Source organism: Kitasatospora sp. NPDC058218 (assembly GCF_042882445.1).
GTDB lineage: Bacteria > Actinomycetota > Actinomycetes > Streptomycetales > Streptomycetaceae > Kitasatospora.
In genome coordinates, this window is the sequence record NZ_JBHVWC010000004.1 from 1 (window position 1) to 211,216 (window position 211,216).

Consider the following 211,216-nt stretch of genomic DNA (forward strand, 5'->3'; position numbering starts at 1 on the left):
GTTGACTTTTGGCACGCTGTTGAGTTCTCAAGGAACGGACACTTCCTTCGGACCGCCTTCCAGCGGGCCCTCCGGGCGCTTCGTTCTTTCGTGTTCTCAGCTTACCAGATGTTTTCCGCTCCGTTTCCGGCGCTTCGTTCATCCAACTCGCTGGTGTCTTCTGCGGCTTGACGCCCCGTCCGACGTTTCAAACTCTAGCCGATCCCCGCCCCGAAAGGCGAATCCGGCCGCAATCCATATAAACGGGCACACCGAATAGGAACCGAGCCGCACCGTCAAAATGACAAAGCGCAACCCAGCCCGAACCGGGAAGTGATGTTTCTAGGGATTGGCCGCTCCGGGACCGTCCGCGTGGATACGTGTCCGGTGCTCCCAGCCGAGCGACTAGAGAACACTACGCCCGTTCGGAGCCGGAGGCAAACCGGTGCCGGGCACGATCCGCGTGCAGAGCGAGCGGCCGGCCTTCACGTACTCACCGTTCGGGTGGTCGTTGGTGGTGACCCACTGCCGGGCCGCGGCCTCGTCGCGACCACCGGCCCGGTGGCGGCGGAGCAGGCGCTCCTCGCGGACGGTGTCATCGGCGTCGACGTACCAGAGCTCGCGCATCAGTCGCCGGGCCTCGGGCCACGGGTGTTCGGCGGCGGCGAGGTAGTTCCCCTCGGTCACGACGAGGCGGGCGTGCGGCGGGACGACGTGGCGGGCGGCGACGGGTTCGTCGAGGTCACGGTCGAAGTCGGGGACGTAGATGGGCTGGAAGCGGTCCGAGGCGATCCGGCGCAGCAGGGCGACGTAGCCGTGCGCGTCGAAGGTGGCGGGCGCGCCCTTGCGGTGGGCCAGGCCGAGGCGGTCGAGCTGTGCCGCCGAGAGGTGGAACCCGTCCAGCGGGAGGTAGGCGGCACTGCCGGGACCTTCCCGGCGCTCGACCTCGGCGACCAGGTGCCGGGCCAGGGTGGACTTGCCGGCCCCTGGCGGGCCGGCAAGTCCGAGGATGGCGCGGGCACTGCTGCCCGGCCCCCGGAGGAGGCCGAGAGCGAGTGTGGTGAGGGTGTCCTCGTTCATGGCCGCACCCTACTGACCGCCGACCACTGACCGCGGCCCGCCCGGAGCTCAGCGTCCGGCGAGCGCGGGCGTCTCCAGGGTGAGGGTCCCGGCATCGGCGTCGAGCAGGGCGGGCACGCCCAGCGGGACGGTGAGGGAGGAGGGGCCGTGGCCGAAACCCAGCTCCCAGATGACGGGGACGCCGAGCGGACCCAGCCGGTCGAGCATGACCTCCCGGACCCGGTCGAGGCGGCCGCAGCCCTCCCAGGAGCCGAGCGCGATGCCCGCGACCCCCTCGAAGGCGCCGGAGCGCAGGAACTGGGTGAGGAGGCGGTCGAGCTGGTACGGGTGCTCGTTGACGTCCTCCAGGATCAGGATGCTGCCGGCGAAGGAGGGCCGGGCCGCGGGCGTGCCGCGCTCGGCGGCCAGGACGTGGGTGCAGCCCCCGGCGGTGATGCCGCGGGCCCGGCCGGGGACGAGTGCGGCGGCGGTGGGCGAGGTGAGGACCGTCGTGGCCGAGGGGTCGAAGAGGGTGCGGCGCAGGTGCTCGGCCGTCGGTCCGTCGGAGATGAAGGTGGCACCCGCGCTCATCGGCCCGTACAGCGTGGCGATGCCCAGACGCTGGGCGAAGGCCTCGTGGAGGGAGGAGACGTCGCTGAAGCCGACCAGCACCTTGGGCGGGACGGCGCGCATCGCGTCCCAGTCGAGCAGGTCGACGATGCGGTGGACGCCGTAGCCGCCGCGGGCGCAGATGACGGCGTCGACGGTGGGGTCGAGCCAGGCGGCCAAGAGGTCCGCGGCCCGGTCCGCGTCGGCGCCCGCCAGGTGACCGAGGGTGGGGTGGGTGTCGAGGACGTGCGGGGCGACGCTGACCCGCAGCCCCCAGGAGCGCAGGATCGCGCACCCGGCGGTGAGCCGCTCGGGGTCGATCGGGCTGCTGGGGGCGACCACGACGACGTGGTCCCCCGGGCGGAGGTGCGGCGGGCGCGTCAGCCCTCGGCCGGGCGAGGTCGGGTGCTGGTCCATGGCCGGGATCCTTCCAGGGGTGCGGGCGGCGGTGTGCGCGGGGGTGGAGCGGTTCCGGGAGGTCGGTCGGTTCCGCCCCCGGGGGAAGGTATGCCCCGTCGGCTTCAGACCGATCCCATCACCGCCCTGACCTCGGCGAGCGTGGCGTCGGCGACGGCGTTGGCCCGCTCGGCACCCTCCCGCAGCACCTGCCGGATGTAGCCGCGGTCGGCGGCGAGTTCGGCGCGGCGGGCGCGCATCGGCGCGAAGTGTTCGTTGACCGCCTCGGTCACCGTGCGCTTCAGCGCGGCCGCGCCACCGTCGCCGATCTCGTCGGCGACCAGCTCCGGTGCGCGGTCCTGGCAGAGCGCGGCGAGCAGGACCAGGCTGGAGACCTCGGGCCGGGCGGCCGGGTCATAGGTGATCCGGCGGTCGGTGTCGGTCTTGGCGCCCCTGATCAGGCGGGCGGTGGTGTCCGCGTCGGCGGAGAGCCGGACGGCGTTGCCGCGGCTCTTGCTCATCTTGCCGCCGTCGGTGCCGAGCAGCAGTGGGGCGGCGGAGAGCAGGGCCTCCGGGCGGGGGAAGACGCCGGTGCCGTCCGGGTGCGGGTAGCGCTCGTTGAAGCGGCGGGCGACGGTGCGGGCCACTTCGAGGTGGGGCAGCTGGTCCTGGCCGACGGGGACGACGTTCGCCTTGCAGAAGAGGATGTCGGCGGCCTGGTGGACGGGGTACGTGAACATCAGCCCGTTCACGGCCGACTGGCTGGAGTGGGCGATCTCGTCCTTGACGGTGGGGTTGCGGCCCAGCTCGGCCACGCTGACCAGGCTGAGGAAGGGCAGCAGCAGCTGGTTGAGGGCGGGGACGGCGCTGTGGGCGAAGATCGTGGCACGGTCCGGGTCCAGCCCGGCGGCGAGGTAGTCGAGGACGAGGCCCTCGCTGTGCTCGGCGAGGCGGTCGGCGATGTCGCGGTCGGTGATGACCTGGTAGTCGGCGACCACGACGAACATCTCGACGCCGAGGCGCTGGAGACGGACCCGGTTCTGCAGGGTGCCGAAGTAGTGGCCGAGGTGGAGCGGGCCGGTGGGACGGTCGCCGGTGAGGACGCGGTGGGCGCCCGGATCCCGGCGGATCAGCTCGTCCAGGTCGGCGCCGGGGCGGCCCACGGCCGTGGAGGCCGGGGCGGCGGGGACGGTACGGCTCACGGGAACGGCGGCGGGAACGGTCATCGGGACTCTCCTCGGTACGGCGGTGGTGGTGGCCGTCCGGGGTTCCGGGCCCGTCCCGTCGGCCACCGCTACGGGGCCGACCAGCGGGCGGCCCTGGTACGGGCGGGCCGGGGGCCCGCCCTCGCCCGCCCACCAGTCGAGACCTGCGAAGCGCTTCATGCGTTCGAGGATAGCGTCAGTCCTCCACCACCAGCGCGGGGGTTTCCCTGCGCAGGGTCTCGCCGCGGAAGAACTCGGGCCGCAGCGCGCCGTACCAGGTCATCAGCACCGCCCCGAGCAGCAGGATGCCGACGCCGATGACGAAGACCGAGCCGATGCCGAGGACGGCGCCGCTGCCGTACGCCGGGTCCCAGGCGTCGGTGAGGGTCTGCAGGAAGACGGCGGCGAGCAGCACGCCGCCGAGCAGGGGGGCGATGCCCCGCAGCACGAGGTCCCGCAGGCTGCTCCGGAGCGAGTGGCGGAAGTACCAGACGCAGGCGAAGGCCGTCAGGGCGTAGTAGAAGCAGATCATCAGACCGAGGGCCAGGATGGTGTCCTGGACGACGTTCTCGCTGATCAGGCTCATGCCCACGTAGAAGACGGCGGTGGCGATGCCGGCGGCGACGGTCGCGTAGCCGGGGGTGCGGAAGCGCGGGTGGACGGTGCCGAAACGCGGTGGCACGGCCCGGTAGGCGCTCATCGCGAGCAGGGTGCGGGCCACCGGGATGAAGGTGGTCTGCAGGCTGGCGGCGGCGCTGGCGACCACGGCCAGGAAGAGCAGGATGCTCCACGGCGAGCCGAGCACCGGCCGGGCCAGTGCGGAGAAGACGTTGTCGGCCGTGGCCGGGTTGCCGAGGCCGGTGCCGGTGGTGCCGACGCCGGCGAACATCTGGGCGGCGATCGCGACCAGCAGGTACGAGCCCACCAGGGTGACCATGGAGATCATCGCGGCCCGGCCGGGGGTCTTGGCGCTGCCGAGGGTCTCCTCGTTCATGGTGAGGCAGGTGTCCCAGCCCCAGTACATGAAGATCGAGAGCGACAGCCCGGCGGTGAAGGCGCTGAACGAGCTCACCTGGAGCGGGTTGAGCCAGGAGGCGGAGAAGCCGATCGAGTGCGGCAGGTCACCGGCGGCGGCCTTGCTGATGGCGATGACCGAGAAGAGCACCAGGACGGCCAGTTGGAGGCCGACCAGGCTGTACTGGAACCACTTGGTGGCCGTCATGCCCCGGTAGCTCATCGCGGTGGCGGCGGCGATCAGCACGACCACGGTGAGCAGATGAACGGCCTTGTTGTCGTTCAGCTCGGCGATCCCGCTGCTGCCGGTCATCTCGCCGAGCATCAGGTAGAGGAAGTCGGTCGCCACCCCGGCCAGGTTGGAGAGCACGATGATGGTCGCGACCGTCAGGCCCCAGCCCGCCATCCAGCCGACCCGGGGGCCGAAGGCCTTGACCGTCCAGCTGAAGGACGTGCCGCAGTCCGGGAAGTCCTTGTTCAGCTCCTTGTAGGCGAACGCGACGAGCAGCATCGGCAGGAAGCCGGCCAGGAAGACCGCGGGCATCTGGACGCCGACGGCGGTGACGGTCGGACCCAGCGTCGCGGTCAGGCAGTAGACCGGGGCGACCGTGGAGAGGCCCAGGACCACGCTGCTCAACAGGCCTACCGAGTTGCCCCGTAGACCCTTGTCCCCCGCTGCCCCCGCCGCCCCCTGGTCGGGGACTCCACCACTGGCGCCACTGTCCGGGGCGCCCTGCGGAGCGGCGGGCGCCGTTGCCCGTCCGCTGCTTCCGTGCTCTGAGAGCTGCTGATCAAACACCTGCGCACCCTAGGTGGAGGTGTCGAAGGTTGTGTAGGCCAACCCCTGGTGATCTGAGCCACTTGCTTCGATTCCTTCGTGGCGAGCGAGACTAGAGCGATGAATTAACGGCACGTTAACTCGTGTACCTTTATTTCCAAGGGTCGATGGTGATTTGATTTATTCCTTATGTCATGGGTTGAGACAATTTCTCCCCCGCCCCGGGCCCCTCGATCGGGCTCCTCCGAGGCTTCGGATAGGTTTGCCTCACCTAACATCGATCGATCGAGAAGGAGCGTCGCGTGGCCCCCCACCCCGCCGACCGGACCCTCGTCAACCGCACCCCCTCCCGCCGGAAGTTCCTCGCCGCCGGGCTCGCCGGCGGTGCCGTCCTCGGCCTCGGCGGGCTGCTCACCGCCTGCGGCAGCTCCGGCGGGTCCGCGAACGGGTCGGCCCAGGCCTCCTCCGGCTCCTCGCCGAACCAGAAGTCGGTCAAGCAGGGCGGCGACGACTACGCCGCCGTGATCGAGAAGATGAAGGGCTTCGGCACCGACGCCGCCCCCGGCGTCTACCCGCGCACCGTCAAGCACGCCATGGGTGAGACCGTCATCCCGGCCAAGCCGGTCCGGGTCGTGGTGCTGGACACCGGCGAGCTCGACAACGTCGTCGCCCTGGGCATCCAGCCGGTCGGCGTCGTCTACACCGACGGCTCCAAGAACATGCCGTCCTACCTCAAGGGCGCGGCCGGCGACCCGGCGAACGTCGGCACCATCAACAGCCTCAACCTGGAGGCCATCGCCGCGCTGAAGCCCGACCTGATCCTCGGCAGCCAGCTGCGCGCACAGGACCAGTACGCGCAACTCTCCAAGATCGCGCCGACCGTCTTCTCGCTGCGCCCCGGCTACCCCTGGAAGCAGAACTTCCAGCTCAACGCCGCCCCGTTCGGCCTTGAGGCGGAGGCCAGGGCCCAGCTCGACGCCTACCAGGACGCGGCCGCCGCGATCGGCGCCAAGCTGGGCGACAAGCGGCCCACCATCACGCCGCTGCGCTTCATGCCCGGCAAGACCCGGCTCTACGCGGAGCTCTCCTTCATCGGCACCATCCTCACCGATGTGCCGCTGCCGCAGCCCAAGATCGAGCAGGTCAAGGAGCTCGCGGTCGAGATCAGCCCCGAGCAGATCGACAAGGCCGACGCCGACTGGATCTTCTACGGCGTGTACGGCACCCCCGGCTCCACCAACCAGGACGCGGTGCTCGGCGGCGCGCTCTGGAAGACCCTCGGAGCGACCAAGTCCGGCCAGGCGCGGCCGGTTTCGGACGAGACGTGGTTCCTCGGCCTCGGTGTCCTCGCCGCCAACGCCGTGCTGGCCGACCTGAAGGGGTTCGTCGCCCCGGGTGCCTGAGCCCGGCGACGGGGGCGGGCACGGCGCGGCACGGGACGGTGTCCTCGCGCACACCTGCGGGAAAGGCGCTTGGAGCTGGTCCCGGGGTGCGGGAGGATCATCGGGACCGTACCCCGAAGGGCCCATGCCGATGACCGCGCTCGACCAGACCGCTACCGACCTGCCCTCCTCCGGCACGCCCGTGAACGGCGTGCCCACGGGCGGTGCGCCCGCGGCCGGTGCGCCCGACGGGTCCGCCTCCCGTGCGTCCGTGTGCGCGCAGGGAGGCGGGGCGCCGACGCCGGCCGGGCCGGCCGGCTCGCGCTGCTCGATGACGGAGGCGGCCGGCGACCTTGCCACCGCCGGGTCGGCCCGGGACGGCTCCGTTCCGCAACCGCGGGGCGGTGAGGTCGCCGGAGAGAGCGGTCGGGACCTCGACACCGGAGACGACGTCGAATCCGGCGGTGGCGGTGGTGTCGGAGAGAAGGTCCTCTGGGTCTCCGGCGGTAACGCGGGCGCCTTCGACGAGAACGGGCAGACGACCGCCCGGATCCGGGCCGGCCTGGCCGACCGGCTGCGAACGGCCCACGGCCAGGGCCGCTCGCTCGCCGACCTGGCCGCCGCCTGTCGCCGGCCGGTGGCCGAGATCCGCGCGCTGCTCGCCGAAGGCCTCGCGGGTGCCGAAGCCGGTTCTCCGGCCGCTTCCGAGTCCGCTCCCGCCTCGGGCCTGGAGCCGTTCGTACGGCTCCAGACGCCGGCGGGGGAGCGCGCCGTCCCCGTCCTGCGAGCCGCGCAGGCGGAGCTGCGGACCGTCCTGTCCAAGCGCCCCTCCCCCTCCCGGCGGCTGCGCCGCATGCACCCGGGTGCCACGGGCCCGGACCGGCCGCAGGGCTCCCCCGGCACCGAGGTCGCCCCTTCGGCGCTCGTGCTGCCACCGCTGACGTCCCGTGGGTCGCAGGCCTCGGACCCACTCGTCGACACCGTGGAACCGGCGGCCGGCGACGGTACCGGCGGGAATGCCGAGACGCCGCTGGGCATCCTGATCGGCGGCACCCCCCATCTCCCCGAGGCGGTCAGCCGCCCCGACGAACGGCAGCCGGTCCGGGTCGCTGCCGAGCCCGTACGCATCGGCCGCGGCACCAGCCTGGTGGTCCTGCCCGCCTGGCGGCCCGCCATCGCCGTCTCGGTGTCGACCGACCAGCTGTTGTCCGCGACCGGTCTCACCGTCGACCGACTGGCGGACGCGCAGTTGTCGGTGCTGATCAACCCCGGCGCGCTGCACGACCGCGAGCTCGACCTGCACGGCTGGCGGTCCGGCCCGGCCGGGCGGGCCGGACGACGCGGCGGGGGACAGCCCTCGTAGGTGCGGGAGGCCGGGCCGCCGCCAGGGCCACCCGGGCCTCCGGGGCGCCGGAGTGTCAGGGGCGGCGCCGGGAGCGCGTCAAGGACGTCGGGCTGTCAGGGACGTCAGACCGTCGGAGCGTTCGGGATGTAGCCGAGGTCGACGGGCGCCGGCTCGCGCCGGCCCGCCACCCAGTCCTCCCGGACATCGGCCAGCAGGTCCGGGAGCCGAGGCGGCCAGAGGGCGTCCGCGTGCTCGTCGGCGAGGTCGTCCACGGTCCACCAGCGCCAGTCGAGAATCCGGTCGGCGGCGTGCACCGCGCTGACGTCGCCGACCGGGCCCCGGTGCGGCCCGCTGGTCAGGTAGATGTGTTCGTGCTGGCGGACGGGTGTGCCGTGCCAGGTGAAGTCGTGTTCCCAGGTGCAGAGCAGCGGACCGGGTTCGAGGTCGGTCCAGCCGGTCTCCTCCCAGAGCTCCCGGCGGGCGCCCGTCCACGGTGTCTCGCCCTTCTCGATGCCACCGCCGGGCATGGTCCAGTGGACGCCCACCTCGCTGTTGTCCGAGCGGAGGAGGAAGACCGACCCGCTCCCGTCCAGTACCACCGTCCTGGCCGCCTGCCTAGGGATCCGCTTCGCGCGTCGCAACGGGTTTCGCATCGGGTCACTCTCCCAGCGCAGGCCCCGGGCGTCGAGCGGATTGTCGGCCGCGGAGACGGCACCGCCCCTGCGGAGATGGGGTGTTGGCACCGCCGGGAACGGCCGGTGGACGTACTCTGGCGCCCATGCCCGCACCCGCGCTCCTCTTCCCGGCCGACCCGCTCAACCCCCGTCGGCCCGACCCGCACTTCGCCTGGGAGGCCCGGGTGCTACGGGACGTGGGCGGTGAGCAGTACCTCGTCGACCACGACGCGCTGCTCGCGGGACATGCGGAGGAGGCGGTCCGCCAGGTGCCGCAGGACTGCGGCCCGCTCTGGTACCGGGGTTGGATGATCCCGTCGGCCGGTTACGCGGCCTTCGCCCGGGCCCTGGCCGGACGCGGCGCCAACCTGCTGACCAGCGCGGCCGGTTATGCCTCGGCGCACGAACTGCCCGGCTGGTACGGCGTGTTCGAAGGGGCGACTCCACCGAGCGTCTGGATTCCGGTGTCAACGGCGGCCCGGCCCGGGCCGGAGGAACTGGCCGCCGCCGTCGAACGGCTCGGCGGACGCGGTCCGGCGATCGTCAAGGACTACGTCAAGTCACGGAAGCACGAGTGGCACGAGGCCTGCTACGTCCCCGAACTGGCCGACCTCGCCGCCGTCGGCCGGGTGGTGGCGCGCTTCGTCGAGCTGCAGGGCGAGTACCTGGCCGGCGGGGTGGTGCTGCGACGGTACGAGGAGTTCCAGCGGTACGACCGTGACGGGGTCGGGCGTGACGCGGCCGGGCGTGACGCGGCCGCTCCGGGCGGGAGCACGAGCGGGCAGGGCGGAAGCCGGCGGGACGGGCACGGGGAGAGCGAGGGCGAGGGCGAGGGCGGCGGTGCCCCCGGGGGTCGTGATGGCGGGAACGAGCGGGCCGTGGAGGCCCGGGTCTGGTGGCTGGACGGCGAACCCGTGCTGGTCGGGCCGCATCCGGACACACCCGGTCAGCCTGCCGAACCCGACCTCACCGACGTCCGGCCGCTGGTCCGCGCTCTCGGCTGCCGCTTCGTCACCACCGACCTCGCCAGCCGGGCCGACGGCTCCGGCTGGCGAGTGGTGGAGGTGGGCGACGGGCAGGTCAGCGACCTGCCGCGCGGGATCGACGCGTCCGGACTGCTCACCTCACTGATCGCCGCCTGACCGCCGCTGCGCCCAGCGGGTCGGCTGGGCGGCGCGCGTCAGCACGGTGGCGGGCCGGCGGGTGGCAGGTCGGCTCACCGGCCGACAGGCCGACCGGCCAGCACGTCGGGCGCCGGGTGCCCATCGGCGACGAACGCCCGCCAGAGCCGCGCGTAGACGCCTCCCTGGGCGAGCAGTTCGGTGTGCGTGCCGTCCTCGACCACCGTGCCGTGGTCCAGGACGACGACCCGGTCCGCGCGTTCCGCGGTGGTGAGGCGGTGCGCGATGACCAGGGTGGTGCGGCCGCCGCTGAGCCGGTCCGCCGCGTGGTTGACCGCCGCCTCGGTGGCCAGGTCGAGCGCGGCGGTGGCCTCGTCGAGGAGCAGGATGTCCGGGTCGACCAGTTCGGCCCGGGCCAGCGCGATCAGCTGGCGCTGCCCCGCCGAGAGGTTCCGCCCGCGACCGGTGACCTCGTGGTCGTAGCCGTCGGACAGGCGGAGGATCATGTCGTGCGCACCGACCGCCCGGGCCGCCGCCTCCACCTCGGCCGCCGAGGCCGAGGGCCGGCCGTACGCGATCGCCTCGCGCACCGTGCCCGCGAACAGGTACGCCTCCTGCGGCACGACGCCGAGCCGGTGACGGTACTGCGCGAGGTCGTACCGGGTCAGATCGACACCGTCCACCCGGACGGTGCCGGCGGTCGCGTCGTAGAACCGGGCGACCAGCTTGACCAGGGTCGACTTGCCGGCACCCGTCTCGCCGACCAGCGCCACCGTCTGGCCCGCGGGTATGCGCAGATCCACGCCGGTGAGCACGTCCCGAGCGCCGTCGACACCACCGTTGTAGGCGAAGCTGACGCCCTCGAACTCGATCTCGCCGCGAAGCTCCGCCCGCACCGGCACCGGGTCGGCGGCCTCCGCGGTGGTGGTCGGAGTGCGCAGCAGCTCGCGGATCCGACCCAGGCCCACCGCCGCCTGCTGGTAACCGTCGAACACCTGCGAGAGCTGGTTGACCGGTGCGAAGAAGAGGTCGATGTAGAGCAGGTACGCCACCAGTGCGCCGACGGTCAGCGTCCCGGAGTCGACCCGCGTCGCCCCCACGATCAGCACCAGCGCGGCGGCGACGCTGGAGAGGAACTGCACGAACGGGAAGTACAGCGAGATGTAGAACTGCGCCCGGACCCTGGCCTCGCGGTAGGCCATCCCCCGGGCGACGAAGCGGTCGGTGTTGGCGTCCAGTCGGCGGAAGGCCTGGACGATCCGCATGCCCGCGACGTTCTCCTGGAGATCGGCGTTGACCGTGCTGATCAGGTCGCGGGAGATCTCGTACTGCGCCTTGGACTTCTTGCGGAACACCAGCGTCGCCACGACCAACAACGGCAGCACCGCGAAGACCACCAGGGCCAGGCCCGCGTCGATGATCAGCAGGGCGGCGAAGATGCCGAGGAAGGTCAGCAGGCTGACCACGGCCGTGACCACCCCGGTCTGCAGGAACGAGGTCAGCGAGTCCAGGTCGGTGGTCATCCGGGTCATGATCCGGCCGGACAGCTCGCGCTCGTAGTAGTCCAGGCCGAGCCGGTTGAGGTGCGCGAAGATCTTGAGCCGGAGGGTGTAGAGCACCCGCTCGCCGGTGCGGCCGCTGACCCGGCTCTCGGCGCTCTGCACCACCCAGTCCAGCAGGACGATCACCAGCGCCACCAGCGCGGCGACGGCGACACCCGACATCAGGGCCTTGCTCACGCCGTCGTCGATGCCGTGCCGGATCAGGATCGGCAGCACCAGTCCCGCGCCCGCGTCCAGGGTGACCAGGAGCAGGGCGAGGGCGAGCGGGCCGCGGAACGGGCGCAGCAGGCGGCGCAGACTGAAGTCCGGGTCACCGGCCTCGGCCTCGGCCCGCGAGACCGCCGGGGTGTCGGCGGCCGGCGGGAGGGCGGCGACCTTGGCGAGGAGCGCCGGGTCCGCGGTGCGGGCCGCCTTGGAGAGGGCCGGCGTCGCCAGGTCCGGAGCGGGCGACGGTACGGGGGCGTCGCCGGACGTGGGCTCGGGGGCGGGTGCCCCTGCGGTGGCCGCGGGGGGCGCCGTGGCCGCGGGAGTCGTCACGGCCGCGGGAGTCGTCGATGCTGCGGGGGTGGCCGACGGCTTGGTCCGGCCGGCCTCGGGATCGGAGATCAGGGCGCGGTACTGGGGACATCGGACGTCGAGCTCCTCGTGCGTACCGATGTCCAGCAGGCGGCCGTGGTCCAGGACGGCGATCCGGTCGGCCAGCTGGAGGGTCGACCGGCGGTGGGCGATCAGCAGCGTGGTGCGGCCGGCCATCACCGAACGCAGGGCGTCGTGGATCTCCGCCTCGATCTGCGGGTCGACCGCCGAGGTGGCGTCGTCGAGCAGCAGGATCCGCGGGTCGGTGAGGATGGCCCGGGCCAGCGCGATGCGCTGGCGCTGACCGCCGGAGAGGGTCAGACCCTGCTCGCCGACCTTGGTCGCGTACCCGTCGGGCAGCTCCCGGACGAACTCGTCCGCCTGGGCGGCCCGGGCGGCCGCCACGACCTGCTCGTCGGTGGCGTCGGGCCGCCCGTACGCGATGTTGGTGCGGACCGTCTCGGAGAACAGGAAGCTCTCCTCGGGAACGATGCCGACGGCCGCCCGCACCGAGTCGAGAGTGAGATCGCGCAGGTCGTGGCCGTAGAGCCGGACCGCGCCGGCCGCCGGGTCGTAGAACCGGGGCACCAACTGCGCCACCGTCGACTTGCCCGAGCCGGACGCGCCGACCAGGGCCAGCGTCTCGCCGGGGGCGAGCTTGAGATCGAGCCCGTGCAGGACGGGCGCCGGGTGCTCGGGGTCGTAGCGGAACTCGACCTGGTCGAACTCCAGCGCCACCTCGGGCGTACGGGGGCCGGCCGGCTGCCCGGACCGGTCGCCGGCCGGGTCGGAGCCCGCCCGGGCCGGGTCGGAGCCGTTGCTCGTGGGGTCGGTGCCGGCGTGGGTCGGGCCGGTGCCGGCCTGGGTGAAGTCGAGGGCGAGCGCGTCCGGGCGCTCCTGCACCAGCGGGCGCTCGTCGATCAGCTGGAGCACCCGCTCCACACCCGCCCGGGCCTGCTGGCCGACGGTGATGACCATGGTGAGCATCCGAACCGGACCGGTCATCTGCGCCACATAGGTGGAGAAGGCGACGAAGGTGCCGAGGGTGACCTGGCCCTCGACCGCCAGCCAGCCGCCGAAGGCCAGCACCGCGACCTGCGCGAGCGCCGGGATCGCCTGCATCGCCGGGTTGTAGCGACTGTTGAGCCGGATCGAGCGCAGCCGGGCCGCGAAGAGGTTGCGCGAGGCCGCCTCCAGCTTGTCCAGCTCCTGGGCCTCCTGGCCGAAGCCCTTGACCACCCGGACGCCGCCGATCGACTCGTCGACGACGCCGGCGACCGCGGCCGCCTCCTGCTGCGCGGCCCAGGTCGACGGGAACAACCGCTTGCGGCTCAGCACCGAGACCCACCAGAGAGCCGGGCCCATGACCAGCGCGACCAGGGTGAGCGGCGGCGACAGCCAGAGCATCACGGCCAGCGACATGACGAACATCAGCAGGTAGCCGGTCATCATCGGCAGCATCGAGAGCAGGCCGTTGATCAGCTGGAGGTCGGAGGTCGCACGGCCGACCACCTGACCGGTGTCGAGGCGGTCCTGCCGGTGGCCGTCGAGGCGCCCGAGCGAGCGGAAGAGGTCGCTGCGCATGTCGTGCTGGACGTCGAGGGCGAGCTGTCCGCCGTAGTAGCGGCGCACCTGGGTGCAGGCGAACACCAGAGCGGCCGCCAGCAGCAGCACCACGGCCCACGGCGCCAGGGAGCGGGTGTGCGCGGTGATGACGTCGTCGATGATCAGCTTGGTGACCAGCGGCACCAGGGCCGTGACGGCCATCCCGACGATCGATGCGCCGAAGGCCAACAGCACGCTGCGCCGGGAGTGCCAGCAGTAGCCGATCAGCCGGCGCAGCCAGCCCGCTCCGGTTCCGCCGCCGGAGGCCTCGGCCCCGCCCGGGTCTCTGCCGCCGCCGTCGTTCGACGCGCCGGCACCGCTCTCCTGACTTCCGCGCCCGTCCTGCGTGCCGCGCTTGCCGCTGGACACGCTCCTGCCGCCCCGCTCGCCCTTCCTGCCTCGGGGGCCGGTTCGGGTGCCGCTCGGGGAAAGCTCCACCGTAGATCCATGAGTCTCAGGCATATTTAGGGATGCTAACCATTCCGTCGAGTGGCCGCCATGGAGTTTCAGGCCAGAGCAGGCCGGACGATCCGACCCGGCTGAGGGACCAACAGCCTGCGGCCTGCGGTGATTCCCGACCGAGCCGGGCCGTCACTGTCCAGCGTGGACGACATCGCGCCGAACGCCCACCGGCCACCGACGCAGGCGGCCGCCGTCCTTTGGACCTAGGGCGGACGGCCGACCCCGAGCCCGTCGGCGTTCACCCCTTCGACCCTTCGCCTCTTCGACCCTTCGCCTCTTCGGCCCCTCACCCGCCGGACCGGTGGACGCGCCGAGCGCACGGGTGGGCGGTGCCCCTTCTCAGCCGTGTGCCGCGGAGTCGGCTGCCGCGGAGAAGGCGCCGTGCGCCAGGCTGTGCAGCAGGGCGGCCATGCCGTCGCGCTGGAGGGCCACGCGGTCGTCCTGGGCCGGACTCGGACCGAGGCTGTGCGGGGTCGAGTTGATCAATCCGAAGACGGCGTGCACGGCAGCCCGCGCGACCGGCTCGGCGTCGGGGCCGGCCAGCGGCGGGTGGGCCCGCCGGACCACGTCCACCCACAGTTCGACGTAGCCGCGCTGGAGCCGGCGGACCGTCCGGCGGTCCTCCTCCTTGAGGTTCAGCAGCTCACGGTCGTGCAGGGTGATCAGGTCACGGTCGTCGAGCGCGAAGTCGACGTGGCCGCTGATCAGCGCGTCCAGCGCGTCGGCGGCGCCGTCGCCCCCGGCGGCCCGGCGGCGACCCTCCTCCAGGAGGCGCTCACTGATGCCGATCAAGAGGTCGGCGAGCATCGCGTCCTTGCCGGCGAAGTGCCGGTAGAGCCCCGGGCCGCTGATGCCGACGGCTTTGCCGATCTCGTCCACGCCCACGCCCAGGAAGCCCCGGGCCGCGAACAGTCGCGCGGCCTCCCTGCGGATCTGGTCACGGCGTGGGAGCGCGGAGGCGGCTGGGACGTTCGACATGCTGCCCATCGTAGACAGTCGGGTTATCGCCCGTTAACCTGGGCGGCACGAGTTAACGCTCATTAACGTGGGGGTCGCAGGCTCACCCAGGCTCTGCTGCCCACCTGGTGCCGAGGGCAAGGGAGCTCTTGGGATGGTCATCTCCACCGCCGGTGTACCCACCGGCGTCCATGGCAGCGCAGCGGCCGGAGCCACGACGGGCGGCGCAGCGTCCGGCGCCGCAGCCGGAGCCGTTCCACCGGGAGCCGCTGCGCCCGCCCCCCGGCTCGGCACCGCCGCCGACCCGGGCTCCGAGGCCTACCGGGCCAACACCGAGGCGCACCGTGCCCTGGTCGCCGAGCTGCGCGAGAAGCTCGGCGCAGCCGCTCTCGGCGGTGGGGCCAAGGCCCGGGCCCGCCACACCGCCCGCGGCAAGCTGCTCCCCCGCGACCGGGTGGACACGCTGCTCGACCCGGCCTCACCGTTCCTCGAACTGGCGCCGCTCGCGGCCGACGGGATGTACGACGGAGCCGCACCCGCAGCCGGCGTCATCGCGGGCATCGGCCGGGTCGCCGGGCGCGAGGTGGTCGTCGTCGCCAACGACGCCACCGTCAAGGGCGGCACGTACTACCCGATGACGGTGAAGAAGCACCTGCGCGCCCAGGAGGTCGCGCTGGAGAACCGCCTGCCCTGCGTCTACCTGGTGGACTCCGGCGGCGCCTTCCTCCCGATGCAGGACGAGGTCTTCCCGGACCGCGACCACTTCGGCCGGATCTTCTACAACCAGGCCCGCCTCTCCGCCGCCGGCATCCCGCAGATCGCCGCAGTGCTCGGCTCCTGCACGGCGGGCGGCGCGTACGTGCCGGCGATGAGCGACCAGGCCGTCATCGTCCGCAACCAGGGCACGATCTTCCTCGGCGGACCGCCCCTGGTGAAGGCCGCCACCGGCGAGGTGGTGACCGCCGAGGAACTGGGCGGCGGTGAACTCCACTCCCGTACCTCCGGCGTGACGGACCACCTCGCCGAGGACGACGCCCACGCCCTCGCCATCGTCCGCACCATCGTCGCCGGGCTCGGCCCGCGTCCGGCCAGGCCGTGGCCACTCACCCAGGCCGAGCCGCCCGCCGTCGACCCGGCAGGCCTGTACGGCGCCGTCCCGGTCGACCCGCGCACGCCCTACGACGTCCGCGAGGTGATCGCCCGACTGGTCGACGGCAGCCGGTTCGCCGAGTTCAAGGCCGAGTACGGCGCGACCCTGGTGACCGGATTCGCCCGGATCCACGGCCACCCCGTGGGGATCGTCGCCAACAACGGTGTGCTCTTCGCGGAGTCCGCCCTCAAGGGCGCCCACTTCATCGAGCTGTGCGACCAGCGGGGCATCCCCCTCCTCTTCCTTCAGAACATCACCGGATTCATGGTCGGTCGGCAGTACGAGGCCGGGGGCATCGCCAAGCACGGCGCCAAAATGGTGAACGCCGTCGCCAGCACCCGCGTCCCGAAGCTGACGGTGGTGATCGGCGGCTCGTACGGAGCCGGCAACTACTCGATGTGCGGCCGGGCCTACTCACCTCGCTTCCTGTGGATGTGGCCGGGCGCGAAGATCTCCGTGATGGGCGGCGAGCAGGCTGCCTCGGTGCTGGCCACCGTCCGGCGCGACCAGCTCGAAACACACGGCGAGACCTGGCCCACCGAGGCGGAGGAGGAGTTCAAGCGCCCCGTCCGCGAGCAGTACGAGCGCCAGGGCAACGCCTACTACGCCACCGCGCGGCTCTGGGACGACGGAGTGATCGATCCGATGGACACCCGCACCGTCCTCGGGCTCGCCCTCACCGCGTGTGCCAACGCCCCGCTGCCGCCACCCGGCCCGTACGGCGTCTTCCGGATGTGACGCCCGCCCGGGTACGGCCGCCCGTCCGGGCCTCTCCGGACGGGCGACCCGCCCGGGCTCGACATCCATCCGACCCGCACGACAGACCCGACCGGCCGACCGGCCCCGGCTCCGGCTCCACTCGAATCCCGCATCACCCCGCTCGGCTCGGCTGGAACCGGCCCAACTCGGTTCGGCTCGGGTCGGTTCGGTTCGGCCCATCGAACCGGCTCGGCCCGGGATCGGCTCCACCGGCGGGCCGGGCACGGACTCCGCCCCGACCCGCAAGCCTTCCGATCCGCCGGCCCGCCCGGCCGCACCCGACGCGTCGCTGCTGCCGCCTCCCACCACCTCCTTCGTACGGCTCCCCTCGACCCGGAGGATCACCTCCCATGTTCGACACAGTTCTGGTCGCCAACCGTGGCGAGATCGCCGTCCGGGTGATCCGCACCCTGCGGCGGCTCGGCGTGCGCTCCGTCGCCGTGTTCAGCGATGCCGACGCCGACGCACCGCACGTCCGCGAGGCCGATGTCGCGGTGCGGCTCGGACCGGCCGACCGCAGCGACAGCTCGGCCACCGAGACCTACCTGCGGACCGACCAGATCCTCGCCGCGGCCCGACGCACCGGCGCCCAGGCCGTTCACCCCGGCTACGGCTTCCTTGCCGAGAACTCCTCCTTCGCCCGCGCCTGTGCCGACGCGGGCCTGGTCTTCATCGGGCCTCCTCCCTCTGCGGTCGAGCTGATGGGCGACAAGATCAACGCCAAGGAAGCGGTACGGGCCGCCGGCGTTCCGGTGGTTCCGGGCAGCCAGGCCGCCGCGCCCACCGACGGGGAGCTCGTCGCGGCCGCTGACGAGATCGGCTTCCCCGTCCTGCTCAAGCCGTCCGCCGGCGGCGGCGGCAAGGGCATGCGCCTGGTCCGGGACCGGGCCGAGCTGCCGACCGAGATCGCCGCCGCACGGCGGGTCGCCCGCACCGCCTTCGGCGACGACACCCTGCTGCTGGAACGGTGGGTCGACCGACCCCGCCACATCGAGGTCCAGGTGCTCGCCGACGCCCACGGCACCACCGTCCACCTCGGCGAGCGCGAGTGCAGTCTGCAGCGCCGTCACCAGAAGCTGATCGAAGAAGCACCCTCCGTTCTCCTCAATGCCGAGACCCGCGCCGCCATGGGACTGGCGGCCGTCCGCGCCGCGGAGTCCTGCGGCTACACCGGGGCCGGCACCGTGGAGTTCATCGTTCCCGGCCTCGACCCGGACTCCCCCGTTCCCACCGAGGGGGTACGGGACTTCTTCTTCATGGAGATGAACACCCGCCTCCAGGTGGAACACCCCGTCACCGAACTCGCCATCGCCATCGGCGGCACCACCGACGGCCCCGCCGGGCCGGGAGCCGCCTGGCCGCAGCGGCTGGACCTGGTCGAGTGGCAACTGCGGATCGCCTCGGGCGAGCACCTCACCTTCACCCAGTCGGACATCTCCTTCCTGGGCCACGCCATCGAGGCCCGTATCTGTGCCGAGGACCCGGAGCGGGACTTCCTCCCCACCGGCGGACGCATCCTGGTCCTCGACGAGCCGCAGGGCGAAGGCATCCGGGTGGACTCGGGTGTCGCCCCGGGCACCGTCGTCTCCAGCTCCTACGACCCCATGCTCGCCAAGGTCATCGCGTACGGGCCCGACCGCCCGACCGCGCTGCGCCGACTCCGCGCCGCGCTGGCCGACACCCGGATCCTCGGGGTCACCACCAACACGGGCTTCCTGCGGCGACTGCTCGCACACCCCGACGTCACCGCAGGCCGGCTGGACACCGGACTGGTGGAGCAGACGGCCCAGCAGCAGCCCGCCCTGCTCGCCTCGCCCTATGCTCCGGCCAACGCGGCCACCGCCGTTTCGGCGGCTCCCGATGCCGCGCCCGCCGCCTCCACCGAGGCCACCGGCTCCCGGCCGGCCGAGGCTCCGACGCCCACCCACCTCCTCTACTACTCGGCCGCCCTCGCGCGGCACCTGAGCCTCACCCCCACCGCCGACGGCGCTGGTTGGACCGACCCCTTCTCCCTTCCCTCCGGCTGGCGCGTCGGCGGCGACGCGGCCTGGACCACCCATCGACTCCGTACCCCCGGCCAGGATCCGGTGTCGGTGCGCATCCGTCCGATCACTGCGGGCAACGTAGCCGAGGCCACTGACATTCCCCCGGGCGTCACTCCTGAGGTGGACATCCAGCTCGACTCCGGACCGGTCCACCGCGCCCGGGCCGTCCGGGCCGGCGACCGGCTGCACCTCACCGCCGACGGCCTGCAGACGACGTTCGCCCTGGCCGTCGACGACGCCCCCGGCCATGCCGCCGGTCCGGTGACCTGGCTCGGGATCGACGGTGACGCCTGGCCGGTGCACGGCCACGACCCGGTCGGCGAGAGCAGTGCCGCCGGCGCGGCCCACCACGGCGCCCTCACCGCCCCGATGCCCGGCACCGTCACCGTCGTGAAGACCACGGCCGGTGAGCAGGTCCGGAAGGGCCAACCGCTGCTCGTCCTGGAGGCCATGAAGATGGAACACGTGATCGCCGCCCCGCACGACGGCACCGTGAGCGAGCTGCGGGCCACCGCCGGAGCCACGGTGGCGATGGAGGAACTGCTGGTCGTGGTCACCCCGGCCGAGGACGGGCCTGTCGAGGACGGACCGGCCGAGGCGGCCCCGGGGAACGGCGGGTCGGCCGGCCGGGCGCTCGACGCGGTCTCCGCCGAGGTGCGGTCATGACCGCCGCCCCCGCGCCGGAGCCGGACGCGCTCGACCTGGGCCTGCCCGCCGAGGTCCGCGCCCCGGGCCTGCCCGAGGAGGTCCGGATCCACGAGGTCGGCCCGCGCGACGGCCTGCAGAACGAGGGCGCCCTCGTCCCCGTGGAGGTCAAGGCCGAATTCATCGCCCGGCTCGCCGCCGCCGGGCTGCGCACGGTCGAGGCCACCAGCTTCGTCCACCCGAAGTGGGTGCCGCAGCTCGCCGATGCCGAGGAGCTCGTGCCCCGGCTCGCCGAGCTGCCCTCCCGCCACCCGGGCCTGCGGCTGCCGGTCCTCGTGCCCAACGAGCGCGGGCTGGACCGTGCGCTCGCCCACCACGCCACCGACATCGCGGTGTTCGCCAGCGCCACCGAGACCTTCGCCCGTCGCAACCTCAACCGCTCGGCGGACGAGGCGATGGCGATGTTCCGACCGGTGGTGGAACGCGCCACCGAGGCCGGGGTCCGCGTGCGCGGCTACCTCTCGATGTGCTTCGGCGACCCGTGGGAGGGCCCGGTGCCGGCCGAACAGGTGATCGGCTTCGGCGTGCAGCTGCTGGAGATGGGCTGCACCGAGCTGAGCCTCGGCGACACCATCGGCGTCGCCACCCCGGGCCAGGTCACCGCGCTGCTGGACGGCTTCGGCCGGGCCGGAGTGGCGGTGGACGGGCTCGCGGTGCACTTCCACGACACCTACGGCCAGGCGCTCAGCAACACCCTCGCCGCCCTGCGCAGCGGCGTGACCACGGTCGACGCCTCGGCGGGCGGCCTGGGCGGCTGCCCGTACGCCAAGAGCGCCACCGGCAACCTGGCCACCGAGGACCTGGTCTGGATGCTGCACGGCCTCGGCATCCGGACCGGTGTCGACCTCCGCGCCCTGGTCTCCACCAGTGGCTGGATGGCGCGGCAGCTCGGCCGGCCTAGCCCGTCACGCACCGTCCAGGCACTGCTCGGCGACGGCCGGGACTGACCGCTCGGCGCTGCCCCGCACCGCCGGAACCCCGCAACGAACCGACGCCGGCCGCGACCCGGTCGGCCGGTCCCTACCGCACCGCCCGCCCCGCTCAACACACCGCATGCCCATCACATCACCGGATTGACATGCGGTCATCCCGATCACGCCCGCGGCCACCCCGGCCGGGCCCCAGGAGGATCACCATGCTCGATCACCGACTGAACAGCGAGTACGAGGAACTGCGGCGCACTGTGGCCGAGTTCGCCCAGGACGTGGTCGCGCCGAAGATCGGCGAGTTCTACGAGCAGGGCGAGTTCCCCTACGAGATCGTCCGGGAGATGGGGCGGATGGGCCTCTTCGGCCTGCCGATCTCCGAGGAGTACGGGGGCATGGGCGGCGACTACTTCGCGCTCTGCCTGGTCCTGGAGGAGCTCGCCCGGGTCGACTCCTCGGTCGCGATCACCCTGGAGGCCGCGGTCTCCCTCGGCGCGATGCCGATCTACCGCTTCGGGACGGAGGAGCAGAAGCGCGAGTGGCTGCCCCGGCTGACCTCCGGCGAGCTCCTCGGGGCGTTCGGCCTGACCGAGCCCGAGGGCGGTTCCGACGCCGGCGCGACCCGCACCACGGCGCGCTACGACGAGGCCACCGACGAGTGGGTCATCAACGGCACGAAGTGCTTCATCACCAACTCCGGCACCGAGATCACCGGCCTGGTCACGGTCACCGCACTCACCGAACCGATCGCTCGTTCGAGTGAAGAGGGCGAATTCCCCTCGCCACGGCGCGAAATCTCTTCCATCATCGTGCCCACCGGAACCCCGGGGTTCCAGGTGTCGAAGAAGTACTCGAAGGTCGGGTGGAACGCATCCGACACCCGCGAATTGTCCTTTACCGACTGCCGCGTTCCCGCGGCCAACCTGCTGGGCGAGCGTGGCCGCGGCTACGCCCAGTTCCTGCGGATCCTCGACGAGGGCCGCATCGCGATCGCAGCCCTGGCCACCGGCCTGGCCCAGGGGTGCGTCGACCAGTCTGTCGCCTACGCCGGCCAGCGCCGGGCCTTCGGCCGTCCTATCGGTGCCAACCAGGCCATCCAGTTCAAGCTCGCCGACATGGAGATGCGCGCCCACACCTCCCGCCTGGCCTGGCGGGACGCCGCATCCCGGCTGCTGCACGCCGAACCGTTCAAGAAGGAGGCCGCGATCGCCAAGCTGTACTCGTCCGAGGCCGCCGTCGACAACGCCCGTGAGGCGACCCAGATCCACGGCGGGTACGGCTTCATGAACGAATTCCCGGTCGCGCGCTTCTGGCGCGACTGCAAGATCCTCGAAATCGGTGAGGGCACCTCGGAGGTCCAGCGCATGCTCATCGCCCGTGAGCTCGGCGTCACCTCCTGAGGCACCCGCACCAACTCCGGGCGCTGCCTGCGCCCCGATCCCCCGCTCCTCGGCCCGTCGGTGCACCGGCAGACCGAGGAGCGGGGGATCGGGGCAGGCCGTCACTACGGTGCGCTGGACAGCTGCTGTTCAGCACGGCCCAGCCAGTCCAGATACCAGCGGGAGAACGTCACCGGCTGGCTGTCCGCGTCCAGGAGGGGAGCCAGGTCGACTTCGTCAGCGCGGTCGTCGTTCCAGATCCGGCCGCGTTCGGGGCCACTGATCACCAGCCACGGCCGGCTTGCGAAGCCCAGGTGGCACAGGGCAATCGCGCCGACGGCGCGCTGCGGGGCCAGAGAGGAGGCACCCGGGCGTCAGGGCGAAAAGCGCGGCGAGCGAGCGTGAGACGGGCGAGAAGGGCGCAGGACGGGCGCCACCGGGCGCCTGGCAGGCGACGGCCCGGACCGGCGCCCCCAAGGGCCGGACGGACCGTCAGGGAATGACGATGACCGGGCGGTTGGCGCGGCGGGCCAGTCGACCGGATACCGAGCCGAAGATCTTGCCGAGCAGGCCGTGCGTGCTGCCGACCACGATCGCGTCCGCAGCGTACTCGCGGCCGACCTCCTCGATCTCATGACAGATGTCGCCGCCCCGCTCGACCAGGATCCAGGGCACCCCCGCGAGGAAGTCCGCGCAGGCCAGCTCCAGGCCGAGCACCTCGGTCCGGTGATCGGGAAGGTCGACGAAGACAGGAGGTTCGCAACCGGCCCAGACCGTGGCGGGGAGGCGATTGGCGACGTGCACGATCACCAGACCGCACTTGGAGCGACGAGCCATGCCCACCGCGTAGGCGAGGGCGCGCTCGCTCGACAGTGAGCCGTCGAAACCGACCACCACGCCGTGCTGAAAGGCGGGATCACACGAGCCGCCCGGCGTCGCCTGCACCACCGGCTCACCAGAGGCGCTCGGCAGGCCGGAGCCTCCCGGGTGGTCGGCACCCGGACCGAGGCGGCCCGTCATCGCCGACTCCGTGCGGTCGGGTCGATGGTCGCCCCGCTGCTGGCGGGAACCGGGTCGGCCCCGGCGCGCAATGTTGCGGAGCAGGCGGGAGAAACCCTTGGCATCCACAGCGTCCGCGCCCGCATCAGGGTCCGCGCCCGCACCGGGCTCCGCACAACCGCCGCCGCCTCCCCCGGCCGCTGAGCCCGCACTGCGGACCGCATCCGGTTCAACCGGTCGGGAGGACTCAAAACCAGCCATGGCTCAAGGCTCTTCGAAGGAGATGGGCCGACAAGAGAGGACAACGCTGCCCGGGCAACAGGCCCGCCCACGGGAAGACGTCGGTCTGCGCCGAGCACCACCGTTTGTGACCTGTTCCTTTCAGAGTACGACGGGCAGGAGACTCAGCCCAGCGGCAAAGCCTCGGAACGGCTTTGTTACCGCGAATGGAGGATGCGCCCGCCGTCGGCGATGCGCCCCCTGCCAGCGCGCGGTCGCGCCCCCTCTGGCAAAGGAGGTCCTCTGGAGCTTGACTGAGCGAACGGGGCGATGCAACAGGCCACCGGGACACCGTGACCGGACTGTCATTGATCGACAACGATCCGTCGCCGACCGTCACCGGCCGCTGTCGTCGGCCGGCCGTCCGACCGGGCTGCCACGGACGACACATCGTGCGCGGTCACGCGCCCTTTTACGCCGTCTCACGACCACCGGTTCCGGGCCGCTCCGGGCTGCTCCGAGCCGCTCCGGACGGCCTCCGGGTAGCGCGCCGCCGCGACCGGGTCGCCGCCCACCCCGCCGCGGGCGTCCACGATGCGCAGGCGTCCCCCGAGCCCGGCTCACCCGCGCCGGTATCCGTTTCAGCCAATGCGCACGGGTTCGCGACGGCGTCTGGCATTTGCCAGGTGCATACGCGCGGCCGCTGGCACCATGCTCGACATGCCCCTGCTCCTGTTCGACCTCGACAACACGCTGCTGCCCAGGGACGCCGCTTTCCGGGCCTGGGCTCGGGACTTTCTGACCGAACGAGGCCTTCCGTCGGGCGACCTCGACTGGCTCGTCACCATCGACGGCGGCGGCTACGTACCGCGCAGCACCGTACTGTCCGCGACCCAGCGCCGCTACGGGTTGGACGACTCCCTCGACTTCCTGCTCGCGCACTACCGACGCGGCATCAACTCCCACATCCACTGCCCGTCCAGGAACATCGACGCACTGCGGGCGGCACGCGCGGCCGGGTGGACGCTCGGCATCGTCAGCAACGGCAGTACCCGGCCCCAGTTGGAGAAGATCCGCCGGACCGGGCTGGGCCCGATGGTCGACGGCTGGGTCATCTCGGAGGAGGCCGAGTGCGTCAAGCCGGATCCGTTGATCTTCGAGATCGCCGCGCAGCGGTGCGGCATCGCGCCCACCGGCGACTGGGCGTCGAACACCTGGATGATCGGGGACCACGCCCCCGCCGATATCGCGGGCGCGGAGCTGGCCGGGCTGCGCAGCGTCTGGCTGCACCACGGCCGGCCCTGGGCCGAGCCGGGCTACCGGCCGACGCTGAAGGCAATCGGTCTGCCGGAGGCCGTCGGGCAGGTGCTCTCCGCTCGCAACGCACCGGGAGCCCGGCCGGGGATCCGGGCCGCCGGACCGGGCCGCCGGCGGACGGTCGACACCGTGGCGGGCACGCGCTGGCTCCGGGGCCACGTCAACGCAGCGCTGCCCGGCACGGAGCTGTCCGGCGCGCGAACCGGCGCGCAGCTCTCACTTTCCGCCCCGGACGGCCTGTGTGCGCCTGTTCCCGGCGACCGCCCGGACACCAGCGCTCCGGCCGCCGCGGCGGCCTCCGGTGTCTGAAACCGTTCGGGCGCAGTTGCCGCCACCGGCGTCGGCAGACCTGCCGGTGAGGAGCGTCCGGTCTCCTTCGGCCGGAGCGTCGGCACCAGCCGGACCGCCCCGCCACTCCCTCCCCTGACCCCCCGTCGGATCACCCCCGCCAGGCCACCTCCGCCGGGCCACCCCGCGCAGGAGCGCACCACGGCCACCGACCGCCCGGCGCGCACCCGGGCCGCGGCGGCGCCGTCGAACGTGATTCGGCCACGCTCCCGGGCCCCCGCGCCGTCCGGGCAGCCCCCAGCGCCCCAGCCCCCGGCCCAGCGGCCCACCCCGTACCCGGTGAGGCACCGGCCGGCGTCGCGGGCTCGGGCGGGCGCTACTGCTTCGAGGGCTCGGGCAGCGACCACCAGTGGCTCCGGCCCTCCACCGCGAAGCCGAGCTTGCGGTACAGCGGTTCGCCGAGCATGGTGGCGACCAGGGTCGCCGGTCGGTCCAGGTGTGCAGCGGCCAGCGCGGTCTCCAGAACGGCGCGCGCCACCCCCCGGGAGCGTTGCTCGGGGAGCGTCGCGACCCAGTACACCCCGGTGGCCCGGCCGTCGTCGTAGGTCAGGCAGGCGCCGGCCAGGTCGCCGCCGATCCTGGCTCGCCAGGCCCGCAGGCCCGGTTCGTGCCGGAGGCGCTCGGGCAGCATCCCGCCCCGCGTCCAGGGCTGGCGGTCCGTGATCGGGAAGCCGTCGACCACCGCGTGCTCGACCTCGGCGAACGCCTCGGCGTCCAGGGCCTCATCGACCGTCAGATCACCGCCGCCCAGCGCGCCGGAGGAGGGCAGCGCGCCGAGCAGGGGAACTTCGAGCGGACCGGGCTCTCGGGCCATCACGGGCATCGCCCGGCCGTGGACGCAGCCGTGGCGCGACATGTCCAGCCGGAGGTAGGGGTCCTCCAGCGTGAGCCGGGTGGTGGACCAGTCCTCCAGAAGGGCCGCCAGTTCGTCCTCCAACAGCTCCGGTTGGTCGTAGGGGCGGGTCACCACGATGCGGTGGGCGTCGTTCGGAGTGCGGGCGCAGCGGACCGCGGTGAATCCGGGTCGGATGAGTTGATGCCATCCGCTCGCACGGGCTTGGGCGAGCCAGAAGGCGGCGGCATTGTCGTTGGCCTGTTCGAGCCGGCTGAGGTTGTCCACGACAGGACGGTAGCGCGGGGAATCAACGACCGATCCACGGCCCCGGCACTGGCCGGATGAAGCCAGGGAGGCGCACACATCGAGATTCGTGCGCCCTCGTGTGCACCGCCTATTTTCGGTCAATCTCACGCGGCTCCCCCGCCCTTGGGCAAAGCCGCAGCCCAGACCCGCCGGCCGGGCACGCCGAAGCCGGGCGCCCCAGGACCGGCCCCGCGACAACCAGCCACCGTTGCACCGGCCCCCTTCCCAGAAGGGTCGACGGGTGCCACGCTTCGTGATCGAATGCATCACGCCAAATTGCCATGTCGACATAGCGTCGGATGGTGAACTTGTCACAACGGCAACGGTCCACCCGATAGATTCGATCTTGGCTAGCAGTGCCGCACCACCACACCACACCACCGAGGGGGCTTGAGCGCCTTGAGCAGGGTGAGCAGGAGCGACGCGGGTCCTGACAGCGACCAGGCCGTGGCCGGTATCGCGGGTCGGCCCGCGAGAGGCACCGGCGTTTCGGCCATCGCTGCCAACCCCCGTTCCTCCGGCACCTCCAGCGCCACCCCATACGTCTCATATGCCTCGGTGGGCACATCGACCCCACCAGCCTCAGCCGCCACATCGGCCTCGGCGCCCTCCGGTGCCGGCGCCTTCTCCGCGGCCTCGGACCATGCCGGACGGCCGGTCAGCCGACCCGTCGTCAGCCCCGGTGTCTCGCAGGGCCCGGGAGCGGGCGGCCACCAGGGTCCGTCGGTTCCCGGCCATCCTGGCGCTCACGCCGCCGCCCTGCCCGGCGCCCAGGCCGGCGGGCACCCGCTCGGCCAGGCGCTCGGCCATCCGGGCCAGGACGCGGCGTTCCCGGCCTCCGCCGGAACGAGCGTCGGCATGACGGCCACCGGCCTGCCGGGCGGCACGCTCGGCCCGGGCCCGAGCAGCCAGGGCGCGAACGGCCAGGGGCCGAACAACCAGAGCCTCAACGGCCACGGCCCGGGCGGGCACGGCAGCGGCGGCGGGTCCGGTCTGAACGGCCCCTCGATGCCCATGATGTCCACCGCCCCCCGGAAGCTCTCGGGCCGGCGCCGTCGCGAGACCGTCGCGGTGCTGATCTTCGGCGGCGCTCCGATCTTCGAGAGCTCGATCCCGCTCTCCGTCTTCGGCGTCGACCGCCAGGACGCCGGGGTCCCCCGCTACCGCCTGCTGGTCTGCGCCGGCGAGGACGGGCCGCTGGCCACCACCGGCGGCCTCACCCTCTCCGCCCCGTACGGGCTGGAGGCGCTCGCCCGGGCCGGCACCATCGTCGTCCCGGCCTGGCGCTCGATCTCGCAGCCTCCGCCGGTCGAGGCGATCACCGCACTGCGCAAGGCGCACCACGAGGGCGCGCGGATCATCGGCCTCTGCACCGGCGCGTTCGTGCTCGCGGCCGCCGGTCTGCTGGACGGTCGCCCGGCGACCACGCACTGGATGTACGCGCCGACCCTGGCCAAGCGCTACCCCCGGGTCCACGTCGACCCGCGCGAGCTCTTCGTCGACGACGGCGACGTGTTGACCTCGGCGGGCACGGCCGCCGGCATCGACCTCTGCCTGCACGTGGTGCGCAGCGACCACGGTGCCGAGGCCGCCAACGCGCTGGCCCGCCGACTGGTGGTGCCCAGCCGACGCAGCGGCGGAGGCCAGGCCCAGTACATCGATCAGTCTTTACCGGAAGAGATCGGCAACGACCCGCTTGCCGAGGTGGTCACCTGGGCGCTGGAGAACCTCAACCAGCAGTTCGACGTCGAGGTGCTGGCCGCGCGCGCCTACATGAGCCGGCGGACGTTCGACCGCCGGTTCCGCACGCTGACCGGCAGCGCCCCGCTGCAGTGGCTGATCACCCAGCGGGTGCTCCAGGCACAGCGGCTGCTGGAGACGTCGGAGCTGTCGGTGGACGATGTCGCCCGTCGCTGCGGCTTCCGGTCGCCGGTGGCGCTGCGCGGGCACTTCCGGCGCCAGCTCGGGGTCTCGCCTGCCGCGTACCGGACCAGCTACCGGGCCCGTCGCCCCGGGTCGGCCTCGCCGACGCCGATGCCGACGCACCCCGGTGACCTCCGGCTGGCCGGTGCCGTGCCGCAGTCGGCCGCGGCCCATGCCGCGACGGCCGCTGCTGCCGCCACGGCGGCGCTCGGGCAGCACGGGCAGACGCCGGCGCTCCCGTACCCGGCCGGCGCCCCCGCGCACCCCGGCCAGCACGGCCCGCTCGGACCGCACGGCCAACACGGCCAGCCGGCCGCGCAGGGGGTCCATGCCCGTGCCGCCCAGCCCTACCCGCATCCGCAGGCGGCCCACCAGCCGCACCCCGGCCAGTCCGGGGCGGGGCGCGGTCCGGCGCGACCGCCACTGGTCCCGGCGCAGGCCGGTCCCGGGGCGGGTCGTCCGCCGCGCACGGCGGAGCACGCCGCGGCGGAGGACGGTCAGCCGCAGCCCGGGGCGCGTGGTCAGGGCCAGGGGCACCGCAGCGCGGCCGAACGGCCGTCGGAGGAGGGCGCCGGCGCCCGGGGGCACGGTGCGGTCGGCGGTCGGCCGGCCGCGTCGGCTGCTCCGGTGACGCCGGAGGGGCGGGCCCGTCAGGGCCGCGCGCCCCAGGTCCGGCCGCAGGGCGGTCGCGCCGTCAGCCCGGACGGAGCCCGCGAGCCGCGTGACCCCCGTCCCGCGCGGGACGGCCACCAGGCGCATCCGGTCCACCCCGCCAACCAGGCCGGTCAGGCCCGGGAGGCGCACGAACCGGACGGCCACGGCCAGGACGCGCACGGCTCGGAGGCCTGCGCCCCGGCACCCCGCTCGGCTCCTCCGGTGCCCGTGGCGCGTGATCGCGCCGTAGGGTGAGTGACGTGAATGACCGTTTGGTATGGATCGACTGTGAAATGACAGGCCTCGACCTCGACCGGGACGCCCTGGTCGAGGTCGCGGCACTGGTGACGGACTCCGAGCTGAACGTCCTCGGTGAGGGCGTCGACGTCATCATCCGCCCGCCCGCCGAGGCCCTGGCGAACATGCCGGAGGTGGTGCGCACGATGCACACCTCCTCCGGGCTGCTCGACGAGCTGGAGCACGGCGTCACGCTCGCCGAGGCGGAGGCGCTCGTCCTCGCCTACGTGCGCGAGCACGCGCCGGAGGCCGGGCGGACGCCGCTGTGCGGGAACTCCGTGGCGACCGACCGCGGCTTCCTGGCGCGGGACATGCCCGCTCTGGAAGGCCACCTGCACTACCGGATCGTCGACGTCTCCTCGATCAAGGAGCTGGCCAGGCGCTGGTACCCGAGGGCGTACTACAACAGCCCGCAGAAGGGCGGCAACCACCGGGCGCTCGCGGACATCCGCGAGAGCATCGACGAACTGCGGTACTACCGCGAGGCGGTGTTCGTCCCGCAGCCCGGCCCGGACACCGACACCGCGCGCGCGATCGCCGAGAAGTACCAGGCCCCGACGGACTGACCCGTCCGCACCTCCGGGGCGGGGGCCTGCGCAGAGCCGGCCGTCGGACCCGGGAGGGCGCCCGCATCGGGCTGATCGAAACCCTGGCGCGAGCACCCTCTCGGATCCTGTATTGTTCTTCCTGTCGGAACGGGAACGCGAAGAGCGGGAACGAGCCGGACAGATGGTGGGTGTAGCTCAGTTGGTAGAGCACCTGGTTGTGGTCCAGGTGGCCGCGGGTTCGAGTCCCGTCACTCACCCCAGAGCCTGAGGGGCCGATCTCTTCAAGAGATCGGCCCCTCAGGCGTTTTCGCGTTCCCTCACATTCCCGCGGTTTCCCTCCCGGGAGACCTGCCACCAGAAGCTACCGACTAGTAACATTGCTGCCATGACCACACCTTCGATCGGCCAGCTGCTCGACTCGACCGTGCCGATGGCACACACCCTCAAGCTGGAGTACCTGGAGACGACGCCGGAGCGTGCCGTCCTCCGTCTGCCCGACCAGCCCGAGTACCACAACCACGTCGGCGGCCCGCACGCCGGCGCGATGTTCACCCTCGCCGAGTCCGCGAGCGGTTGCATCGTGCTGGGCGCCTTCGGTGACCAGCTCTCGCGCGCCGTGCCGCTCGCGGTGAGCGCCGAGATCTCGTACAAGAAGCTGGCCATGGGAACCGTCACCGCCACCGCGGTGCTCGGCCGACCGGTCGCGGACATCGTCGCCGAGCTCGACAAGGGCGAGCGCCCGGAGTTCCCCGTCACGGTCGAGATCACCCGTGCCGACGGCGCTGTGACCGGCGTCATGACCGTCATCTGGACCCTGCGCCCCAACTCCTGATTCCCGCAGGAGCACTGGCCCCGCAGCCTCCCGCAGTCGAGTCCGCCGGCGGGACCCGCAGCCCGGCGGACCCCGGCTCGGCGTGATGACTGTCCGTGACGGCGGCCGTGACCTCACGGCCCGTCCGCTCGTTCTCAACTCACGTGCGAGCCAATCACGCGACCAAGGCCCCGGGACCCGTCCGACGTGCCGACGGCGCCGCCCGGCGCCCGGGCGGCCGGTGGCTGCCCCGCCCGCGCGTCGTCGCGGCGGGCGGGGCGCTCCTCGCACAGCTCTGGGGGCTCGGGGCATCCGGCGCCTACGCGGCGGCCACCGGGCCGCTGCCGGAACCGGTGAGCCGCACCGTCGGCCGGACGCTGGGCGACCCGGCCCTCGACGAGGAGTCAGCCGGACACCCCGCCGGTGCGGCCGGCCAGGACGCACCGGCGCACGAGTCGTCGGCGCACTCCCCCGGCCAGACACCGGCCGGGCAGGCACCCAGCGACCAGACAGGCCAGGCCGGCCCCGGACAGGCGGCGTCGCCCGGCGTCCTCGGACAGCTCGCCGACCCGGCCGTCGCAGCCGTTCCCGTGCCCGGGCTGGACGCGGCGACCGTACCCGTCGGCGACCTGCTCCAGGACCGGATCAGAGCGGGCGGCCTGCCGCTGCCCGGACAGCGGGCCTCCGTCCCGGACGCGTTCGCGATCGCCTCCGGACTGCTCGGCACCGCACCCGCCCAGACCCGCTCCGGCCGAGTGCGCGCCTCCCGGGACGGCGACTCCGGCGGGCCGGCGGCCGAACCCCGTCGGGCGGGCGGTTCCACCGCCCCGACCACGCAGCCCGCCCCGGCGGCCGGTGGGCCGCACGACCCCGCCGCCGCGGCACCCGTCCAGGAGCCCGCCGACCGCCGGGACCGCACCGCCGGTCAGCCCGGCCCGGACGGCCCCGAGGCCACCGCCCGGGCGGCCGCCGCCGACCACTCCGCGCCTCACGAGAACCTCGCCGTACCCGGCCCTGCCACCGCCCCGGCCGGGTACGGCCTCGCCGGCACCGGGACGGCCGTGCTCGCGCCCATCGCGGCCGGACTGCTGCTCACCGGCGCCGCGATGTGCAAGCACCGGGGGCTGCCGCGCGGACACTGAACCGGCCCGCGGTGAGGCGCTGCGGTGCCGCCGGACCGGGCGGGCCGACCGGGCGGGCCCGACCTGGTCCGGCGTCCGGCGTCCGGGCAGCGCCTCCGGGGCCAGGGCGGGTTCCAGGAGTCGGCCCGGCCGCGTTCGGCCGCCGGAAACCCGTCGACTACCGGAAGACCTCCGGCGGCGGGGCCGGGGAGGGGGCCGCGGTGAGGTCGGTGGCGGGGGCCGCACCGGCGGCGAAATCGGCCAGGGCGCGGCCGTGTTCGACCCGGCCGAGGGCGGCGTCCGAGGCCACCTTGCGGCTCAGTTCGGCGATCGGGAGCGACGTGTGCGCGGCGGCCAGGATCAGGTTCCCGAAGCGCTTTCCGCGCAGCACGGCCGGGTCGGCGACCAGGCAGAGCTCGGGGAAGACCGCGCCGAGGGTGGCGATCTGCGAACGGGCGAAGGGCAGCGCCGAACCGTCCGCGATGTTCACCGCGTACCAACCGCCGGGGGCGAGAGCCCGGGCCGCCAGTGCGGTGAACTCGACGGTGGTGCAGTGGGCCGGGACACGGGCGCCGGAGAAGACGTCGGCGATCACCAGGTCGACGGTGCCCTCGGGGGTCCGCTCCAGGACGCTACGGGCATCCGCGCCGCGGACCTTGATCTGCCAGCCGCGCTCCAGCGGGAGTTCCGCGCGGACGAGTTCGGTGAGCGCGGTGTCGATCTCGGCGACCTGCTGGCGCGAGCGTGGGCGGGTGGCCGCTACGTAGCGGGCCAGGGTGAGGGCGCCGCCGCCGAGGTGCAGGACGGTGAGCGGCCGCCCGGCCGGGGCCACCAGGTCGATCAGGTGGCCGAGCCGACGCTGGTACTCGAAGCCCAGGTGGGTCGGGTCGGCCAGGTCGACCATGGACTGCGGCGCGCCGTCGATCAGCAGCGACCAGGCGGCGGAGCGGTCGCGGTCGGGGCGGAGTTCGGCAAGTCCGGAGTCGACGGGGCGGGTCAGCGCCCCCTGGGCGTGCGTGCGGCCGCCGGGGCCGGTGGTCGCCGGCTGCGGCTCCGCCGCCGTACGGCCCTTGTCCGTGCTGCGGCCGGCCCTGCTGCTTCGTCCCATACCGGTCATTATCGCCGCCACGCCGAAAGCCTCCGCAGCTCGGCGGAGGACCCGGGAGGAAGGGAAGGAAGGAAAGAAGGGAGGCGAGGGGAAGGACGGTGGCGCGAGCCTTCCGGGCGGGGCCTCCGCACGAGCCCCGGAGGACTCGACAGCCCGGCGGGGAACCGGGTGGGCGGTGCGAGCCTCAGAACGGGCCGAGGCCGCCGGCGGTCAGGGTGCAGGCGGCCTCGCAGAGGGCCGAGCGCAGGACCCAGGCGTCGGTGGGGCGGACGGCGAAGTCCGCCCCGGCCGGAGGCATCACCCAGCGCGGATCGGTGGCGGGCAGGAGCAGGGCGCCCGCGGTACACGAGCTGCCGGGCAGGTGCCACGTCTCCGAGGTGCCGGCCGGGACGAAGAAGGAGACCGTGCTGCCGTTGCGGCTCTGCAGCACCGCGCCGCAGGCCCGGCGCAGCCGCAGGATGTCGACCGCCTCCAGGCCGTGCCGCAGGGCCACCGTGACGGTGTCGCAGCCGGTGACGACCACGCCGCCGCCGTCCGCTCCGATCCGGCGGACCGGACCGCTGCCGCCGCCGCACGGGGCCCGGCCGCCGTCCAGGGCCCCGCGGCCCGGCACGCGGTCGTCGGCCGCCTCGGGCAGCAGGGCGGGAGCGGCGCCCGCGAGCACCCCTCCGGCGACCAGGCGGTGGTACTGCGGTACTCCGGTGGCCATCACGGGCTCTCCTGTCACCTCGTCCGATCGGAAGTGCCGCCGCTCCGGGGGGTGGGGGCCGCCGCTGCGGGCGGTTGGCCTGGGCGACGACCGGGGCTTCCACGTATCAGGACAACGCCGGGGGCGCGGTCGAGGCCACGGGGCGCCTTACAGCAAGGCATGGCATTTCATGGCAGATCCAGGCAACCGCGCCCGTTTTGACCGCAATTGACAGCACATCATCCACAAACGCGCTGTGGCCGGTCGGTGACTCCGGGTACTGTCAGTTGCGTGCCGGCGGCCCATTCCGCCCCACCCGGCCCACCCGTGGTCGACCCCACCGGGCCCACCCGTGGCCGAGCGGGGTCCGGCCGAGCAGAGTCCACCCCGACCGAACAGATCCGGGCCGGCCGGGCGGAGCCACGGCACCGTCCGGCCGAAGCCCACCGTACGCAGGACCGACACCCACCGGAACCGCCCCACCTCGAACCAGCACCCCGCACGACCACGGAGCGCACCATGGCAGCCACCCCACCGGCCGAGCCGAACCGCCCGTCACCCAACACCGTGATGCGCGCACTGCGCGGCGACCGCTCGCCGGGCGAGTTCGCGATGTCCGTACGACGGGCCGCCCGCGAGATCGGCGAGCACGTCTCCTGCGACGCCCGCTACGTCGGGCGGGTCGAGGCGGGCGAGATCCGCTGCCCCAACTACGCCTACGAGCGGGTCTTCCGGCACATGTGGCCGGACCGCACGCTGACCGACCTCGGTTTCGCCCCCCGCACCGCCGTCCGCCGCCGCTCAGCGGACGGCGGCGGGGGCTCCGCACCACCCCGACTCCACCCGCAGTTCCCTCCCCTGCCCGCCCCGCGCTCGCCGCACTCCATCCAACTCCCGTACGCTGCCTCGCCGTACGCGGAACCACCCCCACCGGACGGACCGGCGTCGCCGAAGTCCGCGGCGTCTCTCCGGGGGCCCGATGGATCGCACCATTTCGACGAGGAGAACGACGACGTGCGTCGCCGTACGTTCCTGGCCGGCGGCCCGGCCGCGCTGGCCACCGTGATCGGCATCGACCGGCCGACCGGGGCCGCCGGCCGCACCGCACCGGGCGCGCCCGGGGCCGAGGAGGCCGCCGCCCGGTTCATCCCGGCCCAGTCCGGACTCGGTACCGGGCGGTTCGGCCCGGCCCCGGCCCTGTTCGACCCCGGGTCCGCCTTCGTGCCCGGCCGGCCCGGCCCGGTACCGCCGCCCCGCCGGATCGGTACGGCCGAGGTGCTCAGCGTCGAGCAAGCCGTCCGGGACATCCGGCTGGCCGACGACGTGTACGGGGCCGACGCCCTGTTCGAGCTGGCCGGGCAGTCGCTGCGCACCGCGTACGTGCTGCTCAACGAGGGCGAGTACAGCGCCGAGACGGAGCGAAGACTCCAAGCCGGTGCCGGCGAACTCGCCATCTCGGTGGGCTGGTTGGCGCACGACTCGAACCGGCTGACGGACGCCCGGTCGCTCTACGCCGAGGCGCTCGCCACCGCCCGGATGGCGAGCGACAGCGCGCTGGAGGCGCACGTGTTCTGCAACAGCGCCTTCCTCGCCCGGGACGCCGGCCGCCCCCGCGAGGCGCTCCGCGCCGCCCAGGCCGGACAGGCCGCCGCCCGGCACCTGGACTCCGACCGGCTGCTCTCCCTGCTGGCCATGCGCGAGGCCGGCGGCTGGGCACTCCTGCAGGACCGCGCCGCCTGCGAACGGGCGCTCGGCCGCGCGTGCACCCTGTTCGACCGAGGCCCCTCCGAGGCCGACCCCGAGTGGATGTCCTTCTTCGGCGAGGCGGAGATCGCCGGGCTGCAGTCCCAGTGCTGGTCCGCGCTCGGGGACTTCGACCGGGCCAGCGAGCAGGCCGGGCTGGCCATAGCCCTCCAGGAGCCGCACTTCGTGCGCAACCGCGTGCTGTACACGGCCGAGCTGGCACACGACCGCCTCGGGCGGGGCGACGTGGCCGGTGCCGCCGACCACGGCACGGCCGCGGTGGCCCTGTTCGGCGAGGTCCGCTCGGCGCGGATCCGCAGCATGCTGGCGGACACCGCCGAGCGGCTGCGCCCGCACCGGGCCGTCCCGGAGGTCGGCCGGTTCCTGACCGAGTACGACCTCGCGGCGGCGGCCTGAACGGCCCGGCGGCGGTGTTCGCCGCGACCGCACACACCCCGGCAGGGGCCGCACACGCCCGGGCAGCAGCCGATCACCCGTACGGCGCCGGGCCCTGACGGACCGTCGTGGCCCGGCGCCGCGGGCCGGTCAGTGCTTCAGGCCCTCCAGGTGGCCGAGGTCGTTCCAGACCTCGACCGCCGGCGCGCCGTACTCCCAGGAGAGCACGCAGAGCGCGGCCGTTCCGAGCTTGAACCGCTGGGCGTACTCGGGCGGCAGCCCGAGCCAGCGGGCGGTCAGGATGCGCAGCAGGTGGCCGTGGGCGAAGAGCACCACGTCGCGGTCGGCGCAGTGCATGACCGTGGTGTCCGGCTCCGGCACGCCGTGCTCGTCGTTGAGGTCGGCGAGGAAGGCGTCCACCCGGGCGGCGACGTCGGCCAGCTTCTCGCCGCCGGGCACGCCGTCCCGCCAGATCAGCCAGCCGGGCCGGTCGGTGGCCCGGATGTCCTGGCCGGTCCGGCCCTCGTACTGGCCGTAGTCCCACTCCAGCAGTTCCGGCCGCTCCGCGGCACGGTCGCCGAAGCCCGCCAGGGCGCAGGTCTCCTTGGCGCGGTCGAGCGGGCTGGTGTAGACGAGGGCGTCCGGCAGGCCGTTCCAGGGGGCCTTGGCGAGGCGGGCGCCGAGCGCCCGGGCCATCGCGCGGCCCTCCTCGGTCAACGGGATGTCGGTCCGGCCGGTGTGGCGACCGGTGGCCGACCACTCGGTCTCGCCGTGGCGGACCAGGACGATTCGGGCGGGCATGGGTGGCTCCTCGCAACGGGGCGGTGGCAACGGTCGGTCTCGCCATTGAGCACCGGCACTCCATGATCCCTCACCCGGGGGCCGCCCACGATCCCGGGCCGGGGCACCGCGGCCGGAGCAGGGAGGCCACCGCCGCCGGCGTCCGGTGCGCACACCGGGCGCTCCCCGCCGCAACCGCCCGCCTCAAGCGCCCGTCGGCCGGCGCCGCCCCGCGAAGCGCCCCGGACACCGCCCGGGAACCGCGCGGGCACCGCCCGAAATCGGCGCGGATGGCCGAGGATCGCCGGACCGGACCGGAGTGTCGGACCCGGGTGCGACACTGGGCCGCACCATGAACGTCTCGACGAACGTCCCGTCCACCGGGCACTTTGAGCCGCTCGCCCAGCGGCTCGCCGACCTGCGCGGTCCGGCGCCGCAGCGCAGCCTGAACGCCCGGGCGCTCGCCGCGCTCGCCGCCAATCCGGGCTGTCACCGCCGCGCCGTGCTCGACGCCGCCGGGGTCGACAAGTCGGCCCTGGCCGCCCGGCTCGGCCGGCCCGCGCCGTTCGGGCAGTCCCCGTTCGCCCTCGCCCGCGGTGTGATCTTCGAATCGCGGCTGAAGGAGGACGACTACACGGCGTTGCTGGAGCCGCTCCGCCGCCACCTCGGCCTGCCGGCCGACGGCGGCGCCCCGCTCGCCGTGCCCGATCTGCTGCGCCGCTCCGGTCCGGCGGTCCGGGCCGAGCGGACGGCCGCCGCGCTGGCCGAGGCCGCCGCCGATCCGCAGGCCTGGACGCTGCTCGACCACCCGCTGCTGCGGCTCACCCTGGCCGGCAGCACCGCGTACCTGGAACCGGACGCCGTCGTGGTGCACGACGGGCGGTGCACCGTGATCGAGATCAAGTCCTTCCCGGTGCTCGACGGCAGCGCGGACCCGGCCAAGGTCGGCGCCGCCGCCCGCCAGGCCGCCGTCTACGTGCTGGCGCTCCAGGAGACGGCCGCCGCGCTGGCCGGCCGGGAGGCGGACCGGAACCCGTACGTCGAGCAGCGGCTGCCGGGCAGCCCCCGGCTGAGCGTGCTGCTGGTCTGCCCGAAGGACTTCAGCAACCGGCCCACCGCGGTGACCGTGGACGTCCGGCGCGAGCTGGCCACCACCCGCCGCCAGCTCAGCCGGATGACCGGCATCGGCCGACTGCTGGACGCGCTGCCGCCGGGCGCCGGCTTCGACCTCGCGTCGGACGGGACGGGGGCGCCCACCCGCTCGGCCGAACAGCTGGCCGAGTCGGTCGAGGCGGTGCCGGCCGCGTACAGCCCGGACTGCCTCTCCACCTGCGAGCTGGGCTTCCACTGCCGCGCCCGGGCCCGCTGCGGGGACCGGGTCGAGCAGCTCGGCCGGGGCGTGCGCGGCGAGTTGGGCAGCATCCGGACCGTCACCGAGGCGCTGGCCGCCGCCGGGGCGGGCACCACCGCGGAGCGCGGCGCCCACCCCGGCACGGCCCCCGGAGACGAGGAGGACGACGCCGACGAGGCCGCCGCCAGGCTGGCGTACGCCGCCGCGCTGCGCGCCGAGGCGCTGGGTCGGCCGCTCGCCGCGGTCGCGGTCGCCGCGCCGGCCGGGGCGGGAGCCGCCCGATGAGCCTGCTCGGCACCCTCGCCCGGTTGGAGGCCGTCCGCAGCGGCCGGGCCGAACCGCTGGCCACCGTCCGCCACCGGCACCTCTCCGACCGCCCGATGGTGGTCGTGCCGCTGACCGCCGCCGGCGAGGCGGGCGCGCCACTGGCCGTGCTGCTGGGCACCGACCGCTCCGCACCCCGGCTGCACATCGTCCCGCAGCCGCTCAACCGCACCCTGCGCTTCGACTTCCTGGCCGAGCTGGCCGCCGATCTGCTGCCCTACCTGGAGTCCTTCGCCACCGAGGTGGAACAGATCGAGGGCTCCGAGAAGGATCCGGAGACCGGTGAGAAGGCGCAGGTCTTCCGCGAGCTGTGCACCGACGCGCCGCAGCTGATCGTGCCCAACAGCGCGGGCGTGCACCACCTCGCCCTGCTCGGCCGCTCCACCCGCTTCCGCCGCACCGTCGAGGACGACGAGCCGGGCCCCTACCCGGCGCCGGCCCGGGTGCCGCTGCTCGGCCGCTGGCTGACCCACCTCACCGACCGGGCCCAGGTGCCCGGCACCAGCCTGCTGCTGGCGATGACCGGCCTGCTCTCCCGGCACTGGGCGACCGGTCAGAGCCACCTGGAGGACCAGCACCTCGCCGCCCGGCTGGCCTGGCACGCACCACCGGCCGGCCTGACCGGGGCCGAGGCCGCCGAGCGGGCCGAGTCCGCCCGGGACGAGGGCGGCCAACTGCTCCACCCGCCGGCCGGTCCGGCCACCGACCCGCGCTTCGACGAACTGGTGCTGGGCCCGGCGATCGCCCGCTACGACGCCGCCGCGGCCGCGCTGCCGCACGCCGTCCAGGAGCCGGGCGGCACCGATGCCCAGCAGGCCCGGGCGGCCGTCCGGACGGCCGTCGAGCAGTTGCGCACGGTGCTGTCCCAGGTGCTGCTGCCCACCTGGCACGACGTCTGGCACGGTCTGGACCTGCTCCGCGACCTGCCGCCGGCCGGGCACCTGGCGGAGCGCTGGACGGGCGACCGCTGGTCCTACACCGGCCACCGGGACCGGCTGGCGGCCGGCGAGCCGCCGCAGCCCCGGCAGGACGACGCCGTGACGGCCGCCCGGAAGCTTGCGCAGCGCGAGCGCGAGCAGGCCCGGCTCGACGTCCAGGAGGCGCTGGACGACCCGCTGGCGATGGCCGAGCACCGGCTGTCCGGCGAGGCGTTCTCGGGTGTGGTGACCGAGGTGGTGCCGGACTACGACACCTCGGGGCGCTCGCCCAAGCCGCGTCCGCTGGTCACCGTCCGCACCGCCGACCGTCCGCACGCGGACCTCGGCCGGGAGGCGCACCGGGTCCGGGAGGCCGCCTCGCCGGAGTCCGGCGGCGGGCCGAGCGCGCAGAAGGCGGTGATCGCCGCGGTCGACCCGGCGGAGGGCACCATCACGCTGCGGATGCTGTCCGGCATGGGGCGCAGGAAGGAGCCCGAGCCGGGCAGCCTGCCCGAGCCCGGCGAGCGGGTCACCTTCACCCTGTTCGAACTGACCGTCCGCCAGTCCGCGCCGCTGCCCGAACCGGACGACACCCCGTGGACGCACGGCGGCCCGCCCGGCGCCGCCTCCGCACCCGGCCCCGTCCCGGCCGCCATCGCCGCCGGGTCCCCCGCCAGCGAGGAATGGGAGTGATCCGGCCGATGAACAGCGAGCAGGCCCCCGGTGCGGCCGCCGACGCGGCGGTGGCCGGGATCCTGGAGGCCACCGTCCGTCCGGCCGTCGGCGCCCCGCGCGGCGTGGTGGTGGACTCCCCGCCCGGCGCCGGCAAGTCCACCCTGGTGGTGCGCGCCGCCCGGGAGCTGGTGGAGGCCGGCGAGCGCCTCATGATCGTCGCCCAGACCAACGGCCAGGTCGACGACCTGGTCGACCGACTGGCCGAGAAGGCGCCCGAGTTGACGATCGGCCGGCTGCACGCGGCGGACTCCCGGCCGGGGCCCGAGGTGCTGCGGCACCCCAATGTCACGCCCTCCGACAAGGTGACGGACCTCGCCGAGCTCGACGTGGTGATCTCGACCGCCGCGAAGTGGCAGTGGGTGAAGACCGAGGCGCCGTGGCGGCACGCGATCGTCGACGAGGCGTACCAGATGCGCTCGGACGCCCTGCTCGCGGTGGCCCGGCTGTTCGAGCGGGCCCTGTTCGTGGGGGACCCGGGCCAGCTGGATCCGTTCACGGTGGTCGGCACCGAGCAGTGGGCGGGGCTGTCGTACGACCCGTCGAGCAGCGCGGTGGTCACGCTGCTCGCGCACAACCCGCAGATCGAACCGCACCGGCTGCCGGTCTCCTGGCGGTTGCCGGCCAGCGCGGCGCCGCTGATCTCCGACGCGTTCTACCCGTACACGCCGTTCCGTTCCGGCACCGGGCCCGGCGAGCGGCGGCTCACCTCCTCGGTCCGGCCGGACGGCTCCGCCCTGGACGCGGCGATCGACCGGGCGGCCGAGCACGGCTGGGCGCTGCTGGAGCTGCCCGCCCGGCACACCGTCCGGACCGATCCGCAGGCGGTGGCCGCCGTGGCGGCGACCGTCCGCCGACTGCTGGAGCGCGGTCTGACGGCCCACTCCGAGCAGGGCTCCGTCCCGCTCGCCCCGGGCCGGATCGCGGTCGGCACGGCCCACCGGGACCAGGCGGCGGCCGTCCGGGCGGCGCTGGTCAAGGCCGGTGTCCCGGTCGACCGGGCGATCGGGCCGGCCGTCACGGTGGACACCGCCAACCGGCTGCAGGGGCGCGAGTACGACGTCACGGTGGTGCTGCACCCGCTGTCCGGGCGACCGGACGCGACCGCCTTCCACCTGGAGACGGGACGGCTCTGCGTGCTCGCCTCCCGGCACCGGCACGCGTGCATCGTGGTGGCCCGGGCCGGCATCGCCGAGCTGCTGGACGAGCACCCGGCCACCGAGCCGGTCCAGCTGGGCGTCTCGGTCAAGTTCCCCGACGGGTGGGAGGCCAACCACCAGGTGCTGCAGCATCTCGCCGGGCACCGGGTGCGGCTGGCGCGCTGACCGGGCCCGGCGGGCCGCAGCAGGCCTCCGGCGGGCCGGGCGGTCGTCCGACGGGTGCACGCCCCCGGCGTGCCGGGCGGGAATAGCGCCCGGACTCGCACCGTTCCGTTACCGGCTGCCGCCGCGAGACAATGGACGACGGCCAGGACCGGGCGGCGGCGTCCCCGGCTGCCGTCGTCCGCCCCCACCGAGCACCCGGAGGTGTCCGTCCATGCCCGACTCCCACGCCCAGGCGTCCGACCCGAGCGGTTCGACCGTGCCGGCCGGGCCGGGCGCAGGCGCCGGTGAAGCGCCCGCCCGACGCCGGCGCCCGGTCCAGCTGCTGTTCGAGCCGCACCTCGCCGAGCCGGAGCCGGAGCGCTTCTTCGACCTCGAGTCGATCGAGGATCCGGCGGAGCTGCTGCGCCGTTCCACGGAGCTGGCGCTGGCCTTCCGCTCGGCCGCCGAGCGGGCCACCGACTTCCAGGCCGTCGCCGCCGCGCAGCTCGCGGACACCCGCCGGTTCGACGCGCTCTCCGACACCGAGATCGCCGAGCGGGCGGACTGGACGCCGGACTACGCGACCAAGATGATCGAGTACGGCCGCAGCCTGCTCCAGCCCCGGCGCCACGAGGGCTAGCGGCCGACCCCCGGCCCGGCCGGCGGCTCCGGAAGCCGGCGAGGTCGCTGTGGCCGGTGACAGCGGTGGGGCCGGTGAGCCCCGGGCGCAGTCGGCCCGGGCACCCGGTCCGGCCCGCGAACCTCGCCAGTGGCATATGCAGCGCGGCAGGGTACGCCGCTCCCCGCCGCGCTGTCCGGCAAACCGCGCTTTCCCTCCCGGACACCCCGCGGACGCCCCACGCTGCTGTCCGTGGACATCTGGACGTATCAGTCGGTGGAGTACGTCACCGTGGCCGGGGAGGCCTGGCTGGCCTCCGCCAGCGAGTACCCGCGCAGCATGCGCGCCCTCTGGGAATCGCGCCCCTGGGCGCCCTCGGTGCTGCCCTGCGGCCGCGCCTTCGACGTGATCAGCATGCCGTCCCTGTTCGGCCGCAGGGTGCTGGACGAACTGTGGACCTCCGGCCCCGGCTGCGGGCCGGTCGCCGTGTACCGGGGGCGCACGCTGCTGTTCGTCCGGCCGGGGGCGGCGGCCCGGCTGCGGCGGCTGCTCGCCTGGGAGGAGTGGGCCCGGGACGTCCCGCCGCTGCTCTGCCACGGCCGCGGCGACGCGGTGACCGTCCCGCCGGTGCAGCGGATGGTGCACAGTCCGGACTCTCCCGGTCTGGGCGCCGGGCGGTGGATCGTCGCCCCGGAGAGCCGGGAGCCGTGGCTGCCGGGCGCCTCGGTGGTGCTCTGGGCCTGCGTCCGGGCGGCCCGCGAGCCCGCCGAGCGGGCCGGGTCCGCGGCCCTGCCCGTCGGCTGAGTCCGGCCTCCCCCGGCTCCGGGAATTCGATTTTGGCCGGGCCGTGCGCCGCTGCTAAAGTCTTCTCTGTCAGCAGGCGCCGCTAGCTCAGTTGGTTAGAGCAGCTGACTCTTAATCAGCGGGTCCGGGGTTCGAGTCCCTGGCGGCGCACAGACAGCCGGAAGGCCCCTTGCGAGAGCAAGGGGCCTTCGGTGTTTCCGGGGCCGCCCCGGGAACCGCCGTTCGCCGCCCGCCGGACGGATCCGGCGGGCGACGGGCGACGGGCGACGGGCGGGCTCAGCGGCCGCGCAGCGAGCGGTAGCGCGCGACCAGCTCCGCGGTGGAGCTGTCCAGCGCGTCGGTGCCCTCGCCGGTCAGCAGCACCGGCTCGATCCGCTTGGCGAGCACCTTGCCGAGCTCGACGCCCCACTGGTCGAAGGAGTCGATGTTCCAGATCGCGCCCTGGACGAACACCTTGTGCTCGTACAGCGCGACCAGCTGGCCGAGCACCGACGGGGTCAGCTCGCCGGCCAGGATGGTGGTGGTCGGGTGGTTGCCCTTGAAGGTCTTGTGCGGGACCAGCTCGGCCGGCACCCCCTCGGCCGCGACCTCCTCGGGCGTCTTGCCGAAGGCCAGCGCCTGGGTCTGGGCGAAGAAGTTGGCGAGCAGCAGGTCGTGCTGGGCGACCAGGCCGGCCGGCAGGTCGGCGACCGGCCGGGCGAAGCCGATGAAGTCGGCCGGGATGACCTTGGTGCCCTGGTGCAGCAGCTGGTAGTAGGCGTGCTGGCCGTTGGTGCCGGGCGTGCCCCAGACCACCGGGCCGGTCTGCCAGCTCACCGGGTTGCCGTCGCGGTCCACCGACTTGCCGTTGGACTCCATGTCCAGCTGCTGGAGGTAGGCGGTGAACTTCGACAGGTAGTGCGAGTACGGCAGCACGGCGTGCGCCTGGGCGTCGAAGAAGGCCCCGTACCAGACGCCGAGCAGGCCGAGCAGCAGCGGGACGTTCTCCTCGGCGGGCGCCGTGCGGAAGTGCTCGTCGACCAGGTGGAAGCCGTCCAGCATCTCGCGGAAGGCGGCCGGGCCGATGGCGATCATCAGCGAGAGGCCGATCGCCGAGTCGTAGGAGTAGCGGCCGCCCACCCAGTCCCAGAACTCGAACATGTTGGCGGTGTCGATGCCGAAGTCCGCGACGCCCTCGGCGTTGGTGGACAGGGCGACGAAGTGCTTCGCGACCGCCTCGGTGTCCGCGCCCAGGCCGGTGAGCAGCCAGCTGCGGGCCGAGACCGCGTTGGTGATGGTCTCGATGGTGGTGAAGGTCTTGGAGGCGACGATGAAGAGCGTCTCGGCCGGGTCGAGGTCGCGGACCGCCTCGTGCAGGTCGGCGCCGTCCACGTTGGAGACGAAGCGCACGTCGAGGTCGCGCGCGGCGTAGGAGCGCAGCACCTCGTAGGCCATGGCGGGCCCGAGGTCGGAGCCGCCGATGCCGATGTTGACGACCGCCTTGATCCGCTTGCCGGTGTGGCCGCGCCAGGCGCCGCTGCGGACCTGCTCGGCGAAGGCCGCCATCTTGTCGAGCACGGCGTGCACGGCGGGCACCACGTTCTCGCCGTCGACCTCGACGACGGCCCCGCGCGGGGCGCGCAGCGCGGTGTGCAGGACGGCGCGGTGCTCGGTGTTGTTGATCTTCTCGCCGCGGAACATCGCGTCCCGCAGCCGGGCGACGCCGGTGGCCTCAGCGAGCTCGCGCAGCAGGGCCAGCGTCTCGTCCGTGACCAGCTGCTTGGCGTAGTCCACGTGCAGGTCGCCGACCTGGAGGGTGTAGCGGCGGCCTCGCTCCGGGTCCGCGGCGAACAACTCGCGCAGGTGCGTCTCGCCCAGCTCCGCGCGGTGCTTGCCGAGGGCCGCCCACTGCGGGGTGCGGTCCAGCGGGGTACGGGCGTCGGCACGGGTCTGCGACATCGGTGGCTCCTCGATTCATCTGGGTGCAGAAACCGGCAGGGCCAGGCGGGAGGGTTTTCGCGAGGTCGTGCGGGTACTGGTGGTGCGCCGACTCCGTTGACGGCCTGCCCGGGGCCAGCCTATGCAACGTCGGGACCGCCGGCGCACATTCCGTTCGCGGACGCTCCGTCGCCGCCGTCCGGACGCCCGGCGGTTGCCGTTCGGACGCTCCCCCGCCGCCCGCCCGACGGCCGGGGCGGCGGGTCCGGACGCCGTGTCACTTCCGTTCGGAGCGCAGGTCGAGCCCGCGCAGCACCTGGTCGACCAGCTCCGGGTCGGCGCCGAGTTCGCTGCGGGCGGCCAGCATCTCGCGCCGGGAGGCGGCGATCATCTCCTGCTCGACGCTGTACGCGGCACGCCACTGGCCGAGCCGCAGCTTCGCCTCGCTGGCCTCCTCCTCGGCGTACTTCTCCGGGCAGAGCCGGGCCAGCCGGTCGTGCTGACGGTCCCGCAGGCGGTCGGCGACCTCGGCGGGCAGCTTGTCCTGCTCCTCCAGTTCGCCGAGCCGCAGGAGCCCGGCCCGGGCGGCCCGCCACCAGAGCTCGCGCACCGCCTGCTCGTGCTTGTCGTGGTCGACGTCCAGGTGCAGCCGCTTGGCCAGCCACGGCAGGGTCAGGCCCTGGACCAGCAGGGTGAAGAGGACGACGCTGAAGGCGATGAAGACCAGCCGGCCGCGCTCCGGGAAGCCCTCGCCGGAGTCGACGGTCAGCGGGACGGCCAGGGCGAGGGCGACGGTGGCCACCCCGCGCATCCCGGACCACCACAGCACCACGCTCTCCTGCCAGCTGATCGGGGTGTCCTCGTCGGCACCGGCCCGCAGCTTCCTGGAGAGCCAGCCGGCCGGCAGCAGCCAGAGCAGCCGGACCACGACCACGACCGCGATGACGGCGGCCGCGTCGCCGAGCATGCTCGTCCAGCCGGTGCCGGCCTCCTTCAGGACGGTGGCCAGCTCCAGGCCGATCAGGCCGAAGGCGACACCGGTGATCAGGATCTCGACGATCTCCCAGAAGGCGTTGCCGACCAGCCGGTAGGAGACGGCGTCGGCCTCCGCGGCGCGCTCGGCGAGGTAGAGCGCGCAGACCACGACGGCGAGCACACCGGAGCCGTGGACCTCCTCGGCCAGGGTGTAGGCGGCGAACGGCACCAGCAGGTTGAGCGCCACCTGCTGGGTCGGGTCCTCCAGGAAGGAGGCGAGCTTGGCGTTGAGCCAGCCGAGCCCGATGCCGATGACGACGGCGAGGACGGCCGAGAGCACGAAGCGCAGCACCGCGTGGCCGGGCGAGAAGTCACCGCTGACCACCGCGTCGATGGCCAGCGAGTAGATGACGATCGCGGTGACGTCGTTGAACAGGCCCTCGCTCTCCAGGATCGACACCAGTCGGCGCGGCAGGCCGACGCTGCCGGCCACCGCGACGGCGGCGACCGGGTCCGGCGGGGAGACCAGCGCGCCGACCGCGACGGCGGCCGCGACCGGCAGCGCGGGCAGCAGCGCGTGGACGGTACCGGCGACCGCGGTCGTGGTGACCACCACCAGGGCGACCGCGAGCAGCAGGATGGAGCGGACGTTGGCCCGGAAGTAGCGGACCGAGGAGCGGCGGGCGACGGCGAAGATCAGCGGCGGCAGGACCAGCGGCAGGATCAGGTCCGGGTCGAGGGAGATGTCCGGGATCTGCGGGACCAGGGCCATGACGATGCCCAGCAGGGTCATCAGCACGGGTTGCGGCACGCCCGTCCTCCGGGCGAGCGGCATGGTCACCACGGAGGCGAGCAGCACCACGAAGAGCAGGGGCAGCTGGCCCACGGGAGGTTCCTCTCGGTGACGAACGGCTTCGGACGGGGATCGGGCTCCGCGCCGGCGGCGGACGGACGGCTGGGGCCGGACGGCTGGGCGACTGGCGGGCGCGGCCGGACGTGCTTCGGGCCGCCGTCGAGGATAAATCCGACAATGCACTCAACTGTCGCAACACGCCGGAGGTCGCTTGACCTCAAGTCCGCTTCACATCTGATGATCGGAGCGCAGGACCGAGAACGCAGGACCGAGAGCACAGCGACCGAGCACACGGACCATGAGGCAGGAGCTCCAGATGAAGGCTGTCACCGTCCCCCGTTTCGGCGGCCCCGAGGTACTTCGGGTGACCGAGGTGCCCACCCCCGCCGCCGGACGGGGCGAGGTGCGGGTCCGGGTCTACGCGGCCGGGGTGCAGCCCGCCGACCTCGCCGTCCGGGAGGGCTGGACGCCGCCGGGGGCGCAGGTCGAGCTGCCGGCCGTCCCGGGCAACGAGTTCGCCGGGGTGGTCGACCGGCTCGGGCCGGACAGCCACGGCTGGGAGGTCGGCGACGAGGTACTGGGCTTCCGGCTGCTGAACAGCCACGCCGAGTTCGTCACCGTCGACGGCTCCCAGCTGGTCCGCAAGCCGGCCGGCATGCCCTGGGAGCAGGCGGGCTCGCTCTCCGCCTCCGGCCAGACCGCCCATGTCGCACTCACCCTGCTGGGGGTCGGCCGGGGCGACACCGTCCTGGTCCACGGCGCCTCCGGCGGAGTCGGCACGGTCGCCGTCCAGCTCGCCCGCGCCTGGGGGGCAACGGTGGTCGGCACCGCGAGCGAGCGCAACCACGACTACCTGCGCGCGCTGGGCGCGATCCCGGTCTCGTACGGGGACGGGCTGGTCGAACGGGTGCGGGCGGTGGCGCCGCAGGGGGTGGACGCGGCCTTCGACGCGGCCGGGCGGGGCGCGCTGGAGGCCTCCGTCGAGGTGGTCGCCGACCGGGACCGGATCGGCACCGTCGTGGACCACGCCACCGCCCAGCGGCTCGGCCTGCGCGTCCTGCGGGCCCAGCGGACGGCGGCCCGGCTGGCCGAACTGGTCGAGCTCTGGGAGGCGGGCGGCCTGCGGCTGGAGATCGCCGACACCTTCCCGCTGGAGCGCGCGGCCGACGCCCACCGGATGGTCGGCACCGGGCACGTCCGGGGCAAGGTGGTCCTCACCCCGTGAGCCCGCCCGAACCCCGTGAGCCCGCCCGGCCGGGGGCGCCGGTCCGGGGCCGCGGGGCCGGCCGGCCCCCGATTGTGAGTTTCGGCTGCTGACCAGGTAATGTTCTCCGCGTCAGCAGGCGCCGCTAGCTCAGTTGGTTAGAGCAGCTGACTCTTAATCAGCGGGTCCGGGGTTCGAGTCCCTGGCGGCGCACAGACAGCCGGAAGGCCCCTTGCGAAAGCAGGGGGCCTTCGGTGTTTCCCGGGCCCTGCGGTCCGGGGAGGCCCCCGGGGCAGGGGCCCGGTCCGCTCAGTGCGGGATCGCCGCGATCAGCTCGGACGCCCCCTGCCGCTTCAGGGCCAGGGCGGTCGCGGTGCCGAGGTCCTCCGGAGTGAGCGAGCCGGCCCACTCGTGGGCGTCCAGGATCCGCTTGCCGTCCGGGGAGAAGACCCGCCCCCGCAGCGAGAGGCGGCCGTCCTCCTCGGCCTTGGCGTAGCCGGCGATCGGCGAGTTGCAGTGACCCTGGAGGACGTGCAGGAACATCCGCTCGGCGACGGCCTCGCGCCAGGTCGGCTGGTCGCCGAGGCCGGTCACCGCCTCGATGGTGGCGGCGTCGTCCTCGCGGCACTGGAGGGCGAGGATGCCGGCGCCGATCGGCGGGCACATCGACTCCGGCGGCAGGACCTCGCTGATCCGCGCCTCCTCCCCGATCCGCTCCAGCCCGGAGACCGCGAGCAGCAGCGCGTCCGCCTCGCCGGCCGCCAGCTTGGCGAGGCGGCTGTTGGCGTTGCCGCGCATCGGCACGCAGACCAGGTGCGGGTGGGAGGCGGCGAGCTGGGCCCGGCGGCGGACCGAGGACGTCCCGATCCGCGCTCCGGGCGGCAGCTCGTCGAGGGTGAGGCCGTCCGGGTGGACCAGGGCGTCGCGGATGTCGTCGCGTCGCAGGTAGGCGGCGAAGACCGTGCCGGCCGGCAGCGGGCGGTCGGCGGGCACGTCCTTGAGGCAGTGCACCGCGAGGTCCGCCTCCCCCGCGAGCAGTGCCGCGTCCACCTCCTTGGTGAAGGCGCCCTTGCCGCCGAGCTGTGCGAGGTCCCCCATCCAGCGGTCTCCGGAGGTGGTCACCGGGACGACCTCCGTCCGCAGCCCCGGGTGGAGCGCGGCGAGCTCGACCCGGACCCGCTCGACCTGGGCGAGCGCCATCGGCGAGGAGCGGGACACGATTCTGATCAACTCGGCAGTGGACATGGCCCGATGATAGGCCGTCACCGGCGTCGTCCCGGTGACGCCCGGCGGCCGAGCGCGCCGTTCACCGGCGCCCGGCGAACGGCGGTCGGCGAAAGGCGCGGGGCGCCGGACGGGGCGGCCCCGTCCGGCGCCCCGCGGGGGCCGGTCAGCGGCGGAAGTAGCCGTCGAAGTTCTTGGAGAACTCCCGGCCGCCGAACTGGTCCCAGTTGATCGACCAGGTCATCAGGCCGCGCAGGTCGGGCTGGGCGCCGGCCTTGGGGACGTAGCTGCCGCAGTTGGTGGCCTTGGTGAGGCAGTCCAGCGCCTTGTTGACCTCGGCGGGCGCGACGTAGCCGTTGCCCGCGTTGGTGGTGGCCGGCATGCCGATCGCGAGCTTGGAGGCGGGCAGCGCCGGGAACACGTTGTTGGTGTTGCCCGCCACCGGGAAGCCCTTGAGCAGCATGTCGGTCATGGCGACGTGGAAGTCGGCGCCGCCCATCGAGTGGTACTGGTTGTCCAGGCCCATGATGGAGCCGGAGTTGTAGTCCTGGACGTGCAGCAGGGTGAGGTCGTCGCGCAGGGCGTGGATGACCGGCAGGTAGGCGCCGGCGCGCGGGTCCTGGCCGCCCCACGGGCCGGAACCGTAGTACTGGTAGCCGAGCTGGACGAAGAAGGTCTCCGGGGCCATGGTGAGGACGAAGTTCGGGCCGTACTTGGCCTTCAGCGTCTTCACCGCGGAGATCAGGTTGACGACGACCGGGCTGGTCGGGTTCTTGAAGTCGGTGTCACCGGTGTTCAGCGAGAGCGAGTGGCCCTCGAAGTCGATGTCGAGGCCGTCCAGGCCCCACTTGTCGATGATCGCCGAGACCGAGCTGACGAAGGCGTCGCGGGCGGCCGTGGTGGTGAGCTGGACCTGGCCGTTCTGGCCGCCGATCGAGATCAGCACCTTCTTGCCCTTGGCCCGCTTGGCGGCGATGGCGGCCTTGAAGTCCGCGTCGGACTCCACCCCGGGGCACTCGGTGACCGGGCAGCGGTTGAACCGGATGTCGCCGGAGGTGACGGAGGTCGGCTCGCCGAAGGAGAGGTTGATGAAGTCCCAGGAGTCCGGGATGTCGGCGACCTTGGTGTAGCCGGCGCCGTTGGCGAAGCTGGCGTGCAGGTAGCCGACCAGGGCGTGGCTGCCGGCCGGCGCGGTGGGCGTGGCCGTCGGCGTCACGGTCGGGGTGACCGTCGGGGTGACGGTCGGGGTCACCGTGGGCGTGACGGTGGGCGTCGCGGTGGGCGTGGGCGTCGGGCTGGGCGCGCCCGGCCCGTCCAGCGAGACGTCGTCCGCGTAGTAGGTGCCCTGGCCGTACCAGCCGTGGGTGTACACGGTGGCGCTGGTCTGGTTCGCGGCCGTGGTGAAGCTGACGCTGAGCTTCTGGTAGGCGCCGCCGGTGCCCGGCGTCCAGGTGCTGGTGCCGCCGTCCACGCCGAGGTAGACGTACGAGCCCTTGAGGTACGCGCTGAGCGTGTAGGTGGTGTTGGGGGCGACCGTGACGGTCTGGGCACAGCGGGCCGTGTCACCGGCCGAGGCGGCCGCGGCGAGTGCGTAACTGCCGCCGTGGGCCTGACCGGCGACGACGCTGCCGGTGCCGGCGGAGCAGCTCCAGGGGCCGGTGGCGCCGGTCTCGAAACCGCCGTTGACCAGGAACTCCCCGGCCGAGGCGGCGGGTGCCAGGCCCAGGGTCAGGCCGACCATGGTCGCTGCGGCGACGGCCGAGGCGGTACCGGCGGCGAGCAGCGTACGGGGGCGGCGGCCCCGGGCGGACGAATGACGGCCGGGTGCGGCTACAGGTGTTCTGCGCATGCGGGGACTCCTGCGGGGGCGCGGATCGTGGGGGACGTCCGAGGGCACGGCGGAGGTACGTGCCAGTGGGGGTTCGGCCCGACCGCGCACCCTAGTTGGACTAGACCACTGAAGTGGATTCGGCCGTACGGTGTCAATGGTCCAGACCGGTCAGGCCCATCCTCGCGGGGCGTCCGGTTGCCGGGCGTGACACCCCGTCGAACCATGGAGTGGTGACGTCACCCGGCTACCTCCGCCACCCCCACCTGCGCGGGGGCCTGCTGGCCTTCACCGCCGAGGACGACGTCTGGATCGCCCCGCTCTCCCCCGACGGCACCGCGGGCCGGGCCTGGCGGGTCAGCTGCGACCGCACCCGGGTCAGCCACCCCCGGATATCGCCCGACGGTCGCACCCTGGCCTGGACCGGCTGGCAGAGCCCGGCCCCCGAGATCTGGACCGCGCCGGTCGAGGGCGGCGAAGCCGTCCGGCTCAGCTACTGGGCCAGCCAGGACACCCGGCTGCGCGGCTGGCTGCCGGACGGCGAACTCCTCGCCGTCACCTCCTACCACGAGCCCTTCGGCCACTACACCTGGGCACACGCGCTGCCACCGGACGGCTCCCCCGGCCGCCGGATGCCCTGGGGTCCGGTCGGCGACGCCCAGCTGAGCCGGACGCACACCGTGCTGCTCACCGGCTCGGCGCCGCACGAGCCCGCCGCCTGGAAGCGCTACCGGGGCGGCGCCACCGGCCGGCTCTGGGTGGACGGCGAGCGGATCCTGCCCGGCCACCGGGGACACCTCGCCTCCCCCATGCCGGTCGGCGACCGGATCGCCTTCCTCTCCGACCACGAGGGCATCGGCAACCTCTACTCCTGCCGCCCCGACGGCACCGACCTGCGCCGGCACACCGACCACGCCTCCTACTACGCCCGCGAAGCCGCCACCGACGGCACCCGGATCGTCTACCAGCACGCCGGCGACCTCTGGGTGCTGGAGGGCCTGGACGCGCCCGCGCCGCACCGGCTGCACGTGCCGCTCGGCGGCGCCCGGGCCGGCCGGCGGCCCTACCAGGTGAGCGCCGCCTCCCACGTGAAGGACCTCGCCTGCGACCACACCGGCCGCGCCGGGGTGATCACCGTGCGCGGCAGCCAGTACTGGCTCACCCACCGGGACGGCCCGGCCCGGGCGCTCGCCGACACCCCGGGCGTGCGCACCCGGCTGCCGGTGGTGCTCGGGCACACCGGCGAGGCCGCCTGGATCACCGACGCGGAGGGCGAGGACGCGGTCGAGATCGTCCCGCTGCCCGGCCACGACGCCCCCGGGGACGCGACCGCCGGGCACGAACCCGACGGGCCCGGGGCGGACGGGCACGAACCCGACGGACCGGCGGCGGCCGGCGCGGCGGCGGCCGGGGACCGGACAGCCGGGACGCACCGCCACCGGGTGCTGGCCGGCGGCCGGCTCGGCCGCGTCCTGGAGCTCACCGCCTCCCCCGACGGCGCCCACCTGGCCGCCGCCGCCTCCGACGGGCGGCTGCTGCTGGTCACCGCCGCCGACGGCACCGTCCGCGAACTCGCCGCCTCCGACCACGGCCCGGTCAGCGGCGCCCGCTTCTCCCCCGACTCGCACTGGATCGCCTGGTCCCAGCCGGTGGCCGGCCGCTCACTGCGCCGGATCCGGCTCACCCGCACCGACGGGCCCGCACCGATCACCGAGATCACCGACGGCCGCTTCGAGGACGAGCAGCCGGTGTTCACCAGGGACGGCCGCTACCTGGCCTTCCTCTCCTGGCGCGGCTTCGACCCGGTCCACGACGTGCACACCGGCGACCTCTCCTTCCCGCTCGGCTGCCGCCCGTACCTCGTCCCGCTCACCGCCGACACCCCGTCCCCGTTCGCCGCCCCCGCCGAGGACGGCGCCCCGCGCGGCAACGGCGGCGGGGACGGCACCGTGCACGTCGACCCGCAGGGCATCGGCGAGCGGTTGCTGCAGTTCCCGGTGATCGCCTCCAAGTACTCGGCCACCGACGCCGTGCGGGGCGGCCTGGTCTGGCTGCGCTGGCCGATCTCCGGCACCCTCGGGCAGACCTTCACCAACCCGGACGACACCTCCGGCCGCCCCTCCCTGGAGTACTTCGACCTGGCCCGGGGCACCCGCAGCACGCTGGCCGACAAGCTGGACGGCTACGCCGTCTCGGGTGACGGCGGCTCCGTCGCCGTCTACTCGGCCGGCACCCTGCGGATCGTCCCGGTCTCCGCGCCGTCCGCCGCCACCACGGTGGACCTGCGCCGGATCACCCACACCGTGCGGCCGGCCGCCGAGTGGCGCCAGGCGTACCACGAGGCGGCCCGGATCGTCCGGGACCAGTTCTGGGACGCCGGGATGTCCGGACTGGACTGGCCCGCGCTGGTCGCGCAGTACGAGCCGCTGCTGGAGCGGATCGCCGGACCGGACGACTTCGCCGACCTGCTCCGCGAGCTCCTCGGCGAGCTGGGCACCTCGCACGCGTACGTCACGCCGTCCCGGCGCGGCGAGGGACCGGCCCTGGTCCAGCAACCGCTCGGCCTGCTCGGCGCCAACGCCCGCCGCGCCGCCGACGGCCGCTGGCTGGTCCACCGCGTCCTGCCCGGCGAGTCCTCCGACCCGCGCGCCCGTGCCCCGCTCGCCTCCCACGGCGTCCGGGACGGCGACGAGCTGCTGGCGGTGGCCGGACGCCCGGTGGACCGGGTGCTCGGCCCGGCCCCGCTGCTGGCCGGCACCGGCGGCACCACCGTCGAGCTGACCCTGCGCAGCGACGGGGGCCCGAACGCCGGGACCCGCCGGATCACCGTCACCCCGCTGACCGACGAGCGGCCGATCCGCTACCAGGACTGGGTGGCCAAGCGCCGCTCCCTGGTCCGGGAGTTCAGCGACGGCCGGTGCGGCTACCTGCACATCCCGGATCTCGGCGGCTCCGGCTGGGCCCAGTTCAACCGGGACCTGCGGCGGGAGCTCGACAAGCCCGCCCTGGTGCTGGACGTCCGCGGCAACGCCGGCGGCAACGTCTCCGAGCTGGTCCTGGAGAAGCTCACCCGGCCGGTGCTGGCCTGGGACTTCAGCCGGGGACGGCAGCCGGTGCGGTGGCCGCGCTACGCACCGCGCGGACCGATCGTGGCGCTGGCCGACGAGGCGACCAGCTCGGACGGCGACGTCATCATCGCCGCGATCAAGCTGCTGCGGCTGGGCCCGGTGGTCGGCAACCGCACCTGGGGCGGGGTGGTCGGCATGACCGGGCGGCACACGCTCGGCGACGGGACGCAGATCTCGGTGCCGAAGAACGCCTCCTGGTTCACCGGCGGGCTCGGCTGGTCGGTGGAGAACCGCGGCGTGGAGCCGGACGTGCACGTGCTGCGCACCCCGCAGGACTGGGCCCGGGGACAGCACCCCGAGCTGGCCACGGCGGTCCAGCTGGCGCTGGAGCTGCTGGAGGACGCGCCGGCCGCCGTCCCGCCGCCGGACGACACCCCGCGCCCGAACCTGCGGCGGCCGCCGCTGCCGCCGCGCGACCACTGAGCGGGGGCAGCGGCACGGGTGCGCCGAAGGGACGCGCCCGGCGGCGGGCGCGTCCCTTCGGCGTGCGGCGGTCGGTCCCGGCCGTCAGTCCCAGGGGTCCCCCTCGGCCGTCATGTCCTCACGGGCCCGCTCCTCGGCCTCCCGTTCGGTGACGCCGGTGGTCTCCCGCGCCTCGCGGACCTGGCGGGCCCGCTCGGTCTCGGCGCTGAACGCGTCGGCGGCCTCGTCGTGGGCGAGCGCGGCCCGCTGGGCGGCGTCCGTCATCGCGGTGGTGTCCTGCTCGTGGCTCCCGCCGAGTGAGGATCTGGCCTCCTCGCCGGCGTCGTGCGCCTTGTGGCGGAACCTGTCGAAGATGCCCATGACTCCTCCTCCGGACGACTTCCGGGCTGCCCCCACTCTCACACCGGTTCCCGGCGCGCGCATCCGCTGGCGATCCGCCCGGCGCCTCCCGGACCCTTGGTCCCGGGAGGGCGCGTCCAACGGCCGTAGCCGGCCGCCGCACCGCGGGCGCACGGTGGGTTCCGTCAACCGGGTCCGGCAGCGCCGCCGATCCGACGCCTCTCGCCCCTGGAGCCCGCTGTGGCCGTCGCCCACCCGGAACCGCACGCCCAGCCCGGGCCGCACGCCCGCCGGCCCGCGCCCGAGGAGCACCACGACGGGCCACGCCGGAGGGTCGGGCCGCTGGCCGCGCTGGACGGGCGGCTGCCCGGCCCGCACGACCTCCTGCTGCTGCAGTGCCCCGGCTCACTGCGACCGCTCGGCGGCGGCGAGCTGCCCGGCTGGGCCCGGTCGGTGCTGCGGGCACACCCCTGGGTGACGGTCGGCCGGGCGCCCGCGGTGGTCGGCGCGCCGCTGGACACCCCGTCCCCGGTGCGCTGCACCCGGGACGCCTCGGCCGCACCGGAGCACTGGCTGCCGGTGACGGTGCGCGGTCCGGAGCGCGGGCAGCGGCTCGACGCGCTGGCCCCCCGGGCCGCGGTGGCCCGGACCCTGCGACCCGAACAGGTGGCGGGGCGGCAGGCACTGCTGCCACCGGTGCGGCCGGCGCAGATCCCGGCGCTGGCCGCGCTGGGCGCGGCCGGGCGACTGGTGGCGGACCACCGGCTGGTCTGGGGGCCGATCGGCGCGGTCGGCTACGAACTGGGCACGGGTGTCCCCGTGACCGGACCGCTCAGCCCGCTGCGGCTGGTGCTGCGGGCGCCGCAGCCGGTCAGCCGCCGGGACGCGCTGCAGCTGCGGCGGGCGCTGAGCCGGCTGCCCGTACCGGTGCAGGCGGAGCTGGAGACCCGGCACGGCGCGGTGCTGCTCGCCGAGTACGCGGCCGGACCGCTCACGCTCACCCTGCTGACGCCGGACGGGCCCCGGGAGGTCCACGATCCGTGGTTCCCCCGGGGCCGTTGAGTCCGGGCCGGCGCCGTGCCGGGGGCGGGGTCAGCCGCTGACGCTGGCCGCGCCGGTCTCCAGGTGGCCGGTGAAGCGCTGCGACCACGAGCCGTCGGCGTCCACCGTGACGGTGAAGTCGTACCAGCCGTTGGTGTAGGCGACGGCGTTGAAGAAGTCGCTCACGCTGCCGCCGGCCGGCACCTGGTACGTCCAGGGGCCGTCCGTGCGGTAGTTGTTCGAGGCGATGGTGAAGGTCAGCGCCGTGGTGCCGGTGTTGGCGAGCTTGAAGTACAGCGCCGGCTTTCCGGTGCCCGGCTCGACCGCGTACGAGGCGGTGACGGCCGCGTTCCTGCCCGCCTTGGTGGCGTCGCCCTTGAAGCGGCGCAGGAAGCGGTTCGGGCCGACCACGGAGAGGTCGTACGGGCCGCCGCCGAAGCCGGTCCCGCAGTTGAAGAAGTCGCTCTGGTTGCCGCCCGGGTCGACGGTGTACTGCCAGGGCCCACCGCTGCGGTAGGCGTTGGCGTAGGCCGCGAAGTGGGCCGACTTCTGGGCGACCGCACCCTCGTTGGCCATCTTCAGCCAGACCTTGACGGCGCCGGCGGAGCCGAACTCCAGGCGGTCCAGGTTGGCGTTCGGCTGGTACGGCAGGGCACGGGCCTGGCGGGTGCCGGGCTCCTGGACGGGCAGCTTGTTGTCGACCGGTGCCGGGTTGGGCAGCGGGCCGCAGCTCGACATGCCGATCACCGCGTCGGTGTTGGGCAGGGCGGGCAGGCCGTAGACCGGGTTGGCGAAGTCGAAGGCGCTGGTGAGGTCGCCGCAGACGCGGCGGCGCCAGTCGGTGATGTTGGGGCAGGTGGCCGGCTTGCCGATGGCGGCCGTCCACTTCTCCAGGAAGCGCAGCACCGAGGTGTGGTCGAAGACCTCGGAGTTGACCCAGCCGCCGCGGGTCCAGGGCGAGATGGCGATCATCGGGACGCGGAAGCCGAGGCCGATGTTGGTCCCGCCGTAGAACTCGCCCGGGGTGCCGGCCGGGGCGGCGGGCGGCGGGACGTGGTCGAAGAAGCCGTCGTTCTCGTCGTAGTTGAGGAAGAGGACGGTGGAGTCGAACACGTCCGGGTTGGCGGCCAGCGCGTCGATCACGTTGTGGACGAAGTGCGCGCCGTCCTGGGGGGTGGAGTACGGGTGCTCGGAGGAGCCCTGGTCGGGGACGATCCAGGAGACCTGCGGGAGGGTGCCGTTCAGCGCGTCGGCCTTGATCGCGGCGACGATGTCGTCCGGGGTCCGGCCGGTCACCTTGGGGACGGAGCCCATGCCCTTGACCGCGAGCGGGCTGCCGGCCGGGGCGGAGCTGAACCTGGTGAAGTAGGCGAGGGCGTTGTCGCCGTAGTTGTCGGCCGCGTTCTGGTAGACCTTCCAGCTCACGCCGGCGTCCTCCAGCGCCTCGGCGTAGGTCTGCCAGCGCAGGCCCTTCTCGTCGCCGCCGTCGTACGCCGGGCCGCCCGCCTTGCCGTCCGGGTCGATCTGACCGGACCAGTGGTAGGTGCGGTTGGGTCCGGTGGCGCTGATCACGGAACAGAAGTAGGCGTCGCAGATCGTCCAGTTCTCGGCGAGCGCGTAGTGGAACGGGATGTCCTGGCGGGTGAGGTAGCCGAGCGTGCGGACGTTGCCCTTGGCGGCGACCCAGGAGTCCATCTTGCCGCCGTTCCACGCCCGGTGCTGGTCGGACCAGCCGTGGGCGAGGTCGCCGTTGCACTGCGCCAGGCGCTCGGGGTCGGCGCCGCCGGCCGGCTTGGTGGCGCTGAACTGCCACGGGTACTGCCGCCCGAGCCCGTTGGGCTGGTTGAAGACGCTGTAGCCGTTGGCGATCTGGATCGCACTGCGGTCGGCGAAGCCGCGCACGCCGCGCAGCATCCCGAAGTAGTGGTCGAAGCTGCGGTTCTCCTGCATCAGGATGACGATGTGCTTGGCGTCCGCGATGGTGCCGGTCTGCGACAGCGCCACCGACGGCGCCGCGGCGGGCGCGCCCGGCGCCGCCCCCGCACCGGTGGTCCCGGCCACCGCCAGGCCCGCCGCAGCGGCTCCGGACAACGCGACGAACTTCCTACGACTCAGCTCGGCCATCAGCCCGGCCCGTCCCTTCACTGGCGATGTTGTGCACACAAGTTGGGCCCATCGATCGCGCAGCATCCTCCCCCCGCCCGAACCGCCCCCACCAGAGGGCCGGGAGAGGGTTGGCGGACTGTTCGCCCCGCCGTCACCGAGCGACGCCCGCCTGAACGGCGGGTCGGCGAACGGCGGCGGGGCGGTGGCGCTCAGTCCTTCACCGTGATCCCCAGGGCGTGGGCGAACTGGGGCGCGAGTTCGAGGAGTTGGGGGGAGCTGATGACAGCGCCCCGCAGCCCCTGATGGCCGTCGGGCAGGCCCAGCCGGACGGCGCCGCGCAGATCCACCCTGGTCAGCTTGGCGCCGCGCAGGCGGACCTCCTCCAGGGTGGAGCCCGGGAAGGACACGTCGGTCAGCTTGGCGTCGCCGAAGTCGACGTCGCGCAGCAGGCAGTCCTCGAAGACGACGTCGCGCAGGACGGCGGCACGCAGGTTGACCGCCTCCAGCTTGCAGCCGCGCAGGACCGTGCGGCGCAGCGCCGAGCCGTGGGCGGCCACTCCGGCCAGCACGCCGCCGGTGACGGCGCTGTCCTGCCACTCGGTGTCGCTGAGGTCGCAGCCCACCCAGCGGCCCGCCTGGGCCCACACCTCGTTGAAGCGGGCCTGGCGGAGCTTGACCCCGCTCAGCGCCACGCCGGTGAACGCGCACTCCAGGAAGGTGGCGCCGGCGGCGGACTGGTCGGTGTACTCGCCGCCGTCGAAGTGGACGGTGTCGTAGCGCTCGTCGCTGCGCAGCGGGCCGGTGTGCGGGCGCAGCAGGTGGGCGTACGGCAGGTCGGCCAGGCGGTCGGGGACGGAGAGCGGCATGGCGGTGGCACCTCGGGGTCGGCGGGACTGGTCCTCGCCCGCATGCTCGCACGTGCCACCGACAGGGCCCGGCCGCTCGGGGGGAGCGGCCGGGCCCTCAGTGGTCCGCGCGGCGGCGAGGGGTCAGCCGCGGAGCCAGAGGGAGTTCACCCGGCTGCGCTCGGTGCTGTTCGGGTACGGGTTGGTGCAGGACGTGCCCGGGCCGCCGCCGGACATCAGCTCGCTGCACGGGCCCGAGTAGTGGTCCGGCAGGCCGAGCACGTGCCCGGTCTCGTGCGCGGTGACCCGGGTGGAGTTGTACTGACGGTTCTGGGCGTAGTCCAGGAAGATGTAGCCCTGACCGTGCCCGTTGGTGCTGGCGTAGGAGCCGCGCGAGTCGTTGCCCTCGTAGTAGCGGAAGTCGGCGTTGGTGCCGGAGCGCAGCTGGACGTTGGTGACCGAGCCGTTCCAGATCTGGGCGCTCTGGGATATCTGGGTGCGGAAGGTCGGCGCGCTGCTGGCGTCGTAGGTGACCACCACGGCCTTCAGGTACGGCGTGGCCGCCTGCTTCGCCAGCGCGGACTTCATCACGGCCTCGTAGAACGCCTGGTTGTTCGCGTCCTCGGCGGCCGAACCGGCGTAGCCGGTGGTGGCCGTGTAGCCCTGGACCGCCGGGGCGGGCGCGGCGGCGGCCGTGGTGGGCAGGGCCGCCAGGCCGGCGGCGAGCACCAGGCCGACGGCGGCGGAGAGCGTGCGGGAGATGCGGTTCATGTGGGGGCTCCTGTTCGCGGGTGCCGGGGCCGCTGGGGGTGGGCCACGGCGAACGGGTGAACGGGTGAACTGATGAACGGTGGAACGGTGGGGCGGTGGGGCGGCTCATCGGGGGCCGGGGCCGGCCGGGACGTCGGCGTCCGGGACCGGGTCGGCGGGCGGCCGTGGTCAGCGCGTGGCGGCGGCCAGGCCGTAGCGCCAGAGGGAGTTGACCCGGCTGCGCTCGGTGCTGTTCGGGTACGGGTTGGTGCAGGAGGGGCCGGGGCCGCCGCCGGACATCAGCTCGCTGCACGGGCCCGAGTAGTGGTCCGGCAGGCCGAGCACGTGCCCGGTCTCGTGCGCGGTGACCCGGGTGGAGTTGTACTGCTCGTTCTGGGTGTAGTCGAGGAAGATGTAGCCGGAGCCGTGGCCGTCCGTGCTGGCGTACGAGCCGTTGCTCGGGTCGTCGCCCTCGTAGTAGGAGAAGTCGGCGTTGGTGCCGGCCTGGAGGCGGACGTTGCTGACCGAGCCGTTCCAGATCTGGGCGCTCTGGGCTATCTCGGAGGCGAAGGACGGCGCGTTGCTCGCGTCGTAGGTGACCACCACGGCCTTCAGGTACGGCGTGGCCGCCCGCTTCGCCAGCGCGGACTTCATCACGGCCTCGTAGAACGCCTGGTTGTCGGCCTTCCCGGTGCCCGGGTGCGCCGAGGCGGAGGCGGTGTAGTGCTGGGCCGCGCCGGTGGCGGGCGCCGCGTTCGCGGTGCCGGGCAGGGCGGCGAGGCCGGCGGCGAGCACCAGGCCGACGGCAGCGGAGAGCGTCCGCGGAATGCGGTTCATGTGGGGGCTCCGATTCGCGGGTGCGCCGCGACCGGTGGGGGCCGGCCGCGGGCATCGGATGAATGCTTGCGTCCCCAGAGCTTGGGTCAGCGCGGCGGCACGGCGGATGATGTCAACCGGCGATAGCACCGGGCAATCACCCCCCGGGCCGGGAGTCCTTCCGACTGATGACATGTCATGTCCCTGGCGTCACACCGAATTGACCGTTATGCTCCCGACGTGGAGCTCGACGTGAGACACCTCCGGGTGCTGTGCGCGATTGCCGACAGCGGCAGCCTCCGCAAGGCTGCGCTGCAGCTCGGCATGACCCAGCCCTCCCTCACCACGCAGCTGCACCGCATCGAACGGGCCGTCGGCGGCACGCTGTTCACCCGCGAGCAGACCGGCAGCAGGCCCACCGCGCTCGGCCACTCGGTGCTGTCCCGGGCCCGACCGGTGATCGCCGAGATGGCCGCACTGGTCTCCGCCGCCCGCCAGGAGGCCCGCGAGGCCGCCAGCAGCGAGCGCACCCGGCGGCTGCGGATCGGCAGCGTCGGCAGCCGGGCGGTGGCGGCCTGGCTGCGCCGGGTGCACGACCGGCTGCCGGAGACGGACACCACCATCCACATCGACATCTCCGCCAACGCCCTGCTGCGGATGGTCGCCGCCGACCAACTGGACGTCGCCTTCGTGCACGAGAGCGAGGGCTTCCCGCTGAAGGTCCCGCCGGACGCCGAACACCGCGTCCTGATGGCCCGCGAGCCGCAGTTCATCGCGCTCGCCGCGGGCCACCCGGCCGCCGCCCGCCCGGTGGTCCACCTGGCCGATCTCGCCGAGGACACCTGGATGGTGGACCCGACGGCCGACCACGAGTACGCCGCGATGCGCCGGGTGTTCACCGAGGCCGGTCTCAACCCCCGCGTGGTGCAGGTGCGCGACAACGCGACCGCCGCCGAACTGGTCGCCTCCGGTGAGGCCGTCCGCCCCTGCCAGCCGACCTCCGCCCCCGGGCCCGGCACGGTCGTCCGGCCGGTGCACGGCGATCCGCTGGCCGTCCGACTGCTGCTCGCCTGGCGACCGCGCGCGATCGGCCCGCCGGCCCTGGACGCGCTCTACGGGGAGCTGCGGGCCGCCTACCTGGACCTGGCGCGGGTCAGTCCGACCTACCTCGCCTGGCTGTCCCGGCACGACCAGGCACTCCAGCACCTGGTCGGCCACGCCCCGGCCGCCCCCGCGCCGCCGCCCCCGCGCGAGCCGGCGGGGGCCCCGTGGCCGGTGCCTCAGACCTCGCTCGGGTCGGCGTCCGCGCCCTCGCGGGCGTGCAGCGCGACGCCCACCGCCACCGTGGCCGCGGTCACCAACCCGGCCACCAGGACACCGGAGCCGCCCGCCGCCGTGCACGCCAGCACCGCCACCGAGGCGATCGGCAGCAGCGCCTGCGCCGCCCCGGTCTTGGTGTGCCGCGAGTGCAGCAGCCAGACGGTGAACAGGTAGATCGCGGTGGGCACGGTCACCGTCGCGGTGGCGACCGTCTCCGAGACGTGCGCCTTGTGCACCGCCGACTCCACCGCGACCTCTAGCCCCGAGCCGATCGCCGCCGCCGAGCCGAACACCAGGTAGTGGCCGTAGCCCCACGCGAAGGCCTGCCGGTTGGAGCGCAGGTGGTCGTGGACCGGCCGGGCGAAGTAGATCCACCAGGCCGAGAAGCAGATCAGCAGACCGCCGCCGGCCACCGGCAGCAGCCGGCTCAGCCCCTCGTGCTCGTCCACCGCCGACTGCACCGCCACGGTCGCCGCCGCCACCGTCTCGCCGAGCACGATCAGGGTGAACAGGCCGTACCGCTCCGCGATGTGGTGCGGGTGCCAGTTGGTCCGGATCCGCAGCTCGGCGATCACCGGCACGGACAGCTCGGCCAGGATACCGAGCGGGATCACGTACGGCCGGACGTCGTGCGGCAGCAGCAGCACCACCACCCAGGCGACCTGGCACAGGGAGATGCCGACCGCGTAGCGCAGCGCCACCCCGCGGGCCGGGCCCTCCTCGCTGACCGCCGCACGCAGCCACTGGGTGACCATCGCCAGCCGCATCACCACGTACCCGACGACGGACAGCACCAGGTCCTGGTCGGCGAACATCCGGGGCACACCGGCGGCGAGGATCAGCACACCGGCGATCTGGACCAGGGTGGTCACCCGGTAGGGGACGTCGTCGCAGTCGTACGCGGAGGCGAACCAGGTGAAGTTCATCCAGGCCCACCAGATCGCGAAGAACGCGAAGACGTACCCGGTCAGACCGTCGCCGTAGTGCCCCGCGGCCAGGTCGTGGGCGAGCTCCCGGCCCGCCTGGCCGACCGCGACCACGAAGCAGAGGTCGAAGAACAGCTCCAGCGGGGTGGCGACCCGGTGCGGCTCGTCCCGGCTGCGCGGGACCATCCGGCGCACCGGACGCGGATCGACGTGGTGCGGGCGGGGTGCTGCGGCGGATTCGCTGGTCATGAGCGGGTCTCCGGGCTCCGGGGCGGGCGGGCTGCGCTGTACCGCCGCATCCTGGCAGCGGCCCGGGTCCGACGCACGCACCGGCGCGGCCGGAGCCGCGCACCGCGTCCGGCGTCGCGGCCGCGTGTCGGTTTCGTCCGATTTGCCTTGCCGTCAGCGAGAGTTGACGTCCCGGTGCGCGAACCGGGTGACAGCGCGACGGGTTTGCGGCGCGCCCGCGCCGGACGACCCGACCGCCCGGATCGCCCCGCTAGATTCTTCCCCGGTTGGAGGCGCGTGGGTCCGGACGGACCCCACGACACGGGCGGCCTGCGGGCATCGCGGAAGGTCAAGGCCGGTGGCAGGACAGCGGGGGCGGCAGAGCCGTTCCTCCCGCGTCCGCGCCACCGACCTCGTGATCACCGCGCTGCTCGCCAGCGCCTGCCGTGCCGTCGACGCCCGCCGCACCGCCGGCGCCACCACCGCCGCGGTGGCGGCTACTTCTCCCAGCCCACCGTCGCGTAGTCGACGCCCGCCAGGCCGAACGCGCCGTAGTTCGCCAGCCCCTTGCGGCTCGCGACCACGGTCGGCCGCTGGTACAGCTCGACGGTGTGGCCGAGCTCCCAGATCCTGGCGTCCGCCTGGTTGTAGAGCTTCGCGGCCTCCGCCGGGTCGATCGTGCCAGCCGCCTTCTTGAGCAGTGCGTCGATCTCGGGCGTGCCGAGCTTGGAGTAGTTGCCGAAGACGTTGTCACCCTGCGGCAGCCGGAAGTTGCTGAGGCTGCTGGAGAGCGGGAACGAGTCGGTGTTGCGCCAGCTGGCGACGTCGAACTTGCCCGTGTTGACGTACTTGGTGAAGAAGTCGTTGCTCGGGACCTTGTCGAGTTCGACCTTGACCCCGGCCGCCAGCCACATCGACTGGGCGGCGGCCGCGAGGTCGAGCTGGGCCTGCGGGGTGGCGTCGTTGAGCACCCAGCGCAGGGTCAGCGGCTGGCCGTCCTTGGTCCGCGGCTGACCGCTGCCGGCCTCCTTCCAGCCCGCCTCGTCCAGCGCCTTCTTGGCGGCGGCCAGGTCGAACTTGGCCCACTCGCCCGAGTTGTCCTGGTAGCCGGTCTGGTTGGGCATGAAGATGTGGTTGCCGAGCGGCTTGAACTCCACCGGCACACCGTTGTTGGCGATCTTGATCAGCGAGGAGCGGTCCAGCGCCTTGCCGAGCGCCTGACGCACCTTCTGGTCCGCCAGCGGACCGCCGCCGCCGAACGAGATGTGCACCTCGTCCCACGGGCTGGCCGTCCGGATCACCGTGTCCTTGGCGTCCTTGAGCTGCCCGTACGCGGTGGCGGTGCCGGCCGCGGCGAAGTCGATCTCGTTGTTCAGGAAGGCCTGGGTGGTCGCCGACTGGGACATCACCCGGAAGGTGATCTTCTCCAGCTTGGGCTTCGCGCCCCACCAGGCCGGGTCCGGAACCAGTGTGATGGTCTGCGCGGTCTTGTCCGCCGTGCCGATCTTCAGCGCGCCGGCGGTGATCGGGATCTTCTCGACCCAGCCCTTGTTGAAGTCGTCCGCGGTGCCGATCCCGGCCGCCGGGATCAGCGGGCGGAACAGGTTCTGCCAGTCCGCGTACGGCTCCGAGAAGGTCACCTTGACCTCGCTCGCGTCCGCGCCCTGCTCGACACCGGAGATCAGCTCGTAGCCGGAGGAGTCGGCGATGTTGTAGCCGTCCTTCTTGCCGTTGGTGGCTTCCCAGTCGGCCTTGAAGTCCAGGTAACCGAGCGGCTTGCCGTCCGACCACTTGGCCTTCGGGTTGAGCTTGTAGGTGACCACCTGCGGGGAGGTCGAGGTGACCTTGGCCTCCAGCAGGTAGTCGGTGACCGGCTTGAAGGTGCCGGTCTCGTCCGTGGTGAAGAGCTCGGGCTCCAGGGCGCGCATGATCTCGACCGCGTCCCCGTAGCGGCCGTCCACCTGGAACGGGTTCCACTGGGTGATCCACTGGTAGAGCGGGAACCGGACCTCCCCGCCGTCGCGCAGCTGGTCCGGCGACTTGGCGTTGATGTCGATCGCGCCCTGTCTCGGCGGTTCGCTCTTGGCCACGTTGTCGGCCGAGCCGCTGCCGCCCGAACTGCACGCGGTGGCCGCGAGCGTGACGGCGAGCGCGAGCGCGGCGACCCGGCCGAGACGGCGTACGGGCGTGCTGGAAGCGTCCATGAGGGTTCCCCCCGGTGAAATCCGACAGGTTGGTGAGGGTTGAGCGTCGCGAGGTGTGGCGAAGCTTGAGCGTGGGCAGCCAAGTCGGTGCCGGCCGACCGAACGTAACAGCCGATCAGTACGAGTACCAGGGGGCGGAGTTCACACCTGATCCAAACGAAACGGGCGGCAACACTGCCGCAACACCCCGGCCGCGCGCCGGTGCAACACTCTTGACCTGCACATTCCCCCACCGGCCCGACCAGGGCCACCGACCGAAGGCCACCCACCGATGCCCACCCGACGCGTCGGCCCCGCCCCCACCCCGGGCGGCCGTTGATGCTCCGCTACCTGGCGAAGCGGCTCAGCTACTACGCGGTGCTGCTGATCGCCGCCGTGTTCCTGGCGTACGCGCTGTCCGCCGCCGCCCTCCAGCCGCGTGCCTACTTCGAGGCCAAGGTGCCGCGCCCGACCGCCGCCTCGGTCGAACGCCAGCTCACCGACCTCAACCTGAACGACCACACCCCCGTCGTCGAGCGGTTCGGCCGCTGGGCCGGCGACCTGCTCCACGGGGACCTCGGTCGCACCATCCACGACACCCCGGTGCTGGACGACTTCCGCCGGCGGATCTGGGTCTCCCTGCGCCTCCTGCTGATCGGCAGCCTGCTCGGGATGGCCCTCGGCGTCGCCGCCGGTGCCTGGAGCGCGGTGCGCCAGTACCGAATATCCGACCGGCTGCTCACCGTCTTCTCCTTCGTCCTGCTCTCCACCCCGGTCTTCCTGGTCGCGCTCTTCCTCAAGAACGGCGCCATCGCCGCCAAGGACATCGCCGGCCACGAGGTGATCCCGTTCACCGGCTACGAGACGCCCGGGCTGACCGGCGGGATCGGCACCCACCTCGGCGACTGGGCACTGCACCTGCTGCTCCCCACCCTCTCGCTGGCGCTCGGCGGCCTCGCCACCTACAGCCGCTACCAGCGCGGCACCATGCTCGACGTGCTCGGCTCCGACTACCTGCGCACCGCCGAGGCCAAGGGCCTCACCCGCGGCCGCGCCCTGGTCAAGCACGGGCTGCGGACGGCGGTGATCCCGATGTCGACGATGTTCGCCTACAGCTTCCTGGGCATCTTCACCGGCGCCGCCTTCACCGAGACCATCTTCGGCTGGCACGGGATGGGCGAGTGGTTCATCCAGTCCATCAACGAACAGGACGTCAACTCGGTCGTCGCCGTCAACCTGTTCGCCGCCGTGGTGGTGCTCGCCTCCGGCTTCCTCGCCGACACCCTGCACGCCGCCCTCGACCCGCGTGTGCGGTCCTGACCGGAGGAGAGCCGCTGCCATGACCGCCGTCGCCACGGAACCCGCCGAGCCCGCGGAACCCTCCGGGTCCGCGAACTCCGCCACCGCCCCCGCCGTGCCCGCCCCGCCCGCCGCCGTGCCCGCGGCATCCGGCGCGACCGCCGTTTCCGCCGCGTCCGCCGTCCCGGTGGGCCCGGACGCGCTCGACGTCCCCGCCGTCGCGGCCGCGCCGGGCGTCGCCGCGGTGGCGGTCCGCGCGCCCGAGGTGGCCGGCCGCGGCCGGCTCGTCCTCACCCGACTGCTCGCCGCCCGCTGGGCGGTGGCCGGTACCGTCGTCGTCCTGCTGCTGTTCGCGCTCGCCTTCGGCGGCCAGTACCTCACCCCCTGGGACTACGCCACCCCCGACTACACCGCCCTGCGCCAACCCCCCTCCGGCACCCACTGGTTCGGCACCAACGGGGTCGGCCAGGACGTCTTCGCGCAGACCGTCCGCGGCCTGCAGAAATCGCTGGTGATCGGCCTGCTGGTGGCGCTCTTCTCGACCGTGCTGGCCTCCCTGGTCGGCGCCTGCGCCGGGTACTTCGGCGGCTGGACCGACCGGGTGCTGATGTTCCTGGTCGACCTGATGCTGGTCTTCCCCAGCTTCCTGATCATCACCATCATCTCGCCCCGGCTGAAGGGCACCGGCTGGCTCGCCTTCGTCCTGCTGCTCGCCCTCTTCAACTGGATGATCACCGCCCGGGTGGTCCGCTCGATGACCATCTCGCTGCGCGAACGCGAGTTCGTCCGCGCCGCGCAGTTCATGGGCGTCCGGCCGCTGCGGATCATCACCCGGCACATCCTGCCGAACGTCGCCTCCTTCCTCATCATCGACGCCACCATCGCCGTCGGCGGCGCCGTGATGAGCGAGACCGCGCTCTCCTACTTCGGCTTCGGCGTGAAGGCCCCCGACGTCTCGCTCGGCACCCTGCTCGCCGCCGGAACCAGCGACGCCCCGGTCTTCCCCTGGCTGTTCTACTTCGCCGCCGGGCTGCTGGTGCTCTTCGTCCTGGCCGTCAACCTGATCGGGGACGGGCTGCGCGACGCCCTCGACCCGACCACCGAGGTAGCCCGTACCCCTCGTAGGACTCGTAGGAAGCGCGGAAGAAAGTGACCACCACCGTCGAAACCCCGCTGCTGGCCGTCCGCGACCTGCGGGTCGAGTTCGCCGGACCACGCGGCGCCACCGTCCCCGCCGTCCGGGGCGTCGACCTCAGCCTGCGGCGCGGCGAGACCCTGGGCATCGTCGGCGAGTCCGGCTCCGGCAAGTCCGTCACCGCGCTGGCCGTGCTCGGGCTGCTGCCGGGCAGCGCCCGGGTCCGCGGCTCGGTCACGCTGGACGGCAAGGAGCTGGTCGGCCTGCCCGGCCGCGAGCTCGCCGCCATCCGCGGCCGCCGGGTCGCCATGGTCTTCCAGGACCCGCTCTCCGCCTTCACCCCCGTCTACCGGATCGGCGACCAGATCGTCGAGGCACTGCGCATCCACCAGCGCCTCGACAAGCCGGCCGCCCGCAGGCGGGCCGCCGAACTGCTCGACCTGGTCGGCATCCCCGCCCCCGAACGCGCGCTGGACAGCTTCCCGCACGAGTTCTCCGGCGGCATGCGCCAGCGCGCGATGATCGCCATGGCCATCGCCAACGACCCCGACATCCTGCTCGCCGACGAGCCCACCACCGCCCTGGACGTCACCATCCAGGCCCAGGTGCTCGACGTCCTGCGCACCGCCCAGCGGGAGACCGGCGCCGCGCTGGTCCTGGTCAGCCACGACCTCGGGGTGATCGCCGGAATGGCCGACCGGGTCGCCGTGATGTACGCGGGCCGGGTGGTCGAGACGGCCGGTGTGGACGAACTGTTCGCCGCGCCCCGCCACCCCTACACGCTGGGGCTGATCGGTGCGGTGCCGAGGCTGGACGGCCGGGGCGGGCCGCTCGTGCCGATCCCCGGCGCGCCCGCGCCGATGGCCGAACTGCCGGCCGGGTGCCCGTTCGCCGCGCGCTGCCCGCTGGTCGAGGAGCGGTGCCGGACGGCGGAGCCGGGGCTCGACGGACTCGACGGGCTCGACGGGCTCGACGTGCTCGGGACGTCCCGGGTGGGCGAAGGCGCGGGCGCGGACGTGGGCGCCGTGGACCGGCATCTGGCGGCGTGCGTACGGGCCGACGAGCTGGCCGAGCGCCGACCCGCGCCCTCCGACGTGTACCCCGTACCGCCGGTGCCCCCGGCGCCGACCGCCGTGCCCGCACCGCGCGAGGAGCGCCCCTCGGTACTCTCCGTCAACGGGCTCACCAAGACGTTCCCGCTACTCAAGGGCACCGTCTTCAAACGCCGGATCGGCGAGGTCTACGCGGTGGACGGGGTCGACCTGGACATCCGGCAGGGCGAGACGCTCGGCCTGGTCGGCGAGTCCGGCTCCGGCAAGTCCACGACCCTGTTCGAACTGCTGCGGCTCGCCAGGCCGGAATCCGGCCGGATCGAGCTGCTCGGGCAGGACACCGCCGGGCTCTCCCGGTCGGACGCCCACCGGATGCGCTCCCAGCTGCAGATCGTCTTCCAGGACCCGATGGCCAGCCTCGACCCCCGGATGCCGATCGGTGACATCGTCGCCGAACCCCTGCGGGCCCAGCGCACCGACCGCGCGGAGATCGCCCACCGGGTGCCCGAACTGCTGCGCCAGGTCGGCCTCGACCCCGCGCACGCCGTCCGCTACCCGCACCAGTTCTCCGGCGGACAGCGCCAGCGGATCTCGATCGCCCGTGCGCTGGCCGTCCGCCCGAAGCTGCTGGTACTGGACGAACCGGTCTCCGCGCTGGACGTCTCCATCCAGGCCGGCGTGCTCAACCTGCTCCAGTCGCTCAAGGCCGAGCTGGGTCTCTCCTATCTCTTCGTCTCGCACGACCTGTCGGTGATCCGGCACCTCGCCGACCGGGTCAGCGTGATGTACCTCGGGCGGACCGTCGAACAGGGCGAGGTCTCCGCCGTCTTCGACCGCCCCCGGCACCCCTACACCCGCGCCCTGCTCTCCGCCGTCCCGCTTCCGGACCCGGCGGCCGAGCGGGCCCGCAGCCGCATCCTGCTGGCCGGCGACCCGCCCTCCCCGACCGCGCGGCGCACCGGCTGCCCGTTCCGCACCCGCTGCCCCGTCTACGCCGGGCTCGACGCCGGGGCGCGCACCCGCTGCGAGACCGAGGCCCCGCCGCTGACCGGTCCGACGCCCGGCCCGGACCACCAGGCGGCCTGCCACTTCCCGGAGTAGGTGGAGCGGGACTCCGTCGGCGGCACCGGCGACGGAGTCGGACCATCGGGTCGGCGGGGTTTCGGACCTGGGGGCGTCGGCGGTCGGCTGTCGGCGGTCACCGAGAGTGGCCGGATCGTGCCGATTCGGCAGATCGGCCCGACTCCGTGTAATGTCTTCCGGGTCAGCAGGCGCCGCTAGCTCAGTTGGTTAGAGCAGCTGACTCTTAATCAGCGGGTCCGGGGTTCGAGTCCCTGGCGGCGCACATGGCAAGGTCTCAGGCCGTCCACTCCGGTGGGCGGCCTGAGGCGTTTCCGGGGGCCGGGCGGCGCGATCACCGCCCGAGGGCGGGCCGCGTGCCGGCGGGCGTCAGCGGGTGTCCAGGATCGCCGAGGCCACCGCGTCCGGGCGGTCGAACATCAGCAGGTGCCCCGCCGGGGCCGTGCTGCGGAAGTCACCCCCGAGCAACGCGGCGAGGCCCCGCTGGCCGGCCAGCCAGTCCCGGGTACGACTGCTGCGGCACCCGTCGTCGGCGGCGAGCACGGTGACCGGCAGCCCGGCCGGCAGCGGTGCGGTACGACGGAGTTCGTCCAGTTCGGCGGCCATGTCCAGGTACTGCGTGTTCTCCCGGAGCAGTGCGCGCAGGGCCCGCCCGGTCCGGTAGCAGTGCCGGACCAGCGGCTCCGGGGCAAGATCCTCACGGCGGACCGTCGACGCCCGGGCGACCAGCCGACGCGCCGTGGGACCGAGCAGGTACGGCGCCGCGACGGCCGTTGCCGCGCTCGCGACCGCACGGGCCGCCAGGTCGCGCAGCCCGGGAGCCGGCAGCGGCCGCGGGGCCGGCTCGACGCTGCCGTCCAGCAGGACCAGCCCGGCCGCCCGGCCGGGATGCAGCCGCGCGAAGGCCTCGACATGGAACCCCGCCAGCGAGTGACCCGCCACCGTGCACGGCGCCCGCAGCCCGAGCGCGTCCAGCACCGCCCGGATGCGCGCCGCCTCCCCCGCCGCCGTCGGGACCGGCCGGGTGGCCGATTCGGGTGCGCTCAGCCCGTATCCGGGCCGGTCGAAGCGGACCACCGTGCGGTAGGGCGTGAGGAAGGGGACGACGAGGTCCCAGTCGAACCAGCTGCTGCCGAGCCCACCGGTGAGCAGGCAGACCGGGCCGCTGCCCTCGGTGCGCACGTGCAGGGGCGTCCCGTCGATCCGCAGGAACCTCGCCGCTCCGGGCACCCCTGGTCCTGCTGCCGGCCCCGGTTCCGAACCTGGTCCCGACCCTGCCGCTGCCGGCCCGGTCATCGCGCTTCCGCCCCTCCGGCTCCGGTCCGGGTGGTCCCCGGAACGCCCGCGGGCACCGTCGGACCACCGCCGATCCGGGCGAGGCTCACGGCCAGCACGGCCAGCCAGAGCGCGACCAGGAGGACCTGGAGCCGCTGCCCCGCACCGAGCGACCAGGTGCCGTGACCGGCCTCGAAGACGGCGATCGCGGCCAGGCTCCAGCCGGTGGCCAGCAGCTCACCGGCCAGCAGCCACGGCCCGTACCGGCGGACGGGCGGCCACCAGCCGTAGCGGCGGGCGGCGACGGTGAGCGCGATCAGCCCGCCGAGCGCGCCGAGCATGGCGAGGCTGCTGGTCACCGCGTGTGCGGTGTGGGTGGCGGGAACCAGGCCGGCCGTCTCACGGGCGGCGCACATCTCGTCGCTGGTCGGCGCGCAGCTCAGCGGCAGTCGGGAGTCGGCCGCGGTCGCGGCCCCGAACAGGGCGAGTGCCGCCCAGCCGACCACCGCCCACGGACGGCGGCCGGGGAGGCTACGGGCGCCCCACCTGCGGGCGGCGCTTCGACGGTCGGGGGCGGCCCGGCCGGGGGCCGTGTGGTCGGCGGCACCGTCGGAAGCGCTGCGGTCGGGGGCGGCACCGTCGGGAACGGCGTCGTCGGGGGCGCCGTACGAGCCGGTGAGCAGCGCCGTGCCGGCCGCCGCGAGGACGGCGAGGCCGGCGATCAGATCGGTGGCCCGGAACAGGCCGCCCAGCGGCTGGTCCTCGGCGGCGAGTTCGCTGATGTACGCCTGGACCGGGTCGAGGCCGGTGCTCAGCACCACCTCCAGCACCCAGGCCGTGTACGCCACCGCGCTGAGCAGCAGCAGGGCGGCGACGGCGAGCCGTGCCGTCCGGCGGCCGGGGTGGGAGCTGGGCACGTTCCCACCCTAACCGGGGGGAAACTCCACCCCAACCGGGCGGAAACGGGCAGCGGGGCGGGGGTGGGACAGGTTCCGGAGGAGCACCTCCACACCGGTGGTGCGAGGCACCCTTGCGGACCGTGTATTGTTTTCCAGGTCAGCAGGCGCCGCTAGCTCAGTTGGTTAGAGCAGCTGACTCTTAATCAGCGGGTCCGGGGTTCGAGTCCCTGGCGGCGCACAGACATTTGGGGAGCCTCTCGCAGCAGCGAGAGGCTCCCTGATTTTTTGCCCTCCGGCGTCCGTTTTGCCTGTGATGTCGGTCTCGCTTGCCGCCCCGACGGAGTCAACCGACCCGTTCGGCACGTCCTGGGCTGTACACCGGAAACGGGACAAAGGTCCCCGACCGTCGACATTCCCGTTTGTGCAGGCTGGCACGGTCCGCCCGCAGGAAAGGCCGCCGCTTTGTCCCGAAACACCCAGAGCGGCCGTCGCACGCCGTCCCTCGGACTCCGCCCGGTGAAGCGCCTGAAGCGCTCCCCGGGCCTTCCGACCGGCGGCCGGAAGCCCCGCCGCCCGAAGCGCTCCGGCTGGCGCCGACTGATCCCGACCTGGCGGATGAGCCTGCTCGGCCTCGCCGTCGCGCTGCTGCTCGGAGTCGGCCTGTTCGCCCTGGGCATCGCCCTGGTGAAGGTGCCGGACGCGCATGCCGCCGCGACCGCCCAGAGCAACACCTGGCTCTACCAGGACGGCTCGGTGGTCGCCCGGACCGGCCAGACCAACCGGCAGAACGTCGGCCTGGACAAGGTCTCCCCCGCCGCCCAGCACGCGGCGCTGGCCGCCGAGGACCGCAACTTCTACCACGAGGGCGCCGTCAACGTGCCCGGCCTGGTCCGCGCCGCCGTCAACACCGCCAAGGGCCAGGGCACCCAGGGCGGCTCCACGATCACCCAGCAGTACGTGAAGAACACCTACCTGAGCCAGAAGCAGTCCATCACCCGCAAGGTGAAGGAACTCTTCATAGCGATCAAGGTGGATGCCACCGAGACCAAGGACGACGTCCTCTCCGGCTACCTCAACACCTCGTACTACGGGCGGGGCGCCTACGGCATCCAGGCCGCCGCCCAGCAGTACTTCGGTGTCGACGCCTCCGCGCTCGACGCCGCCCAGGGCGCCTACCTGGCCGCCCTGCTGAACGCCCCGAGCGCCTACGACGTGGCCACCGCCACCCCCGCGGGCAAGCAGAACGCGGTCAACCGCTGGAACTACGTCCTGGACGGCATGGTGAAGGAGGGCTGGCTCTCCGCCGAGGACCGCGCCGCCACCACCTTCCCCGACGTCAAGGACCCGCAGGCCCAGCTCGGCCTCTCCGGCCAGGCCGGCTACCTGGTCAACGCGGCCACCGAGTACCTCGCCGCCAACCAGATCATCACCGAGTCCGAACTGGCCAAGGGCGGCTACACCATCAAGCTGAGCGTCGACCCGGCGCGCCAGCAGGCCCTCCAGGACTCGGTCCAGGCGCAGCTGCACGACACCCTCAACCCGGACAAGCGGAAGAAGGACGCGGCCGCCCAGGCCGGCGCCGTCTCGGTCGACCCGAAGACCGGTGCCGTGGTCGCCCTCTACGGCGGCGTCGACTACACCAAGCACTACGTCGACAACGCCACCCGCCGCGACTACCAGGCCGGCTCCACCTTCAAGGCGATCGCCCTGGCGGCAGCGCTGGAGAACGACGCCAAGACGCAGTCCGGCCAGACCGTCACCCCGCGCACCGTCTACGACGGCACCAGCGGGCGCAAGGTCCGCGGCGGCAAGGGCACCCCGTACGCGCCGCCGAACGAGGGCGACAAGAGCTACGGCCAGGTCACCCTGCAGCAGGCCACCGACTGGTCGGTGAACTCGGCGTTCGCCCAGCTCGCCCAGGACACCGGTCTGCAGAAGGTCCGCGACACCGCCATCGCCCTCGGCCTGCCCGGCAACACCCCCGGCATGGACCCGGTGCCGTCCATCCCGCTCGGCACCGCCACCCCGAGCGTGCTCGACATGGCCGGCGTGTACGCGACGCTGGACAACGGCGGCAAGCAGATCACCCCGTGGCTGGTGCAGTCGGTGGACCGCGAGGGCGAGGCCCTCCAGCTGCCGGCCCACAAGACCACCCAGGCGATCAGCGAGGAGACCGCGCGCCAGGTGACGTCGATGCTGCAGGGCGTCGTCAGCGACCCGGGCGGCACCGGCTGGCGGGCGAAGTCGCTGGGCCGCCCGGTGGCCGGCAAGACCGGTACGACGGACGACCAGAAGTCGGTCTGGTTCGTCGGCTACACCCCCGAGCTGGTGACCTCGGTGGCGCTGTTCGGCCAGGACCCGAGCAGCGGCGCCCAGGTCAGCCTCAGCGGCACCGGCGGGATCGACGGCGCGGCGGGCGGCCAGTACCCCGCGCAGATCTGGACCGGCTACATGAAGGCCGCGCTCAAGGGCCAGCCGGTCACCGACTTCGCCTCGCCCTCGGGTGCGGACTGGTCGGGCGGCGGCGCGTCCTCGGGCGGCCCGGACAGCTCGTCGACGCCCTCCGGGGCGGCCTCGCCGTCGGCCACGCCCGGCAGCGGCGCGACGAACGGCACGACGGGCGGCCCGGGCAACGGCTCCGGCGGCGCGACCAGCACGCCGGGCGGTTCGTCCGGCTCGGACTCCGCCGGGACTCCCGGCTCCTCCGGCTCGAACGGCGGCGGCGACTCGGGCGGCTCGCAGTCCGGCGGCGCGACCACCGCGCCGACCCAGCAGCCGACCTCCCAGCCGACCGGACGGCCCACCCGGACGCCGCCGCCGACCACCGCGCCCACCACGGCACCGACCACCGGACCGACCACCGCGCCCCAGCCTTCGGGGGGCACCGGCGGCTCGGGGTCGGGATCAGGGTCGGGTACGGGCTCGGGTACGGGCTCGGGCGCGCTGGCGGGAGCCGGCGCGGGGCAGTAGGCGGCCGCAGCCGTTCCCGGTCCTGCCCGCCCTGTCCGGCCTGCTCCGTCCCGCCCCGTTCGCTCGGGGCGGGACGGAGCGGGACAGGTCGGCTCGGGGTGGACGCGGAAGCAGACCCTCCGTGGACCTGCCACTGCGCACAGTTCGGTGCAGGACCAAATGACGGAATGGCGCCTTACCGAATCGGCGATATGACTGTCACAATGCCTCGGTGCACAGCTCAAAGCCCCTGCCCGGCCGCTCCGCGGGCAGAACCCTCGGTCTCACCCTCGCCCTGGTCTCCGCGTTCGCCTTCGGCGGCTCCGGCACCGCCGCCAAGCCTCTGATCGAGGCCGGCCTCTCACCGCTGCACGTGGTCTGGCTCCGGGTCACCGGTGCCGCCGTGGTCCTGCTCCCGCTGGCCTACCGCCACCGCGCCGCGGTACTTCGACGACCCGGCCTGCTGATCGGCTTCGGCCTGCTCGCCGTCGCCGGCGTCCAGGCCTGCTACTTCGCGGCGATCTCCCGGATCCCGGTCGGCGTCGCCCTGCTGATCGAGTACCTCGGCCCCCCGCTGCTCATCGGCTACGTGAAGTTCGTCCAGCGAAAGCCGATCAGCCGGGGCGCGGCGGTCGGCGCCGCCGTGGCCGTGACGGGTCTGGCCTGTGTGGTGGAGGTCTGGAACGGCCTCGGCTTCGATGCGTTGGGCGTGCTGTTCGCCCTCGGGGCGGCCTGCTGCCAGGTCGGCTACTTCGTCCTGGCAGACGCCGGCAGCCAGGGCGACCGACCGGTCGACCCGATCGCCGTCAGCGCGTACGGACTGCTGATCGGCGCGGTCGTGCTCACCGCGTTCACCCGCCCCTGGGAGGCCGACTGGGGCCTGCTCGGCGGGAACGTCGTGATGAACGGGCACTCGCTGCCCGCGCTGCTCCCGGCCGCCTGGATGATCCTGGTGGCGACCGTGCTCGCCTACCTGACGGGGGTGATCGCCGTCCGCCACCTGTCGCCCCCGATCGCCGGGGTGGTGGCCAACCTGGAGGCCGTCGTCGCCACCGTCCTGGCCTGGATCCTGCTCGGCGAGCACCTGGGGCTGCCGCAGATGGCCGGCGGCCTGCTCGTCCTGGCCGGCGCCTTCGCGGCCCAGGCGAGCAAGCCGCCCACCGCACCGGTCACGACGGACGGCGCGGCGGGCCCGAACACCGCGGATGCCGTCGGGTCCGGTGCCGTGGGTGCGACGGCCCTCGGCGAGCGCCTGGCGCGAGCTGCCGAAGGATCGGAGGCCGGGGACCAGAGCGTCCGGGACCGGGAGGTCGAGGAGCGGGAGACCGGGGACCGGGTGGCCGCCGAGCGCGGAACCACCGGCGTCAGCGGCCGACCCAGCCGAACCAGTCGAGGTGATTGAGCGGCCAGACGACGGCCGCCACCGGCCCGACCACGTTGTCCACCGGCACGGCACCGCCGCCCGGCCCCCGCTGGTGGTAGCGCGAGTCGGCGGAGTCGCTCCGGTGGTCGCCCTCCACCCAGACGTACCCCTGGGGCACCGTCACCGGACCGAAGTCCAGCCCCGCGCAGGAGTCGTCCCCGGGGTGGAGGTACGGCTCGTCCACCTTCGCCCCGTTGACGGTCAAGGTGGTGCCTGAGCACTGCACGGTCTGGCCACCCGTCGCGATGACCCGCTTGACCAGGTAGTTGTCGTCCTTCGGCGGGACCAGACCGACGAAGCTGAGCACCGAGCCCACCGCGCTGGAGACCGGGTTCCCGTCGGTCGGCTGAGGCGGCAGCCAGTCACCCGGGTCCTTGAACACCACCGGTTGGCCGGGCTCCGGCTTCCAGCCGGTGAGCGGTGCGAGCTTGTTCACGCCGACCCGGTCGCCGATCCGCAGCGTGTTCTCCATCGACCCGGACGGGATCATGAACACCTGGAACAGGCAGGTCTTGATCAGCAGCGCGACCGCCAGCCCGATCGCCGCCATCACCGGAATCTCGATCCACCAGGGCCGCTGACGACGGCCCGCCCTGCGGTCCTTCGAGCCCTTGGGGCCCTTGGGAGCCCGGGAACCCCTGGAGGCCTTCCGCGACCGCGCCCGGCGCGCCTCGGCACGGCCGCCGGTGGCCGGGGGCTGACCGGTCCCGGCATCGCTGTGCGTTTCGGGCAGGTTCACCGCCATCGTCGCTGCTCCACCTCTCCGGCTGGGGGAACCTGCACGCTACGCCAACCCTGAAGCCACGCGAAATCGGGCATTTACCCGCGCCAGACATCACGGCCCCGTCCCGACGGGGCCCGGCCGGCTACCGGAGTGCCGGGCGGACGACGGCCCGCAACGTGCCCCGGGCGATGGCGGGCGAGCGCCGACCCGGCCTTCGGACACGAAGCACGGGTCCCGGACACGGGTATACGTGAGGTGTCATCCAGGCGTGCCGTGCCGTGCCGGGCGTGGTGCGGGCGCATCGTGCCGGGTGCCGTGCCGGGCGTGGTGCGGGCGCGTCGTGCAGCCGCGTCCAGAGGCGCGGAGGAACGCGTTCAGGCCCGGGCGATGGCCTCGTGGTGGCGGATGACCTCGGCGATGATGAAGTTGAGGAACTTCTCCGCGAACACCGGATCCAGGTGAGCCCCGGCGGCGAGCTCCCGCAGACGCCGGATCTGGTCGCGCTCGCGCGCCGGATCGGCCGGGGGCAACTTGTGCTCGGCCTTGAGCCGGCCGACCCGCTGGGTCGCCTTGAACCGCTCGGCCAACATGTGGACCACCGCGGCATCGATGTTGTCGATGCTCTCGCGCAGGCTGGTCAGCTCGGCCCGCACGGCGTCGTCGATCCCGTCCGGCAGTCCGGTCTCGGGGGTCGTGGGGTGATCCGTCATCGGGGCGGCTCCGCGGCTCTGTGGTGGTGGGCACCCGACCGTCCGTCGGCCGAGACTCGGGCCCGGGCCAATCTAACAGGGCGCCCGGCGCGGATCCGCACCGTTTCGCGGATCCGTCCACGATCCGGACGGCACGTGGACCGGCGGCCGATCGGCAGGTCAGGCGCCCGGCCAGGGCGATCGCCGGACCGCGGGAGGCCCGGTGACCCTCGGACGCGGCGCCCTGCGGCATTACGTGTGATCGGCCCCCGGCCTGCCCGTAGGCTGGTGCGCGGCATGACCGGAAGTGACGAGACAGCAGTCCCTCAGTAATGGAGGTACCGATCGTGGCAACCACCCGCACCGCACGCACCGCGTGGGAAGGCAACCTGCTCGACGGCAAGGGTCAGGTGACCTTCGCTTCGTCCGGCATCGGCGAGTACCCGGTCTCCTGGCCGGCCCGCTCCGAGGAGCCGAACGGCAAGACCAGCCCGGAGGAGCTCATCGCGGCCGCGCACTCCGCGTGCTTCTCGATGGCCCTGTCGCACGGCCTGGCCGGCGCGGGCACCCCGCCCGCCAAGCTGGACACCCAGGCCGATGTCACCTTCCAGCCCGGCACCGGCATCACCGGCATCCACCTGACCGTCACCGGCGAGGTGCCCGGCCTCGACGAGGCCGGCTTCGTGAAGGCCGCCGAGGACGCCAAGGCGAACTGCCCGGTGAGCCAGGCCCTGACCGGTACGACCATCACGCTCACGGCCAAGCTGGCCTGACGCGGCGACGTCTGCCGCATCACGTCCGCCGCATCACCTCGGACGCGCCGGCGCATCGCTGTTCCGGCGTCCAGTCGGTCCGACAGCTGATGCCGGGCTTCCGGCGTCCGGCACCGCGACGTTCTGACGGCCTGCCGCCCTGACACTTCGCCCGGGCCTCCGGCGCTCGGGCGAAGTGCGCGGCGCGTTCCCAGCGCTCAGCAAGCGCCCAGGGGCGCACTTTTGGAGCACACGCCCCTGGCGCACATCATGTGATGTGTACCGGGGGCGTCTGCATGTACCACCACACATGCCGCGAAAGCGGGCGAATCACTCTGGCGGCGGTCACCGCGCGTTGCCGTCGCGTCCTATGATCGGCCGCAGCGCCCTGTTCTTCACGCGGATCCCCACGCGAGCGCTCCACCGCGAGCGTTGCGCATCGGACCGCGAGGACCTCGACAGGGCACGGGAGCCGGCCACCGCAGTTCCAGGTGCCGGCCGGACCAGCATCAAGCGTCAGCAGCGGACGGGAGCATGCCGTGCCGGGCCAGAACGAGGGGGCCGACGCACACCACCCAGGCGTGCGGCACGAACAACCGCAACACCACCGCCACCTCATCTCTCCGATCCTCCGCCCGGCCAACGGCTCCGCCGTCACCGCCCTCGACGACTCTCCCGGCTCCCCGGGCGACACCGCCACCAGCACCGGCCCGGAGCCCGATGCGACTGCCGGCGCTCGTCCCGGCACTCCGCCCGGCTCCGGGTCCGACGGTGCGGTCGGCGCCGGCGTCGTCCTCTGCCCCACCTGCTCGACCCCGCTCGCCAACGGGGTGCACCGGCCGGACGACGGGGGCGACGTCACGCCCGGGAACACCGACCGCCTGCTGGCCGCGCTCAGCGCCAGCGAATCCCGTTTCCGGGCCGCCTTCTGCGACGCCGGCATCGGCATGGCCCTGATCGACCCCGAAGACCGGATCATCGAGGTCAACCCCGCCTTCGCCACCCTGGTCGGCTGCACGGTCGGCGACCTGGTCCGCACCCACATCCACGACATCATCGACCCGGAGGGTATGCCGGACCGGCTCTTCCCCGATCTCGTCCGCAGCGACCGTGAGCGGCTACGCGTGGAGAAGCAGCTCAAACACCGTGAGGGGCGCACGGTGTGGAGCAAGGTGACCATCTCCCTGATCCGGGACGGCGGCGGCAGCCCGCTGTACACGCTCGCCTTGGTCGAGGACATCACCGAGCAGCGACGACTGGGCGACCGCCTGGAGTACCAGGCGCTGCACGACCCGCTGACCCGGCTGCCCAACCGGGCCTTCTTCTTCGAACGGCTCGACGCCGCCTGCCTCGCGGCCGGTGGAACGGCCGCGGCCGAAATCCCCGGGACCGCGCTGGACGCGGCGCGGACCCGGGCGGCGAAGCCCGACAGGGCCGCGTCGGACAGGACCGCGTCGGGCACGGTGGGGTCGAGCACGGCCGGATCCGGCTCTGCGGGATCCGGTCCGACGGGACCGGATCGGCCGGACGGCCGCCGGGTGGGCGTCTGCTACCTGGACCTCGACGGGTTCGCCGCGATCAACGAGACCCTCGGCCACCACATCGGTGACCAACTGCTGATCGCCGTCGCCACCCGGCTCCGGCACGGCGTCTCCGATCACAGCTCCCATCTGGTCGCCCGGATGGGCGGCGACGAGTTCGCCGTCCTGGTGGCCGACAGCCAGGGCAGCGAGCAACTGACCGAGCTGGCCACCCGGATCCTCGAAGCGCTGGAACGCCCCTTCGACGTGGCCGGGCACCGGCTGGTGGTCACCGCCAGCGTGGGCGTCGTGGAACGGTCGGTGCACGAGACCACACCCGCCGACCTGGTCAAGGACGCCGACTCCACCCTGTACTGGTCGAAGGCCGACGGCCGGGCCCGCTGGACTCTCTACGACCCGGACCGGGGCGCCCACCAGCTGACCCGCCAGCTGCTCGCCACCGCCCTCCGACCGGCCCTGGAGCGCGGCGAGTTCACCATCGAGTACCAACCGCTCGTCGGCCTCGCCGACGGCGCGGTGCACGGCGCCGAGGCCCTGGTCCGCTGGCGTCACCCCTGCTACGGGACGCTCTCACCGGACCGCTTCATCCCGCTCGCCGAGGAGTCCGGCGCGATCGTGCCGCTCGGCAAGTGGGTGCTGGAGGAATCCTGCCGCCAGGCCCAGCGCTGGCTCACGGAGTTCCCCGACACCGAGACCTTCGTGAGCGTCAACCTGGCCGCCCGTCAGATCTGGGACTCCGACGTGGTCGCCGATGTGGCCCAGGCGCTCGACAGCACCGGCCTGCCGGCCCGGCTCCTGCAACTGGAGATCACCGAGAGCGCGCTGCTCGGCCCCGGCGGGCGACCGCTCCAGGCCCTGCAGGCCCTCGCCGACATGGGCGTCAGGATCGCGATCGACGACTTCGGCACCGGCTACTCCAACCTGGCGTACCTCTCCCGGCTTCCGGTGCACGTGCTGAAGCTGGACGGCACCTTCATCGAGGGCTTCCGTGATCCGACCCCGGCCGGCCGCACCGACCTGCCCGGGGCCGGCTCCCGCCGGAGCGACGCCGACGAGCAGATCGTCGGCGCGATGGTGCAGTTGGCCCACACGCTCGGCCTGACCGTGACCGCCGAGGGCATCGAGAACGCGGCGCAGGCCGAGCGGCTACGGCTCACCGGCTGCGACACCGCCCAGGGCTGGTACTTCGCCAGGCCCGGTGAGGCGGAGCACGTCGCGGCGATACTCCGCGAGAGCCGCCCCGGGCCGGACAAGCGGTAACGGCAGCTCGGCAGTTCGGCAGTTCACAGGCCTGCGGACTGCGGCCCAACCGCTCGACCGCTCAACCGCTCAACCGCTCAACCGCTCGACGATGGACGTCGGGGACGGCGACGAGTGACGGCTGCCGCGCGACTCGGCGGCCGCACGGGTGGATGCGCGCACCGAACTCGTCGGCGGGCGACGGGCTCCGCCATCCACCGACGAGTTCGGGCGCCTGCGAGTTCAGGCGGTCTCGGCCGCCTGGCCGGTGAGCCCGTAGGCGCGGGCGATCAGCCCGTAGGAGCGGTGCCTGGCCTCATGACCGTGGATGTGCGAGGTGACCATCAACTCGTCCGTCCCGGTCCGCTTGCGCAGCGCCTCCAGCCCGTCGGCGACCTCACCGGGCGAGCCGAGGACGACGTTGCCCAGCCAGTCGTCGACGAAGTCGGCCTCCACCGGGCTGTACGGGTAGCTCTCGGCCTCCTCGGGGGTGGGGATCGGGCCCGGATTCCCTCGGCGGAGCCGGAGCATGCCGAGCGCCGAGGAGCGCGCGAGCCGCCGAGCGGCCTCCTGGTCGTCGGCGGCGACCGCATTCACCCCGATCAGCGCGTAGGGCTCGTCGAGGACGGCCGAGGGGCGGAACGACGAGCGGTAGAGGTCGAGGGCCGGGATGGTGTTGGTGCTGCTGAAGTGGTGCGCGAACGCGAACGGCAGGCCGAGCCGGCCGGCCAGCTGGGCACTGAAGCCGGAGGATCCGAGCAACCAGATCGGCGGCCGCCCGTCACTCCGGGGAACGGCCGTGAGCCGGGCGTAGGGGTGGCCGTCCGGGAAGTCGCCGTCGAGGAAGTGGGTCAGCTCGGCGAGCTGCTGGGGGAAGTCGTCGGCCCCTTCGGTGAGGCCGCGCCGCAGGGCCCGGGCGGTCGCGGGGTCGGTACCGGGGGCACGGCCGAGCCCGAGGTCGATCCGGCCGGGGTGCAGTGCCTCCAGGAGACCGAACTGCTCCGCGATCCCCAGCGGAGCGTGATTGGGCAGCATCACTCCGCCGGACCCGAGCCGCAACGTCGTGGTGTGGGCCCCGAGGTGAGCGAGCAGGACGGCAGGGGTGGAGCTGGCGACGCCCGGCATGCCGTGGTGCTCGGCGACCCAGAACCGGTGATAGCCCCATTCCTCGGCGCTGCGGGCCAGGGCCGTGGTCGAGGCCAGGGCCTCGGCCGGGGTGTAGCCGACGCCCACGGTGGCCAGGTCGAGGATGGAGAGCGGCGCGGGCGCCGTGCCCCGGACGGTGCCCCGGACCGCCGCGTGGCTCTGCGGTTGGGGCCCGCGCTCCTGCTGGTCGTCGGTGGTCATGCCGTCCGCCCTCCTGGCCGTCCTGGTGCTGTCCGTATGGCGTCTGGAGCGACCGCTCGCCCGGCCTGCGGTCCGCCACTGCCAAGGGAGGTCAACCACGCCGCCGGTCCCGGTGTTCCCGGTACGCGGTCTCACTGTGCAACGGATCGCCTACCGACCGTTCGGCTGACTCAGAGCCAGCAAGCGGACACGCGTGGCGACTTCACGCCAGAGCGGGAAGTCGCCAGCCGCAGGGCTCGCGATCGGCGGGCGGCGTCCGGCAGGCTATGGATCAGAGCGGATCACCCAAACCGGATCCGCCCCCACCTGCAAGGTCATCGGGCTGGACCAGCGCCGATCGATCCCCGCGAGCCCCTGGAACGGCACCCCGCTCCAGGGGCTCGCGTCTTGTGATGCCCAGCACAGCCGGGGTGCTTCATGGCATGAAAAGTCGAGGCGCTAGCGTTGTCCCCTGCAGCCATCTGCTCCCCCGGGCAGCCTGGAGGGAGTACCTACCTTGGACATCGCAACGGTGATCGGATCCTCATGGATCTGCGCCCTGGCGCTCTGCGCCGTACTGGGAGACGCCTTTCTCCCCTTCATCCCCAGCGGAACACTGGTCATCCTGGCCGTGCTCAAGACGGCACAGATAGACGGCGCACCGGTCGTGCTGGGGCTCGGCGTCGCAATCGCCTCGTTCCTCGGAGACCTCCTGCTGCTCTCGCTGGCCCGCCGGGGCGCCCCCTCGGTCCAGCGACGGCTCGAACACCGCCCGCAGCTGGCGGCCAGCGTGGCCCGGGTCCAGCAGGCGCTGGACGGACGGACCACCGGGGCGGCAGCCGCCATGGTGGTGGTGGCCCGGTTCGTACCGGCCGGCCGGACCATCCTGGACCTGGCCATCGGCCACTCCCCCGCCCACGCCCACCCGCACCGCTTCCTCCGCTGGTCGGCCCTGGCCGCTCTGATCTGGGCCGCCTACATCGTCACGCTGGGCTGGCTGAACAGCCACTGGTTCGACACCGCCTGGCTGAGCCTTGCGGTCTCCTGCACCGCCGCCACCATGGTCAGCACCGCCATCGCCCGGATCGTGCGGCGCAACCGTCGGCTCGTCATCAACTGACACCCGAACGCCCCGCGACACCGAACGGGACCAACCCCGGAGCCGCAACTGCAACGCCATGACGTTGCGACGCCCGGAACTCCAGGGCCCCTGACCTGAGGCGCGGCAGGCGGTACCCGAGGACCGCGCGCTTCGCGACGCCCACCCACTGTTCGACGACCCGACGCTCCGGGCCACGACCGGGCGGCCGACCGACTCGACCCCCGCCGACGGCGATCCCACCCAAGACTGCGCAAAGCGTCACAGGACGGCAACAGAAAGCTCGTCGTTGCAGCCCGCCCGACCCAGGTAGGCGTGTTCTCTGTCGATGGACCTCGGCGCCTTGGTGACCCCTGTGTCCACATGACATGCTAACGGCGGATTAATCATCAATTGCCCGATTTGACCGGTGCGGCCTACTGACGCCACCTCGACCCGGCCAGCGGCACCCAGGGGAGACCATGACCAGCATCTCGCGCAGGACCGTGCTCACTGCCACCGCCGCGACCGTGGCGCTCGGGACGGTCGCGGCGTGTTCCAGCGGCGGATCCGGTTCGGGGTCGAGTTCCTCCGCGCCCGGTCCCGGCGGCACCGGCACCGACGGGCCGACGGGGAGCGGTACTCCGACCAAGGGCGCGTCCAAGGGAACTCCCATCGGCGACGGCTCCACCTCCGACACGGGCCCCCAGCCGAATCAGCCCAAGGCGGAGAAGCTCAAGCCCGGCGAGCGGCCGCCGCAGTTCGTGGTGTTCTCCTGGGACGGCGCCGGTGGCACCGACGACGGCCAGTTCCCCCGCTTCCTCAAGCTGGCCGAGGAGCACAAGGCCGCCATGACCTTCTTCCTCTCCGGGATCTACGCCCTCCCGAAGGGCAAGGCCGATCTCTACCACCCGCCGAAGCACGCGGTCGGCGCGTCCGACATCCCGTACCTCTCGGACGGCGCGGTCAAGAGCACGCTCAAACTGATCAGCCAGGCCTGGTCGGCCGGCCACGAGATCGGCACCCACTTCAACGGGCACTTCTGCTCGACCCGTTCGGACGGCAACGGTGTGAACAAGTGGACCCCCGAGGACTGGCAGAGCGAGATCGACCAGGCGGTCTCGTTCGTGACCCAGTGGCGCACCAACACCGGCTTCACCGACGTCGACCCGCTCCCCTTCGACTACAAGAAGGAGCTCATCGGCGGCCGCACCCCGTGCCTGGAGGGGCAGAAGGCCCTGCTGCCGACCGCAGCCGCCATGGGGTGGAAGTACGACGCCAGCTCCTCCGGCGGTCAGCAAATATGGCCGCAGAAGGTGCAGGACGGCAAGATATGGGACTTCCCGCTGCAGAGCATCCCGTTCCCCGGGCACACGTTCCAGGTGCTCTCGATGGACTACAACATCCTCGCCAACCAGTCGGCGGGCAGCACCAAGGGTGACCCCGCCAAGTACAACGACTGGCGTTCCCAGGCCCGGGACGCCTATCTGGCCGGGTTCGACCGCGCCTACAACGGCAACCGTGCGCCGTTCTTCGTCGGCAACCACTTCGAGCAGTGGAACGGCGGGATCTACATGGACGCCGTCGAGGAGACGCTCAAGACCATCGCGGCCAAGCCGGAGGTCCGACTGGTCTCCTTCCGCCAGCTGGTCGACTGGCTGGAGGCCCAGGACCAGTCCACCCTCCGCAAGCTGCGTTCGCTGAACGTCGGGCAGGCGCCGGCCGGCGGGTGGCAGACCTTCCTCGGTGCCGCCGGGTGAGCAGTTCGCGGAGCTGACTCCGCGGGGGGAAGGGCCGGCGAGGTGGCGATGCCTCGCCGGCTGATCCGTTCCGGGGCCCGCTACTCGGCGGCGGGTCCGGCACCCAGCAGGCTCCGCACCACGGCCTCGGCGCCGGCCGCGCTCCAGAGGATCGAGTAGTGGTTGGTGTCCGGCACGAGGGTCGCGGCCACCACCCGGGCCGGGTCCAGCCCGGCCGTGGCGATCCGCTTGCTGTCGTAGAGGCCCTGCGGCTCGTCGAGCAATCCGCGCTCCGCCCACAGCAGCTCACCGGGGCAGGGCAGTCGGTGCACGGCAGCGGCCGCGTCCTGGTCCAGCAGGACCTGCTCGCCGTCGACCTGAACGGCCTCCAGCACGCAGGCGGAACGAAGATCGGGCTCGGTGCCGATGAGATCGCGCTGGGTGTAGGCGTCGATGCCGTCCGACCAGTCGGCGCTGAAGGCCGGGTGCCGCCGCCAGAACGCGCGGTAGGCCGCGCGATCCGGAAAGGTCATCGACAGCCGCGCCAGTGCCGGGCCGAGAACTGCGGCCAGCGCCTCCTCGGACCGGACACCGTCCGGCAGCGGAAAGCTGATCGCTCCGTCGACCAGCAGCACACGGCTGACGAGCTCCGGATGCCGCACCGCGGCCAATGCCGTGATCCAGGCGCCCATGGAATGGCCGACGACGAGGGTCGGGCCCAGGTCGAGCGCGCTGATCAGGGCCGCCACGTCGTCCGCGTGCCGGGCCAGGCCGTACGGCCCGCCGACCGTACGGCTGGCCCCGCGCCCACGCAGGTCCGGCGCGATCAGGGTGGCCCGGCCGGCGAGCACGCGGGCGACCTCGAACCAGGCGAGGCCGTTGGCGGTGATGCCGTGCACCGCCACCACGGTCGGGGCTCCGGGCACGGCCGCGGGCCAGCGGAGTACCGCCAGGTCCCCGCCGGGAACGGGGACGGTCAGCGCTTCGGGGTGCGCCAGTGGTGCGTTCACGCGGGACTACCTCCTGTGGGGCGGGCGCTGGGGGCACCGGCCCGGCCCGTGGCCCGGGCGGAGCGGACGGAACGGGCGGCGCGGGTGCGGGCAGGGAGTCTGGCCAGGCCCCCGGGCAGCAGATAGACCACCGCGACGAAGAGACCGCCCAGCAGGAACAGTGGTTGGGAGAGCGGGACGCGCAGCACCGCAGGCAGGTCCGCGATCGCCTCCGAGTTGGCGAGGTCGCCGAGCCGGTGGCCGGCCCAGGTGTAGATGACACCGCCCATCAGCGGGCCCCAGCGCGTGCCGGACCCGCCGAGGACGACCATGACCAGCAGCGAGAGAGTCGCATCGGAGGTGGCGGCCTGAGGCGTGGCGCCCCCGGTCAGCAACAGGTAGACCACTCCGCCCACCGCAGCGAGGCCTCCGGCGAGGACGAACGCGATCAACTTGTAGCCGTAGGGCCGAAGTCCGAGCACCTCGACCCGTCGCTCGTTCTCCTTGATGCCCTCCCAGACCCTTCCGACCGGAGAGCCGACGGCCCAGTGGACGGCGGCCAGGGTGAGGACCAGGTAGGCGACGGCGATCCAGTAGAGGTTGGCGGTGTTCTCGATGCCCAGGAAGGCGGAGGGCAGTTGCTCCGCCGGGGCGGACCGGCCCTCCTCGCCACCGGTCAGGCCCCCCGGGTTGCGCTGGACGAGGATCGAACCGGCCTGCGCGAAGGCCAGGGTGACCATGGAGAACCCGATGCCGGTGACGCGGAGGCTGACCGAGCCGAGCAGCAGGGCCAGCGCGACGGCACAGGCGACACCGAAGAGAGCCGCTGCGGCGAACGGCAGTCGGAACTCCAGCATGCCGAGGTTGGTGGCGTAGAGGCCGGTCGCGAAGTAGAGGGCGTGACCGAAGGAGAGCAGTCCGGTACGGCCGAGCAGGAGGTCGTAGCCGGTGGCGAGCGCCCCGTAGAGCAGGCACAGGGCGATGAGTTGGAGGCTTCCGGGGCTGCCGAGCGGGCCGTCGAGCAGTCCCGGAACGGGAAGCGCACTGTATGGGGCGACAAGGAACAGGATCAGCAGGGCGATCGGCCACCAGCGTAGCGCTCGGTGCACCGCTGTCGAGCGCTCGGTGATTGATTCACCTGTTCGAGGGATGGCGCGGATCTCCTCCGCCCGTCCAGAATGTCTCTCGGCAGGGCTGGTGTCAGTCCCCCCTGCCGAACCGGCCGCGGCGAGGTCGGCCGCGGTGCCGTCGGTGCTCGTGTCGGGGGTCTTGGCACTCACGCGAGCCTCCCGGTGAGTCCGCGGGGTCGTACGAGAAGCAGTACGGCCAGCAGGACGACGACCGAGAGGTCGCCGAGTCCCGCGGCGGTGTAGTAGTTGGCGAACTGCTGGACGAGACCGACGCACACCGAGGCCACGGCCGCCCCGGTCACCGAGCCCAAGCCACCCATCACGACGACGACGAAGGCGAAGATGAGCAGACCGGTCCCCTGGCCCGGATTGACCGAACCGAAGTAGAGGCCGCCGAGGGCACCGCCGAGCGCGGCGGCGGCACCACCGATGGCGAAGACGAGAGTGAACGCCCTGCGCACGTCGATGCCGAGCGCCGTGACCATCGCCCGGTCCTCGACGCCGGCCCGGACGATCAGCCCGTAGCGGGTACGGGCGAGGAACAATCGAAGAGCGAGCAGCAGCAGCCCGGCCGCGGCCACCAGCACGAAGCGGTTGACCGGGACGGTCGCACCGAGCAGGTGCCAGGTGCCGGAGAGCAGAGCCGGCTGCGGGAAGGGGCGGGCGTCGGCGCCCCAGATACCCATCAGGAGAGCGGGCACGGCCAGCCCGACGCCGACGGTGGCGAGGATCTGGTCCCGCGGACGGCTGTAGAGCGGCCGGATCAGGAAGAGCTCCAACAGGACGGCAGCCGCCGTCCCCACCAGAGTGCCGAACGGCACCGCGAGCCAGAAGGGGAAGCCGGCCTCCGTACCGGCCCACCAGGTCGCATAGGCGCCGATGGAGAGCAGGGTGCCGTGCGCGAAATTGAGCACGTCCATCAGACCGAAGATCAACGAGAGACCGGAGGCCACCAGGAAGTACAGCGCCCCCAGACCGAGTCCGGTACAGGAAAGGAGAACGACGGTGTCCATCAGGGGTTCACCTCCGGAGTGACAGAAGGGGCAGCCGGCACCCGACCGGCCGCCGAGGGGCCGACCGTCGGGAGGCGAGCCGTCGCCGGCCCGGCGCCCGCCCGGTGGCTGCCGACGCCCAGTAGGCGGCGGGCGGCTTCCTCATCGGCCAACAGCTCGGCGGTGTCGCCCTGGTGGGCGGTGCGACCGTCTGCGAGGACGGCACAGGTGCCGGCCAGGCGGCGGACGAGGGCGAGGTTCTGCTCGACCAGGAGGACGGGAACGGCCACGGCAGCCCGGGCCAGGACGTCCGCCACCTCGGCGACGATCTTCGGTGCCAGGCCCTTGGTCGGCTCGTCGGCGATGATCAGCCGGTTGCGGTTGAGCAGCGTCCGGCCGATGGCCACCATCTGCTGCTGGCCGCCCGAGAGCGTTCCGGCCAACTGGTCGGCCCGTTGCCTGAGTTCGGGAAACAACGCATGGACGAGGTGATAGGCCGGCTCGGCATCCCGGCCCCGGTCCCGCTCGGCGAGGCGCAGGTTCTCGGCGACCGTCAGGCCGGCAAAGATTCCGCGGTCCTCGGGGGCGTACCCGATGCCCTGGCGGACCACGAGATGCGTGGGTAGAGAGGAGAGTTCGGTCCCGTCGAACAGGACGCTGCCGGTGCGCGGCACGAGACCCATCACGGCCTTGACCGTGGTGGTCTTGCCTGCACCGTTGCGTCCCAGGAGGGCAGTGACACCGGTCGTCGCAACATCGAAGTCGACCCCGTGCAGGATGTGCAGCCCGTCGATGACCACCCGCAGATCACGAACCGAAAGGAGGGACGCGGCCGGAGCCCGAACGACGACGGCACCCGGGCCGCCCACGCCGGTGCCGGTGGAGGCCGAGGCGGCCGAGCCGGAGGCAGCGGCGGAGAAGGGAGAGTCGGTCACAGCGCCTCGCCCAGGTAAGCCTGTTGGACAGTGGCGTCCGCCATCACTGCCTCGGGGGTGTCCAGCGCGAGCAGCGTGCCGTGGTGCATCACGGCGAGGCGGTCGGCCAGGCCGAGCAGGACGTCCATATGGTGCTCCACCATCAGTACGGTGCGGCCGAGGTCGCGGTGGACCGAGCGGATCAGCTCGGTGAGAGCCGGCACCTCTTCCGCGCTGACCCCGGCCATCGGCTCGTCCAGCAGGATGAGCCGGGGGTCGGAGACCAGCAGGACGGCGAGTTCGAGCTTGCGCTTCTCACCGTGGGAGAGGGCACTCGCCAAGGTTCCGGCCCGATGGACAAGTTCGGTGCGTTCCAGGGTCGCGCCCACCTGGTCCGCATACCGGTCGGCGCGGCGCCAGAGCCGGTACGAGGCTCGCGGTCCGGCTGCGGCCTGCGCGGCCAGGCGGACGTGGTCGGCAACCGTCATTCCCGGCCAGAGAGAGGAGGTCTGAAAGGTACGGCCAAGTCCGCGGCGCGCCCTGGCGTGGACGGCCTCGGCGGTGATGTCGGCGCCGTCGAGTTCCACTCTGCCCTGGCTCGCCGGGTGGATACCGGAGATCAGATTGAAGAGTGAGGTCTTCCCGGCACCATTGGGTCCGATGAAGGCGATGAACTCGCCTTCCCCGACCGAGAGCGAGACGTCCTCGACGATCGGAACACCGCGAACGGACCAGCCGAGGCCGGTCAGCCGCAGTACCGGCGCGGCCACGGTGGACGGAGCGGGACCGGACACGGCGATCAGCCCGCCATCGGGGTGACCGGGGGCGCCACCTCGTCCGCGGCCAGCGTCTTCTCCACCGACGGCCTGGCAGCCGCACCGGTACCGGTCAGCCGGACTTGGAACATCGGCTGGAGGAGGGCGTGGTCCTCGGCCCGCACCGTGGTCCGCCCCTTCACCCCGTCGAAGCTCCAACCCTCCAACGCCTTCACCAGAGCCGACGTGTCCTCGGCGGAGCCATGGTTGGCCTCCACCGCGTGCACGATCATCTGGGCGGCGGTGAAGCCGTCCGGAGTGAAGATGTCGGACTTCCCGCCGCCCGCGGTGACGGACTCGTCCATGGCCTTCTCCACCGGGGTTCCGGCAGCTCCGCCGAAGTAGTGGTTCAGGAAGGAGATCTTCTCGGCCGCCGGGCCGAAGAGAGGGTAGGAGGCAGCGAGGTCGAGCCCGGTGACGACCTTGGTGTCGGCAAACACGTCCTGCTGGTTCAGCGCCGTCCACAGGGCCGACGAGGTGTCGCCGGCCCAGGCGACGAACAACAGGTCGGGCTTGGCCGCCCTGGCCTGGGTGGCGAACGGGGTCAGATCGGTCGCGCTGGGCGGGGCGAGGACCGAATCGACCGTGGCGCCCTGGGCTCCGAGCACGGCCTTGACGGCGGCCACGTTGGCCTGGCCGAAGGCGTTGTCCTGAGCCAGCACGGCGACCTTCCTGCCCTTGGCGTCCCCGATGAACGAGGCCGCGGTCCTGATGTCCTGGTAGGACTGGCGGCCGGAACGGAAGGTGTAGGTGTTCAGCCCCGTGACCTTGTCGGCGGCGGCCGGTCCGCTGATGAAGAGCACCTTGTTCTGAGCGGCGATCGGTCCGACCTGGAGAGCGACGCCCGAGGCGGTGGACCCGGCCAGGATCTTGTGACCCTTGCCGATCAGGTCCTTGGCGGCCGACACCGCCTTGGCCGGGTCTCCCGCGTCGTCCTGCTCCTCGAACTCGATCTTGTGTCCGTCGACCGCGCCGGTGCCCTTGGTCGCATAGGCCAGCCCAGCCTTGAAGCCCTCCAGGTACTGCTTGCCGTACGCGGCCAGCGGCCCGGTCTTGGAGTACACCAGGCCGACCTTGACCGTGCTCTTGGAACCACCACCGTCCGCCGCGGTGCCGGCGGTACCGGCCTTGGCGCAGCCGGCCGCGAGCAGGACACAGGCCGCCACCGCGGCGAGCTTGCGCCCCGGCCCGCCCGAAGCGGCCAGGCCTGTGGAAGCACCGGAAGCGGTCCTGGTGAGGGCTGTCGAGCTGCGCATGATGACCGACTCCTGGGTGCGGCGGGGGTGGATGCCGGAACCGTAGGTGCGGCATGAAGGCTGCGACATGTGCCCGGGCGCCGTATCAGCGCGCCCGGTTGTGGCCCTGCCCGCCATACCGTCGGGCCCGGGGCCTTCGGCCGGCCGGCGGGTGTGGGCGCCGGCCATACGTCCGTACCCAGGCCTGGAGCCGGTCGCCATGGCCGGCGCGCCCCGCACCCGGCGACGGTGGTGGGGCGCGGACCGGGGCCGTACCGGGCCGAAGGCTCGCCGCCTCGCGCCCCGCGTCCCCGCATCCCACTTCCCGACGTCCCCATGTCCTCACCGGCCGTGGTCCGGCCCACCCCTTCCCTCCTGCCTCCCCCTCCCGCCTCCCCCTCCCGCCTTCCCCACCCCCTCCCCTCATGAGGTGACCCTTTGGACAAGCTCCTGGACTCCGCCGCCGAAGCAGTCGGAGACATCCCCGACGGAGCCGCGCTGGCCGTCGGCGGCTTCGGCCTCTGTGGCATCCCCAGCACGCTGATCAGCGCCCTGGCGGCCACTCGCGCCACCGGCCTGTGCGTCGTCTCCAACAACTGCGGGGTGGACGACTGGGGGCTGGGCCTGCTGTTGCGAGCCGGCCGGATCGCCCGGACGATCTCTTCCTATGTCGGAGAGAACAAGGAGTTCGCCCGGCAGTACCTGTCCGGCGAGTTGGAGGTGGAGCTGACCCCGCAGGGCACGCTCGCCGAGCGCCTGCGGGCCGGTGGCGCGGGCGTCCCCGCGTTCTTCACCCCGGCCGGGATCGGGACCCAGGTCGAGGAGGGCGGGCTGCCCTGGCGGTACGGCGCGGACGGTTCGGTGGCGCTGGCGTCGCCGCCGAAGGAGGTCCGGGAGTTCGGTGGCCGCCGCTACCTGCTGGAGGAGGCCATCACCGCCGACTTCGCGCTGGTCCGTGCCGCGGTGGCGGACCGGCACGGGAACTGTGTGTTCCACGCCGCCGCCCGCAACTTCAATCCGCTCTGCGCCATGGCCGGCCGGGTCACGCTGGTCGAGGCGGACCTGATCGTCCAGCCGGGTGTGCTGGAGCCGGACGCCGTCCACCTGCCCGGGGTCTACGTCGACCGAGTGGTCCTGGCCGATCCCGCCGACCGCCGCATCGAGCGCCGGACCGTCGTCACCGCACCCCAGGAGGCCTGATCGCGATGACCACCAAAACGATCATCGAAGCGCCCGCGAACACCACCGCCTCCACCCCGACCTCCACCACCACGACCGCCAGGCCCACCGCCGCCCGTGAGCTCGACGCGCGGAACGCACTCGCCGCACGAGCCGCCCGGCAGCTCCGGGACGGGCAGTACGTCAATCTGGGCATCGGCCTGCCGACCCTGATCCCCAGTCACCTCCCGCCGGACGTCCACGTGGTGCTGCATTCGGAGAACGGCATCCTCGGTGTCGGCCCGTACCCGGCGGACGGAGCCGAGGACCCCGATCTGATCAATGCGGGCAAGGAGACCGTGACGGTCACCCCCGGCGCCTCGTACTTCGACTCGGCGTTCTCCTTCGGCATGATCCGGGCCGGTCGGATCGATGTCTCGGTCCTCGGTGCGATGCAGGTATCGGCCTCCGGGGATCTCGCCAACTGGATGATCCCGGGCAAGATGGTCAAGGGCATGGGTGGCGCCATGGATCTCGTGCACGGCGCCCGACGACTGATCGTGGTCATGGAGCACACCGCCCGGGACGGCTCGCCGAAGATCGTCGAGGAACTCTCACTTCCGGCCACCGGTCGGGGAGTTGTCGACCGAATCGTCACCGACCTGGCCGTCATCGACGTCACCCGCGACGGGCTGCGTCTGGTCGAATCGGCTCCGGGCGTGTCACTCGACGACGTCCGGGCCGCGACCGGGCCCAGCCTGTTGCCGCCGCATTCCGACCCGCTCCCCACCGGCCGCGTCGGGGTGCCGCGCCAGGCACCCGACTCCCGAGCCGAGCGCCCGGATCGAAGGCACTGAACAACGACACTGACCGACGGCGAAGAGCGACGGCACGCGGCGGCGGCACACAGCGAAGGACCGCAGCGAGAGCCTGGAACGAGAAGCCCGACGGAGAGCCGGACGACCCACGGGGGAGTCCGGCCTTCGTGCATCCATTCGACAAGCCCGCGGCGCCGACACGCGATTCCCCCTCAATAACACCATTGGGGGCCCACATGGCCGGGAATCGTCATATCTTCACTCTCGCGCAATGATCCTTTATCGGATCGGTTGCGATCACGCCAACGCTCCGGGAGAGTTGGGGCAGCCGAGGATCCCGCACACCCCGAAGGGGAGTCCGGAGAACGCGCCGGGATCTCGCATTCGAAGCAGCCGCAAAGCTGTGCGACATAATCGATCGTACACGTTTTAACGATTAACGCCCTGGAACTGCCTGAAATCAGTGCAGTCGACCGGGCGGCACTCTGCTTCGAAAGCCGGGCTCCGGGGGGAGCGGTCGCCAGAACACCCAGGTCGCAGCGCAGGGCACTGGATCGCATACCTCCGGTCTGAGTACGCACGAATGAGTCGACCCAAGCGGCCGGCCACGGGGGGAGCCACACATGATCAAGCTGTTCTCGCGACACACGGACGCAGAAGGCCCGCCCGGTCATCCCCCGATCCCCCGCGTCGCTCCGCCCTCGGCGCCGCCCCCGCGCGCGGGCGCGCCCGACACCACCTCCGCAGCCGCGATCGGCGATGCCCTGATATCCATACCCGTCCCTGAAGCCCCCTACGACTACGCCCACTTCAGCCGCCTCGCCGGGCCGGCCACCACCCCGGGAAGTGGCGGAGCCACCGGCAACAGCGGAGGCGGTACGGGCAACGAACGCCCCCGAACCGCCGGCACCACCTCCACCGGCAAAAGCTCCACCGACTCCGAGGGCACCGAGGGCACCAAGGACGCCGCAACCGCCGCAACGGAGGACGCCCCCGCTCCCTACCGCGTCCAGTACCGCAGCCTGCTGCGCCGGGAACCGCACCGGATCCGCGCAGCACTGCTCATGCTGGCCGCCCCGGCGGTCGAGACCGTGCTCCTGGTCTGGCTGCTGCTCCCCGACCACTGGCCGGTCCGGCCGGGCGAGACGCACTCCTGGTTGCCGATCGCCGACAAGGCGATGATCACGATCATCGCGGTCGTCGAGGCGTTCCGGCTGGTCAACGTCGTCTCCAACACGCACGCCACGCTGGTCGCCCGCGACCCCGTCCCGGTCACGCCCGAGTCGGGCACCCGGGTCGCGTTCCTCACCACCTGCGTGCCGGGAAAGGAGCCGCCGGAGATGGTGCGCAGGACGCTGATCGCCGCACTCGCCGTCCGGCACGACGGCCCGTACGACGTCTGGCTGCTCGACGAGGGAAACGATCCTGCGATGCGCGCGCTCTGCGCCCACCTGGGTGCGCGGCACTTCAGCCGGCACGGCGTCGAGCGTTGGAACCAGCCCAGGGGCCGGTTTCGCGCCAGAACCAAACACGGCAACTACAACAGCTGGCTCCAGTCCCACGGCGCCGACTACGACTTCTGGGTGTCGGTGGACACCGACCACGTCCCGCTGCCGGAGTTCGGCGAGCGGATGCTGGGGTACTTCCGGGACCCGGACGTGGCGTTCGTGGTCGGCCCACAGGTGTACGGGAACTACCGCAGCTCGGGTTCGGCCGTCACCAAGTTCTCGGAGAGCCAGCAGTTCCTCTTCCACGCGCTGATCCAGCGGGCGGGGAACCGTTACGGCGCGCCGATGTTCGTCGGCACCAACAACGCGGTGCGGATCAGCGCGTTGCAGTCGATCGGAGGGCTGTACGACTCGATCACCGAGGACATGGCGACCGGGCTGGAGTTCCACCGCCGTCGCAACCCGGCCACCGGCGCGCGCTGGAAGTCGGTGTACACCCCGGACGTGCTGGCGGTCGGCGAGGGCCCGTCCTCCTGGACGGACTTCTTCTCCCAGCAGCTCCGTTGGAGCCGGGGCACCTACGAGACGCTCCTGACCCAGTACTGGCGCGCGGCCTGGCGGCTGTCGCCCGGCCGGCTGCTCAACTACACGCTGATGGTCTGCTTCTACCCGATGGCGGCGCTGACCTGGCTGCTCGGCGGGGTGTCGAGCGTGCTCTACCTGGGCTTCGGGGCGTCGGGGGTCCACGTCTCCTCGGAGATCTGGATGATGCTGTACAGCGACGCGGCCGCTCTCCAGGTGCTGCTCTACACCTGGAACCGCAAGCACAACGTGAGCCCGCACGAGCCGGCCGGGTCGTCCGGGGTAGCGGGCATGGTGATGTCGGCACTCTGCGGGCCGATCTATGCAGCATCGTTCCTGCAAGCGCTGCTTCGCCGCCGCAGCCGCTTCGTGGTGACACCGAAGGGCCACTCGGCCAGCCCTGACCGGGTGGCGACGTTCCGCATCCACCTGTTCTGGACGCTGGTGTTCGGCGCAGCGATCACCGCCTCCTTCTTCACCGGCCACGACCACGTCGCCATGCGCACCTGGGCCTTCCTCGCGCTCCTCCTCAGCCTGCTGCCGATGCTCGTGCTGGCCGCCGATGCGATCCGCCGCAGGCGTGCCCGGCCCATCTCGACCCTCTCCGTCACCGGCGTCGGAGCCACGACAGCGACCATCCGTACGGTCACCGCCCCCGCCACCACCCCGACCGTGCCACCCCAGGGCCGCTCCGGGGCGCCCACCACCTGGGCCTCCACCACCGGAGCCCGCAACACGTAAGCCTCGACCACCGGAGCCTCCACCGCCGGGGCCCCATCGCCGAGGCCACCACCGCACCAGCCGCCACCGCCCGTTGAGCCCGCGCCGACTGACCCACGCCGACTGACCCGCAGCAGGAGGGGACCAACCACCGTGAAGATCCGCAACGCCGGCCGGACCAGGCGCTTCGCCCTCGGCAGCACGGTCGCACTGACCGTGGCCGGGATGAACGCGCCGGCCGTGCTCGGCTTCGCCAACGAGCAGTACCACCAGTACGTGATCAACCGCCCGGAGTACAAGGCCGAGTACGGCCACTGGCAGACCGTCGCCCTCCCCGCCGAGTTCCGGATCAACGCCGTCCATGCCAGCCTGCTGCGCACCGGCAAGGTCCTGATCGTCGCCGGTTCCGGGAACGACCAACGGAGCTTCGACGCGGGCTCCTTCAAGAGCCTGCTCTGGGACCCGGCCACCAACACCTACAAACGGATCCCGACCCCGGCCGACATGTTCTGCGGCGGCCACGCCGCCCTGCCCGACGGCCGGCTGCTGGTGGCCGGCGGCACGCTGCGCTACGAGGCGCTGGACGGGGCGGTGAAGAAGGCGGCCGGCACCATGCGGGTACGCAACGAGAGCCCGGAGGCCGCGCACACGTTCCCCAAGGGGACGGTGTTCACCGCACCCGGCGGACACGCGTACGCGTCCACCGCCGAGGTGACCGTCCCGGCCGCGGTGAAGACCGGCTCCGGCGAGCGGACCGTCGTGAAGGCCGGCGAGCAGCACGTGTTCGTGGAGGCGGTGGCGCCGGGCGGCGCGTACGTCGAGAACGCCCCCGCTCAGTACACGATCAAGGGCCTGACCGGGGCCGACGCCCGCAACCTCTACGGCATGGCCGACCGGATGACCCTGGAGAAGCAGGACTTCCAGGGCATCCGCTCCGCCTTCGAGTTCAACCCGGACACCGAGCTGTACGAGCAGGTCACCGACATGGCCTACGCCCGGTGGTACCCGACGCTCACCGGGCTGGGCGACGGGCGGGTGGTCACCGTCTCCGGGCTGGACGACACCGGGCAGATCCTCAGCGGCAACGACAACGAGATCTACGACCCGGCGCGCAAGACCTGGTCGAAGGCGCCCGACCGCTACTTCCCGACCTACCCGTCGATCTTCCTGACCGCCTCCGGCAAGCTCTTCTACTCGGGCTCCAACGCGGGCTACGGCCCGGCGGACAAGGGTCGCGAGCCCGGACTCTGGGATCTGGAGGACAACAGCTTCCAACCGGTCCCGGGCCTTCGCGATCCCGACCTCACCGAGACCTCGTCCTCCGTCCTGCTGCCGCCCGCCCAGGCGCAGAAGGTGATGGTGCTCGGCGGCGGGGGCGTCGGCGAGTCACCGCTCTCCACCGCCCGCACCGACATCGCCGACCTCTCCGCGGCGAAGCCCGCCTTCACCGCCGGACCGGACCTGCCCGCCGGCGGCACCCGCTACCTCAACAGCGTGATCCTGCCGAACGACACCGTGTTCACCACCGGCGGCTCGCGCGACTACCGCGGCAAACACCGGAGCGACCTGCTCAAGTCGCAGGTCTACCACCCGGACACCAACACCTTCAGTACCGCCGCCGAGCCGACCGTCGGACGGAACTACCACTCGGAGGCGCTGCTGCTGCCCGACGGCCGGGTGGTGGTGCTGGGCTCCGACCCGCTCTTCGCCGACAAGGCCGACACCGAGCCGGGCACCTTCGAGCAGCGGATCGAGATCTACACACCGCCGTACCTGTTCCACGGCGAGCGCCCGCAGCTGACCGGCGCGCCCGCCACCGCGAAGCTCGGCGGCACCGTCACGGTGGACACTCCGAAGCCGGACGCCGTCGCCACCGCCAAGCTGATCCGGCCGAGTTCGGTCACCCACGCGACCGACGTCGAGCAGCGCTCGGTGGCCCTGGACATCGGCGCGCGCTCGGTCGGCGGTGTCACGCTCACCCTGCCCGGCAACCCCGATCTGCTGCCGCCCGGCTGGTACATGCTGTTCGTGACGGACGCCGCCGGGACCCCGTCGGTCGCGCGCTGGATCCACGTGACCGCCTAGCGCCCGCCCACTACGCCCCCGTCCGCTCCGCCCACTACCCCGCCGCCCACTACCCCGTCCGCTCCGTCCCCGTCCGCTCCTTCGCCGTCGGCGCGACCAGGCGACCGGGCGCGGGTGTGCGACTACGCGCCCCCGCGCACCAGCCCCAGGGCGTACGGCAGCCAGAACTCGCCCGCCCGGGGCTCGCCCCGCCCGCACTCGCCGTCGGACTCGCCGGGGTTCTTGATCCACAGGTAGGCGTCGACACCGGGCCGGCCGGTGTCGACGGTGGGCGGCTCGCCGAGCGCGCGGCCCGCCGGGTTGCACCAGGCCTCGCTGCTCAAGGGGCCGTTGCCGTTGCGGCTGGTGTCGATGACGAAGTGCTTCCCGCCCAGGGCGGCGGAGAGCTCCGTGCCGTACGCCGCGTTCCGGTCGGTGCTGTAGAAGTTGGAGACGTTCACGGCGAAGCCGTCCGCCACGGCGGCACCGGACTTGCTCAGCGCCTCGGCCATCGCCGACGGGTCCTGTGCCCAGCCGGGGTTGCCCGCGTCCAGGTAGACCCGGACCTGTGGACGCCTCTTCAACTCCTGGACGGCGAAAGCCAGCAGACCGTACCGCTCGGCGGCGGCCGCGCCCTTGACCCCGCAGGTGTCCAGGGTGTGCGCGATGGCGTCCGGCTCCAGGACCACCCAGGCCTTGCGGTCGCCCAGTGCCTCCGCCACGCCGGTGATCCAGGAGCGGTAGGACGCGGCGTCGGTCGCACCGCCGGCCGAGTACTGGCCGCAGTCACGGTGCGGGATGTTGTACGCGACGAAGACCGGGGTGCGGTCCACCTCGGCGGCCCGGCGGCCCACCTGCTCGACGATGCCCTTGGCCGCGTCGTCCCCGAGCCACTGCGAGGAGGGCTGGGCGGCGATCCTGGCGAGGGTGTCGGCCTCGGCCGTCCGACCCTGAGCGCGCAGGGTGACGAGTTGCCGGGCGGCGGACGTCCGGTCGGAGACGTAGAACGTCTGACCCGGCAACTGGGCAGGACCGGAACCGGACGAACCGCCGCCCGCCGCGCCTGCCCCGCTCGGAGCGGGAGCCGCACCCGTACCGGCACTGGAACCGGTGGCCGAACTGCCCCCCGGATCACCGGCCGCACTCCCGCCGGTGCAACCCGCCACGCCTGCCGTCAGCCCCAGCACCGCCGCCCCCGCGACCAGCCGGAACCCCACCCCTCGCCATACCCGGCGCACGTACCGCCCCTCCCAGACCGGTCCGGCGACCAGGTCGGCACCCAGCTTCGCACACCGGGTACCGACCGGCGGCCGAGGTCGGTGAACAGCAGGCAGCGGCGGCGGGTGGACGGGGTGTCAGCCCGCCGCACCCGTCGGTCCTGCTACCGGGTGCGGGTCAGCCCTGCTTCAGGTTCGGCACCTGCCAGTCGATCGGGTCGACGCCGAAGCCGTCCAGCGCCTCGTTGATCTGCGAGAACGGCCGGCTGCCGAAGAACAGCTTGGCGGAGAGCGGCGACGGGTGGGCGCCCTGGACCACCACGTGCTTCGTGGTGTCGATCAGCGGCAGCTTCTTCTTGGCGTAGTTGCCCCAGAGCACGAAGACCACCGGCTCCTCACGCGCGCTCACCGCCTTGATCACCGCGTCGGTGAACTTCTCCCAGCCCTTGGCCTTGTGCGAGTTGGCCTCGTGCGCGCGCACCGTGAGCACCGCGTTGAGCAGCAGGACGCCCTGCTCGGCCCAGTGCATCAGGTAGCCGTTGTCCGGAGCGGGGATGCCCAGGTCGGCGTCCAGCTCCTTGAAGATGTTGCGCAGCGAGGGCGGCGTCCTGGTGCCCGGCAGCACGGAGAAGCTCATGCCGTGGGCCTGGCCGTCGTCGTGGTACGGGTCCTGGCCGAGGACGAGCACCCGGACCTTCTCGTACGGCGTGGCCTCCAGGGCCGAGAACTCCTGCCCGCTCGGCGGGAAGACCTGGTGCTGCGCACGCTCCGCCGCCACGAAGGCCGCCAGCTCGGCGAAGTACGGCTGCTCCGCCTCGGCGCCCAACACCTCGCGCCAGGACTGCGGCAGCTCCAGCCCGCCACCCGCTCCGGCCCCGACCGCTTCCGTCTCGATCACGCCTGCCTCGACCGTGTCCGTCACGACATCAACCTCCCACCGGACGGCCGCTCACCGCCGCACCGCCCCGACCTCCGGCGTACCGCGGCCCTTGCGCCGCACGCCCTCTTTCCACACCGAACGCTACACAGCCCCACCGACAACTCACTCCGCCGCGGCCACCGGCGCCTCCGCGGCCACGCCGGTCGCCGGTGCCACCGGAGCCGGCTCGGCCGTCGGAACCGCGGCAGCCGGCCCGGTGCTCCGAGCAACCGCCGCAGCCCGCCCCACCCGAACGTGCTCGACCACGTTCAGCGCCACCACCAGCACCGCCAGCACCACCAACACCACGATCGCCGGCAGCCGCACCATCACCGGCAGCAGGCCCAGCACCACCACCGCGGCCACGATCCGGGTGGTCGACACCGCGCGGAACATCATCCACCGGGTGTAGCCGAAGGTCAGCAGATACAGCCCGCAGCCCCCGTACAGCAGCGCCACCGAGCCCGCGCCGAGCGCCTGCCGCGGGTCGGCCACCGTCTCGCCGAAGCCGACCGCGACCGCGATCACGCCGGCCACCAGCGCCAGGTGTCCGTACTGGAACACCCGGCGGATGACGTCCCGGCGCGAGTCGGCGACGGTCACGGCGTGCCGCATGGCGTCCGCCGCGTAGACGAAGTACTGCCACCAGAGCCCGCAGGAGATGGTGAACGCCGCCGCCACCGCGGCCAGTTCGGCCGCGTCGAGGCGGACGGCGGCGGCCGTGGCACCGATCCCGACGATCGACTCGCCGAGCGCCACCAGCAGGAACAGCGCGAACCGCTCCGGCATGTGCGACGGGTGGTACGCCACCCTGGCCAGCCGGTTGCGGAACACCACCGGGCCGGCCAGGTCGCAGAGCGCGCCCAGCGCCCAGAGCACTGTCCGCGGCCCCTCCGGTAGCAGCCCGCCCACGAACAGCAGCGGCCCGCTGACCAGCACGCCCACCCCGTACGGCCCGCGCCAGACGCCCGGGACGCGGATCAGCAGCACCAGCAGGACCACCCGGGCCGCCCAGTACCCGGCGCCGAGCAGCACGCCCCGGCCCTCGTAGGCGCCGGGCACGGCCAGCGCCATGAAGAGGCCGGCCAGTCCGACGGCGAGGATGCCGAGCCGGTCCCTCGGGGTGTCCACGTCGCGGATGTTGGCCTGCACGGTGGTGCCGACCCAGCACCAGTACACCGGGACGAACACCACCAGCGCCCGGGCGACCCCGCCCCAGTCGTGATGGTGGTGCAACAGGCCGGAGACCTGGGTGATCGCGAAGACGAAGACCAGGTCGAAGTAGAGCTCCGCCCAGGTCACCCGCTTCTCGTCGATGAACTCCCCCGCCGAACTCATCCCGCCCCCTCGTCCGCATACGCAACAGGCGCACGCAACAGACGGCCCTGCCCCGGCCGTCGGCCGGGGCAGGGCCCGCAACATCAGAGCAGAGGCTAGACCAGGTCGACCAGGTCCGCGATCGACTGGACGACGCGGGTCGGCCGGTACGGGAACCGCTCCACGTCGGAGGCGGCGGTGAGGCCGGTGAGCACCAGGATGGTCTCCATGCCGGCCTCCATGCCCGCCACGATGTCCGTGTCCATCCGGTCGCCGATCATCACGGCGGTCTCCGAGTGGGCGCCCGCCGAGTTCAGCGCCTCGCGCATCATCAGCGGGTTCGGCTTGCCGACGAAGTACGGCTCGACACCGGTCGCCTTGGTGATCAGTGCCGCGACCGAGCCGGTGGCCGGCAGCACGCCCTCGGTCGACGGACCGGTCTCGTCCGGGTTGGTGCAGATGAAGCGGGAGCCCTGGTTGATCAGGCGGATCGCCTTGGTGAGCGCCTCGAAGCTGTAGGTGCGGGTCTCGCCGAGGACGACGTAGTCCGGGTTGTTGTCGGTCAGCACGTAGCCCGCCTGGTACAGCGCGGTGGTGAGGCCCGCCTCGCCGATCACGTACGCGGTGCCGCCCGGGCGCTGGCCCTTGAGGAACTTCGCGGTGGCCAGGGCCGAGGTCCAGATGCACTCCTCCGGCACCTCCAGGCCCATGCCGGCCAGGCGGGCGCTGAGGTCGCGCGGGGTGTAGATCGAGTTGTTGGTGAGCACCAGGAAGGGCTTGCCGGACTCCCGCAGCCGGCGCAGGAACTCCTCCGCGCCGGGGATCGGCGTGCCCTCGTGGATGAGGACCCCGTCCATGTCGGTCAGCCAGGACTCGATGGGCTTGCGGTCTGCCACGTGCGTGTCTCCCGAAGTCTTGCAACGTCTTGCGATGGTCGTACGAGTTCTGCGGCGCACCGCCGTCACCGTTGCGCCTCCCACCGGCCGGACCCTCCTCGGGACACCGGACCGCCGGGGGTACTGCTGGCTGCCCCAACGGGGCACAGCCTAATCCGCACACCAGCCCGACGGCAGTACGTCCCGCCCACCGGAACGCTCCACGGGACGAGGCGGTCCGCGGCTCCGCACGCCCGGAGCGCACCCGCGCACGCCCCCGCGGGCTCCACGGTCGGGCTCCCGCTCACACCCCGCCCGCCCCCGACCGCGCCACCCCGCGCACGCTCCCCGCCGGACACGGCGGCCCAACACCCGTGCCTCAAGGGCTCCTTAAGCCGCCCCTAACCGCTCTGATCGCCCCTCAGCACAGCCGCACCATCGGGCTAGCGTGAACGACACCACCCTCACCCCGCTCCCTCGAAGGAGTCCCCTCACCATGCCCGTGCGCCGCCGCCTCCCCGCCGCCGTCCTCACCCTCGCCGCCGCAGGCCTCACCGTCGGACTCGGCGCCGGCCCCGCCGCCGCGCACGGCTCGATGCAGAACCCGCTCAGCCGGATCGAGGGCTGCTACCTGGAGGGCGCCGAGCACCCGAAGTCGGCGGCCTGCCGGGCAGCCGTGGCCACCGGCGGGACGGCCGCCCTGTACGACTGGATGAGCCTGCGGATCGGTGACGCCGCCGGGCGCCACCGCGAGCTCATCCCGGACGGCCGGCTGTGCAGTGCGGGCTCGGAGACGTACAAGGGCCTCGACCTGCCGCGCGCCGACTGGCCCGCCACCAACCTCACCGCCGGGTCGGACTTCACCTTCCGCTACCGCGCCACCGCGCCGCACCGGGGCACCTTCCAGCTCTTCCTCACCAACGGCAGCTACTCCCCGACCAAGCCGCTGACCTGGGCGAACCTGGAGCCCCAGCCCTTCCTCACGGTCACCGACCCGCAGCTGACGGACGGCTCGTACGTGCTGCCCGGCAAGGTGCCGGCCGGAAGGAGCGGGCGCCAGCTGATCTACGCGATCTGGCAGCGCTCGGACAGCCCGGAGGCCTTCTACTCCTGCTCGGACGTGGTCTTCGACGGCACCGGCGCCGCACCCACCACGACGCCCGCCGGCACCCCCACGACGGCGCCCGCGCCGGGTGGCGCGACCGGCTCCGGCGGCGCCACGGCCCCGACCCCGGCGTCCGGACACCCCGCCGGGCATGACCACACCCCCACCCCGACGACCCCCGCGCCCAGCACCCCGGTGGCCGCCGCAGCCGCCCCCGCGTCGGCGTCCCCCGCCACGCCCTCCGCGCAGGTCGCCGCTCACGCCGCCCCGCAGTCCCCCGCGCCCGAGCACCTCGCCCAGACCGGATCCGACCGCTCCCTCGGCATCCTGGCCTCGATCGGCTCGGCCTTCCTCCTCGCCGGTGCCACCGTCGCCGTCGTCCACCGCCAGCGCCGCCGCACCCCCGGTGCCCACGCCCGCTGAGCCCACCGCTGAGCCCACACTCACCGAGCCCACCGCCGGTCAGGCCGGCCGCACCGAAACCGGGGCCAACCGGGCACCCCGTGATTGAGTAAGGCGCATGAGCCCCTCCTCGCGCCCTCTCCGCCACCACGACGGCCCCTTCCGTGTCGGCCTGATCGGCTACGGCCTGGCCGGCTCCGCCTTCCACGCCCCGCTGATCGCCACCACCCCCGGGCTCCGGCTGGACGCGGTGGTCACCGCCAACCCCGACCGCCGCGCCCAGCTGCACCGCGAGCACCCCGGCGCCCGCGCCGTCGACACGCCGGAGCAGCTGCTCGCCGACCCGGACGCGCTCGACCTGATCGTGATCGCCTCGCCCAACCGCACCCACGTCCCGCTCGCCCGGGCCGCGCTGCGCGCCGGGCTGGCCACCGTCGTCGACAAGCCGCTGGCCGCCACCGCCGCCGACGCGCTGGAGCTCTGCACGCTGGCGCGGACGCAGGACGTCCTGCTCTCCGTCTTCCAGAACCGGCGCTGGGACGGCGACTTCCTCACCGCCGCCCGTCTGGTCCGCGAGGGCGCGCTGGGCCGGGTGCACCGCTTCGAGTCCCGGTTCGAGCGGTTCCGCCCGAAGCCCAAGGCGGGCTGGCGCGAGCTGGCCGACCCGGCCGAGGTCGGCGGCACGCTGTACGACCTCGGCAGCCACCTGGTCGACCAGGCGCTCACCCTGTTCGGCCCGGTCGAGACGGTCTACGCCGAGATCGACGTCCGACGGGACGGCGCGGTGGTCGACGACGACGCCTTCCTCGCCCTCACCCACGCCTCGGGCACCCGCTCCCACCTGTGGACCAGCGCCATCACCCCGCTCATCGGCCCCCGTCTGCGGGTGCTCGGCGACACCGCCGGGTACGTGAAGTCCGGCATGGACCCGCAGGAGGCGGATCTGCGCGCCGGTCACCGCCCGGACGGCACCGGCCGCGACGGGACGCCGTGGGGCGCCGACCAGCCGTCCCTGTACGGCACCCTCGGCACCGACGAGTCGGCGACCACCCTCCCCACCGACGCGGGCGACTACCCCGCCTTCTACGCGGGCATCGCCGCCGCCCTGGCCACCCCCGGCACCCCGCCGCCGGTCGACCCGCACGACGCCGTCGCCACCCTCACCGTCCTGGAGGCCGCCCGCACCTCGGCCGCCACCGGCACGACCGTCCGGCTCGACTGACCTGCTCCGGGGCTCCACTCCTCCGACGTCCGGACGGAAGCGAGGGGGAGCGGAGCCCCGGAGCCGTGACGCCTGCCCGGTCAGATCGCGATGACCTCGACCGCCGAACCCAGCCCCCGGAAGTCCGCCACGTTGCGCGTGTACAGCGGCAGCCCGTGCGCGGAGGCGATGGCCGCGATCATCAGATCGATCCGGCGCGGGCGCGGCTGGCGCCCGGCGGCGATGGTCAGCGTGACCAGCGTCCCGTACCGGGCGGCGGCGGCCGCGTCGAACGGCAGCGGGTCGAAGTCGGCCATCGCCGCGCCCAGCACCTCCAACCGCGCCGCCCGGCTCACCGCGTCCCGGGCCATCGAGACACCCTGCTGCAACTCCGCGAAGGTGATCGCGGTCAGCTCCGGCACGGCCGGCAGCTCGGCCGGGTTGAGCAGCGCCAGGTCGATGTAGACGCAGGTGTCCAGCACCCCGGCCGGCCGCCGCCGGGACGCCCTGCGCCGCTCAGCCACGCCGCCGCTCGAACGGGTCGTCGCCCTCGTCCCCCACCAGCTCCTCGGGCCCGAAGTACTCCTCGGCCTCCTTGCGCATCTGCTGGTAGTCCACCCGCGGCAGCTTCACGTGCCGCGCCACCAGCTCCTCCGCCGTGAGCCGCCGCCGCTCCGCGACCGGCCGCAGCTCCGCGACCTCGACCCCGTTCCTGGTGATGTGGAAGATCTCCCCCGCCTCCACCGCGTCCATCACCGCGGCGGAGTTGTTCCGGAACTCCCGCTGGGTAATCGTCTTCATCCTTCCAAGGTAGCCCCGTGTAGCACCCCTGGCTACGGCGCGCGAATCGACAATCGCCCACGAACGGAAGGGTGGTGCGTTAACGTCCGACCATCGACTCATCGCACAGAGGGGGCTCTGGATGACCGACACCACCGAGGCGAAGCAGAATCCCTGGCTCTACGGCCAGGACCACCCGCCGCCACCCTCCGTGCCGGGCACTGTCGGCGGTACCGGCCCGTGGTCTGGCGCCGCACCGGCCGGCACCCCGCTACGCGTCGAACCGGACGCCCTCCGGCAGGCCGCAGGCGTCTCCCGACATCTCCAGGGGGAACTGAGGTACTCCGTCGGCCAGGTCGAACCGGACACCACCGCCGCCGTCCAGGCCCTGGCCGGCGGCTGGGGCTCGGGGGCCGCGCTGGCCCAAGTCCTCGCCTGGTGGAAGGCCCGCTGGACCAGCCTGGACAACCGCCTCGGCATGACCGCCGACCGCCTGGAGGCCACCGCCGCCGGCTACCGGGCCGCCGACAGCGCCGCCGCCGACACGTTCAAGGCGCAGTGAGCCGTGGTGACCTTCGCACAGCTGCGCCACACCGCCCTCGAACCGCTGGACCGGGCCGGCGACACCTGGAACAGCGTCTCCGGCCACATGGAACAGATCAGCGCCCAGGTGCGGTCCGGAATCCTCCAGCCCCTCACCGGCACCGGGCCGTACGCGTTCTCCCCCGCCGGGCATCGCCCCTGGACCGGGGCCGCCGCCGCCGAGGCAGCCCGGGAGATCGGGCTCCTGGCCGAGGAACTGAGCGCCTTCCACTACGAGGCGCTGGCCGTCACCGCCGCCCTGCGCCGTGCCAGGTCGTCCTTCGCCGAGGCCGGGCAGAACCTGCTCCGGGCGATCGCGGACGCCGAGGCGCTGGGCGCGACCGTGGCCGAGGACGGCACGGCCACACTGCCCGCCCTACCGTCGGCAGAACGCAACGACCCTGACTCGATCGCCTACCGGCAGCGGAAGTGGAACGAGCTGCAAGGCCACGTCGACGCCATGCACAAGGCCGTGGCAGCGGCCACCGAGGCCGACGCGACGACGGCCTCGGCCCTGCGGGCGATCAACCCCGATGAGGTCGACCCCGCGACGCGCTCGAATGCCGTGGCCGACGCCCGGGCCGATCTCGCTGCGGCAGCAGGAATGCCCACCTCCCCCCAGGTCCTCCCGGCTTGGTGGGCGGCCCTCGACCCAGCGGTGAGAGCAGGGCTTCTCGCGTCCGGCTCGGAGAAGCTGGTCAGCGCGGGCGTTCTGAGTCCGACCGTCTACCAATGGACGGCGCCGGACCTGGGATCGGGGACATTCCGGTCACGCGAGCCGAGTCTCGGCGACCGAACGACGCGGGCGGAGGTCAGCGCGATGGCCGCTGCAGGCAGTCTCGCCGGTTACACCGACGCCGCTCGCCATATGCAGCACTACCTCGACGGCAGCGGAGAACCGCTCTCCTTGGATGTCGAACGAATGCTGCGGGACGACGCTACTTTTCGCGCGCAGGTCACCGATTCGCTGGCCTCGTCCCAGGCCGCGTGGCGGCAAACCGCCCTGGATGCCTTCGCGAGATCGGGCGGAGCGCCGGTGGCCGTGCCCGTCGAGACCCCGGTCTTCCACCGGACCATCAACAGCGACGACCAGCGGAACTGGTACCTCGCTGTGGGGAGCCACCCCTACGTGGCCTCCGGGGTGGTGACGGCAGAGCCCGGTCCGGGCGGAAACCCGAAACTCTCGGTCCAGTACCAGGTCAACGTCTGGGACCGGTACAACTGGGACCCAGGCAAAGGCACCCCCATTGCGGGGATCAACGTCAGCGACAGTGACCTTGCGAAGCTGCACGAGACGGGGCTGGCCCGGGAGTTCGACATGTCGGGCAGGAGCACCCCCATGACTCTCTCCCTGGACGACATCGCCGCGGTCCGGCCCGCCGGTAGCGGCGAACGGTACAGCGACCGCGAGGGCGGGCGCGGCGACGCCGGGAGGAAGACCCGATGAAGCAATCGCCGCCCGCGCCGAACCGACGCCCCACCCGTCGCTGGTGGCTGGCCGCCGCCCTAGTGGTGCTCCCCGTGCTACTGCTGGCGGCCATCGTGGGAGGCCTGCGCTGGATCGACGAGGCGGACCGGCATCCGGCTCCGGACAGCGGACGACCCGGTGCCTGGGTGACGACCATGACGGCTGCCCAGGTCGCCGAGTTCGCCCAGGTACGGATTCCAGCGTCCGCCGCCGATCTCCGGTGGGGGTTGCAGAATGGCTTCCAGGACGATGTCGCCGTACTCGCCTTCCGGCTCCCCCAGGGCGAGGACGCGAGTTTCACGGAGAGCCTCGGAGTCGGCCGCTGGGATGACGGTGGCGCCATGGACAGTACAGCTCTGGCCCACTTCCAGCACGTTGGATCGCCGGCTCCTCCAGCGTCGCTCCCCCTGCGAGAGGGAGAGATCAAGTCCTGGCAGCCGGGGCACAGCAAGGCCGTCGCCACCACCGTCTGGCTCGCTCCCGGGACCGACGGGTTCACCCAGGTCTGGGTCTATGCCATGGACGTCCCCTGACCCGGGACTCCGGGCGTCGTACCATCGTCCTCAACGTCTGACCGTCGGTACGTCCGGAGCGCGGGAGAGGAGCATGCCGTGGGATTGGTGGCGATGCTGCTCGGGCTGCTCCGGGTGCTGACCGGGGAGGTGCTCACCGAAGGTGGGACGCTGACCTCGGTGGCCGCCACCGCGGCCGTGGTGCTGCTGGCCGGGGCGGTCGCGGGGACGCTGGTCGCCGCGCGACTGCTGGGCGCGCGGGCGCCGGCCGCCGTGCGGGACGGGACGCTGCGGCGTCGCGCGTTCCGGACGGCCTTCCTCCCGCAGCGTGATCCCGATGCCCGGGGCAGGCGACGCCCCAGGGCGCCGGGCGCGGCCCCGGCGGCCGCGTAACCACCCCACTTCTCCACCGCCGTCCACGCGGCCGCCCTCCGTAGACCACTCATGTCCCGAGACGCTGAGACCCCGGAGGGCTCGCTCCACCATGTCCGTTTTCGCTGTGCTCGACCCGGCCGTCGGCCTGGCCCACGATGTCGTCGCCACCCTTGCCCAGCTGATGCCCACGGCGGCGGCGATCGTCCTGTTCACCGTCTGCGTCCGACTCGCCCTGCACCCGCTGGCGCGGGCGGCGGCGCGCGGGGAGAAGTCGCGCGCGCGGCTCGCGCCGAAGATCGCCGAGCTGAACCGCAAGCACAAGGGCCGGCCGGAGAAGCTCCAGGCCGCGCTCGCCGAGCTGTACCGGGAGGAGAAGGCCTCGCCGTTCGCGGGGTGCCTGCCGATGCTGGTGCAGATCCCGTTCTTCTCGGTGATGTACCGGCTGTTCACCACCCCGAACGATCTGCTCGGCCACACGCTGTTCGGTGTCCCGCTCGGCCTGCACGTGGGCGGCGCGCAGGACGTCGCGCAGTGGGTGGTGTTCGGCGCCCTGTACGCGGGGCTGGCCGCCGTGGCGTTCGTCAACTTCCGCCGGGCCCGTCGGGCGCAGGCGGCCGCTCCCCAGCAGGCCGCGCAGCCCGGGCTGAGGTTCCTGCCGTTCCTGTCCTTCGGCACCGTGCTGTTCGCCGCGCTGGTGCCGCTGGCCGCCGCCGTCTACCTGCTGACCACGACCGCCTGGTCCGCCGCCGAGCGCGGCTGGCTGCACCGGGGCGGGGGCGCTCCGGTGTCGGCGGTGGCGCTGATCTGACCGGCGTGCCGGGGCCGGCTCGGCGGCGGGCGGGTGACCGCCCGCCCGCCGGGCCCGGCTAGGCGGGGCGCAGGTTTCCGATCACCGCGCGGGCGATCGTCGCCAGGTCCTCCCCGGACCGGTCGGCCAGGCTCCCGCTGTTCCACAGCTGGGCGAGGCCGTGCACGATCGACCAGGCCGCCAGTTTGAGTTCCCGCTCCGCCGCGCGCTCCGGGGCGGACGCCGCGAGCGCGGCGGAGAGGGCCTGGTCGGCGCGGGCCTGGGCGGCGACCAGGCCCGGGTCGTCGGGGTGGTAGAGGCCGGGTTCGAACATCACCGTGAAGTGGGCGCGATGCCCGACCGCGAACCGGACGTAGGCGACCCCCGCCTCCATCAGGTCCGGCCCGGCGGCGTGCACGGCGTCGGCGAGCAGCTCGTAGCCCTGGGTGGCGAGTTCGGTGAGCAGTCCCGCCTTGTCGCCGAAGTGGTGGGCGGGCGCGGCGTGGGAGACGCCCGCGCGGCGGGCCAGCTCGCGCAGGCTCAGCGCGGCGGGCCCGCTCTGCTCGATGGCCTCGGTGGCGGCGGCGAGCAGCGCGTTCCTCAGGTCACCGTGGTGATAAGGCTGTGCAGACATGCTCCGATCATAACTTGTCATTGACAAGATGGCCTGGCCGCACCCAAACTTGATGGTGTCAAGATGCTCTGGCACAGGGCACCGCCCCGCACCCTCGGAGGCCCACGATGGAACCGCTGATCGCTCTCGTCGCCGGATTCCTGGCAGCCCGCCTGGCCGGCCTGGCAGGTGTGGACATGCTCGACGGCTGGCACCCCGCCCTGCAGGTCGGACTCGCCGCGATGTTCCTGCTCACCGCGTTCGCCCACTTCTTCCCGCGCCTGCGGACCGGACTCGTCGCCATGGTCCCGCCCGGCCTGCCCCGCCCGGAGCTGCTGGTCACCCTGACCGGCCTGCTGGAACTCGCGGCCGCCGTGCTGGTCCTCGTTCCGGCGACGACCCGGTGGGCGGCCGGCAGCCTGATCCTCATGATGATCGCCATGTTCCCGGCGAACGTCTCCGCCGCCCGGCGCCGACTGCCCGGCGCCACCGCGCTGGGCCCCCGAACCGCCCTCCAGGTGCTGTTCGTCGCGGCCGCCACCCTGACCTTCGCGGGCTGACCCCAGGGCCACCGACGTGCCGGAGCCCCCGCCCCGCGGCGGGGGCTCCGGGCATGAGAAGCGGGTTCGACGCGGCGAATCTCCGCACCGGAAACCGAAGCCCCGCCCCGGGCGACGGTCGGGGCAGGTCGTAGCCTTTGCTGATCGTTTCCGAGTCTCGTTCCCGAGACTCGCTGCCGAGTCCGGCCGGACAGTGGAGGAATTCGTGAAGGTCGCCGCCCCGACGTTGGCCGAGTTGCGGGAGGTCTGCCAACCGCAGGCCAAGCTGCAGAGCCGCAACGGCGAGCACTGGGCGGGCCGCCTCTACATGCGCCGGATCTCACTGCGGACGACGCGGCAGCTGGTCCGCACCTCGGTCTCGCCAAACACCCTGACCTGGGTGATGGTGGTCTGCGGCGTCGGCGCCGGGGCGGCCCTGCTGATCCCCGGCCTGACGGGCGCGGTGCTGGCGGCCCTGCTGTTCCAGGGCTTCCTCCTGTTCGACTGCGTCGACGGCGAGGTGGCCCGTTGGAAGCGGCAGTTCAGCACGGCCGGCGTCTACGTCGACCGGCTCGGCGCCTACCTGGCCGACGCGGCGCTGATGATCGGGGCCGGTGTGCGGGCGGCCCGCGGTGGGTCCGACCTGTGGATCTCGGTCGGGCTGGCCACCGCGCTGGGCGTGGTGCTGCTGAAGGCGTCCACGGACCTGGTGGACGTGGCCCGGGCCCGCAGCGGCCTCCTGCCGGCCGACGAGGAGTCGACCCAGCCGCGCTCGCAGGGCATCGCGACGGCCCGCCGGCTCGCCTCGATCTTCAAGATCCACCGGGTGACCAACGGCATCGAGGCCTCGCTGGTGCTGCTGGCCACGGCGGTCGCGGACGCGGCGGTCGGGAACATCGGCCCGACCCGGATCGCGCTCGCCGCGATCGCGGTGATCACCTGGGGCATGGTGGTCGCCCACCTGGCCTCGATCCTCTCCTCCTCACGCCTGCGCTGAGCAGCAGAATCCTTCAGTTCGCCGACGTCAGGACGGCCGGAGCCGAGCGGACCCGACCACCCTCCACCACTCTCGGACCGGAACGCTCGGCGGCGGGTCGGAACCGCACGGATCAAGTCCGGCGTGACTGGTTGCGGCGGCTCGCCTGCCGCCCGAAACCGGGGGACGGACCGTGGAGATGTCAGAGCATCCATGCCAGGAAGCCGCCGCTGGCCGCAGCGGTTGCGGCCGGTACCTCCTCGCACCCGCACTGGCCTCTGTCGGCGTGATCGTCGGCACGTGGTTGACGGTTCAGGCCTGGAACGACTGCCTGCTCGGGAACAACTTCAGCAACAACATCGGCTTGCAGTTCGGAACGATGCCGGCCGTGTGGCTGGCCATGACCATCGTCCTCGTACTCCTCCAGGCCGCATTGCGCAGACACCCGCTCCCCGGCGGTCAGGCTGTCAACTGGCTCGCGCCGGTGTTCACGGCCGTCGCCCTGACGGCGCTGTACCGAGCGGGGATGGACTGGCCCTACTTCCAGCCCGACGGACGCTGCTTCGAGGGCTATCCGCTCTTCCCCTTCACCGGGAAGTCCGGCCCGCACACGAGCCTGTAGCCGCAGGCTCGCCGCGATGTCGCGCCCCGTTGAAGCGGTCGCGCCCGGTCCCGGACTGGGCGCGGCCCGCTGCTTCGTCACTCAGGAGGATATGGCGACCGGCTCGACAGGGAGCGAGTCGGCGCGATCGCCCTCCCCGACAGGCTCGTTGACGGCCTCGCTGCGCAGTCGGCAGACGGCGCCGACGACGGCCGCGAGGATGATGAGGATCAGGAGCCCGAGCAGCCCGGCGTTCACGCGGCGGCGTCCAGCTCGAACCAGACGGACTTGCCGTGCTTGCGGGGCTCGGTACCCCAGCGGTGGGTGAGGCCCTGGACGAGCCGAAGGCCGCGTCCGGACTCCGCGAAGTCACAGGGCTCGCGCTGCTCGGGGAACTCGGTGCTGTCGTCACTGACCGAGACCCGGAGCGTGCGGCCGAGGATCAGGACCAGGACGACCGGCGAGGACGTGCGACCGTGCCGCCACGCGTTCACGACGAGTTCGGCGAGCGCGAGTTCGGCATCGGCGATGGTCTCGAAGTCCCACCCGGCGCGCGCCATGGCGGCGCGCAGGGACTCACGGGCGAGGGCGAGGGTCGAGGAGTTGAGGATGCAGTTACACACGGGGAATCTCCCTGCGGTGTAGGTGGGGCACACCGGTGGGGGTGTCGCCGTGAGCAAGCCCGTCGCGGAGCAGGCAGCGCCGCGATACGAGTGCTCTTCGGTGCCTGGGCAGCCGGTACCAACTGCCCAAGGGGTTGGCGTTACTGACAACCCGTTCGGTGAGCGGTGCATCACAGACTGTAGGGCATGCAGGGTCACACGTGCCACGCAATCAAGAAAACACGTGCCCCCAGATACGGCTGGACTGATTGACCGTCCACGGAGATGCTTGACCCATGCCACCACGCGCCACCCCGACAGCCAGGCAGGAACGGTTGGGCATCGAGCTGCGCAAGATGCGAGACTGCGCCAGCCGCACAACCACCCAGGCAGCCGCTCTCTTTGGCGTCGACAGAACGAAGATCACGCAGATCGAGAAGGGCTACTACCCGGTCACCCCTGACCGGGTACGTGCCCTCGCCGCTGACTACGAGGAAGGCGATGCCGAGTACACCGAGGCACTCGCGCGCATGGCAGGCGAGCGACACAAGGGCTGGTGGGAGGAGTACCGGGGCTCAGTTCCAACCGGCTTCCTCGACATGTCAGAGCTTGAGTACTTCGCCGAAGGCATGATGACCTACCAGGTGTGCCATCCTCCGGGCGCCATGCAGACCGAGGAGTACAGCCGCGCGATCTTCCAGGATGCCTATCCCCCTTTGCGACCCCGCCTCCTCGAATCCCGCGTAGAGAATCGCGTCTACCGGTCCGAACTTCTCATGGCCAAAGACGCTCAGCCCTATACCGCGGTCGTTCATGAGGCAGCGCTCAGGATGCGCTTCGGGGGACGTGAGGTCGCGCGGAAGCAGCTGGACAGGATCCTGGAGCTCTCGCATCTTTCACACGTCACAGTCCATGTGGTCAGCTTCGACGCCGATGGCTTCAAGGGTGCCGGTCAAGCCATCGTTCACACGAAGGGCCCGGTTCCCCGCCTGGACACCGTGCAGCTCGACGCAGTTGGCGGGCCCGTGTTCCTCCACGAGAGGAACCAGGTCGACAACTACCGCCAGATCATAGAGCGGATGATCGAGCGATCGCTTTCCGTGGAAAAGTCGCGCGACCTGATCACGCGCATCAAGAAGGAAATCTAAGCTATGGAAACTCTGCCGTGGGCTCGGCCTTCTTTCTGCGCCGATTCCAACAACTGCCCCGAGGTAGCAATAACCCCCGACGCGGTCTACCTCCGCAGCAGCCTCCACCCCACCTCCGTCGCCCAACTCACCACCGACGAATGGCGCGACCTCCTCACCGCCATCCGCAACGGGGAGTTCGACGTCTAGCTGCCCGTGTGGCCCTCCGCGTGCACGCGGAGGGCCACACCCGAAGCAACCGGGAACCTCAGCCCTTGTCCCACCCGGCCAGGTAGGCGTCGATCTCGCCGACGATCCGGGCCTTGCCGGCCGCGTCCAGGAAGGACGCCTCCACGGCGTTGCGCGCCAGCCCGGCGACGCCCGCCTCGTCCAGGTCGAGCAGCTTGGCCGCGACCGCGTACTCGGTGTTGAGGTCGGTGCCGAACATCGGCGGGTCGTCGCTGTTGACGGTGACCAGCAGGCCGGCGTCGACCATCTGCCGGATCGGGTGCTCCTCGATCCGCTCCACCGCGCGGGTCGCGATGTTCGAGGTCGGGCAGACCTCCAGGGGGATCCGGTGCTCGCCGAGGAAGTCCAGCAGGGCCGGGTCCTTCACCGCCTGGGTGCCGTGGCCGATGCGCTCGGCGCCGAGCACCCGCAGGGCGTCCCAGACCGTCTCGGGCCCGGTGGTCTCGCCGGCGTGCGGGACGCTGCGCAGACCGGCCGCCCGCGCCCGGTCGAAGTACGGCTTGAACTGCGGGCGCGGCACGCCGATCTCCGGGCCGCCGAGGCCGAAGCTGACCAGGCCCTCGGGGGCGAGGTCGACGGCCAGGCGGGCGGTCTCCTCGGCGGCGGCCAGGCCGGCCTCGCCGGGGATGTCGAAGCACCAGCGGAGCACGACGCCGAGCTCCTTCTCGGCCCGCAGCCGGGCGTCCTCGATGGCCTCCATGAAGGCGACGTCGGGGATGCCGCGGCTGACCGAGGAGTACGGCGTGACGGTCAGCTCCGCGTAGCGGATGTTCTGCCGGGCCATGTCCTCGGCGACGCCGTAGGTCAGCGCGCGGACGTCCTCGGCGTCGCGGATCAGGTCGACGACGCTGAGGTAGACCTCGATGAAGTGGGCGAAGTCGGTGAAGGTGAAGTACTCGGCGAGGGCGGTCGGGTCGACCGGCACCTTGGACTGGCCGCGGTGGCGGGTGGCCAGCTCGGCGACCACCCGCGGCGAGGCCGAGCCGACGTGGTGGACGTGCAGCTCTGCTTTGGGCATGCCGGCGATGAACGCCTCGATGCCCCGGTTCTGAACGGGGTTTCCGATCCGACTTCCGTCCGGCTGGACCACGGTGGTGCCCTTCTTCCTCTACGCGCGTATCGGTGGTGTCCGCAAGGATAGGCACACCCAGAGGCTCAGCCTCCGAGCGCGACCGCCACGGTGTGGATGAGCAGGCCCGCCAGGGCGCCGACCACGGTGCCGTTGATCCGGATGAACTGCAGGTCACGGCCGACGTTGGCCTCGATCTTGCGGGAGGCGTCGTCCGCGTCCCAGCCTGCCACGGTCTCGGAGATCAGCGAGGTGATCTCGGCCCGGTAGGTGTCGACGAGGTACTGGGCGGCGTCCTGGAGCCAGCCGTCCACCTTGGCCTGGAGCTTCGGATCGGTCGCCAGGCGCGCGCCGAAGTCGCGCACGCCGTCACGGATGCGCCGGCGCAGCTCGCTGTCCTCGTCCTCGGCCGCGTTCAGCACCAGGGCGCGGACGGCGGCCCAGGTGGAGGCGATCAGGTCCTGCACCTCGGGGCGCACCAGCAGCTCGGCCTTGGCCCGCTCGACCCGGGCGATGGTCTCCGGATCGGTCTGCAGCTCGGTGGCGAAGTCGGCGAGGAAGTTGTCGATGGCGCCGCGCGCGGCGTGGTGCTGGTCGTCCCGGATGTCGGTGACGAACCGCATCAGCTCCTTGTAGACCCGCTCGCCGACCTGGTGGTCGAGGAACTTCGGCGTCCAGCCCGGGGTCTTCTGGGTGACCCGCTGGACGACCTCCTCGTGGTTCTCGGTCAGCCAGTCGTGCACCCGGACGGCGACCAGGTCGACCACGCCGTGGTGGCCGCCGTCGGAGACCACCTTGCCGAGCATCCGGCCCATCGGCTCGGCGACCGAGGTGGCGGCGGCCCGCCTGGTCACCGCCTCGCCGACGACCGCCTGCACGTCGTCGTCGCGCAGCACCGCGAGGACGCCGCGCAGCGCCGCCGACGCCTCCTTGGTGACCCGCTCGGCGCTGCCGGGTGCGGCCAGCCACTCGCCCAGCCGGCGGGCGATGCCGAGCGCGGCGAGCCGGCCGCGCACCACCTGGCCGGAGAGGAAGTTGTCGCCGACGAAGTCGCCCAGCGACTTGCCGAAGGCGTCCTTCTTGGTCGGGATGATCGCGGTGTGCGGGATCGGCAGGCCGAAGGGGCGGCGGAACAGCGCGGTCACGGCGAACCAGTCGGCGAGCGCGCCGACCATGCCCGCCTCGGCGGCGGCGGCCAGGTAGCCCGCCCAGGGACCGGCGCCGGCCGCCTTCGCCCAGGTGGCCAGGGCGAAGACCAGGGTCGCGAAGGCCAGCAGGCCGGTCGCGATGGTCTTCATCCGGCGGACGCCGCGTCTCTTCTCCTCGTCGGCCGCGGTGAACCGGACCCCGGGCCCGGTCCCGCTGAAGGCATCGTCACTCACCCCGCCAGTCTGCCCGCTGCCCGGCGCAAGCGGAGGGCGCGCCCCACCCGTACGCGCCGGGCGTGTGCCACCGCACGCGGCACGCGGCCCGCCCAAGGGGCTGACAGGCCCCGCTACGCGCCGCCGAGGACGATCCGCCGCACCCCCTCGACGTCCCACCGCTGCGGGTCGGTGCAGCGGCGGCCGTCCAGCAGGACCCGGACGCCCGGCAGGTCGACCGGCGCCAGCTCGCGGTACTCGGGGTGGTCGGCCTGGAGCACCGCGGCCGCCAACGGCTCGCCGTCGTAGAGGGGCAAGCCGAGCGCCGCGAGCTCCTCGGCCCGGTACAGCGGGTCGGCGACGTAGGGGCGCGCCCCGGCCGCGCGCAACGCCTCGACCAGCGGGAAGACGCCGGAGTACGCCGTCTCCTTCACCCCGCCCCGGTAGGCGGCGCCGAGCACCAGCACCCCCTGCCCCCGAACGCCGCCCTCCAGCGCGCCGTCCAGCACCCCGACCGCGTACCCGGGCATCGCCAGGTTGGCCTCGCGTGCGGCCCGGACCACCGTCGCCGAGGGGTCGTTCCACAGGTAGAGCCGCGGATAGACCGGGATGCAGTGGCCGCCGACCGCGACGCCCGGCCGGTGCAGATGGCTGAACGGCTGGGAGTTGCAGGCGTCGGCGACGGCCGCGAAGTCCACCCCGATCCGGTCGGCGTAGCGGGCGAACTGGTTGGCGAGCGCGATGTTGACGTCCCGGTAGGTGGTCTCGGCGAGCTTGGCGAACTCCGCGGCCTCGGCGGACTCCAGCTCCCAGACGCCGTTGGGCCGGGACAGGTCGGGCCGCGGGTCGAAGTCGAGCACCTCGCGGTAGAACTCGGCGCCGCGTCGCCCGGACGCCCGGTCGATGCCGCCGACCAGCTTGGGGTAGCGGCGCAGGTCGGCGAAGACCCGTCCGGTGCGGACGCGTTCGGGGCTGAAGACCAGGGCGAAGTCCCGCCCGGGGGTGAGCCCGGAGCCGGCCGCCAGCCTCGGCGCCCAACGGCCGCGGGTGACACCGACCGGCAGGGTGGTCTCGTAGCTGACCAGGGTGCCGCGGCGCAGTCCGGCGGCGACGGCGTCGGTGGCGGCGTCGAGCAGGGTGAAGTCGGGGGCGCCGTCGGCGGTGGTGATCAGCGGGACCACCAGGACGACGGCCTGCGCCCCGGCGACCGCGGCCGCGGTGTCGGTGCCGGCGTGCAGCCGGCCCTCGGCCACCACCCGCTTGAGTGCCTCGTCCAGGCCCGCCTCCCGGGGGAACGGCGGTCGGCCCTGGTTCACCGCGTGGACGACCTCGGGCGAGACGTCGGCGCCGGTCACCCGGTGGCCCTTGGCGGCGAATTGGACGGCGAGCGGCAGGCCGAGCTTTCCGAGGCCGACCACGCAGATGTCGAGCGGGCTCAACGCCGTTCTCCGTTCGAAGTGGTGGCGAGCACGGCGTCGGCGAGACGCCGCCAGGCCGGGTAGCGGTGCAGCCGGCGGCGCACCTGGACGGGCACGGCGCCGCGCCAGACCTGCTGCACCAGCGTGACCGGCGCCGGCCCGGCCGCTGCGGGAGGCTCGGCCGGTGCGGCCGACGTCTCGAACGCCTCGCCCGGCGCGGGCGCCTCGGCGAGCAGGAACAGGTCGTCGGGCAGCGCGAGTGCGGCGTCCCGGAACGCCGGATAGCCGGCGTAGTGGCGGCGCCCGTCGACGACCATCGGCGGGTCCCCGTGGGCCGCCTCGTAGCGGATCAGGTCGCGCAGCGCGTCCGGCCGCCCGGCGGCGGCGAGTTCGAGCCGCAGGCGGTCGGCCACCGCCAGCCGCTCGTACACCTCGCGGGCGCCGAACTGCCCCACCAGGGCGGCCACTCCCGCGCAGATCTCGTCCTGGAGCGCCTCGGGGTGGAGCAGGAAGTCGGCCTGGAGCAACTGCGGCACCTCCCAGCCGAAGTGGCGGGCCCGGATGGCGTCCAGCTGGCCCCCCTCGGCCGCGAGTTCGGCGGCGACCCACTGCACGGCGGCGACCCCGCGCAGCCGGTCCAGCGCACCGGCCCGCTGGGTGACGTTGCCCAGGTCCGCGCGCAGCACCAGGTGGTAGTAGTCGTAGTCGGCGAGCACCGAGATCCGGCGGGCCCGCAGGCAGGCGGCCAGCGTGAAGGGCTGGTCCGAGTAGACCTTCAGCCCTTCGTTGCGCGACAGATTGTGACGTCTGATCAGATCGAGCCGAAACAGCTTGGTGTCGGCGAGCGCCCAGGCCAGCGCGGAGTCCTCGAAGCCGACCGAGGCGGCCGTGGCACCGAAGATGCCCTGCGGCACCAGCCGCCCGTTCACCCCGATCTGCTTGGGGATGAGCACGTCCGACTCCCAGGTGTCGGCCGCGGCCACCATCCGGGCCAGCGCCTCGGCCCCGAGCCAGTCGTCGGCGCCGAGGAAGAGCACGTAGCGGCCGCGGGCCAGGGCGAGCCCCCGGTTGGTCGGCGCGGCCGGGCCGCCGGAGTTGGCCTGGTGCAGCACGGTGAACAGGCCCGGATGGCGGGCGGCGTACGCGTCGAGGACGGCGCCGCCGCCGTCCGTCGAACCGTCGTCGACCGCGACCACCTCCATGCGCGCCGGCCCGATGGTCTGCGCGACGAGCGAGTCCAGGCAGGCCGTCAGGTACGGCATGGTGTTGTAGACCGCGATCACCACGGTCACGTCGGGTACGGTCATCGGGCGCTGCCCCTCCGGTGCACAGTCCGTCGAGCGTTCGCCGAGCGGTGCACAGGTCGCCGAGCGATGCCAAGGTCAACTCGGTGACACGCCAAGGAGTCACGTCCGCCACCCGCACAGGTGACGCGATGGGAACGCACGGACGAGCGCCGGTCCGTGCGCCCGATCGGCCGCCCGATCGGACGGGGGCGGCGGACGGCGGCGGCGTGCGCCCGGCCCACCCGCGGCCGGACCAGGCGCACGTCCACGGCGATCAGCCGATCGCGACCTCCGCGTACATCCGGGCGATCACGTCCTCGATGGCCGGCTCGCGGACCGACAGGTCGACCATCGGGTACCGGTCGGCGACGGCGGCGACGATCGGGGCGGCGCTCTGCTGGGCGGGGAAGGCCAGCCACTGGCGCGGGCCCTCGACCTTCACCACCCGCGCACCGGCCACCTCGATCGGCGGCCGCGCCTCGGCGAGGTCGACGACCAGGGTCCGCTCGCTCTCGCCCGCCGCGTGCAGCCCGTCCAGGCCGCCGTCGTAGACGACCCGGCCGTGGTCGATCACCATGACCCGGTCGCAGAGCTGCTCGATGTCGGTGAGGTCGTGGGTGGTGAGCAGCACGGTGGTGCCCAGGTCCCGGTTGACCTCGCGCAGGAAGTCGCGCACCCGGCTCTTGCTCACCACGTCCAGCCCGATGGTGGGCTCGTCCAGGTAGAGCACCTGCGGGTCGTGCAGCAGCGCCGCCGCCAGGTCCCCGCGCATCCGCTGGCCGAGCGAGAGTTGGCGCACGGGGGTGTCCAGCAGGGCGCCGAGGTCGAGCAGTTCGACGCAGCGTTCGAGGTTGGTGCGATATCGGTGCTCGGGGATGCGGTAGATCCGGCGGGCCAGTTCGTAGGAGTCCCGCAGCGGGAGGTCCCACCAGAGCGTGGTGCGCTGCCCGAAGACGACGCCGATCCGGCGGGCCAGCGCGACGCGCTCCCGGGCCGGGTCGACGCCGGCGACGCGCAGCCGGCCGCCGGAGGGGACCAGGATGCCGGTGAGCATCTTGATGGTGGTGGACTTGCCCGCGCCGTTCGGGCCGATGTAGCCGACGCATTCGCCGGCCTCCACCGTGAAGCTCAGCCCGTCCACCGCGCGGACCTCGCGCTTCTCGCGCTTGAGCCGGCCGACCTTGGCGCGGACGGTGAAGGTGCGGCGGACGTCGTCGAGTTCGATCAGTGCCATGGGAGTGCTGCTTTCAGGAGGGGTCAGGGGGGCCGGGCCGGGGCCCGGGGTCAGCTGCCGGTGCCGCGGTAGGCCCGCAGCCCGGCGCGCCAGGCCAGGCCGGCCACCACCAGCGCGAGCACGGCGGCGAGCGGGGAGGCGTACTGGAAGGCGACGGGCAGGCCGAGCGGGTCGGGCCGGTCGAGGATGTGCAGCGCGGGCAGCCAGTTGACGAAGGCCAGCGGGATGCCGAACACGGTGCCCGCCACGAGTTCCTTGGCGAACACGGTCGGCGGGTAGTGCAGCACGGTGGCGCCGCCGTAGGTGAAGGCGTTCTGGATCTCCTTGGCCTCGCCCCACCAGAACTGCAGGGCGGCGAAGCCCACGAAGATCGCCGCGAAGATCGCCGTGCCGCAGATCAGCAGGACCGGCACGAGCAGCACCCGGTCCCAGGTCCACGCCACGTCCAGTGCGGCCAGCGACCAGGCGAGGACCCCGATGGCCTGCGCCGGCCGCCCGAGCCGGCGCAGCGAGAAGCGCTCGGCGCAGACCTGGGCGAGCGCCGGGGCGGGCCGGATCAGCATGGTGTCCAGCGTGCCCGCCCGGATCCGCTCGCCGAGGCCGTCGACGCTGCCGACCAGCAGGTTGGCCATGCCGAGCGCGAAGCCCGAGGTGCCGTAGAGGAAGCCGAGCTCGGGCAAGGTCCAGCCGCCGAGTTGATCGGTGTGCCGGAACATCAGGATCACCACGACGAAGTCGAGGAAGGTGACCACCAGGTTGGCGACGAGCATCAGCACGAAGGACGCCCGGTAGGACATGATCGCCCGGGTCCACATCGCGGCGGTGAGCCACCAGGCGCGCAGCGCCCAGCGGGTGCGGGCGAGCAGGCTCCGCTCGGTCAGGAGCAGGTCGGTCAGGAGCAGGTCGGTCGCAGCGGCGGCGGGAGTCGGACCGACCGGACCGGCGGCGAGGGTCGGGTCAGCCACCCTGGACCACCACCTTGCGGGTCGCGAGCAGCTGGACGCCGCGGCCGGCGGCGACCAGCACCGCGGCCCAGGCGAGTTGGAAGCCGAGCTCGCCGATCAGCGCCGTCCCGGTCGCCCGCTCCAGGAAGACGTCGGTCGGCACCTGGACCAGCGCGGCCCACGGCAGCACGGGCGCGACCTCGCCGAGCAGGCCGGGGAAGAGCGCCAGCGGCAGCAGCATCCCGGAGAAGAACATCGACACCACCAGCATCACCGAGCGCACCCCCTCCGAGTCGTGCAGCCAGAAGCCGGTGAGCGAGACGAGGAAGCGCAGCCCGAAGCTGACCAGCACCGCGAGCAGGACCGAGAGGAGGAAGAACAGCCAGGTCAGCGACTGTTCGGGCAGCCTGATCCGGAAGACCAGCGCGCCCGCCAGCATCGGCAGGGTGCCGCGGGAGAGACAGTGGAAGCCGGCCCGGCCGAGGTCGGTGGCCAGCCACCAGCCCTGGAAGTCCACCGGGCGGTAGAGGTCGACGGCGATGTCGCCGCTGCGGAACCGGTCCTGGACGTCGTCCTGGAAGCCGCCGCCCCAGACCGCGACGGTGACCAGCAGCGCCTGGCTGACCCAGATGTAGGTGACGGCGGCGGTCTGGTCGTAGCCGCCGAGGCCGGGGCGGGCCTGCCAGAGGGCGACGAAGGTGTAGGCGAGGATGAAGCCGAAGACGGTGTTGGTGAAGGTGCCGGCCAGCGTGGCGGCCCGGTACGTGCTGTAGCGGCGGAAGGCTCCGCGGGCGATGGCGAGGTAGAGCGCCACCGCGCCCCGGACCCCCTCGGCGGCGCCGTCGACGACCCCGCCGACCAGGCCCGGAGCGCCACCGGGAGCACCTCCCGCGGCACCCCCCGGAGCGCCGTCGGGATCGGGAGGGTGCCGGAACTGCGGCTCGACGGGTACGGCGTTCGACATATTGTCTCCTTGTCGACAAATAGGAGCGGGCGGGTGTCTCCGGGGACACCGGCGCACGCGGACCGGCTCCGGCCGGCCACACCCGGGGGGTGCCGGGTCAGGTGGGCGGAGCTGCCCGAACTGGGTGCGCTATATGGTTCGCACCTTTCACCGTACCGCCGACGATCTTCTTGCGCACGCGGTTATTCCAACGCCTGATCACGGATCAAATAGCACATAATCGCGGCATGACCTTGAGGGCAGACCACCGCACCCGGCGTCAGGCCCGACGGGCCGCCCGCCGCGAAGCCCGCCGCGCCAGGCCGCTGTGGCGCCGGCTCCTGCCCACCTGGCGGGTCACCCTCGGCACGCTCACCGCCGTCCTGCTGCTCGCCGTCGGCTCCTTCGCCGTGCTCTACCTCATCGTCCCCGTACCCGACGCCAACGCCCACGCCGTCGCCCAGAACAACATCTACCTCTACGCCGACGGCGCCACCGAGATCGGCCGCACCGGCGCCGTGAACCGCACCGACGTCACGATCGACCAGATCCCGCTCGACACCCAGCACGCCGTCGTCTCCGCCGAGGACCGCAGCTTCTACCGCAACCGCGGCATCGACCTGAAGGGCATGGTCCGGGCCGGCTGGAACACCCTCACCGGCCGCGGCAAGCAGGGCGGCTCCACCATCACCCAGCAGTACGTCAAGAACTACTACCTGACCCAGGACCGGACGATCGAGCGCAAGGGCCGCGAACTCTTCATCGCCCTCAAGGTCGACCAGCAGCGCAGCAAGAACCAGATCCTCACCGGATACCTCAACAGCAGCTACTTCGGCCGCGGCGCCTACGGCATCCAGAGCGCCGCCCACGCCTACTACGGCGTCGACGTCTCCGGGCTCACCCTCCCCCAGGGCGCCTACCTCGCCGCGCTGCTGCAGGCCCCCAGCGCCTACGACGTCAAGACCGCCACCCCCGCCAACCGCGACAAGGCCGTCGCCCGCTGGAACTACACCCTCGACGGCATGGTCCAACTCGGCTTCCTCACCACGGCCGACCGCGCCGCCATCACCTTCCCCGACCCGATCGACCCCCAGCCCGCCACCGGCCTCAGCGGTCAGTCCGGCTACCTGGTCGGCGTCGCCGACGACTACCTCGTCTCGGCCGGCATCATCGACACCGCCACCCTCAAGGCCGGCGGCTGGCGCATCACCACCACCTTCGACAAACCCCGCCAGGACGCCTTCGTCGGCGCCGTCCAGCAAGAGCTCACCGAGGAGCTCGACCCCAGGGCCCGGCCCGCCACCGACACCGACGTCCGCGTCGCCGGCGCCTCCGTCGAACCCGCCACCGGCCGGGTCGTCGCCGTCTACGGCGGCCCCGACTACGCCAAACAGCCCTACAACGACGTCCTGCGCCAGGACAACCAGATCGGCTCCACCTTCAAGGCCTTCGACCTCGCCGCCGGCCTCACCTCCGGCCGCAGCAGCGGCGACGGCCGCCCGATCACCACCGAGACCCGCTACGACGGCACCAGCGAACGCCCCGTCACCGGCGGCCCCACCCCGTACGCGCCGCCCAACGAGGACGACATCGACTACGGCAACATCACCCTGCGCCACGCCATGGTGAAGTCCGTCAACTCGGTGTACGCGCAGGAGGGCGTCGACGCCGGACTCGCCCACGTCCGCGAGACGGCCGTCCGGCTCGGCATCCCCGACAACGTCCCCGGCATGGACCCGGCGAACACCTCGATGACGCTCGGCACCGCCACCCCGAGCGCCCTCAACCTGGCCGGCGCCTACGCCGGCCTCGCCAACCACGGCCAGGCGTACACCCCGTGGTCGGTCAGCAAGCTCGAACGCGTCAACACCGGCGGCGCCATCGACGTCCCCAAGATGCCCGAACACGTACCCACCACCGCGCTCGACCGGGGCGCCGCCGACGCCGTCACCGACGTCCTGCGTGACGTCGTCAGCCCGCGCGGCACCGGCGCCGCCGCCCTCGACCTCGGACGCCCCGCCGCCGGCAAGACCGGCACCACCGACTCCAACCTGTCCGCCTGGTTCGCCGGCTTCACCCCCGAACTCGCCACCACCGTCGGCCTGTTCCGGGAGAACCCGAAGACCCACGCCAAGGAGCCGCTGTCCGGCACCGCGGGCTACGAGCGGATCAACGGCGGCGCCTTCCCCACCCGGATCTGGACCGCCTACATGGCCGACGCGCTCGACGGCACCGACGTCCAGCACTTCGACCTCCAGCCCGGCCGCGGCAACACCCAGTCCGGCGGGCCGACCGCCACCGGCTCGCCCTCACCGTCACCGTCGGCCGGCGCCACCGCGAGCGCCACCGCCACCGCCGCGGCGCCGAGCACCCCGGCGCACTCCGCCCCCGCACCGACCGCCCCGAGCAGCCGGCCCACCGAGACGGCGCCGACCCCCACCCCCGAGGCCCCCGCCCCGACGCCCACCCCGGAACAGCCGCCCGCACCCACCAACCGCCCCACCCCGCCGCCCCGGCCGACCCCGACCCCGACGCCACCCCCGAGCACCCAGCCCCCGGCCCCCGAAGCGACCGCGCCACCGACCCACCAGGCGACCGGCCAGCCGGCCGGACAGAGAACCGGGCAGCCGGCCGGGCCGAACGCGGGGATGGTCCCCTAGCGGTGCCCGGTCACATGTGGGCGCTGATCTCGCCGCCGGCGCTGAGCACGATGTAGACGCCGTTGGCGACGGCACCGGCGTCCTGCTGGTTCGCCTCCAGCGTGCCGTTCACGGCGTTGTCGTTGCCGAGGATCTGCGCGCGGTAATGGAGTTCGCCGACCTTCGTGACCTTGGCCGTCCACCCGCCCGCGAGCTTGAACGTCCCCGGCCCCTGGTGCTCACCGCCCATCCAGGAGTGGACCTGGCCGTCCAGCGAGAGCACGACGAACATGCCGTTGCCGTCCAGCCCGGCGTCGGAGTCGTGCGTCTCCAGCGTGGCGAGGACGGCACCGCCGTTGACGATCTTGGCGGTGTAGTTCTGGTTCCCGACCGCCTGCACCTCGGCCGTGCTCCCGTCCACCAGCGTCTGGGAGCGGACCGGGGACTTCCCCTTGGCCGGGGTGGTGGCCGGCGCGGTGGCCCGGGGCGAGGTGGGCGGGGCGGCCGTGGCGGTGACGCCGGGCGGGGCGGTGGCGCCCTGCGCAGCCGAAGTGGTGGGCGCGGCCGGCGTGGTGACAGCCGGCGCGGTAGCGGCCGCTACCGCACCGGCCGGCGTGGTGGCCGCGGTGGCACCGCCCGCGGCGGACGAGGAGCTGCAAGCCGTCGCGGCGGGGATGAGCAGAGCGGCCGCCAGGACCGTGCCGGCCAGCGAGCGGACGGCGGTCGCACGACGGGTCGTCAAGGGGGACATGCTGGTTCTCCTGAGCGAAGTACGGGTGAGGGCTCGCACCTTGCCCGTCCCCTCTCGTGCGGGAACCGCGAGGCAGTGCGGCTGCTTGCACGATCGAACCTAGTGCGAACAATCGACGGAACAGCCCATTCCGTGTCACCGAACTGCAACGCCCCGAGCAGCGCCGCGTCGCCCACGGCGCAAGCCCGTCCGGCCGACTGAGGGACCGACAGCCGGACGAGCCGAGCGGCACCTAGGCCACCAGCTCCCGCTCCAACGGGGTCCGGAACCGCGGCGTCACCCGCACCTCCCCCAACCAGAGCGACAACCGCGCCGCCTCCGCCTCGATCGCCGCCCGCCCCTCGGCCCCGACATCCGTGAACAACCGCCACACCGGCTCACCGTCGGGGCGCTGCGCCCAACCACCGACCACCCGGCCGCACCACCAGAGCGTCGGCCCGGCGTTGCCCGCCCGGTCGAACAACGCCGGCACGTCCTCCGGCCGCAGGTACCAGTCACGCCCGCGCCAGCCCATCACCGTCGGGTCCAGCGCCGGCAGCAGCGCCGCCCACGGCTCGGGCTCCTCCACCGGCTCCGCGTCCCCCGGCAGGACCAGGCCCGCCGTGCCGCCGTCCAGCGCCACGTCCACCGCGCCGATGTCCGCCAGTGCCTTGCGGGTGTCCCCCAACGTCCAGCCCGTCCACCACTTCACGTCCTCGACCGTGGCCGGACCGTACGCCGCCAGCCAGCGCCGGACCACCTCGGCCTTCGCCTCCCGCACCGGCACGTCCGGCCACTGCGGCACCGGCGCCCACGGATAGCTGCTGCTCAGCCAGGAGCCGCGCGGCCGGCAGCGCCGCACGTGCCCGTCCGAGGCCAGCAGCCGCAGCAGCCGGCTGCCGACGCTCTGCCTGGCCTCGTAGGGCTTGCCCTGCGCCATCAGCATCGTCTCGCGCAACGCCGGTACGTCCGCCGCGAGTTCGGCGGTCGTCGCCTCGCCGCGCACGGCCAGCGCCGCCAGCACGGCCCGCTCCGTCTCGGCGAGCCTCGGTTCGTCCCACCCCTCGGCGAACTCCCGCAGGTGCTTGAGCAGCGTCGTCCGCTCCTTGACCGCGATCGCCCGCGCCGCCGCCGAGCTCACGTACGGGGCGAACTCCTCCGTCACCGCGAATATCGTGCGCCGCATCGACAGCAGCTTCACCAGCGAGACGTCCTCGTACAGCGCCCGCTCCACCTCCGCCGCCGAGGGCTCGGCCAGCCGCGCGCAGGCCGAGAGGTAGACCGTCGCGGCATCCGTGGCGTGCAGCCCGACGAGCGCGTCCGCCACCTGCTCCACCCGCGCCGCCCGCCCGGCGGGCGCCAGCAGGTGCCGCCGCCCGGCCCGGGCCCGGCGCTGGTCGTCACTGATCGAACGGACACCGCTCGAAGGCACACCGTTGCTCATGCCGGGACCATACTGCCGCCCACTGACAGCGGCACGGCGGTGCGGCGCGTGCCCTGCGGTGCGGCGCGGGCGGGGCGGGCGGGCGGGCGAAGCAGTCAGGTCAGGTCAGGTGCGGATCCCCGTCCGTCACAGGTACAGCCCGGTCGAGCCCTCCGCATCGCCGAAGCGCATCGCGGCCACCGCGTGCAGGTCCCGCTCGCGCAGCAGCACGTAGGTGGCACCGCGGACCTCGACCTCCAGCTTGTCCTCGGGGTCGTACAGGACGCGGTCACCGGGCTCCACCGAGCGGACGCTCTGGCCCACCGCGACGGCCTCGGCCCAGGTGCATCGCTTGGACAGCTCGGCGGTGGCCGGGATGAGGATGCCGCCGGTCGAGCGGCGCTCGCCCTCGCTGCCCTCGGTCTTCACCAGGACGCGGTCGTGCAGCATCTTGATCGGCAGCTTCTCGCCCAGCCGGTCGTGGCGCGGCGAGTCCTGCTCGGCGGAGGTGGTTCGCAGGGTCGGTTCGTCGTTCGTACTCACGATCCCGAAGGTACCGCTCCCGGGCGCCCCGCGTGACGCCGGACCGGTATGCGGAAGGCCGGGTGCGGTGGCACCCGGCCCCGGGAAACCCCGCCGCTCAGCCCTTGCGGCGCTTGCGGGCCGAGGCGACCAGCAGGACCAGGCCCACGCCGACCAGCGCGGCGGGCACCACCCGCTCCTTGCGCGGCCGGCCCTTCTCGTCCACGAACCGCGCCTTCGCCTGCTCGACCAGCCCGCTGGCGGCCACGTACGCCCGGCCGGCCTTCTCCTCCACCGAGGCCACGGCCTTCGCCTTGACCTGGGCCGTGATGGTGCTCGGGTGGACGCGCATGGCGAGCTCGTCCAGGGTCGCCGCCAGCTGGGTGCGGGTGCGGGAGATGTCCGCCTCGATCTGGGCGGTCGTCCGCGCCGACTTGTCCTTCGTGCTCGCCTCGCCCACTCGGGCCACCCCAATTCACTGATGTTGTCCTGTGCGACTGACCCAGTTTGTCAGTTGCCGCCCCGGCCCGCGCGGCCCCACCCACCATCGGAGGTAAGTTGGCCGTGGTACGACCACCGTCCACGCACCAGGAGAGTCCCCCGTGAGTGAGCGTCTCCAGCCCGGCGACACCGCGCCCGCCTTCAGCCTGTCCGACGCCGACGGCAACCAGGTGTCCCTCGCCGGTCACCTCGGCCGCAAGGTGATCGTCTACTTCTACCCCGCCGCGCTCACCCCCGGCTGCACCAAGCAGGCCTGCGACTTCACCGACAACCTGGAGGTCTTCGCCGGCGCCGGGTACGACGTCATCGGCATCTCGCCGGACAAGCCGGAGAAGCTCGGCAAGTTCCGCGAGGCCGAGGACCTCAAGGTCACCCTGCTCTCCGACCCGGAGAAGAAGGTGCTGGAGGCCTACGGCGCGTTCGGCGAGAAGAAGCTGTACGGCAAGACCGTCACCGGCGTGATCCGCTCCACCGTGATCGTCGACGAACAGGGCAAGGTCGAGCACGCCCTGTACAACGTCAAGGCCACCGGCCACGTCGCCAAGCTGCTGCGCGACCTGAAGGTCGAGGCGGTCTGACCCCCGGCGCCGGGCGGCGAACCGCCGGGCGCCCGTAGGGCCACGACGAAGCGGTGGCGGCGCACCCCCCGACCGGGTGCACCGCCACCGCGTCTCTCACCTCACTGAGCCACGCTCATCGGATCTCCCGATCAGCAGGCCCCGAGGTCGCTCCAGACACCCCACGAGCCGCTGGCACTGGGGTCGTCGCCCTTGGTCCACCACTTGTTCTGGTAGTAGTGGCCCTTCCAGGACACCTTGGTGGTGGACGCGTAGGTGGTGCCCGCGTCCCAGCTCGGCGCGCCCGTGCAGGCACCCGAGGTCGGGGTCGCGGTCGGGGTCACCGTGGGCGTCACGGTGGGCGTCACGGTGGGCGTCACGGTCGGGGTGACCGTGGGCGTGACCGTCGGGGTCACGGTGGGCGTCACCGTCGGGGTCACGGTCGGGGTGACGGTGGGCGTCGCGGTCGGCGACGCGGTGCCGCCGCCCGTGCTGCCCCGGGTCAGGTCGCCCTTCAGGCCGTACAGCGTGCCGGCGACGTTGACCGTCCAGTTCGACGGCGTCGAGACCGGCAGGTAGTAGACGAAGTCCATGTCGATCGACGCACCGGGCGCCAGCGACTGCCAGCCCGGCAGCTTCACCGAGACGCGGTTGTAGGTGCCCTTGAGGCCGCCCACGTTGCCCGGACCGGGGTTGTCCTGCTTGATGACGGTCAGCCCGAAGCCGGACTGGTCCTTGGCGTTGCCCGGGGCCGAGTTGCCGTAGTCGAACTGGAACTCGGTGCCGCCCGGCAGGGTCAGCGTCGAGTTGTTGACGATGTGGATCTTCGGGTTGATCGGGTAGTTCGAGTCGCCCAGCGCGAAGTTGGTGAACGACACGTCGATCGGCAGGGTCTGCTGCGGCAGCGCGGTCGTCGAGCGGACCGCACCGTACGGCGAGGCCGCCTTGAACTTGTCGTACATCAGCGAGGTCAGCGTCGAGCCCGGCACGTACTGGCCCTTGCCGCCGTTGGCGGCCGCGTCCCACTTGTAGTCGCCCGCGAGCTCCCAGATCATCGCGCCGCCGGCGCCCTGGTTGACGATGTAGTCCGCCTTGGCGGCCACCGACTGCTCGTCCTCGGTGGAGAGGAACACCTTCTTGGTGTCGTTCCACAGCCACGACGCCACCAGGGTGGAGCTGTAGTTGCGGGTGTAGGTGCCCTGCAGGGCGGTGTCGGTCACGCCGTACTTGGAGAGGTAGTCGGGCACGATGCCCTTCTCCAGGTTCTTCGCGTGCCACATCGGGTTCGAGCCCGCCGGGGACTCCTTGCCCGCGTCGTCCTTGTCGTTCCAGATGTTGTCGATGCCGACCGCGCCGTCACCGCACGCCGTCAGCCCGGCGCCCACCGGGCAGGTGGTCGCGGACGCGGTGCCCCAGAGGCCGTTGGTGCCGCCGGTGACGTTCTTGAACCCGCGCGTGTAGTACGGCAGGCCGACGTTGATCCGGCCGCCCGGCATCGACCCGCGGAAGTAGTGGTACGACCAGTCGGCGTTCAGGTAGCCGATGCCGCCGTACTGGCCGGTGCCGTACACGTTGGCCGCCGCCAGCTCGCCGTCCTTGCCGTCGTCGAACAGCGAGGCGTTCGGGCCGACGTACTTGTTCCAGGCGCCGTGCAGGTCGTACGACATGATGTTGACGTAGTCCAGGTACTGCGCGATCTGGAAGGTCTCCATGCCGCGCAGCAGGTAACCGGACGACGGGGCCGCGACCGAGAGCAGGTAGTGCTTGCCGTCGGCGGCGCCGGCCCGGTCCAGCTTCTCGCGCAGCGTCTTCATCAGCGCCGCGTAGCCCTTGGCCAGCGAGGCGCGCTTGCCGTTGGCGAGCTGCCAGTCCAGCGGGTTGCCCGCGTCCTTCATCGAGGTCGGGTACTCGTAGTCGACGTCGACGCCGTTGAAGCCGTACTTCTTGATGAAGTCGACCGAGGAGTTGGCGAAGGTGTCGATGCCCGCCTGGTTGACGCTGCCGTCCGGGTTGACGGTCATCGAGTAGAAGCCGCCGGAGTTGACGCGCTTGCCGTCGTCCCCGAAGTACCCGCCGGTCTCGGTCCAACCGCCCACCGAGATCATGGTCTTGACGTTCGGGTACTGCTTCTTGAACTTCGTCAGCAGGTTGAAGTGGCCCTTGTAGGGCAGCGACGGGTCCAGCTCGGCGCCGGGGACGCCCGGGAAGGAGATCCCGGTGGCCTCGTTCTTGTCGTTGTCGGTGCCGACGGAGATCTTGTTGTCGCTGCCGACGTGCCCGAACGCGTAGTTCAGGTGGGTGACCTTGTCCCAGGGGACGTCGCTCACCAGGTAGGGCGGGGTCCCGTCCTTGCCGGTGCGCCAGCCGGTGAAGTAGCCGATGATGCGGCGCTGGTGGTCCGCGCCCATCTTCTCGCGACCCTCGGTGTCGTAGACGCTGCAGTACGGGACGTCCACCCCGGGAGTCTGGTACATGCCGTCGGGCCGACAGGCCGCGTTGTCGACGGTGGCGGACGCCTGTGAGGGCGCCGCACCCAGCGTCGCCATCAGCAGGCCGGCCAGGCCGGCGACCGCCAGCGAGGCCATGCCCGCCCGGGCGGCCGGGTTCTTGGAGCGGCGGGCAGCGGTGGGACGCTGCTCGGCCGTGCTTCGGATCAACACTCGGTCCTCCGGGAGAGAGTGTCGGCGCGTACCTGTGGGGGAGCACGCACGTGGGGGAATGCAGATTGGCGCTGAAGCTATGTGGTCTGAACCACATAGGTCAATAGGTCTGTACCAATTGGTAATCAAATCCCCAAGAACACCGGCCGAACGGCCGATACCCGCCGGTCACTCCTCCGCATGCCGACGACTGTGCCGGGCCACCCGGACCCGCGTCCCGCACGACGTCGAACACCACGCCCGACGCGCGTGCAGCTGCAGGAAGAACAGGATGCAACCCGGCGCCGGACACGCCCGCACCAACTCCCGCCGACCCCCCGTCAGCAACTCCACCGCCGCCTGCGCCACCCGCCCCAGCAACACCGCCCCACGCTCCCCCGCCGCCGCCCGGCGCACCCCCCGCGCCGCCGCCCCCGGCGCCAACTCCACCCACCCCGGCGCCGCCCGCACCGCCGCGTTCACCACCGCCACGTCCGCCACCCCCGCCGGCTCACCCGCCACCACCGCGGTCAGCACCGCCCGCAGCGCCCCCCGCAGCCCCAGGAACGCCGCCAGCTCCGCCGCCCCCAGCTCCCCCGCCGGCGCACTCTCCAGGTCCAGCTCGACGGCGTGCCGATCCACCCAGACGGCCAGGTCGGACGGCTCGACCAGCACGTCCACCAGATGCCCGCGCAGACCTCCCCGCACGAAGGTGCTGTTCACCAGATCCAGCGCGAGATGCTCGCCGCCGACCGGCATCTCGTCCACCGCGCCACGCTCCACCATGCCCATATCTAACGGTAACGCCACTTGCCAGCAGTTAGCCAAAGTCCGCAGACTAACGCTTACCTGTCACGCATGCCGTTAGGAGCAGCTCCGCCATGCCCCTCCCCAGCCAAGCCCCCGCCCGCCCCACCCCCACCGCCCTCCTCACCTCCACCACCACCGCCGTCACCGCCCTGCTCACCCTCGTCGCCCTCGGCACCCTCACCCACCAACCCCTCCTCATCCCCCCGCTCGCCGCCTCCATGGCCCTCATCGCCGGCGCCCCCACCCTCCCCCTCGCCCAACCCCGCAGCGTCATCGGCGGCCAACTCGTCTCCGCCCTCACCGGCTACGCCGTCCTCGCCGCCACCACCCCCGCCTACTGGTCCGCCGCCATCGCCGGCGGCCTCGCCCTCGGCGCCATGACCCTCGCCCGCACCCCCCACTCCCCCGCGGCCGCCACCGCCGTCATCGTCACCCTCACCGCCCCCGACCCCACCCGCTTCCTCCCCCTGCTGCTCCTCGCGACCCTCCTCCTCACCGCCACCGGCCTCCTCGCCGCCCGCCTCACCCGCCGGACCTACCCCACCTACTGGTGGTGAGGCCGTGACCAATCCCCGCCCCACTCGTTCGCATGCGTGGGGGACGGGTGCCTACAGAGGCCCGAAGGGGGACGACCATGCCGGTCAAGTACACCCGTGTGCTGCTCGCAGAAGCAGCAGCACAGAGCACGAGCATCGCCTCGATGCTTCGCTACATGGGCGTCGAACCGTACGACAGCGCCTACTCGTACCTGAAGAAGCGACTGGCGGAGTTCGACATCGACACAGCGCATTTCCGCTTCCGCCCAGGACCAGCCCCCGACTTCGCCACGCAAACCATTGACCCTGCGCCGCTCCAGGAGGCCGTTGCGTCGCAGGTCAGCCTTATCGGCGTAGTCCGCATCTTGGGACTACCGGAGACCAACGCAGCACGCCGGTTGATCCAGGCCGAGATCTCTCGCCATCGGATCGACGCCAAGCACTTCACCGGCCAGGCTCACAATCGCGGCAAGCGGTCGCCCAGCAGGTTTGCGCCAGAACAGGTCCTTGTCCAGCGACCGCCACACGCTCCGCGGCTTCCAGGCCGCCGAATCCGCCGCGCCCTGGCCGAACTCGGCCGGCCCGAACTGTGCGAAGGCTGTGGCATTGGGCCCGAGTGGCAGAGCCGCCCACTCACTCTGGAAGTCGACCACATCAACGGCGACTGGCTCGACAACAGGCGGGAGAACCTCCGTCTGCTCTGCCCCAACTGTCACTCCATCACGCCCACCTACTGCGGGCGGAACAAGAACCGGGACATGCGCACGGAGGCTGCCGCCGCGTAGCCACAACCACCAGCCGGAAAAGGTGCGGTCTGCCGGACGGGGAGCCGGTAGGCTAGATCCGGCGTGCGCCCGTACCCCAGCTGGCTAGAGGGTTGCGACTTAGGATCGCAGTGTCGTGGGTTCGAGTCCCACCGGGCGTACCAAGCAAAATGGCCCACTTGCCTTCGATTCGAAGGCAAGTGGGCCATAGTCGTTCTTGTGGCCCTGTCAGCCCAACAGCTCCCGCACCACCGGGGCCAGGGCGCGGAAGGCCTGGCCGCGGTGGCTGATGGCGTTCTTCTCCGCCGCCGTCAGTTCGGCGCACGTGCGGGTCTCGCCCAGGGGCTCCAGGATCGGGTCGTAGCCGAAGCCGCCCTCGCCGGCCGGGGCGGTGCGCAGCGTGCCGAGCAGGCGGCCCTCGACGACGCGCTCGGTGCCGTCGGGCAGGGCGAGGGCGGCGGCGCAGAAGAAGTGGGCGCCGCGGTGGGGGGTGTCGATGTCGCCGAGCTGGGCCAGCAGCAGGTCCAGGTTGGCGCGGTCGTCGCCGTGCTTGCCGGCCCAGCGGGCGGAGAAGATGCCGGGGGCGCCGCCGAGGACGTCGACGCAGAGGCCGGAGTCGTCGGCGACGGCGGGCAGGCCGGTGGCCTGCGCGAGGGCGTGTGCCTTGAGCAGGGAGTTCTCGGCGAAGGTGACGCCGGTCTCGCGGACGTCCGGGATCTCCGGGTAGGCGTCGGCGCCGACCAGTTCGACGTCGAGGCCGGCCTCGCCGAGGATGGCGCGGAGTTCGGCGACCTTGTTCTGGTTGCGGGTGGCGAGAATCAGACGGGTGGACATGAACCCACCCTAACCGGACGTCAGCCGGTGCAGACCTGGGTGAGGTTGCCGGCGGCGTCGCCGAGCGGCTTGAGGTCGGGGACCTGCTTGTTGTTGACGGCCTGCTGGACCTTGTCGACCTGGGTGTTGAGGTCGGTGATGGCCTTCGACACGTCGGTGTTCTTGGAGTTCTTGCCGAGGTCGTCGAGGTCGTTCTTCAGCTTCTGCAGGGCCTGGCCGGCGGCGGCCGAGTCGTTGCTGGCGTTGTTGAAGGCGGTGGTGACGTCGCTGATGTCCCCGGTGATGCGGACGGCCGTGTTGCCGCAGTCGAGTGCCTTCTGGGCGGCCGAGCAACTGACCGCGCTGAGCGGGAGGATGGCGATCAGGCCGGCCACGGCGAGGGTGGCGGGGCGGGCGATGCTCTGGGGCATCCGGTCCTCCTGGGTGCGCGGGTTCCGGAACAGGAGGACGCGCGCCGAGGGGTGCGCGGTTCCCGCAACGGGGGTGCTGCGGGAACCGTAAGGGCTCCGGGCCCGGCCTGTACAGCGGCGGCGCCGCGGTTGGGCCGTGCGCGGAGCCCTTCGGGCACCGACGGGGGGTTCAGCCCTCCAGGGCCTTGCGCTGGATCTCGTCGAGTTCGGCGCAGCCGAGGGTGCCGAGGTCGAGGAGCCGGTCGAGCAGGGCACGGTCGAATGGGGCGCCTTCGGCGGTGCCCTGGACCTCGACGAAGCGGCCGTCGGAGGTGCAGACGATGTTCATGTCGGTCTCGGCGCGGACGTCCTCCTCGTACTGGAGGTCGAGCATGGGGACGCCGTCGATGATGCCGACGCTGACGGCGCTGACGCCGCCGGTGATGGGCTGGCCCTTGGCGCGGAGGATCTTCTTCTCGCGGGCCCAGGCGACGGCGTCGGCGAGGGCGACGTAGGCGCCGGTGATGGCGGCGGTGCGGGTGCCGCCGTCGGCCTGGAGGACGTCGCAGTCGAGGACGATGGTGTTCTCGGCGAGGGCGCGGTGGTCGATGACGGCGCGCAGCGAGCGGCCGATGAGGCGGCTGATCTCGTGGGTGCGGCCGCCGATGCGGCCCTTGACGGCCTCGCGGTCGCCGCGGGTGTTGGTGGCGCGGGGGAGCATGGAGTACTCGGCGGTGACCCAGCCTTCGCCGCTGCCCTTGCGCCAGCGCGGGACGCCTTCGGTGACGCTGGCGGTGCACAGCACCTTGGTGTCGCCGTAGGAGATGAGGACGGAGCCTTCGGCGTGCTTGCTCCAGCCCCGCTCGATGGTGATGGGGCGGAGCTGGTCGGGGGTGCGGCCGTCGATGCGTGACATAGGCACCGAGCGTAGCGGTTTCGGTCGGGTGGTCCTGGTACGCCCCGACGGGCGTGTGGGGTGTGCCCGGGGGGTCGGTGGTTCTGCCCGGTCGGGCCGGTGCGGTGCCCGAAGGGACGGGGTCCGGCGGCGGGGCCCGGGCCTCGTCGAACGGGGCCGGCCCGCCGTCCCTGGGGGGGGCGGCGGGCCGGGTGGTGGTGAGCCTGGTGGGCTCAGCTCACATCATGTCCTCGATGTCGGCGGCGATCGGGTCGGCGTCGGTGCCGATGACGACCTGGATCGCGGTGCCCATCTTGACGACGCCGTGGGCGCCGGCGGCCTTCAGCGCGGCCTCGTCGACGAGGGAGGCGTCCTTGACCTCGGTGCGCAGGCGGGTGATGCAGCCTTCGACCTCTTCGATGTTGTCGATGCCGCCCAGACCGGCGACGATCTTCTCAGCCTTGCTGGCCATCTGTTTTTCTCCCTCTGTCTCGGCCCGTCGGCTGCTCTGCCGGGTGCCGTCCTGCGCTGTGCCGGGGTGCCCCCGGCCGATGGCCGGGGTGGTCGCTGTCGGTGCTGACCCGGATTCAGCTGCCGTCGCGCTGCGCCGCAGCGCGACCAGCATCACCCGAGTTGGACCGATCTGCCACGTTAGTCCACTTTTGGCCCATTCCGGCGCGCATGCTCTGGATCTTCGTCCGAGGATGACGATCAGCGGGGTCTCTGCCCCGGTGCGCGCGGCCTGCCTCCCGAAGTGGTCTACACCAATATATGTGTACTCCGATGAACGCAGGAAGCGCCCCGGGTGTTCCTGAGCCCTGTCCGAGGGTCCCCCGGGGGGCCACCGGTCGGCAACTGCTCTCGGAGGGCGAAGGATGAGTTCGGCAGGCGCCACAGCCCCGCAGACCACGTGGTGGCACACCTTCTACGGCGGGCTCCAGAAGATGGGCCGCTCGCTCCAGCTGCCGGTCGCGGTACTGCCGGCGGCGGGCATCCTCAACCGGCTCGGGCAACCCGACGTGTTCGGCAAGGACGGGCTCGGCTGGGACGACGTCGCCAAGGTGTTCGCGGCGGCGGGCGGCGCGCTGCTGGACTCCTCGCTGGGCCTGCCGATGCTGTTCTGCATCGGTGTCGCGATCGGCATGGCCAAGAAGGCGGACGGCTCCACGGCGCTGGCGGCCGTGGTGGGCTTCCTGGTCTTCTACGCCGTCCTGCACGCCTTCCCGGAGGACTGCAAGCTGCCGACCGTGCTGGTCGGCTCCCAGTGCGTGGACTTCACCTCGGCGAAGTCGGCCGCCGCGACTTATCAGAACCCGGGCGTCCTGGGCGGCATCCTGATCGGCCTGCTGTCGGCCTGGCTCTGGGTGCGCTTCCACCGCACCCGGCTGGTCGACTGGCTGGGCTTCTTCAACGGCCGCCGCCTCGTCCCGATGATCACCGCCGTGGTGGGCATGCTGCTGGCGGTCCTGGCGGTCTGGGCCTGGCCGCCGATCGGCCGGGCCTTCAACGACATGAGCCAGCAGTTGGCCGACCTGGGCGCGGGCGGCGCCGGCATCTTCGGCGTCGCCAACCGCGTGCTGCTGCTGATCGGCATGCACCAGCTGCTGAACACCTTCGTCTGGTTCCAGTTCGGCGACTACACCAAGGCGGACGGCATCGTCGTCCACGGCGACATCCCGCGCTTCCTGGCCGGCGACCCGACGGCGGGCCAGTTCACCTCCGGCTTCTTCCCGATCATGATGTTCGCGCTGCCGGCCGCCGCACTGGCGATGGCGCACGCCGCCAAGCCGCACCGCCGCAAGGAGATCTACGGCCTGATGCTCTCGGTCGGCCTGACGTCCTTCGTGACCGGCGTCACCGAGCCGATCGAGTACTCCTTCGCCTATGTCGCCCCCGCGCTGTACGCGGTGCACGCGCTGCTGACCGGTGCGTCGATGGCGATCACCTGGGCGCTCGGGGTGCACGACGGCTTCAGCTTCTCGGCCGGCCTGATCGACTACGCGATCAACTGGAGCCTGGCCACCAAGCCCTGGGTGATCATCCCGATCGGGCTCTGCTTCGCCGCCGTGTACTACGCGCTCTTCTTGTTCATCATCGTGAAATTCGACATGAAAACTCCCGGGCGCGAGGACGACGACGAGGTCGAGGACGTGACCAAGGCATAAACCGAGCGTCACCGGACGCGCTCCGAATAAGGCCCTCGGACCATTGGCCCGAGGGCCTTCGTCATATTCCCGACAGGACATTGGTCCCGGCCGCAAATCGATTTCCCCGACCGGTCCGGGAAATTCGACGGCCGGCCCGGTGGCCGGGCCGACACCCGGGGTCCGGCGGCCCGGGGCCCTGCCAGGGCAGGGCCGTGGCACCCCGCGGCCGCCGGGCGCGGCGGGCCGGCGCGAAGGCGGCGCACCGGGTGGGGGGAAGATCGCCGCCGCCGCGCGGAGCACGATCCGGCAATCCGGCGCCGCCGCCGCGCACCGGCGCCGCCATCGGTTTCTCCGGACGGTCGGGAGCATCCGCCGAGTCCGGGCGCAATGCGCCGGTGAATACCCGGCACCCGATCAGGGGGGTCCGGAACATCCCCGCGGCCCACCGCCGCGATCTCCGCGTCCGACCGGCCGGCGCCGCAGCGGGCACCCGGGGCAGCCGGGACGGCAGCACTCCGGTCGCCCCGGCGCCCCGTCGGCCACCCGCCGACCGGGCGACGACCACCCGTCGGCCGGCTGTCGGGTGCCCGCCGACCGCTCGCCGAGCGCCCGTCCGGGGGCCGCCGGCCCCGCCGTCGAGCGCCCGGGCCTTTTTGTTGCGCAAATAGCCAAAATCCCAATCACGGCGGGTAATCATGATCGTCGATCCGCAAGTAGGTTTCGATTTCATAGCGCTTCTCACCAGCGGCGCTTTCAGGGCTTCCCCCCCTTCTCCACCCGTGCTACAAAACTGGTCTACACCACGTGTGGTGTAGACCAGTTCGCGGTTCGGCCCCTCTGTGCACCTACCCCCGACCGACCCGCCCTGCCGTTAGGAACCCACCCCCATGAGTCAGTCTGCGCAGGCACCGGCGCCCGCCGCGGCTCCGGCCACGCCAAGCCCCACCAAGAAGTTCGGCCAGAACCTGCTGCAGGGTCTGCAGAAGATCGGCCGCAGCCTCCAGCTGCCCATCGCCGTTCTCCCGGCCGCCGGTCTGCTGCTGCGTCTCGGCCAGGACGATGTGTTCGGCAAGGACGGCCTCGGCTGGGACAAGGTCGCCGCGGTGTTCAACACCGCCGGCGGCGCCGTCTTCGACAACCTGCCGCTGCTGTTCGCGGTGGGCATCGCGATCGGCTTCGCCAAGAAGGCCGACGGCTCCACCGCGCTCGCGGCCCTCGTCGGCTTCCTCGTGTACAAGAACGTGCTGACCGCGTTCCCGGTCACCGACGCCGTGGTCGCCGACGGCAAGTACACCGCCGCCACCTACCAGAACCCGGGCGTGCTCGGCGGTATCGTGATCGGTCTGCTCTCCGCCGTGCTGTGGCAGAAGTACCACCGCACCAAGCTGGTCGACTGGCTCGGCTTCTTCAACGGCCGGCGTCTCGTCCCGATCCTCATGGCCTTCGTCGGCACCGCCGTCGGTGTCGTGTTCGCCCTGACCTGGGGCCCGATCGGCGACGCCATCAAGAGCCTGAACGACACCCTGATCGGTGCCGGCGCCTTCGGCGCGGGCGCGTTCGGCCTGGTCAACCGTGGTCTGCTGCCGGTCGGCATGCACCAGTTCGTGAACTCCTACGCCTGGTTCCAGACCGGTGACTTCACCAAGCCCGACGGCACCGTCGTGCACGGCGACCTGACCCGCTTCTTCGCCGGCGACCCGACCGCCGGACAGTTCATGTCGGGCTTCTTCCCGATCATGATGTTCGCGCTGCCGGCCGCCGCGTTCGCCATCGCCCACACCGCCAAGCCGCACCGCCGCAAGGCCGTCACCGGCATGATGCTCTCGCTGGCGCTGACCTCCTTCGTCACCGGTGTCACCGAGCCGATCGAGTTCTCCTTCGTCTTCATCGCCCCGGTGCTGTACGTGATCCACGCGCTGCTGACCGCCGTCTCGATGGCCGTCACCTGGGCGCTCGGTGTGCACGACGGCTTCACGTTCTCCGGTGGTCTGATCGACTACCTGCTGGCGTGGAACAAGGCCACCGACCCGTGGATGATCATCCCGCTGGGTCTCGCCTTCGCCGCCCTGTACTACTTCCTCTTCCGCTTCGCGATCGTCAAGTTCAACCTCAAGACCCCCGGTCGTGAGGACGACGAGGAGATCGAGGACGTCACCAAGGCCTGACGCCGAGGAACGACCCGCAGCACCCCCGGCCCCGCCCCGCCGCCCGCTCCCCCCGAGCGGCGGGGCGGGGCCGTCGCGCGTCCCGGCACGACCGCGCGATCATGGACCGCCCGGTGGGACGGCGGTTGACGAACCGGCAACATCGCTGGTCAACTGAAGTGGTGAACGCGCCGCGCATCCTGGTCAGCCGCTGCCACATCGACTTCGGTCGTGTGTGGTCGGCCGCGTGTTGCGCCTGAACCGTCCGTTCCCCCGCCGCCGCCCGGCTGACCTCCCGCCGCGCCCCGGCCCCCGCTTCCCCGCCTCTCGTGTCAGCCCGCACCCGGGCCACCGCCACGTATCCAGCTGCGTTCCGCGCGCGACGACCTGAAGAAGCGCGCACGCACGAGGAAAGTCAAGGCCACGCCATGCCGCGCCAGTTGCACCTGTCCGCCGCCCTCGACAGTCCCGGCCGTTTCGACGCCGGGCACTTCACCGCCCTCGCCCGCCTCGCCGAGCGGGCCACGCTCGACTTCGTCACCCTCGACGACTCCTACGCACCCGAGCCGCGCCGGCTCGACGCCCTCGCCACCTTCGCCCGACTCGCGCCGCAGACCCGGGGGCTCGGCCTGGTCCCGACCGTCACCACCACGCACACCGAGCCGTTCCACACCTCGATATCGGTCAACACCCTGGACTGGGTGAGCGAGGGCAGGGCCGGCTGGCTGCTCGGGATCTCCGACACCGAGGCGCAGGCCCGCGCCTTCGGACGCAAGGGCGTCGCCCCGGCCGACGAGCTCTGGGCCGAGGCCGCCGACGCCGCCGAGGTCGCCGCGCGGCTCTGGGACAGCTGGGAGGACGACGCGGAGATCCGCGACGTGGCCACCGGCCGGTTCGTCGACCGGGAGAAGCTCCACTACATCGACTTCGAGGGCCCGCACTTCTCGGTGCGCGGCCCCTCCATCACCCCGCGCCCGCCCCAGGGCCGACCGGTCATCGCGGTACCGGTCGCCGCCGCGGACCTCGCCCCGGACGCCCCCGCCGGCAGCCGGGCCCGGGTGGAGACCGCCGCCCGGTACGCGGACGTCGTCCTGCTGGACGCCTCCGGCCCGGCGGACCGGCTGACCGCCGCCACCGAGCTGCGGCTGCGCGCGGGCGAGAGCCTGCGGATCCTCGCCCGGCTCCCCGCCGACCTCCCCGACAGCGCCGCGATCACCGCCCTGACCAGGGAGATCACCGAGGGCGGAGGCGGCGTCGACGGCTTCCACCTGGTACCCGCGGAGTCGGCCCGGGACCTCGCCGCGGTGGCCGACCAGGTCGTCCCCGCCCTGCGCGAGCGCGGCCTGTTCCGCACCGGCTACACCGGCGCCACCCTGCGCGACCACCTCGGCCTGGCCCGCCCGGCCAATCGCTACGCCCTCGCCGCCGCCGCTCCCGCTCCCGTTCCCGCCGCTCCCGGCCCCGGCGTCACCACCGCCGTTCCCGCCGCGCCCGCCGCCGCCCATGCCGAGGTGACCCGATGACGGACCGACCGCTGAAGCAGATCCACCTCGCCGCGCACTTCCCGGGCGTGAACAACACCACGGTCTGGACCGACCCGGCGTCCCGCAGCCAGATCGAGTTCGCCTCCTTCCGCCACCTCGCCGAGACCGCCGAACGCGGCCGGTTCGACTTCTTCTTCCTCGCCGAGGGCCTGCGCCTGCGCGAGGTCAACGGCCTGATCCACGACCTGGACGTGGTCGGCCGGCCCGAGTCGATCACCGTGCTCGGCGCGCTGGCCGCCGTCACCACCCACCTCGGGCTGGCCGCCACCGTCAACGCCACCTTCAACGAACCGTACGAGCTGGCCCGGCGGTTCGCGTCGCTCGACCACCTGTCCGGCGGCCGGGCCGCCTGGAACGTGGTCACCTCCTCGGACGCCTTCACCGGTGAGAACTTCCGCCGCGGCGGCTATCTCGACCGCGCCGACCGGTACACCCGCGCCGCCGAATTCGTCCAACTGGCCCGGGAGTTCTGGGACGGTGAGGACGTCCGGCACAGCGGCCCGCAGTTCGACGTCGAGGGCCGGCTCTCGGTGCCGCGCCCACCCCAGGGCCACCCGGTGGTGATCCAGGCCGGGGACTCCGACGAGGGCCGGGAGTTCGCCGCCGCCGCGGCCGACATCATCTTCAGCCGACACTCGACCCTCGCCGCCGGCCAGGCCTTCCACGCCGACGTCAAGCGCCGACTGGCCGCGTACGGGCGCAAGCCGGACGAGCTGAAGATCATGCCCGGCGTCACCTACGTCCTGGGCGACACCGAGGACGAGGCGACCGAGCGCGCCGCCGAGATCCGCCGCGCCCAGGTCGGACCGCAGACCGCCATCGCCTTCCTGGAGCAGATCTGGGGCGTCGACCTGTCCGGCCACGACCCGGACGGCCCGCTGCCCGCGGCGGACCCGGTGGTCGACAGCACCCTGGTACAGGGCCGGACCAGGCTCGGGGATCCGCTGGAGATCGCCGCCCGGTGGCGGGCGGTGGCCGCTGAGAAGAAGCTCACCAGCCGCGAACTGGTGATCGAGGTGACCGGCCGGCAGTCCTTCATCGGCACCCCGGCGACGGTCGCCGCGCAGCTCGACGCGTACGTGCAGAACGACGCGGCGGACGGTTTCATCCTCGTCCCGCACCTCACCCCGGGCGGTCTGGACGACTTCGTCGACCAGGTGGTGCCGCTGCTCCAGGAGCGCGGGGTGTTCCGTACCGAGTACACCGGGACGACGCTGCGCGACCACCTCGGCCTGCCCGTCCCCGGGCGGCGCTGACCACCCGCACCGGGTGGCGCCGGGCCGTACCGATTGGCCCGGCGCCGCTCGGTACGGCCCGGGAGCGGCCTCGGATCCGGCCTCAGATCCGGCCGAGGCGCGCCGCGTGGACACCGGCCTGGAAGCGGCTCTCCGCGCCCAGGTCGGCGGTCAGCTCGGCGACCAGCCGGCGCACCGTCCGCTCGGAGACCTCCAGCTTCCGGGCGATCGCCGCATCGGTCAGACCGGCCGCGAGCAGCCGCAGCACCATGTCGTGACGATCCGTCATCCCGCCGCTCCCGGCGAGGAGTTCCGGCGGCGTCCAGGCCGCCGACCAGAAGTACTCGAACAGCTCCGCCACCAGGGCGACCAGGGCCGGCTCGCGGACCACCACGGCCGCCTCGGCGACCGGGGCGTCCCCGCCGGGGCCGGCGCCCGGCGCGGGCAGGATCGCCAGCCGGGCGTCGACCACGATCAGCCACAGCGGCAACGAGTGCGCGGCCCTGATCCGGGCACCGGCCGCGGTCAGTTCACGGACGTGCGCGAGCACGGCGGGCCGGCGCAGCGCGGCGGCCGGGTAGATGGTGCGCAGGGTGGCGCCGTGGGCGAGGGCGAGCCGCTCGCGGGCGAGTTTGCCGGCCAGGGCGGGGCCGGAGAGGTCCTGGCCGGGCCGCAGCGAGAGGGCTTCGGTGCGGGCGCCGCGGGCGGCGTCCTCCAGCAGGGCGGCGATCCGTTCGGCGCCGCGGACGAGTTCGAGGGCGGCGCCGGTGTGGTGGCGGTGCTGGATCGGCAGGTAGCCGGCGTGCAGGCGGTCGACGGCGTCGCGGGCCCGGCCCAGGGCGGCGACGAGGTCGGTGACGTGGGTGTCCGTGTCGAGCAGGAGTTGGCGGACGGCGGTGTCGACGGAGACGGCGGCGTGTCCGCCGGCGGCGGCGGTGGGTTGGAGCAGGCCGAGGGTGCGGAGTTCGGCGGTGGCGGCGGCCAGGCGGCGCTCGTCCCAGTCGGGGCCGAGGGCGGTGGGCGGGCGCCCGGGTTCGGCGAGCAGGCGGGCGTAGAGCCGGGTGGCGTCGCTCTGGGCGGGGCTCCCCGCGTTCTCCGTGCGCTCCATCGGCGCAGCGTAGTGAGGCCGGGTGCGGGCGGGGCGGGGTTTCCGAGGGGCGAGACGGTGCCGCTTCCGCTCCCGGTCATGGCCGGTTCCGGCAGTGCCGGGGTGGCTGACCGGCGGCGCGGCGGTGGTCAGGATGGGCGGCATGGCTCTTCCCGAGGCTTCGACGATCTGGTTGGACGGCGCGCTGGTGCCCTGGCAGCAGGCGCGGACGCATGTGCTGACGCACGGCCTGCACTACGGCACGGGGGTGTTGGAGGGCACCCGGGTGTTCGCGACGGCGGATGGTCCGGCGGTGTTCCGGCTGCCCGAGCACCTGCGCCGGCTGGACCGCAGTGCGCGCATGCTGCGGATGGAACTCCCTTACAGTGTGGATGATTTGACCAAGGCGACGGTCGATCTGGTGCGGGTGAACGGTCACCGGTCGTGCTATCTGCGGCACTTCGCGTTCCTGGGGTACGGCTCGATGGGTCTGGACATGCGCTTCTCCCCCACCACGACGGCGATCGCGAGCTGGGAGTGGCATTCCCAACTGCCGGACGGGGGTGGTGGGATCAGGGTGAAGACGAGCAGTTGGCGGCGCAACGACCCGAACGCGGTGCCGCCGGCGGCGAAGGCGACGGGGCCGTATCTGAACTCGGTGCTGGCCCGGCGGGAGGCGACCGACGCGGGGTACGACGAGGCACTGCTGCTGGGGTCGGACGGTTCGGTGAGCGAGTGCACGGGCGAGAACGTGTTCGTGGTGCGCGACGGGGTGCTGCGGACGCCGCCGGCGAGTGCCGGGGCGCTGGAGGGGATCACCCAGGACACGGTGCTGGAGCTGGCGGCGGGTCTGGGGGTGCCGGCGCGGGTGGAGGGTCTGCTGCGTTCGGACCTGTACGCGGCGGACGAGGTGTTCCTGTGCGGGACGGCGGCGGGTGTCGTCCCGGTCCGTTCGCTGGACGACCGCGAGCTGCCGGCCGCGCCCGGTCCGGTCACCGACCGGTTGCGGGAGGCGTACGAGGCGGCGGTCTCGGGTGCCGATGCCCGTTACCGGCACTGGCTGACGCCGGTCTGCTGAGCGTTCAGAGCTCGTAGACGGCGCCGGCCCGGGCGATGTCGACCGGGCCGGTGAAGGCGGCGGCGGCGTCCCGGCGGTTGTGTTCGGCGTCGGTCCACGGCGGGATGTGGGTGAGGACGAGGTGGCGGGCGCGGGCGGCGGTGGCGTGTTCGCCGGCCTCGCGGCCGTTGAGGTGGACGGCCCGGTAGGTGTCGCGGCCGTCGATGTAGGCGGCTTCGCAGAGGAAGAGGTCGCTGTCGCGGGCGAGTTCGACGAGTGCGGCGCTCTCACCGGTGTCGCCGGAGTAGACGAGGCTGCGGCCGGCGTGTTCGAGCCGGAAGGCGAAGGCGTCGACGGGGTGGTTGACCTGGGCGACCTCGATCCGGAACGGGCCGAGGTCGAAGGCGCCGGGGGTGAGGGTGCGGAAGTCGAAGACCTCCTTCATGCCGGGGTTCTCCGGCATGTCGTAGGCGCGGGCCATCCGCTCGGCGGTGCCGGCCGGTCCGTAGACGGGCATCGGGTCGGGGCAGCCCTCGGCCCGGTAGTTGCGGGCGACCCAGTAGGCGCAGAGGTCGACGCAGTGGTCGGCGTGCAGGTGGCTGAGCAGGACGGCGTCGACCTCGTAGAGGCTGACGTACTTCTGCAGGGCGCCGAGTGCGCCGTTGCCGAGGTCGAGTACGACGCGGTAGCCGTCGGCCTCCACGAGGTAGCTGGAGCACGGCGAGTCGGCGGACGGGAAGCTCCCCGAGCACCCCACCACGGTCAGTTTCATCCGAGCCCCTCCGCCCCGACACGTCCTGGCTGCTGCTGGTCAATGGCAGTACCGGCCGGTGAACCGGCGGGTAGCACTGCGTTCGCGTGTCGAGAGTAAGGGCGGAGGGGCACTTTGCCCCCGTCTCCGTGCCGCGCTGTGGCTGGAATCACCAGAACGCCGGGGGCGGGGGCGGTGCGGTGGTTCAGCGGTGGCCGGGGCGCCGGCGGGCCCAGGTCCTGATCGTGTCGGGGTGCCAGCGGGGGTGTCCGCTGCCGTCGATGACGTCGGGGTCGGGGAGCAGGCCGTGTCGGCGGTAGTTGCGGACGGTCTCCGGCTGGACGTTGATGTGGCGGGCGATCTCGGCGTAGGACCACAGGTCGGTGCTGCGGTTCACGGGTCACCTCCGGATGCAGGGGGGACGTGCGTGATCAGCTTTCCGGGCTCCGGGGCGGGCTTGAGCGCAGAACGGACTCCGTGGTCATTCCGTGACGAACCGGGGGCAGGGAACGGATAAATGCTCAACTGTCACAGCCGTCACGGTGGTGGGAGCGGCCGCGTGCCGGGTACGGTCTGGCGCATGACTGGCTTCTGGGTGCTCCTGGCCGTGGCGGGTGCCGCGGTCCTGGCCTTCGTCGTGTCGGTGCTGGTCCGGCGGGCGCGCGGCGCGTCGGCGCCGGCCGTGCCGGAGCCCGGGCGGCGCCCGGCGAAGGGCCGCCCGGGCCCGGCTCCGCAGGAGATCTGGTGGGCGGAGGTGCCGTTCGAGGACGGCCCGGGGGCGAAGGACCGCCCCTGCCTGGTGCTGCGGGTGAACGGGCGCACCGCCACCGTCGCGAAGATCACCAGCAAGCACCACGCGGAGCGGCCGGGCGTGCTGCCGCTGCCGCCCGGCTCGGTGGGTGACCGCCAGGGCCGGACCAGCTGGCTGGAGACCGACGAGCTGCGCGAGGTGCCGCTGTCGGCGTTCCGCCGCCGGGCCGGTGTGGTGGACCGGCAGATCTGGGCCCGGGCCCGGCAGGCGGTGGCGGGTTAGCCGGCCGGACCGGAGCCGGCCCGGCGGGCGTTCCCGCGGCGGCGGCTCAGGCCCAGAGCTGGCCCTGCAGGGCCTCGACCGCGGCCTCGGTCGACTCGGCGGTGTAGATGCCGGTGGAGAGGTACTTCCAGCCCCCGTCCGCGACGACGAAGACGATGTCGGCGCGCTCCGCGGCCGTGGCGGCCTTGCGGCCGACGCCGATGGCGGCGTGCAGGATGGCGCCGGTGGAGACGCCGGCGAAGATGCCCTCCTGCTGCAGGAGTTCGCGGGTGCGGCGGACGGCGTCGGCGGAGCCGACCGAGAAGCGGGTGGTCAGCACCTCGGCGTCGTACAGCTCGGGGACGAAGCCCTCGTCGAGGTTGCGCAGACCGTAGACCAGGTCGTCGTAGCGGGGTTCGGCGGCGACGATCCGCACGCCGGGCACCTTCTCGCGCAGGAACCGGCCGACGCCCATCAGGGTGCCGGTGGTGCCGAGGCCGGCCACGAAGTGGGTGACGGAGGGCAGGTCGGCGAGGATCTCGGGGCCGGTGGTGGCGTAGTGGGCGCCGGCGTTGTCGGGGTTGCCGTACTGGTAGAGCATCACCCAGTCGGGGTGCTCGGCGGCGATCTCCTTGGCGATCCGCACGGCGGTGTTGGAGCCGCCGGCGGCCGGTGAGGGGATGATCTCCGCGCCCCACATGCGCAGCAGTTCGCGGCGCTCCTCGCTGGTGTTCTCGGGCATCACGCAGACCATCCGGTAGCCCTTGAGCTTGGCGGCCATGGCGAGGGAGATGCCGGTGTTGCCGCTGGTGGGCTCCAGGATGGTGCAGCCGGGGGTGAGCAGCCCGGCGGCCTCGGCGCGCTCGATCATGTGCAGCGCCGGGCGGTCCTTGATGGAGCCGGTGGGGTTGCGGTCCTCCAGCTTGGCCCAGAGGGTGACCAGGCCGTCGGCGTTGCCGGGGACGGCGGCGGAGAGTCGGGGCAGGCGGACCAGCGGGGTGTTGCCGACGGCTTCGAGCGGGCTGTCGTAACGCAAGGGGTGCCTCCGGCAACGGCGGTGAGGGTTGGGTGCGGCGGTCCTCCCGCCCGCGCGGCCGGCGGGCGGGAGGACCGGAGGTCAGCGGGCGCCGCCGGCCACGGCGGGCAGGATGGTGACGCTGTCGCCGTCGGCGAGGGCGGTGGAGATGCCCTCCAGGAAGCGGACGTCCTCGTCGTTGAGGTAGACGTTGACGAAGCGGCGCAGCTCGCCGCCGTCCAGCAGGCGGGCGGCGATGCCCGGGTGGCGGGCGTCGAGGTCCTGGAAGAGTTCCCCGAGGTTGCTGCCGGTGCCCTCGACGGCCTTGGCGCCGTCGGTGTAGGTGCGGAGGATGGTCGGGATGCGGACCTCGATGGCCATGGGTGCGCTCCTGTGCGAGTCGTGAGGTGGGTGGGCCGCAGCGGGCGCGGCAGGGCGGGTCGGGCCCGGTGCGCAGGGCGTGCGGCGGGCCTGGTCGGGCGGCTCAGCGCGAGCGCGCCGGCGTGCCGGGACAGATCGCGCTGGCGAGCCGGCACAGGTCGACGTGCAGGCGCGCCACGAGGCGGGTGCCCGGGGCCTGGGTGCTCACATCGACGGAACGCATGGGCTCATCGTATAGATTCCCGGGCTCGCTCCGACATGCCCGTCTCGGAATCCGGATGTTTCCGTTTCTGTTGGTGAGACGACACGGGCCCGCCGCCGTCGCTGGGACGGTGGCGGGCCGCGCCCAGGGGGGTGCGGGTCAGGGCTGGTAGGCCTCGACGACCTGGACGTCTTCTTCTGTGATCGCGCCGTCCACGATGCGGAACGAGCGGAACTGGTACGGGTCGTCCGGGCCGTTGCCGTCGGCGGTGGAGACCAGGACGTAGTGGGCGAACGGCTCGGAGGCGTAGCTGACGTCGGTGCGCGACGGGTAGGCCTCGGTGGCGGTGTGCGAGTGGTAGACGATCACGGGCTCCTCGTCCCGGTCGTCCATCTCGCGGTAGAGCTTCAGCAGGTCGCCCGAGTCGAACTCGTAGAAGGTGGGCGAGCGGGCGGCGTTGAGCATCGGGACGAACCGCTCGGGCCGTCCGCTGCCGGCCGGTCCGGCGACCACGCCACAGGCCTCGTCCGGGTGGTCGGCGCGGGCGTGGGCGACGACGGCGTCGCGCAGTTCTCGGGTGATGGTCAGCATGCGGTCAGGATAGCCACGCCCCGGCGGGTGTCCGCCGGGGCGTCCACGGCGTGGCCGTCGGGCGTCTCAGTGGGCGTCGCCGGCGCCGTTGCGGGCGTGCAGGTGGTCGTGGGCGACGGCGTGGACGGCCTGCGGGCTGCGGCGCTTGAGCACCTGGTAGCCGACCACGAGCAGGACGGCCCAGCCGGGGAAGACGTACAGCGAGATCCGGCTGTCCTTGTCGATCGCGATCAGCACGACCACCAGGACGAGGAAGGCGAGCGCGGACCAGCTGCTCCACAGGCCGCCGGGGGCCTTGAAGCTCGGCGGCGGCAGGTGCCCGCCCTTCCAGGCCTTCCGGTAGCGGATCTGGCAGATCAGGATCATCGCCCAGGTCCAGAGGCCGCAGACGGTGGCCACCGAGGTGATGTACTCGAACGCCTTGGCCGGGACGAGGTAGTTGAGCACCACGCCGACGCCCATCAGCATGGTCGAGACGGTGATCGCGACGGCGGGGCTGCGGTGGGAGTTGAGCTTGGTGACCTGCCGGGGGGCCTGGCCGCGCAGGGCGAGGTCGCGCAGCATCCGGCCGGTGGAGTACATGCCGGAGTTGCAGGAGGAGAGCGCGGCGGTGAGCACCACGAAGTTGATGATGCCGGCCGCGGCGGGGATGCCGATCTTGCCGAAGGCGGCGACGAACGGGCTGACGCCGGGCTGGAATTCGGTCCACGGGACGAGCGAGAGGATGATCACCAGAGCGCCGATGTAGAAGAGCGCGATCCGCCAGGGCAGCGTGTTGATGGCGCGCGGCAGGGTCTTCTGGGGGTTCTCGCTCTCGCCGGCGGTGACGCCGACCAGTTCGACGCCGAGGTAGGCGAACATGACGATCTGCAGGGTCATCACGGTGGCGCCGATCCCCTTGGGGAAGAAACCGCCGTCGTCCCAGAGGTTGGTGATCGACGCGGTGTCACCGGCGTCGCTGAAGCCGAGGGTGAGGACGCCGATGCCGATCAGGATCATGCCGATGATGGCGGTGACCTTGACCATCGAGAACCAGAACTCGATCTCGCCGAACAGCTTCACCGAGATCAGGTTGGCCCCGTAGAGGATGACCAGGAAGGTGAGCGCGCTGAGCCACTGCGGGATGTCGGGCGCCCAGAACTTCACGTAGACGGCGGCGGCGGTGGTCTCGGCCATGCCGGTGACCACCCAGAACAGCCAGTACGTCCAGCCGGTCACGAAGCCGGCGAAGGGGCCCAGGAACTCGCGGGCGTACTCGGCGAAGCTGCCGGAGACCGGGCGGTAGGTGAGCAGTTCGCCGAGGGCCCGCATGATCACGAAGATCGCCACGCCGGCCACGGCGTAGGAGAGGATCAGGCTCGGCCCGGACTTGGAGATCGCGGTGCCGGCGCCGAGGAAGAGCCCGGTGCCGATGGCGCCGCCGATGGCGATCATCTGGATCTGGCGACTGCCCAGACCCCGCTCGTAGCCCTCCTCGTCCGGTTTGCTGTCGACCACTTCGTCGTAGATCTGCTCGGCCATGGTGCACCGTCCTGGGTGGGTCTCGTGGGGTGGAGAAGTCGTACCACGCAGGTTCCGGATAGCGGTGTTCATCTGAGCGATATTTGAGCATGTCCTCATATCATTTCGCCCGTTTTGAACGGAAAAGCCGTGACCCCCCGTCCAGCATGCGGACGGGGGGTCACGGCGGCCCGGGAGCGGGGCAGGATCAGTCCGCGATCGCCTCCAGCAGCGACTCCTGCAGGGCGCCCAGCCACAGGTAGGCCATCACCAGCGGCTTGCGCTCGTCGGCGTCCGGCAGGTCGTACAGGCCCTGCTCGTCCTCCTCGGCGACCTCCAGCCGCACGCCCAGGGTCAGCCGCAGGTCGTTGAGCGCGCCCAGCCAGCGCAGACAGTCGGCGGCGGCCAGCTTGAGCACGCCGCCCTCGCCGCCGAGCCCGTCCAGCGCCCGGACCACCTGCAGCGCGTCCTCGCGCTTGCGGGCGCGCAGGTCCAGCTCGGTGTACCGGCGGAACTCCCGGGCGGCCTCCCTGGTCTCGGCCGTCTCGGCGTCGTCCGGCTTCTCCGGGTCGCCGTAGGCGTCGGGGAAGAGCCGGGCCAGCGCCGGGTCGGCGGGGGCCTCGCTCGGCCCCTCCGCGAACAGCGCGGCGAGCGGGTCGCTCGTGTCCCCGCCCGGGCCCGGTCCGATCAGCTCCAGCATCTGCACCTCCAGGGAGCGCAGGATGGAGGCCTCCAGCTCGTCCAGCGCGATCGCCGCGCTCCCGCCGCCGGCACTCTCGAACAACCCAGCCATCTGTATCGGTCAGCCCGTCTTCGTCGTCTTCGGTGGGGTGCGGGGCGCGGTTCGCGGGTCAGTCGTGCTGCAGTGTGGCCCAGAGGCCGTAGCCGTGCATCGCCTGCACATCGCGCTCCATCTCCTCGCGGGATCCGCTGGAGACCACCGCCCGGCCCTTGCTGTGCACCTCCATCATGAGCTTCCGGGCCTTGTCCTTCGGGTAGCCGAAGTAGGCCTGGAACACGTACTGGACGTAGCTCATCAGGTTGACCGGGTCGTTGTGCACGATGGTCACCCAGGGCGTGTCCGGCTCCGCCACCGGCAGGCCTTCGACCTCCGGGCGCTCGATCTCCACGGGCGCGACACTCAACGCTGGGTCCTCCTCGCCGTTCTTCCCGCACATACCCCTTCAGCCCCCATGCTGCCATCCGGGGGACCTCCGGGCGATTCCGACCCGGGGCGCAGGAACGCCCGCGACGAGAAATCGTCAATCTGACGCTAAGTGGTAGTAGCATCATCCCCATGGACGCCACTTCAGTGCGCGCGGCCGGTTCGACCGCGCTCCTCACCGACCGCTACGAGCTCACCATGTTGCAGGCCGCCCTGCGCAGCGGAGCCGCGCACCGCCGCTCCGTCTTCGAGGTGTTCACCCGCCGCCTGCCGAGCGGCCGCCGCTACGGCGTGATGGCCGGCACGGGGCGGGTCCTGGACGCCGTCGAGAACTTCCGCTTCACCAGCGCGCAGCTCGACTGGCTGGCCGGCCAGGGCGTGGTCGAGGACGACACCCTGCGCTACCTGGCCGACTACCGGTTCACCGGTGACATCCACGGCTACCCGGAGGGCGAGGTCTACTTCCCCGGTTCGCCGCTGCTCACCGTCGAGGGCAGCTTCGCCGAGGGGGTGATCCTGGAGACCGTGATCCTCTCGATCCTCAACCACGACTCGGCGATCGCCGCCGCCGCCTCCCGGATGACCGCCGCCGCCGGCGGACGCCCGTGCATCGAGATGGGCGCCCGGCGCGCCCACGAGCAGGCCGCCGTGGCCGCCGCCCGCGCCGCGTACGTGGCCGGCTTCGCGGCCACCTCCGACCTGGAGGCCGGCTTCACCCACGACATCCCGACCACCGGCACCGCCGCGCACGCCTTCACCCTGGTGCACGACAACGAGCGGGACGCGTTCCGGGCCCAGATCGCCTCGATGGGCCGGGGCACCACCCTGCTGGTCGACACCTTCGACCTGCGCGAGGCCGTCCGCACCGCCGTCGAGGTGGCCGGCCCCGAGCTCGGCGCGGTACGGATCGACTCCGGCGACCTCACGCTGCTGGCCCACCGGGTCCGGCGCCAGCTGGACGAGCTCGGCGCCCACAAGACGAAGATCATCGTCACCTCGGACCTGGACGAGTACGCGATCGCCGCACTGGCCGCCGCCCCGGTGGACGGCTACGGCGTCGGCACCAGCCTGGTCACCGGCAGCGGCCACCCGACCTGCGCGATGGTCTACAAGCTGGTCGCCCGCGCCGAGGTGCCGCAGGGCCCGCTGGTGCCGGTCGCCAAGCGCGCGGCGGGCGGCAAGACCAGCGTCGGCGGCCGCAAGTGGGCGGCCCGCCGGCCCGACCAGGACGGCGTCGCCGAGGCCGAGGTGGTCGGCACCGGGCCGATCCCGGCCGAGCTGGAGCCGCACCTCCTGCAGGTCCCGCTGGTGCGGGCCGGCGAGGTGGTCGGCCGGGAGCCGCTGGCCGCGGCGCGCGAGCGGCACGTCCGGGCCCTGGCGGGACTGCCGCTGTCGGCCACCCAGCTGTCCAAGGGCGACCCGGTCCTGTCGACCGAACTGATCGTCTGACCGCCGTTCGGCGCGGGCCGTCCGGGCCGGGGGCACGAGGCCCGGGTGCGCCCCGGGCCTTCCGCCCCCGGGTGCCACTGCCTACAGTCGACCGTAGAGTTCCCACCGGACGCGCGGAGCACCAGCGCACCGCGCCCCCACCAGACAACCGAGGATGCAAGCCATGCACCGGGCACTGATCGTCGTCGACGTGCAGAACGACTTCTGCGAGGGCGGCAGCCTGGCCGTCGCCGGCGGGGCCGAGGTGGCTGCCGCGATCACCGACCTGATCGCCGAGTCCCACGCCGGTTACCAGCACGTCCTCGCCACCCGCGACAACCACATCGATCCGGGCGACCACTTCTCCGACGCCCCGGACTACGTCAACAGCTGGCCGGTGCACTGCGTGGCGGGCACCGAGGGCGTCGGCTTCCACCCCAACTTCGCGCCCTCCGTCACCTCCGGCGCGATCGAGGCGGTCTTCGACAAGGGCGCCTACGCGGCGGCGTACAGCGGCTTCGAGGGCTTCGACGAGAACAACCGGGGCCCGATCGAGTGGCTGCGCGAGCGTCAGGTCACCGAGGTCGACGTGGTCGGGCTCGCCACCGACCACTGCGTCAGGGCCACCGCGCTGGACGCCGTCCGGGCGGGCTTCGCCACCCGCGTCCTGCTGGACCTGACCGCCGGTGTGGCGCCGCAGACCACCGCCGCCGCGCTGGAGGAGCTGCGGGCGGCCGGCGTCGAACTGGTCGGGACGCCGATGGTGCGGGGCTGAGCCCCGGGCCGGCGCCGGCTCACCGCTCGGTGACCAGCAGCTCCACCACGTCGGTGCCGCCCAGCCGGAAGGCCTCGCGCAGCTCGGCGCCGACCGCCTCCGGCTCGGCGGCCAACCGCACACCGCCGACGTGGACCAGCCGCACCCCGAGGTACTCCATCCGGTGCTGGCCGCCGCGCACCCAGGCGGCCTCCCCCTCACTGACACAGCGCAGCTCCGAGTCGACCTCCACCGCCACCCCCACCGTCGGCCAGTAGAGGTCCGGCACGGCGATGTAGGTGCCGCCGCGCATCCGCAGCTCGGGGCCGGTCAGCGGGACGGGCAGCAGCCACTCGTCCAGCAGGGCGCCGAGCCGCTCCAGCACCGCGTCCCGCTCGGCGGCCAGCAGCTCGTCCAGGGCGGCCCGCACCCGCAGGTCGGCGGCCAGCCCGGACTCGGTCAGCTCGGCGACCAACTCCCGGACGGTGCACCGGATGTCGGGGCGCTCCACGGCCTCCCGCAGCACCGCGCGGACCGGCAGCGCGGCGCCCTCGGCCGTCCACTCGCGCAGCGCGTCGGCCACCGCCCGGGCGACCGGAGCACAGGCCAGGCCGTGCACCGAACTGGCCACCAACTCCCGTTCGGTGCGCCGGATCCGGACCTCACCGGCGTCCTTCAGCCGGCGCTGGCGGGGCACCAGGACGTCCACCCCGGTGACGGCGGGCAGCCGCGGCACGGCGGCGAAGCCGTAGAGCGCGAGCGCGGCCGTACCGGTGATCACGGCGCCTTCCCGGCGGCCCTCCTCACGCCCGTTCTGCGCGGCGTAGAGCAGGGCCGCCCACATCCGCTGCTCCGGGGTCGGCTCGCCGGACTGCAGGAGGTAGACCCTGGGCAGCAGCCGCTGCCAGGGGCCGCCGCGGCGGCAGTGCCCGGTGACCACCCGGGCCGGCACGCCCCGGGCGCGCAGCTGGCTGGCGGTGATGACGTTCTGCTGACGCTTCGCCAGTTCCTCCAGGGAAGGTGGCGGCGAGGGGATCCGGTAGCTCATGCCGACACCATCCCCAACAGCCCGGACCGTCCATCGGCCACCTGACGCACTGTTACCCAACCGTCGTGAAACCGGGACCAGTCCGCACTAAAGTCCTCATACCCTCACTCATTCGGCGTAATGGGCGATCATATGCTTGTCACTATTGATTGAAGCCGAGCGACGACCAGGCTGTCTGACCGTGAGTGACCAAGGGCATACGCCGAAGCGCCTCCGGAAGTCACTCCCGCCCGCCGGATTGCCTACCCTTGGTGCATGTCACGTGACGAGACCGCCGGCCTCCGCGCGGCCCAGCTCCGCCTTGGCCGCCTGCCCGGATACGTCCGCCGGCCGGACCCGGCCCGCCGCAGCGGCGAACAGGGCCATACGTACAAAAAAGGCTGGGAGGTTCGCTTCACCGCCCGCAGCGAGGCGGAGATAGCCGAGATCCGCGACCTCGTGGTCGCGGCCGGATTCGCCCCGGCCCGGCCCTTCTTCAAGGGGCACCAGCTGATCCAGCCCGTGTACGGGATGGCCGCCGTCCAGGCCTACCTGGCCGCGAGACAGGCGGCCGAGGACCATGCCGCCCGCACCGCCGTCGGCCGCGAACGACGGATCGACGACCCCACCGGGCCGGACGGGGCCGCCGCCGTGAGCGCCACGGCAGCAGCAGCCGCCGCAGCAGCCGCGGCGGCCGAGCTGGCCCGGCGGCGGGCCGTCGACGCCTTCCCCGCCCAGCTCGAACGGACCACCGCGGCGGACGGCCGGATCACCTCCGCGGAGGCCAGGCACACCGGCTGACGTTCGACCGGACGAAGTACCGCGCCGCACAGTCGCCCACCCGTCGGGCGACCGGGCGCGACCGACACGGACAGGGGCGGCCGGAGGGGGCCGGACCGCCCGCCCTGCCGTCTCGCCCGCACCGCTTCGGGCCCGACCCGGGCCCACCCTGCCCCACCGCCCGGCCCCGCCCGGCCCACCGGCCCGGCTCCCGCCCGGCCGACCCCGGCGGCACGAGCGCACCACCCCTCCGCGGACCGCCTCCGGGACCGTCCGAACACCTGCGCCGATGCTCCGCGCGCGCGACCGGTAGCGCGGGCGCGGCTTCACGCCGAGGGCGTGGACGTGAGCCGCCGAACCGCCTACGGTGGCTCATCAACTGCCCCGCGAACCCGCAGTCCCACTCCGCTGACCGGCCACGACGCACTCGCGTCCGCGCCCGCCGCACCGCTGTGCCCCACTCCACCACCGGCCCCGCGCCACCCCGCCGCCCGCCCGCCCGCCGCCGGCCACCGCCGGAACCGGCCGAGCGACGGTGCCTTCCGGGCATTCAATCCGATTGGTAACCCAGCGCACCGAGCGCCTACCGTAGAGTGAGCACAGATGATCGACCGTCAGAAGCCCATCTCACTTGCCGAGAAGCCGAGATGACCAACCGTCATGACAGCACCGCCGAGCCTCCCCCGGGGCCCGGCGAACCGCCTGCCGTACCGCTGGAGTTCGCGGCGTTCTGCGAGCTGCACCGACCGCGGTACCTCAGCTACGCCCGGGTGTGGCTGCCGGACCAGACCGAGGCGGCCGGCGCGGTCCAACAGGCCTTCGCCGAAATCGCCGTCCACTGGCGCGAGTTGCTGGGCAGCTCCAATCCCACCGCACACGCCTGGCAGATCCTGCGCGGCACCGTCAGCGACCACACCCGACAGGCCGGGCCGCCGGCCCGGCCCCACCACCCCGCCGACGACGACCTCGCGATCCTGCACTACGTCGTCGGCCTCGCCGCACCCGAGATCGCCGATGTCATCGGCACCGACACCGCCAGCGTGGCCGGCCGACTCCGCCGCACCATGCTGCGCGAGGCCTCCGGCTGGTGACCCCGGCGAAGCCCTCGCGCCACCCCGGGACCCGCGCCCGCGCCCGGTGGATCAGACCCGCGCGCCCGTCACGTCGTACAGGTGGTGGACCGGGTCGTGGACCAGGTAGCGGGAGAACGACTCCACCGTGAAACGCGCACCGTCGCTGCGGTTGCCGGTGCGCTGCCACTGCTCGCCCGCGACCCGCTCGAAGGCGTCCGCCAGGATCCGCCCGGCCTCGGCCAGATCCGCCGCGACCGCCGACGGCCGCTGCTCCCCGTAGCGTTCGGCGACGGCCGTCTCGTCCTGGTCCCAGTTCGGGAAGTCCGGGCCGTCCTGGTCGAGCATGAGGTTCAGCCGGACGTGGAACAGCCGGAAGACGTCCCGTACGTGGCAGGCGTACTCCAGGTCCGACCAGACCTCCGGGCGGGGCCGGCGGCGCAGCGCGTCCTCGTCGCCGCCCAGCACCGCCACCCAGGCGTCCGCGTTGGCCCGGATCAGCCCGGGGACGGCGTCGCGGTCCACGGCCGCGGAGTCCAGGCCGCAGTCCGGGCAGGCCCGCTCCAGCACCCAGGTCCAGTCCTTGGTGTCCGGGACGATGGCTTCGGTGGAGGCGGTGCCGGCGGTATCGGCGCCGCCTGCGGCGGACTTCGGGACGGACGCGGCGGCGGCGCTCTCAGGACTGGTCATGCGTCCAGGATGGCCGCGGCCCCACCGCCCCCACCAGCGGCCCGACCGCCAGCGGCCGCCGAAATACTGCCAGGCCCGGCCGGGCCGGTGCCGCCGCGCCACCCGGACGGCTCAGCGGGAGCGGCCGGCCCGCACGTCCTCGTCCCGCTCGTACGCCTCCCGCGCCTCCAGCAGACCCGCCAGGTTCTGCCGGCTCCAGGCGCAGACCGCGTCCATCGGCCCCAGCAGCGTGTGGCCGAGCGGCGTCAGCGCGTACTCCACCCGCGGCGGGTTCTCGTCGTACTCGGTGCGGCTCACCACGCCGTCGTACTCCATCGCGCGCAGCGACTCGGACAGCACCTTCGAGGTGATGCCGACCAGCGGCACCCGCAGCTCGGAGAACCGGCGCGGACCGCCCTCCAGGCAGCGCATGATCTTCCAGGCCCACTTCTTGCCGCCCAGCACCGGAATCGTCTGCACCGGGCAGCCCGGGTCGAAGAAGTCCGGTGGCAGCGGTACGAGCACGGTCGGCGTCATGGCCCCGACGGTAGCCGACGCCGCGTCCGGTCCGGCCCCCGCCGGTACCGTTGAAGTAACCGGCACCCCCGGTCTACCGTCACGGCAACGGCGGGCGACAGCGCCCCCGACGAGCGGACGGAGACCGCGATGAGCAGCACCGGCAAGCAGGACGGCACCGACGTGATCGTGTTCGGCGCGGGCGGGCAGGTCGGGCGCGCCGTGGTCGCCGAAGCCCGGCGGCGCGGACTGACCGTCACCGCCGCCGTCCGCGACCCCGAGCGCCACCGCGACCTCGCGGAGACCGGCGCCGCCCTGGTCCGCTGCGACATCACCGACGAGGCCGCCGTCGCCACCGCCGCACTCGGGCACACCGCCGCCGTCAGCACCGTCTACACCCCCGACGTGCCCTCCGCCCGGTTCTACCGGGCCGCCACCGAAGCCCTGGTGGCCGGCCTCGCCGCGGCCGGGGTCCACCGGCTGGTCCACGTCGGCGTCGCCACCACGCTGGAGACCGCGCCCGGCACCGCCGTCCACGACGGCCCCGCCTTCCCCGAGGCCTACCGCGCCTTCTCGCTCGGCCACTCCACCGCGCTGGACCTGCTGCGGGACTCCGCCACCGCACTGGACTGGGTCGTCGTCACCCCGCCCCTCGACCTCGACCGCACCGCGCCCGGCACCGGCCACTACCGGGTCGGCGGCCCGCAGGTCCTCGGCGAGCGGATCGCCCAGGCCGACCTCGCGGTGGCCGTGGTCGACGAGGCCGCCGCGCCGGCACACCACCGCGAGCAGATCGCCGTCGCCGCGTAGCCGGGGGCGGGCCCGGGCGGGGCCGACCGAAAGTCCCTGGCCGGAGAGGGCTCCTCGGTCCATGCTGGGCACCATGCTCATCCGCGAAGCCACCCCCGCCGACTGGCCGGCCATCTGGCCCTTCCTCCGTGAGATCGTCGCCGCCGGAGAGACCTACAGCTGGGACCGCGACACCAGCGAGGACCGCGCCCGCGCGATCTGGTTCAAACCCGCCCCCGGCCGCACCTTCGTCGCCGTCGACGAGGACGGCACCGTCCTGGGAACCGCCGAGAGCCACCCCAACCAGTCCGGCGGCGGCGCCCACGTCGCCAACGCGGGCTTCATGGTCGACCCCCGCCACTCCGGCCGGGGCGTCGCCCGCGCCCTCTGCGCCCACGTACTCGACCAAGCCCGCGCCGACGGCTACCGCGCGATGCAGTTCAACGCCGTCGTGGAGACCAACGACCGCGCGGTGGCCCTCTGGAAATCCCTCGGCTTCGAGATCCTCACCACCGTCCCCGAAGCCTTCCACCACCCGCGGAAGGGCTACGTCGGCCTGCACATCATGCACCGCCGGCTCTGACGACGGCCCGCACGCGACCGGCTCACCGGTAGGGCGGCTGCTGCGGCGGCGGACCGTACCCCGGCGGGTACGGGGACGCACCCACCACGGCAGCCCGGCGCCGCTTCCGCGCCCGCACCGCCAGCCCCGCTCCCACCCCGGCGACCACCAGCACCACCAGGCCGCCGGCCCCGAGCAGGGTGTACGTGACCCCCGCGTTCCCGCCCGCCCCGGCCACCGGCGCCGCCATCGGCGGCGCCGAGGCGTCGTCGGTGGCCTCCGCCCCGGAATCCGGCGGAGCCCCCTGGGACTCCGCCCGGCCGAGCAACGGATTCGTCTTCGGCCCGCCGTCCACCGCGGCGTTCGGTTCCAACGCCTTGGCCGGATCGACGATCCCGTACCCGTAGTGGGCATCCGGCACCGCCGAACCGTCCCCCGGCGGAGTCGCACTCTTGATCATCCGATTGATGACCTGCCCGGCGGAGAGACCGGGGTACTTGGAGCGGATCAGCGCAGCGGTGGCGGACACGTAGGCGGTGGCGTCCGAGGTGCCGTTGCCGATTCCGTAGCTCGATGCGGACTTGGCCGTGGCCTGATAGACCTCGACGCCAGGCGCAGCAAGTGTGATCTCGGGCCCCGAGGTGGACCGCTCCCAGATCCGTCCCCCGTCATCAACGGCTCCGACTGCCACAACTCCTGGGAATGCGGCCGGATACTCGACTGTCTTCAGATTTCCTCCGCTGTTGCCTGCAGCGGCAACCAGGAGAACGTCCTTGGAGACGGCGTAGTTGACGGCCTCACGCACCTGGGAGTCGAACCGAGACGCGCCTCCGATGGACAAGTTGACGACCTTCGCGCCGTGATCAGCAGCGAATCGTATGGCCGAAGCGAGACTGTTCTGCTGAAGGCCGGTACCTTCACCATTCGCTGTCAATCTGACAGGCAGGATCTTCGCTTTCGGAGCCAGCCCCATGACTCCGTCCTGCGCGCCGTGCCCATGCCCCGCGATCAGGCTCGCCATCGACGTTCCATGGCCGTCGCTGTCGACGCGACCGTCCGAGTTGGCCCCGGAGAAGTCGGCTCCGGCAAGCACCTGTCCTGCCAGGTCCTGGTGATCTTGATTGACTCCGCTGTCCAGCAATCCGACGATCACACCCTCGCCCTGGCTGACGGGCCAAACCTTCTTCTCAGCTTCGAAGAGCTTCAGAGCCCACTGCTTGTCGCGAATCTGATCCGCCAACGCCGGTGTGGCGCAGGTGGCCCAGAGCAAACCCCCCGCAGCAAGAACCGCTGCACCCCGTGCCAGTCGGTTGCTCGTCAAACCTGGTCACCCCACTCAGCGATGTGCCCCGCAGATCACCGACCCGCGGGGCACCCGATCGGATCAGCCGGCCCTTCCCCAGGACAGGCTCATTCCACCACGTTTGGATTGGCGGGCTTGTCCGACGCCCAGGTCTCCTCGTCCTCCACCAGGTAGTCAGGTCGCTTGGAGTCCTTCTCCTCATTCCTGCGGCGACGCTGCGCGTCGCTGAGCGGGACTCCTGGTGCAATACCGCTCGTGGGTGCAGCGCCCATGTCGGCCCTCGCCCGGGTTCGAGCGCCCAGTCCAGAGCCTCCTTCGGTGAATGCCTGCTTGCTACCGGCTCCGGCACCGAAGCGGCTTCCCTCGCCGACAACACCGCCAGTCCGCCCCGATGGCCTGTTGCTGCCCGTGATTCCGCCTGATCCACGACCCCCGGCTCCGAATCCGCTTCCGAAGGAGTCACCGGCGCCAACAGCCCGGCCCCCACGATTCGCGGACCTGTCAGCGACGTTCGGCCGGCCGGCCGGTTCATTGGCCGACACCGCGCCTTTGCCCTGAGCGTTTCCTGAGGCGCTCTTCGCCCCGGTAACCGTCTCGCCCCCGTCGAAGGAGGACCCGCCACCAGGAACAGGACCGTTGAGCTTCGGAAGGCTGGCGGACGTCGCCGGGTTGCCAGTCGGTTGCGTTCCCGGAGTAACAACGTTGTTCCCGGACGTGGCGGGAAGGTTCACCGTCGCGGCGTCGATACCCACACCCGGGCCGTAGTTCGTCGTACCCGGCGCCTTCGGGAGTGTCTGCGCGGTGCCGCCTTTGATCCCCGGGTCCGTCGGGGCAGGAGGAGCAGGCGGAACAGGGCGCTTGACCGTCGACTGCTCGGACGCCCGCCGGGTCTGCGATGGCGACTCCCCGACCTGTGTCGGAGAAATCGTGGGGTTCCCAATGCCGGTGCCCACCATCATCGCGCTGGCGACCGCTGCCGAACCGCTCGGATCGTCCTGCGGAACAACGTCGCGATTCTCGCCCAGCTTCCCAAGCGGCTGGTAGGGCGGTGGAGGCTTCAGCATCGGGGCGGCGACGCGATAGTGCATGGCGAGGGTCTGCATGACGGCGGCGGCTTCGAGTTTGCGCTGTTCGGCGATGGCGGTCTTGGTGTCCTCGTCGTCGCCGCCGAACAGGGACGAGACGGTGTCGCCGACGCCGTCCTTGAGCTGGTCCCAGCCGCTGGGCTCCTCGGGCATGTCGTGTTTGGCCTTGGCGATGGCCTCGGACATGGCTTTGAGGGTGTTGGCGGCGTCGTTGGCGTAGGAGGCCGCGTTGTTGATGGTGGCGGCGAGGTTGAGCATGCGGGTGTGGAAGGCGTCGCTGGTGCTGCCCTCCCAGCTGACGGCGGCCTCGGTGCTGGCGCGGGTGAGGGTGGCGCGGATGGCTTTGAGGGTGTCGGCGGCGCGGCGCCAGGGGTCGCCGGCGGCCATCACCTCGCCGGGGTTCAGGGCCTGGGCCATCTTCCGGAGTTCGGCGTGGCTGTAGTCGTTGAAGTTGGTGTACGTCATCGGCGGCCGCCTCCGTTCCCGTGGGACTGTGCCCGTTCGGTGGTCATCGTTCGGACTTCCCGCCGGGGTGTCGGGGCGGGGCCACCGTCTGGGTGTACGCGGCGGCGCTGGTGGCGGACGGGGCGGCCACCGACCAGCCGTCGTCGCCGAGCTTCAGCTTGCCGGCGGTGCGGTGTTCCTGCTCCTGGTAGTTGGTGGCGGTGAGCTCGGCCTTCTTCTGGGCCTCGTCGACGGCGTCCTGGAGCTGGTTGAGGACGTCGCGCAGCCCGTCGCGCATCGTCTGGTACCGGCCGTGCAGTTCGGTGGCCTCGGCGAAGGTGCCGAAGGAGGTCTTGCCGACGGCGCTCTGTCCGTGTGTCCGGGTGCCGTCGGCGTGGCGTTCGAACTCGGCCAGCAGGAGCCTTACCTGGGCCGCGAAGGCCCGTAGTTGTTCGACTTCGACCCGGTAGCCGCCGCCGGCTCCGCCCGTCGATCCGGTCCCCGTCGCCACGTCCGGCGCCTCCCCCGTGCGTCCGCCCCGTGCTGCCGTGCACAGCCCGGGAGACACATGTCTAACACATGGGTCGGGCGAGCAGAACGGCGCTCGCGCCGAACCGCCGATGACCTGGCGGGCCGTCAGTTCACGGGTGTTTCCCGCTGGAGTGCGGCGAGGGCGCGGCGGCAGAGCGAGTCGGCGTGGCGGGTGGTTTCGGGCAGCCGGTAGCGAGGGGCGAGGGCCAGGGCGGTGTCGACCGCCTCGGACAGGCCGATGCGGTGGCCGACGGAGACGAACACCGGCTTGACGCCGGGCCGGGTGCGGACGGCGCGGCCGACCTCCTCCCCGGTGGCGGGGTCGGTGAGCGGGGTCCAGGCGCCGCGGGCGGCGGCGGGCTCGTGGTGGTCGAAGACGAACGGGGTCTTGGCGACGCCGAGGGTGCGCAGGCCGGTGAGCACGCCGAGGTGGCTGGCCAGGCCCAGGCGGCGCGGGTGGGCGAGGCCGTAGCCGTCGCAGACCACGGTGCCGGGGGTGCGGGTGAGCGCGGCCAGGGCGTCGAGGACGGCGGGGAGTTCGCGGAAGGCGAGCAGGCCGGGTGCGTAGGGGAAGGCGATCCGGCCGACGGCGGTCGACTCCTCGACGACGGCCAGGGTGTCGCGGTCCAGGACCACGGCGGCGGCGACCACGAGGTCCCGCTCGTCGTCGTAGGCGACGTCCACGCCGGCGATCAGCGTGTCGGCCTCGGTTTCGCCGTCGGTGCCGGTGGCGGAGCCGGTGCCGACGCCCGGGCCCGGGCCGTGGGGCTGGACGAGCGGGCGCAACCGTTCCTGTTCGGCGAGGGCCTCGACCTCGGTGGCGGGCCAGTCGGCGGGGATGGGCACGGCGGTTCCCCCTGGGGCGTCGAGCGTCAATGGATGAGTCCCGATCACCGTACCGAGTCGGGCGGACGACCCCGCAGTGAGCCTGTGCGCCCCCCGTGCCCCGGGCCCGGCGGCTTAGGCTGCACTTACCGAACTCCTGTACCGGGTAGGAGTCCTGGACAGGGATGCCAGCATCGGCACCGCCTCGCCCCGTCCCGCCCCGCTTCGCCCCGCCCGTTCCCCCCGACGTGCGAAGGACCGATCGCCATGCCGCGCCCGACCACCGCTCAGTTCTGCCTCGGCACCTTCACCGTCGTCGCCGCCGCCGTGGCGCTGCTGGCCGTCTCGGGCGCCACGGGCGTCCTGGAGATCGCCGTACTGGTGGGCTTCGCGCTCGCCCTCGGGACGCTGGTGACGCTGCTGTCGCTGTCCACCGCCGCCCAGCGCCGTGCCGCCGTCACGGCCGCCGTCACCACCGCCCCCGCGCCGAGCCCGGCGGCGGCCCCGGCCGACGCACCCGCGCCCGCGCCCGCCGGGCACGCGTACGCCCGGCAGCGCTGACGCACCACCGGGCGGTACCGGGCACGCGGAGACGGGATCAGACCGTGGAGACCACCACGGTCTTCACGGCCTTGTCGTGGATGCACTGGCGGTACGGCTTGTCGAAGACGCCGAACAGAACGTCGATCAGCCACCAGAGCGCGGCGCAGCAGATGACCGCCGGAAGGATGAAGACGGCGGACCTCGTCCAGGCGGCGGCCGGCGTCGGCGTGGTGCCGTCGATCAGCATCGCGACCCTGAGCTTCATGGCCTTCTTGCCGAGGGTCTGGCCGTCCCGGCTGAGCATCACGCCGTCGTAGATCAGGAGCAGGCCGCAGGCCAGCCAGAAGGCGCCGGCCGAACCGGAGCGGTCGCCGAGGCTGGCGAAGGGCAGCACCACGATGATCGCCACGATCTGCGCGAGGACGTAGTCGATCAGCTGCGCGAGGATCCGGTTCGGCCAACTGCCGAGCGGCGGCATCCCGGGGATCGGCCCGGCACCGGGCGTGCCGTGCCCCGTGGGTCCGTATCCGGGCGGTGGCTGGTCGGACGGCGGCCCGCCGTAGGGGCCCTGCCCGTACGGCGAACCACCGGGGGTGCCGCCGTAGGTGCCGCCGTACGCGCCGGGGCGGTCACCGTAGGGGCTGCCGGCCGGCGGCGGGGTCGACGGCGGCGGGTTGCCGGACGGGTCCGACGGCGCACCTTCCGGCGTGCCGCCACCCGGGTACGGGGGCTGCTTGTCGAAGGAGGGCTGGCCGCCCCCCTCCGGCTCGGAGCCTGAGGGGTCGTGGGTGCTCATTCCCCGAGTAGAACATCACACATTCGCTAAGTTTCGGATATTTAGTCCGTTTCGCCCAGCAACCTCCGTGTGCCCGTGGTCAGTCCCGGACGACCCTGGTGCCCGCCATCCGGTCGTGCCAGCCGCGCCGGGCGGGGCGGTCGAACAGCGGCCAGACCAGGCCGAGCAGCAGAACCGCCGAGGCGTTGCGGACCAGCCAACGGGCCAGCGAGCGGGCGAAGCTCAGCCGGAGGCGGGCGGCCGACGGGGTCGCGTCCACCACCCGGATCCGGGCCAGGCGCTTGCCGAAGGTCTGGCCGGTACGGGCGGTCGGCAGGACTTCGTAGAGCACGCCGACGAAGGCGAGGACGGCGAGCAGGACAGCGGCCTTGCCCACCACCACACCGTCGACCAGCCAGACGTCGACCTGACGGCGGGTGAGGGCGCTGGCCATCCTGGCCTGGGCGAGCTTCTGTTGGAGGTGGGACAGCGCGGAGTTGCCGAGCGGGATGGCGGCCGCGGTGGCGACCACGGCGAGGACGGCGGTGTCCACCAAACGCGCGGCCAGCCGGCGCCCGAGCCCGGCGGCCACCGGTGCGGGGGGACGGCGACGGGCCGCAGATCGCGGCGCGGGCCCGGCCTTCGCCGCAGGGGCGACGGGCGCGGGCGTCACGGCGGGCACGGCGTCGACGGCCGGCGCCACGTTGCCGGCCGGTGCGGCAGTGGCAGCCGGCTCCGACGCGAGCTCCGGCTCCGGCCCCGCCGCGGGCACAGGCTCCGACGCGGGAACGGGCACCGGCACCGGCGCCGAACCGGAGGCACGCAAGCCCACCGGCGCCACGGAGGCCACCGGCTGCGCGGACACCGCAGCCGCCACGACGGGCCCCACCCGCTCTGCGGGCTCCCGCTCCACGACCACCGGCCGGACGTCCGCGGACTCGACCGTGCCCGGCGACGGCTCCGCCCCCGGGAGCACTCCCCAGGAGACCCAGCGCGGCGCCCCGCCGGTCTCCATCAGGCCGCGCTGCGCCCGCGGGTCGACCTGCCAGCCGGAGGGGTCCGGCTCTCCCCCGGCCCCCTGCGCCACCTCTCCCGCGCGCCCCCGCCCGGCCGCCTCGGCCCCGAGGTCCATCCGCGCCCCGGGCGGGCGGAAGGCCGGCCCGGCCGCCAGGTGCGGCCCGACGCTGAACGACGCCCCGCCCGCCGTCTGGTCGAGGTACACCGGTCCGGTCTCCCCGGAGGTCTCGACGGTCGGTGGCACGACGGTCGGTGGCGCGACGGGCGACGCCACGACGCTCGACGGCGCGACGGCCTCCGGCGCCGCCGGCGGCGGAACGAAGCGCGCACCCGCCCCCGGCCCGGCTCCCGCGCCGCCCGCCACACCGCTGCGCCGGGCCACGAACCGTGGCGGCTCCAGCACCTCGCCCTCCGCCGGGGCCGGACGGCTGGTGCCGGGCACCCAGGCGGTGCCGCCCCAGTAGCGGACGAAGCCGGGCACCGAGGGATCGGGGTAGTACCCGGGTGTGGGGCCGACGGCCGTCTCCGCGCCGCCGGCGAAGGGCCGGTCCGTCATGGGGTCTTCTTTCCTGGCAGGGCCGATGCGGCGCACCCGGCGGCAGACCGCGCGACGGCGACTCGGGCGGCACGGGTGGCTTCGCCGTCGGCGCGCGCGAGGACACCGCCTCATTGGCGGACAGTCGCGGGGCAGTCACAAAGGGTAGTACCTCGACGGGTCGACGGAGGCAAGTTGCGCAATCGCCGGACAGTCCGGGTCCGCCCGGGATAGGGAGGACGGCGCGCACGCGTCGGCACGCGCCCGCTCCCCCCGCGTGCACCACTCCTCGTCCGCGTCTGCGGGAACTGCGCCAAGAAATCTCGGAAACGTGTGTAAGAGCGCCCGCGACCCGCGCTCTCCAAGGTCACAGGGCCCGGAACCGGGCATGAACCGGAATCAGAGAGGAACCCGATCATGGAGCGCGCGACGAGCGTGGTCGAACACGAGCTGGAGCTCAACCTGGTGCTCTCCCCCGAGCACAGCGTCCCCGTCCCGGCCCGGCTGTCCTACGGCAGCCACGACCCGTACGCGGTGCACATCACCTTCCACCTGGACACCGGCTCGCCGGTCACCTGGGTGTTCGCCCGTGAGCTGCTGGTGGAGGGCACCTTCCGGCCGTGCGGCCAGGGGGACGTGCGGATCTGGCCGACCCGGTCGGGCCGGCGCAGCGTGCTCTGCCTGGCGCTGAGCTCGCCCGCCGGGGACGCGCTGCTGGAGGCTCCGCTGCCGGTGGTGGCCGCCTGGCTGGAGCGGGCGCACCGGCTGGTGCCGCCGGGCAGCGAGCTGGCCGCACTGGACATGGACGGTTCGCTCGCCGAGCTGCTCGCGTGAGCGACCGCGCCGCACGGCGCCGCCCCCCACCGGGCACACCCGGACGCCCCGGCCCGGGACGCCCCGGCCCCGGGCGCGCAGGCCTTGAGCGACAAACCCCCGGACAGAGCACCCCCGGACAGCCCACCCCCGAGCGGAGCACCCCCGGGCCCGGCGGCCCGGGAGCCCCCGGCGACTCAGCGGGCCGCGGGGGCCTGCTGACGGTCGTGTGCGGGGCCCGGGCGGCCGCCGCCGCTGCGCTGCCCGGGCAGCGGGACGAGCGGGGCGCCGGCGGCCCGCCGCCGAGCCCTTATGCGTAGCGCCGCGGCCAGCAGGAAGCAGATCCCGACGAGCGGGTAGACCGAAGCCGGGATCTGGCTGACCGCCGACAGGTGCAGGTCGAGGTCGCCGTGGTGCGGCACGACCCACATGCCGAACGAGAAGAAGGCGACCAGCGTGGCCCCGAACGCGGCGCGCCAGCGCATCCGGCGGACGGCGGCCGGACGGGCCTGCTCGACCGCCGCCTCGCAGGCCAGCAGGGCGAGCACGGGCACGCACCAGACCCAGTGGTGGGTCCAGCTGATCGGCGAGATCAGCACCGCGGTGACGGCGGTGCAGCAGACGCCCCACGCCTCGGCGCGCGGCAGCCAGCGGGAGCTGGAGGCCGCCCAGGCGGCGATGGCGAGTCCGGCCACCGCGACCAGTCCGGCGGCCAGGGTCGCGACGAGCCCGGGGTCGGCGCTGTGCAGCAGCCGGGCGACGGCGCCGCGCACCGACTGGTTGTCGACGATCTCGGTCTTGCCGACCCGCGAGGAGTCGTAGAGGTACTTGGTCCAGAAGCCCCAGGTGGCATCGGGCAGGACGAGCCCGCCGAGCAGGAAGGTGCCGAGGAAGGTGAAGCCGGCCACGAAGGCGGCCCGGATCCGGCCGGTGAGCAGCAGGTAGACGGCGAAGAGCCCGGGGGTGAGCTTGATGCCCGCGGCGATGCCGATCGCGACACCCTTGCTGCGGCGGCCGTCGGGGCGGGCGAGGTCCCAGAGGATCAGGCAGGCCAGGGCGAGGTTGATCTGGCCGTAGCGCAGCGTGGTGAAGACCGGTTCGAGCCAGACGCCACCGCCGGTGACCAGGATCACGCCGAGCGGGCGCAGCTCGCGGCGCGGCCAGCCGACCAGCTTGAACGACAGGTGGGTGAAGAGCGCGAGCAGCCCGAGGTTGCCGAGCGTGATCGCCACCCGGAGGAACGGCACCGGGAACCAGGTCGTCGGCACGAACAGCATCGCGGCGAACGGCGGATAGGTGGCGGGCAGGTTCCACTCGGTGACCCGCAGGGCGTAGAGGTCGGTGCCGTCGGCGACGGCGGCGCCCTCCGCCCGGTAGACGATCATGTCGACCATCGAGGTGTGGACGAAGTGCCGCACGACGGCATAGACCACCAGGGACAGCAGCGCCACCGCGGAGACGGCCAGCAGCGGACGACGCGGCGCCTCGCGCAGGGCCCGGACGGGCGCGCCGAGGGCGTCCTTCAGGCGGTTCGACAGGGGCCCGGGCGCCGGGTCCGGTGCGGTTGGCACCGCGCTGCGCTCGTCTTGCACCGCTGTCACTGTTCGCTCCGTCCACCGTTCGGCCAACCAGCGACGATACCGGATGCCCGCCGACCGGGCCTGATCAGAACGATCACGGAGCGTGACCGGCCGGAACGGAGAACACCCCGGCCGGCCGTACTCCGTTGCGGGCGGAGCACGGACGGCCGGGGTCCCGGGGAGGGGTCGCGGGGGCTCAGCCGGCGTAGGCGCCGAGGGCCCGGGTGAAGTCCAGCGGCTGCTGGACGATGCTGCTGCAGCTGGCGTCGGCGTACGCCTTGGCGCCGCCCTCGCACGCCTTGTCGCGGGTGCCGGACCACATCGCCAGCCAGGCCAGGTGCTTGGTCCCGGCGAAGTCGGCGAGCTGCTTGGCGTCGGCGACGGTGAAGATCTCGCTGGCCACGTCGTTGACCCCGATCATCGGGGTGACCGCGACCTTGCGCCAGGCGGCGGCGTCGTCCAGGCCGAGCACGCTCTTGACCTGGGCCTGGGTGGCGGTGGCCGCGGCGATGGCGTACTTGCCCATCTGGCCCTGCGGGTTCGGGGCGACGCCGTCACCGAAGTCCATCGCCATGATGTTGACCGCGCCGATCGCGACGCCGTTGTTCTTGGCGCCCGCGACCAGGTTGACGCCCTCCTGGGTCAGGCCGGAGGGCAGCGCGGGCAGGGTGAAGGAGACGTCCAGGGCCTTGCCCTTGGCGGCCGCGTTCTTCTGCAGCTGGGCGACGGCCTGGGCACGGCGGGTGTTGGCGGCGGTGTCGGCGATCGCGCCGCCCTCGACGTCGAAGTCGACCTTGGTCAGCCCGAAGGTGTCGACGGTCTTCTGGTAGACGGCGGTCAGGTCGGCCGTCGTGGTGCAGGCGAGCGCCAGCTCGCTGCCGTTGGCACCGCCGAAGGAGACCCGGACGTCGCCGCCGATCGCCCGCAGCGCGCCGATCTGGGCGGCCACCGCGTCGGCGGACAGCTCGCTGACACCGCCCCACTTCGGGGTGCAGCCGCCGCCGGAGACCACGAAGGCGAGGGTGAAGTTCTTGACGCCGGTGGCCTTCGCGGTGGCGACGAGGTCGTACGGCGGGTAGAGCGAGGTGTCCACGTACGGCGCGAAGCCGGCGCCGGTGACCGGGGCGGGAGTGCCGGTGGCGGTGGCGGTGGGCGTCGGGGTGGCGCTCGCGGTCGGCGCCGGGGTGGTCGGCCTGGTCGTGGCGGTGGGGCTCGGCGGCGCGGTGGTGGGCTTGGCGGTGGCCGTGGCCGTGGCGGTCGGCGCCGCAGTGGGCACCGTGGTCACGGTCGGCGACGCGGTGGGCACCGTGGTTGGGCGGCCCGAGGGAGTCGGCACGGTGCCGTCCCCGGCCTTGCAGGAGGCGTTGTTGATCAGGCAGTTGCCGGGCTCGGCCTGGGCCGCGCCGGAGCCCTGGGCGACGAAGCCGACCACCAGGCTCCGACCGGGCTCCAGGCGCTTGCTCCAGGACTCGGGCTTGACGGTGACGTGCTGGCCGTCGGCGCTGAAGGTGGCGTTCCAGAGCGAGTCGATCTTCGCTCCGGCCGGCAGGTCGAAGCTCAGCGTCCAGTCCTCGATCGCGCTGCCGTCCGGGTTGGTGACCAGGTACTGGCCGGTGTAGCCGGAGTCCCAGGTGCTGGTGCGGGTGTAGACCGCGCCGAGCGAGGCGGCGCTCGCCGAGGAGGCGAGGACGACGACACCGCCCGCGACCAGCGCGGCGGCGACGGCCGAGGCCCCGAGGACGACTCCCTTGCGGCTGCGCCGGCGGCGGCCCGGGCGGCGGTCGGGCTGGGTCGTCATGGGCGTACCTCCGTGGGGGGCGCCTCCTGCCCGAACGGCGCGGGAGGCGACTGGGCCGGACGGGGTCGCGACGGCCGGGCGCGGGTACGTGGACCCGTCGCGGGCGGCGTGACCCGGCTCGGTCGGGTGACCGGCGCGGATGACGCTAGTGGTGCCGGAGGGCCGGAACCGGCCTGCTGAGCGAGGGGTACAGCTCCCTTAGGGCCCGCTTAAGAAAGAGGGGGGACACCTGTGCCGCCCGGTCCGGCCCGCCGCCGCGCGGCAGCGCCGCCGCTCAGCGCTGGAACAGCGTGCTGCGGGTCCGCCGGCGGCTGACGCGGGCCGCGACGCCCACCGGTCTGGCCTGCAACCTCAGCCGGATCTCGGCGCCGCCGAGCCCCGCCGAGCGGCCGAGCGCGAGGTCGCCGCCGGTGACCTCGGCGAGCTTGCGGGCGATGTCCAGCCCGAGGCCGGTGGAGCCCTCGCCGCCGTGGCCCTGCCCGCGCTTCAGGGCGGCCTCGGGGTCGGTGAAGCCCGGTCCGGCGTCGCCGACCAGCACGATGACCGAGCTCTCGGTGGCGAGCACGTCGACCGAGAACGCGGTGCCGACGGCGGTGTGGCGGAAGACGTTGCCGAGCAGCGCGTCGACGGCGGCGGCGAGGTCGCCGCGCTGGACGGACACCGGGACGGGCCGGTCGGCGCCGGCCAACTGCCAGCGGCGGCCCTCGTCCTCGGCGAGCGCGGACCAGAAGCCGACCCGCTCCTGGATCACCTCGGCCGCGTCGCAGCCGACGGTGACGGCGGGCGCGTCCTCGGGCGCCCGGCGGGCCGAGCGGATGATCTGGTCGACCTCGCGCTCCAGTTGGGAGACGGCGTGCCGGGTGGCGTCGGCGGCGACGCCCTCGCCGAGCGAGGCGGCGTTGAGCCGCAGCACGGTGAGCGGGGTGCGCAGCCGGTGCGACAGGTCGGCGGCCAACTCCCTTTCGGCGGCGAGCAAGTGGACGACCCGGTCGGCCATCGCGTTGAACGCGTGGGCGGCTTCGCGCAGTTCCTCCGGGCTCCCGGCGCTCTGCCGGTCGTCGACGGGCACCCGGACGGCGAGGTTGCCGCCGCCGAGCGAGCGGGCCGCGGCGGCCAGCCGGCGGGCGGAGCCGACGATCCGGGTGCCCATCCGGTCGGCGACCAGCACCGAGATGGCCACCAGCGCGAGCGCGACCGCCGACAGCACCAGCCAGGCGGTGGAGACGCCCCGGGTGAGGTCGCCGTCGGCCACGAACACCTCGACCACGGCCGTCCGGCCGGTGTCCACGGCGACCGGCTGCAGCAGGGCGAACCCGCCGGGCACCTCGACGGTGAACGAGCGGCCCTGGCCGCCGGCGGTGCCGACGTCGGCGGCGAGCGCGCGGGCGTCGCCGATGGTCGCCCCGCCGTCCGGCCCGACCGGGGCGGTCACGGCGGAGGGCGGCGCGGCCGGCGCGGCGGAGGGCAGTGCGGACGCCACGGTGGCGGGCGGCGCGGCCGGCCCGCTGGGAGCGCCCGCCGGGGGCGCCGACGCCGCGCCCGCCACCGCCCCGGTCGTTCCCCCGCCCGCCACCGCGCCCGGCACCGGCAGGTGGACCGCCATCCGCCCCTGCGCGCCCGCGTCGGTACTGGCCACCGCGCGGGCGATGGCGCCCTGGTCCGTGGTGATGGCGAGCGCCGGACCGAGTGCCGCCGCCTGCCGCTCGGCCGCGGTGAACGCCCGGTCCCGCGCGGTCTGTTGGACCATCAGCCCGAGCGGGATGAGGAAGGCCAGCGCGACCATGGTGGTCCCGGCCACGGCGGCCTTGATCAGGGCCCAGCGCAGCGAGCGCCCGAACCGCCTCATGTCCGGCGCTCCGTGGGGGCGGGTCCGGGCTCCGTCGGGTGCCCGGTCGCCTCCAGCCGGACCCCGACGCCGCGCACGGTGTGCAGGTAGCGGGGGTTGGAGGCGGTCTCGCCGAGCTTGCGGCGCAGCCAGGAGAGGTGGACGTCGATGGTCTGGTCGCCGCCGTAGGTCTGGCGCCACACCTCGGCCAGGATCTCCTTGCGCGGCACGACGACGCCGGGGCGGGCGGCGAGGAAGGCCAGCAGGTCGAACTCGCGGCGGGTCAGGTCGAGCGCCCGGCCGTCCAGCGCGGCCTCCCGGCGCTGGAGGTCGATGGCGAGCCCGCCGACCCGGAGCACCTGGGTGACCGGGGCCGTTCCGCCGCCGAGCCGGCGCAGCACGGCGGCCATCCGGGCACTGAGGTGTTCCCCGGAGAAAGGTTTCACCAAGTAGTCGTCGGCGCCGTCGTTGAGCAGCCGGACGATCTCGGCCTCGTCGTCCCGGGCGGTGGAGATGATGACCGGCACGTTGGTCAGGCCGCGAATCATCTTGAGCGCCTCGCTGCCGTCCAGATCGGGCAGGCCGAGATCGAGGATCACCAGGTCACAGCCGACCTGGGCGACCTCGCGCAACGCCTCAAGTGCCGTGCCCACACTGCGGACCGCGTGACCGGTGTCGGCCAGGTGCCGGATGAGGGCGGAGCGTACGAAGGGGTCGTCCTCGACCACGAGCACTGTTGCCATGGGGCTGCACGGTACGCCATCGGCGCGCGGTGGTCTGTACCTCGGGGTGGGTCTCGGGACGGGGTCCCGGACCGCCCGCCGGGCAGGTCGGGACCGATTCGCTCCGTCCCCTGGTGTTTTGTGCAACTTGCCTGCTGAATAGCAGGGCTGCCCACCTGCGGCGGCCCCGGATACGGCAGGATGTGCGCACGATGCGGAACGGACTGGTACAGCTCGGCGCCTGGGCGGCGGCCACCGGGGCGGCGGTGGCGCTGTCCTGGTTCGGCGTGCACGCGGTGCTGACCGGCGCCGCGTTCGAGCAGCCCACGGCGCTGCCACTGCCGTCCCCGGCGGCCGGCGGCTCCCGGCCCTCGACGACGCCGGCGCCCGCGCCGGTACCGACCCAGGAGCAGTCCGCGCCCCGGCCGGAGGGCTCCGGCCCGACGCCCGCGCCGGCCGCGTCGACCACCCAGCGCAGTGCGGCGGCCCCCGGCGCCCCGCCCTCCTCGCGCCGTCCCGCGCCCACCACCGCCGCCACCACCACGTCCTCCGTGCGCAGCTATCCGGTCCCCGGCGGCAAGGTCGCGCTGGACATCCGGCCGGACTCCGCCTCGCTGGTCTCCGCCACCCCGGATCCGGGCTGGCAGATGCAGGTCTGGAACGGCCCGCAGTGGATGCGGGTGGACTTCACCAAGGGCGACCAGGCCAACTCGGTGTTCGTCGCCTGGAACGGCCACCCGCCGATCGTGGAGACGGCCGTCCGCTGACCGGTGGCCCGGCGGCCGGTCACCAGCGGTCGAACGGGACGTACCCGGGCAGGTAGGGGCCGCGGTAGCGGGACCGGTCGACCAGGGTGTGCCTGGTCCCGCCGGGCACCCCGATCGCGGCGAGCACCACCACGCCGTACCGGTCGTGCACCTCGTAGGGCTCGGCGAGCGAGCTGGCCCCCCGGTCCACGGCGTAGTCGTACGCGTAGTGGACGTCCGGCACCCCGACGGCGAGGTCCACCACCCCGTCGCCGTGCCGGGCCAGGTGGCCGGCCAGCTCCCGGCCGCGCGGCCCGATCACCTGGACCAGCGAGGTCAGCACGAAGCGAGTCCCGGGCGCGCGCAGGACGTACGAGACGGTCTCCGGCTCGCCGGTGTCGGGCCCGGCGTAGGCGGTACAGCGCAGGCCGAGCGCGGTGGCGTAGCGGCGTGCCGCGCGCTCGGCGTCGGCGACCGCGAAGACCACCGCGTCGGCGTGCCCCATCGGGACGAGGTCGGACTCCTCCAGGCCTGCGGTGAGCAGCACGGGTTCGGCGGCGGTGTCGGTCATGACGGCCCTCCCGGTGGGCGTACGGGACCACGGTCTGCCCCGTGGGCCGGTGTGGGGCCCGGCTCACGGGGTTGTGGCTGGAGGGTGGCGCCGGGCCGACCGACGCGCAACTGTTCCGTTTCCTCCTGGTCAAGGTGTGCGCCGGGGCGGGAGAATCGGCCGCACCGCTGTACAGAATGCCCACCGGAGGACGGAGCCCCGCGATGCCCCCCGCCCAGTCCCCGAGTTCCCCGAACTCCACCGAATCGCCCAACTCCGCTTCCGGGCCGGGCCCTTCGGCTCCGACGGCCGCTACCGTCAACGACGCGATCGACGTGCTGGACGGCCGGCTGATCCGGCTGCTGGCGGAGGAGCCGCGGATCGGGGTGCTGGAGTGCTCGCGCCGCCTCCAGGTGGCCCGGGGCACCGTCCAGGCGAGGCTGGACCGGCTCCAGGCCAAGGGTGTGATCGGCGGCTTCGGGCCCGAGGTGGACCCGGCGGCGCTGGGCTACCCGGTGACGGCCTTCGCCACGCTGGAGATCTCCCAGGGCCAGGGCTCCGACGTGCGGGCGCACCTGGCCGCGGTGCCGGAGGTGCTGGAGCTGCACACGATCACCGGACGCGGGGACATGATGGTGCGGATCGTGGCCCGGTCCAACGCCGATCTGCAGCGCGTGATCGACCGGGTGGTGGGGTTCGACGGGATCGTCCGGTCCTCGACGGCGATCGCGCTGGAGAACCCGGTGCCGTACCGGATCCTGCCGCTGGTGGACCAGGCCGCCGCCGAGTAGGGCGGCCTCCGGGCGGGTCGGCGCCCCCCGGGAACGGCGGGGCGCGGCACCCGGACGGACGGGGTCCGACCGACGGGCATATGCCAGCGGTCCGTGCGCATCGTGCGCGAAAAGATCACTCATATGACCATCCATTCATCGATCCGCTCCCCCCTGCCCCCGGCCCCGCCGACCCTGATCACCTCCGCCCAGCGCGCCCTGCGCCTGCTGGAAGCGGTCGCCCGCTACCCCAACGGGGCCACCGCCAAGCAGCTCGCCCGCGACACCGGCCTGGCCCTCGGCACCGCCTACCACCTGCTGCGCACCCTGGTGCACGACCGCTACCTGGAGCGCCGCAGCGGCCACTACCTGACCGGCCCGGCGGTCGCCGGACTCACCCGGGAGGAGAGCCCGACGGCCGGGCACAACCGGCTCAACCGGCTGCTCACCCTGCTCGCCGGCGAGCTCTCCGCGGCGGTCTACTTCAGCTGGTACCGCAAGGGGGAGGTCGAACTGGTCGACGCGGTGGCCGCCCCCGGCGCCCCGCTGGTCGACCGGCGCCACTTCCGGGCCGCCGCGCACGCCCACTCGGCCGGCAAGACCCTGCTCGCCCTGATGTCCGCCGAGGAGCGCCGCGCCCACCTGGCCCGCTACCCGATGGTGCCGCTCACCCCGTACACCCTGCGGGAGCCCGCGCACCTGCCGATGCTGCCCCGCCAGGGGCCGCAGCGGGCCGCGCCGATCACCCAGTACCAGGAGTACGCGATCGGCACGGCCGGGGCCGCGGTCCCGATCGTCGCGGGCAACGGCATCGCCGCGGTCTCGGTGTCGCTGCCGATGGCGCAGGCCCATCGTTTAGCCGCCATCGCCGCGCAACTGCGCACCCGGCTGAGCGACGACTTCGCCTCGGTGGCCTTCGGGCTCTGACCGCCCTCCCGGGCCGGGGCGCGCGGCCCGGACACCAGGCCGGGCGGACAGGGCTCGCCCGGCCCCCACCGCCGCGGCCGTCCGACCCGCCACCGCACCCACCGCGCCCGCAGCGCCCACCGCGACCGGCGGACCCGCGCCGCACCGCACCCGCCGGGCACGGTCTCAGCAGGCGGGGACGGCACCGCCGTTGCGCAGCGCGTCCAGCGCGGAGATCGACTCGCCGAGCGTGCCCACCGGCACCAGCCTCAGCCCCTTCGGCAGGTTGACCTTGGCGTCCGAGCACTCGTCCTTGGGCAGCAGGAACACCGTCGCACCGTCCCGCGCCGCCGCCTGGGTCTTCAGCGGCACGCCGCCGACCGGGCCGATGACGCCCTGGTCGTCGATGGTGCCGGTACCCGCGACCGTCGCGCCGCCGGTGAGGTCACCGCCCTTGCCGTCGCCGGCGAGCTTGTCGACGATGCCCAGCGCCAGCATCTGGCCCGCGCTCGGGCCGCCGATGTCACCGAGGTCGACCTTCACCTTCACCTGGGCCGGCGAGAGGTGGAGGTAGGAGAGCGCGGCCGTGGTGGCGCTGTCCTGCGACTCGGTCATCTGCTGGGCCGTCACCTCCTCGGCCTTGGCCGGATCGTCCTGCGGGTAGACCGTCTCGGTCGGCCGGATCGCCTCGTCCTGGTCGAACCAGGCCTTCAGCGACCGCCAGAAGGTGGTCTTCTCGCCCGGATTGGTCGCCGAGATGGTCACCATCCGCAGCTCGCCGTCGGTGGTCCGCACCGGCGCACCGGTGATGGTCAGCACCGGCTCGCCCTGGTAGCTGCCCAGGGTGTCCGCGGTGACCCCCGGCCAGGTGAGCGTGTACGGCAGCGGAACGAAGGCCGCCACGCCGAACAGCGCGGCGACCAGCACCCCGCACAGCGCCAGCGCGCGGGTGCGGGGGGCGGTCAGGGCCTTGGGCAGCTTGGTGTCGGACACAGAGGCATCCAAACACACCCGGCGCTATCGCAGGGCGTCGGCGACCTCCGTCGCCGCCTCCACCACCCGGGGGCCGACCCGCTCGGGGACGAGCCCGTTCAGCATCACCACGCCGACGCTGCCCTCGATCCCGCTGAGCCCGACCAGTGCGGCGGCGGCGCCGCTCGCGCCCGACTGCTCCTCCGCACGGGTGATGACGAAGCCCTGTTCCGGACGGCGCTGGCTGGGGAAGCCGCGCGCCTCCAGGATCGCCCGCCCGGCGGCGCTCTCCCCGAGCGGGTGGCGCAGCCCGGTCCGGTAGGCGACGTGGAAGTCCGTCCAGCTGGGCTCGACCACGGCGACGGCCAGCGCCTCGTTGCCGTCGACCAGGGTGAGGTGGGCGGTGGCGCCGAGGTCCTCGGCCAGGCTGCGCAGGGCCGGCAGCGCCGCCTCGCGCAACAGCGGGTGCACCCGGTGGGCCAGTCGCAGCACGCCCAGGCCCACCCTGGCCCGGCCGCCGATGTCCCGGCGGACCAGCCCGTGCTGTTCCAGCGTGGCCAGCAGCCGGTAGACGACGGTCCGGTTGACGGCGAGCCGCGCGGCGAGCTCGGTGACGGTGAGCCCGCGTTCGGAGTCGGCGAGGAGTTTGAGGACCCGGACACCACGGTCCAGGGTCTGGGAGGTCTCTGCAGTCACGACGCGCAATTCCTTTCCGCGGCGGGTCGCCGGAGGCGGCGGCGCCGGTCCGGGACTCAGGTGTCGCGCGCAGGTGGGTGGCCGCGCTCGGGCCGCGGTGTGTCGTCCTTGACGTCCTGGCGGTCCTGCGGCGCCCGTCCCGCGGGGGTTACCCGGCGGGAGAGCGTGTGGGAAAGGTAGTGAAGGAATTGTCGCGGCGGAAGTGGTTGTCCAAAATTCGGGCATGATCAATTTCACCGCGCATGACAAATACGGGCAAATGACCATATTCCACGGCCGATGGTTGTGCACGGATCCGAGCACAGTCCGAAGTTCGGACAGCCCCCGCTGCGCAGGGCGCCACCCGCCGGACCCGACGGCACGCCCGACGGCCCGACGCGGCGGCGGGTCAGAGCAGGTTGCGCAGCACCGTCCAGGCCACCGCGGTGCCGAGCACCGCCGCCGTGCCGCCCCGCCCGAGCGTCGGCCGCCAGCTCCGGCCGGCCAGGCCGTGCCGCAGCCAGGTGAGGTAGAGCAGCGCGACCAGCGGCAGCGAGAGCAGCAGCGCCGCGTTGTCGTGCCAGGCCGTCGCGAAGTCGCCGTGCAGCAGGTCGTACGTCATCCGGGTGCCGCCGCAGCCGGGGCAGTCCAGTCCGGTGACCTTCCGCCAGGGGCAGAACGGCAGCATCTGCCCGGGCAGGTGCGGATTGCGCGTCCACAGGTACGCGGAGCCGGCCAGGCCGCCGACGAGCACCGCCAGCGGCGGCCCGGCGGTGCGGAGCCGGGCGGGGAGGGGCGGCCCGGCGAACCGGCCGCCGGCCCCGGGCACGGCGAAGCCGCCCCGGCCGGAGCCGGGGCGGCGCGCCGCGAATGGCCTGCGCAAGATCAGCTGCGCAGCAGACGGCCCTGGGCGTCCGTGCGGTCGTCGCTGGTGAGGAAGAGGATGCCGTCGATCAGCGACCAGACGCCGAGACCGCCGCAGGTCAGCAGCTGGGCGATGCCCAGGCCGATGTGGCCGGTGTAGAAGCGGCCGACGCCCAGGCTGCCGAGCAGGATCGTCAGGATGCCGGCGACGATCTTCGACTTGTCGGACAGCTCGGGCTGGGCGTGGGGCGGGTACGACACGTTCGGTGTGCTCCTTGTGACGGCATGTTCGAGGGCGCGACGAGAGGGTCGCTCCCCCGACTGGTGAGGTCGCCGGCCCGGCACACCGGGGGCTGCGGCAGCCGTCCGGACGGGACGGCATGCAGCGGCGACGACCCGGAGGCGGCGCGGCACGCGGAACACTAGCCGATCATCACACCGGCTGTCTCTACAGAATCTCCTCGTATGCCTTACCGTCACATGACCTTAAGGAAGCACCGGACGATTCCCGGATACTCCGCTACTTCGCCCACTCCCGGATTCGGTCGATCCGCGCCTTCAGCTGATTGACCGTCGCCTGCGCCGTGAGCGGGCCGCCGCACTGGCGCCGCAGCTCGTTGTGGATGGTGCCGTGCGGCTGACTCGTCCGGTGGTGCCAGGCCGCCACCAGCGCGTTCAACTCCTTGCGCAGCTCGCGCAGTTCCTGATGGGTCACCACCGGCCGCTGCTCGGCCGGCAGCTCCAGCAGGTCGGCCTCCTCCGCGGGCTTGGCCTTGCTGCGCTGGATCTGCCGGTGCTGGCGCTTCTGCAGCAGCATCTGCACCTGGTCCGGCTCCAGCAGGCCCGGGATGCCGAGGTACTCCTCCTCCTCCTCGCTGCCCGGGTGCGCCTGCATGCCGAACTCCATGGCGTTGTACAGCACCCGGTCGAAGACCGCGTCGGAGCCGATCGCCTCGTAGGAGAACTCATCGCCGCCCGCGCCGTCCGGACCGTCGTTGGCCCGCTCGGCCTCGGCCAGCAGCCGGTCCTCCTCGTCGAAGAGGCCCTCGCCCTCCTTCTTCGGCCGGTCCAGCACGTGGTCGCGCTGGAGCTCCATCTCGTTGGCGAAGCCCAGCAGCGTCGGGATGGTCGGCAGGAAGACGGACGCGGTCTCGCCGCGCTTGCGGGCGCGCACGAAACGGCCGACTGCCTGCGCGAAGAACAGCGGGGTCGAGATCGAGGTGGCGTACACCCCGACGGCCAGGCGCGGCACGTCGACGCCCTCGGACACCATCCGGACCGCGACCATCCAGCGCGAGTCGCCCGCCGCGTAGTCGGAGATCCGCTTGGACGCCTCCGCCTCGTCGGAGAGCACCACGGTGGCCTTCTCCCCGCTGATCTCCCGCAGGATCTTGGCGTAGGCGCGCGCGGTGTTCTGATCGGTGGCGATCACCAGGCCGCCGGCGTCCGGGATCGCCTTGCGGACCTCGCTCAGCCTGCGGTCGGCGGCCTGCAGCACGCTGGGGATCCACTCGCCCTGCGGAGCCAGCGCGGTGCGCCAGGCCTGGGCGATCAGGTCCTTGGTCATCGGCTCGCCGAGCCGCGCCTCCAGCTCGTCGCCGGACTTGGTGCGCCAGCGCATGTTGCCGCTGTAGGAGAGGAAGATCACCGGCCGGACGACGTGGTCGGCCAGCGCGTGCCCGTAGCCGTAGGTGTAGTCGGCGACCGACTTGCGGATGCCGTCGCCGCCCGCCTCGTACTGGACGAACGGGATCGGGTTGGTGTCCGAGCGGAACGGCGTACCGGTCAGCGCCAGCCGGCGGGAGGCCGGCTCGAAGGCCTCGAAGCAGGCCTCGCCCCAGGACTTCGAGTCACCGGCGTGGTGGATCTCGTCCATGATGACCAGCGTCTTGCGGGCCTCGGTGCGGTTGCGGTGCAGCATCGGGTTGACCCCGACGCCCGCGTAGGTGACCACGATGCCGTGGTACTCGCGGGAGAGCGGGCCGGAGGAGTAGGCCGGATCGAGCTTGATGCCTATCCGGGCGGCGGCCTCGGCCCACTGCTTCTTCAGGTGCTCGGTGGGCGCGACCACCGTGATCTGCTGCACCAGGTGGTTGTGGAGCAGGTAGGAGGCCAGGGTCAGGGCGAAGGTGGTCTTGCCCGCGCCCGGGGTCGCGACCGCGAGGAAGTCACGCGGCTGGTTCTCGATGTACCGGTCCAGCGCACCCTGCTGCCAGGCCCGGAGCTTGCCGGCGGTGCCCCAGGGGGCACGGCCGGGGAAGGCCGGCGACAGGTGGTGCGAAGCGGCCGACGCACCTTGGCCGGCGGCCCGGGCGGGCGCGTGCGGCTCCTGCGCGTCGGAGAAGAGGGGCATCGAGGAGGCGGCGGCAGTACTCACGGTCTCCGAGGGGGATCATCGCAGGTCAGAGGCTGTTTTGCGGCCCCGCCCCGCGGTCGGACGGCAATCGGACAACCGGTCCAGCGTACCGGTCCGGCGCCGTTCGGGCGGCCAGGCTCGACCTCCGCGACGCCCGGACGGCCGGAAACCGATGTGACCCGGATCACGGAAATCCGCCCGCGAAACCGCGTAAGCACGACCGCCCCACCCGACTCTCACCTGTGAGGCCGCCCCACCCTCCCCAGCCGCCACCCCGGCCTCACCCACCGAGAAGGCCCCACCCCACCGAGAAGGGACGCGCCGTGCACGCCTCCGTCGAAGAGACCGTCCAGGCCCGCTTGATCCTCTCCACCCACCGCTCGGCCCGGTTGCGGGTCACCCTCGCCTACCGCCCGGAGGACCCGCTCGCCGTCCGGATGGGCTTCCCCGCCGAGTTCTCGCTGGACGAGCCGGCCGACGGCCCCGTCCCGGTCCCCGGCCGGGACGCCGGCCCGGACATCGAGTGGGTCTTCGCCCGCCAGCTGCTGACGGCCGGCCTGGAGCTGGCCGCCGGCGTCGGCGACGTCCACGTCCGGCCCGCGGCGGGCCGGCGCACCATGGTCGAGCTGCGCGCGCCCGAGGGCACCGCGCTGGTCCGGTTCGACACCACCGACCTGCGGCGCTTCCTCTGGCGCAGCCGGCTGGCCGTCCCCGAGGGCGAGGAGCACCTGTACCTGGACGCCGACCGCGCCCTCGCCGAGCTCCTGGGCTGACGCGCGCCGGTGTCCGGAGGGCCCTGCCGCCCCCCGGTCCGTCGGCGGCCGCCCGGGGCCGAGCCCGGGCGAGCGCCTCGGGAGGGCCTCAGGAGGACAGCCGGCGCATCAGCCGCACGCCCTGCGCCGCCGTCAGGTGCGGCAGGTACGCCTTGCCTATCGCCCGGGTGATGCTGGGCAGTGCCGCCGGGTCGGGGTAGGCCATGTACATCGGCCGGTACTCCGGCTGGAACTTCGCCTTGAAGGCCAGCAGCGAGCGGAACCCGTACACCGGCTCCAGCACCCGGCCCATCCAGTCGAGCGTGCGCTGCAGGCCGGTGGGCGGCGCGTCCTGCCCGGAGCGGGCCAGCGGCGCGCCGGAGAGCGAGAGGAAGCGCGCGCCCTCGTCCTTGAAGCCGAGCGCGGCCGAGGCGATCAGGAACTCCGTCACGCCGCGGAAGCCGTCCGAGCGCCGGCGCATGAAGTCCAGCGTCCAGCCGACCGGCACCCCGTCCTCGTAGACCGGCATCCAGCTGGTCAGCCCGTGCACGGTGCGCTCGCCGTCGACGGCGATCAGCAGCCGGACCGCCGGGTCGTCCAGCTCCTCCAGCCCGCCGAGGGTGAAGCCCATCTCCGGCAGGCCCTTCTCGGAGACCCACTCCTCCGAGATCGAGCGGATCTGGTCCCGCAGCGCGAGCGGCGCGTCCTGGTACGCCCACCACTCGGCGGTGATGCCCTGCTTGCCGGCCTTGTTGAGCGCCGTCCGGATGTCCTGCCACTTGCGGCCGGTGAAGGCCAGCTCGGGCAGGGCGACCACGGTGTCCTCCGCCACCTGGAGCGAGCGCCAGCCGAGCTGCCCGGCGGCGGCCCGGGTCTCCGGGGTGACGCTGTAGAAGCACGGCGTCCAGCCGCGGGTGTCGCAGTACCGGGCGAAGCCGGCCACCGCCCGGCGGCGGGCCTCCGGCTCGCCGAACGGGTCGCCGGTGGTCAGCGCCACGGTGGAGAGCACCCGGTAGGCGACGGCGGCCCGGCCCTCCTCGTCGAACCAGTAGTGGTTGCCGTCCCAGGTGGTGATGAAGGAGAGCGTGCCGCCGCCGTGCGCGGTGAGCAGCGCCCGGGCACGGGCGGCGTCCTCGGCGGCCGCGTGCACCACCGGCCGGCGGAAGGCCACCAGCAGCGCGGTCAGCGCGACCGCCCAGAACACCAGGCCGCAGTACGTCTCCAGGAGGCGGGCCAGCGGGCCGACGGCGATCGGGTAGTCGGGCAGCAGGTCGTTGTAGGCGGGCGGCAGGAACTGCGCCGGCAGCCCGGCGACCAGGCCGCGCACGCCCGCGCCCGGATCGAACTGCCCGGCCGCCAGCCGGCCGAAGCCCACGTACGCGGTCGCGGCGGCCAGGGCCGCCCCGCCGAGCACGAGGGCGAGCCGGCCGAGCACCGCGCCCGGCAGCCGCAGGCCGAACCGCTGCCGGGTGGCCAGCAGCAGGCCGGTGGTGAGCAGCGGCAGCAGCAGCGCCTCGACGAAGTACTGCACCACGTCCCCGGCACCGGTGCCGGTCTCGGTGAACAGCCAGAGCAGCAGCGCGATCCAGAGCAGCTCGGTGGCGACGGTGATCCGCCACGCCAGCCGCAGGCCCCGGCGCAGGCCTTCGGCGAGGACCAGCAGCAGGGCCGGGAACAGCGCGGCCATCAGCCGGGCCGGGGTGTCGAAGATCCGCTGGACGGCGTGCGCGCGGGCGCAGTCGTGGGCGGAGAGGCCGCAGAAGTCGGCGACCTCGTCCGGGGTGAGCCGGTGCGAGAAGTAGAGCTCGGAGAAGGTGTTGAACGGCCCGGCGGCGTTGTCGTACAGCGAGGCGACGAGCGGCCCGAGGGCGGCGGCCACCAGGCAGAGCGCGACCAGCACGCGGGTCTCGGTGTGCGAGGAGCGGTGCGGGCGCAGCTGCCACCGGCCCCGGGCGAGCAGCGCGCCGACGCCGAGGCCGAGCAGCGCGCCGGCGCACCGCTGGACGCTCTGCAGGTGGCCGACGTACAGCGTCATCACCAGCGGGACGAGCACCACCAGCAGGTGCAGCCGGCGGCGCCAGAGCACGCTGAGCCGGTAGCCGAGCATCCCGGCCAGCGCGAACAGGCCGACGACCGGGCCGGCGGCGGTCTGGTCGGCGACGGCGGCCGTCCACTGCTCGCCGGCCCGGGAGCCGAAGGCGACCAGTCCGGTGCCGAGCAGGGTGCCCAGGACCTGCCCGCCGACCAGCACCAGCAGGGTCCGCCGGCGTCCGAGCCGGCTCTCGGCGGCCGGGCCGACCAGGAGCAGCAGCAGGCTGGTGAAGACGTACGAGCCCGCGCTGGAGCACCAGAACAGTGAGGTGAACGGCGTCCACCAGCGGCCCTCGCCGAGGGTGGGCAGACCCACGCCGATCTGGGCCAGCAGGGCCCGGGACGGGCCGTGGGCCAGGCTGGAGGTGGCGGCGCCGACCGCCCAGAGCAGGCCGAGCAGTACGAGGGTCAGCGGCGCGGCGCGCAGCCGGGCGGCGAGCCCGGTGACGGCCTGCCGGCCCGGCCGGGGGGACGGTTCGGGGGCGGTCGCCACCGGGACCGGGTCGAGGCGGAGGTCGCGTTCGCGTTCGCGGGTGGCGACCAGGACCGGTGCCGCACCGAGCCGGATCACCGGATCAACCCCGTCTGCTGGGCCAGCCACGGCAGCTGGTCGACGATGCCGGGCCGGAACACCACCCAACCGTGCCCACCCGGCATCAGATCGAACCTCGCCTTCATCCCGGCGTCCAGCACTGCCTGGTAGACCTTCTCCTGCTGCGGGCGGAACTCGCCGTCGGTGCGGCCGACGACGATCGCCGCGGCGGTGTCGGGGAACCGCTTGCGGCTCATCACCTGCAGCGGGTCGACGGCGTCGAACTTGGCCCCGTCGCCGTCGAAGGCCGCGGCGACGGTCTGCTCGCGGGTGCCCAGGGTGGGCTCGTCCTGCCCGGACATGTCGAGGAACGAGCCGTAGACCTCGGGGGCGTTGACGGCCAGCTGGAGCGCGCAGGTGCCGCCCATCGAGGCGCCGCCGATCGACCAGGAACCGCGGCCCTTGGCGGCCTGGAGGTGCTGGTGCACCCAGTTCGGGACGTCCTCGGCCAGGTAGGTCTGCACGTTGCCCAGCTTGGAGTCCATGCAGAGCGTGTTGTTCCAGATCGACCCGAGCTGGTCGGGCATCACCACGATCGGGGCCAGGCCGTCGTGCTCGGCGGCGAAGGCGTCCAGCGCCTCGTTCACCTGGCCGCCGAGCACCCAGTCGCCCGGGTTGCCGGGCTGGCCGGTGACGAGGACCACCACCGGCAGCAGCGGGCGCGGGCTGGCCTGGTAGGCGGGCGGCAGGTAGATGTACGCGTCACGGGCCTTGAAGCCGGACTTGCCGCCCGGGATCGGCTCGATGGAGACGGTGCCCTTGGCGGGCAGCCCGGGCGGCGCCTGCCAGACGTCGGCGAGGACCTTGCCGGGCGGCGGGCTCACCGTCCGGGGGTCCTTCCCGGTGGTCAGGTCCTGGGTCTTGGAGAGCCAGGGCGCGAGCATGACCCGGCCGCTGGGGTACTGGCCGAAGCCGCGGTTGACCTGCGAGGAGGCCATCAGCAGCACCAGTGCCCCGGCGGCGACCGCCAGCAGCTTGCCCCGCCGGGAGAGCCGCGGCATCCGGTAGCCGGCCAGGCAGAGCCCGAGCAGCGCGACGGCGATCCACCAGGTGACGTAGCGGGGCAGCCCCTCGGGGAAGGGGTGCCACCAGTCGTCCACGACGACGTCCAGCACCAAGCTGAGCGCGGCGGCGCTGAACAGCGCGGCGGGCAGGCGGCGGCTCCACCACGTCCGGCCGCGGGCCAGGGCGAGCAGGAGCAGGGAGCCCCAGCCGGCGGCGAGCACGGCGAGCGGGATCGGGCCGTGCGTCAGCGGCCAGTCGATCGGGTTCCAGCGGACGGCGAGCGTAGCGGTGGTCATGTACGTGTCCCCGGCCGGGTGGTGTCGGCCAGGAATCCGTAGGCGACCACGTTTCCCTGGTAGCCGTGTTCCTCGCTGTACCCGCCGCCGCACGTGATCACCCGGAGCTGGGCGTCGGCGGCCTGGCGGTACACCCGGTCGTCCGGGAAGTCCTTTCGGTCGTGCACTTCGATGGCGTAGAGCTGGTAGACGGCGGTGGCGCCGTCCTCGCGGGCGATCTCGATCCGGTCGCCGCGGTGCAGCGCGCCCAGATGATAGAAGACGGCGGGCCCGCTCTCGTTGTCGACGTGTCCCGCGATGATCGCGGTGCCGCGCTGCCCGGGGGCGGCGCCGCCGCGGTACCAGCCGGCCAGGTTGCGGTCGGCGGCCGGGGGCGTCTGGAGGCGGCCGTCGCCGTCCAGGCCGAGGCCGGTGACGGGGGCGTCGAGTTTGACGGCGGGGATCCTGATCCTGGTCGGGGTGGAGGGGCCGAGCGGGGGAACGACGGAGACCGGGGCGAAGCCGGAGAGGTACTGACCCGAACCGGGCGCCGGGGGCAGTGCGGCGTGGCCTCCGTCGTTCAGCAGCCAGGCGCCGAGGACGACCGCGGCGCCGACCGCCAGGGTGCCCGGCCACGGGCTCCTGCTCTGTTGGGCGCCCACCCGGCGCTCCCCTCTGCTGACAACGTGCTCGTTCCTGGGAGTTCCCTGAGAACAATTCAACCGGATTGGACCCTAAGGCACGTCAATACGATGGTCCTATCGACACCCCCCGATCGGCAGGGCTACCGCCCCGATGCGTGCTCCGAGTAGGCGGGTGACCACCGGGAGAGAGCGGAACCCGCCGGAAGGGCCGCCCCCGAGTCGTCCTGCATGACCATCGACAATCTCGGACGCCTGTCCGGTTGCACCAATCGAGCGATCAGTTGCGACCGTTCGTGGTGGATCACCGACCGATCGTGTCCACATGCCATGCTGACCCCGTTCACAGGCCTATCACCGCACTTGTCCGACCGGACTGTCTCCCGCCTGCCGCATGCCCCATGAACGGAGTGACCATGGACGCTCTCTCCCGCCGCACCCTACTGGCCGCCGGTGCCGCGACCGCAGCCACCCTCGCGGCCGGCTGCGGCGCCAACGGCGGGGCCGGCGGAGAGCAGGCGGCGGCCCCGGTCCCGGTCCCGGCCGGCCCGGCGGCGGACCACGCCGGCCCGGGTTCCGCGCCCCCCAAGCCCCCCGCCACCCTGATCGGCGACGGCTCCACCTCGGACACCGGCCCGCAGCCGAACCAGCCCACCGCCGAACCGCTGAAGCTCGGCGAGCGCCCGCCGCAGTTCGTGGTCTTCTCCTGGGACGGCGCGGGCGAGCTGGACAACGGCCTGTTCGGCCGGTTCCGCCGGCTGGCGCAGGAGCACAACGCGTCGATGACCTTCTTCCTGAGCGGCCTCTACCTGCTGCCCGAGGCCAAGAAGGACCTCTACCGTCCGCCGCAGCACAAGGTCGGCGCCTCCGACATCGGCTACCTGTCGGACCAGCACATCCACGACACCCTGGAGAACCTGCACGCGGCCTGGCTGGAGGGGCACGAGATCGGCACCCACTTCAACGGGCACTTCTGCGGCGCCACCGGCGTCGGCACGTGGTCGCCGGAGGAGTGGGACAGCGAGATCCAGCAGGCGATGGACTTCGTCACCAACTGGAGGACCACCACCGGCTTCACCGACCTGCCGGCACTGCCCTTCGACTACCGCAAGGAGCTGATCGGCAGCCGCACCCCCTGTCTGGAGGGCCAGCGCAACCTGCTGCCGACCGCCGTCAAGCGCGGTTGGCGCTACGACAGCAGCGGCAACGGGACGCAGATCTGGCCGCAGAAGATCCAGGGCGGGGCGCTCTGGGACCTCCCGCTGCAGTCCATCCCCTTCCCCGGGCACACCTTCCAGGTGCTGTCGATGGACTACAACATCATGTTCAACCAGTCCGGCAGCAACACCAAGGCCGACCCCGCCCTGCACGCGGCGTACCAGACCCAGGCCAGGGACTCCTACCTGATGGGCTTCGAGCGTGCGTACACCACCAACCGGGCGCCGTTCGTCATCGGCAACCACTTCGAGGAGTGGAACGGCGGCATCTACATGAACGCCGTCGAGGACGTGCTCAAGGCCGTCGCCGGCAAGCCCGAGGTGCGGCTGGTCTCCTTCCGCCAGCTGGTCGACTGGCTGGACGCGCAGGACCCGGCGGTGCTGCGCAAACTGCAGGGCCTCGCCGTCGGCCAGGCGCCGGCCGGGGGCTGGGAGACCTTCCTCGGCTCCCCCGCACCGGCCGGCGCCGCCACCGGCTGACCCCCGGGCCCGCGGCCGGCCCTACACCCTCCGGACCCGGCCGCCGAGCAGGGCGCCCAGCAGCGCCACACCGGTCATGGTCAGGAAGATCACCGTGAAGGCACCGGCCGAGGCGGTGCCCTCGGCGGCCTCGTGGGCGGCGGCCACCGAGCCGCCGCCCAGTGCCGAGAAGAGCACCCCGGACAGGCCCACCAGCAGCACGTTGCCGAGCGCGTCGCTCATCTGCAGCGAGGCCGAGTTGACCCCGGCGTCCTCCGGCGCGGACAGCTTCATCATCAGCACGCTGACGCTCGCCACCGTCAGGCCCATGCCGATCCCGCCGACGCCCCAGGCCGCCGCCGCCACCCAGGCCGGCACCGCCGGGACGAGCACCAGCGCCGCCCCCGCGATCGCCACCGCCGTCAGCAGGAAACCCCAGCGGATCATCGCCTCCCGGTACCGCTCCGCCCCGGGCCGGCCCTGCAGCCAGGAGCCCAGCGCCCAGGAGAGGCCGCCGCTGGTCAGGGTCAGGCCGGCCAGCGTCGGCGACAGGCCGCGCTGAGTGACCATCATCAGCGGGATGAACGCCTCCGCCGCGAAGAACGCCCCGGCGGCCACCCCGCGCAGCAGGATCACCGTCGGCAGCCCGCGCGCGGCGCGCAGCGTCCCGGCCGGCAGCAGCCCCAGGACGGCGGGCACCAGCAGCGCCACCCCGGCGAGCGCCGGGACCAGCCCGATCAGGTCCAGCCGCCGGCCGGCGTACTGCAGCAGACCGGCGCCGAGCGCGGCCATCGCGGCCAGCCGCGTGCGGCGGCGGTCGAACTCCGCGCCCTTCGCCACCGGCTGCTCCCTCCCCCAGCCTCCGGCCGGGGGGACCCCCATGGAGCGCCGCAGCGCGGGCCCCATCACCGCGAGCGGCAGCAGGATCAGCACCGGGACGGCGAGGAACACCCAGCGCCAGCCCAGGTGGTCGGTGACCGCCCCGGAGACCACCGGGCCGACGATCGAGGGCAGCACCCAGGCCGAGGAGAAGGCCGCGAACACGGCCGGCCGCAGCCGCTCCGGATAGGCCCGGCCGACCACCACGTACAGGGCGACGATCACCAGCCCGCCGCCCAGGCCCTGGATCGCCCGGCCGGCCACGAAGACCCACATCCCGGGCGCCGCCCCGGCCACCACCAGGCCCGCGCCGAACACCGCGATGCCGGTGAAGAGCGGCTGCAGCGGGCCCCGCCGGTCGCACCACTGGCCGGAGAGGACCAGGGCGAACAGCGTGGTGGTGAAGTAGCCGGAGAACGCGAAGGCGTACAGCTGGAGTCCGTCCAGCTGGCGGGCGGCCACCGGCATCGCGGTGTTGACGGCCGTCGCCTCGAAGGCGAGCAGCAGGACCACGGAGACGATCCCCAGGGTCAGCGCCCGGTAGCGGCCGGTGAGCACGCCACCACCGGGGTCGGTCTGATCGGGGGGTATCGGGGCGGAATCGACCGAGGTGGGGGAGGCTGTGGTCATACGTGACATCGTAAGACCCGTCAGCGCCGATGACCCCTGACCGTGGCCCCTGACCGCCTGGTCCGCAGGACGTAGGACACAGGTCCCGACCGGTGCGGCCACCCGGTCAGTGCAGCACCTTGAGGCCCACCACGCCGGAGACGATCAGCAACAGGCAGCCGATCCGCGCCGCCGAGACCGCGTCCCCCAGGACCGCCATGCCGTACACCGCCGTACCGATGGCGCCGATGCCGACCCAGACCGCGTAGCCGGTGCCGATCGGGATGGACCGCATCGCGTACGCCAGACCGCCCATGCTGAGCGCCAGCGCGCTGCCGAAGACGACCGTGGGAACGAGCCGGGAGAAACCCTTGGACGAGTCCAGGGCCACTGCCCAGACGGTCTCCAGGACGCCGGAAACGATCAGAACGAGCCATGCCATGACGAGGGACCTCCGCAGTCAGCAGCGGCCGGGTTGCCGCTGTGCTGCGCCGTCTTGTCGTCACCGGGTACGACGCGCTCGTCCGGGGTGGCCGACTCCGGCCACCTGTCTTCGACGGTAGCACGACCCGCCATACAGAATTTACACACGGACATTGACGTTCCCCCCGCCATTCCGCCAAGATGAATTCATCAACACGGCGAACGACGACAGGAGTCGGCAATGAACAGGAAGACGGTGGCCCTCGCGGCGCTCCGCACCTGTGCCCCGGCTCCCCGGTGTTGTCGTGTCTGTCGCCGTTGCCGCCGCGCCTGAGCGCCCCTGCGGTACAGCTCCTCCCACGGCCGTGTGCCCGAGTGGTTTAGGGAACCGCCTGCAAAGCGGTTTACACGGGTTCGATTCCCGTCATGGCCTCCACCGAAATGAATTGCCGGTCCGCGAAGAATTCGCGGACCGGCAATTCGGCGTTCCGGTATTTCGCCGGGAATTCACCCGGGGGTGGGGCGCCGGGATGGCGCCCCACCGCGCGGTCAGCCGGCGACGGCGTCCTCGGGCCGGATCGGCAGCCGCCCGACGGGCAGGCCGGTCGCGGCCCGGACGGCGGCCGCGACGGCGGCCGGGGCCACCACCGCGGGGGCCGCGCTGACCGCCTTGGCACCGAAGGTGGCGACCACGTCGCGCTCCTCGACCAGGGCGGCGATCCGGACCTCGGGGGTGTCCAGGGCGGTCGGCAGGCGGTAGCCGGTGAGCGAGGGGTTCTGCAGCAGGCCGCCCTCGGTGCGCAGGTCCTCCAGCAGGGCCAGGCCGACCCCCTGGGCCACCCCCGCCTCGATCCGGTCCTCGATCTGGCGCGGGTTGAGCGCCCGGCCGACGTCCTGGGCCACGGTCACGTCCACCACCCGCACCGCGCCCAGCTCGATGTCCACGTCCACCACCGCGCGCATCGCGCAGAACGCGATGGAGACGAAGGCGTCACCGTGCCCGGCCTCGTCCAGCGGCTCGGTCGGGTGCGGGCGGCACTGCGCGGTGGCCCAGAGCTCCTTGCCCTCCAGCGCCTCGGCGACCGGCATGCCGAGCACGCCGTCGTAGGAGGTGATCTTGCCGTCGGAGATCTGCAGCAGCTCCACCGACATCCCGAAGTTGGCGGCGATCGGCTGGAGCAGCTGGTGGCGGACCATCAGCGCGGCCCGCTCGACCGCGCCGCCGGAGACCCAGGTGTGCCGGCCGCGGGCGGCGGGCCCGGCGATCGACTGGTCGCTGTCGGCCGGCGCGATGTAGACCTCGCCCACCCCCAGCACCGACTGCACGATCTGCCGGGCCAGGGTGGCGAAGCCCTGGCCGGAGTCGACGGCCGCGCAGATCACCGTGGCGTGGTCACCGCTGACCCGCACCGTCGCGGTGGAGACTTCGTCCTCGCCCTCGGCGCCCAGCATGTGCACCATGCCGACCGCGTAGCCGATCCCGCGCCGCACCGCCGCCGGGTCGCCGGCGCCGCCGGGCCCGCCCGGCAGCAGCCACTCGGCGTCCGGATCGTCCACCGGCAGCGCCGGCAGCGGCTCCTCGGCGAGGGCGTCCAGCAGCGCGGCCACCGGCGCGGGGCAGGTGACGGCCTGTCCGGTGGGCATCGGGTCGCCGGTCGCCATCGCGTTGCGCCGACGGACCTCCAGCGGGTCCACCCCGACCCGGGCGGCCAGCTGGTCCAGCTGCGACTCGTAGGCGAAGCAGGCCTGCAGGGCGCCCTCGCCGCGCATCCGGCCGGCCGGCGGGTTGTTGGTGCGCACCGCCCAGGCGTCCACGAAGACGTTCGGGCAGACGTAGGGGCCGACCGAGAAGGCGGTGGCGGCGGCCAGCGCCTCGGCCGAGACGTCCGCGTAGGCCCCGCCGTCCAGCAGGATCTGCGCCTCCACCTTGACCAGCCTGCCCTCGGCGTCGGCGTGGTGGCGGTAGCGCAGCAGCGCCGGGTGGCGGGAGGTGTGGGTGTGGAACGACTCCTCGCGGGTGAGGGTCATCTTCACCGGGCGGCCGGTGCGCAGCGCCAGCAGCGCCAGGGTCACCTGGAAGGAGAGGTCCTCGCGGTCCGAGGTGGCGCCGGGCACGCCGGTGACCACCAGCCGGACCCGGTCCGGCTCCAGGCCGAGGCAGGCGGCGGTGCGGTCGCGGTCGCCGTGCGGGTCGGTGGACGACAGGTGCAGTTCGACCCCGCCGTCCGGGCGCGGCACGGCCAGGCCCGCCTCGGCGCCGAGCGGCGCCGGGTCCTGGCGGCCGACCTGGTAGAGGCCCTCGACGATGATCTCGCCGGCCGCGTCGGGGTCACCGGTGCGCAGCGGCAGGTGCCGGAAGAGGTTGCCGTCCGGGTGCAGCGGGCCGGCGGTGAAGGCCTGCTCGGGGTCGGTCACCGCCTCCAGGGGCTCGTACTCGACGGTGATCAGACCGACCGCCAGCCGGGCGGTGTCGGGGTGGTCGGCGGCGACCGCGGCGACCGGCTCGCCGTGGTGGCGCACCACGCCGGCGGCCAGGATCGGCCGGTCGGCGACGATCGGCCCGGCCGGGGCGCCGTCGGGGGTGCCGTCCGGACCGGGCGGCAGGTCCGCGGAGGTGACCACCGCGTGCACGCCCGGCAGGGCGAGTGCGGCCGAGGTGTCGATGCCCTTGATGCGGGCGTGCGGGTGCGGCGAGCGCAGTACCGCGCCCCAGAGCAGGCCCTCGGCCCAGAGGTCGGCGGCGTACGGGTAGATGCCGAGCGCCTTCGGCAGGGCGTCGCTGCGCAGCGGGGAGCTGCCCAGCCCGAACGGCTCCCGTGCGCCGCCCTCGTCACCGTCCTGCTGGGGTGCTGCGCCGATGTCGGTAGGCGACGTCATGATGCGTGGTCGTCCTCGGGGAGCCGGATGCCGTGGGCGGGGGTGGCGCCGTACGGGACGCCGGCGGGGGCGGTGCCCTCGGCCGGGACCCCGTGCGGGGGCGTGGGGACGTACGGCGTGCCGTGGGCGGGCGTGCCGTCGAAGCCGGCCCCGGCGAAGGCCGTGGCGTCGAAGGCCGGGCCGTCGAAGCCGTTGCCGGGGACGGGGACGCCGTGCGCGGGGGTCGGCTCGTAGACCGGGCCGTCGTACGGCGAGGCGTCGTAGCCGGCCTGCGGCGGGTAGCCCCCGTCCGGGTAGCCCCCGTCCGGGTAGCCGCCGGGCAGGTAGCCGCCGGGCTCGGGGGCGCCCTGGTACGGCTGCTGCTCGGGGTAGCCCTGCGGCGGGTAGTAGCCCTGCCCCTCGCCGCCCTGGGCGGGGACGCCCGGGACGGGCGTGAGCACCGCGGTGTCGTACACGCCGGTGTCGTAGCCGCCCTGACCGTCGGGGGCGCCGTACGGCAGGCCGACGGTCAGGCCCGTCCCGGCGGTGGTCGGGGTCTCCTCGACCGGCGGCTGCGGGACGTGCTCGATCCAGGCGTCGGCGTCGGTGTAGACCGGCAGGTCGGCGGTCTGCTCGGGCGCCGGCACCCCGGCCGCGGGGGTCCCGCCGGCCGGAGCGGGCGTCTCGGCGGCGGCCGCGTGCGCCTCCTCCGCCTCCTCGGCCTCGTGCGCGCGGGCGTCGGCGACGCTCTGCACCGCGGCCAGCACGCCCCGGTAGCCGGTGCAGCGGCAGAGGTTGCCGCAGAGCGCCTGCCGGGCCTCGACCTCGGTGGGCCGGTGGTTGCGCTGGAGCAGGTCGTGCACGGCCATCGCCATGCCGGGCGTGCAGTAGCCGCACTGCACCGCACCGGACTCGGCGAGCGCCTGCTGGACCTCGCTGGCGCCGCCGCCGGCCGACAGGCCCTCGACGGTGTTGATCTCGCTGTCCGCGGCCAGCGCGGCGGGCACCAGGCAGCCGGCCACCAGCTGGCCGTCCACCTGGACCGAGCAGGCGCCGCACTCGCCCTGCTCGCAGCCGTCCTTGGCGCCGGCCAGTCCGAGCCGCTCGCGCAGCACGTAGAGCAGGCTCTCGCCGATCCAGGCGTCGGTGACGGGCCGTTCGAAACCGTTGACCCGCAGCGTGTACGAGGCGCAGGGGCGCAGCTCGCGACTGACCTGCGGCGCGTGGTCGAGCGGGCCGACGTCGAGGGTCCCGATGGGGTCAGTGGTCACTTCAGCGCCCTTCCCAGTGCCCGGCGGGCCAGCACCGATACGGTACGCCGCAGCCGGACGGCGGCCGCGCTCGGCCCCTCGGTCACGGCCTCCCAGGCGCCGTCGGCGCCGTAGCTGTCGGGTACGCAGGCGGCGGCCACGTACTCGCCGAAGGCGGCCGTCGCGGTGGGGTCGATCTCGCGGCTGCCGTCCCAGTCGATGCAGCCGGCCACCCAGGCCTCGGCCTCCAGCGGGCGCAGCGGCACGGGGGCGACGGCTCCGACGGCGCAGCGCACGGCGCGCCGGGCGGGGTCGAGGACGAGCGCGACGGAGGCGGTGGCGCGGGCCGGGCCGCTGCGGCCGGTGGCCTTGAGGAAGACCTGCGGGGCGTGCAGCAGCGGGACGCGCACCCAGGTGAGCAGTTCACCGGGGCGCAGCGGGTCGAGGCCGGTGAGCAGGTGGCTGACCGGGACCTCGCGGGTGGCGCCGGCCCGGGCGAGGGTCGCGGTGGCCTCCAGCGCGGCCAGCACCGGAAGGGTGTCGCCGGCCGGCGAGGCGGTGACGATGTTGCCGCCCAGGGTGCCGACGTTGCGGACCTGCGGGGGGCCCGCGGTCCGGGCGGCGTCGGCGAGGGCGGGGATCAGGGCCGCGAAGTCGGGGCGGTCCATCCGGGCGTGGGTGAGTCCGGCGCCGAGGACGGCGGTGCCGCCGTCCTCGTAGCGCCAGCCGCGCAGTTCGGTGATCCGGCCGAGGCCGATCAGGGCGGCGGGGCGCAACCGCCCGGCGTTGACGGCCTCCATCAGGTCGGTGGCGCCGGCCACCGGCACCGCGGCCGGGGTGGCGGCCAGCGCGTCGACGGCCTCGTCGAGGGAGGCCGGCAGCATGATCGTCCGGTTCACCTGGGTCCCACCGTGCTCCACTTGCTCATCGATCGCCTGCCGCCCGCGGCCCTCGGCCGGGGTGTCCGCGTCGGCAGCCCGGCCTGGCCCGTAGGGTACGGGCGATCGGGCCGGGTTGGGCAACTCTGGCACACAATGCTCGATGATCATTTCGGGACGGGCGAACGGAACTGCCCGATTGGGACGGATACCGGGCGGTATCTGCTCCGGCCCGAGTCGGACCGGAGCAGATGTTCATCTGTTCTTGACGTCGGATGACCACTCAGAAGTTCCCGGGCGCCACCGAGCCCGGCCGACGGTCCCGGTCAGACCGCCGGCGGCGGACCCTCGATCGGGCGGCCGGCCACCCCGGGGCGGCGCTGCCAGGGGTGCGGACCGTCGACCGGACGGTACTCGACGCCGAGCGCGTCCAGTACGGCCCGGTGGGACTCCATCCGGCGCTCGAAGCCCGCGTAGTCGCGCTCGGCCGGGTCGGTGGGCAGCGCCGACCAGGCCACCTCCGAGAAGGCCGCCAGCCGGGGGAAGGCCCGGTAGTCGACGTCCCGGGCGCTGTCCATGAACTCGCTCCACAGATTGGCCTGGGTGCCGATCACCCGGCGGGCCGCGACCTCGTCGAGCTGCGCCGGCACCGGCTCGAAGCGGTACACGTCCTCCAGCGTGCGGACGAAGCCGACCGGGATCGGCTCCTCCGCCCCCGGGGCCTGCCGGTGGTCCAGGTAGACGTGCTGCTCGGGGCACATCACCACGTCGTGCCCGGCCTCGGCGGCGGCGATCCCGCCCCCGTAGCCGCGCCAGGACGAGACCGCCGCGCCGGGTGCGAGTCCGCCCTCCAGGATCTCGTCCCAGCCGATCAGCCGGCGCCCGCGCTCGGCCAGCCAGCGGTCGAAGTGCCGGATCACCCAGCTCTGCAGCTCGTCCTCGTTGCTCAGGCCGAGCTCCCGGATCCGCTCCTGGGCCGCGGCGCTGTCCTTCCACTGCTCCTTCGGGCACTCGTCGCCGCCCAGGTGGACGAACTCGGACGGGAAGAGCTCCAGGACCTCCTCCAGCACCCCCTCGAAGAAGCGGACGGTGCCCTCGGAGGGGTTGAGCACGTTGTGACTCACCCCCCAGTCGGTCCACACGCCCAGGGCCGCGGTGTCCACCACGTCGGTGTTGCCCAGTTCGGGGTAGGCGGAGATGGCGGCCTGGGAGTGACCCGGCAGATCGATCTCCGGAACGACGGTGATCGCCCGTTCGGCCGCGTACGCGACGATCTCGCGCAGGTCGTCCTGGGTGTAGAAGCCGCCGTGCGGGCGGTCGTCGCGGCGCTGGCCGGACCGGTAGCCGACCATCGAGCGCTCGCGCCAGGAGGCCAGCTCGGTGAGCTTCGGGTAGCGCTTGATCTCCACCCGCCAGCCCTGGTCGTCGGTCAGGTGCAGGTGGAGCACGTTGAGCTTGTGCGCGGAGAGCTGGTCGATGAAGCGCAGGACGTCGGCCTTGGGCAGGAAGTGCCGGGCGACGTCCAGCAGCGCGCCGCGCCAGCCGAAGCGGGGGGCGTCCTCGATGTCGACGCCGGGCAGCACCCATCCGGTGCCGCGCAGCGGGGCCCGGCGGTAGGCGTCCGGGCCGAGCAGCCGGCGCAGGGTCTGGGCACCCCAGAGCGCGCCGGCCGGGCCGCCGGCGGTGACCACGGCGCGGCCGGGGCGCACCGAGAGCCGGTACGCCTCACCGGCCAGCGTCCCGTCGTGGACCAGCTCGATGCCCTCGCCGGGCTGCCCCGGGCCGAGCGGCAGTCCGGTGGCGGCGGTCAGCGCGGTGCGCAGCCACCGCTCGGCGCCGGCCAGCGCCGGGGGCGCGGTCAGGGTGGTGCTGCGGTCGAGGGGGAAGTCCTGGTCCTGGAGGCGGACGGAACTCAAGGGGGCGGGAATGAGGTCCATTGCGCCATCCTGCCCCCGGTCGGGCCAACTGGCATAGACCACTTTGCGCAATGCGGCACAGTGCAAAACGGCGCGGTGCAAAACGGCGCGCTGCACAGCGGCGCCGTGCACGACCGCGCCCGGCGGAGCCGCCCGGCCCGGACCGGGCTACTTGTCGTCGCCGCCCTTGCCGTCCTGCGGCTTGCCGATGCCGTCGTAGATCTCCTTGCACATCGGGCAGACCGGGTACTTCTTCGGGTCGCGTCCGGGTACCCAGACCTTGCCGCAGAGCGCCACCACGGGGGACCCGGAGAGCGCGCTCTCCATGATCTTGTCCTTCTGGACATAGTGCGCGAAGCGCTCGTGGTCGCCGTCCCCGTGGGACACCTGCGGGACGGGCTCGACCAGGGTGCCGGTGCCGAGGCCGCGCTCGGGCTCAAGAGTGCTCATGGGTGCCAAGTCTATGGGCGCCCCGGGAAACCGGGCCAGTGTCCGGGCGCCGGCGCCGCCCACCGGGCCGGCGGGGTGCTCGCGGGCGGGCCCCCGCCCGGCCCGCCGGTCAGTTCAGCGTGGGGTCGTCCGGGTACGTCGCCAAAAGCGCCAACGGGCCGCGCTGGCGGCGCAGCACGGCGCGCCAGAGCCGCTCCGGCTCGGGGCTGGAGATGTCCCCCGGCTCGCAGTCGACCAGGTACCAGGCGCCGCTGCCGAGTTCCGACTCCAGCTGCCCCGGCGACCAGCCCGCGTACCCGGCGAAGATCCGCAGGCCCCCGAGCTCGCCGGCCAGCACCTCGGGCGGCGCCTCCAGGTCCACCAGGCCGATCGCCCCGTGCACCCGTCGCCAGCCGAGCGGCTCGACGGTCTCCGGCTCCCCCGGCGCCACCGCCAGGCCGAGCGCCGAGTCCAGCGCCACCGGCCCGCCCTGGAACACCACGGCCGGGTGCCCGACCAGGCCGCCCCAGCCGTCCAGCACGCTGCCCACCTCCACCGGCGTCGGCCGGTTGAGGACGACACCGAGCGCCCCCTCGGCGTCGTGGTCGAGGAGGAGCACCACCGCCCGGGCGAAGTTCGGGTCGGTGAGCACGGGAGTCGCGACGAGCAGTCGGCCGGTGTGCGACCGGCCTCCGCGCGTATGGGCCGCCGTCATGTCTCACATGATCCCGCAGAACCACCGGGGCCGGACACCTCAACGCGAAGCCCGCCGAGGAAGCTTCACCACGCGGCGCGAACACCTCCACCGACACCCCGCCGACACCCGCCGACACCGCCGCCGACCCCCGCACGAACACCCGTACGGACGCACCGGCGGGCGGAACACCACCCCGAGAGAGCACCATCACGGGAGAGGCAAACGGGAACCACCGATACGCCTACTACCATCTACTGATGGTGGACGCCCTTATACGGTGCCGACTCGGTCACGCCGGGGGCCCGAGCGCGCCCGTACGACCGGTCCACCGCTCGGCTCCCTCCCCGGAGCCGCACCCACTCCTCTGGCACCCCGGATTGCGAGAACGATGACCGACGACGTCCTGCTGGTCCACGGCGGAAACCCGCTCGAAGGCGAGATCCGCGTCCGCGGTGCGAAGAACCTGGTCCCCAAGGCCATGGTCGCCGCCCTCCTCGGGCAGGGCCCCAGCAGACTGCGCAACGTCCCGGACATCCGCGACGTCAAGGTGGTCCGCGGTCTGCTCCAGCTGCACGGGGTGACCGTGCGCACCGGCGACGAGGACGGCGAGCTGATCCTCGACCCCTCCCACGTGGAGAGCGCCAACGTCGCCGACATCGACGCGCACGCCGGCTCCTCGCGCATCCCGATCCTCTTCTGCGGCCCGCTGCTGCACCGCCTCGGCCACGCCTTCATCCCCGGCCTCGGCGGCTGCGACATCGGCGGCCGCCCGGTCGACTTCCACTTCGAGGTGCTGCGCCAGTTCGGCGCCAGCATCGAGAAGCACCCGCAGGGCACCTACCTGGTGGCCCCGCAGCGCCTGCGCGGCACCCGGATCGAGCTGCCCTACCCCTCGGTCGGCGCGACCGAGCAGGTGCTGCTCACCGCCGTCCTCTGCGAGGGCGTCACCGAGCTGCGCAACGCGGCCGTCGAGCCGGAGATCGTCGACCTCATCTGCGTGCTGCAGAAGATGGGCGCGATCATCACCATGGGCACCGACCGGACCATCCTGATCACCGGCGTGGACGAGCTCTCCGGCTACAACCACCGCGCCCTGCCGGACCGTCTGGAGTCCGCCTCCTGGGCCTGCGCGGCGCTGGCCACCAAGGGCGACATCTACGTCCGCGGCGCCCGCCAGCTGGAGATGATGACCTTCCTCAACACCTTCCGGAAGGTCGGTGGCGCCTTCGAGGTGGACGACGAGGGCATCCGGTTCTGGCACCCGGGCGGCGAGCTCAAGGCGATCGCCCTGGAGACCGACGTGCACCCCGGCTTCCAGACCGACTGGCAGCAGCCGCTGGTCGTCGCGCTGACCCAGGCGACCGGCCTGTCCATCGTGCACGAGACGGTGTACGAGTCGCGGCTGGGCTTCACCGGGGCGCTGAACCAGATGGGTGCCCACATCCAGCTCTACCGCGAGTGCCTGGGCGCCACCCCGTGCCGCTTCGGCGCCCGCAACTTCCAGCACTCCGCGGTCGTCTCCGGCCCGTCCAAGCTGATCGGCTCCGAGCTGGTCATCCCGGACCTGCGCGGCGGCTTCTCGTACCTGATCGCGGCGCTGGCGGCCGAGGGCACCTCGACCGTGCACGGCATCGACCTGATCAACCGCGGCTACGAGAACTTCATGGAGAAGCTGCGCGACCTCGGCGCCCACGTCGAGCTGCCCAGCGAGCGGCTGGTCACCGCCTGACCGTGCGGCCGCCGGCGAGGCGGCCGCACGGCGAGAGGCCGGGCTCCCCGAAGGGAACCCGGCCTCTCGGCGTTCAAGGGGTTGCTCAGGCGCCCTTGGCGGCTTCCTTGAGCTTGGAGCCCGCGCTCACCTTGGCGCTGTAGCCGGCCGCGATCTGGATCGGCTCACCGGTCTGCGGGTTGCGGGCGGTGCGGGCAGCGCGGTGGGTGCGCTCGAAGGTCAGGAAACCGGGGATGGTGACCTTCTCGTCGCCCTTGGCGACGACCTCGCCGACGATCTCGGCGAAGGCGGCCAGAACGGCGTCGGCGTCCTTGCGGGTCACCTCGGCGCGCTCGGACAGCGCGGCCACCAGCTCACTGCGGTTCATGTGTACTCCTGTGGTCTGTTCGCTTGCGGTGTACGGGGGCCCATCGGTGCTCCCTCCGGGGGCACCCGGATAGGCCGCAGGTCCGCACACTGTGCTCATTCAGGCAATGCGTGGTCGCGGGCCGGGTTCGCACCCTGTGCCGCGGTCGGTGCCCTCGAAGGCCCGTCTGCCTGCCTGGATACGAATCCTGCCCCGACCGGCCCCGAGAAAGCCAATCGGGCCCCGGCCGTGCCACCCGAACAACGCCCGCCCGCCGGAGGTGTGACGCTCCGTCGGCTCCGGCGGACCGGGCGCGGGCGGCGGTCGGGACGACGCGCCGGAAGACCAGGGGGACGTTCCGTACTTGTCGGACACGCCTGCCCCGTGCAGGGCTACCGTACGCCCTAGGCACGACAAGCCCAAACACGCCCCTCGCCCTTGTGTCGCAAGGGTTCGGGGCGGACTTGGGTGGGTAGGGACGCTAATCGGTCATTTGACCGATCCGCGACACCTGTCGCAGACCTCCGTCAGAGCTTGACGACGGGGAAGGACGAGGTGTCGAGCGTGCCCACGATGCCCGGGGTCGGCCGGGACGGCACCGGGTCCTCCTGGGCGCCGGCCAGTGCGGCGTCCCGGACGGCGGCGGCCACCGTCTTGGCGACGTCCTTGTGGAAGACGCTCGGGATGATGTAGTTCGCGTTCAGCTCGTCGTCCGCGACGGTGGTGGCCAGCGCGCGGGCGGCGGCGATCATCATCTCGGTGTTGACCGTCCGGCTCTGGGCGTCCAGCAGGCCGCGGAAGACACCCGGGAAGACCAGGACGTTGTTGATCTGGTTCGGGAAGTCGCTGCGGCCGGTGGCGACCACCGCGGCGGTCTGGCGGGCGATCGCCGGGTCGACCTCCGGGTCCGGGTTGGCCAGCGCGAAGACGATCGCGTCCTCGGCCATGGTGGCCAGGTCGTCGCCGTCCAGCACGTTCGGGGCCGAGACGCCGATGAAGACGTCGGCGCCCGCCACGGCCTCCTTGAGGCTGCCGGTGCGGCCCGAGCGGTTGGTGTGCTCGGCGATCCAGCGCAGCGAGTCGTTGAGGTCCTCACGGCCCTGGTGGACCACGCCCCGGACGTCCGCGACGGTGGCGTGCTCGACACCGGCCGCCAGCAGCAGCTTGAGGATCGCGGTACCGGCGGCGCCGGCGCCCGACATCACCACCCGGATGTCGCTGATCTCCTTGCCGACCACCTTGAGCGCGTTGGTGAGCGCCGCCAGCACCACGATCGCGGTGCCGTGCTGGTCGTCGTGGAAGACCGGGATGTCCAGGGCCTCGCGCAACCGGGCCTCGATCTCGAAGCAGCGCGGCGCGGAGATGTCCTCCAGGTTGATGCCGGCGAAGCCGGGCGCGATCGCCTTGACGATGGCCACGATCTCGTCGGTGTCCTGGGTGTCCAGGCAGATCGGCCAGGCGTCGATGCCGGCGAAGCGCTTGAACAGGGCCGCCTTGCCCTCCATCACGGGCAGCGCGGCCGCCGGGCCGATGTTGCCCAGGCCCAGCACCGCCGAGCCGTCGGTGACCACGGCGACGCTGTTGCGCTTGATGGTGAGGCGGCGGGCGTCCTCGGGGTTCTCGGCGATCGCCAGGCAGACCCGGGCGACACCGGGGGTGTAGATCATGCTCAGGTCGTCACGGTTGCGGATGGGGAGCTTCGAGGACATCTCGATCTTGCCGCCGAGGTGCATCAGGAAGGTTCGGTCCGAGACCTTGCCGATCGACACTCCGTCGATCGCGCGGAGCTTCTCGACGATCTCCTCGCCGTGCGCGACCGAGGACGCGGCCACCGTCACGTCGATCCGCAGGGCCTCCAGGCCGGAGGCGGTGACGTCGAGGCCGGTCACCGAGCCGCCGGAGGACTCGACCGCCGTGGTGATCGCACTGACGGCGTTGCCCCTGGCCGGGACCTCCAGCCGCACCGTGATCGAGTTGGAGACACTGGGCACCGTCGCCATCGACGCTTCCTTCTTCCGTCCGGTCAGCTGCTTCAACAGAATGTTGAAGCCCTTCGCCTGCGCATGCTAGACCTCGATCGTCGCACCTACCAGGGTGAAGCCAGAAATAACGTTCATTGAGTGTGTGGACTCGACAACTTCTTGCCTCACCGGGCAGATGCGTTACATTGGACGGGACACCGGCTCGATCCAAGCCCCCGGGCCCAACCTTCGTCCCTTCGAGGGACCACTTGCCGCGAGGCGAGCATGGCGGGTCGGTGTCATCAACGTCTGAAGGCCCCTCACCGGTGGTGAGGGGCCTTCTTCGTGCTCCGGCACGGTGACGGTCGGTCAGCCGTGCAGCAGCGCGGGCACGCCGGCCGCGTCCGGCAGGTCGTCCGGACCGGAGAGCACCGTCAGCCGCTGGGTCGCCCGGGTGAGCGCCACGTAGAGCACCCGCAGCCCGGCCTCCGACTCGCCGGCGATCCCGGTCGGGTCGGCCACCACGGTCGCGTCGTACTCCAGGCCCTTGGCCTCCAGGCTGCCCAGCGCCACGGCGCGGGCGCCCAGACCCTCGATCCACCCGGCCGCCTCGGCCCGGCGGTCCATCGGCACGACGACCGCCACGGTGCCGTCCACCTCCGCCAGCAGCCGCTCCAGCTCGGCCCGGGCCGCCGCGCCGAACGCCCGGGGCGACGGGTCGGTGACGGCCGCGAAGCGCGGCTCCACGCCGACGTGGCGCACCGCGCTCGGCGAGGGCGTGCCCGGGGCGGCCAGCGCCAGCACCTTGGCCGCCACCTCGGCGATCTCGGCCGGGTTCCGGTAGTTCACGGTCAGCGTGTAACGGCGGCGCGGCTTGCCGGCCAGCACCTCGTCCAACGCGGCCTGCGCCTCCTGCGGGAACGGCCAGGAGGACTGCGCCGGGTCACCGACGATCGTCCAGGTGGCCATCCGGGCGCGGCGGCCGATCAGCCGCCACTGCATCGGGGTGAGGTCCTGCGCCTCGTCCACGATGATGTGCGCGTACTCGGTGCGCTCCACCGGCACCCGCTCCCGCTGTCTGGAGTTGCGGTCGGCGAAGGTGGTGACCTCGTCCAGCCCGCTCAGCAGGTCCACCGCGTCGACCTCACGCACCCTCGTCCGGGCCGGCTCGCCGAGCAGCACCTGGAGCTCGTCCACCAGCGCCACGTCGTGCGCCGACAGCTCACCCTCGCCGCGCTCGGACAGGTGCCGCCAGGAGCCGGCCAGCACCCTGGCCTCCTCCGGGGTGACGGCACGGCGGGCGATCCGGTTGGTGTGCCGGCTCTGCTTCAGCGTGCCGAGCACCCGGCGCGGGCTCAGCGCGGGCCACCAGGCGTCCAGGAACTCCAGGAACGGCGCCTCGTCCGAGACGTAGTCGTCGAACGACTCCTTCTCCTCCTGGCGCTGCTCCCGGGCGTAGTGGTCGGCCGGCCTGGGCAGGTGCCGGGTGGCCTCCTGCCAGAGCGCGTCCAGCAGCAGCCTGCGGGCGCGCGGGCGCAGCAGGTTCAGCGGAGTGCCGCCCGAGCCGATCACGTTGCCGCGGACGGCCTTCAGCCGGCCGGCGTCCAGCCGCAGCACCTCGCCGCGGGCGACCACCTTGAGCTCCTGCGGCGCGCCCAGCTCCAGCGCGGCGCGGGCGGCCCGGCGCAGCAGCTGGGTCATCCGGGCCGAGCCCTTGATCCGGGCCGCCTCCGGGGTGTCGTAGGTGCCCGCCTCGATGCCGTCCACCAGCGAGCCGACCGCGCGGATCGCGACCTGCCCCTCCTCGCCGAGCGAGGGCAGCACGCCCTCGGTGTACGAGACCAGCAGCGGGGTCGGGGAGACCACCAGGATGCCCCCGGCGTAGCGGCGGCGGTCCTGGTAGAGCAGGAAGGCGGCGCGGTGCAGGGCGACGGCGGTCTTGCCGGTGCCGGGGCCGCCGGTGACCAGGGTGGCCCCGGCCGCGGCGGCGCGGATCACCTCGTCCTGCTCCTTCTGGATGGACGAGACGATGTCGCGCATCGAGTGGCTGCGGGCCCGGCCGAGCGAGGCCATCAGCGCGCCGTCGCCGACCACCGCCAGCTCGCGGCCGTCCAGGGTGGGGGTGAGGTCGGGGCGGAGCAGGTCGTCCTCGACCCCGATCACCCGGCGGCCCTTGGAGCGGATCACCCGGCGGCGGACGACCCGGCCGGGCTCCAGCGGGGTGGAGCGGTAGAACGGCGCCGCGGCCGGCGCCCGCCAGTCGATCACGAGCGGGCCGTACTCGGCGTCCAGCACCCCGAGCCGGCCGATGTGCAGGGTCTCGGCGACGGCCGGGTCGGCCGGGTCGAGCGGGGTGTTGGAGGGAATGCCGTGCTCCTCCGGCGCGTCGGCCCGCTGGAGGTCGATCCGGCCGAAGAGGAAGTCCTCGAACTCGTTGTTGAGTCGCTGCAGGTGCGCGCCGGCCCGGTACACCTGGGCGTCGCGCTCGGCGAGCGCGCCCGGGGTGCCGACCTGCACGCGCTTGGCGGCGTCCTCCAGGATGTACTCGGCCTCGGCGAGCTTCTCCTCCAGACGGTGGTAGACGGTGTCGAGGTGCCGCTGCTCCCCGGCGATCTCGCGCTCGCGGAGGGTCTCGGAATCGGTGACGGCGGTGGTGTCCGTGTTGCTCTGCATGGCCTCGGTGGTTGCGGCGGAGTACTGGGTGGAGCCGTGCTCGCCCAAGAAGCCCCCTGACGTACGTCCTGCGATGGATGGGGTCCGGCTCGGCGAAACGAGCGGACGGAAAATCCTACGCCCCCGCCTGTCCCCCGCGCCGCACCAGGGCCGGGCTGCGGCGCGGGGGGAGGGTTCGGGACGCGACCGGCGGAGGGGCCCGGACGCACGAAGGCCGCCCTCCGCTGAGCGGTGGGCGGCCTTCGATCGTCAAACATGGGGTGGTGGAGATGCCGGGAATCGAACCCGGGTCCAGTGGAGTGGATTCAGGACTTCTCCGAGCGCAGTCCGCTGTGAGTTTCTCGGCCCTGGCAGTCACGCGGACAAGCCGCCAACAGGCCCAGCTGCTGTTTGATTTCCCCTCCACCCCCGCAGCCCGGGTGGACGGTTGAGTTCCCTAGATTATGCCAGGGTCCGGGTCGGGAACTCCCCGGTCTGACACCCAAGCACTCTTAGCTGTTATTAGGCAGCGAGAGCGAACTGCTGGGAATCGCGCTTAGAGTTGGCGATTATTTGTTTGCGACAGATGGTTAACGAGATCATTGCCGCGTTCCTCGGCTCGCTTCTCCTGTTTCGACTTCCCCTGTCGAAACCGATCATCCCCATGTTTTGTTGAGAAACAACTCGGACGGTGGCCGTCCGTGGTGCTGGCGCCATAGTACGCGAGGCGGCCTGCGAGGGTCCAGCGGATTAACCCCGGCGTGGCCGGGGGTCAGCTCTGACGCCGCCGCGCGGCCGCCACGGCGCGGGCCGTCTCGCGGGTGTCCTGCTTCTCGCGCAGCGTCTGGCGCTTGTCGTACAGCTTCTTGCCGACGGCGAGCGCCAGTTCGAGCTTCACCCGGCCGTCCTTGAAGTACAGCGAGAGCGGGATCAGGGTGTGGCCCGCGTCCCGGACCTTGGCCTCGATCTTGTGGATCTCCAGCCGGTGCAGCAGCAGCTTGCGCTTGCGCCGCGCGGCGTGGTTGGTCCACGTCCCCTGCGTGTACTCGGGGATGAAGACGTTGTCGATCCACGCCTCGTGGTTCTGGATGTAGGCATAGCCGTCGACCAGGTTGGCCCGCCCCTCGCGCAGTGACTTGACCTCGGTGCCGGTGAGCACGAGACCGCACTCGTAGGTGTCGAGGATGGTGTACTCGTGTCGCGCCTTCTTGTTCTGCGCGATCAGCTTGTGTCCGGTTTCCTTTGCCATAGCGTCGCCATTCTCGCACCTCGACGCGGTGGCGAGCAGCCCCTTTACCCGCCGCGCCTCAGGTCCGGGTGCCGAGGCCCGCGAGCACCCGCAGGGCCAGCGCGCCGGCGTCCTCGGTGCCGGACGCCGGCACGTCGGGCACCAGGCCGACGCCCTCCGGGGAGCGGCCGGCGGGGGTGTAGTAGCGCCCGACGGTCAGCTCCAGCACCGCGCCGTCGGCCAGCCGGCTGGGCTGCTGGACGGTGCCCTTGCCGAAGGTCCGGCCGCCCACCACGACACCGCGGCTGCGGTCCTGCAGGGCGCCGGTGAGCAGTTCGGCGGCGCTCATGGTGCCGCCGTCCACCAGCACCACCAGCGGGGTGCGCTGGTCGCCGCCGGACGGGGCGGTCAGCTCGCGGGTCCCGCCGCGCTCCCGGTAGGAGCCGACCGGGCCGCCGTCCAGGAACACCGCGGCCGTCCCGGCGGCCTCCTCGACCAGTCCGCCGGAGTTCCCCCGCAGGTCGAGCACCACCCCGTGGGCGCCGTGCACGGCGGCCCGCACCTGCTCGGCGACGCCGCTGGTGAAGGCCCGCACGGTGATCCGCACGACCCCCTTGTCCAGGCGCTCGACCGCGACCTGCTGGCTGTCCAGCAGGGCCCGCCGCAGCCGGACCTCGCGGACCTCGCCGTCGCCGCGCCGGACGGCCAGGGTGACCTCGGAGCCGACCTGGCGCTCGCCCTCGCGCCCGCGCAGCCGGGCCACCACCTCGGTGACCGGCAGGTGGTCGGCCCGGTCCGGCCCGATCAGCAGCAACCGGTCGCCGACGGCGATCCCGGCGGCGGCGGCCGGACCGGCCGGCTGCACCTGGGAGACGGTGGTGACGCCGTCCTGGCCGCGGCCGACCGACAGGCCCACCCCGAGGTAGCGGCCGTCCAGGCCCTGGCTGAACTCGGCGTACTCCTGCGCGCTGTAGTAGGCGCCCCAGCGGTCGCCGTTGGCGCCGATCAGGTGCTCGGCCTGCTGCTCGGAGAGGGCGGCGCCGGCCGGGTCCTGGCCGGCCGACAGCGTGGCGACGGCGGCCGGGGCCGCGTCGGCGGAGGCGTGGCGGCGCGGTCCGGCCGGGTCGCCCCAGGCGCCGGTCGCGGCCCCGGCCAGCAGCACGGCGCCGAACACCAGGCTGAGGGTGGCCGCCTGACGTGCTCTGCGCGGAGTTTCGGGCATGGCATCGGAGTGTAGGCGCAGTGCGGAGCACGGCGGGCCGGATCGGCCGACGGCGAAACGCCGACAGCCCCGGACGGCGCAGTGCCGTCCGGGGCCGTCGGGGCCGTGCGGGGTCGGGGTCAGACCTTGAGGTACTTGCGCAGGGTGAAGAACGCCGCGATGCCGGCCATGCCCATGCCGACCACCACCAGCAGCGGTATCACCGCCAGCACCGAGCCGAGCCCGATGAAGTGGATGAACTGCACCCGGTCGGCCAGCCAGCTGTGGACGAAGAAGTGGCCGCCGAGCAGCAGGCCGGAGGCCATCACCGCGCCGAGCAGCGCGGCGAACGCGGCCTCGGCGATGAACGGCATCTGGACGTAGAAGTTCGAGGCACCGACCAGGCGCATGATGCCGGTTTCGCGCCGCCTGCTGAACGCGGACACCCGGACGGTGTTGACGATCAGCAGCAACGCCACGAAGAGCATCAGCACCATGATCACGAAGGCCGCCGTCTGGAGGCCGTTCAGCAGGCCGAAGAGGTTCTCCAGGATCTTGCGCTGGTCCTCGACCGACTTCACGCCGGGCTTGCCCGCGAAGGCGCTCTGGATGACGTCGTACTTGGTCGGGTCCTTCAGCTTCACCCGCCAGGACTGCGGGATGGCCTCCGGGCCGAGGACGGAGATGAGCGGGTTGTCCGGGTTCATCTCCTTCCAGTGCTTGTACGCCTCGGCGGAGTCCTCGAAGGTGGAGGACTGGACGACCGAGTCCATCTTGTCCAGCTGGGTCTTGATCTCGGCGATCTGCTGGTCGGTGGCCGCGCCGTTCTGGCACTGCGGCGAGTTGCGGGCATCCGACTTGGTGCAGAAGTAGATGCTCACCTCGACCTTGTCGTACCAGTACCCCTTCATGGAGTTGACCTGGTCACGAACCAGCAGGGAGGCACCGGCGAGGGCGAGGGAGAGCGCGACGCTGACGACGACCGCGATGGTCATCGTCAGGTTGCGGCGGAGACCCACACCGATCTCCGACAGGACGAACTGGGCGCGCATGCGTGTAACAACTCCAGGGTCGGTTGCTGGTCGGGCGAGACGGGCCGGCGGCCTACGGGATCAGTGCTGGTACCCGTAGACGCCGCGGGCCTGGTCGCGGACCAGCAGCCCCTTGTCGAGCTCGATGACGCGCTTGCGCATCTGGTCGACGATGGCCTGGTCGTGCGTGGCCATCAGGACCGTGGTGCCGGTGCGGTTGATCCGGTCCAGCAGCTTCATGATGCCGACCGAGTTCTGCGGGTCGAGGTTGCCGGTGGGCTCGTCCGCGATCAGCAGCATCGGGCGGTTCACGAACGCGCGCGCGATCGCGACGCGCTGCTGCTCACCACCAGAGAGCTCGCCCGGCATGCGGTCCTCCTTGCCGCCGAGGCCGACCAGGTCCAGCACCTCGGGCACCACCTTGTTGATGGCGCTCTTGGGCTTGCCGATCACCTCGAGGGCGAAGGCCACGTTCTGCGCGACCGTCTTGTTCGGCAGCAGTCGGAAGTCCTGGAAGACCGTGCCCAGCTGGCGCCGCATGTGCGGCACCTTCCAGTTGGACAGCTTGCCGAGGTCCTTGCCCAGCACGTGCACCTCGCCGACGCTGGGGCGCTCCTCGCGCAGGCACAGGCGCAGGAAGGTGGACTTGCCCGAGCCGGACGAACCGACCAGGAAGACGAACTCACCCTTCTCGATCTCCAGCGAGACGTTGTCCAGGGCGGGACGGTTCTGCTTGGGATAGGTCTTGGAGACGTTGTCGAATCTGATCACGGCTGCATCACGGAGGCCATCCTAGGCGGCGCCAGTCCTCGGTCGATCCACCCCGGGCGCCCGGCCCGGGGGCGGGCGGAGGGAGCGGAAAGGGCTGCTCCCGGCTTGGGACCATACGCGAACCGGCGACCGGCTCGCAGGGTCGGTCCGGGACGGAAGTCGAACCCTGGGAGACAATGTCCGGTTATGCCCCGAAAATTGGGAGGCATCTCACAGCCCGGGGGCCGGAACGGCCGGAACCTGGCAGAGTGGAGGTGGTGGCCGGGGTCGGCCGCTCCCCCGCACAGGGCAAGAACAGGAACCAAAGCCCCGTCCGGTGCGTTGGCAGTAGCAGCGAGGAGGAGATCGCATGACCTGCGACCATCTGGTGTGCGCCAACTGCAACGGCCGCGTGAGCGATGGCCGCTGCCCCGTGTGCCGCGCCAACCGTGCCCGGCTGCAGGAGCAGCAGGGTCCGTTCGCCGCGCTCTCCCCCGCCCTGCTGCTTGCCCTGCTGGCCGGGCTGATCGCGGTGGCGCTGATCGCCCGGCAGGCGCTGGCCTGAGCCACCACCGACAGCGAGAAGGCCCCCGACGGAGTTCCGTCGGGGGCCTTTCGCACTGCTGTCGGTGGTTACTGCGCGGCGGTCTCGCGCTGCTTGCGCCACCGGATGCCGGCCTCGATGAAGCCGTCGATGTCGCCGTCCAGCACGCCCTGCGGGTTGCCGACCTCGTACTCGGTGCGGACGTCCTTCACCATCTGGTACGGGTGCAGCACGTAGGAGCGCATCTGGTTGCCCCAGGAGCTGCCGCTGTCCTTGAGCGCGTCCATGGCCGCCCGCTCCTCCTGGCGGCGCCGCTCCAGCAGCTTGGCCTGGAGGACGTTCATCGCGGACGCCTTGTTCTGGATCTGCGAGCGCTCGTTCTGGCAGGAGACCACGACACCGGTCGGGAGGTGCGTGATGCGCACCGCCGAGTCGGTGGTGTTGACGCCCTGGCCACCGGGGCCGGAGGCGCGGTAGACGTCGATCCGCAGCTCGGACTCGTCGATGTCGACGTGGTCGGACTGCTCGACGACCGGGAGCACCTCGACACCGGCGAACGAGGTCTGCCGACGGCCCTGGTTGTCGAAGGGCGAGATGCGGACCAGGCGGTGGGTGCCCTGCTCGACCGAGAGGGTGCCGTAGGCGTAGGGCGCCTTCACGGTGAAGGTCGCGGACTTGATGCCGGCCTCCTCCGCGTACGAGGTGTCGTACACCTCGGTGGGGTACCCGTGCCGCTCAGCCCAGCGCAGGTACATGCGCATCAGCTGCTCGGCGAAGTCGGCGGCGTCCACGCCACCGGCCTCGGCGCGGATGTTGATCAGTGCCTCGCGGGCGTCGTACTCGCCGGACAGGAGGGTGCGGACCTCCAGCTCCTCGACCGCCTTCTTGAGGGACCCGAGCTCCTGCTCGGCCTCGACGCGGGTGTCCGCGTCGTCCTCGGCCTCGGCGAGCTCGAACAGGACGCCCAGGTCGTCGATGCGGCCGCGCAGGCCCTCGACGCGGCGCAGCTCGCCCTGGAGGAAGGAGAGCCGGCTGGTCACCTTCTGCGCGTTCGCGAGGTCGTCCCACAGGTCGGGGGCGGCTGCCTCCTCCTCCAGACGCGCGATGTCGGCCCGGATCTTGTCCAGGTCGAGGACTGCCTCGATCGACCCCATGGTCGTGTCGAGGTTCTTGAGCTCTTCGGAAGGATCGACGGCTGCCACGCACCCAGGGTAATGGTTCCGGGGGGGCACTGGACGACACCGGGGTAGTCCGCCCTCCTACGGAGCCCGCGGCGGCGCGGAGTGGACGACCGGGCGGGGGGCCTGGCCGCCCTCCGGGGCGGTGGCCGCGAAGGCGGTCCAGGCGGCGGCCGCACCGGCCAGCAGCAGGACGGTCGCCAGCAGGACGGCCAGCAGCCGGCGGCGGCGCAGCAGGGCCTGGCGGTCCCGGCGGTGGGCGGCGCCCGGCGCGGTGCGCTGGGCCCGGGACTCCGCCGCGTAGGAGGCCAGCTCCTGCGCGGAGGGGCGGCGCAGGCTGGTGTGGGTGTCCCGGGTGGAGTCGGGGGCGACGCCGGGCACCAGCGGGACGGCCGGGCCGCGGCGGCGCTTGTGCGTGCCGGGGCCGGCGTCCACCTCGGCGTACACCGCCTCGCCGGGGGTCAGCTGCTCCTCGGCCGGGGCCCTGCCCTGCTGCGGGACGGCCAGCACCGGCAGTCCGGCCAGCGCGGGGAGCTGCTCGCGCAGGCGCGCGGCCAGCTCGGCGGCGCGCAACCGGGAGGCCGGGGCCTTGGCCAGGCACTCGGCGATGATCCGCCAGAGGCCGTCGGGCAGGCCGGGGACGGGCGGCACCTGCTCGGTGACGTGGCGGCGCAGCACCGCGCCGGTGTGGCCGCCGCCGAACGGGGTGGAGCCGGCCAGCAGCTCGTAGAGCACGGTGGCGAGGGCGTAGATGTCGACGGCGGCGCGCGGCTCCAGGCCCTCGATGATCTCGGGGGCGAGGTAGTCGGGGGTGCCGATGATCCGGGTGGCGCGGGTCCGGCGCGGGGCGTCGACCAGGCGGGCCACGCCGAAGTCGGTCAGCTTGGCGCGCGGGGCGCCGCCCGGCCCGGGGGCGGCGGCGAGGTCGAGCAGGACGTTCTCCGGCTTGACGTCGCGGTGGACGATGCCGGCGGCGTGCGCGGCGGCCAGGCCGTCGGCGACGTCGGCGATGACCGAGACGGCGGTCTGCGGGGCGAGTGCGCCGTCGCGCTCCAGCCGGGAGCGCAGGTCGGTGCCCTGGACCAGCTCCATCACCAGGGCGAGGTCGCTGCCGTCGACCACCATGTCGCGCACGCCGACCACCCGGGGGTGGTCGAGGCTGGTCAGGGCGGCGCGCTCCTGGACGAAGCGGCCGACCAGGACCTGGTCGGCGGCGAGGTCCTCGCGCAGCAGCTTGACCGCGACCGGGCCGTCCGGGCCCTCACCGAGCCAGACCGTCCCGGCGGAACCCCGGCCGATCACCTGGTGGACGGTGTAGCGGCTGCCGATCTTGCGTGCCAATGCTGCTCCGTGGGCGGCGGGAGCGCACGGGCAGGGTCCGGTGCGCTCGGTGGGGCGGGACAACAGCGACCAACCTACGCGCCCCGACACCCTTCGCGGGCCGCCTGAGGGCGCTCGGCGGGCACTGGCGGGCGAGAAATCTCGCGGATTGTCGACAAAGCGTCAATGTTGCCGCCGGGCCCGGCCCCTGGCACGGCGCCGGGCCACCGCGGTCAGTTCTTGGAACTGCCGACGATATTGCCCACCCAGTCGCTCGCGCTGCTGAACCAGTCCTGCACGTCGGCCCAGTACTGCGGCAGCGGCGTGAAGTTCCACAGCGCCACCGCCGCCACGGCCAGCACCAGCAGCACCATCAGACAGCCCTTGAGACAGCCGAGGCCCGGGATGTACATCCGGTTGCGGCTGCGCCGGCGCGGCTCGCGGGCGGGCGCGGCCTCGCGCGGGGCGGGCTGCGGCGGCGCCTCGCGGCGCTGCGGGGGCT

Annotated in this window: 178 protein-coding genes, 7 tRNA genes, 1 other RNA gene, 4 pseudogenes and 1 riboswitch; of the genes and pseudogenes, 79 read left to right on the top strand and 111 right to left on the bottom strand. The window is 73.0% G+C overall.

Going from position 1 to position 211,216, the window contains the following annotated elements; translation table 11 throughout:
* Nucleotides 1–384: 384 nt before the first annotated feature.
* The 4 genes from ACFVYI_RS03215 to ACFVYI_RS03230 form a co-directional block, all read right to left on the bottom strand.
* Nucleotides 385–1,059, bottom strand: coding sequence for a nucleoside/nucleotide kinase family protein (locus ACFVYI_RS03215; RefSeq protein ID WP_387881025.1), 675 nt, complete (start codon nucleotides 1,057–1,059; stop codon nucleotides 385–387).
* Nucleotides 1,060–1,107: 48 nt separating this feature from the next.
* Nucleotides 1,108–2,064 carry an LD-carboxypeptidase gene (locus ACFVYI_RS03220; protein WP_387881027.1) on the bottom strand — a complete coding sequence of 319 codons (957 nt, stop codon included), beginning with the start codon at nucleotides 2,062–2,064 and terminating at the stop codon, nucleotides 1,108–1,110.
* A 104-nt stretch (nucleotides 2,065–2,168) separates the two neighbouring features.
* On the bottom strand, nucleotides 2,169–3,269 hold the full coding sequence (gene trpS, locus ACFVYI_RS03225; RefSeq protein ID WP_387881370.1) for a tryptophan--tRNA ligase: 1,101 nt from the start codon (nucleotides 3,267–3,269) through the stop codon (nucleotides 2,169–2,171).
* A 175-nt stretch (nucleotides 3,270–3,444) separates the two neighbouring features.
* On the bottom strand, nucleotides 3,445–4,902 hold the full coding sequence (locus ACFVYI_RS03230; protein WP_387881372.1) for an APC family permease: 1,458 nt from the start codon (nucleotides 4,900–4,902) through the stop codon (nucleotides 3,445–3,447).
* Nucleotides 4,903–5,342: 440 nt separating this feature from the next.
* Here ACFVYI_RS03230 and ACFVYI_RS03235 point away from each other — a divergent pair, with 440 nt between their 5' ends.
* Together ACFVYI_RS03235 and ACFVYI_RS03240 are read left to right on the top strand one after the other, a co-directional pair.
* Complete coding sequence (locus ACFVYI_RS03235) at nucleotides 5,343–6,443, top strand: ABC transporter substrate-binding protein (protein WP_387881030.1); 1,101 nt, start codon at nucleotides 5,343–5,345, stop codon at nucleotides 6,441–6,443.
* 130 nt (nucleotides 6,444–6,573) lie between these two features.
* Nucleotides 6,574–7,785: a hypothetical protein gene (locus tag ACFVYI_RS03240; RefSeq protein ID WP_387881032.1), complete on the top strand. Its 1,212-nt coding sequence runs from the start codon at nucleotides 6,574–6,576 to the stop codon at nucleotides 7,783–7,785.
* Between the two features lie 104 nt (nucleotides 7,786–7,889).
* On the opposite strand, the gene ACFVYI_RS03245 is transcribed toward ACFVYI_RS03240, so the two are convergent.
* Entirely contained in the window at nucleotides 7,890–8,420 is a 531-nt protein-coding gene (locus ACFVYI_RS03245) for an NUDIX hydrolase (protein WP_387881034.1), read from the bottom strand.
* A 125-nt stretch (nucleotides 8,421–8,545) separates the two neighbouring features.
* On the opposite strand from ACFVYI_RS03245, the gene ACFVYI_RS03250 reads away from it, so the two are divergent.
* Complete coding sequence (locus tag ACFVYI_RS03250) at nucleotides 8,546–9,583, top strand: ATP-grasp domain-containing protein (protein ID WP_387881036.1); 1,038 nt, start codon at nucleotides 8,546–8,548, stop codon at nucleotides 9,581–9,583.
* Nucleotides 9,584–9,657: 74 nt separating this feature from the next.
* On the opposite strand, the gene ACFVYI_RS03255 is transcribed toward ACFVYI_RS03250, so the two are convergent.
* Together ACFVYI_RS03255 and ACFVYI_RS03260 are read right to left on the bottom strand one after the other, a co-directional pair.
* Nucleotides 9,658–13,542, bottom strand: a complete 3,885-nt coding sequence (locus ACFVYI_RS03255; protein WP_387881374.1) for an ABC transporter ATP-binding protein — start codon at nucleotides 13,540–13,542, stop codon at nucleotides 9,658–9,660.
* Nucleotides 13,543–14,106: 564 nt separating this feature from the next.
* Nucleotides 14,107–14,745, bottom strand: coding sequence for a TetR/AcrR family transcriptional regulator (locus tag ACFVYI_RS03260; protein WP_387881039.1), 639 nt, complete (start codon nucleotides 14,743–14,745; stop codon nucleotides 14,107–14,109).
* 133 nt (nucleotides 14,746–14,878) lie between these two features.
* Here ACFVYI_RS03260 and ACFVYI_RS03265 point away from each other — a divergent pair, with 133 nt between their 5' ends.
* The 4 genes from ACFVYI_RS03265 (at nucleotide 14,879) to ACFVYI_RS03280 (ending at nucleotide 21,709) form a co-directional block, all read left to right on the top strand.
* On the top strand, nucleotides 14,879–16,612 hold the full coding sequence (locus tag ACFVYI_RS03265; RefSeq protein WP_387881042.1) for a carboxyl transferase domain-containing protein: 1,734 nt from the start codon (nucleotides 14,879–14,881) through the stop codon (nucleotides 16,610–16,612).
* Between the two features lie 371 nt (nucleotides 16,613–16,983).
* Nucleotides 16,984–19,344 carry an acetyl/propionyl/methylcrotonyl-CoA carboxylase subunit alpha gene (locus ACFVYI_RS03270; RefSeq protein WP_387881044.1) on the top strand — a complete coding sequence of 787 codons (2,361 nt, stop codon included), beginning with the start codon at nucleotides 16,984–16,986 and terminating at the stop codon, nucleotides 19,342–19,344.
* On the top strand, nucleotides 19,341–20,330 hold the full coding sequence (locus tag ACFVYI_RS03275) for a hydroxymethylglutaryl-CoA lyase (RefSeq protein ID WP_387881047.1): 990 nt from the start codon (nucleotides 19,341–19,343) through the stop codon (nucleotides 20,328–20,330). Before ACFVYI_RS03270 ends, ACFVYI_RS03275 begins: the two co-directional genes overlap by 4 nt.
* Nucleotides 20,331–20,518: 188 nt before the next feature.
* Nucleotides 20,519–21,709 (top strand): acyl-CoA dehydrogenase family protein, encoded by a 1,191-nt coding sequence (locus tag ACFVYI_RS03280; protein ID WP_387881050.1) that lies wholly within the window; start codon nucleotides 20,519–20,521, stop codon nucleotides 21,707–21,709.
* Nucleotides 21,710–22,180: 471 nt separating this feature from the next.
* Here the strand turns inward: ACFVYI_RS03280 and ACFVYI_RS03285 are convergent.
* Nucleotides 22,181–22,615: pseudogene (locus ACFVYI_RS03285) on the bottom strand (universal stress protein); the annotation flags it as partial.
* A gap of 1,011 nt (nucleotides 22,616–23,626) precedes the next feature.
* Between ACFVYI_RS03285 and ACFVYI_RS03290 the strand changes: the two are divergent.
* A complete protein-coding gene (locus ACFVYI_RS03290; protein WP_387881053.1) occupies nucleotides 23,627–24,532 on the top strand; it encodes an HAD family hydrolase in 906 nt (301 codons plus the stop codon).
* 355 nt (nucleotides 24,533–24,887) lie between these two features.
* Here the strand turns inward: ACFVYI_RS03290 and ACFVYI_RS03295 are convergent, their stop codons facing one another.
* Nucleotides 24,888–25,691, bottom strand: a complete 804-nt coding sequence (locus ACFVYI_RS03295) for a GNAT family N-acetyltransferase (RefSeq protein WP_387881056.1) — start codon at nucleotides 25,689–25,691, stop codon at nucleotides 24,888–24,890.
* Nucleotides 25,692–26,720: 1,029 nt separating this feature from the next.
* Between ACFVYI_RS03295 and ACFVYI_RS03300 the strand changes: the two are divergent.
* The 5 genes and pseudogenes from ACFVYI_RS03300 to ACFVYI_RS03320 form a co-directional block, all read left to right on the top strand.
* Nucleotides 26,721–27,732 (top strand): annotated as a pseudogene (locus tag ACFVYI_RS03300) (helix-turn-helix domain-containing protein); the annotation flags it as partial.
* Between the two features lie 817 nt (nucleotides 27,733–28,549).
* A complete protein-coding gene (gene orn / locus ACFVYI_RS03305) occupies nucleotides 28,550–29,152 on the top strand; it encodes an oligoribonuclease (RefSeq protein ID WP_387881058.1) in 603 nt (200 codons plus the stop codon).
* A gap of 166 nt (nucleotides 29,153–29,318) precedes the next feature.
* A tRNA-His gene (locus ACFVYI_RS03310) sits at nucleotides 29,319–29,394 on the top strand.
* Between the two features lie 125 nt (nucleotides 29,395–29,519).
* Nucleotides 29,520–29,966 (top strand): DUF4442 domain-containing protein, encoded by a 447-nt coding sequence (locus ACFVYI_RS03315; protein ID WP_387881061.1) that lies wholly within the window; start codon nucleotides 29,520–29,522, stop codon nucleotides 29,964–29,966.
* Nucleotides 29,967–30,109: 143 nt separating this feature from the next.
* Complete coding sequence (locus tag ACFVYI_RS03320) at nucleotides 30,110–31,087, top strand: hypothetical protein (protein WP_387881064.1); 978 nt, start codon at nucleotides 30,110–30,112, stop codon at nucleotides 31,085–31,087.
* 157 nt (nucleotides 31,088–31,244) lie between these two features.
* On the opposite strand, the gene ACFVYI_RS03325 is transcribed toward ACFVYI_RS03320, so the two are convergent.
* Nucleotides 31,245–32,174, bottom strand: a complete 930-nt coding sequence (locus ACFVYI_RS03325; protein WP_387881066.1) for a spermidine synthase — start codon at nucleotides 32,172–32,174, stop codon at nucleotides 31,245–31,247.
* Between the two features lie 184 nt (nucleotides 32,175–32,358).
* A complete protein-coding gene (locus ACFVYI_RS03330; protein WP_387881069.1) occupies nucleotides 32,359–32,883 on the bottom strand; it encodes a hypothetical protein in 525 nt (174 codons plus the stop codon).
* 498 nt (nucleotides 32,884–33,381) lie between these two features.
* Here ACFVYI_RS03330 and ACFVYI_RS03335 point away from each other — a divergent pair, with 498 nt between their 5' ends.
* A complete protein-coding gene (locus ACFVYI_RS03335) occupies nucleotides 33,382–35,022 on the top strand; it encodes a tetratricopeptide repeat protein (protein WP_387881071.1) in 1,641 nt (546 codons plus the stop codon).
* Between the two features lie 129 nt (nucleotides 35,023–35,151).
* On the opposite strand, the gene ACFVYI_RS03340 is transcribed toward ACFVYI_RS03335, so the two are convergent.
* Nucleotides 35,152–35,802: a histidine phosphatase family protein gene (locus tag ACFVYI_RS03340; RefSeq protein WP_387881073.1), complete on the bottom strand. Its 651-nt coding sequence runs from the start codon at nucleotides 35,800–35,802 to the stop codon at nucleotides 35,152–35,154.
* A 331-nt stretch (nucleotides 35,803–36,133) separates the two neighbouring features.
* Here ACFVYI_RS03340 and ACFVYI_RS03345 point away from each other — a divergent pair, with 331 nt between their 5' ends.
* The 6 genes from ACFVYI_RS03345 to ACFVYI_RS03370 all read left to right on the top strand — a co-directional run bounded on the left by ACFVYI_RS03345 (nucleotide 36,134) and on the right by ACFVYI_RS03370 (nucleotide 41,982).
* Complete coding sequence (locus ACFVYI_RS03345) at nucleotides 36,134–37,417, top strand: hypothetical protein (RefSeq protein WP_387881076.1); 1,284 nt, start codon at nucleotides 36,134–36,136, stop codon at nucleotides 37,415–37,417.
* Nucleotides 37,414–39,066, top strand: coding sequence for a hypothetical protein (locus ACFVYI_RS03350; protein WP_387881079.1), 1,653 nt, complete (start codon nucleotides 37,414–37,416; stop codon nucleotides 39,064–39,066). Before ACFVYI_RS03345 ends, ACFVYI_RS03350 begins: the two co-directional genes overlap by 4 nt.
* Nucleotides 39,067–39,074: 8 nt before the next feature.
* Nucleotides 39,075–40,430 carry an AAA family ATPase gene (locus ACFVYI_RS03355; protein WP_387881081.1) on the top strand — a complete coding sequence of 452 codons (1,356 nt, stop codon included), beginning with the start codon at nucleotides 39,075–39,077 and terminating at the stop codon, nucleotides 40,428–40,430.
* 211 nt (nucleotides 40,431–40,641) lie between these two features.
* Nucleotides 40,642–41,049 carry a hypothetical protein gene (locus ACFVYI_RS03360; RefSeq protein ID WP_387881084.1) on the top strand — a complete coding sequence of 136 codons (408 nt, stop codon included), beginning with the start codon at nucleotides 40,642–40,644 and terminating at the stop codon, nucleotides 41,047–41,049.
* Between the two features lie 231 nt (nucleotides 41,050–41,280).
* A complete protein-coding gene (locus ACFVYI_RS03365) occupies nucleotides 41,281–41,832 on the top strand; it encodes a bifunctional DNA primase/polymerase (protein ID WP_387881086.1) in 552 nt (183 codons plus the stop codon).
* 76 nt (nucleotides 41,833–41,908) lie between these two features.
* Nucleotides 41,909–41,982 (top strand) — tRNA-Lys (locus ACFVYI_RS03370).
* Between the two features lie 126 nt (nucleotides 41,983–42,108).
* Here ACFVYI_RS03370 and pgi read toward each other — a convergent pair.
* Nucleotides 42,109–43,770, bottom strand: a complete 1,662-nt coding sequence (pgi, locus tag ACFVYI_RS03375; RefSeq protein WP_387881089.1) for a glucose-6-phosphate isomerase — start codon at nucleotides 43,768–43,770, stop codon at nucleotides 42,109–42,111.
* Between the two features lie 256 nt (nucleotides 43,771–44,026).
* Entirely contained in the window at nucleotides 44,027–45,610 is a 1,584-nt protein-coding gene (locus tag ACFVYI_RS03380; protein WP_387881091.1) for a Na+/H+ antiporter, read from the bottom strand.
* Nucleotides 45,611–45,893: 283 nt separating this feature from the next.
* Between ACFVYI_RS03380 and ACFVYI_RS03385 the strand changes: the two genes are divergently transcribed.
* Together ACFVYI_RS03385 and ACFVYI_RS03390 are read left to right on the top strand one after the other, a co-directional pair.
* On the top strand, nucleotides 45,894–46,802 hold the full coding sequence (locus ACFVYI_RS03385) for an NADP-dependent oxidoreductase (protein ID WP_387881093.1): 909 nt from the start codon (nucleotides 45,894–45,896) through the stop codon (nucleotides 46,800–46,802).
* A gap of 118 nt (nucleotides 46,803–46,920) precedes the next feature.
* Nucleotides 46,921–46,994, top strand: a tRNA-Lys gene (locus ACFVYI_RS03390).
* Nucleotides 46,995–47,090: 96 nt separating this feature from the next.
* On the opposite strand, the gene hemC is transcribed toward ACFVYI_RS03390, so the two are convergent.
* Nucleotides 47,091–48,026 carry a hydroxymethylbilane synthase gene (hemC, locus tag ACFVYI_RS03395; RefSeq protein WP_387881095.1) on the bottom strand — a complete coding sequence of 312 codons (936 nt, stop codon included), beginning with the start codon at nucleotides 48,024–48,026 and terminating at the stop codon, nucleotides 47,091–47,093.
* Nucleotides 48,027–48,171: 145 nt separating this feature from the next.
* On the bottom strand, nucleotides 48,172–49,854 hold the full coding sequence (locus tag ACFVYI_RS03400) for a chitinase (RefSeq protein WP_387881097.1): 1,683 nt from the start codon (nucleotides 49,852–49,854) through the stop codon (nucleotides 48,172–48,174).
* 212 nt (nucleotides 49,855–50,066) lie between these two features.
* Here ACFVYI_RS03400 and ACFVYI_RS03405 point away from each other — a divergent pair, with 212 nt between their 5' ends.
* Nucleotides 50,067–53,384 (top strand): S41 family peptidase, encoded by a 3,318-nt coding sequence (locus tag ACFVYI_RS03405; protein ID WP_387881099.1) that lies wholly within the window; start codon nucleotides 50,067–50,069, stop codon nucleotides 53,382–53,384.
* A gap of 84 nt (nucleotides 53,385–53,468) precedes the next feature.
* On the opposite strand, the gene ACFVYI_RS03410 is transcribed toward ACFVYI_RS03405, so the two are convergent.
* Nucleotides 53,469–53,744, bottom strand: coding sequence for a hypothetical protein (locus tag ACFVYI_RS03410; RefSeq protein ID WP_387881102.1), 276 nt, complete (start codon nucleotides 53,742–53,744; stop codon nucleotides 53,469–53,471).
* A gap of 219 nt (nucleotides 53,745–53,963) precedes the next feature.
* Between ACFVYI_RS03410 and ACFVYI_RS03415 the strand changes: the two genes are divergently transcribed.
* Nucleotides 53,964–54,785, top strand: coding sequence for a phosphoribosyl-dephospho-CoA transferase MdcG domain-containing protein (locus tag ACFVYI_RS03415; protein ID WP_387881103.1), 822 nt, complete (start codon nucleotides 53,964–53,966; stop codon nucleotides 54,783–54,785).
* Between the two features lie 30 nt (nucleotides 54,786–54,815).
* On the opposite strand, the gene ACFVYI_RS03420 is transcribed toward ACFVYI_RS03415, so the two are convergent.
* The 4 genes from ACFVYI_RS03420 to snpA (ACFVYI_RS03435) form a co-directional block, all read right to left on the bottom strand.
* Nucleotides 54,816–56,888 (bottom strand): phosphocholine-specific phospholipase C, encoded by a 2,073-nt coding sequence (locus tag ACFVYI_RS03420; RefSeq protein WP_387881105.1) that lies wholly within the window; start codon nucleotides 56,886–56,888, stop codon nucleotides 54,816–54,818.
* 191 nt (nucleotides 56,889–57,079) lie between these two features.
* Nucleotides 57,080–57,736: a pentapeptide repeat-containing protein gene (locus ACFVYI_RS03425; protein ID WP_387881107.1), complete on the bottom strand. Its 657-nt coding sequence runs from the start codon at nucleotides 57,734–57,736 to the stop codon at nucleotides 57,080–57,082.
* Nucleotides 57,737–57,859: 123 nt separating this feature from the next.
* Entirely contained in the window at nucleotides 57,860–58,486 is a 627-nt protein-coding gene (gene snpA, locus ACFVYI_RS03430; protein ID WP_387881110.1) for a snapalysin, read from the bottom strand.
* Nucleotides 58,487–58,654: 168 nt separating this feature from the next.
* A complete protein-coding gene (gene snpA, locus ACFVYI_RS03435) occupies nucleotides 58,655–59,302 on the bottom strand; it encodes a snapalysin (protein ID WP_387881112.1) in 648 nt (215 codons plus the stop codon).
* A gap of 177 nt (nucleotides 59,303–59,479) precedes the next feature.
* Here snpA (ACFVYI_RS03435) and ACFVYI_RS03440 point away from each other — a divergent pair.
* Nucleotides 59,480–60,517 (top strand): annotated as a pseudogene (locus ACFVYI_RS03440) (LysR family transcriptional regulator); the annotation flags it as partial.
* A 44-nt stretch (nucleotides 60,518–60,561) separates the two neighbouring features.
* On the opposite strand, the gene ACFVYI_RS03445 reads toward ACFVYI_RS03440, so the two are convergent.
* Both ACFVYI_RS03445 and ACFVYI_RS03450 read right to left on the bottom strand, forming a co-directional pair.
* The gene (locus ACFVYI_RS03445) at nucleotides 60,562–61,776 is read right to left on the bottom strand and encodes a low temperature requirement protein A (RefSeq protein ID WP_387881115.1); all 1,215 of its coding nucleotides are present in this window, start codon (nucleotides 61,774–61,776) and stop codon (nucleotides 60,562–60,564) included.
* A 476-nt stretch (nucleotides 61,777–62,252) separates the two neighbouring features.
* Nucleotides 62,253–63,959 carry an ABC transporter family substrate-binding protein gene (locus ACFVYI_RS03450; protein WP_387881117.1) on the bottom strand — a complete coding sequence of 569 codons (1,707 nt, stop codon included), beginning with the start codon at nucleotides 63,957–63,959 and terminating at the stop codon, nucleotides 62,253–62,255.
* A gap of 318 nt (nucleotides 63,960–64,277) precedes the next feature.
* On the opposite strand from ACFVYI_RS03450, the gene ACFVYI_RS03455 reads away from it, so the two are divergent.
* From ACFVYI_RS03455 to ACFVYI_RS03470, 4 genes are all read left to right on the top strand, one after another.
* The gene (locus ACFVYI_RS03455; protein ID WP_387881119.1) at nucleotides 64,278–65,258 is read left to right on the top strand and encodes an ABC transporter permease; all 981 of its coding nucleotides are present in this window, start codon (nucleotides 64,278–64,280) and stop codon (nucleotides 65,256–65,258) included.
* 19 nt (nucleotides 65,259–65,277) lie between these two features.
* Nucleotides 65,278–66,390 (top strand): ABC transporter permease, encoded by a 1,113-nt coding sequence (locus tag ACFVYI_RS03460; RefSeq protein ID WP_387881121.1) that lies wholly within the window; start codon nucleotides 65,278–65,280, stop codon nucleotides 66,388–66,390.
* A complete protein-coding gene (locus ACFVYI_RS03465) occupies nucleotides 66,387–68,525 on the top strand; it encodes a dipeptide ABC transporter ATP-binding protein (RefSeq protein WP_387881123.1) in 2,139 nt (712 codons plus the stop codon). The genes ACFVYI_RS03460 and ACFVYI_RS03465 overlap by 4 nt, the downstream gene beginning before the upstream one ends.
* Nucleotides 68,526–68,695: 170 nt before the next feature.
* Nucleotides 68,696–68,769 (top strand) — tRNA-Lys (locus tag ACFVYI_RS03470).
* A 104-nt stretch (nucleotides 68,770–68,873) separates the two neighbouring features.
* On the opposite strand, the gene ACFVYI_RS03475 is transcribed toward ACFVYI_RS03470, so the two are convergent.
* Both ACFVYI_RS03475 and ACFVYI_RS03480 read right to left on the bottom strand, forming a co-directional pair.
* Nucleotides 68,874–69,734: an alpha/beta fold hydrolase gene (locus ACFVYI_RS03475; RefSeq protein WP_387881124.1), complete on the bottom strand. Its 861-nt coding sequence runs from the start codon at nucleotides 69,732–69,734 to the stop codon at nucleotides 68,874–68,876.
* 62 nt (nucleotides 69,735–69,796) lie between these two features.
* Nucleotides 69,797–70,696 (bottom strand): DUF998 domain-containing protein, encoded by a 900-nt coding sequence (locus tag ACFVYI_RS03480; RefSeq protein WP_387881125.1) that lies wholly within the window; start codon nucleotides 70,694–70,696, stop codon nucleotides 69,797–69,799.
* Between the two features lie 146 nt (nucleotides 70,697–70,842).
* On the opposite strand from ACFVYI_RS03480, the gene ACFVYI_RS03485 reads away from it, so the two are divergent.
* The 3 genes from ACFVYI_RS03485 to ACFVYI_RS03495 all read left to right on the top strand — a co-directional run bounded on the left by ACFVYI_RS03485 (nucleotide 70,843) and on the right by ACFVYI_RS03495 (nucleotide 75,029).
* Nucleotides 70,843–70,916, top strand: a tRNA-Lys gene (locus ACFVYI_RS03485).
* A 278-nt stretch (nucleotides 70,917–71,194) separates the two neighbouring features.
* A complete protein-coding gene (locus tag ACFVYI_RS03490) occupies nucleotides 71,195–73,648 on the top strand; it encodes a transglycosylase domain-containing protein (protein ID WP_387881127.1) in 2,454 nt (817 codons plus the stop codon).
* A gap of 229 nt (nucleotides 73,649–73,877) precedes the next feature.
* On the top strand, nucleotides 73,878–75,029 hold the full coding sequence (locus ACFVYI_RS03495) for a DMT family transporter (RefSeq protein WP_387881376.1): 1,152 nt from the start codon (nucleotides 73,878–73,880) through the stop codon (nucleotides 75,027–75,029).
* Here ACFVYI_RS03495 and lepB read toward each other — a convergent pair.
* Together lepB and ACFVYI_RS03505 are read right to left on the bottom strand one after the other, a co-directional pair.
* A complete protein-coding gene (gene lepB / locus ACFVYI_RS03500) occupies nucleotides 74,992–75,600 on the bottom strand; it encodes a signal peptidase I (RefSeq protein ID WP_387881129.1) in 609 nt (202 codons plus the stop codon). The genes ACFVYI_RS03495 and lepB overlap by 38 nt on opposite strands.
* 548 nt (nucleotides 75,601–76,148) lie before the next feature.
* Complete coding sequence (locus ACFVYI_RS03505) at nucleotides 76,149–76,484, bottom strand: chorismate mutase (RefSeq protein WP_387881132.1); 336 nt, start codon at nucleotides 76,482–76,484, stop codon at nucleotides 76,149–76,151.
* Nucleotides 76,485–76,810: 326 nt separating this feature from the next.
* Here ACFVYI_RS03505 and ACFVYI_RS03510 point away from each other — a divergent pair, with 326 nt between their 5' ends.
* The gene (locus ACFVYI_RS03510; protein WP_387881134.1) at nucleotides 76,811–77,236 is read left to right on the top strand and encodes an OsmC family protein; all 426 of its coding nucleotides are present in this window, start codon (nucleotides 76,811–76,813) and stop codon (nucleotides 77,234–77,236) included.
* Nucleotides 77,237–77,796: 560 nt separating this feature from the next.
* Nucleotides 77,797–80,016, top strand: a complete 2,220-nt coding sequence (locus ACFVYI_RS03515; protein ID WP_387881136.1) for a putative bifunctional diguanylate cyclase/phosphodiesterase — start codon at nucleotides 77,797–77,799, stop codon at nucleotides 80,014–80,016.
* A 222-nt stretch (nucleotides 80,017–80,238) separates the two neighbouring features.
* Here the strand turns inward: ACFVYI_RS03515 and ACFVYI_RS03520 are convergent, their stop codons facing one another.
* The gene (locus tag ACFVYI_RS03520; RefSeq protein ID WP_387881138.1) at nucleotides 80,239–81,342 is read right to left on the bottom strand and encodes an LLM class flavin-dependent oxidoreductase; all 1,104 of its coding nucleotides are present in this window, start codon (nucleotides 81,340–81,342) and stop codon (nucleotides 80,239–80,241) included.
* 496 nt (nucleotides 81,343–81,838) lie between these two features.
* Here ACFVYI_RS03520 and ACFVYI_RS03525 point away from each other — a divergent pair, with 496 nt between their 5' ends.
* Together ACFVYI_RS03525 and ACFVYI_RS03530 are read left to right on the top strand one after the other, a co-directional pair.
* On the top strand, nucleotides 81,839–82,441 hold the full coding sequence (locus tag ACFVYI_RS03525) for a DedA family protein (RefSeq protein ID WP_387881140.1): 603 nt from the start codon (nucleotides 81,839–81,841) through the stop codon (nucleotides 82,439–82,441).
* Nucleotides 82,442–82,881: 440 nt separating this feature from the next.
* Nucleotides 82,882–84,159 carry a hypothetical protein gene (locus ACFVYI_RS03530; RefSeq protein ID WP_387881142.1) on the top strand — a complete coding sequence of 426 codons (1,278 nt, stop codon included), beginning with the start codon at nucleotides 82,882–82,884 and terminating at the stop codon, nucleotides 84,157–84,159.
* A gap of 80 nt (nucleotides 84,160–84,239) precedes the next feature.
* Here ACFVYI_RS03530 and ACFVYI_RS03535 read toward each other — a convergent pair whose 3' ends face one another.
* The 6 genes from ACFVYI_RS03535 to ACFVYI_RS03560 form a co-directional block, all read right to left on the bottom strand.
* The gene (locus tag ACFVYI_RS03535; protein WP_387881144.1) at nucleotides 84,240–85,148 is read right to left on the bottom strand and encodes an alpha/beta fold hydrolase; all 909 of its coding nucleotides are present in this window, start codon (nucleotides 85,146–85,148) and stop codon (nucleotides 84,240–84,242) included.
* Nucleotides 85,145–86,236: a branched-chain amino acid ABC transporter permease gene (locus tag ACFVYI_RS03540; protein ID WP_387881146.1), complete on the bottom strand. Its 1,092-nt coding sequence runs from the start codon at nucleotides 86,234–86,236 to the stop codon at nucleotides 85,145–85,147. Before ACFVYI_RS03540 ends, ACFVYI_RS03535 begins: the two co-directional genes overlap by 4 nt.
* A 167-nt stretch (nucleotides 86,237–86,403) precedes the next feature.
* On the bottom strand, nucleotides 86,404–87,270 hold the full coding sequence (locus tag ACFVYI_RS03545) for a branched-chain amino acid ABC transporter permease (RefSeq protein WP_387881149.1): 867 nt from the start codon (nucleotides 87,268–87,270) through the stop codon (nucleotides 86,404–86,406).
* Nucleotides 87,270–88,118 (bottom strand): ABC transporter ATP-binding protein, encoded by an 849-nt coding sequence (locus ACFVYI_RS03550; protein ID WP_387881378.1) that lies wholly within the window; start codon nucleotides 88,116–88,118, stop codon nucleotides 87,270–87,272. Before ACFVYI_RS03550 ends, ACFVYI_RS03545 begins: the two co-directional genes overlap by 1 nt.
* 62 nt (nucleotides 88,119–88,180) lie before the next feature.
* Nucleotides 88,181–88,963 (bottom strand): ABC transporter ATP-binding protein, encoded by a 783-nt coding sequence (locus ACFVYI_RS03555; RefSeq protein ID WP_387881380.1) that lies wholly within the window; start codon nucleotides 88,961–88,963, stop codon nucleotides 88,181–88,183.
* The gene (locus tag ACFVYI_RS03560; RefSeq protein WP_387881151.1) at nucleotides 88,963–90,234 is read right to left on the bottom strand and encodes a substrate-binding domain-containing protein; all 1,272 of its coding nucleotides are present in this window, start codon (nucleotides 90,232–90,234) and stop codon (nucleotides 88,963–88,965) included. The genes ACFVYI_RS03555 and ACFVYI_RS03560 overlap by 1 nt, the downstream gene beginning before the upstream one ends.
* A 417-nt stretch (nucleotides 90,235–90,651) precedes the next feature.
* On the opposite strand from ACFVYI_RS03560, the gene ACFVYI_RS03565 reads away from it, so the two are divergent.
* From ACFVYI_RS03565 to ACFVYI_RS03580, 4 genes are all read left to right on the top strand, one after another.
* Complete coding sequence (locus ACFVYI_RS03565) at nucleotides 90,652–91,413, top strand: CoA transferase subunit A (RefSeq protein WP_387881153.1); 762 nt, start codon at nucleotides 90,652–90,654, stop codon at nucleotides 91,411–91,413.
* Nucleotides 91,414–91,418: 5 nt separating this feature from the next.
* Entirely contained in the window at nucleotides 91,419–92,228 is an 810-nt protein-coding gene (locus ACFVYI_RS03570; RefSeq protein WP_387881156.1) for a 3-oxoacid CoA-transferase subunit B, read from the top strand.
* A 584-nt stretch (nucleotides 92,229–92,812) separates the two neighbouring features.
* The gene (locus ACFVYI_RS03575) at nucleotides 92,813–94,960 is read left to right on the top strand and encodes a glycosyltransferase family 2 protein (protein WP_387881159.1); all 2,148 of its coding nucleotides are present in this window, start codon (nucleotides 92,813–92,815) and stop codon (nucleotides 94,958–94,960) included.
* Nucleotides 94,961–95,092: 132 nt separating this feature from the next.
* A complete protein-coding gene (locus ACFVYI_RS03580) occupies nucleotides 95,093–97,024 on the top strand; it encodes a galactose oxidase-like domain-containing protein (RefSeq protein WP_387881162.1) in 1,932 nt (643 codons plus the stop codon).
* Nucleotides 97,025–97,146: 122 nt separating this feature from the next.
* On the opposite strand, the gene ACFVYI_RS03585 is transcribed toward ACFVYI_RS03580, so the two are convergent.
* The 4 genes from ACFVYI_RS03585 to ACFVYI_RS03600 form a co-directional block, all read right to left on the bottom strand.
* Entirely contained in the window at nucleotides 97,147–98,025 is an 879-nt protein-coding gene (locus tag ACFVYI_RS03585; RefSeq protein ID WP_387881165.1) for a glycoside hydrolase family 6 protein, read from the bottom strand.
* Nucleotides 98,026–98,398: 373 nt separating this feature from the next.
* Nucleotides 98,399–99,076 carry a uracil-DNA glycosylase gene (locus tag ACFVYI_RS03590; RefSeq protein WP_387881382.1) on the bottom strand — a complete coding sequence of 226 codons (678 nt, stop codon included), beginning with the start codon at nucleotides 99,074–99,076 and terminating at the stop codon, nucleotides 98,399–98,401.
* A 186-nt stretch (nucleotides 99,077–99,262) separates the two neighbouring features.
* Entirely contained in the window at nucleotides 99,263–100,477 is a 1,215-nt protein-coding gene (locus tag ACFVYI_RS03595) for a low temperature requirement protein A (RefSeq protein WP_387881168.1), read from the bottom strand.
* Between the two features lie 95 nt (nucleotides 100,478–100,572).
* Entirely contained in the window at nucleotides 100,573–101,352 is a 780-nt protein-coding gene (locus tag ACFVYI_RS03600; protein WP_387881171.1) for an HAD-IIA family hydrolase, read from the bottom strand.
* Between the two features lie 475 nt (nucleotides 101,353–101,827).
* On the opposite strand from ACFVYI_RS03600, the gene ACFVYI_RS03605 reads away from it, so the two are divergent.
* A complete protein-coding gene (locus ACFVYI_RS03605) occupies nucleotides 101,828–102,859 on the top strand; it encodes a lytic polysaccharide monooxygenase (RefSeq protein ID WP_387881174.1) in 1,032 nt (343 codons plus the stop codon).
* Between the two features lie 97 nt (nucleotides 102,860–102,956).
* On the top strand, nucleotides 102,957–104,060 hold the full coding sequence (locus ACFVYI_RS03610; protein WP_387881177.1) for a Gfo/Idh/MocA family oxidoreductase: 1,104 nt from the start codon (nucleotides 102,957–102,959) through the stop codon (nucleotides 104,058–104,060).
* Between the two features lie 80 nt (nucleotides 104,061–104,140).
* Here ACFVYI_RS03610 and ACFVYI_RS03615 read toward each other — a convergent pair whose 3' ends face one another.
* Nucleotides 104,141–104,563, bottom strand: a complete 423-nt coding sequence (locus ACFVYI_RS03615; RefSeq protein WP_360627573.1) for a type II toxin-antitoxin system VapC family toxin — start codon at nucleotides 104,561–104,563, stop codon at nucleotides 104,141–104,143.
* Nucleotides 104,556–104,840: a type II toxin-antitoxin system prevent-host-death family antitoxin gene (locus tag ACFVYI_RS03620; RefSeq protein WP_360627576.1), complete on the bottom strand. Its 285-nt coding sequence runs from the start codon at nucleotides 104,838–104,840 to the stop codon at nucleotides 104,556–104,558. The genes ACFVYI_RS03615 and ACFVYI_RS03620 overlap by 8 nt, the downstream gene beginning before the upstream one ends.
* A gap of 121 nt (nucleotides 104,841–104,961) precedes the next feature.
* Between ACFVYI_RS03620 and ACFVYI_RS03625 the strand changes: the two genes are divergently transcribed.
* The 5 genes from ACFVYI_RS03625 to ACFVYI_RS03645 all read left to right on the top strand — a co-directional run bounded on the left by ACFVYI_RS03625 (nucleotide 104,962) and on the right by ACFVYI_RS03645 (nucleotide 108,564).
* A complete protein-coding gene (locus ACFVYI_RS03625) occupies nucleotides 104,962–105,381 on the top strand; it encodes a hypothetical protein (protein WP_387881181.1) in 420 nt (139 codons plus the stop codon).
* A 6-nt stretch (nucleotides 105,382–105,387) separates the two neighbouring features.
* Nucleotides 105,388–106,848: a hypothetical protein gene (locus tag ACFVYI_RS03630; RefSeq protein ID WP_387881183.1), complete on the top strand. Its 1,461-nt coding sequence runs from the start codon at nucleotides 105,388–105,390 to the stop codon at nucleotides 106,846–106,848.
* Nucleotides 106,845–107,402 (top strand): hypothetical protein, encoded by a 558-nt coding sequence (locus ACFVYI_RS03635; protein WP_387881186.1) that lies wholly within the window; start codon nucleotides 106,845–106,847, stop codon nucleotides 107,400–107,402. The genes ACFVYI_RS03630 and ACFVYI_RS03635 overlap by 4 nt, the downstream gene beginning before the upstream one ends.
* Nucleotides 107,403–107,480: 78 nt before the next feature.
* On the top strand, nucleotides 107,481–107,774 hold the full coding sequence (locus ACFVYI_RS03640) for a DUF6412 domain-containing protein (protein ID WP_387881189.1): 294 nt from the start codon (nucleotides 107,481–107,483) through the stop codon (nucleotides 107,772–107,774).
* Between the two features lie 91 nt (nucleotides 107,775–107,865).
* Nucleotides 107,866–108,564, top strand: coding sequence for a YidC/Oxa1 family membrane protein insertase (locus tag ACFVYI_RS03645; protein ID WP_387881192.1), 699 nt, complete (start codon nucleotides 107,866–107,868; stop codon nucleotides 108,562–108,564).
* 58 nt (nucleotides 108,565–108,622) lie between these two features.
* Here ACFVYI_RS03645 and ACFVYI_RS03650 read toward each other — a convergent pair whose 3' ends face one another.
* On the bottom strand, nucleotides 108,623–109,177 hold the full coding sequence (locus ACFVYI_RS03650; protein ID WP_387881194.1) for a TetR/AcrR family transcriptional regulator: 555 nt from the start codon (nucleotides 109,175–109,177) through the stop codon (nucleotides 108,623–108,625).
* Nucleotides 109,178–109,284: 107 nt separating this feature from the next.
* On the opposite strand from ACFVYI_RS03650, the gene ACFVYI_RS03655 reads away from it, so the two are divergent.
* From ACFVYI_RS03655 to ACFVYI_RS03665, 3 genes are all read left to right on the top strand, one after another.
* Nucleotides 109,285–109,716 carry a DoxX family membrane protein gene (locus ACFVYI_RS03655; RefSeq protein WP_387881197.1) on the top strand — a complete coding sequence of 144 codons (432 nt, stop codon included), beginning with the start codon at nucleotides 109,285–109,287 and terminating at the stop codon, nucleotides 109,714–109,716.
* Between the two features lie 205 nt (nucleotides 109,717–109,921).
* Nucleotides 109,922–110,692 carry a CDP-alcohol phosphatidyltransferase family protein gene (locus ACFVYI_RS03660; protein ID WP_387881200.1) on the top strand — a complete coding sequence of 257 codons (771 nt, stop codon included), beginning with the start codon at nucleotides 109,922–109,924 and terminating at the stop codon, nucleotides 110,690–110,692.
* A gap of 178 nt (nucleotides 110,693–110,870) precedes the next feature.
* On the top strand, nucleotides 110,871–111,293 hold the full coding sequence (locus tag ACFVYI_RS03665) for a hypothetical protein (RefSeq protein ID WP_387881202.1): 423 nt from the start codon (nucleotides 110,871–110,873) through the stop codon (nucleotides 111,291–111,293).
* 81 nt (nucleotides 111,294–111,374) lie between these two features.
* Here ACFVYI_RS03665 and ACFVYI_RS03670 read toward each other — a convergent pair whose 3' ends face one another.
* Entirely contained in the window at nucleotides 111,375–111,530 is a 156-nt protein-coding gene (locus ACFVYI_RS03670; RefSeq protein WP_387881203.1) for a hypothetical protein, read from the bottom strand.
* Nucleotides 111,527–111,895, bottom strand: a complete 369-nt coding sequence (locus tag ACFVYI_RS03675; protein ID WP_380575379.1) for an ATP-binding protein — start codon at nucleotides 111,893–111,895, stop codon at nucleotides 111,527–111,529. Before ACFVYI_RS03675 ends, ACFVYI_RS03670 begins: the two co-directional genes overlap by 4 nt.
* A 314-nt stretch (nucleotides 111,896–112,209) precedes the next feature.
* On the opposite strand from ACFVYI_RS03675, the gene ACFVYI_RS03680 reads away from it, so the two are divergent.
* Nucleotides 112,210–113,022 carry a helix-turn-helix domain-containing protein gene (locus tag ACFVYI_RS03680; RefSeq protein ID WP_387881205.1) on the top strand — a complete coding sequence of 271 codons (813 nt, stop codon included), beginning with the start codon at nucleotides 112,210–112,212 and terminating at the stop codon, nucleotides 113,020–113,022.
* A 3-nt stretch (nucleotides 113,023–113,025) separates the two neighbouring features.
* Nucleotides 113,026–113,211, top strand: coding sequence for a DUF397 domain-containing protein (locus ACFVYI_RS03685; RefSeq protein ID WP_387881208.1), 186 nt, complete (start codon nucleotides 113,026–113,028; stop codon nucleotides 113,209–113,211).
* A 58-nt stretch (nucleotides 113,212–113,269) separates the two neighbouring features.
* Here ACFVYI_RS03685 and ACFVYI_RS03690 read toward each other — a convergent pair whose 3' ends face one another.
* The 7 genes from ACFVYI_RS03690 to ACFVYI_RS03720 all read right to left on the bottom strand — a co-directional run bounded on the left by ACFVYI_RS03690 (nucleotide 113,270) and on the right by ACFVYI_RS03720 (nucleotide 121,526).
* Nucleotides 113,270–114,316, bottom strand: a complete 1,047-nt coding sequence (locus ACFVYI_RS03690) for an adenosine deaminase (RefSeq protein WP_387881384.1) — start codon at nucleotides 114,314–114,316, stop codon at nucleotides 113,270–113,272.
* 89 nt (nucleotides 114,317–114,405) lie between these two features.
* Nucleotides 114,406–115,701 carry a DUF445 domain-containing protein gene (locus ACFVYI_RS03695; protein ID WP_387881210.1) on the bottom strand — a complete coding sequence of 432 codons (1,296 nt, stop codon included), beginning with the start codon at nucleotides 115,699–115,701 and terminating at the stop codon, nucleotides 114,406–114,408.
* Nucleotides 115,702–115,814: 113 nt separating this feature from the next.
* On the bottom strand, nucleotides 115,815–117,119 hold the full coding sequence (locus ACFVYI_RS03700) for a nucleotide sugar dehydrogenase (protein ID WP_387881212.1): 1,305 nt from the start codon (nucleotides 117,117–117,119) through the stop codon (nucleotides 115,815–115,817).
* Nucleotides 117,116–118,405 carry a glycosyltransferase family 2 protein gene (locus ACFVYI_RS03705; protein WP_387881214.1) on the bottom strand — a complete coding sequence of 430 codons (1,290 nt, stop codon included), beginning with the start codon at nucleotides 118,403–118,405 and terminating at the stop codon, nucleotides 117,116–117,118. The genes ACFVYI_RS03700 and ACFVYI_RS03705 overlap by 4 nt, the downstream gene beginning before the upstream one ends.
* 253 nt (nucleotides 118,406–118,658) lie before the next feature.
* Entirely contained in the window at nucleotides 118,659–119,618 is a 960-nt protein-coding gene (locus ACFVYI_RS03710) for an ATP-binding cassette domain-containing protein (protein WP_387881217.1), read from the bottom strand.
* A 50-nt stretch (nucleotides 119,619–119,668) separates the two neighbouring features.
* Nucleotides 119,669–120,583: an ABC transporter permease gene (locus ACFVYI_RS03715; RefSeq protein ID WP_387881220.1), complete on the bottom strand. Its 915-nt coding sequence runs from the start codon at nucleotides 120,581–120,583 to the stop codon at nucleotides 119,669–119,671.
* Nucleotides 120,576–121,526 (bottom strand): ABC transporter permease, encoded by a 951-nt coding sequence (locus tag ACFVYI_RS03720; protein ID WP_387881222.1) that lies wholly within the window; start codon nucleotides 121,524–121,526, stop codon nucleotides 120,576–120,578. Before ACFVYI_RS03720 ends, ACFVYI_RS03715 begins: the two co-directional genes overlap by 8 nt.
* A gap of 227 nt (nucleotides 121,527–121,753) precedes the next feature.
* Between ACFVYI_RS03720 and ACFVYI_RS03725 the strand changes: the two genes are divergently transcribed.
* Entirely contained in the window at nucleotides 121,754–124,165 is a 2,412-nt protein-coding gene (locus tag ACFVYI_RS03725) for a transglycosylase domain-containing protein (RefSeq protein WP_387881225.1), read from the top strand.
* 10 nt (nucleotides 124,166–124,175) lie between these two features.
* Here the strand turns inward: ACFVYI_RS03725 and ACFVYI_RS03730 are convergent, their stop codons facing one another.
* From ACFVYI_RS03730 to ACFVYI_RS03745, 4 genes are all read right to left on the bottom strand, one after another.
* On the bottom strand, nucleotides 124,176–124,895 hold the full coding sequence (locus tag ACFVYI_RS03730; protein WP_387881228.1) for a hypothetical protein: 720 nt from the start codon (nucleotides 124,893–124,895) through the stop codon (nucleotides 124,176–124,178).
* A gap of 232 nt (nucleotides 124,896–125,127) precedes the next feature.
* A complete protein-coding gene (locus ACFVYI_RS03735) occupies nucleotides 125,128–126,318 on the bottom strand; it encodes a winged helix DNA-binding domain-containing protein (protein ID WP_387881231.1) in 1,191 nt (396 codons plus the stop codon).
* 126 nt (nucleotides 126,319–126,444) lie between these two features.
* Nucleotides 126,445–126,747: a co-chaperone GroES gene (locus tag ACFVYI_RS03740; RefSeq protein WP_057237824.1), complete on the bottom strand. Its 303-nt coding sequence runs from the start codon at nucleotides 126,745–126,747 to the stop codon at nucleotides 126,445–126,447.
* Between the two features lie 190 nt (nucleotides 126,748–126,937).
* On the bottom strand, nucleotides 126,938–127,279 hold the full coding sequence (locus tag ACFVYI_RS03745) for a DUF3618 domain-containing protein (protein WP_387881234.1): 342 nt from the start codon (nucleotides 127,277–127,279) through the stop codon (nucleotides 126,938–126,940).
* A gap of 142 nt (nucleotides 127,280–127,421) precedes the next feature.
* Between ACFVYI_RS03745 and bcp the strand changes: the two genes are divergently transcribed.
* A complete protein-coding gene (gene bcp / locus ACFVYI_RS03750; protein WP_387881236.1) occupies nucleotides 127,422–127,898 on the top strand; it encodes a thioredoxin-dependent thiol peroxidase in 477 nt (158 codons plus the stop codon).
* A 131-nt stretch (nucleotides 127,899–128,029) separates the two neighbouring features.
* On the opposite strand, the gene ACFVYI_RS03755 is transcribed toward bcp, so the two are convergent.
* The gene (locus ACFVYI_RS03755; RefSeq protein ID WP_387881386.1) at nucleotides 128,030–130,462 is read right to left on the bottom strand and encodes a chitinase C-terminal domain-containing protein; all 2,433 of its coding nucleotides are present in this window, start codon (nucleotides 130,460–130,462) and stop codon (nucleotides 128,030–128,032) included.
* Nucleotides 130,463–130,705: 243 nt separating this feature from the next.
* Nucleotides 130,706–131,302: a CGNR zinc finger domain-containing protein gene (locus ACFVYI_RS03760; RefSeq protein ID WP_387881238.1), complete on the bottom strand. Its 597-nt coding sequence runs from the start codon at nucleotides 131,300–131,302 to the stop codon at nucleotides 130,706–130,708.
* A 95-nt stretch (nucleotides 131,303–131,397) separates the two neighbouring features.
* On the opposite strand from ACFVYI_RS03760, the gene ACFVYI_RS03765 reads away from it, so the two are divergent.
* The 3 genes from ACFVYI_RS03765 to ACFVYI_RS03775 all read left to right on the top strand — a co-directional run bounded on the left by ACFVYI_RS03765 (nucleotide 131,398) and on the right by ACFVYI_RS03775 (nucleotide 132,790).
* Complete coding sequence (locus ACFVYI_RS03765; RefSeq protein ID WP_387881241.1) at nucleotides 131,398–131,883, top strand: HPP family protein; 486 nt, start codon at nucleotides 131,398–131,400, stop codon at nucleotides 131,881–131,883.
* Between the two features lie 77 nt (nucleotides 131,884–131,960).
* Nucleotides 131,961–132,647: an HNH endonuclease signature motif containing protein gene (locus ACFVYI_RS03770; protein WP_387881244.1), complete on the top strand. Its 687-nt coding sequence runs from the start codon at nucleotides 131,961–131,963 to the stop codon at nucleotides 132,645–132,647.
* A gap of 65 nt (nucleotides 132,648–132,712) precedes the next feature.
* Nucleotides 132,713–132,790: transfer RNA gene (locus tag ACFVYI_RS03775), tRNA-Leu, on the top strand.
* A 64-nt stretch (nucleotides 132,791–132,854) separates the two neighbouring features.
* Here ACFVYI_RS03775 and rdgB read toward each other — a convergent pair.
* The 4 genes from rdgB to ACFVYI_RS03795 form a co-directional block, all read right to left on the bottom strand.
* Nucleotides 132,855–133,460, bottom strand: coding sequence for an RdgB/HAM1 family non-canonical purine NTP pyrophosphatase (rdgB, locus tag ACFVYI_RS03780; RefSeq protein WP_387881247.1), 606 nt, complete (start codon nucleotides 133,458–133,460; stop codon nucleotides 132,855–132,857).
* Nucleotides 133,461–133,480: 20 nt separating this feature from the next.
* Nucleotides 133,481–133,870: a hypothetical protein gene (locus ACFVYI_RS03785; RefSeq protein WP_380575732.1), complete on the bottom strand. Its 390-nt coding sequence runs from the start codon at nucleotides 133,868–133,870 to the stop codon at nucleotides 133,481–133,483.
* A gap of 169 nt (nucleotides 133,871–134,039) precedes the next feature.
* Nucleotides 134,040–134,765 (bottom strand): ribonuclease PH, encoded by a 726-nt coding sequence (gene rph, locus ACFVYI_RS03790; protein ID WP_387881249.1) that lies wholly within the window; start codon nucleotides 134,763–134,765, stop codon nucleotides 134,040–134,042.
* 217 nt (nucleotides 134,766–134,982) lie between these two features.
* The gene (locus ACFVYI_RS03795; RefSeq protein WP_387881251.1) at nucleotides 134,983–135,369 is read right to left on the bottom strand and encodes a glucose PTS transporter subunit EIIB; all 387 of its coding nucleotides are present in this window, start codon (nucleotides 135,367–135,369) and stop codon (nucleotides 134,983–134,985) included.
* A 250-nt stretch (nucleotides 135,370–135,619) separates the two neighbouring features.
* Here ACFVYI_RS03795 and ACFVYI_RS03800 point away from each other — a divergent pair, with 250 nt between their 5' ends.
* The 4 genes from ACFVYI_RS03800 (at nucleotide 135,620) to ACFVYI_RS03815 (ending at nucleotide 141,835) form a co-directional block, all read left to right on the top strand.
* Nucleotides 135,620–136,909, top strand: a complete 1,290-nt coding sequence (locus tag ACFVYI_RS03800) for a PTS transporter subunit EIIC (protein ID WP_387881254.1) — start codon at nucleotides 135,620–135,622, stop codon at nucleotides 136,907–136,909.
* 869 nt (nucleotides 136,910–137,778) lie between these two features.
* Nucleotides 137,779–139,056, top strand: a complete 1,278-nt coding sequence (locus tag ACFVYI_RS03805) for a PTS transporter subunit EIIC (protein ID WP_387881257.1) — start codon at nucleotides 137,779–137,781, stop codon at nucleotides 139,054–139,056.
* A gap of 407 nt (nucleotides 139,057–139,463) precedes the next feature.
* Complete coding sequence (locus tag ACFVYI_RS03810; RefSeq protein WP_387881260.1) at nucleotides 139,464–140,558, top strand: LLM class flavin-dependent oxidoreductase; 1,095 nt, start codon at nucleotides 139,464–139,466, stop codon at nucleotides 140,556–140,558.
* Complete coding sequence (locus tag ACFVYI_RS03815; RefSeq protein WP_387881262.1) at nucleotides 140,555–141,835, top strand: LLM class flavin-dependent oxidoreductase; 1,281 nt, start codon at nucleotides 140,555–140,557, stop codon at nucleotides 141,833–141,835. The genes ACFVYI_RS03810 and ACFVYI_RS03815 overlap by 4 nt, the downstream gene beginning before the upstream one ends.
* Before the next feature lie 82 nt (nucleotides 141,836–141,917).
* Here the strand turns inward: ACFVYI_RS03815 and ACFVYI_RS03820 are convergent, their stop codons facing one another.
* A complete protein-coding gene (locus ACFVYI_RS03820) occupies nucleotides 141,918–142,922 on the bottom strand; it encodes a LuxR C-terminal-related transcriptional regulator (protein WP_387881264.1) in 1,005 nt (334 codons plus the stop codon).
* A 142-nt stretch (nucleotides 142,923–143,064) separates the two neighbouring features.
* Here ACFVYI_RS03820 and ACFVYI_RS03825 point away from each other — a divergent pair, with 142 nt between their 5' ends.
* Nucleotides 143,065–143,979 carry a branched-chain amino acid transaminase gene (locus tag ACFVYI_RS03825; protein WP_387881267.1) on the top strand — a complete coding sequence of 305 codons (915 nt, stop codon included), beginning with the start codon at nucleotides 143,065–143,067 and terminating at the stop codon, nucleotides 143,977–143,979.
* 4 nt (nucleotides 143,980–143,983) lie between these two features.
* Here ACFVYI_RS03825 and ACFVYI_RS03830 read toward each other — a convergent pair whose 3' ends face one another.
* Nucleotides 143,984–144,730, bottom strand: coding sequence for an MBL fold metallo-hydrolase (locus tag ACFVYI_RS03830; protein ID WP_387881268.1), 747 nt, complete (start codon nucleotides 144,728–144,730; stop codon nucleotides 143,984–143,986).
* 184 nt (nucleotides 144,731–144,914) lie between these two features.
* Nucleotides 144,915–145,106: a MarR family transcriptional regulator gene (locus ACFVYI_RS03835; protein WP_387881270.1), complete on the bottom strand. Its 192-nt coding sequence runs from the start codon at nucleotides 145,104–145,106 to the stop codon at nucleotides 144,915–144,917.
* A 183-nt stretch (nucleotides 145,107–145,289) separates the two neighbouring features.
* On the opposite strand from ACFVYI_RS03835, the gene ACFVYI_RS03840 reads away from it, so the two are divergent.
* Entirely contained in the window at nucleotides 145,290–145,742 is a 453-nt protein-coding gene (locus tag ACFVYI_RS03840) for a type II toxin-antitoxin system PemK/MazF family toxin (RefSeq protein ID WP_387881272.1), read from the top strand.
* 46 nt (nucleotides 145,743–145,788) lie between these two features.
* Here ACFVYI_RS03840 and ACFVYI_RS03845 read toward each other — a convergent pair whose 3' ends face one another.
* The 7 genes from ACFVYI_RS03845 to clpS form a co-directional block, all read right to left on the bottom strand.
* On the bottom strand, nucleotides 145,789–146,757 hold the full coding sequence (locus tag ACFVYI_RS03845; protein ID WP_387881274.1) for a PLP-dependent cysteine synthase family protein: 969 nt from the start codon (nucleotides 146,755–146,757) through the stop codon (nucleotides 145,789–145,791).
* Between the two features lie 81 nt (nucleotides 146,758–146,838).
* Nucleotides 146,839–147,117, bottom strand: a complete 279-nt coding sequence (locus tag ACFVYI_RS03850) for a MoaD/ThiS family protein (protein ID WP_030394231.1) — start codon at nucleotides 147,115–147,117, stop codon at nucleotides 146,839–146,841.
* Between the two features lie 103 nt (nucleotides 147,118–147,220).
* Nucleotides 147,221–147,340, bottom strand: a complete 120-nt coding sequence (locus ACFVYI_RS03855; protein ID WP_327677307.1) for a putative leader peptide — start codon at nucleotides 147,338–147,340, stop codon at nucleotides 147,221–147,223.
* A 138-nt stretch (nucleotides 147,341–147,478) separates the two neighbouring features.
* On the bottom strand, nucleotides 147,479–147,910 hold the full coding sequence (locus tag ACFVYI_RS03860) for a Mov34/MPN/PAD-1 family protein (protein ID WP_387881276.1): 432 nt from the start codon (nucleotides 147,908–147,910) through the stop codon (nucleotides 147,479–147,481).
* Between the two features lie 66 nt (nucleotides 147,911–147,976).
* Nucleotides 147,977–149,431: an amino acid permease gene (locus ACFVYI_RS03865; RefSeq protein ID WP_387881278.1), complete on the bottom strand. Its 1,455-nt coding sequence runs from the start codon at nucleotides 149,429–149,431 to the stop codon at nucleotides 147,977–147,979.
* A 187-nt stretch (nucleotides 149,432–149,618) separates the two neighbouring features.
* Nucleotides 149,619–150,203 carry a DUF2017 domain-containing protein gene (locus tag ACFVYI_RS03870; RefSeq protein ID WP_387881280.1) on the bottom strand — a complete coding sequence of 195 codons (585 nt, stop codon included), beginning with the start codon at nucleotides 150,201–150,203 and terminating at the stop codon, nucleotides 149,619–149,621.
* A 58-nt stretch (nucleotides 150,204–150,261) separates the two neighbouring features.
* The gene (gene clpS, locus ACFVYI_RS03875; RefSeq protein WP_329487840.1) at nucleotides 150,262–150,555 is read right to left on the bottom strand and encodes an ATP-dependent Clp protease adapter ClpS; all 294 of its coding nucleotides are present in this window, start codon (nucleotides 150,553–150,555) and stop codon (nucleotides 150,262–150,264) included.
* Nucleotides 150,556–150,707: 152 nt separating this feature from the next.
* Between clpS and ACFVYI_RS03880 the strand changes: the two genes are divergently transcribed.
* A complete protein-coding gene (locus tag ACFVYI_RS03880; protein ID WP_387881282.1) occupies nucleotides 150,708–152,024 on the top strand; it encodes a nicotinate phosphoribosyltransferase in 1,317 nt (438 codons plus the stop codon).
* A gap of 163 nt (nucleotides 152,025–152,187) precedes the next feature.
* Complete coding sequence (locus ACFVYI_RS03885; RefSeq protein WP_387881284.1) at nucleotides 152,188–152,778, top strand: isochorismatase family protein; 591 nt, start codon at nucleotides 152,188–152,190, stop codon at nucleotides 152,776–152,778.
* Nucleotides 152,779–152,797: 19 nt separating this feature from the next.
* Here ACFVYI_RS03885 and ACFVYI_RS03890 read toward each other — a convergent pair whose 3' ends face one another.
* Nucleotides 152,798–153,805: a hypothetical protein gene (locus ACFVYI_RS03890; protein WP_387881286.1), complete on the bottom strand. Its 1,008-nt coding sequence runs from the start codon at nucleotides 153,803–153,805 to the stop codon at nucleotides 152,798–152,800.
* A 255-nt stretch (nucleotides 153,806–154,060) separates the two neighbouring features.
* Between ACFVYI_RS03890 and ACFVYI_RS03895 the strand changes: the two genes are divergently transcribed.
* Nucleotides 154,061–154,585, top strand: coding sequence for a hypothetical protein (locus ACFVYI_RS03895; RefSeq protein ID WP_387881288.1), 525 nt, complete (start codon nucleotides 154,061–154,063; stop codon nucleotides 154,583–154,585).
* Nucleotides 154,586–155,211: 626 nt separating this feature from the next.
* Entirely contained in the window at nucleotides 155,212–155,655 is a 444-nt protein-coding gene (locus tag ACFVYI_RS03900; RefSeq protein WP_387881290.1) for an RNA polymerase sigma factor, read from the top strand.
* A 51-nt stretch (nucleotides 155,656–155,706) separates the two neighbouring features.
* Here the strand turns inward: ACFVYI_RS03900 and ACFVYI_RS03905 are convergent, their stop codons facing one another.
* Nucleotides 155,707–156,324, bottom strand: coding sequence for a DinB family protein (locus tag ACFVYI_RS03905; protein ID WP_387881292.1), 618 nt, complete (start codon nucleotides 156,322–156,324; stop codon nucleotides 155,707–155,709).
* Between the two features lie 111 nt (nucleotides 156,325–156,435).
* Nucleotides 156,436–156,840 carry a winged helix-turn-helix transcriptional regulator gene (locus tag ACFVYI_RS03910; protein ID WP_387881294.1) on the bottom strand — a complete coding sequence of 135 codons (405 nt, stop codon included), beginning with the start codon at nucleotides 156,838–156,840 and terminating at the stop codon, nucleotides 156,436–156,438.
* A gap of 129 nt (nucleotides 156,841–156,969) precedes the next feature.
* On the opposite strand from ACFVYI_RS03910, the gene ACFVYI_RS03915 reads away from it, so the two are divergent.
* Both ACFVYI_RS03915 and ACFVYI_RS03920 read left to right on the top strand, forming a co-directional pair.
* On the top strand, nucleotides 156,970–157,629 hold the full coding sequence (locus tag ACFVYI_RS03915; RefSeq protein ID WP_387881296.1) for an NAD(P)-dependent oxidoreductase: 660 nt from the start codon (nucleotides 156,970–156,972) through the stop codon (nucleotides 157,627–157,629).
* Nucleotides 157,630–157,702: 73 nt separating this feature from the next.
* Complete coding sequence (locus ACFVYI_RS03920; RefSeq protein WP_387881298.1) at nucleotides 157,703–158,191, top strand: GNAT family N-acetyltransferase; 489 nt, start codon at nucleotides 157,703–157,705, stop codon at nucleotides 158,189–158,191.
* A gap of 22 nt (nucleotides 158,192–158,213) precedes the next feature.
* Here ACFVYI_RS03920 and mycP read toward each other — a convergent pair whose 3' ends face one another.
* The 4 genes from mycP to ACFVYI_RS03940 form a co-directional block, all read right to left on the bottom strand.
* On the bottom strand, nucleotides 158,214–159,410 hold the full coding sequence (mycP, locus tag ACFVYI_RS03925) for a type VII secretion-associated serine protease mycosin (RefSeq protein WP_387881300.1): 1,197 nt from the start codon (nucleotides 159,408–159,410) through the stop codon (nucleotides 158,214–158,216).
* A gap of 170 nt (nucleotides 159,411–159,580) precedes the next feature.
* The gene (locus ACFVYI_RS03930; RefSeq protein WP_387881302.1) at nucleotides 159,581–161,023 is read right to left on the bottom strand and encodes a hypothetical protein; all 1,443 of its coding nucleotides are present in this window, start codon (nucleotides 161,021–161,023) and stop codon (nucleotides 159,581–159,583) included.
* 43 nt (nucleotides 161,024–161,066) lie between these two features.
* A complete protein-coding gene (locus tag ACFVYI_RS03935; protein ID WP_387881304.1) occupies nucleotides 161,067–161,513 on the bottom strand; it encodes a hypothetical protein in 447 nt (148 codons plus the stop codon).
* Between the two features lie 125 nt (nucleotides 161,514–161,638).
* Nucleotides 161,639–162,379, bottom strand: coding sequence for an endonuclease V (locus ACFVYI_RS03940; RefSeq protein ID WP_387881306.1), 741 nt, complete (start codon nucleotides 162,377–162,379; stop codon nucleotides 161,639–161,641).
* A gap of 246 nt (nucleotides 162,380–162,625) precedes the next feature.
* Here ACFVYI_RS03940 and ACFVYI_RS03945 point away from each other — a divergent pair, with 246 nt between their 5' ends.
* Complete coding sequence (locus ACFVYI_RS03945) at nucleotides 162,626–162,919, top strand: hypothetical protein (RefSeq protein WP_387881308.1); 294 nt, start codon at nucleotides 162,626–162,628, stop codon at nucleotides 162,917–162,919.
* Between the two features lie 37 nt (nucleotides 162,920–162,956).
* Here the strand turns inward: ACFVYI_RS03945 and ACFVYI_RS03950 are convergent, their stop codons facing one another.
* Together ACFVYI_RS03950 and ACFVYI_RS03955 are read right to left on the bottom strand one after the other, a co-directional pair.
* Nucleotides 162,957–163,697 (bottom strand): RDD family protein, encoded by a 741-nt coding sequence (locus ACFVYI_RS03950; RefSeq protein WP_387881310.1) that lies wholly within the window; start codon nucleotides 163,695–163,697, stop codon nucleotides 162,957–162,959.
* Between the two features lie 79 nt (nucleotides 163,698–163,776).
* Nucleotides 163,777–165,249 carry an RDD family protein gene (locus ACFVYI_RS03955; RefSeq protein ID WP_387881312.1) on the bottom strand — a complete coding sequence of 491 codons (1,473 nt, stop codon included), beginning with the start codon at nucleotides 165,247–165,249 and terminating at the stop codon, nucleotides 163,777–163,779.
* Nucleotides 165,250–165,645: 396 nt separating this feature from the next.
* Here ACFVYI_RS03955 and ACFVYI_RS03960 point away from each other — a divergent pair, with 396 nt between their 5' ends.
* On the top strand, nucleotides 165,646–166,062 hold the full coding sequence (locus ACFVYI_RS03960; RefSeq protein ID WP_329487855.1) for an SsgA family sporulation/cell division regulator: 417 nt from the start codon (nucleotides 165,646–165,648) through the stop codon (nucleotides 166,060–166,062).
* 176 nt (nucleotides 166,063–166,238) lie between these two features.
* Here ACFVYI_RS03960 and ACFVYI_RS03965 read toward each other — a convergent pair whose 3' ends face one another.
* The 4 genes from ACFVYI_RS03965 to ACFVYI_RS03980 all read right to left on the bottom strand — a co-directional run bounded on the left by ACFVYI_RS03965 (nucleotide 166,239) and on the right by ACFVYI_RS03980 (nucleotide 171,987).
* On the bottom strand, nucleotides 166,239–167,642 hold the full coding sequence (locus ACFVYI_RS03965) for a glycosyltransferase 87 family protein (RefSeq protein WP_387881315.1): 1,404 nt from the start codon (nucleotides 167,640–167,642) through the stop codon (nucleotides 166,239–166,241).
* A gap of 175 nt (nucleotides 167,643–167,817) precedes the next feature.
* The gene (locus tag ACFVYI_RS03970; RefSeq protein WP_387881317.1) at nucleotides 167,818–169,419 is read right to left on the bottom strand and encodes a cellulose binding domain-containing protein; all 1,602 of its coding nucleotides are present in this window, start codon (nucleotides 169,417–169,419) and stop codon (nucleotides 167,818–167,820) included.
* 274 nt (nucleotides 169,420–169,693) lie between these two features.
* Entirely contained in the window at nucleotides 169,694–171,265 is a 1,572-nt protein-coding gene (locus ACFVYI_RS03975; protein ID WP_387881319.1) for a sensor histidine kinase, read from the bottom strand.
* Nucleotides 171,262–171,987, bottom strand: coding sequence for a response regulator transcription factor (locus ACFVYI_RS03980; protein WP_387881321.1), 726 nt, complete (start codon nucleotides 171,985–171,987; stop codon nucleotides 171,262–171,264). The genes ACFVYI_RS03975 and ACFVYI_RS03980 overlap by 4 nt, the downstream gene beginning before the upstream one ends.
* Before the next feature lie 191 nt (nucleotides 171,988–172,178).
* Between ACFVYI_RS03980 and ACFVYI_RS03985 the strand changes: the two genes are divergently transcribed.
* Nucleotides 172,179–172,733, top strand: a complete 555-nt coding sequence (locus ACFVYI_RS03985; RefSeq protein WP_387881323.1) for a hypothetical protein — start codon at nucleotides 172,179–172,181, stop codon at nucleotides 172,731–172,733.
* 19 nt (nucleotides 172,734–172,752) lie between these two features.
* Here ACFVYI_RS03985 and ACFVYI_RS03990 read toward each other — a convergent pair whose 3' ends face one another.
* Entirely contained in the window at nucleotides 172,753–173,283 is a 531-nt protein-coding gene (locus tag ACFVYI_RS03990) for a VOC family protein (protein WP_387881325.1), read from the bottom strand.
* Between the two features lie 203 nt (nucleotides 173,284–173,486).
* Here ACFVYI_RS03990 and ACFVYI_RS03995 point away from each other — a divergent pair, with 203 nt between their 5' ends.
* Together ACFVYI_RS03995 and ACFVYI_RS04000 are read left to right on the top strand one after the other, a co-directional pair.
* A complete protein-coding gene (locus ACFVYI_RS03995) occupies nucleotides 173,487–174,053 on the top strand; it encodes an Lrp/AsnC family transcriptional regulator (RefSeq protein ID WP_387881327.1) in 567 nt (188 codons plus the stop codon).
* A 123-nt stretch (nucleotides 174,054–174,176) separates the two neighbouring features.
* Nucleotides 174,177–174,959, top strand: a complete 783-nt coding sequence (locus tag ACFVYI_RS04000) for an IclR family transcriptional regulator (protein ID WP_387881329.1) — start codon at nucleotides 174,177–174,179, stop codon at nucleotides 174,957–174,959.
* Between the two features lie 165 nt (nucleotides 174,960–175,124).
* On the opposite strand, the gene ACFVYI_RS04005 is transcribed toward ACFVYI_RS04000, so the two are convergent.
* The 5 genes from ACFVYI_RS04005 to ACFVYI_RS04025 all read right to left on the bottom strand — a co-directional run bounded on the left by ACFVYI_RS04005 (nucleotide 175,125) and on the right by ACFVYI_RS04025 (nucleotide 179,802).
* The gene (locus tag ACFVYI_RS04005) at nucleotides 175,125–175,931 is read right to left on the bottom strand and encodes a S16 family serine protease (protein WP_387881331.1); all 807 of its coding nucleotides are present in this window, start codon (nucleotides 175,929–175,931) and stop codon (nucleotides 175,125–175,127) included.
* A 24-nt stretch (nucleotides 175,932–175,955) separates the two neighbouring features.
* Nucleotides 175,956–176,606, bottom strand: coding sequence for an IclR family transcriptional regulator (locus ACFVYI_RS04010; protein ID WP_209416099.1), 651 nt, complete (start codon nucleotides 176,604–176,606; stop codon nucleotides 175,956–175,958).
* 388 nt (nucleotides 176,607–176,994) lie between these two features.
* On the bottom strand, nucleotides 176,995–177,468 hold the full coding sequence (locus ACFVYI_RS04015) for a DUF2752 domain-containing protein (RefSeq protein ID WP_387881334.1): 474 nt from the start codon (nucleotides 177,466–177,468) through the stop codon (nucleotides 176,995–176,997).
* Between the two features lie 2 nt (nucleotides 177,469–177,470).
* Complete coding sequence (locus ACFVYI_RS04020; protein ID WP_387881335.1) at nucleotides 177,471–177,710, bottom strand: TM2 domain-containing protein; 240 nt, start codon at nucleotides 177,708–177,710, stop codon at nucleotides 177,471–177,473.
* A 259-nt stretch (nucleotides 177,711–177,969) separates the two neighbouring features.
* Entirely contained in the window at nucleotides 177,970–179,802 is a 1,833-nt protein-coding gene (locus tag ACFVYI_RS04025) for a DEAD/DEAH box helicase (protein WP_387881388.1), read from the bottom strand.
* Nucleotides 179,803–180,128: 326 nt separating this feature from the next.
* On the opposite strand from ACFVYI_RS04025, the gene ACFVYI_RS04030 reads away from it, so the two are divergent.
* The gene (locus ACFVYI_RS04030) at nucleotides 180,129–180,578 is read left to right on the top strand and encodes an SsgA family sporulation/cell division regulator (protein ID WP_387881337.1); all 450 of its coding nucleotides are present in this window, start codon (nucleotides 180,129–180,131) and stop codon (nucleotides 180,576–180,578) included.
* A gap of 88 nt (nucleotides 180,579–180,666) precedes the next feature.
* Here ACFVYI_RS04030 and ACFVYI_RS04035 read toward each other — a convergent pair whose 3' ends face one another.
* Genes ACFVYI_RS04035 through ACFVYI_RS04045 form a run of 3 tightly spaced genes read right to left on the bottom strand, consistent with a single transcriptional unit; the run spans nucleotide 180,667 to nucleotide 185,182 of the window.
* Nucleotides 180,667–183,249: a phosphatidylglycerol lysyltransferase domain-containing protein gene (locus ACFVYI_RS04035; RefSeq protein ID WP_387881339.1), complete on the bottom strand. Its 2,583-nt coding sequence runs from the start codon at nucleotides 183,247–183,249 to the stop codon at nucleotides 180,667–180,669.
* The gene (locus ACFVYI_RS04040; protein ID WP_387881341.1) at nucleotides 183,216–184,541 is read right to left on the bottom strand and encodes an alpha/beta hydrolase; all 1,326 of its coding nucleotides are present in this window, start codon (nucleotides 184,539–184,541) and stop codon (nucleotides 183,216–183,218) included. Before ACFVYI_RS04040 ends, ACFVYI_RS04035 begins: the two co-directional genes overlap by 34 nt.
* Nucleotides 184,538–185,182, bottom strand: a complete 645-nt coding sequence (locus ACFVYI_RS04045) for a class F sortase (protein ID WP_387881343.1) — start codon at nucleotides 185,180–185,182, stop codon at nucleotides 184,538–184,540. The genes ACFVYI_RS04040 and ACFVYI_RS04045 overlap by 4 nt, the downstream gene beginning before the upstream one ends.
* A gap of 395 nt (nucleotides 185,183–185,577) precedes the next feature.
* Between ACFVYI_RS04045 and ACFVYI_RS04050 the strand changes: the two genes are divergently transcribed.
* Nucleotides 185,578–186,858 carry a hypothetical protein gene (locus ACFVYI_RS04050; protein ID WP_387881345.1) on the top strand — a complete coding sequence of 427 codons (1,281 nt, stop codon included), beginning with the start codon at nucleotides 185,578–185,580 and terminating at the stop codon, nucleotides 186,856–186,858.
* A gap of 21 nt (nucleotides 186,859–186,879) precedes the next feature.
* On the opposite strand, the gene ACFVYI_RS04055 is transcribed toward ACFVYI_RS04050, so the two are convergent.
* Nucleotides 186,880–188,346: an MFS transporter gene (locus ACFVYI_RS04055; protein WP_387881347.1), complete on the bottom strand. Its 1,467-nt coding sequence runs from the start codon at nucleotides 188,344–188,346 to the stop codon at nucleotides 186,880–186,882.
* Between the two features lie 106 nt (nucleotides 188,347–188,452).
* Nucleotides 188,453–188,767, bottom strand: coding sequence for a DMT family transporter (locus ACFVYI_RS04060; protein ID WP_387881349.1), 315 nt, complete (start codon nucleotides 188,765–188,767; stop codon nucleotides 188,453–188,455).
* Nucleotides 188,768–188,810: 43 nt separating this feature from the next.
* Nucleotides 188,811–188,875, bottom strand: a riboswitch (guanidine-III (ykkC-III) riboswitch).
* Nucleotides 188,876–189,109: 234 nt separating this feature from the next.
* Here ACFVYI_RS04060 and ACFVYI_RS04065 point away from each other — a divergent pair.
* Nucleotides 189,110–189,184 (top strand) — tRNA-Cys (locus ACFVYI_RS04065).
* A 113-nt stretch (nucleotides 189,185–189,297) separates the two neighbouring features.
* Here ACFVYI_RS04065 and ACFVYI_RS04070 read toward each other — a convergent pair.
* The 6 genes from ACFVYI_RS04070 to ACFVYI_RS04095 all read right to left on the bottom strand — a co-directional run bounded on the left by ACFVYI_RS04070 (nucleotide 189,298) and on the right by ACFVYI_RS04095 (nucleotide 196,792).
* Nucleotides 189,298–191,625, bottom strand: coding sequence for a xanthine dehydrogenase family protein molybdopterin-binding subunit (locus ACFVYI_RS04070; RefSeq protein WP_387881351.1), 2,328 nt, complete (start codon nucleotides 191,623–191,625; stop codon nucleotides 189,298–189,300).
* Complete coding sequence (locus ACFVYI_RS04075; RefSeq protein WP_387881353.1) at nucleotides 191,622–192,875, bottom strand: 2Fe-2S iron-sulfur cluster-binding protein; 1,254 nt, start codon at nucleotides 192,873–192,875, stop codon at nucleotides 191,622–191,624. Before ACFVYI_RS04075 ends, ACFVYI_RS04070 begins: the two co-directional genes overlap by 4 nt.
* Nucleotides 192,872–193,738 carry an FAD binding domain-containing protein gene (locus tag ACFVYI_RS04080; RefSeq protein WP_387881389.1) on the bottom strand — a complete coding sequence of 289 codons (867 nt, stop codon included), beginning with the start codon at nucleotides 193,736–193,738 and terminating at the stop codon, nucleotides 192,872–192,874. Before ACFVYI_RS04080 ends, ACFVYI_RS04075 begins: the two co-directional genes overlap by 4 nt.
* 320 nt (nucleotides 193,739–194,058) lie before the next feature.
* Complete coding sequence (locus tag ACFVYI_RS04085; RefSeq protein ID WP_387881354.1) at nucleotides 194,059–195,669, bottom strand: beta-N-acetylhexosaminidase; 1,611 nt, start codon at nucleotides 195,667–195,669, stop codon at nucleotides 194,059–194,061.
* A 147-nt stretch (nucleotides 195,670–195,816) separates the two neighbouring features.
* Nucleotides 195,817–196,098 (bottom strand): DUF3039 domain-containing protein, encoded by a 282-nt coding sequence (locus ACFVYI_RS04090; protein ID WP_329487875.1) that lies wholly within the window; start codon nucleotides 196,096–196,098, stop codon nucleotides 195,817–195,819.
* A gap of 109 nt (nucleotides 196,099–196,207) precedes the next feature.
* Nucleotides 196,208–196,792 carry a YqgE/AlgH family protein gene (locus ACFVYI_RS04095; RefSeq protein ID WP_387881355.1) on the bottom strand — a complete coding sequence of 195 codons (585 nt, stop codon included), beginning with the start codon at nucleotides 196,790–196,792 and terminating at the stop codon, nucleotides 196,208–196,210.
* A gap of 370 nt (nucleotides 196,793–197,162) precedes the next feature.
* On the opposite strand from ACFVYI_RS04095, the gene murA reads away from it, so the two are divergent.
* The gene (gene murA / locus ACFVYI_RS04100) at nucleotides 197,163–198,503 is read left to right on the top strand and encodes a UDP-N-acetylglucosamine 1-carboxyvinyltransferase (protein ID WP_380575637.1); all 1,341 of its coding nucleotides are present in this window, start codon (nucleotides 197,163–197,165) and stop codon (nucleotides 198,501–198,503) included.
* An 85-nt stretch (nucleotides 198,504–198,588) separates the two neighbouring features.
* Here the strand turns inward: murA and ACFVYI_RS04105 are convergent, their stop codons facing one another.
* The 8 genes from ACFVYI_RS04105 to ftsE all read right to left on the bottom strand — a co-directional run bounded on the left by ACFVYI_RS04105 (nucleotide 198,589) and on the right by ftsE (nucleotide 207,693).
* On the bottom strand, nucleotides 198,589–198,870 hold the full coding sequence (locus tag ACFVYI_RS04105; RefSeq protein WP_030059737.1) for an HU family DNA-binding protein: 282 nt from the start codon (nucleotides 198,868–198,870) through the stop codon (nucleotides 198,589–198,591).
* 506 nt (nucleotides 198,871–199,376) lie between these two features.
* Nucleotides 199,377–200,849, bottom strand: a complete 1,473-nt coding sequence (locus ACFVYI_RS04110) for an NAD-dependent malic enzyme (protein ID WP_387881357.1) — start codon at nucleotides 200,847–200,849, stop codon at nucleotides 199,377–199,379.
* A gap of 330 nt (nucleotides 200,850–201,179) precedes the next feature.
* A complete protein-coding gene (locus tag ACFVYI_RS04115) occupies nucleotides 201,180–203,483 on the bottom strand; it encodes a HelD family protein (RefSeq protein ID WP_387881391.1) in 2,304 nt (767 codons plus the stop codon).
* 261 nt (nucleotides 203,484–203,744) lie between these two features.
* Nucleotides 203,745–204,126, bottom strand: a transfer-messenger RNA (tmRNA) gene (gene ssrA, locus ACFVYI_RS04120).
* 108 nt (nucleotides 204,127–204,234) lie between these two features.
* On the bottom strand, nucleotides 204,235–204,711 hold the full coding sequence (gene smpB, locus ACFVYI_RS04125; protein ID WP_360627779.1) for an SsrA-binding protein SmpB: 477 nt from the start codon (nucleotides 204,709–204,711) through the stop codon (nucleotides 204,235–204,237).
* Nucleotides 204,712–204,769: 58 nt separating this feature from the next.
* On the bottom strand, nucleotides 204,770–205,912 hold the full coding sequence (locus ACFVYI_RS04130) for a S41 family peptidase (protein WP_387881360.1): 1,143 nt from the start codon (nucleotides 205,910–205,912) through the stop codon (nucleotides 204,770–204,772).
* Between the two features lie 119 nt (nucleotides 205,913–206,031).
* Nucleotides 206,032–206,943 (bottom strand): permease-like cell division protein FtsX, encoded by a 912-nt coding sequence (ftsX, locus tag ACFVYI_RS04135; protein ID WP_387881362.1) that lies wholly within the window; start codon nucleotides 206,941–206,943, stop codon nucleotides 206,032–206,034.
* A gap of 60 nt (nucleotides 206,944–207,003) precedes the next feature.
* The gene (ftsE, locus tag ACFVYI_RS04140; protein WP_184919059.1) at nucleotides 207,004–207,693 is read right to left on the bottom strand and encodes a cell division ATP-binding protein FtsE; all 690 of its coding nucleotides are present in this window, start codon (nucleotides 207,691–207,693) and stop codon (nucleotides 207,004–207,006) included.
* A 349-nt stretch (nucleotides 207,694–208,042) separates the two neighbouring features.
* On the opposite strand from ftsE, the gene ACFVYI_RS04145 reads away from it, so the two are divergent.
* Nucleotides 208,043–208,237, top strand: a complete 195-nt coding sequence (locus ACFVYI_RS04145) for a hypothetical protein (protein WP_387881364.1) — start codon at nucleotides 208,043–208,045, stop codon at nucleotides 208,235–208,237.
* A gap of 68 nt (nucleotides 208,238–208,305) precedes the next feature.
* On the opposite strand, the gene prfB is transcribed toward ACFVYI_RS04145, so the two are convergent.
* The 3 genes and pseudogenes from prfB to ACFVYI_RS04160 form a co-directional block, all read right to left on the bottom strand.
* Nucleotides 208,306–209,418, bottom strand: coding sequence for a peptide chain release factor 2 (prfB, locus tag ACFVYI_RS04150; RefSeq protein ID WP_387881366.1), 1,113 nt, complete (start codon nucleotides 209,416–209,418; stop codon nucleotides 208,306–208,308).
* A 57-nt stretch (nucleotides 209,419–209,475) separates the two neighbouring features.
* On the bottom strand, nucleotides 209,476–210,735 hold the full coding sequence (locus ACFVYI_RS04155) for a serine/threonine-protein kinase (RefSeq protein WP_387881368.1): 1,260 nt from the start codon (nucleotides 210,733–210,735) through the stop codon (nucleotides 209,476–209,478).
* Nucleotides 210,736–210,947: 212 nt separating this feature from the next.
* Nucleotides 210,948–211,216: pseudogene (locus ACFVYI_RS04160) on the bottom strand (serine/threonine protein kinase); the annotation flags it as partial.

What these genes read in the sequence shown, in the direction of transcription:
- snpA (WP_387881110.1), bottom strand. Translation starts at nt 58,486, where the DNA reads ATGAACCGCATCTCCCGCACGCTCTCCGCCGCCGTCGGCCTGGTGCTC.
- ACFVYI_RS03985 (WP_387881323.1), top strand. Translation starts at nt 172,179, where the DNA reads ATGCGGAACGGACTGGTACAGCTCGGCGCCTGGGCGGCGGCCACCGGG.
- ACFVYI_RS03385 (WP_387881093.1), top strand. Translation starts at nt 45,894, where the DNA reads ATGAAGGCTGTCACCGTCCCCCGTTTCGGCGGCCCCGAGGTACTTCGG.
- ACFVYI_RS03960 (WP_329487855.1), top strand. Translation starts at nt 165,646, where the DNA reads ATGGAGCGCGCGACGAGCGTGGTCGAACACGAGCTGGAGCTCAACCTG.
- ACFVYI_RS03280 (WP_387881050.1), top strand. Translation starts at nt 20,519, where the DNA reads ATGCTCGATCACCGACTGAACAGCGAGTACGAGGAACTGCGGCGCACT.
- ACFVYI_RS03645 (WP_387881192.1), top strand. Translation starts at nt 107,866, where the DNA reads ATGTCCGTTTTCGCTGTGCTCGACCCGGCCGTCGGCCTGGCCCACGAT.
- lepB (WP_387881129.1), bottom strand. Translation starts at nt 75,600, where the DNA reads ATGGCGGCGATCGGGCTGGCGGTCGCGCTGCTGATCAAGACCTGCCTG.
- ACFVYI_RS03770 (WP_387881244.1), top strand. Translation starts at nt 131,961, where the DNA reads ATGCCGGTCAAGTACACCCGTGTGCTGCTCGCAGAAGCAGCAGCACAG.
- ACFVYI_RS03595 (WP_387881168.1), bottom strand. Translation starts at nt 100,477, where the DNA reads ATGAGTTCGGCGGGGGAGTTCATCGACGAGAAGCGGGTGACCTGGGCG.
- ACFVYI_RS03325 (WP_387881066.1), bottom strand. Translation starts at nt 32,174, where the DNA reads ATGGGACGAAGCAGCAGGGCCGGCCGCAGCACGGACAAGGGCCGTACG.
- ACFVYI_RS03765 (WP_387881241.1), top strand. Translation starts at nt 131,398, where the DNA reads ATGCCCCTCCCCAGCCAAGCCCCCGCCCGCCCCACCCCCACCGCCCTC.
- ACFVYI_RS03410 (WP_387881102.1), bottom strand. Translation starts at nt 53,744, where the DNA reads ATGGGCATCTTCGACAGGTTCCGCCACAAGGCGCACGACGCCGGCGAG.
- ACFVYI_RS04040 (WP_387881341.1), bottom strand. Translation starts at nt 184,541, where the DNA reads ATGACCACCGCTACGCTCGCCGTCCGCTGGAACCCGATCGACTGGCCG.
- ACFVYI_RS03755 (WP_387881386.1), bottom strand. Translation starts at nt 130,462, where the DNA reads ATGGCCTCGCTGGCGGTCGCCGGCCTGGCCGGCCTGCTGATGGCGACG.
- ACFVYI_RS03265 (WP_387881042.1), top strand. Translation starts at nt 14,879, where the DNA reads ATGGTCATCTCCACCGCCGGTGTACCCACCGGCGTCCATGGCAGCGCA.
- ACFVYI_RS03825 (WP_387881267.1), top strand. Translation starts at nt 143,065, where the DNA reads ATGGCTCTTCCCGAGGCTTCGACGATCTGGTTGGACGGCGCGCTGGTG.
- ACFVYI_RS03905 (WP_387881292.1), bottom strand. Translation starts at nt 156,324, where the DNA reads ATGACCAGTCCTGAGAGCGCCGCCGCCGCGTCCGTCCCGAAGTCCGCC.
- ACFVYI_RS03655 (WP_387881197.1), top strand. Translation starts at nt 109,285, where the DNA reads ATGGAACCGCTGATCGCTCTCGTCGCCGGATTCCTGGCAGCCCGCCTG.
- ACFVYI_RS03665 (WP_387881202.1), top strand. Translation starts at nt 110,871, where the DNA reads ATGTCAGAGCATCCATGCCAGGAAGCCGCCGCTGGCCGCAGCGGTTGC.
- ACFVYI_RS03315 (WP_387881061.1), top strand. Translation starts at nt 29,520, where the DNA reads ATGACCACACCTTCGATCGGCCAGCTGCTCGACTCGACCGTGCCGATG.
- ACFVYI_RS03990 (WP_387881325.1), bottom strand. Translation starts at nt 173,283, where the DNA reads ATGACCGACACCGCCGCCGAACCCGTGCTGCTCACCGCAGGCCTGGAG.
- pgi (WP_387881089.1), bottom strand. Translation starts at nt 43,770, where the DNA reads ATGTCGCAGACCCGTGCCGACGCCCGTACCCCGCTGGACCGCACCCCG.
- ACFVYI_RS04130 (WP_387881360.1), bottom strand. Translation starts at nt 205,912, where the DNA reads ATGCCCGAAACTCCGCGCAGAGCACGTCAGGCGGCCACCCTCAGCCTG.
- ACFVYI_RS03240 (WP_387881032.1), top strand. Translation starts at nt 6,574, where the DNA reads ATGACCGCGCTCGACCAGACCGCTACCGACCTGCCCTCCTCCGGCACG.
- ACFVYI_RS03975 (WP_387881319.1), bottom strand. Translation starts at nt 171,265, where the DNA reads ATGAGGCGGTTCGGGCGCTCGCTGCGCTGGGCCCTGATCAAGGCCGCC.
- ACFVYI_RS03970 (WP_387881317.1), bottom strand. Translation starts at nt 169,419, where the DNA reads ATGACGACCCAGCCCGACCGCCGCCCGGGCCGCCGCCGGCGCAGCCGC.
- ACFVYI_RS03855 (WP_327677307.1), bottom strand. Translation starts at nt 147,340, where the DNA reads ATGCGTTCCGTCGATGTGAGCACCCAGGCCCCGGGCACCCGCCTCGTG.
- ACFVYI_RS04105 (WP_030059737.1), bottom strand. Translation starts at nt 198,870, where the DNA reads ATGAACCGCAGTGAGCTGGTGGCCGCGCTGTCCGAGCGCGCCGAGGTG.
- ACFVYI_RS03635 (WP_387881186.1), top strand. Translation starts at nt 106,845, where the DNA reads ATGAAGCAATCGCCGCCCGCGCCGAACCGACGCCCCACCCGTCGCTGG.
- ACFVYI_RS03945 (WP_387881308.1), top strand. Translation starts at nt 162,626, where the DNA reads ATGCCGCGCCCGACCACCGCTCAGTTCTGCCTCGGCACCTTCACCGTC.
- ACFVYI_RS03895 (WP_387881288.1), top strand. Translation starts at nt 154,061, where the DNA reads ATGTCACGTGACGAGACCGCCGGCCTCCGCGCGGCCCAGCTCCGCCTT.
- rdgB (WP_387881247.1), bottom strand. Translation starts at nt 133,460, where the DNA reads ATGTCCACCCGTCTGATTCTCGCCACCCGCAACCAGAACAAGGTCGCC.
- ACFVYI_RS03730 (WP_387881228.1), bottom strand. Translation starts at nt 124,895, where the DNA reads ATGTCCCCCTTGACGACCCGTCGTGCGACCGCCGTCCGCTCGCTGGCC.
- snpA (WP_387881112.1), bottom strand. Translation starts at nt 59,302, where the DNA reads ATGAACCGCATTCCGCGGACGCTCTCCGCTGCCGTCGGCCTGGTGCTC.
- ACFVYI_RS03620 (WP_360627576.1), bottom strand. Translation starts at nt 104,840, where the DNA reads ATGAAGACGATTACCCAGCGGGAGTTCCGGAACAACTCCGCCGCGGTG.
- ACFVYI_RS04050 (WP_387881345.1), top strand. Translation starts at nt 185,578, where the DNA reads ATGGACGCTCTCTCCCGCCGCACCCTACTGGCCGCCGGTGCCGCGACC.
- ACFVYI_RS03560 (WP_387881151.1), bottom strand. Translation starts at nt 90,234, where the DNA reads ATGCGCAGCTCGACAGCCCTCACCAGGACCGCTTCCGGTGCTTCCACA.
- ACFVYI_RS04070 (WP_387881351.1), bottom strand. Translation starts at nt 191,625, where the DNA reads ATGACGTCGCCTACCGACATCGGCGCAGCACCCCAGCAGGACGGTGAC.
- ACFVYI_RS03350 (WP_387881079.1), top strand. Translation starts at nt 37,414, where the DNA reads ATGAGCCTGCTCGGCACCCTCGCCCGGTTGGAGGCCGTCCGCAGCGGC.
- ACFVYI_RS03860 (WP_387881276.1), bottom strand. Translation starts at nt 147,910, where the DNA reads ATGCTGACCATCACCCGAGAACTGCGCGACGCCGTCGTCGCCCACGCC.
- ACFVYI_RS03850 (WP_030394231.1), bottom strand. Translation starts at nt 147,117, where the DNA reads ATGGCCATCGAGGTCCGCATCCCGACCATCCTCCGCACCTACACCGAC.
- murA (WP_380575637.1), top strand. Translation starts at nt 197,163, where the DNA reads ATGACCGACGACGTCCTGCTGGTCCACGGCGGAAACCCGCTCGAAGGC.
- ACFVYI_RS03505 (WP_387881132.1), bottom strand. Translation starts at nt 76,484, where the DNA reads ATGACGGATCACCCCACGACCCCCGAGACCGGACTGCCGGACGGGATC.
- ACFVYI_RS04000 (WP_387881329.1), top strand. Translation starts at nt 174,177, where the DNA reads ATGACCATCCATTCATCGATCCGCTCCCCCCTGCCCCCGGCCCCGCCG.
- ACFVYI_RS03910 (WP_387881294.1), bottom strand. Translation starts at nt 156,840, where the DNA reads ATGACGCCGACCGTGCTCGTACCGCTGCCACCGGACTTCTTCGACCCG.
- ACFVYI_RS03400 (WP_387881097.1), bottom strand. Translation starts at nt 49,854, where the DNA reads ATGCGCAGAACACCTGTAGCCGCACCCGGCCGTCATTCGTCCGCCCGG.
- ACFVYI_RS03815 (WP_387881262.1), top strand. Translation starts at nt 140,555, where the DNA reads ATGACGGACCGACCGCTGAAGCAGATCCACCTCGCCGCGCACTTCCCG.
- ACFVYI_RS03840 (WP_387881272.1), top strand. Translation starts at nt 145,290, where the DNA reads ATGACTGGCTTCTGGGTGCTCCTGGCCGTGGCGGGTGCCGCGGTCCTG.
- ACFVYI_RS03785 (WP_380575732.1), bottom strand. Translation starts at nt 133,870, where the DNA reads ATGCCCCAGAGCATCGCCCGCCCCGCCACCCTCGCCGTGGCCGGCCTG.
- smpB (WP_360627779.1), bottom strand. Translation starts at nt 204,711, where the DNA reads ATGGCAAAGGAAACCGGACACAAGCTGATCGCGCAGAACAAGAAGGCG.
- ACFVYI_RS03710 (WP_387881217.1), bottom strand. Translation starts at nt 119,618, where the DNA reads ATGGCACTGATCGAACTCGACGACGTCCGCCGCACCTTCACCGTCCGC.
- ACFVYI_RS03270 (WP_387881044.1), top strand. Translation starts at nt 16,984, where the DNA reads ATGTTCGACACAGTTCTGGTCGCCAACCGTGGCGAGATCGCCGTCCGG.
- ACFVYI_RS03920 (WP_387881298.1), top strand. Translation starts at nt 157,703, where the DNA reads ATGCTCATCCGCGAAGCCACCCCCGCCGACTGGCCGGCCATCTGGCCC.
- ACFVYI_RS04085 (WP_387881354.1), bottom strand. Translation starts at nt 195,669, where the DNA reads ATGGACCTCATTCCCGCCCCCTTGAGTTCCGTCCGCCTCCAGGACCAG.
- ACFVYI_RS03740 (WP_057237824.1), bottom strand. Translation starts at nt 126,747, where the DNA reads ATGCTGCACGACCGCGTCCTGGTGAAGACCGAGGGCAGCGAGGGCGAG.
- ACFVYI_RS04115 (WP_387881391.1), bottom strand. Translation starts at nt 203,483, where the DNA reads ATGCAGAGCAACACGGACACCACCGCCGTCACCGATTCCGAGACCCTC.
- ACFVYI_RS03870 (WP_387881280.1), bottom strand. Translation starts at nt 150,203, where the DNA reads ATGGCTGGGTTGTTCGAGAGTGCCGGCGGCGGGAGCGCGGCGATCGCG.
- ACFVYI_RS03930 (WP_387881302.1), bottom strand. Translation starts at nt 161,023, where the DNA reads ATGACGTACACCAACTTCAACGACTACAGCCACGCCGAACTCCGGAAG.
- trpS (WP_387881370.1), bottom strand. Translation starts at nt 3,269, where the DNA reads ATGACCGTTCCCGCCGCCGTTCCCGTGAGCCGTACCGTCCCCGCCGCC.
- ACFVYI_RS03705 (WP_387881214.1), bottom strand. Translation starts at nt 118,405, where the DNA reads ATGACCGTACCCGACGTGACCGTGGTGATCGCGGTCTACAACACCATG.
- ACFVYI_RS04145 (WP_387881364.1), top strand. Translation starts at nt 208,043, where the DNA reads ATGACCTGCGACCATCTGGTGTGCGCCAACTGCAACGGCCGCGTGAGC.
- ACFVYI_RS03220 (WP_387881027.1), bottom strand. Translation starts at nt 2,064, where the DNA reads ATGGACCAGCACCCGACCTCGCCCGGCCGAGGGCTGACGCGCCCGCCG.
- ACFVYI_RS03215 (WP_387881025.1), bottom strand. Translation starts at nt 1,059, where the DNA reads ATGAACGAGGACACCCTCACCACACTCGCTCTCGGCCTCCTCCGGGGG.
- ACFVYI_RS04110 (WP_387881357.1), bottom strand. Translation starts at nt 200,849, where the DNA reads ATGGCGACGGTGCCCAGTGTCTCCAACTCGATCACGGTGCGGCTGGAG.
- ACFVYI_RS03250 (WP_387881036.1), top strand. Translation starts at nt 8,546, where the DNA reads ATGCCCGCACCCGCGCTCCTCTTCCCGGCCGACCCGCTCAACCCCCGT.
- ACFVYI_RS03605 (WP_387881174.1), top strand. Translation starts at nt 101,828, where the DNA reads ATGCCCGTGCGCCGCCGCCTCCCCGCCGCCGTCCTCACCCTCGCCGCC.
- ACFVYI_RS03425 (WP_387881107.1), bottom strand. Translation starts at nt 57,736, where the DNA reads ATGCCGCTCTCCGTCCCCGACCGCCTGGCCGACCTGCCGTACGCCCAC.
- ACFVYI_RS04025 (WP_387881388.1), bottom strand. Translation starts at nt 179,802, where the DNA reads ATGCCCCTCTTCTCCGACGCGCAGGAGCCGCACGCGCCCGCCCGGGCC.
- ACFVYI_RS03830 (WP_387881268.1), bottom strand. Translation starts at nt 144,730, where the DNA reads ATGAAACTGACCGTGGTGGGGTGCTCGGGGAGCTTCCCGTCCGCCGAC.
- ACFVYI_RS03455 (WP_387881119.1), top strand. Translation starts at nt 64,278, where the DNA reads ATGCTCCGCTACCTGGCGAAGCGGCTCAGCTACTACGCGGTGCTGCTG.
- ACFVYI_RS03865 (WP_387881278.1), bottom strand. Translation starts at nt 149,431, where the DNA reads ATGGCCGAGCAGATCTACGACGAAGTGGTCGACAGCAAACCGGACGAG.
- ACFVYI_RS03950 (WP_387881310.1), bottom strand. Translation starts at nt 163,697, where the DNA reads ATGAGCACCCACGACCCCTCAGGCTCCGAGCCGGAGGGGGGCGGCCAG.
- ACFVYI_RS03520 (WP_387881138.1), bottom strand. Translation starts at nt 81,342, where the DNA reads ATGACCACCGACGACCAGCAGGAGCGCGGGCCCCAACCGCAGAGCCAC.
- ACFVYI_RS03245 (WP_387881034.1), bottom strand. Translation starts at nt 8,420, where the DNA reads ATGCGAAACCCGTTGCGACGCGCGAAGCGGATCCCTAGGCAGGCGGCC.
- ACFVYI_RS03880 (WP_387881282.1), top strand. Translation starts at nt 150,708, where the DNA reads ATGGACGCCACTTCAGTGCGCGCGGCCGGTTCGACCGCGCTCCTCACC.
- ACFVYI_RS03650 (WP_387881194.1), bottom strand. Translation starts at nt 109,177, where the DNA reads ATGTCTGCACAGCCTTATCACCACGGTGACCTGAGGAACGCGCTGCTC.
- ACFVYI_RS03720 (WP_387881222.1), bottom strand. Translation starts at nt 121,526, where the DNA reads ATGTCGAACGCCGTACCCGTCGAGCCGCAGTTCCGGCACCCTCCCGAT.
- ACFVYI_RS03575 (WP_387881159.1), top strand. Translation starts at nt 92,813, where the DNA reads ATGATCAAGCTGTTCTCGCGACACACGGACGCAGAAGGCCCGCCCGGT.
- ACFVYI_RS04095 (WP_387881355.1), bottom strand. Translation starts at nt 196,792, where the DNA reads ATGACGGCGGCCCATACGCGCGGAGGCCGGTCGCACACCGGCCGACTG.
- ACFVYI_RS03800 (WP_387881254.1), top strand. Translation starts at nt 135,620, where the DNA reads ATGAGTTCGGCAGGCGCCACAGCCCCGCAGACCACGTGGTGGCACACC.
- ACFVYI_RS03885 (WP_387881284.1), top strand. Translation starts at nt 152,188, where the DNA reads ATGCACCGGGCACTGATCGTCGTCGACGTGCAGAACGACTTCTGCGAG.
- ACFVYI_RS03460 (WP_387881121.1), top strand. Translation starts at nt 65,278, where the DNA reads ATGACCGCCGTCGCCACGGAACCCGCCGAGCCCGCGGAACCCTCCGGG.
- ACFVYI_RS03330 (WP_387881069.1), bottom strand. Translation starts at nt 32,883, where the DNA reads ATGGCCACCGGAGTACCGCAGTACCACCGCCTGGTCGCCGGAGGGGTG.
- ACFVYI_RS03995 (WP_387881327.1), top strand. Translation starts at nt 173,487, where the DNA reads ATGCCCCCCGCCCAGTCCCCGAGTTCCCCGAACTCCACCGAATCGCCC.
- ACFVYI_RS03805 (WP_387881257.1), top strand. Translation starts at nt 137,779, where the DNA reads ATGAGTCAGTCTGCGCAGGCACCGGCGCCCGCCGCGGCTCCGGCCACG.
- ACFVYI_RS03915 (WP_387881296.1), top strand. Translation starts at nt 156,970, where the DNA reads ATGAGCAGCACCGGCAAGCAGGACGGCACCGACGTGATCGTGTTCGGC.
- ACFVYI_RS03335 (WP_387881071.1), top strand. Translation starts at nt 33,382, where the DNA reads ATGGCAGCCACCCCACCGGCCGAGCCGAACCGCCCGTCACCCAACACC.
- ACFVYI_RS03290 (WP_387881053.1), top strand. Translation starts at nt 23,627, where the DNA reads ATGCCCCTGCTCCTGTTCGACCTCGACAACACGCTGCTGCCCAGGGAC.
- ACFVYI_RS03530 (WP_387881142.1), top strand. Translation starts at nt 82,882, where the DNA reads ATGACCAGCATCTCGCGCAGGACCGTGCTCACTGCCACCGCCGCGACC.
- ACFVYI_RS03685 (WP_387881208.1), top strand. Translation starts at nt 113,026, where the DNA reads ATGGAAACTCTGCCGTGGGCTCGGCCTTCTTTCTGCGCCGATTCCAAC.
- ACFVYI_RS03900 (WP_387881290.1), top strand. Translation starts at nt 155,212, where the DNA reads ATGACCAACCGTCATGACAGCACCGCCGAGCCTCCCCCGGGGCCCGGC.
- ACFVYI_RS03360 (WP_387881084.1), top strand. Translation starts at nt 40,642, where the DNA reads ATGCCCGACTCCCACGCCCAGGCGTCCGACCCGAGCGGTTCGACCGTG.
- ACFVYI_RS03450 (WP_387881117.1), bottom strand. Translation starts at nt 63,959, where the DNA reads ATGGACGCTTCCAGCACGCCCGTACGCCGTCTCGGCCGGGTCGCCGCG.
- ftsX (WP_387881362.1), bottom strand. Translation starts at nt 206,943, where the DNA reads ATGCGCGCCCAGTTCGTCCTGTCGGAGATCGGTGTGGGTCTCCGCCGC.
- ACFVYI_RS04080 (WP_387881389.1), bottom strand. Translation starts at nt 193,738, where the DNA reads ATGCTGCCGGCCTCCCTCGACGAGGCCGTCGACGCGCTGGCCGCCACC.
- ACFVYI_RS03340 (WP_387881073.1), bottom strand. Translation starts at nt 35,802, where the DNA reads ATGCCCGCCCGAATCGTCCTGGTCCGCCACGGCGAGACCGAGTGGTCG.
- ACFVYI_RS03725 (WP_387881225.1), top strand. Translation starts at nt 121,754, where the DNA reads ATGACCTTGAGGGCAGACCACCGCACCCGGCGTCAGGCCCGACGGGCC.
- ACFVYI_RS03795 (WP_387881251.1), bottom strand. Translation starts at nt 135,369, where the DNA reads ATGCTGGTCGCGCTGCGGCGCAGCGCGACGGCAGCTGAATCCGGGTCA.
- ACFVYI_RS03545 (WP_387881149.1), bottom strand. Translation starts at nt 87,270, where the DNA reads ATGGACACCGTCGTTCTCCTTTCCTGTACCGGACTCGGTCTGGGGGCG.
- ACFVYI_RS03610 (WP_387881177.1), top strand. Translation starts at nt 102,957, where the DNA reads ATGAGCCCCTCCTCGCGCCCTCTCCGCCACCACGACGGCCCCTTCCGT.
- ACFVYI_RS04090 (WP_329487875.1), bottom strand. Translation starts at nt 196,098, where the DNA reads ATGAGCACTCTTGAGCCCGAGCGCGGCCTCGGCACCGGCACCCTGGTC.
- ACFVYI_RS03820 (WP_387881264.1), bottom strand. Translation starts at nt 142,922, where the DNA reads ATGGAGCGCACGGAGAACGCGGGGAGCCCCGCCCAGAGCGACGCCACC.
- ACFVYI_RS03275 (WP_387881047.1), top strand. Translation starts at nt 19,341, where the DNA reads ATGACCGCCGCCCCCGCGCCGGAGCCGGACGCGCTCGACCTGGGCCTG.
- ACFVYI_RS04055 (WP_387881347.1), bottom strand. Translation starts at nt 188,346, where the DNA reads ATGACCACAGCCTCCCCCACCTCGGTCGATTCCGCCCCGATACCCCCC.
- ACFVYI_RS03890 (WP_387881286.1), bottom strand. Translation starts at nt 153,805, where the DNA reads ATGAGCTACCGGATCCCCTCGCCGCCACCTTCCCTGGAGGAACTGGCG.
- ACFVYI_RS04060 (WP_387881349.1), bottom strand. Translation starts at nt 188,767, where the DNA reads ATGGCATGGCTCGTTCTGATCGTTTCCGGCGTCCTGGAGACCGTCTGG.
- ACFVYI_RS03570 (WP_387881156.1), top strand. Translation starts at nt 91,419, where the DNA reads ATGACCACCAAAACGATCATCGAAGCGCCCGCGAACACCACCGCCTCC.
- ACFVYI_RS03345 (WP_387881076.1), top strand. Translation starts at nt 36,134, where the DNA reads ATGAACGTCTCGACGAACGTCCCGTCCACCGGGCACTTTGAGCCGCTC.
- ACFVYI_RS03260 (WP_387881039.1), bottom strand. Translation starts at nt 14,745, where the DNA reads ATGTCGAACGTCCCAGCCGCCTCCGCGCTCCCACGCCGTGACCAGATC.
- ACFVYI_RS03980 (WP_387881321.1), bottom strand. Translation starts at nt 171,987, where the DNA reads ATGGCAACAGTGCTCGTGGTCGAGGACGACCCCTTCGTACGCTCCGCC.
- ACFVYI_RS03735 (WP_387881231.1), bottom strand. Translation starts at nt 126,318, where the DNA reads ATGAGCAACGGTGTGCCTTCGAGCGGTGTCCGTTCGATCAGTGACGAC.
- ACFVYI_RS03760 (WP_387881238.1), bottom strand. Translation starts at nt 131,302, where the DNA reads ATGGTGGAGCGTGGCGCGGTGGACGAGATGCCGGTCGGCGGCGAGCAT.
- rph (WP_387881249.1), bottom strand. Translation starts at nt 134,765, where the DNA reads ATGTCACGCATCGACGGCCGCACCCCCGACCAGCTCCGCCCCATCACC.
- ACFVYI_RS03955 (WP_387881312.1), bottom strand. Translation starts at nt 165,249, where the DNA reads ATGACGGACCGGCCCTTCGCCGGCGGCGCGGAGACGGCCGTCGGCCCC.
- ACFVYI_RS03625 (WP_387881181.1), top strand. Translation starts at nt 104,962, where the DNA reads ATGACCGACACCACCGAGGCGAAGCAGAATCCCTGGCTCTACGGCCAG.
- ACFVYI_RS03445 (WP_387881115.1), bottom strand. Translation starts at nt 61,776, where the DNA reads ATGACCAGCGAATCCGCCGCAGCACCCCGCCCGCACCACGTCGATCCG.
- ACFVYI_RS03420 (WP_387881105.1), bottom strand. Translation starts at nt 56,888, where the DNA reads ATGGCCGAGCTGAGTCGTAGGAAGTTCGTCGCGTTGTCCGGAGCCGCT.
- ACFVYI_RS03355 (WP_387881081.1), top strand. Translation starts at nt 39,075, where the DNA reads ATGAACAGCGAGCAGGCCCCCGGTGCGGCCGCCGACGCGGCGGTGGCC.
- hemC (WP_387881095.1), bottom strand. Translation starts at nt 48,026, where the DNA reads ATGTCCACTGCCGAGTTGATCAGAATCGTGTCCCGCTCCTCGCCGATG.
- ACFVYI_RS03810 (WP_387881260.1), top strand. Translation starts at nt 139,464, where the DNA reads ATGCCGCGCCAGTTGCACCTGTCCGCCGCCCTCGACAGTCCCGGCCGT.